This window comes from Streptomyces sp. 147326 (assembly GCF_045000215.1).
Classification (GTDB): domain Bacteria; phylum Actinomycetota; class Actinomycetes; order Streptomycetales; family Streptomycetaceae; genus Streptomyces.
In genome coordinates this window covers 5,882,870-6,105,468 of sequence record NZ_CP134201.1, presented here as the reverse complement: position 1 = coordinate 6,105,468, position 222,599 = coordinate 5,882,870, and the positions used below count along the sequence as shown (strand labels likewise).

The window sequence follows — 222,599 nt, the reverse complement described above, 5'->3', positions numbered from 1 at the left end:
CTGCGCGTCGCTGGTCCACAGCGGCCCGTCGGCGTCCGCGACCTCGGTGCGCAGCACGATCACGGCCGCCTTGCCCTTGTCGTAGAGGGCGGCGACCTTGGCGGAGGAGGTGGCGCTGCCCTTGACGGGGATGGGCCGGTGCAGCTCGATGGACTGGCCGCCGTGCAGGACGTTGGCGAGGTTGACGTCGATCCCGGGTGCGGCCAGGCCGCCCATCATGGCCATGCCGGCGCCGGCGACGGTCGCGAAGCTGGGGAGGACGTGGAGCTTGGATTCGAGGGTGTAGCGCAGCTCGTCCGGGTCGGTGGCCGGCAGGCCCGCGCCGAGGCCGAGGTGGTAGAGCTGGATGTCCTTGTGGTCCCAGCCGATGTTCCCCTGGCGGGGGTCGGCGGCGAGGGCCCTGGCGGCATCGATCGGCATGAGGATGCGGCTCCCTGTCGTTGGAGTGTCGCTGCCCTGGAAGACCTCGGTGCGGCCGTCCGCACCGTCGGCCGCACCGAGGTCGTATACGGGGGCCGGTTCTAGAACGCGTTCTAGGACCGGCCGGTGAGGGAATGTATAACGCACGCCCCCGCAGTTGGGAAGACCAGCCGGGAAGACTCCTGACTTCACGTCAGATAGGCTTTCCCGGTGGACGAAATGCCCGTGGAACACCGCCAGGCCCATGCCCTGCGGGTCCTGCTGGATCCGCAGAACCCGGCCCTGGCGCTCCAGCTCGGCCTCGTGCCGGACATCGAGGTCGTGCGCGACCTGACGGCCCGGCCGGCGGTGGCGCTGGTCGAGGAGGTCGCGGCCGTGACGGCCCTGCTGGGGGAGGACCCGGAGTGCCGGATCCTCGTCCTGACGGGCTCGGCCCACCCCGGCCTGGCCGCCGCCGCGCTCGCCGCCGGGGCCGCGGGGCTGATCCTGCGCGACGGCCCGATCGAGGACCTGGCGGACTCGGTCCGGCGCGCCTCGATGGGTGAAACGGTGGTCGACCCGTCCCTGGGGTGAATCCTTTCGCAGGGGTCGCGCCTCTTGTGTGTACGTGCCGATGCCAAGGTCGGCACATGACCCGGAGGTTGTCGTGATCGCTGTTCTCGTGGGTGCCGGCGCGCTCGTCCTGCTCTGCACGTGCGTCCTCGTACTGCGCCGTGGACGGGGCCGGACCCGTGGCTGACCGGACGGACTGGCCCGGCGAGGCCCTGATCGTCGCCGCGCAGGGCGGTGACCTCGACTCGCTCACCGCCCTGGTCACCGGCTCGCACCCGAACGTACGGCGCTTCGCGCACTCACTGTGCGCGTCGCGCGAGGACGCCGAGGACGCGGCCCAGGAAGCCCTGATCATCCTGTACCGCAGGATCGGCATGCTGAGGGCGTCCGGGGCACTGGCGTCGTGGATGTTCCGCATCGTCCGCAACGAGTGCCTGCGCCGTGCCCGGCTGATGCCGCGGGAGCGGGCGCAGCTGCCCGAGACCGCCGTGATGTCGGCCGAGGACGAGGTGCTGCAGCGTCTGGAGGCGGGGCGGGTGGCGGAGGCGATCGCCGCGCTGCCGGCGGACCAGCGGCGCGTACTGATCATGCGGGACGTCCAGGGCTACAGCGGACGGATGGCCGCGGAGTCCCTCGGTCTCAGCACGGCCGCGATGAAGTCGCGGCTCCACCGGGCCCGCGCGGCCGTTCAGCACTCCCTGGGAGACACCCGTGCCCTCCACTGACGCCCCTTCCTCCCCGTCCGCCTCGGGCTCCGATTTCGCGAGCGCGTCCGTGCCGCGGCACCTGGCGCGCGGCGCGGTGGGCTTCGGCGCGCTGATCGCGGCCTTCGCCCTGATCCCGGCCTTCGGCCCGGCCACCCTGCTCCTCGCCCCTGTCGGCCTGGTCGCCCTGCGCGGCTGCCCGACGTGCTGGGCGATCGGCCTGGCCCAGACCCTTTCCCGTGGCCGGCTCCGACGGGAGTGCGTGGACGGCCGCTGCGAACTGAAACCGGGCCGGGCTGCAACCTAGCCCCGCCGGCATGTGAGTGGGGGTCCCCCCGGGACGAAGTCTGGGGGGGGAGGGTCCGGGCAGCGCCCGGCGGGGCGGGGCCGGCCCGGGATGGGCCCAACCGTTCGCTCCCGGCCACCGATTGACGGATTCCGCCGCAGCGCGCGTCCACCTGCTGGACCAGGATGAGACGCCTCGACCCAGCTTCGTGGAGGCAGAAACCATGCGCGTATCCGCCCTGTCCGCCACCGCCGCGCTCATCGTCGCGACGCTCGCAGGAGGCGCGGCTCCGGCCGCTGCCGACACCCCGGCCGGCCCGGTCCTCCAGGTCGACCTGGAGGCCGGCAAGGGCCTCCACCACAACATCGGGACGGTGTTCTACGAGCGCGTCGACGGCGCGGTGAACTCGGTCAGGATCATCTCGGTGCACATCACCAGCGGCGAGCGCGACTGCGCCTGGGTGTCGTGGAACGACCCGCACGGCGCGGACGGCTGGACCAACCTGACCAGCGAGCCCTCCTGCAACGGCACCGGTCTGGAGGAGCACCCCGACCGGATCATCAAGGCGCCGGCCGGCCACCCGCTCAAGGTGCGCCTGGCCGGCGACCACCCCGGCTCCGACGTGGTGCACAAGGACATCGAAAAGCTCTGACCGGGCCGGGCCGGGGCGGCCCGGGACGGGCCGAGGCGCTACGAGCGGTCTCCGGCGCGCGCGTGCGCGAAGACGGCGAGGAGGTCGCTCTCGCCCGGGGCGGCGAACAGCCGCTTGGGCAGCACCACGAGACACCTCCGGCGGCGCGAGCGGCTCACGAACACGTGCAGCCGGGGCGTCTCGTGGTACCAGCGCACCTCGTCCCACACGATCCGCTGCGACTCCCCGCCGCGGAACACCTCGATGCCCGCACCGTCCACCACGACCCGCTTCTCCTCGGAGGCCCGGCCGGTGCGAAAGCCCCGGGCCACCACCCACCGCGGCAGGACCAGCAGCACGACGAGGCCGTACGCCACCGCGATCCCGAGGGGGACGGGGTGCACGGTGAGACCGTCGGGGGACGGCGCCACGCTCGCCGCGGCGAGGAAGACCGTACCGAGGGCGGCCACCGCCCGGCCCCGCCGGAACAGCCCCGCCGCCTTGGCGGCCTCGTCGTACTCGTCCCTGGTCAGGCTGCCGGTGGCGCCGAAGGACGCCTCGCGTGTCTCGCTCACGGGGGCGGAGCCTAGCGCTCCGCCCCCGTGGCCGAAAGCGCGTTCCCGTCCCCGCCGGCGTGGGGGGCGCGGGTCCGGGCGGCTACCTCCGCAGCAACGTCACCACCGCGGCCCCGCCCAGCCCGATGTTGTGGGCGAGGCCCACCCGCGCACCGTCGACCTGCCGCGCCCCGGCCCGGCCCCGCAGCTGCCAGACCAGCTCCGCCGCCTGCGCCAGCCCCGTCGCGCCGAGCGGGTGCCCCTTGGAGATCAGCCCCCCGGAGGGGTTCACCACCCACCGCCCGCCGTACGTCGTCGCCCCGCTCTCCACCAGCTTGCCCGCGGCCCCCTCCCCGCACATGCCCAGCGCCTCGTACGTCAGCAGCTCGTTGATCGAGAAGCAGTCGTGCAGTTCCACCACGTCCACGTCCTCGATGCCGAGCCCCGAATCCTCGTACACCCGCCGCGCCGCCGCGGCCGTCATCGGCTTGCCGACCACGTCGATGCACGAGCCCGACGCGAAGGACTCCTCCGTGTCCGTGGTCATCGCCTGGGCGACGATCTCCACCGCCTTGTCGTGCAGCCCGTGCGCCACCACGAACCGCTCCGACACCACCAGGGCCGCCGCCGCCCCGTCCGAGGTCGGCGAACACTGCAGTTTCGTCAGCGGAGCGTGGATCTCCTTCGCCGCCAGGATGTCCTCCACCGAGTACACGTCCTGGAACTGCGCGTTCGGGTTGTTCGCCGAGTGCCGGTGGTTCTTGGCGCCCACCGCCGCGAGCTGCGCGGCCGTGGTCCCGTACCGCTCCATGTGTTCCCGCGCCGCGTTCCCGAAGATCTGCGCGGTCGGCGGGGACATCTCGAAGCCGTGGCCGGCCGCCATGATCCCGTAGTGCCGGGCGACCGGGGAGGTCTTGAAGTCGCCGCCGTCGGCCCCGCCCCCCAGCGCACCGCGCTTCATCTTCTCGAAGCCCAGCGCCAGCACGCAGTCGTTCAGTCCGCCCTCCACGAACTGCCGCGCCATCATCAGCGCGGTCGAGCCCGTGGCGCAGTTGTTGTTGACGTTGTAGACCGGGACTCCGCTCAGCCCCAGCTCGTAGGCCGCCCGCTGGCCGGCCGTGGAGGCCTGGAAGCAGTAGCCCACGGGGACCTGTTCCACCAGCCCGTAGTCCACGCCCGCGTCGGCGAGCGCCGCGGACCCGGCCTCCTTCGCCATGTCCCAGTACTGCCAGTCCCGCGACTCCGGCTTCTCGAACTTCGTCATGCCGACGCCCACGATGTACGACTTGTGCGACTTCATGCCCGATGACTCCTAGTCCCTGGGGAGGCCGAGAATCCGCTCGGCGACGACGTTGAGCTGGACCTGCGTGGTGCCCCCGGCGATGGTCAGGCAGCGGGACATGAGCATGCCGTGGACCGCCCGTTCCCCGGCCCCCTCCCGTACCGCGCCCGCCGGGCCCAGCAGTTCGAGCGCGAGCTCGGCGGTCCGCTGCTGGTGCGGGGTCTGGACGAGTTTGCGTACGGAAGCGCCGGCGCCCGGCTCCAGCCCCGACACCTGCTGGAGGGTGGTGCGCAGCCCGATGCAGGCGAGGGCGTGCGCCTCGGCGGCGAGTGCGCCGATCCGCGCCCTGTACGTTCCGTCGAGGTCGGCGGCGCGTGCGAGGAGCGCCTCCAGGCCGGTGTCGAAGGTCATCTGGTCGGCCATGTGGACCCGTTCGTTGCCGAGGGTGTTGCGGGCGACCTTCCAGCCGCCGTCGGCCGCGCCGACCAGCGCGTCCGCGGGGAGTTCCACGTCGTCGAAGTAGACCTCGTTGAAGAGGGCCTCGCCGGTGATCTCCTTCAGCGGCCGGATGTCGATGCCGGGGGTGTTCTTCATGTCGACGACGAAGTAGCCGAGCCCCTTGTGCTTGGGCGCGTCCGGGTCGGTGCGGGCCAGCAGGATCCCGTAGTCGGCGCTGTGCGCGGAACTCGTCCACACCTTCTGTCCGTTGACCCTCCAGGTGCCGTCCCCGGTCCGCTCGGCCCTGGTGCGCAGCGAGGCGAGGTCGGAGCCCGCGCCCGGTTCCGAGAAGAGCTGGCACCAGGTGACGTCCCCGCGCAGGGTCGGCAGGACGTAGGCCTCCCGCTGCGCCTGCGTGCCGTAGGCGAGGAGGGAGGGCACGACCCAGGTGGCGATCCCGAGGTCGGCGACCTTGACCCCGGCGGCGGCCAGTTCCTGCTGGACGACGAGCTGCTCGACGGGTCCGGCGCCGAGCCCGTAGGGCGGCGGGAGGTAGGGAGCCGCGTAGCCGGTGGGGGCGAGGATCCTCCGGGCGGCGGCCGGGTCGAGGCCGCGCGCGTCCTCGATGGCGGTACGGGCCTTCGCGCGGTGGGTCTCGGCCTCCGCGGGCAGCTCCAGGCGGAGCTCGCGCCGCGCACCGCCCGCGGCGAGCCGTACGGCCCGCAGGCGGTGTCCGTCGCCGGATCCCAGCAGCTGGCGGGCGACGAGCGCCCGCCGGAGGTGGATGTGGGCGTCGTGCTCCCAGGTGAAGCCGATCCCGCCGAGGATCTGGATGCAGTCCTTGGCGCAGGTGTAGGCGGCGTCCAGGGCGCTCGCGGCGGCGAGGGCGGCCACGAGCGAGCGCACGTCGGCGGGTTCGTCCATGGCCTGCGCGGCGTCCCAGGCCAGCGCCCGGGCCTGTTCCAGCCGGACCAGCATGTCGGCGCACAGGTGCTTGACGCCCTGGAACCGCCCGATGGGCCGGCCGAACTGCTCGCGCACCTTGGCGTACTCGGCGGCGGTGTGCAGGGCCCAGGCGGCGGTGCCGCAGGCGTCGGCGGCGAAGAGGGTGCAGGCCAGGTCGCGGACCAGGGCCGCGTCCAGTTCCAGCAGCCGGTCGGGGGCGGTGGCGACCCCGCGCGCCCGGACCTCCGCGGTGGGGCGGGTCGGGTCGGCGCTCTCGTGCGTACGGATGTCCAGCGCGGCGGCGTCGACGGCGAACCAGCGGGTACCGTGCGCGGCCTCGGCGGCGAGCAGGACGAGGTCGGCCCCGCCGGCGCCGAGCACGGGCGGGGCGAGACCGTCGAGCAGGTACCCGCCGCCCTCGACGGCCACGGCGGTCAGGGTTCCGGGCCCCAGCGCGACCGCGCCGACCCGCCCGTCGAGGGGCTCGGCGCCGGCCCGCTGCAGCAGTACGGAGGCCAGCGCGCTCGGCAGGTACGCCCCGGGCAGCGCGGCCCGGGCGGCCTCCTCGACGACGACGGCCAGGTCGAGCAGGGTTCCGCCGTCCAGGTGCGGTTCCAGCAGCCCCTGCGCGGTCATCGCGTCCCAGTAGGCGGGCCGCGCCCCGGTCTGCGGCGGGGTGTCGAGCAGCTTGCGCACCTCTTCGGGAGGCACGGCCCGGGCGACCCAGCCCCGCACCGCCTCGGCCAGCTCGCGCTGCTCCTGCGTGATTCCGATGCCCATGCGCGGCAGACTAGAACACGTTCCAATCTGACGGAAGGTCAGATCGATGTGTTCTTCCCGTGCAGCCGCTCAGTGGGGCACGCGCCCCGCCTGACTGGGCCCCGCGAAGTCCACCACCCGTGGAAGCCGGGTTACGCGTGCCGGCCGGCGGGACCCGCCGGTTCCGGCGCCTTCACCCTGCGATCGAGCACTTCCCGCATCGACCGCCCGTCCCCGTCCCGGAAGGCGTCCGCCAGCCAGCGGGTGTCGATCGCGCCCGGCACGTCGTCTGCGCCCCGAGGGCGTGCTCGGAATGGCGGTCGCCGCCCTCGTCCCGCCGCGGCAGCCCCAGCTTGCCCACTGCCTCCGAACAGGGCTCCAGCCTCGCGTACTTGCCCAGCTCCTCCTCCGATCGGCGGGCTAACTCGGCTCCGCCGCCCGTCGGCCGCAGCGCGTACGCCCCGGCTCCGATGCCGCCGCGTGGTGGGAGTGCCCGGGGTGCGGCTGGCTCGGCTGCGAGCGTCGCCAGGGCGAACCGCCGGCCCCGCTGCGGCGCCTGGCCGGCGAGGACGGCGAGGACGGCGAGGACGGCGAGGACGGCGACTGCATGTTCTGCGGTGAGGAGGAGTCCAACGTCGCGTCCGAACCGCGCATCCAGCAGGACGGCTCGCTGGGCGACTGGATGGTCTGCCTCGCCTGCGGCACGAGCAAACGGCCGCCGCCTGCGCCCGTCGGCCGGGTAGACCGCCAGGTGGGCCGCTGGGTCGGCCGGTCGGCGCGGGTCAGCGGCGCGGGGCGGCCTTCAGCGCGGCGCGGGCGACCTCCTTCGCCTTCGTCTCGCAGGCTCCCTTGGTGTACGGCTTCGCCCGGAGGCCCACCCAGACCGAGAGATTGCCCTCACGTACGGCGAGGACGCAGGTCCAGTCGGCACTGGAGGACCCCCAGTAGGCCTCGGTACCGAACCCGAGGCGGGGCGCCTCGCGCTGACCGGTCGCCTCCAGGAGGAATCGCTCCCGCTGAGTACCCGCGTTGCCCGCCGCGTCCCCACCGAGGCTCAGGTCCCACCGGACCAGCGCGACCGGCGACTCGGCGTTCCCGCGCCCGTCCCAGTTGCAGCCCGCCGTCATGCCCTCGCGGGTCTCGGACCGGGCATCGCGACTCGACGCCAGCAGCTCCAGCGGCAGTTTCCCGTGTGCCTGCTGGCAGGTCGGAAGGGCTGTGTAGGCGATGGGAGCCGTGGCCCGGTCCCGTACGTACAGCGCGACCCCGGTACCGGCAACGAGGAGGGCACCGGCCGCCGCCAGGGCCGCGATCCGGCGCGGACCGCGCCACGGGCCGCGGGGACGGATGACGTCCGGGGGGACGGTCGGGACGGGCGGTATCCGCGGGACGGGAACGGGGGCCGCCTCCGTCGCCGCGGCGGCCACGTCGTCCTGCGGCTCAAGACCGGGCTCCGGCACCGGCACACGTTCCGGCGCCCGTTCCGGCTCCGGGTCCGGTTCCGGCAAGGGCGGCCCCGACGACTCGGCCGGGCAGCCGCCCAGCAGCCCGTCGATCTGCGCCCGCTGCGCGGCGAGCATCCCGTACACGGCGGAGGGCCACTGCCGCCCCGCCGGGCCCACCGGCCCGATCAGCTCGCGCAGCTCCGCCGGGGACGGCCTGGCCTCCGGGTCCTTGGCCAGGCAGCGCGCGACGAGGTCGCGCAACCCCGCCGGGACCCCGCTCAGGTCCGGCTCCCCGTGCACCACGTCGTACAGCGTCTGGAGGGTGGAGGTACCGGCGAAGGGACTGCGGCCGGTCACCGCCATGACCAGGACGGAACCGAGCGAGAAGACGTCGCTGGCCGGCGTGAGCGGCTTGCCCTCGGCCTGCTCGGGCGACATGTACGCGGGCGAACCGAGGACCCACCCGGTACGCGTCAGCCCGGTGTCGCCCTCGGCCTCGCCCTCGGTGACCCGTGCGATGCCGAGGTCGATGACGCGTACGCCGTCCTCGGCGAGGAGCACGTTGTCGGGCTTGAGGTCCCGGTGGACGAGCCCGGCCCGGTGGATCTCCGCCAGGGCCGAGGTGAGGCCGGCCGCGAGGCGGCGTACGACGTCCTCCGGCAGCACCCCGACCGCCTTGACCACGGCCCCCAGCGAGGGCCCGGCCACGAAGACGGAGGCCAGCCAGGGCGTCGGCGCGTCCGGATCGGCGTCGATGACCGCGGCCGTGTAGGCCCCGGACACCTTGCGCGAGGCGGCGACCTCACGCCGGAACCGGGCCCGGAAGCCCTCGTCGTCCGCGAAGTGCGCGAGCACCTGCTTGACGGCGACGAGCCGCCCGTCCGGCCCGGCGCCCAGCAGCACCCGGCCCATCCCGCCCTGCCCGAGCACGCCGACGACCTCGAACGGCCCCACGTGCGTCGGGCCGCCCGGCCCTACGTGCTCCATAGCCTCTGCTCCCCCAGATCCCCTGCCCCCAGTAGGGAGCGGATCATACAGAGACGGCCCTCACGAAGGTGGCGAAAGCCGCAGGGTGGACGGTGAAGACGGGACCGTCGGGGTTCTTGGAGTCCCGGACGGCGACGAGACAGGGCTGAGCGGCGACCTCGACGCAGTCGCCGCCGGTGTCGCCGCTAGAAGAGGCCTTGCGCCACGTAGCTGCGCCGAGCGGGGCGCACTCGACGCACTCCCCGCCGGTGTCGGAGCTGTACGAGGACTTACGCCACTTTGCGCCCGTCAGGTGCTGGTTGGTGTCCATAGCGCTCCTCCAATACGCGGGCGATCAGCGCCGCCGAGTCATCCAGGGAGAGCGCGGCGGCCTGCAAATGATCGTATCGGAGCGAACCTTCCCTGAGAGCCTGAGGATTGGCCGTCATGTGGCCCTGCACGAAGTCCTCGGTGTAGACGATGTCCGGGTCGTCGTCGAAGCGCAGAACGGTGAACGAGCCAGGCAGTCCGGCATGGGCGCCCGCATCGAAGGGCAGGATCTGCACCTGCACCCACTCCCGCCTCCGCAAGTCCAACAAGTGGGCGAGCTGGTTCCGCATGACCTCCCGGCCGCCGATCTCCTGGTGCAGTACGGCCTCGCTGAGCACGACCCACATCAGTGGCGGGTTCTCTCGGTCGAGGATCCGCTGCCGTTCCATCCGCGCGGCCACCCTCCCGTCGAGCCCCTCCTCGTTCCGCACGCCCAGCACCGCCCGCGCGTACTCCTCCGTCTGCAACAGCCCATAGATCAACTGCGCCTGGAACGTGGAGATGTACGCCGCGCGGGCTTCCATCTCCGCGTACGCCTGGAACCACGTCGGCAATTGGCTCCGCAGGACCAGCCCCACCAGCCGGGAGAAGTGCCCGTCCGTGCCCAGCGCCGCGTCCACCCGCTCCGAGAAGTCCCGGGTCGGCACCCGCTTCGTGTTCTCCACCTGGCCGATCAGTGAGCCGGTGCAGTAGATGATGTCGCCCAGCTGCGACTGCTTCAGCCCGGCGCCCTCGCGCAGCCGGCGCAGTTCGTAGCCGTAGTAATCCAGCGGTGAGGCGCTGGGATCGAGATCGCGTACGCCGACCATGGACGGTCACCCCCATGCCAGTTGCGGTTCCGTAGCCGAGCGTAATCGCCCGGCTGCGGACAGGTGGCCTGAATCACGCAATCGGCCCGGCTTCGGTCAGTTCGTGCAGCCGGCCACCGCCGGGGCACTCGGGGAGCAGTTGGTCGGGTAGTTCTCCTCGACGGAAGTTGCGGTCAGGGAGACGGTGCCGCCGTCGTTGAGGATGCCGCCCGGGGCCGCCTTGGCGTAGTTGTAGGAGACCGAACTGTTCCTGAGGTTGACCGTGCTGCCGGCGCCGACGTTGGAGATCCCCCCGGCCTGACTGCCGCTGCCGAGGGCCCTGTTGGCGAAGACGGTGGTCCGTTCGAGGGTGAGCGTGCTGCCGCTCGCGTTCCGGATTCCGCCGCCCACGAGGCCGTCACCGGCGATGGTGTTGCCTTGGATGAGGGTGTCCGTGATGGTGCCCGTCAGGGCGAAGGACAGGATGCCGCCACCGTCCTCACCGCCGGCGTTATCGGTCACGCGGCTATTGGTGAGGGTCAGACTGCCCCGCACTTCCATCCCGGCGCCACCGTCCTTGGCGGTATTCCCGGCGATAGTGGTGTTCGAGATCGTCGTGGTGCCGGACGAGTAGAGGCCGCCGCCGTTGTTGGTGGACCGGTTGAAACTCACGGTGCTGTTGCGGAGGGTCAGTGTGCTGTTGCTGCCGATACCTGCGCCGACACCGCCGATGTCGGAGAGGTTCCTGGTCACTTCGACGGAGTTGAGCGTGAGGGCGCCGCCGTCGTTGAGAATTCCCCCGCCGCCGCTGCTGCCCGAGCGGCCGTCGCGGACGGTGAGGCTGTTGAGGGTCAGGCGTGCGTTCGGTCCTTGGACTCTGAAGATGCGGAAGGCGCTCGCCGACTGGCGCCGGATGACGTTCCGGGTGCCGAGGAGGCTGCCGACGATGGTGATGTCGCTGGTGACGACCGGCAGGCCGTTGCCCGGGTTGTCGGGGGCGGTCAGGTTGTAGGTGCAGCCGGGGGTGAGGAAGAGGGTGTTGGGGCCGGGGGCGGCGTTCGCCTGGGTGATGGCGGCCCTGAGGGCCGTCTGACTGCACAGGACGACCGCCTGCGCGTGGGCGTCGGTGACGGGCAGGGCGACCACGGTCGCGAGGGCTGCCACGGTGCCCGCGAGAGTTCTGATCTTGCTCATGACGGTCAAAGTACGCAAATAGGCAAAAAGTCCGTGGTGTGAAACGGGACGCTCCGAGCGCTGTCCCCCGCAAGGACCAGACCGCCCCTTCCACCCGGGCCCCGGCATGGATCCCTACCCGGCGGTAGGGCAGCATGGGCCGACCAGTCGCAGCTCAGGAGGAACCCATGGCCGCCCACCCCAAGCCGGAGACCCTCGCCGCCTTCGAGGCCGCCAAGGGGTTCATGCCCGTACGGGAGGGGCTCGCGCTGTACGAGGCGGCCGCGGCCGCGGCCGGGCTCGGGCTGCCGCTGCTGGAGGTCGGGACGTACTGCGGCCGGTCCACCATCCTGCTGGCCGACGCCGCCCGCGAGGCCGGCGTGGCGGCGATCACCGTCGACCACCACCGCGGCAGCGAGGAGCAGCAGCCGGGCTGGGAGTACCACGACCCGGGCGTCGTGGACCCGGAGATCGGCCTGATGGACACGCTGCCCACCTTCCGCCGGACCCTGCACCGCGCCGGTCTCGAAGACCACGTGATCGCGATCGTGGGCCGGTCCCCACAGGTCGCCGCCGCCTGGGGCGGCAAGCTCGGCTTCGTCTTCATCGACGGCGGCCACACCGACGAGCACGCCACCGGCGACTACGAGGGCTGGGCCCCGCACGTCGCGGAGGGCGGGACCCTGGTCATCCACGACGTGTTCCCGGATCCGGCCGACGGCGGGCAGGCCCCGTACCGGATCTACCTGCGCGCCCTCGCCTCCGGCGCCTTCGAGGAGATCTCGGTCACCGACTCGCTGCGCGTGCTGCGCCGCACCGGGTCGGGCATCTAGGCACCGACTCCGGCTCCGGCTCCGATCAGGGCATGAAGGAACCTCCGTGCGGTCCGGTCCGGACCGCACGGAGGTCATGCCTCTCGGGCTGAGCGTGGAGGTCAGCGCCAGTACGATCCGACCTGTCCGTTGCAGGTCCACTGCTGGACCCGCGCACCATTGGCGCCGGAGGAGTTCTCGACCTCCAGGCACTTGCCGCTCTTGGCATTGACTACCGTCGCGGCGTTGCCACTGTGGACGTAGAACTTCCACTTCGAGCCGGCCTGGCCCTTGCAGTCCCACTGCTGGGCCCGCGCACCGTTGGCGGTGGAGGAGTTCTCGATCTCCAGACACTTTCCGCTGTGGGCGTTGACGAGGTAGTAGGTGCCGCCACCCGCGTCGGCCATGCCCCACTTCGAGCCGGCCTGGCCGTTGCAGGCCCACTGCTGGGCCCGCGCACCGTTGGCGGTGGAGGAGTTCGAGATCTCCAGACACTTGCCGCTCGGCGCGTTGTAGATGACGCCGATGGCGGGCTCGGCCTGGAGGGCGAGGTCCGCCACCCCGCCCCCTTCCATGACCTGGGCCAGGAGCGCCGCCGAGACGCTGCCGCCGGTCTCGCCCTCCAGCGCCGTCGCCGACGCCGGTGCGAGGAACAGGGACAGGGCGAAGACGGACGCGCCGACGGCAAGGGTTCGCTTGAGCTGCATGAAGAGGATCCCCCTATTTGCTGGTGTGAACTCCGGTCTGGAAACGGCCGCTGTCAGCGGCCCGAGGCATCCGGCGAGGCACCTGTGAACGTGGCCCGCAGGAGATGCGCCGCGTGCACCGTCGGCCGTGGTCCGGGCCGACAGGACCACAGCATGGCCCTGGCGCAAGTGGTGCAGCTATCCGCTTTCGGCAGGGCGCGGACACGTTTCCGGATAGCGGAGAGCCCGGCCCTCCGGGGTCACAAGACCGGGCGGGCGCTGCGCACCGTCTGCGAAGGGGTCTCCCCATAGGCTTTGCGATAGTGTCCGGTGAAGCGGCCCAGATGCATGAAACCCCAGCGCAGCGCCACATCGGTGACGGTCTGCGAGACATGACCTTCGGCGACCTCGAGGAGGTCGCGGCGCGCGAGGTCCAGCCGCACACTGCGCAGGTACGCCAGCGGAGTGGTGTCCATGTGCGTCCGGAAGCCCTCCCTCAGACTCCGGACGCCGACCCGGGCGGCCTGCGCCATGTCGGCCACCGATACGGGTTCGCCGGCGTGTTCGGCGCAGAAGACCGTGGCGCGCCGTACGGCGCTGGGCAGGGCGACGCAGCCGCGGCCCGCCACCGCCTCGCTGAGCAGGTGGGGCTGTGCGTCCAGCAGGCCGTTCACGAGGAGCTGCTCGAAGTGCCGGATCGCCAGTGGCGAACGGGCCGCGAGGGCGGAGTCGGCGAATTCGGCGAAGTGCTTCACCACATTCAGCCACGCCCGCACCGGGTCCGCCCGGTCGTCGAAGACCGGAGCGAAGTCCAGGGGCTTCTGCGGCTGGTCGCCGAGCCGGACGGCGAGGGCCTGGTCGACGACGTGGCGCGGGATGATCAGGGACCGGTTCACGCTGTCGTGGCTCCAGCGCATCGTCAGCTTCTGTTCCGGTCCCGCGATGCTGAGCGGGGAGGAGAGCGTCTTCCCGTTCACGGTGACGGCGCCACCGCCGGCGAGCGGGACATGAATGTTGTAGAAGTCCAGCGGTGCCTCGGGCGTGATGTCGACCTCCGAGCCGTACCCCAGCTCGTAGATCGCGACCGCCCCTTCATGCACACGCCGGAAACAGCCGTCCAGCGGATGATCGCCCAGGACCGATAATCGATGGGGCGCGAACCGCACGCGTATCAGGTCACTGAGCTCCTCGACGTCGCTCCCCCGGAAGAGGAGGCCCCGGTCTCCGTTCTCGACCTCCGGACCCACCGCGTTGATGCCAGACATGAACCCAACTCCCCGGTAACTTGAGGTGAATTCCGGAATCTAACGGCCAGGGGAGTGGCGGGCCTCTCATATAAGCGCACCGCGCCCTCGGATGGCCCAGTACCAGCCGGGCGGCAGCGGGGCGGTCTAGCATCGCCGCGTGCGCAAAGACGACAGTTACCCGCCCCCCGAGTCCGGTTCCTCGGTCAGTCCGGACCGGCCCTGGTTCACCCGACGCTCCACGCTCGTCGTCGGGGTCGCCGCGCTCGCCCCGGCCTGTCTGGCCGGCTGGGTGCTGACCCAGGTGCTGTCCGGCTCCGGGTCCGACGGGCAGCAGCCCCGGCCGCTGCCCGCCTCGCACTCGGCCCTGTCGCCGGGCCAGCGGGACGCGAAGCCGGGGTCCACCCCGAGCGGCAGCCCGAGTACGGAAGCGAGCTCGCCCGCGGCCGCCCCCGTACCGGCTCCCGCCAAGGGCCCGCTCGCGGGCAAGACCGTGGTCGTCGACCCCGGCCACAACACGGGCAACTTCAAGCACACCGACGAGATCGACCAGCAGGTCGACATCGGTACGGGCCGCAAGGAGTGCGACACCACCGGCACCACCACCAACTCCGGTTACATGGAGGCGGAGTTCACCTACGACGTGTCCCTGCGCCTGCGGGCGGCCCTGGAGGCCCAGGGCGCGAAGGTGGTCCTGACCCACCAGCAGGACCGCCCGTGGGGCCCGTGCATCACCGAGCGGGCCCGCATCGGCAACGAGGCCAATGCCGACGCCGTCGTCTCCGTCCACGCCGACGGGGTCTCCGCGGGCAGCCGCGGCTTCCACGTCATCCTCCCCGCCAAGGTCAAGGGCGGCGCCGCGGACACCGCGAAGATCGTCGAACCCTCCCGCGAGCTCGGCGAGCGCATCGCCGGGAACTTCGCCCGCACCACCGGCTCGGCCCCCGCCAACTACCTGGGCAGCGGCACCGGTTTGGTCGTCCGTGACGACCTCGGCGGACTGAACCTGTCAACTCGGCCCAAGGTGTTCATCGAATGCGGCAACATGCGTGATGCCAAGGACGCGGCGCAGCTGACGAGTCCGGAGTGGCGGCAGAAGGCGGCGCAGGGCATCGCGGACGGCATCGTCGGTTTCCTGGGCGGGTAGTCCACCTCGGCAGCCCCGTCGGGGCTGCTCGCCGCCCCGATCATCTCGGCCGCGGGGAACCTCCGTACCATGGTGCCGCCCGCCCTGTGCAGGCGCGATCTGCGACCGCGGCACCACGAGACGACCGAGACCGAGAAGGACACCTAAGACGTGAACATCCGCTCCCTCACTCGAGGCGACGGCGTGGTGATCGGAGCAGCGGCGCTGCTGTTCATCGCCTCGTTCCTCGATTTCTACTCCACCACGGGTGGCGACCTGCCGAGCGCGTGGGACACCGACGCCTACCGCCTGGCGCTTCCCAGCGTCTTCCTGCTCGGCTTCATCGCCGCCGGCCTGCTCATCGCGGGCCGCTTCCAGCCGGAGACCCGCAAGGTGCTGGGCCTGCCGCTGACGGCGTGGGGCACCGTGCTCGCCGTCTCGGCCGCCTGGTCCGCGCTGTGGGCGCTGATCACCTGCCCGAGCCAGCTCGACCTGGGCGCCGGCGCCGTCCTCGCCTTCCTCGCCACCCTGGCGCTGGCCGGCGTGGCCGTGGCCGGTGCGAAGATCCCGGCCCTCGCGGGCCAGCTGGTGCCGGAGCCGAAGCCGGCCGCCGTCCCGCCGTACGCGGGCCAGCCGGGCCAGCCCCAGCCGGGCGCCGGGTACGGCTACCCGGGCGGGCAGCAGCCCTACGGTTCCACCCCGCAGCCGGTCCCGCCGTACGGCGGCACGCCGACGCCGGCGCCGCAGGAGGCCCACCAGCCGGCTCCGACGCCCGCCCCGGCGGCGGACTTCACCCCGTTCTGGTTCGCGGTCCCGGTGGCCCGCCCCCTCTTCGCCGAGGACGGCACCCCCACCCCGATCGCCGAACTCGCCCCGGGCACCTGGTACCTGGCCGTCGAGCAGCGCGGTCCGGACACCCTGGTCGCGCAGACCCAGGACGGCCGCCGCGGCATCCTGAACGACACCTCGGGCATCCAGCGCGGCTGAGTCCCGCTCCCGCGCACACGACGGCCCCCCGCCCTTCCGGGCGGGGGGCCGTTGCCCTACAGTCACCTGACGCATCGTCAGACATGGCTGTCGGCACCGCGGAGGGACGTACATGCGCCTCGGACTCGCACTCGGCTACTGGGGCCGCGGCCCCCAGCCCGCCCACCTCGACCTCGCCACCGAGGCCGAGAACCTCGGCTACGACTCGGTGTGGACCGCCGAGGCCTGGGGCTCGGACGCCTTCACCCCGCTGACCTGGATCGCCGCGCACACCTCGCGGATCCGGCTCGGCACGGCCATCGCGCAGATGGCCGCCCGCACCCCGACCGCCACCGCCATGCACGCCCTCACCCTGGACCACCTCTCCGGCGGCCGGATGATGCTCGGCCTGGGCCTGTCCGGCCCGCAGGTGGTCGAGGGCTGGTACGGGCGCCCCTTCCCCGCGAGCCCGCTCACCGCGACCCGCGAGTACGTCGACGTCATCCGCCAGGTGCTGCGCCGCGAGGGCCCGGTCGCACTGGACGGCCGCTTCCACAGCCACCCGTACCGCGGCGGGGACGGCATCGGCACCGGCAAGCCCCTGAAACCCATCACCCACCCGCTCCGCGCGGACCTGCCGCTCCTGCTGGGCGCCGAGGGACCGAAGAACATCGCCCAGACCACGCGGATCGCGGACGGCTGGCTGCCCCTGTACTGGTCGCCGACCCGCACCGACGTCTACCAGGCCGCGCTGACGGAGCTCCCCGAAGGCTTCATGATCGCGCCGATGGCCCGCGCCCACGTCTGCGAGGACGTCGCGGAGGGGCTGCTCCCGGTCAAGGCGATGCTCGGCTTCTACATCGGCGGCATGGGCCACGCGGCCCGCAACTTCCACGCCGACCTGATGGCCCGGATGGGCTACGAGGAGGAGGCCCGCCGCATCCAGGAGCTGTTCCTCGCCGGCCGCAAGGAGGAGGCCGTCCTGGCCGTCCCCGACGCCTTCGCCGACGAGATCTCCCTGATCGGCCCGCGGGAGCGGATCGCCGAACGCCTGGAAGTGTGGCGCAAGGGCCCGGTCACCGACCTCCTCGTGACGGCCCCGGACCCGCACACCCTCCGGGTGCTGGCGGAACTCAACAGCTAAGCGGTCGGCTCCGGAAGTCCTTCGGGGGTTGATCGGGCTGCCAGGGCGGCGGAGGATTCTTCTTGTCGGTCGGCGGGTGTGTGCCGGTCGAGTCGGGCCAGCAGATCGTCAAGGTCGGAGGTGGTGAACTTCCACTGGAACGGCTGCGCCGTGGCGTTGTAGCGGTCGGCGGGCGGGCCGATCGGGAGAGGTGGATCACGCCACCCCGTCGTCTGTTGCCCCCGCCTCGGCGAGCAGGGGTTCGCCACGCAACACGGATCGGTGCGCGGATGTCCGTCGGGACCGGGCCTGCCGGTCTGTGGTGCTCTGTTCCTCGATGTGCTGGTCGGGCATTGACCGATGGCGCGTCTGACGCAGCTTCAGGTCGCCGGCGGTGCGGCCCGGACGCCCGGAAGGTCAGCGCGCGCGGTCGTCGTCCGGCATGGGGGAGGGAGCCTCAGTGGCCCAGGCCAGCAGCATCCGCAGGGCGTCGTGCGAGGGGCTGCCCCGCTCGGCGGCATATGTGATCAAGGCCTGATCAGGGTCGTCCGTTGCGCGCAGGGTCTCGTAGGCCAGTTCCAGATCGCCGACCACCGGATGGTGGAATCGCTTGGTTCCCGAGGTCTTGTCCTGCACTGGATGCTCGGCCCACCAGCGACGGAAGTCCTCGCTCTTCATCGACAGTTCGCCGATCAGGCTCGCCAACCGGGGGTCCTCGGGGTGCCGTCCCGCGTCCATGTGGAGGTAGGCCACGTTCTCGCGGGCGCAGGAGGTCCAGTCGGCATACAGTTCCCGGGACGTCTCGTCGAGGAAGGTGATCCGGGCGATGTTGCGCTCGGCCCGGTGCAGGGGCGCGTAGTCGCCGAAGAGGGCGGCCGCTGCTGTGTTCCAGGCCAGTATGTCCATGCGTCGGCCCATCACCATCGCTGGCATGTCCACCAGATCGTCCAGCAATCGCTGGAGCATGGGGCGCACGCGTTGCGGCCGGACCTGGCGCCGGGGAACGTGCCGGGCGGAGGGCTGCGGTCGGGCGAGGCGGTGCAGGTGCCGCGTGGCATCCCCGTCCAGCCGCAGTGCGCGGGCCAGGGCGTCGAGTACCGCGCCCGAGGGGTTGGGCACGCGACCCTGTTCCATCCGGGTGTAATAGTCGACGCTCACTCCGGCCAGCTGCGCGATCTCCTCGCGGCGCAGGCCCGCGACCCGGCGCTGGCCTCCGAAGTCCGGCAGGGCAACGTCTTCAGGGTGCAGGAGGGAGCGGCGGGAGCGGAGGAACTCGCCCAGGTTGATGGCTGTGCTCATACGACGATTGTGGCCGGTCGTGAGGGGTGGCTGCCTGGCCCTGCCGGGGCCAGGCAGCCACGCCCGCCGTCAGGAGGCGGGGATGGCAGTCACCAGGCCCCCGTCGACGGCGATGTCCTGGGCGGTGATGTACGAGGACCGCGGGGAGAGGAGGAAGGCCACGCTCTCGGCGATGTCCTGGGCCCGGCCGAGCCGCCCCAGCGGCACCTGGGAGCGGATGGCATCGTGTGAGGCAGGGTCCGGGTTGGCGGCATCGAACATCTCGGTGACGATGTAGCCCGGGCTGATCGAGTTGACCCGGACGCCGCGCTCGGCGAGATCACTGCCCAGCGTGCGGGCCAGATTGTGGACGGCGGCCTTGGTGGCCGCATACACCGGTGCGACGGCCAGGCCCCGGTGCAGTGTCCACGAGGCGTTGATCACGATGGAACCGCCACCCGCCGCGTCGAGCAGCGGCAGAACCTTCTGGACCGTGAAGAACACCCCCTTGAAGTTGACGTCGACGCTGAGATCGAAGTCCTGCTCAGTGACCTCGCCACTGCGCTGGAACACTCCGACCCCGGCATTGGCGAACACTCCGTCCAGACGTCCGTGGCGTTCACGGATCAGGGCAGCCAAACGGTCGAGATCGGTGAGTCTGGCGGAGTCAGCTCGGACCGTGAGCAACCGGGCACCCTGGTCGGACGCTTTGTACAGTTGTTCGGCTGCGCGGTCGAGGCGGGCATCGTCGCGGCCGGTGATGACGATATGGGCGCCGGCTTCCAGGAGCAGACGCGCGGTAGCCAGGCCCATTCCGCTGGTTCCGCCGGTGATCAGGACGACACGGTCGTGGAAGCCGGTCACATCACTGTTGCTGTCGGTCATGGCCACAGCTTCGCCACCAGCCTTCGGGCCAACCAGGCCCAGATCAACCTGGGTCTCCCAGGCCCCCCTTCTGCAGGCGGCCGAGACAGCCTCCACCCACCGCCTTGGACGTCCAACGATGCGACACACACCGCCCGGCCCCGGAATCAACCCCGAAGGACTTCCGGAGCCGACCACCAAGGGCTGTGCAGGGCCCCGATACGGCAGCAGGGCCCGGACCGCGCGTCGCGGTCCGGGCCCTGCCCCGTGCGGTGCCACCCTGCCGCGGCGGTGCGTCAGCTCTGTGCGGTGTCGTCGCCCGCCTGCCCTGCGTCCTCAGCTGCGCCCGCCTTCTCGCGCATCTTGCGCACCAGCTCCGCCTTCTGGTCGGCTGCACCCCGGCGGTCGAGGTTCCGGTGCGGACCGTTGTTCTGCCGTTCGGCGCGGGACAGCCTCTTGCGCTGGCCGCCGCCCATGCCCACGGGGTTGTTGATGTTCTTGCTCACGGTCACAGGTTCTCCCGGTAATGATGTGAAGGATCTACGGATTCGTCGGTGGGGGACGGGCGGCGACGTCGAAGGACGTCAGCAGGGGCCCATCACGCTCTCACTCGTAAATCGGCGTCTGGAAGAACATGACAAAGACGTTACCCGGTTCCGTCGGCCCCGCACACCAATCCTTTACGGGACAACCTTCAGGTCTCTGATCCGATCATCGGAAATGACAGCGGCTGGCCGAAAGTGGATGATGATCGTCGCCGCTACGGGTTTCGCGTGCGCCCGACTGCCGCCGGGGGGAACTGGCCGCATACAGGTCGCGATGCGCCGCACCCGTGGCGACCCACGCCGTCCTCTGCTCGAAGGAACCCTTCTGGTGCGTCCCACTCGCGCGACGATCCTGCTGACCGCGGGTCTCGTCTCCCTCCTCGGCGTGCCGGCCACCGCGGCCGCCGCCGGAACCCCGGCCTCCCTCTACGTCAGCAATGTCGCCGGCCCCCGCTGTTCGGACACCGGGCCCGGCACGTACGCCAGCCCCTTCTGCACGATCTCGGCCGCGGTCAAGGTCGTGCAGCCGGGCCAGACCGTGCGCATCGAGCCGGGCGTCAAGCCGTACGACGAGAACGTCACCATCAACCGTGCCGGGCTGCCGGGCAAGCCGATCGCCTTCGTCTCCGACGGGGAGGAGGCCCTCCCGAGGTTCAGGCTGGCGCCGGGCAAGACCCTGACCATCAGCAACGTCTCCTCCGTGAAGGTCGTCGGACTGGACGCCCCGGCCGGTGTCCGGGTCACCGGTTCCACCGACGTGGAGCTCCGCGGGCTCGCCGCCGGCGGCAACCCCGACTCCGTCACGATCGACGGGGGCAGCGCGGACGTCCGCCTCCAGCACAGCAAGCTGAAGACGTCCGTCCGCGTGGAGAACGCGCACGACGTCGTACTGAGCCGCAACGAGATCCAGGGCTACGTCAACCCGGCGGTCGTCGCCTGGGACGCGACCGGCCTGGTCGTCACCAACAACACGATCCGCCGCGACTGCGAGGCGGGCATCAAGCTCACCGGCGGCTCCACCGGCTCGTCCCTGTTCAACAACGTGGTCCACACCGACTTCGAGGCCGGCTGCGGGGACCCCGGCGCGCGCTACGGCATCGAGGTGGCGCAGACCGCGGCCACCGGCACCCGCGCCGACTACAACCTGATCACCGGCCCCTTCACCGCCGACCGGGTGGCCTACAAGTGGGCCGGCGCCACCTACCCGGACCAGGCCGCCTTCCACGCCGGGACCGGCCAGGGCGCGCACGACATCCTGACCCCGTCGCCGAAGGGCGTCGGAGCGCTGGACGGCTCCCCCACGGTCGACTCCGCCGACGCGACGGCGCCGGGCGTACTGCTCACCGACTACTTCGGGCGGGAGATCGGGGACGACCCGCGCGTACCCAACACCGGCAAGGACGGCGGGTACCTGGACCGCGGCGCCTTCGAGTTGTACGACGACCTGCGCAGTGTCCGGGCGGAGCTCGAACCGGGCTGGGCCCCGGCCGGTACCACCGTGAAGGTCAAGGCCACGGCGGACAGCCGCTGGCTCACCGCGCTCACCTACGCGTACGACTTCGGCGACGGCACCGCCCCGGTCGTCACCTCGGCCGCCACCGCCGAGCACGTCTACGACAAGCCGTGCGCGTGCACGGTCAAGGTGACGGCGTCCAACAAGGTCCGGCAGCAGGTCTCCACCACCGTGACGGCCAAGGTGACCGCGGCCACCCCGCTGACCACGGCCTTCACCGTGCAGCCGGTCCTGCCGAACGCGGACGCCCCCAGGGAGTTCGTGCCCCCGCTGTCCGCCGAGGCCGACCCGCGGACCGCCACCACGCCGTGGCCGGTCCAGCGCGTGGACGTGGACTTCGGTGACGGCACGAAGGAGAGCCGCAGCGCTCTGGAGCCGGTCCGGCACGCCTACAAGCAGCCCGGCACCTACAAGGTGACCACGACCCTCCTGGACGTCCAGGGCGCCACCTCCACGGCCGAGCGGACCGTGCAGGTCGCCTACACCCCGGCCGGCTACGTCTCCCAGCGTCCGTTCCGCGTCCTGGACACCCGCACCACCAACACCCCCGTCCAGGGCGGCACCGCCACCGCGTTCTCCCTGCCGGTCGTCTTCACCAGCTCGGGCCCGCACCACACGGCCGGCGCCTCCGCGGCGGTCGTGAACGTGACGGTCACCGGCGCCACCGAGGACACCCACCTCAGCGTGTGGCCGTCGGGCCAGTCCCGCCCGGTCACCTCGAACGTCAACGTCAAGGCGGGCGGCACCTCCTCCAACACGGTCACCGTCCCGGTGGGCGCCGACGGCAAGCTCTCGGCGCAGCTCAACTCCGGCAAGGCCGCACTGATCGTCGACTTCGTCGGCTACTACCAGCCGGGCGGCGGTGACCGGTTCTCCCCGCTCGCCCCGACCCGCGTCCTCGACACCCGCACCACCGGCGGCGCGCTGGGCGGCGGCCAGACCCGTACCGTCAAGGTCGCCGGGGTCAACGGCATCCCGGCCGACGCCAAGGCGGTCGTCCTCAACCTGACCGGCACCGGCGCGACCGAGCAGGCGCACGTCATCGCCTACTCTGAGCCGGACAAGCGGCCGGCCACCTCGAACCTCAACCTCGAGCCCGGCAAGGACAAGTCCAACCAGGCCATCGTCCCCGTCGGCCCGGGCGGCACCGTCATCCTCTACACCAACACCGGCTCCACCCACCTGATCCTGGACGCGGTGGGCTACTACGCCACGAACGGCAGCACCCTCTTCACGCCCGCCGTTCCGCAGCGCCTCGCCGACACCCGCACCACCGGCAAGCTCGCCCCCGGCGCCACCGCCTCGGTCGCCGGACTGCCCGCGGGCGCCGTCGGCGCGGCCCTGAACGTGACCGCCACCGACACCACCGGCCCCGGCTTCCTCACCGTCTACGGACACGGCGGCACGCGGCCCGAGGCCAGCAGCCTCCAGACGCGCCCCGGCGAGACCGTCCCCAACCACGTCACCAGCCCCGTCGCCGACGGCCGCGTCAGCATCTGGAACAGCTGGGGCGGCAGCAACCACGTGATCACCGACCTGTTCGGCTACTTCACTCAGGGCTAGCCGCGCAGGGAACACCCGCAGCACACCGGAGCCCCGGTCACCGCGCACACCGCGGTGACCGGGGCTCCCGGCGTGTCAGGGCGAGGGGGTGTCCGTGTCCGCCTGGGGGACCGCCTCCAGCAGCTCGCGCACATCCAGCGGCATCACGGCGATCTCGATGCTCCCACCGCCCTCGTACGTGCAGGTGACGATCCGCGAGCCGGGGTTGATGACGATGCCCTCCTTCACGGAGGGGACCCGCACCCCGGTGGCACGCCCGCCGGGCAGCGGTACGGGCTCACCGCGCTCCGGGACCCAGCGGGCCGCGCCCCCGTCGGCGTACACCCGCCCCGCCCGCCAGCGCCCTTCGCCGGCGGGCCGGCGCGCCATCCCGGGGATCCCGGGCACGGGGCCGGTGGCCGTCCGCGCGAGGTGCTTGCGCCGCAACAGCCACGCAACTCCGGCGGCCCCGGCGGCGAGGAACACGTACTCGATCATGCGCCCATTGAAACAGGCCGGAACCGGCCGCCGGGCCGGGCGGGCGCGCTCAGCCGCCGCTCAGCTGGGACGTGCTGGGGACCTTGTCGACGACCTCGGCGCCCGCGCTCTTGCCCGCATCCTTGACGCTGCTGATGACGTCGTCGAAGGAGTTGATGTCGGCGTCGCCGGCGTCGCCCTTGCGCAGTTTGCTGCCGAGGCCCTTGAGGGACGCGATGCCCGCCGTCAGCGGCGCCATCGCCTTCGACAGCAGCGGGTCGCCCTTGGCGTTGTCGGCCGCCGCCTTCAGCCGGTTGTACGCGAACGCACCCGCGAGGCCGGCCTTGATCAGCGCGAAGGTACGGCCCTTCGCGCCCTTCTTGAACTTGCCCGCACGGTACGGCTTGATGATCCACTGGTACGTCGCTCCGGCCGCGAGCCCGGCGTTGGCGACGAAGCGCGTCTTGGCGAACTTCTGCTTCTCGGCGCTCGTGGTGGGCGAGGGCGCGGCGGCGGCGGCCAGCTCGTCGGCTTCGACGGCGGACGGCTCCGCGGCCGACAGCGCGGCCAGCTCCCCCATCGAGGCGGCCGAGAGCTCCTCCTGCCGGCTGCCACCGCCGTCGCTGCCGCAGGCGGTGGCGCCGACCATCAGCGCGGTGGACAGGACCACCGCGGTGACGGCGCGACGGAATCGGACGGTCGTGGGTACGGACACGGTTTCCTCCGGGGGCTGAGGTGTCCCCCGCAGCCTCACCCCGGTCCCCCGGCCCCGCCACTCGCGGGACCCGTTCGGGTTTGCCGCCCGCCAATGCGGCAACACGCGGAACATGCCCACACACACCCGAGCAAGCGCACGCGGAAGCAGTCAGGCCGGGCGGGCCGTCGCACTGGTGGCGGACGTACTGGCCTTCGTCATCGCCCTGTGGATCCTGATGTACCTGCTGGACGCCAACCGGGGCAACGAGCTCGTGGAGTTCGTCCACGACACCGCCAGCTGGCTGGCCGGCTGGTCCTACGACCTGTTCACCTTCAGCAAGGAATGGGTCCAGGTCGTCTTCGGCTACGGCGTGGCCGCCGTGGTCTACCTCCTCGTCGGCCACGCCGTGGCCGGCTGGCTCTACCGGCGCTGACGCCGGCCACGGCTCAGCCGCAGCAGTCGGGCTCCAGTCCGGCAGGGAGCGAGGTCCCGCCGAACACCGCGGTGGTGGCCTCGTCCCCGCCCAGCGCCGCCACGGCGAGCAGCAGGGACCCGGCGGTCCAGGTGGTCTGCTCCACGGGCCAGACGGCCTCGTCCTGGAAGACGTAGCCCGTCCAGTACATGCCGTTGTCGGCGCGCAGGTGGGTGATCGAGCGCAGGATCTCCAGGGCCCGGTCGGACTCCCCCGTCGCCCACAGCGCGAGCGCCAGCTCGCAGGACTCGCCGCCCGTCACCCACGGGTTGGGCAGGACGCAGCGCACGCCGAGGTCCGGGACCACGAACTCGTCCCAGCGCTGCTCGATGCGCGCCGTGGCCTCGGCGCCGGTCAGGGCCCCGCCGAGGACCGGGTAGTACCAGTCCATCGAGTAGTGGTTCTTGTCGAGGAACCGCTCGGGGTGGCGCCGGATCGCGTGCCGCAGGGCGCCGGTGGCGAGCTCCCAGTCGGGCTGCGGCTCCTCGCGGTGCTCGGCGATGGCCAGGGCGCAGCGCAGTGCCTGGTGGATGGAGGAGGAGCCGGTGAGGAGGGCGTCGGTGACGGCGGTGCCGTCGGCCTCCCGCTTCCAGCCGATCTCGCCGCCGGGCTGCTGGAGCGTCAGGACGCACTCCACGGCCGCGTAGACGGCCGGCCACATGCGGTCGAGGAAGGTGTCGTCGCCGGTGGACAGGTAGTGGTGCCAGACGCCGACGGCTATGTAGGCGGTGAAGTTGCTCTCGCGGCTCGCGTCCTGCGGCTCGGTGGTGTCCACGCCGTCCGGCCGGTCGGCGTAGGCCGCGTACCAGGATCCGTCCTGGTTCTGGTGCCGTGCCAGCCACGCGTACGCCCGCTCGGCGGCCTCGTGCTCGCCGGCCGCGTCCAGCGCCATCGCGGCCTCGGTGTGGTCCCACGGGTCGAGGTGGTGCCCGCGGAACCACGGGATGGCCCCGTCCGCGCGCTGGGCGGCGAGGATGCCCGCCACCGTCGCGGCGGCCTGCTCGGCGGTCAGTACGCCGTCCAGGACCAGGTGTTCGGTGCGCCCGGGCGAGCTCACTGGGTCGCACCGACGGGGAGGTGGGGCTTGGTCGCGTACGCCACGAAGCTCTTGCCGATGAGCGGGTTCAGGGCCTGCTCGGCGAGCCGCGTGGCCAGCGGCTTCTTCATGATGTCCCAGACCAGGAGCTTGTGGTACGCCTTGACGGGCAGCGCCTTGTCGTTGTCGACGCCGAAGGCGCACTTGAGCCACCAGTACGGGGAGTGCAGCCCGTGCGCGTGGTGGGTGCCGTACGGCTTGAGGCCCGCGGCCCTCATCTTGCCGAGCAGCTCGTCCGCCTTGTAGATGCGGATGTGGCCGCCCTCGACCTCGTGGTAGGCGTCGGAGAGCGCCCAGCAGATCTTCTCGGGGCCGTAGCGCGGGACGGTTATGGCGATGCGCCCGCCGGGCTTGAGCACGCGCACCATCTCGGCGAGCACACCCTTGTCGTCGGGGATGTGCTCCATGACCTCGGAGATGATCACGACGTCGAAGGAGTCGTCGGGGAAGGGCAGGGCGAGGGCGTCGCCCTCCATGGCGGTGGCGGTGGCCCCGGCCGGAGCCTCGCCGGCCTCCTTCATGGCGGCGAACCACTTGGCGACCTCGCGGATCTCCTCGCCGTTGCGGTCGACGGCGACCACCTGGGCGCCTCTCCGGTAGCACTCGAAGGCGTGCCGGCCTGCGCCGCAGCCCAGATCGAGTACGCGGTCGCCTGCGGCGAGCGGGAACCGGGAGAAATCGACGGTCAGCACGGGGTCCTGCCTTCGCGGTCGCGGGGGTGTGGGGCGGGGGTGTGGATGAGGCGGAGGGTCACCGCGCGCGGCAGGTCACCGCGCGCGGCGGGTGCGGGCGGCCTGCTCGATGGCGGCGCGGTAGTGCGCGGCGGTGCCTTCGGCGGCCTTGGCCCAGGTGAAGCGGGTCAGGACCCGTTCGCGTCCGGCGGCGCCGAGGCGGGCCCGCAGCTGCGGGTCGCCCAGCATCCGGCCCAGCGCGGCGGCCAGTGCGCCCGCGTCGCCCGGGGGCACCGCGAGGCAGGTCTCGCCGTCGGGTCCGGCGACCTCGGGGATCGCACCGCCGGTGGTGGCGACGAGCGGGGTGCCGGTGGCCATGGCTTCGGCCGCCGGGAGCGAGAAGCCCTCGTAGAGGGAGGGGACGCAGGCGATCTGGGCGCTGCGGACGAGGTCGACGAGTTCGGCGTCGGTGATGCCCTTGACGAAGCGGACGGCGTCCTGGAGCCCGTACGTCTCGATGGCGCGGGCGACCGGCCCCTGTTCGGCGCGCTTGCCGACCACGACGAGGTGGGCCTCGGGCCGCTCGGTGCGCAGCTTCGCGAGGGCCTCGACGAGGTACACGAGCCCCTTGAGCGGGACGTCGGCGCTGGAGGTGGTGACGATGCGGCCGGGGACCTCGGCGACGGAGGCGTCCGGCGACCACAGGTCGGTGTCGGCGCCGATGTGCACGACGTGGATGCGCTCGTCCCGGACGCCCAGGTGCTCGGCGATCTCCTGCTGGGAGGATCCGGAGACGGTGAGGACGGACGGGAGCCTGCGGGCCACGCGGCCCTGCATGCGGGTGAAGGCGTACCAGCGGCGTACGGAGGCCCGCTTCACGCGGCCCTGCGCGGCGTCGAGGTCGAGCTTGCGGTCGACGGTGATGGGGTGGTGGATCGTCGTGACCAGCGGTGCGCCGAGGTCGCCGAGGAGGCCGTACCCGAGGGTCTGGTTGTCGTGGATGACGTCGAAGTCCCCCGCGCGCGCGGCCAGATGGCGGCGGGCGCGCAGCGAGAAGGTCAGCGGCTCGGGGAAGCCGCCGGTCCACATGGTGGCGACCTCGACGGCGTCGATCCAGTCCCGGTACTCCTCGCGCTTGGGCGTGCGGAAGGGGTCGGGGCTGCGGTACAGGTCCAGGCTCGGGAGCTCGGTGAGCGAGGCTCCCGTGTCGAGCACCGGGTAGGGCTGCGCGCCGATCACTTCGACGGAGTGCCCCAGCTGTACGAGCTCGCGCGAGAGGTGGCGGACGTAGACGCCCTGGCCGCCGCAGAACGGGTTCCCCTTATAGGTGAGGAGTGCGATGCGCAGCGGGCGGTCGCCGTCGGTGGCGGAACCCGCGAAAGGGCTCGTCACCATGGCCTCAGCGGTCACTCTCGGCCCCCTTCTCCCTGCAACTTTCGCCGGAGCGTAACCGCTCGGATAATGTAGAACAAGTTTCAGACTTGATCCGTCGAAGAGCATTGAATCTACCGGCCGGAAACTACACCGTAAGAGGCGGAGCAGGTGATTCGCGCCACGACTGCGGCGCCTACCATGCTGACTGCGGACCAGCCCGGAATCAGCCCGCGCAACGACACGGAACGGGACACATGACAGCGGAAGTGAAGGCCGTCACCACACCGGCGTCGCCTCCCCTGACGGAGCGCCAGGAGGCCCGCCGCCGCCGGATCCTGCACGCCAGCGCGCAGTTGGCCAGCCGGGGCGGTTTCGACGCCGTGCAGATGCGCGAGGTCGCGGAGGCGGCCGGCGTGGCGCTGGGCACGCTCTACCGCTACTTCCCGTCCAAGGTGCACCTGCTGGTCGCCACGATGCAGGACCAGCTCCAGCACATGCACACCACGCTGCGCAAGCGCCCGCCGGCCGGGGACGAGCCGGCGGCCCGGGTCGCGGAGACCCTGATGCGGGCCTTCCGCGCCCTGCAGCGGGAACCGCAGCTGGCCGACGCGATGGTGCGGGCGCTGACCTTCGCCGACCGCAGCGTGAGCCCCGAGGTGGACACGGTGTCCCGGCTGACCACGGCGATCATCCTGGACGCGATGGGCCTGGAGGGCCCGCCGACCGCGGAGCAGCTCTCGGCGGTCCGGGTCATCGAGCACACCTGGCACTCGGCGCTGATCACGTGGCTTTCAGGCCGCGCCTCGATCGCCCAGGTCAAGATCGACATCGAGACGGTGTGCCGTCTGATCGACCTGACGGCCCCGGAAAAGGCCTGAAGCAGCCGCTGGGTCACGCCCCGGCCCGCCCCGGCATTTCCGGTGGACAGCGGCCGGACACATGATCGGAGCGGCTGGGTGACCCTCGCCGACCCCGAGGGGAACGAGCTCTGCGTCGAGCGGAGCGCCGCCGAAAGGGCGGAGTAGGCCTCGCGGGACGCCGGGACACAAGGCGGGACGGCACGGGTCAGTGGCGGGACGGCGCGGGTCAGTGGCGGGACGGCGCGGGGATCAGGGGCTGACGCCGGATTCCCTCATGCAGGCGGACATCGTCCGCTCCCGCTCCTCCGGCGTCGCCGTCGCGGGAACCCTGGCAGCACACGTGGCCTCGATCTCGGCACGCTTGCTCTCCCCCTGCGGGTCGACTCCTGAAGGCTGGTCGGTCGGCGGGGTCTGCTCGGCGGGAGGCGTCTGTTCGGCCGGAGGCGTCGTCTCGGTCGGAGGAGGGGTCCAGTTGAAGCCCGACTCCCTCATGCAGGCGGACATCGTCCGGTTCCGCTCCTCCGGCGACGCCGTCGCGGGGATCCTGGCAGCGCACTTCGACTCGAACGCGGCACGCTTGCTCTCGTCCGCCGGGTCGGCCTCCTTAGGAGGGGTCCAGGTGTAGCCGGATTCCTTCATGCAGACCGACATCGTCCGGTTCCGCCCCTCCGGCGTCGCCGTCGCCGGAACCCTCGCGGCGCACTTGGCCTCGAATTCGAGCCGCTTGGTTTCATCCTGCGGGTCGACCTGCGGCGGTGGCGGCGGGGTCGAAGGGGGGTCCGCCGGGATCGGCCCCTCGATCGGCGGGCATCCGGCGTCCTTGAGCCCGGCGTCATAGGCCGAGTTGAAGCCGTCCACGTATCCGTGGCGGAACCGGTTCGAGGGGTCGCCGTAGGACTGGACCGGCTTCGGTTTGCACGCGGCGCCCACGCCCCAACCCTCGTTGGCTCCCTGCCGGCAACCGTTCCAATAGGGGTCGTCCTTGTCGAGGCAGAACGGGCTCTGGACGACCGCGGCAGAAGGCTGGGCGGCCAGTCCCCCGACCACGACGGCTTGTGACAGGGCGAAGGCCACGAGGAGCGGCCGGACAACCAGATGCGGACGGCGGCATTTCATGGCCGCGACCTTTCTGTGCCAGTGCGTCACTGGCGCTCTTTTCCAGTCAACGACGGCCCCCGGGCCATGTCAATCGGGGACGGAACCAGCGGTTTCGGCCCTGCCGTTCCAGTCCCGGAGCCCCCTGTGGCCGAAGTGGCGCGGGCAGCACCACTCCGACCACACCACCCCCTACTCCTCCGGCGGGAAGACGGGTTCGCCCGAGCCGGCCAGGGTGATCAGGATGGCCTCCACCGGGCAGCCCTCCGCCGCCGTGAGGATCGGTTCGTTCGCGTCCGACTGTGCGGTGCGGGGGTGGGACTGGCGCGCCGAGTCTAGGACGAAGCCGTCCGGGGCGTGGTTCACGCACATGCCCGAGCCGATGCAGACCCCCCGGTCCACCTCGACCTGCCAGCGGTCACCCATCAGGCACCCGCCTCGTAGCCTGCCGGGAGGTGGATCATCTTGTGCTCCAGGTACTCGCTCAGCCCCTCCGGGCCGAACTCGCGGCCCACGCCGCTGTTCTTGTAGCCGCCGAACGGGCCGAGCATGTCCAGGCTGAAGGTGTTGACGTTGAAGGTTCCGGTGCGGATCCGCCGCCCGAAGTCGATGCCGTGCTCGACGTCGCCGGTCCAGACGCTGCCGCTGAGGCCGAAGTCCGAGTCGTTGGCCACCCGTACCGCCTCCTCCTCGTCCCCGTACGGGATCAGGCAGACGACCGGGCCGAAGATCTCCTCGCGCGCGATGCGCATGGAGTTGTCCACGTCGCCGAAGAGGGTGGGCTCCACGTACCAGCCGCGGTCCAGGCCCGCCGGACGGCCGCCGCCCGACAGGACCTTCGCGCCCTCCTCCTGGCCGATCCGGATGTAGTCCAGGGAGCGCTGCTGCTGGCGCTGGGCCACGAGCGGGCCGAGCTGGGTCGCCGGGTCGAGCGGGTCGCCGACGACCAGCGCGCCGGCGGCCGCCGCGAGGGCCTCGGCCACCTCCTCGTACCGGCTGCGCGGGGAGAGGATCCGGGTCTGGGCCACGCACGCCTGGCCGTTGTTCATCCAGGCCGCGGGCACGATCCCGGCGACGGCCGTGTCGAGGTCCGCGTCGGGGAGGATCACGGCGGCGGACTTGCCGCCGAGTTCGAGGGTGACGCGGGTGAGGTTGCGGGCGGCGACCTCCATCACGCGCTGGCCGGCGGCGACCGAGCCGGTGAAGGCGACCTTGTCGATGCCGGGATGGCCCACCAGGTACTCGCTGACCTCGCGGTCGGCGGGCAGGATCGACAGCACGCCCTCGCGCGATGTCGGCCAGGATGTAGGAGTCCAGCGGCGCCTCGGGGGACGGCTTGAGGATCACCGTCGAGCCGGTCAGCAGGGCGGGGGCCAGCTTGGCCGCCGCCACGAACTGCGGGACGTTCCACGGGATGACGGCGGCGACCACGCCCACCGGCTCCCGGCGCACCAGGATCGGGCCGAGCACGCCCTGGCGGTGCTCCTCGTACGGGTAGGCGCGCGCGACGGTGATCGCGGCGTCGTAGACCATCATCGGGCCCAGCGCCTGGGCGAGGACGCTCCAGGAGTACGGGGACCCGTTCTGGGAGCTGATCGAGCGGGCTATCTCCTCGTGCCGGACGGCGATGGCGTCCTTGATCCGGGTGACGACGGCGATGCGCTCGTCGAGCGTCATCCGGGGCCAGGGCCCCTCGTCGAACGCCTTGCGCGCGGCGGCGACGGCACGGTCCACGTCCCTCTTCGAGGCGTGCGGGACGGAGCCGATGACCTGCTCGGTGTGGGGGGAGACGATCCGGATCGTGTCGGTGCCCAGCGGATCCGTCCACTCCCCGCCGATGAACAGTTGTCCGTGTTCCACGAGCTCGGTCATGGCTGAGGCCTCCTGCGGCTTGGCGTTCCAGAACTGATACCAGTTCTAGTTCGAGGAGTCCACGGCCAGGACGGAACAGCGGAGAAGATCCAACGACTAGTCAGAAAGGCGCGGAGGTGGTCGACTTGGGCTACTACTGAAACACGTTCTCGTCAGAGGGCGGCGACGGGCGGAGGGCTCATGCCGGAGGACACGTCACAGGTCACCGATCACGGCGGAGGCGTGTGGGCGATCAAGGTGCCCATCCCCGACAACCCCCTCGGGCACACCCTCGTCCACGTCCTCGACACCGACCGCGGCCCCGTCCTCGTCGACACCGGCTGGGACGACCCCGAGTCCTGGGACACCCTCGTCGCCGGCCTCGCCGCGCTCGGCATCGCCGTCGCCGACGTCCACGGCGTGGTCATCACCCACCACCACCCCGACCACCACGGGCTCTCCGGCCAGGTCCGCGAGGCGTCCGGCGCCTGGATCGCCATGCACGCCGCCGACACCGAGGTCGTCACCCGCACCCGCGCCTCCGAGCCCGGCGTCTGGTTCGACTACATGAGCGCGAAGCTCGCCGCCGCCGGAGCCCCCGAGGAGCACATCGCCCCCCTGCGCGCCGCCCGCGCGAGCGGCCGCATGCGGACCCTGCCCGGGCTGCGCGCCGCCGTGCCCGACCGGGAGATCGTCCCCGCCGAACTGCTCCCCCTCGCCGGGCGCCGGCTGCGTGCGATCTGGACCCCCGGCCACACCCCCGGCCACGTCTGCCTGCACCTGGAGGAGGCCCATCCGGCGAACCTGCCCGGCAACGGCCGCCTCTTCTCCGGGGACCACCTGCTGCCGGGGATCTCCCCGCACATCGGCCTGTACGAGGCCCCGGAGGACACCCGCGTCACCGACCCCCTCGGCGACTACCTCGACTCCCTCGAACGCATCGGCCGGCTGGCGCCCGCCGAGGTGCTCCCGGCCCACCAGCACGCCTTCACCGACGCACCCGGCCGCGTACGGGAACTGCTGGACCACCACGAGGAACGGCTGTCCGGGCTGTGGGCGCTGCTGGCCGAACCGCTGACCCCGTGGGGGCTGGCGGAGCGCATGGAGTGGAACCGGCCCTGGGAGCAGATCCCGTACGGCTCCCGCAACATCGCCGTCTCGGAAGCGGAAGCCCACCTGCGGCGCCTGGTCAAGCAGGGCCGCGCGGAGGCCGTCCCGGGCACCGACCCGGTGACCTACCGGGCCGTGTAACGGCCGCGACGCGGCGCCGTACGGGGCTCGGGCCCGGCCCGGCCCGGCATGGGGCAGGGCGCGGGGTAAGGGGCCGGGCGCGGCCGGTAAGGGCCGGGCGCGGCCGGTAAGGGCCGGGCGCGGCCGGTAAGGGCCGGGCGCGGCCGGTAAGGGCCGGGCGCGGCCGGTAAGGGGCTCGGGTCCCCGGCGCCCCGGAGCCGGCAGGCTACGGGCCGGTAGAGTGAAGCCGTCGTCCACACTTCCGTCCGGGGGGAAGCCGGTGCGAATCCGGCGCTGACCCGCAACCGTGACCCGCTCCGGCACCGACCGGGCGGGGAGCCGGAATGCCCCGTACCGGAAGTGCGCGGCTCGCGCCGCCGGATCCTCCGGCGGCCGGCACCGTCGAGGTAAACGGAGCCGGAGCCCGGTGCCAGTGCGTGCCCGCCTCCGGTTCCCCAGCAGGAGAGGCACCCTCCCCCATGAACGTCCGTCGCAGCGCAGCCGCGCTCGCCGCCTCCGCCGTGCTCTGCGTGGGTGTCGCCCCCGCAGCCCTCGCCGACACCGCGCCGCCCGCCTCCCCCTCCGCACCCCCGGTCATCCCCTCCGGGCTCTACGGCAAGGACGACCCCACGTACGACGGCGTGTGGCGGCAGTCCTTCGCGCTGCTCGCCCAGGACACCGTCGGCGTCAAGCCCGCCGCGCAGGCCGTGGACTGGCTGGTCGGCCAGCAGTGCGCGAACGGCTCCTTCCCCGCCTTCCGCGCGGACACCTCCAAGGACTGCGACGCGACGGCGTACATCGACTCCAACGCGACGGCCGCCGCCGTGCAGGCGCTGACCGCGCTCGGCGGCCACGGTGAGAGCGTCAAGAAGGCCGTCGCCTGGCTGAAGTCCGTACAGAACGAGGACGGCGGCTGGACCTCCAACCCCGGCGGCGCCATGGGCAGCGACACCGACGCCAACTCGACCGCCATCGTGATCAGCGCCCTGACCGCGGCCGGCGAGAAGCCGGCCGAGACCAAGTCGAAGGCGGGCAAGACCCCCTACGAGGCACTGCTCTCCTTCCAGCTGGGCTGCGCCGCCGAGCCGGCCACCGACCGGGGCGCCTTCGCGTTCCAGCCGGCCGGCGGCAAGCTGCTCGCGAACGGCGACGCGACGGCCGCGGCCGCGCTGGCCGGCCTCGGTAAGGGCTCGGCCGTCGTCCCGTCCGGTACGGACACCCCCGCTGCGGCGCTGACCTGCCCGGCGGCGGGCACCGCGGACCCGGCGGCAGCGGCCCAGGGCGCGGCCGGCTACCTGGCCGAGGCCCTCAAGAAGGACGGTCACCTGACGGCCTTGACCCCGGGCGCCGACCAGCCGACCGCGGACACCGGCAACACCGTCGACGCGGTGATCGCCCTGGCCGCGGCCGGGCACAAGCAGTCGGCGGCGGGCGCGCTGGAATGGCTGAAGGCCAACTCCGCCGAGTGGTCCAAGGGCAAGCCGGCCGCCCTCGGCACCTTGGTCCTCGCCGCGCACGCCACGGGCACCGACCCGAAGTCCTTCGGCGGCACCGACCTCGTCGCCGCGCTGAACGCGACCGGCCCGGCCCCGCAGGGCGCGGACACGGACGCGACGGCCGTGGAGAACGGGAAGGACGGGTCCTCCGGCAGCCAGAACCTCTGGTGGATCATCGGAGCGGGCGGCGCGGCCGGCGTCGGCATCGGCATCCTGCTGAGCGGCCGCCGGAAGAAGAACCAGCTCTGATGCCGCGCCGCCGCCCCGTAGCCCTGGGTCTCGCCCTCGGGATCGTCCTGGCCGTGCTGGCCGCCGCTCCGGCGATGGCGGCGGGCTACCGCTACTGGTCGTTCTGGGACGGCTCGGACGGCGGCCAGTGGTCGTACGCCACGCAGGGCCCCTCGACGGCCCGCCCGGCGGACGGTTCCGTCCAGGGCTTCCGCTTCTCGGTGAGCAAGGACGCGGCGGCCGAGACGGCCCGGCCGCGCGCCGCGGCCGACTTCGAGGCCGTCTGCGGGGCCACCGCACCGGCGGAGGGCCGCAAGCGGGTGGCGCTCGTCATCGACTTCGGCGTCCCGTCGGACGCCCCGGCGGGCGAGGCCCCGCCCCAGGACGCCGCGCGCACGGCCTGCGCCCAGGTTCCCCCGGACGCCACGGCGGCCGAGGCGCTGGCTTCGGCCGCGAAGCCGCTGCGCTACAACAGCGCGGCGCTGCTGTGCGGGATCTCGGGCTACCCGAAGCAGGGCTGCGGCGAACCCATGGCGGACGCCCCGGCACCGAGCACGTCGTCGAAGGCCGCCGCCCCGGCCCCGGACGACGGCGGCCCGTCGGCGGGCCTCCTGGCCGGCATCGCAGCCGTGGCCGCCCTGGCCGCAGCCGGCATCTGGCAGTCCCGCCGCCGCACCCGATGACGGCCCCGACGCCACCCGGCCGGGGCGAGGCGGGCACGGCCGAGGCCGACACGGCCCAGCCGGTCGAGCTGCGCAAGACCGGCCCGGCCCGGCAGCGCGAGCCGCGCACGGGCGCGGGCGCGGCGGGCGAAGCCGGGTCGGGCACGGCCGCAGCAGGCGCGGAGGGCACGGCCGGGCCGGGCGCAGCCCCGACAGGCACAGCGGGCGCAGCCGGATCGGCTGGGCTCGGTGCGGTTCTGCCGGGCGGCAGTGGGCGGGCGGCCGCGGCTGCCCGGCGGCTTCCTGTCCCGCCTCCGGGTTCCGGCCCGGCATCGGGCGACGGCCCGGCATCGGGCGACGGCGTGACGGCCGCCGATGGCGCTCAGGCACCCGCCCGGGCCGCCCGCAGCCGGAGTGCGCGTCGCACGGGTGGTGCGGGCGGGTCTGCGGGCCGGCCGGAGGCCGGGGGGCACACCCCCACCGGAGCCGCACGCGACGACGTGACCCCGGCCCGGCGGAGCCTCCCCGCGGCGCAGGATCCGCCGCGCCGGTCGACGTACGAGAAGTGGCGGGCCCCGCTCGCCGGCCGGGCCACCGCCCTGCACGCCGGGGCCTGGTGGCTCTGGGCCCTCGGGCTCGCCACCGCCGCCTCCCGCACCACCAACCCCCTGCTCCTCGGGCTGATCGTCGGCGTCGCCGGGTTCGTGGTGGCGGCCCGCCGCACGGACGCGCCCTGGGCGCGTTCCTACGGGGCCTTCCTCAAGCTCGGCCTCGTCGTCATCGGCCTGCGCCTGCTCTTCTCCATGCTCCTCGGCTCCCCCGTACCCGGCGCGCACACCCTCTTCACGCTCCCGGAGATCCCGCTGCCCGCGTGGGCGCAGGGCATCCGGTTCGGCGGGAAGGTCACCGCCGAGCAGCTGGTCTTCGCCTTCTACGACGGCGCGAAGCTGGCCGCCCTCCTCGTCTGCGTGGGCGCCGCGAACGCCCTCGCGAACCCGGCGCGGCTGCTGAAGTCCCTGCCGGCCGCCCTGTACGAGGCCGGGGTCGCCGTCGTCGTCGCCATGACCTTCGCGCCGAACATGGTCGCCGACGTGGTCCGGCTGCGGACCGCCCGCCGACTGCGCGGCCGCCCCACCGGTGGGGTGAAGGCGATCCTCCAGATCGGCCTGCCGGTCCTGGAGGGCGCCCTGGAGCGTTCCGTCGCCATCGCCGCGTCGATGGACGCGCGCGGTTACGGCCGCACGGCCAAGGTCCCGCCGGCCGTCCGGCACACCACCAACGTCCTCACCCTCGGCGGCCTCCTCGGCATGTGCGCGGGAACGTACGGACTGCTCGCCGCGCAGGGCGCCGCGTACGGGCTCCCCGTGCTCGGCATCGGCGCGGTCCTGGCCCTCGCGGGCCTGCGCCTCGGCGGGCGCCGGTCGGTGCGGACCCGCTACCGGCCCGACCGCTGGGGGCCGCGCGCCTGGCTGGTGGCCGGTTCGGGCGCGGCCGTCGCCGCGCTCCTCATCCGCGCGGGCACCGTCGACCCCGCCGCGCTGCACCCGGGCGTGGTCCCGCTGGTGGCGCCCACGCTGCCGCTGTGGCCGGCGGCGGCGATCCTGATCGGCCTGCTGCCCGCGTTCGTGGCACCCGTACCGCCCAAGGAGGCGTCGCTGTGATCCGCTTCGAGCAGGTGTCGGTCACCTACGAGGGCGCGGCCGGGCCTTCCCTCCAGGGCGTCGACCTGGTGATCCCGGAAGGCGAGCTGACCCTCCTGGTCGGCCCGTCGGGGGTCGGCAAGTCCACCCTGCTCGGGACCGTCTCGGGGCTGGTCCCCCATTTCACCGGGGGCACGCTCCGGGGCCGGGTCACGGTCGCGGGCCGTGACACGCGCACGCACAAGCCGCGCGAGCTCGCGGACGTGGTGGGCACGGTCGGCCAGGATCCGCTCGCGCACTTCGTCACGGACGTGGTGGAGGACGAGCTCGCCTACGGGATGGAGTCCCTGGGCCTGCCACCTGCGGTGATGCGCCGCCGGGTGGAGGAGACCCTGGACCTCCTCGGCCTGAACGAACTCCGCGACCGGCCCATCGCCACGCTCTCCGGCGGCCAGCAGCAGCGGGTCGCGATCGGCTCGGTCCTCACCCCGCACCCCCGGGTCCTGGTACTGGACGAGCCGACGTCCGCGCTGGACCCGGCGGCGGCGGAGGAGGTCCTGGCGGTCCTCCAGCGCCTGGTCCACGACCTCGGCACCACCGTCCTGATGGCGGAGCACCGGCTGGAGCGGGTGGTCCAGTACGCCGACCAGGTGCTGCTCCTGCCGTCCCCCGGGGCGGCGCCCGTCCTGGGGCCCCCGGCGGAGATCATGGCCGTCTCCCCGGTCCACCCCCCGGTGGTCTCCCTGGGCCGCCTCGCGGGCTGGTCCCCGCTCCCCCTCTCGATCCGCGACGCCCGCCGGCTGGCCGCGCCGCTCCTGACCCGCCTGTCGGCTGCCGCCGGGGCCGCAGTCAACCCGGCACCCCCTCTGCCCGAGCCCACCCGCGGCACCGCTTCCCGGGCTCTGCCCCGACCCGCTCCTCAAACGCCGGCGAGGCTGGACGATCCAGCCCCTCCGGCGTTTGAGGAGCGGGGTCCGTGGCGGAGCCCCGGCGGCGGCGCGGCCGGGATCGTCGCGCGGCTGCTGCGCCGGAGGACGCCGGGCCCGACCGCCACCCCGGCAGGGGCCCCGGCCCACACCAGCGGCCTAGGCGTCCGCCGCGACCGCAAAGACGTGCTCCGCAACATCGACCTAGCGGTGCGACCCGGCGAGACCATCGCCCTCATGGGCCGCAACGGCGCCGGCAAGTCCACCCTCCTCGCCGCCCTCGTCGGCACGCTCGCCCCCACCACCGGCGAGGTCACCGTCGGCGGGCGCACCCCCCACCGCACGCCGCCGCCCGAGATGGTGCGCCGCGTCGGCCTCGTCCCGCAGGAGCCCCGCGACCTCCTCTACGCCGACACCGTCGCCGCCGAGTGCACCGCCGCCGACTCCGACGCCGGCGCGGCCCCCGGCACGTGCCGGGATCTGGTGTCGGCACTGCTTCCGGACGTCCCCGACGACATCCACCCCCGGGATCTCTCGGAGGGCCAGCGCCTGGCCCTGGCCCTGGCGCTGGTCCTCACCGGCCGCCCGGCCCTGCTGCTCCTCGACGAGCCCACCCGCGGCCTGGACTACGCCGCCAAGGTCCGCCTGATCGAGATCCTCCGCGGCCTGGCCGCCGACGGCCACGCCATCGTCCTCGCCACCCACGACGTGGAGCTCGCCGCCGAGCTGGCCCACCGCGTGGTGATCCTGGCCGGCGGGGAGGTCGTCGCGGACGGCCCGACCGCCGAGGTCGTCGTCTCCTCGCCCGCCTTCGCGCCGCAGGTGGCGAAGATCCTGGCCCCGGGTCACTGGCTCACGGTGGGCCAGGTCGCCGCGGCCCTCGATGCGGCGGAGGCCCGGTGACCCGCCCAGCGCGTTCCACCCACCCGGTCCGTTCCACCCGCCCGGTCCGTACCGCCCGCCCAGCCCGTACCGCCCGCCCCGTCCGTATCGGCCCCCGGGCCGCCGCCGCCCTCGTCCTCGTCACCCTCATCGGCATCGCGGCCTTCGGCTGGCCGCTCCTCGCCGACCGGCAGTCGGGTCTCGCCCACTCCCAGGACGCCCCCTGGCTCTTCGCCGCGCTCCTGCCCCTCCTCGTGGCCGTGGTCGTCGCGACGATCGCCGACAACGGCATGGACGCCAAGGCCGTGGCGATGCTCGGTGTGCTCGCCGCGGTCGGGGCGGCGCTGAGACCGCTGGGCGCGGGCACGGCCGGGCTGGAGCCCATGTTCTTCCTGATGGTGCTCAGCGGCCGCGTCCTCGGTCCCGGCTTCGGTTTCGTCCTGGGCTCGGTGACGATGTTCGCCTCCGCCCTGCTGACGGGCGGGGTCGGGCCGTGGATGCCGTTCCAGATGCTGGCCATGGGCTGGTTCTCGCTGGGGGCCGGGCTGCTGCCGGGCCAGGAGCGGCTGCGCGGCCGGGCGGAGCTGCTGATGCTGGCGGCGTACGGCTTCGTGGGCTCGTTCGCGTACGGCACGGTCATGAACCTGCAGGGGTGGGTGATCCTGCAGGGCATGGGGCAGGGCATCTCCTTCCACCCGGGGGAGCCGGTCGCCGCGAACCTGGCGCGCTTCGCCGCGTACTGCCTGGCGACCTCGGTGGGCTGGGACCTGGGCCGGGCGGCGCTGACCGTCGTACTGACGCTCACGCTGGGGGCCACGCTGCTGAAGGCGCTGCGGCGGGCGACTCGCAAAGCCGCGTTCGACGCACCCGTCTCCTTCGATTCGGGGGCCGTCACCGACCGCGAGCCTGCCCTCGAAAGGGGCACGAACGGTGGCGGAGGGTGACATTCGGGGCCCTCGGCGGTGAGGCGCCCCACAGGACCCACGTCACATACGAAACGGGATAGTTGGCCGTAAAGGCCCCATGACAACCCCCTCCTGCCCCACTCCCACCTGCGCAGACGCTGATCGCCGCGCCGTGGGCCATTGCGCCCCGGCTGCGAGGCCGGCTAGTAAGCGGGGCCTTTGCCAGGCCGCCGGGCCATCGGTAGAACTGGATGTGTCGCCGGGCGGCACGGGTGTTTCACCCGCCGCCTGCGGATCCCCTCTCCACCTGTGTGAGTGGCTCACGCATGTCTTCGGCATGCCGCGACCGCCCCTGTCCCCTTCGGAAGGTCAATCCGTGTCCAACACCGTCATCCGCCGCATCGCCGCTTCCAAGAAGGCCCTCGCGGGTTCCGTCCTCGCCCTGGGCGTCGCCGGTTCCATGCTTGCCGCGGTTCCCGCGCAGGCTGCCCCGACGAGCGCCAAGGCGATCGCCCAGCAGATGATCAAGGACCCGGCCCAGTTCGCCGCCTTCGACAAGATCATCTCGCATGAGAGCGGCTGGGACCACACCGCGACGAACGCTTCCTCCGGTGCCTACGGCCTGGCCCAGGCCCTGCCGGCGTCGAAGATGGCCTCCGCGGGCGCCGACTGGAAGACCAACCCGGCCACCCAGATCAAGTGGGGCCTGGACTACATGAACGAGCGCTACGGCAGCCCCGTCGGCGCCTGGAACTTCTGGTCCGCCAACCACTGGTACTAAGCCACCGGCGCACGGCAGACGCAGCAGCACCAGCAGTCACAGACATACGAAGGCCCCGGTGGCCGGCCTCCCCAGGTCCGGCCGCCGGGGCCTTCTGCATCCCATCCCACGGGGTTCAGAGGCGCCTGCGCGGAAGGCTCACAGGCGCTGGATGATCGTGCCGGTCGCCAGCGCGCCGCCCGCGCACATGGTGATCAGCGCGAACTCCTTGTCGCGGCGCTCCAGCTCGTGCAGTGCCGTGGTGATCAGCCGGGCTCCGGTGGCGCCGACGGGGTGGCCGAGGGCGATGGCCCCGCCGTTGACGTTGACCTTCTCCAGGTCCTGGTCGAAGACCTGAGCCCAGCTGAGGACGACGGAGGCGAAGGCCTCGTTGATCTCGACGAGGTCGATGTCCTTGAGGGACATCCCGGCCTTGCCGAGCACGGCCCGGGTCGCGTCGATCGGCCCGTCCAGGTGGTAGTGGGGGTCGGCGCCGACGAGCGTCTGGGCGACGATCCGGGCGCGCGGCTTGAGCTTGAGCGCGCGGGCCATCTTGCGGGAGGCCCACATCACGGCGGCGGCCCCGTCGGATATCTGCGAGGAGTTCCCGGCGGTGTGCACGGCGGTGGGCATCACCGGTTTGAGCCGGGCCAGCGCCTCCATGCTGGTGTCCCGCAGGCCCTCGTCCCGGTCGACCAGGCGCCACATGCCCTGTCCGGCGGCCTGCTCCTCCTCGGTCGTCGGCACCTGCACGGCGAAGGTCTCGCGCTTGAACCGCTCCTCGGCCCAGGCGACCCCGGCCCGCTCCTGGGAGAGCACGCCGAGCCGGTCGACGTCCTCGCGGCCGAGGCCCCGGTGGCGGGCGATCCGCTCGGCGGCCTCGAACTGGTTCGGGAGGTCGACGTTCCACTCGTCCGGGAAGGGCTTGCCCGGGCCGTGCTTGGAGCCGGAGCCCAGCGGCACCCGGCTCATGGCCTCGACGCCGCAGGCGATGCCGATGTCCATGACACCGCCGGAGATCATGTTGGCGACCATGTGGTTGGCCTGCTGCGAGCTGCCGCACTGGCAGTCCACCGTCGTCGCGGCGGTCTCGTACGGCAGGCCCATGGCGAGCCAGGCGTTGCGGGCGGGGTTCATCGACTGCTCGCCGGCGTGGGTGACGGTGCCGCCGACGATCTGCTCGACGCAGTCGGGCTGGATTCCGGTACGGGCCAGCAGCTCCCGGTAGGTCTCGCCCAGCAGGTAGGCGGGATGGAGGTTGGCGAGCGCGCCCCCGCGCTTGCCGATGGGGGTGCGTACGGCTTCGACGATGACGGGTTCCGCGGCCATGAGCTCGTCCTCTCCTGCACAGCGCCAGCGCGGCGGGCCGTCCCGGCGCCCCGCCCGAACTAGTACGCGTTCTAGTTCTCCCCGCAGTCTTATGACCTGGGGCCCCGCCACGCAAGGGTCTTGCACGCGCCCTGCACGGATTCCACACGCAACAGTTGGCGCCGCGACCCTTGTTACTTCTAGAACTCGTTACTACCTTCAAGCCAACTTCTGATGGGCCGTCAGACTTTGGAGTTGCCCCGATGTCCTGTCCCGCGCTGCCCGAAGGCTTCGACGCCACCGACCCCGACCTGCTCCAAAGCCGGGTCCCCCTCCCGGAGTTCGCGCAGCTGCGGCAGACCTCGCCCGTGTGGTGGTGCCCGCAGCGGCGGGGCGTCACCGGCTTCGACGACGAGGGCTACTGGGTCGTGACCCGGCACGCGGACGTCAAGTACGTCTCCACGCACCCGGAGCTCTTCTCCTCCACCACCAACACGGCGATCATCCGCTTCAACGAGCACATCCAGCGTGATGCGATAGATGCCCAGCGACTGATCATGCTGAACATGGATCCGCCGGAACACACCCGCGTACGCCAGATCGTGCAGCGCGGCTTCACCCCGCGGGCCATCCGCGGGCTGGAGGAGGCGCTGCGGGACCGCGCCCGGAAGATCGTCGAGGAGGCCCTGGCCGTTTCCGCCGACGGCAGCTTCGACTTCGTCACGCAGGTGGCGTGCGAGCTCCCGCTGCAGGCCATCGCCGAACTGATCGGCGTACCGCAGAAGGACCGCGCCAAGATCTTCGACTGGTCGAACAAGATGATCGCCTACGACGACCCGGAGTACGCGATCACCGAGGAGGTCGGCGCGAACGCGGCCATGGAGCTCATCGGCTACGCGATGAACCTCTCCGCCCAGCGCAAGGAGTGCCCGGCCAAGGACATCGTCACCCAGCTCGTCGCGGCGGAGGGCCAGGGCAACCTCGGCTCGGACGAGTTCGGCTTCTTCGTCCTCCTCCTGGCGGTCGCGGGCAACGAGACCACGCGCAACGCCATCAGCCACGGCATGCACGCCTTCCTGTCCCACCCCGACCAGTGGGAGCTCTACAAGGCGACCCGGCCGTCCACCGCCGCGGAGGAGATCGTGCGCTGGGCCACCCCGGTGGTGTCCTTCCAGCGCACCGCCACCCAGGACACCGAACTCGGCGGCCAGAAGATCAAGGCGGGCGACCGGGTGGGGATGTTCTACTCCTCCGCCAACCACGACCCCGAGGTCTTCGAGAACCCCGACGCCTTCGACATCACCCGCGACCCCAACCCCCACCTGGGCTTCGGCGGCGGCGGCCCGCACTTCTGCCTCGGCAAGTCCCTCGCGGTGATGGAGATCGACCTGATCTTCAACGCACTGGCCGACGCCCTGCCGGACCTCCGCCTGACGGGCGAGGACCCGCGCCGCCTGCGCGCGGCCTGGCTGAACGGCATCAAGGAACTCCGGGTCACCCACGGCTGACCCGGCCCCAGGACGGCAGGGGCCGCCTCCACCCACGCCCCGGCGGCCCCTGCCGCCCCCTGGCCACCCCCGCCGCCCAGTCCGGCCCCGCCGCACCAATCCAGCCCCGCCGGCGTTTGAGGCGCGGGGTCCGGGGCGGGGCGGAGCCCCCGGCAGCGGAGCCGCACCCGTCCGAGTGGCGGCAAGGCCCGGGCGATCCTGACCGACAGCGGCGATCCAGCCGAAGGGGCGCCGGGGCCATCTGCGCCCCGGCGCCCCTTCGGCCCAGAACGGCCCCGGGCCGGCCCGGGCCGGCCCACCCCCCGCCAAGCCCCAGTGGCCAACGCACGGGCAAGGCCGCGCCCCCAGTGCCAGACTGAATACATGGCCATGCTCAGCCAGTCCTTCCGGGGGCGGCTCGTGCGCCCCGGAGACCCCTCGTACGAAGAGGACCGGCGGGTGTGGAACGGCTCCGTCGACCGCTCCCCCGCCCTCATCGCCCACTGCACGGGCGTCGCCGACGTCATCGACGCGGTGCGCTTCGCGGCCGGCTCCGGCCTCCCCCTCGCCGTGCGCTCCGGCGGCCACAGCTTCCCCGGGCAGTCGGTGTGCGACGACGGCACCGTCATCGACCTCTCGCCGATGCGCGGGATCCGGGTGGACCCGCAGGCCCGTACGGTCCGGGCGCAGGCGGGGGTGCTGCTCGGCGAGCTGGACCGGGAGACCCAGGCGTTCGGGCTGGCCGTCCCGTCCGGGATCGTCACGCACACCGGCCTGGCGGGACTCACGCTCGGCGGCGGCATCGGCTGGCTGATGCGCAAGTACGGGCTCACCATCGACCAGCTGCTCTCCGTGGACCTGGTGACCGCCGACGGAACGTTCCTCAAGGCGAGCGCGGACGAGAACCCGGATCTCTTCTGGGGCGTGCGCGGCGGCGGCGGGAACTTCGGCATCGTCACGGAGTTCGAGTTCCGCCTCAATCCGCTGGGGCCGGTGGTCCTGGCCGGGCCCGTGGTGTGGCCGATGGCCGAGTCGGCACGGCTGATGCGCTTCTACCGCGAGTGGATCACCGACGTACCGGACGAGCTGACCACGGCGATCGTCCACCGCAAGGCGCCCGCCGTCGACTACGTGCCGGCCGAGCTGCAGGGGCAGCCGGTCGTGATGGTGGTCTGCTGCTACGCGGGGCCCGTCGAGGAGGGGCAGGAGGTGCTGCGGCCGCTGCGCGAGTCCGGTACGCCGCCCGTTCTGGACCTGTGCGCGCCCAAGCCGTTCACCGAGCACCAGGCGATGTTCGACCCGTCCTTCCCGCACGGCCGCTGGTACTACTTCAAGTCCTGCGACGTCGACCGGCTCACCGACGAGGTCATCGACCGTACGGCCGAGCACGCGGCCCGGATCGTCTCGCCGCTCACCGCCTTCCCGATCTTCCAGCTCGGCGGGGCCATCGCCCGCGTCGGGGAGGACGAGACGGCCTTCGGCGGGCGCGGCGCCGGGCACACCTTCAACATCAACGGGACGACGGAGGGCGCCGAGGGCTTCGAGGCCGAGCGGACGTGGGCGCGCGGGCTGTGGTCGGCGCTCGCCCCCCACCAGACCGGGGTCTACCCGAACTTCCTGATGGAGGAGGGCGAGGAGCGCGTCGAGCAGGCGTACGGGGCGGAGAAGTACCGGCGCCTGCGCGAACTGAAGCGACGCTACGACCCCGGCAACCTCTTCCGCCTCAACCAGAACATCCCGCCGGCCCCCTGAAGGTGCCGACGGGATCTGCCGACGAGGTCCGCCGACCGACGTCCCCGACCGACGTCCGCCTAAGAACTGCGCGCGGCAGCCCCCACCGGCTGCTCCTCGTCGCTCCGGCGCTGCCCCGGGAGGCTCACCTGCAGCCTCCGCGGCCCGGACAGCACGTACACGAGCCCGAATCCGGCGGTCACGACGACCGCGCCGCCCACCGCGTCCAGCACCCAGTGGTTGGCGGTGGCGACGATCGCGCACACCGTGATCAGCGGGTGCAGCGCCCCGAGCAGCTTCTGCCAGCCCTTCGGCGCCAGCACGACGATCACGATCCCGCACCACAGCGACCAGCCGAAGTGCAGCGAGGGCATCGCCGCGTACTGGTTGGAGATCGCGGTCATGGCCCCGTACGAGGGGTTGGCCAGGTCCTGCGGCCCGTGCACGGTGTCGATGAAGTCGAGGCCGGGCATCAGGCGCGGCGGGGCGAGCGGGTACAGCCAGAAGCCGACGAGCGCGAGGACGGTGGCCAGGCCCAGGGAGGCGCGGGCCCAGCGGTAGTCGCCGGGGCGCCGCCAGTACAGCACCCCCAGGATCGTCAGCGGCACCACGAAGTGGAAGGAGGTGTAGTAGAAGTTGAAGAACGCCTCCAGCCAGGGCGTGTTCACGACCGCGTGGTTCACGGCGTGCTCGATGTCGATGCCCAGGGCCTGCTCGATACCGTGGATCTGGCTGCCGTTGCCCTCGGCGAGGGTGCGGCTGGTGGGCGCGGCGGCCCGGATGTGCGAGTAGAGCGAGTATCCGACCCGTATCAGCAGGAGTTCCAGCAGCAGGTTCGGGCGGGACAGCACGCGCCGCCAGAACGGCAGCAGCGGCACCCGCTGCCAGCGGGCGGCTGCGGGCCGTCCGTAGGCGGTCGGTACGGGCTCGCGCCAGTACGGCGACGAGCGCGGCAGGAACGGCACCGCGCAGGCCGCGGCGAGCGCGGCGAGCAGCAGCACGTTGTCGCGTACGGGGGCCAGCGCGGCCAGGTTCGGCAGCAGCACGGAGCTCGGCAGGGTCAGGGCGAGGACCACGGCCACCGGCCACACGCGGCGGTCGGCGGCGTGCTTGCCCACCTTGCCGGCGACGGCGAGCAGCACCCACAGCAGCTGGTGGCGCCAGCCGGTCGGGGCCACGGCGACGGCCACGCAGCCGGTGACGGCGACGGCGAGCAGCACCTGGCCGTCGCGGGCGTAGCGGACCGCGCGGCGCAGGCCGAACCAGACGACGGCGCCGGCGAGGGCGGCGTAGAGCAGGATCTCGGCGGGGCCGCTCAGGCCGAGGCGGAGCAGCGCGCCGTGCAGGGACTGGTTGGAGAGGCTGTCGGGGGCCCCGCCGAGGCCGCTGCCGGCCAGGTGCTCGGCCCAGTACGTCCACGAGTCGCGCGGCATGGCCGCCCAGGACAGCGCGGTGGCTCCGGCGAAGGTCACGGCGGCGGTCCGTGCGGCGGGGCGGCGCCCGGTCAGCCACAGCAGCGGGGCGAACAGCAGCAGGGCGGGCTGGAGCGCGGCCGCGAGGCCGACGAGGAAGCCCGCGGGCCGGTCGCCGGGCACACGGAAGACGGCCAGCAGCACCAGGAGCACGGGCAGGACGGCGGTCTGGCCCGGTGAGGCGGCCTCGCGGACGGGCAGCGAGACCATCATCAGGGCCGTCAGCACGGGCGCGGCGAGCAGCGCGGTGCGCCGCGGCACGGGATCGGGCAGGCCGCGCGCGGCGACGAGCCCGATCGCGGCGACGAACAGCAGCGTCACGCAGGTCCAGGCCACCTCCAGGGACGGGGCGGCGAGGCCGACGAGCGGCTTCAGGACCAGCCCTGCGAAGGGCGTGCCGGCGAACTGGCCGGAATCGTAGAGCGAGCCGGGGAGGGCGGCGGGAAGGTGCAGGCCGCTCAGCCATTCGCCGGGTGGCACCCGCAGTACCGCGGCCGCCTGTCTGACGGCGAGGGCGCCCGCGAGCGCCCACAGCAGGAGGCGTGCCGCCCCGAGCCTGCCGTTATCGCCTATGACCCCGGCATGTCCGTTCGCACCGCTGTGCTCTGCCGCGTTAGCCACGCCTCGCCGGCCTCCCGCCCTGTTGACCGCAACCCTGACTTCGCCTGGCTGCCGCGCTCCATTACCCGCACGACGATATCTCCCGCGGGATACCTAGGATGGCTCCCATGAGCATCGTGAAGATCAACGCACTGACGGTCCCCGCCGAGCAGCGGGAAGTTCTGGAGCGGCGCTTCGCCTCTCGGGCCGGGACGGTGGAGGGTTCGGACGGGTTCGAATGGTTCGAGCTGCTGCGTCCGGTGGAGGGCACCGACCAGTACCTCGTCTACACGCGCTGGCGTTCGGAGGAGGACTTCCAGGCATGGATGGAGGGGCCGATGAAGGCCGCTCACCAGGGCGGCGGCGGCGCGGGCGGCGAGGGCGGCGGCGAGCGGCCGAAGCCGGCGGCTTCGGCGTCGACGGTGTGGTCGTTCGAGGTCGTGCAGCAGGCCGCGCCGAAGAAGGCCTGACGCGACCGGGGCGCGGGGCCCGGGCTCCGCGCCCGACCGCGCCGCGCCCCACTACGCCGCGCCCCACCGCGCCGCGCCCCACCACGGCCGAGCGGACTCGCCGGGTGCGTCAGCTCCAGAAGGCGTCTTGCTCGTCGATGTCCGCGGTGCACTGGTCGATGTCGGTGATCTTGTGGCCGACGATCGTGAAGAAGAGCCCTTCGCGGATCTCGATGCCGCGGTCGCCGCGGTCACCGCGCGCCGTGTGGAAACTCATCACGTGCCCCCGCCCGTCCGCCAGGACCGACTCCAGGTGGACCTGGAACGTGCCCTTCGTCTCCTCGCCGAGCCGGCGGTAGAAGTCGAGGACGTTGTCCCGCCCCTTGTGGTGCCCGGACATGGGGTTGCTGCCGGGCACGTGGTGGATGACATCGGCCGTCAGCAGCGTGCTCATCGTCTCCAGGTCGCCCTTGCCGAAGGCCTCGTAGCCGCGGCGGACCAGGGCGCAGTCGGGATGCTCTGACATGGCGTTTCACACCCTCCGGGTACGCGGGATTTATCCTTTTTCCTATCACCAGCCCGGCGTTGTGGATATTCCACGCGGCAGATCCGCGGCGAACTACACAATGACGCCATGAACACTTACAGCGACCAGCTCGGCGAGCACGCCGGCAGCCACCTCGGTGACCACGACACGGTCACCGCGTCGTGGACGGTGACCCCCGAACCGGTCACCTCCCGTGACGCCACCCTCCTGCGCCGCGCCTACTACGCCGAGGTCGCCGGCCGGTACTGGAAACGCCAGGTCACGGAGGCCGAGATCGACCAGGGGCTGCTGGACTTCCCGGACGGCGATCTGGTCGCGCCGACGGGCCGGTTCGTCGTGGGGCGGCGCGGCGGCGAGCCGCTGGCGTGCGGCGGTCTGCGCCTGCTCGACCCCGTCACCGCCGAGCTCACCAAGGTGTACGTCGACCGGCGCGCCCGCGGTACCGGCGGCGGGGCGGCGCTGCTCGAGGCCCTGGAGGAGCAGGGCCGTGCGCTGGGCGCCGAGCGGGTTCGGCTGGACACCCGGACGGATCTCGTCGAAGCCCGCGCGTTGTACGCGCGCCACGGATACGCGGAGATACCCGCGTACAACTCGGGCCCGTACGCACAGCACTGGTTCGAGAAGCGCCTGGTCTGACCCCGCCCGGGCTGGACCCTGTGCGAGGTGGTGCCCGTCATGTGGTCCAGATGTCCAGCAGTTGGTTTGCCGCACGGAAATTATCGGGTGAATCCGTGTTGCACACCACGGTGACTGCAGTGTTCCGGTCCGGGCTCACCTTGAAGGTGCTGTGGAATTGCTCCCAGTCGCCGCGGTGCACCAGGCTCTTGTCGGGGAGAAGGAGGATTCCGGCCCCGTACCGCCCTTCTTCGATGCCGCGCCGGCGCAGGACATCGCCCACGCTCACTGCCCCCTCCGTGACTCCGGTGAGCAGTTCCGTTCCGCCGATGCGGCCGGTGCGGTAATTATCGGCCCAGCGGACGAATTCCCCGGGATTGGCCTCCAGCAGGTCCTGGTAGTCGGGAATGCCGCTGGTGTGACGCATCAGGTCGCCCAGCGTGACTTCCCGGGTCCAGGCGGGCGGGTTGTCGAGGAAATCGGACAGGGGGTCGTTCAGTGCGAGTTGATGCCGCCCGGCCAGCAAAAGAACGGAATCTGCGGTGAATTGCTTGGAATTGGATGCCATGTCGAAGACCGTCTTCGAGGTAATGGCACGCCCGGTCGCCAGGTCGGCTTTCCCGCTGCCCGCCTCCCAGACGACGACACCGCGTTTGCCGACCGCGGCCGCGCAGCCCGGGCCACGGGCGGAAGGCACCAGCTCCTGGAGAACCTCTGCACTGCGCTTCTCGCGGTCGTCGCCGGCCGCGTATGTCGGCGGGTTCATGAAGCCGGAAAGCGCGACCATCATCATGGCGCCCCATTCCGTGCACAACGGCGCCATCCGACTCACGTAGACCACCTTCATCCCTCCAGTCGAGAGTCCTCCGGCGGCCGCACCCCGGCCGTGCCCTGCCCGTGCCCTGCCCGTGCAGGTAACTGCCGACTGATCACCACACCACACAGCCCCTAGTGCGCGGCGTGGTCCCGTCGCGGCGCCGCGTCGTAGGGCTCCTCGGCGTCGGATCCGCACAGCTCCGTGTTGATCTCCTGGACCAGCTTGACCAGGTCGGTCGGGCGGTCCGGGCCCCACCAGTCGCCGAGCAGTTCGGCGAGGGACTCCTGCCGGGCGTCTGCGAGCCTCGCGGCGGTCTCGCGTCCCCGGTCGGTCAGGACCAGCGCCAGCCCGTCCCGGGTGGCGAGCCCGCGCTCCTCGACCTGGCGGGCGGCGTCCGTGACGGCCTTCAGCGGCACGTTGGTGCGCTCGGCGAGGAGGGCCGGCTCGGTGAAGCCGTACTTGTTGATCCGCAGCAGCAGCCAGCTGGCGGCGGGCAGCAGGTCGTAGCCCGCCCTCTCGGTGATCTTCTCGTAGACGTGGCGGCGGCCCTCGCGGGTGCCGAGAACGGACAGGGCGCGGGCGACCTCGTCGTGGGAGGAGCGCTGGACCGGGTTGGAGGCCAGGGTCTCGGTCACATCGGGTGCGGTGACGGAGGTGCGGAGCTTGTCCTCCTTCAGGAACCAGGCGATCACGAAGGCGACCAGGACGATCGGCACGGCGTAGAGGAAGACGTCCGTGATGGCGGTGGCGTAGGCGTCGAGCACGCGGGGACGGAGATCGGTTGGGAGCGCGGCGATGGCCCGCGGGTCGGCCTCCAGCTGCGCGGCGCTGGCCCCGGCCGGCAGCTGGACACCCGCGAGGGAGGCGGCGAGCTTGTCCTCGAGCCCGTTGGTGAAGACCGTGCCGAAGATCGCGACGCCGAAAGAGGCGCCGATGGAGCGGAAGAAGGTGGCACCGGAGGTGGCGACGCCGAGGTCGGCGTAACTGACGGCGTTCTGCACGACCAGGACGAGTACCTGCATCACCAGGCCGAGACCGAAGCCGAAGACGAAGAAGTAGACGCTCATCTCCCAGGTGGAGCTGGTGCGGTGCAGCTGGTGCAGGAGGAGCAGGCCGATGGCGGTGACGGCGGTGCCGGCGATCGGGAAGACCTTCCAGCGGCCGGTGCGGCTGACGATCTGGCCGGAGGCGGTGGAGGAGATCAGCATGCCGATCACCATCGGCAGCATGTGGACGCCCGACATGGTCGGCGAGACGCCCTGGACGACCTGGAGGAAGGTCGGCAGGTAGACCATCGCGCCGAACATCGCGAAGCCGACGACGAAGCTGATCGCCGAGCAGAGGGTGAAGGTGCGGATGCGGAACAGCCCCAGCGGCAGGACGGGTTCGGCGGCCTTGCGCTCCACGAACAGGAAGGCGGCGAGCAGTACGGCGCCGAGGACGGCGAGGCCGATGATCCGGGCCGAGCCCCAGCCCCAGGTGCCGCCGAGGGAGGCGATGAGGACGAGGCAGGTGGCGACGCAGGCGATGAGGAAGGTGCCGAGGTAGTCGATGGTGTGCTTGGAGCGGCGTGCCGGGATGTGCAGGGCGGCGGCGATGACGACGAGCGCGACGAGACCGATGGGGAGGTTGATGTAGAAGACCCAGCGCCAGGACAGGTGGTCGACGAAGAGACCGCCCAGCAGCGGGCCCAGCACGCTGGTCGCACCGAAGACGGCGCCGAAGAGGCCCTGGTACTTGCCGCGTTCGCGGGGCGGGACGATGTCGCCGACGATCGCCATCGACAGCACGATCAGTCCGCCGCCGCCCAGGCCCTGGAGGGCGCGGAAGCCGATGAGCTGGGGCATGTCCTGGGCGAGCCCGCACAGTGCCGACCCGATCAGGAAGATGACGATGGCGTACTGGAAGAGCCTCTTGCGTCCGTACTGGTCGCCGAGTTTGCCCCAGAGGGGGGTGGCCGCTGTGGAGGCGAGCATGTAGGCGGTGACGACCCAGGCCAGGTGCGCCATGCCACCGAGGTCGCTGACGATCGTCGGCAGGGCGGTGGAGACGATGGTCTGGTCGAGCGCGGCGATCAGCAGGCCCAGCAGCAGGGCGCCGATGGAGACGAGGACCTCGCGGGAGGCGTGTTCGGTGGCGGGGCCGGACTTCTGCGGGCCCGAACCGGGGTCCACGGCATCCGCGGTCACATCCTGAGCCATCGATACCTCCTCAGGCCAGATCAACATCTCCATACTGAGCGGTGTGTCCGGTTATGGCCTCTCGGGCCGGTTGGGAGGGCCCCGGCGGGTCTGCATAATCGCAGGCAACGGTCAGGGAGGGAGTCCAGTGAGCGGTGAGCACTGTCCAGATTGCGGCGCTGTCGGCGCCGGCTGCGGGTGTGCGCCGGGTGCGGGTTTCAACCCCTTGCGCATCCGTCCGTACGTAACGCTGCCCGACCCGGGCGAGCCGGACGCCGAGATGTCCCCGCCCCCGATATCGGGCGTGGTCACCCCGGACCCCCGGCCCGTGCCGGCGCAGGCACCGGACGACACCCCGGCGTACGGGATACCCGTGACGCCGGCAGCGGGACCCTGGCAGCACGGACCGCCGGGGCGCGCCCCGCACCCGGCCGAGACGGCCCGGCTCCGGGCGATCCCGGAACCGGACCACACATCCGGAGGCGGCGGAGGGGGCGGGAGCGGAGGCCCGGAGAAGCGAACCGGATCCGGTTCACGCCGGCCGCTGGCGCTGCTGATCGGGGCCGCGGCGGTGGTCGCCCTCAGCGGGACGGCCATGGCGGTGTGGGTGCTGCCGAGCTCCTCGGGAACCGATGCCGCCCTGGTCGACGCGAAGGCCCCGGCCCCCGCGGCGAGCGCCGCCCTGCCCGCGCCGTCCTCGTCCCCGACCCGGACCCCGGCCTCGGCCAGCCCGTCCGCCTCGGCCTCCCCGTCGCCGAGCGTCTCGAAGTCGGCGTCGCCGTCCCCGTCACCGAGCGCGTCCCGCTCGTCCACGCCCCCGTCCCCGAGCCCGTCGCCCAGCGCGAGCCGCTCGTCGGCCCCGCCTCCGGCCTCGCAGGCCCCGGTCCTGCGGTACGGGGACTCGGGTCCCGAGGTGGAGAAGCTGCAGCGCCTGCTGTCGGCGCAGGGCCTGTACCGGGGCAGGATCCACGGGAAGTTCGACTGGAGGGTGGAGGACGCCCTGTCGCAGTTCCAGTACGACCACGGCATCGACGACCAGGAGTGGGGCATCTACGGGCCCGTGACCCGCAAGGCGCTGGAGGGATAGGGGCTGGAGGGATGGGGAAGGACAGGGGAGGGACAGGGGTCACACGTCGGCTGGTGGCCGAACCGCCCTTTGTTTTGTATCTTGTAGGAACAAAGTGGTTCCGTCCTCCTTCCCTGACCGGTGGACGGAACCACTTGTTCTCTTTTCCCGCCCCGTCTGGAGCCCCGCTGATGTCGGCCAGCACCACCGCCACCGCACCCGTCGTCCTCACCGCCAAGGCCCTCCTCCTGGACATGGACGGCACGATCGTCAACTCCGACGCGGTGGTCGAGCGCTGCTGGCGCGACTGGGCACTGTCCCACGGTCTGGACCCGGAGGAGGCCCTGAAGGTGGTGCACGGCCGCCAGGGCTACGCCACCATGGCCGTCCTCCTGCCGGACCGCCCGATGGAGGTCAACCACGCCGAGAACGCGGTGATGCTGGCCCGCGAGACCGCCGACACCGACGGCGTGGTCCCGGTCGCGGGCGCCCCGGCGTTCATGACGGCTATCGCCGCCTTGCCGCACGCCCTGGTCACCTCCGCGGACACCGCCCTCGCGACGGCCCGGATGACGGCCGCCGCCCTCCCGATGCCCGCGGTACGGGTCACGGCCGAGTCCGTCCAGGCCAGCAAGCCCGACCCCGAGGGCTTCCTCAAGGGCGCGGCCGCACTGGGCGTGGACCCGGCCGACTGCATCGTCTTCGAGGACTCGGCCGCGGGCATAGCCGCCGGCCGCGCGGCGGGCATGCGCGTGATCGGCGTGGGCCCCCGCGCAGCCGCCCACGCCCCGACGACCCACGTCCCGGACCTGACGACCCTGACCGTGACGACCGCCGCGGACGGCACTATCCAGATCACGGTGGGTGCGGGGGCCTGAGAATCGGGACCTGAGGGCTGGGGGCTGGGGGCTGGGGGCTGGGCTTCGGGCTAGCGGGAGCCGGCGGGGCGGAATCAGGACCGCGGCGGGGGCTTCGGGCGGCAGCGCATCAGGCGGGCGTCACTGGACGCTCGGCGGGGGCTTCGGGAGCGGGATCTCGGTTGGCCGGGATCGGGGAAGGGCGGGGGTTTCCCGTCGGTCTCATCGTCTTCCGTGGGGGGCCGGTCCCTCAAGGGCGTTCCTTCGTCGCGTCGCTGCGCGATGGCCTGCGGCCCGTCCCGCCACGGAAAATCGAAGACAGCCGGGAAACCCCCAAAAGAACGGGCCGGGCGATCAAGACAGGGACGGGCGTGTCGGTGGCCGGCGGCCCGGTCGGGGGGCGCATCAGATCGCTACGCACTTCGCATCTCTCAGCGGCTGCCGGCCGCCTGTGGCCGGACATAAGCCGCCACCCCTCACTACACGCTGCTGCATGACGGCGACCGCAGACCGTCTGGGGCCGGCCACCCCCTGTATGACGGCGGCCGGCGTTCGCACCAAGAGATCGAGCACCGTGCGGTGCACCTTGGCCCCCTTGGACCAGTGCAGGAAGCGCCTGTGCACCGCCTGCCATGGGGCTCGAAGACCCGCAAGTCATCGGGCACGAGACGGTCCGACCACGGTCACGTGTCCTCGCTCGGAACGGGTGTGGCCTGGTGGTAGTACATCTGCCACTTGGCTCCCGCACTCTGCTTGCGCCAGAGCGAACTCCGCCGTGCCCGATTTCCGCCGATCGTGGTCTCGTAAGTGAGGTGCACCAGCCCGGGCGCCAGCATGACACCGATCATCTCCGAGGGTTCATAACGCGGGCCGTCTTCCGCCGCACCATCCATCTCGGGCAGCGCGGCAAGCATTTCCTCATACGCCCACCGCCGGCCCGAGGCGCCTACCTCTACGAAGTGTGGGTCAAGGAGTTGCCGGACCAGCGACTGCGACATGCGCACGCTGGGGTCCATCAGACGCAACTCACCCGCGATCGCTTCGTCTACCTCGTCAGCCATGCATACATCTTCGTCCAGGTGACCAACGCGACCGCAATCGAGTTACTGCCGCGTGCAGCGCAACCTCCAGACGGATCAATCACACCGAAGAGCAGTTTGGGCACGGTGGGCGCAGGCCATCCGCGCCCAGGTGGCCGACCTGCGGTGGCAGTGTCGGCCCCGTCAGCCGTTGACAGCGGACCGTGTGGACCTCCTTGCGTATCCCCAAGCGACTTACTGCGGTGACTGGTTGGGCCAGTTCGACAGTGACCGACGTCTGCGACGCGATGGCCACCTCCAGCACACCGTCCTCGGACTTGTTCGCGTCCGGAAACCGGAGGTCGTAACGAGCGGACGCGATCCCGACCCCACGACGTGTGGGCGTGTGACGGCCGCGGCGTGCAGCCCCAGTACCAGAAACACCGTGTAGAGGTCGATCACTACACGTTCCCGCATGTCGGCGACCGTCGGCGGTCCGGGGCTGGACACAGGTCCCCCAAGGCCCGATTCGCTTCTCATTGAGGGGGCTGGGGGAGGAAAGGCGCCAGAGAGCGCCTCTACCGAACTGTTCTCGGGTCTGGGCGGGTGGGCAGCCGAAAAGACGAGCAAGAGGCGTCAATTGCCCCAATTTGGAAGTGAGTTTGTGGTGCCGACCTCGCCTTGACCCCGATCCAGTTCGGCCGAGGGGAGCTTCCGTCCCTCAGGACCAGGCGGGGTCGGTCGCCCTCGCCGAGAGGCGCGTAGCGTTCCGTGGCGCAGCAACCGACGCCTGAGTGGCCCATGTCCAGCCCCGGACGCCTGCGGCCGCCGTCACGGAGGAGCACGTAGCGATCCGTGGCGGCCTATGTCCAGCCACCAGACGGCTGGCAGCCGCTAAGACGTGCGGAGCGCGCAACGGTCGATGGCGGCTTATGTCCGGCCACAGGCGGCCGGCAGCCGCTGAGAGATGCGAAGTGCGTAGCGATCTGATGCGCCCCCCGACCGGGCCGCCGGCCACCGACACGCCCGTCCCTGTCTTGATCGCCCGGCCCGTTCTTTTGGGGGTTTCCCGACTGTCTTCGATTTTCCGTGGCGGGACGGTCGGTCAAGGGTGGCCGCAGGCCATCGCGCAGCGACGCGACGAAGGAGCGCCCTTGAGGGACCGGCCCGCCACGGAAGACGATGAGACTGACGGGAAACCCCCGCCCTTCCCCGATCCCGGCCAACCGAGATCCCGCTCCCGAAGCCCCCGCCGAGCGTCCAGTGACGCCCGCCTGATGCGCTGCCGCCCGAAGCCCCCGGTTCGCCCCGACCCGACCCGCCCCGACCCGTCGCCCTACTGCCCCACCCGCCCGTCGATGCGTTCCCGCAGGAAGTCCGCGTGGCCGTTGTGGCGGGCGTATTCCTCGATCATGTGGACCAGGACCTCACGGAGTTCCATCGCCTCTTCGCCCGCGGCCCCCGCGGCTCCCGCTCCCCCCGCGTCCGCGGTGATGTCCAGGCTGGGGGCCTGCGCGACGAGTTGTTCCGCGAAGGCGACCTCGGCTCGCCAGGTCGTCCATGCGTCCGCGACCACCGCCGGGTCGGCCACCGCGCCGGTGAACTCGCCCGCGGGGTCTTCCTCCGAGCGGTAGTGGCGGCGTACGTCCTGGCCCGCCATGACCTGCCGGAACCAGTGCTGCTCGACCCCCGCGAGGTGGCGTACGAGACCCAGGAGGGACAGGTTGGACGGTTCCACCGAGCGCCTCGCGAGGGCCTCCGCGTCGAGCCCCGCGCACTTGAGCTCCAGCGTCAGCCGCTGGTCGCGCAGGTAGCCGACGAGTACGGCCCGTTCGCCCTGGAACCCCCCGTCGGCCCGCGTGTCCTCGTCGGGGTGGACGAACATGTTGGACCAGCCGAACTGCCGGTCCGAGGAGGGCGCGGGTACGGGCTGGGGCGCGGGCTGGGTGGTGGGGCCCGTGGGGGCGGTGCTGTCGGTCACGCGGCCGAGCGTGCCCCGTACGCGTACGGCCCGCAACGGAATATCCCCCGCCACCTGCAGCTCGACCCGTGCTGCCCTGCCGTGCCTCGGCCCGCCTCACCTCACCTCCCCCGCCTCACCCAGCCTCGCCCGCCCCGCCACCCGCCCCGCCGCCCGACCGGGCCCGCGCCCGCCGCGTCAGCCTGCGATCGCCTCGTACAGCGAGAACACGGCCAGCGCCGCCATCACCGCGGCCGCGATCTTGGTGATCAGGCGCAGCGGCACGTACTTCATCAGGGTGCGCCCGCCCAGGATGCCGATGCCCGCGACCGCCCACAGGGCCAGCACGGCGCCGATGCCGACGGAGACGGGGTCGTCGTACCGCGCGGCGAGGTTGGCGGTCATGATCTGGGTCAGGTCACCGAACTCCGCCACCAGGATCAGCATGAAGCCGGCCCCCGAGACCTTCCAGAAGGACTGGTCGGCGGGCGGCTTGACCTCCTCCTCCCCGTCGTCCTTCTTCAGGAGCAGCATGGCGGCGCCCAGGAGGAAGAGGATGCCGACGACGGCCTGGACGAGGCGGTGCGGGAGCAGGGTGAGCACGCTGCCGGCGGCGATCGCGAGGGCGACGTGTACGGCGAAGGCGGCGGCGACGCCCGCGAAGACGTAGGAGGCGCGGTAGCGCGTGCCGAGCATCAGGCCGGCGAGGGCCGTCTTGTCGGGGAGTTCGGCAAGGAAGACGACGCCGAAGGCGATCGCCGTGATGCTGAAGCTGAACACGGGGGTGGAAACCTCAATCGGTCGGGCAGGACGCCATCGGTACCGAGAGACCTGGGGTGTTTCAGGGGTCGCTTCGGCTCGGCGGCGCCCTGGCGTGCGTGTGCGCGTACGAAACGCGTCCACGCGTGAACAGGACACTGCGGCCGAAGGTCTCGCTGGCCGACCGCTGTGCGCGGCCTGCCTCCGGGCGCCGGCTGGGGTGACCCAGCAGTATGTCGACGGTCCGGCGAAGAGCTACTCCCCTTCTGCTCCGAACAGACTACGTGACGCCCGCGGCGGTGCGGAATGGGCCTTTGGTCCCGCCCTGGCCGCACTCCAACCCCGTTCCGAGCCCGCTCCAACCTCGTCCCGCGCCCGATTCAACCTCGTTCCGACTCGGTTCCGACCCTGCGGAATCTCAACTTCCATTTAAATCAGGGCCATTGCTCCACTTGATGTGACGTGCTCATGTCGCCACGCTGTCACCTGACGCCCATCCCCGCGAAACCCGGCGCCGCAAGCATGGCCACGCCCCGCCGGGGCCACACGGCCACACCCCCCGCACCCAGGGAGCCCCTCATGGCACTCATATCCAACGTCTACGCGCGTCGAATTGGCGTGCTCGCGTCAGCGGCTGCCCTTGCCGCGCTCACCTCCCTCCTCAACGCCCCGGCCGCCCAGGCCGCCCCGCCCGCCCCCATCAGCGCCTCGGCCGCCCGCGCGTACCTGGCCACGGTCACGCCGAAGACCGAAGGGTCCACGAGCGGCTACAGCCGCGACCTCTTCCCGCACTGGAGCACCGTCTCGGGCAGCTGCAACACCCGCGAAACCGTCCTCAAGCGCGACGGCGTGAACGTCGTCCAGGACTCGTCCTGCGCAGCGGTGAGCGGAAGCTGGTACTCCGAGTACGACGGGGCCACCTGGACCGCCGCCTCCGACCTCGACATCGACCACGTGGTCCCGCTCGCCGAGGCCTGGCGTTCCGGTGCCAACTCCTGGACCACCAGCAAGCGCCAGCAGTTCGCCAACGACCGCACCCGCCCGCAGCTCATCGCGGTCACCGACAACGTCAACCAGGCCAAGGGCGACCTCGACCCCGGCAAGTGGCTGCCCCCGCGGACGGCCTACCGTTGTACGTACGCACGGATGTGGGTCGACGTGAAGCAGTACTGGGGCCTGAGCATGGACTCGGGCGAGAAGACGGCCCTGGTCAACATCCTGAACGGCTGCTGACCCTAGTCGGCCGATCTTTCCCCCGCCAGGGGGAGGCGTCGCTCCCCCCTCCCGTCGTACCGTGATCGAAGGGGCTACGGAGGAGGGGGAGTTGCATGGCCGGACTGCGTCTGGGGCCACTGCTGCGCCACGTCGACTGGGACACGGGCGGATCGGCCACGATATGGGTCGAGGCGGACCGCCCGTGTACGGCCGAGGTGCGGTGCGCCGACGGGGCGGGCGGCAGTGTGCGCACCTTCCAGATAGCCGGCCACCACTACGCGCTGGTGCCGGTGACCGGCCTGACCCCGGGCGCGACGACGGCGTACGAGGTGCTGCTCGACGGCCGGCTCGTGTGGCCGCTGCCCGACAGCGGCTTCCCGCCGAGCACCATCACCACTCCGGCGGTGGCGGGCGCCGGCCGGCCCGCACCCGGGCTGCGCGTCACCTTCGGCTCCTGCCGGCAGGCCGCGCCGCCCGCCGGCCGGCACGGGCCGCACGGCGCGGACGCGCTCGACACCCTCTCGGCGCGGCTGGCGGCCGATCCGGAGGCGGTGCGCCCGGACGTCCTGCTGCTGCTCGGTGACCAGGTGTACGCCGACGCGCTGTCCAAGGAGACCCGGCAGTGGCTCGCGGCCCGGCGGGATCTGCGGGACGCGCCCGGCGCCCAGGTCGCGGACTACGAGGAGTACACGCGGCTCTACTACGAGTCGTGGCTCGATCCGGAGATCCGCTGGCTCCTGTCGACCGTGTCGAGCCTGCACATATTCGACGACCACGACGTGATCGACGACTGGAACACGAGCGCGGCGTGGCTGACGGAGATGCGGGCGACGCCGTGGTGGCGGGAGCGCGTGCTCAGCGGGCTGATGTCGTACTGGGTGTACCAGCACCTGGGCAACCTCTCGCCGTCCGAGCTGGCCGCCGACGAGCTGTACGGGGCGGTCCGGGGCACCCCCGACGGTACGGACGCGCTACGGGCCTTCGCGTCCGCGGCGGATGCCGATCCGAGCACGGTGCGCTGGAGCTACCGGCGCGACTTCGGCGGGACCCGGCTGCTGATGGTGGACACCCGGGCCGCGCGGGTGCTCGCCGAGGACGGGCGGGCGATGCTCGATCCGGTGGAGCAGCAGTGGCTCAGGGAGAACGCCCTCGCCGGGCACGGGGGTTACGACCACCTGCTGATCGGTTCCTCGCTGCCCTGGCTGATGCCGCCGCTGATCCACGACGCCGAGACGTGGAATGCCGCGCTGTGCCGTGGGGACCGGGGGCCGCGGTGGGCGCGGATCGGGGAGGATCTGCGCCGGCGCAGCGATCTGGAGCACTGGGCGGCGTTCCCGGCCTCGTTCGCGGCGCTGACCGATCTGATCGAGGAGGTGGGCACAGGGCCGCGGGCACCGGCGACGGTGTGCGTGCTGTCGGGGGACGTGCATCACGCGTATGTGGCCGAGCCTCGAATACCGAGTACGGCTCGGGTGTTCCAGCTGACGTGCTCGCCGGTTCACAATTCCATCCACACCGCGGTGAAGTGGGGATTCCGGCTGGGCTGGTCGCGGACGGGCCGGTGGCTGGGGCGCGGCTTCTCGCTGCACGGGCGGACGGGACGGCCGCCACTGAACTGGCGGCGTACGGGTGGGCCGTGGTTCGGGAACCAGCTGATGACGCTGGCGCTGTCGGGGCGGTCGGCGCGGCTGCGGCTGGACCAGGCGCGGAAGAAGCGCGAGGGGGCCCGGCTGGTGACGGTGCTGGACCGGGACCTCACCGCGGCGGAGTAGGAGGATCCGACGGGTTCGGTGGGGTTCGGGCGGGTTCGGTCTGTGGAGGCGGCTCGGTCAGCGGACGGCGATGGCGGTGGAGTTGACGCGGCGGCGGTGTGGCAACCGCCCCGGGCACCCGGGGTACCGGGGCCGGGCGTACGCTGTATGGCTGTCAGCCGCTCCTGCCGCTCCCCCGCGACGTCGCGGCGCTTCATGCCGCAGCACGTCAATCGGACTGGGGAGTCCCGCTTTGTTTGAGACGCTGGGGTCGCTGACCGCGAGCCCATGGATCTACGCCCTGGTGGCGGTGTCCGTCGTGCTCGACGTCTTCCTTCCGGTGCTGCCGAGCGGGGTCCTCGTGATCACCGCTGCGGCGGCCGCCGCGGCCGCTGGTGCCGCCGGACCCGTGCCGGTGCCCGCGCAGGTGCCGGACATCCTGCTCCTGCTCGTCATCGCCACGACGGCCTCGGTGCTGGGTGACATGGCCGCGTACCGGCTGGGCCGGCGCGGCGGCGCCCGGCTGGACCGGGCCATCGCCCGCTCCCGCCGGCTGACCCGGGCCCATGAGCGCCTCGGCACGGCCCTGGCACGCGGCGGCGGCGCCCTCGTGGTGATCGCCCGGTTCGCCCCCGCCGGGCGCTCGGTGGTGTCCCTGGGCGCGGGCAAGACGCAGCGCAAGGTGGCGGAGTTCCTGCCCTGGTCGGTCCTGGCGGGCATGGCCTGGGCCGGCTACAGCGTCGCCCTCGGCTACTTCGGCACCCAGTGGCTGGGCACCCAGTGGCTCGGCACCGCACTGTCGCTCGTCGCCCTCTTCGCGGCGGGCGCCCTGGCGGCCTTCCTCGTCCGCCGCCCGACCGCGACGACGGCTCCTGCGGCCTAGGCACGCTTCTCGGCCCGGGACGTCCACGGTCGGCGGACCTCGACGGGCACGACTTCCGCGGGCAAGGCGCCGTGGGCGAGATGTCCGCGAGCAGGACGTCCGCGAGCAAGACGTCCGTGAGCAAGACGTCCAGAGAGGGCAGGCGCCGTGATCGGACGCCCGTGGGGCGGGAAGTCCGTGGCCTCCTCCCCCGGGCGGAGCAGTGGCTCACCCGTTCACCCGGCCCCGATCGCCGCCCCCGGCCCGGGCTCCTAGCGTCCACAGCACGGTGCGCAACCGATCCGCGTCACATCCGTGCCCTGGCCGCGCCGTTTCGAGGAGCCGAGGAGTTCTCTCCATGCCCGCCAAGCCGCCTGCCACGTCACCCGTCACATCCCGACGTCTGATGACCGTCGCGGCCGCGACCCTCATCGTCGCCGCCGCCGCTCCCGCCACGCTCGCGTACGCCGCCCCCTCCGCCGGGGTCTCCCCCACCAACGTCGCCCCGGGCGCCCGGGTCGCCCTCAATGTCGAAGGCTGCGGGACCAAGACCGGCCGGGCCACGTCGACCGCCTTCGGGGAGGTACGGCTGACCCCCGGCAATCTGGAGGCCGCCAACCTCTTCGGCAGCGCCACCGTCTTCCGCGACGCCAACCCGGGCACGCACCGCGTCACGTTCGAGTGCGGAGGCCCCGGCGGCGAGCGCGTCACCGTATCGCTGCAGGTCACCCCGGGCGCGGCACGCGGCGGTACGGGCGGCAGCATGGGCGCGATGAGCGCCTGGCAGATCGCCGCCGGCGGCGCCCTCGCCGCGGGTGCGCTCGGCGCCGGTGTCTGGGTGCTGCGCCGCCGCGCCGCGGGGACCGGGGCTGCGTAGGCGGCGTAGGCCGGGTCCTGGCTACGCCGGGGCGGCCTGTCCCCGTACGTGCACCCCGTCGAGCAGCGCCGCGGTGGCCTCGGCGACGGCGTCGACGGCCGCCTCGAACACTTCGCGGTTGTGCGCGGCCGGCACCCGGAACCCGGACACCTTCCGTACGTACTGCAGGGCGGCGGCGCGGATCTCCTCCTCGGTGGCCTTCTCGGGGATGGCGGGCGGGCGCAGGGTCTTAATGGAACGGCACATACCCCTACTATCCCGCTGCCGGGGCAGCTCGACCCCGTCCGATCGCATGATTCGGGCCGCCGTCAGGGCGGAGCTGATGCGTAGGTGTCGGGCCGAATCTAGACTGGCGAAGTCATGAAAAGTCACCAATTGAGGGAGACTCGCACCATGGCCAAACGAGGCAACAAGCGTCGGGCCCGCAAGAAGAAGAAGGCCAATCACGGCAAGCGCCCCAACGCCTGAACCGCCCCACCGAAAGACCCCCGACCACCACCGGCCGGGGGTCTTCGCACGCACGGGCCCACCCTGCGCTTCCGAGAGCCCGCACGCCCGTACGGCGATCCGCCTCCCCGTACGACCACCCGCGGGGGCCTGTCAAGTCCCGAAATTCGGTGGCATGACGTGCCACGCGGGCAGCGGGCTTACTGGAATCTCCCAGCTCGACCCTTTCCCACAGAAGGAGAACTTCTATGATCCGCACTTCCCGGAAGCAGCGTCTCACCATGCTGGCCGTTTCGGCCGCGCTCGTCGGAGGCGGCGCGCTGCTGCCCACCAGCGCATTCGCCGCCACGGCTTCGCACACCAACGAGATGACCAACGTCGCGGGCAGTCAATTCGACCACGGCAAGGGCGACCACGACGGCAAGGGCAAGAAGAACAACAAGCGCGGGAAAAAGAAGAACAAGGGCAACAGGCCCCGGGACGTGGAGAACATGCCGGGCTGCAAGTTCTTCAAGAACAAGGTGTACTGCGAGCACAAGCCGCAACCCAACCCGGCCCCGGAACCCGCCCCCGCCCCGGGCACCCCGCCGGCTCCCGGCACGGACACCAAGCCGCCCGGTACGGGCACGGACACCAAGCCGCCCGCGGGCACGGACACTCCCCCGGCCCCCGGCACAAAAACCCCGCCCGGTACAGGCACGGACGCCCCGCCGGCCCCGACCCCGGCCCCGGCCGAGGGCAAGCACTAGTGCTGGATCCCTCGGAGACAGACGGCCGACAACTGAAGTCATCCGAGAAGGCCCCCGACCGAGACCGGTCGGGGGCCTTTCACTTGCCGGGCGGGATGCCACGGGTGGACGTCACGCCGCCGCCGGCCCAGCCCACTTCCTCTGCGGCTTGGCAGCGTTCTTCTCCTCCTCCCGCCGGCCTCGCCTGGTCCATTTGCCCTGGTGCCGCCAGCACCGGGACGTGCCCTTCAACGTCAGGTTGGAACAGCGCTTTCCGCCCGCGACGGGCCACCCGCATTTCCCCTGCTTCCATTCGGTCAAGAGAACCCCCAACAGTCGCCGCTCATCCGCTCATCCACTCGTCCGCTCGTTCTGCTCGTCCGCTCGGACGACCAGAATGGGCGGCGCCGGAACGGACGCGGAGAGCGCACGCTCGGCGCCCTGCGGCAGCTCCGGGGCAAGGAATCACGACCGCTTCCCCCAACCAGCTCCCACAGACCGGCCCACCCACCCCCAGACACCACTGACCTGCGATGACAGACCACGAGGGAACATGCAGCACGGCACATCCGCCAGTGCTCCGGCTTGGCAGACACGACGAGAGCCCCCCACCGCAATCGGTGGGGGGCTCTCACAGATGGACTACGACGCTTCCTGAGTCTCGGCGACGCGGCTCCTCACCCGCCGCCCGTCGGCTCCAGCGCTCCTGCCACGGGCTCGCGTCCTCCCATGTCCAGCCGGAACGGCGGGTACTCGTCGGTCATGAGGGACGCGTAGACGAGCACCCGCAGCGTCCAGCGCACCAGGCCCATGAGCAGGTCGAACAGCCCCCTCGGATAGCTCCCGGTGCACGTCAGGATGACCACCGCGACCAGGGAGAGCAGGCCGATGAGACCGGAGGAGAACGGGCTGTAGTCGTCGAGGTACTGGTACGCCTTCCAGCCACTGTGGAGCATCAGCACGATCACCAGCAGCTGCGGGATGACCAGCAGCCACTTGACCAGGACCAGTCCGCGGGACAGCTGCTCGGGATAGATCATCCCGACTCGGATCGGGTAGCCGGGCACGTCTTCAAGGGTGAACGGCGGATACTCATCAGTGCCCATCACCGATGAGCAGTAGTAGCTGACGCGCGTGGTCCACCGTATGACGCCGACGTTGAAATCGAAGAGTCGCCGTGGATAGCTGCCGGTGATGAGGATGCTGAAGAACGCGACGACGCTCAGCAACAAGAACGCGACCTGCAGGAAGAACAGCACTACGTAGTGCGGAATGGCGAGGATCCATTTCACCAGCCACTTCCATCGGGTGAGCCGGGGATCCAGCGTCGCTTCGACACACAGGGGATGGGCGGGAGCAGGAAACATCGCTGCCACGTCCTTTCTCACAGGGGGAATGGGAAAGGTGCCCGCACATCGCACCGCCAAGGCCGTTCGGACGGCGCACACGGGCCACCACTGGCTCTGCACGAGCCATATCGCCATTAGGCCCCGGCGACTGAATCACGTCATGACCCGAGATTCCGTGGCAGGAAAACACGTGACTTGACGACCGAACCGCCACATGCCACCACGCCCGCCGACGCGAAGCCCGCTTACGTCACCGCCCGCCCGCCCACCCACCCGCCCACCCAGCGCAGTCCGGTTGCCCGCCACTACGCAGAAACCCACGGACAGGCAGGCGCAGTTCACCCACTCCGACAGCGAGGAGGACGGCGTGGCGCGCTATCCACCACTGTTGATGTCAGCTGCGGATATCGGCTCCGTGCCCAGCTCCACTACCGCCGCCGCGCGCCCTCACTCGTCGTCGCAGCGCTCCAAGACCAAGCCCACGGACCCGTCCTCCAGACCGTTGCTGTCTTCGAGGTGCAGGTGACTTCCATCGGGAACACTGTCCCCGGCAAGCACGAGCAGATGCCCTGCAAGCGTCCGAAGACCCGCCGCATTCGCCTCGATCACGACCTCTCCCCCGAGGGCCCGCACCTCGATCCGCGCATCCGCCTCCCACGTGAAGACTTGCGCGACACCATCGGCCACGGCCGCAACTCGGGTGCTCTCAACGGGTGCGCTGCCGGATTCAGAGGTCATGAAGACCATCATGCCGCCCCGCGCACACCGCTCCGGAGGCCCCGTCCTCGGGCTACCGCTCAGCCTCAAAGAAGCCTGGTCGGGTGCACTCGGCCACGGATACCGTCGAACCATGCAGTGGGTCACCCTGATCAGCACCATAGTTGGCGCTGCGATCGCTACCGGATCCGCCATGCTGCTCGACAGGCGCCGATGGCAGCGAGAGCGTCTGGACCGTGAAACGCAGACACGCCGCACCCTGTACGGGGACTACCTGGCATGCCTCTCCGAGGCCCGCCACACTTCTGGCAACGTGGCTCGGGATCCAGACATGCCGCTTCCTGTGCGACGCACCACCGCCCGTGCAGCGTTCGGGCCGTGTATCGGGTTGCGGTACCAGATGACCATCACGGCACCTACCCGGGTCGTAGATGCCTCCGAAGGTGCGTTCCGCCAGCTGCGTGACCTCCGCGACCTCGTGATGGAGGGTGTATTGGTCACCGAGCCGGCCTACTTGGAGGGGCGCCGCAGCTACGACGACGCCCTCGCCGCACTGCGCCTCCGCATGCGGGAAGACCTCCGTAGCAGTGACGGTGCACTCTGAGCTTGGGAATCACGGATCTTCGAAGCCCCTCGCAGTGCCCTGACCAGGGATAACGAGTGCCATGCGGAGCCCAAGAGCTCCCCGTGACACCCGCCGTCGCGGATCGCGGTCATCCTGAACGTCCATGCCACGCCCCCAACGCTGGCTCGCTCAGCCCGGGGATTCGACCAGACCCGTCGCGATGAGTTCCTTGGTCCGGGCCACTGCTTCCGCAATCTCGGGGTGCCGGCCCGCAGGCGGGAAGAAGCCGACCGCGCCGACCGCGCCGTGGTTGGCCCACAGGCAGGTGGTCATGGGGAAGGTCTTCCAGACGTTCTTCTGGCAGGTGATCGCGGCCGTCTTGGTGGTGACCGTCTCCGCCTCGCCGACCAGGGTGCGTTCGTTTCCCTCCGCCAAGGATTCGCCGTACGCGGTCTCGACGGTCTTGAGCGGGTGCGGAACGGCTCCGTAGAGGTCGTACCCGGCCGCGATGTGCGGTACCGCTACCGTCCGCCCTTCGACGGCGAGACTGATCCGGTCCGGCCCGTGGCAGACGTAGTCCTCGGAGTCCTTCTCCCCCTCGTGCTCGGGCAGGGAATCGTCCTTGTGGACGTTGAGCCCGTACCGGATCGAGCCGCGCTGGCGGTCACAGGCCATGTTCTGGACCGTCGGCACCCGGGACTTGTCGTACCGGATCCCGGTGTCCTTGCCGAGCAGCTCCGACTCCGGCTCCGATGCGTCACCGCCGCACCCCGCCAGCAGCAGAGCCAGTCGACGGCCCCCACGGCACGCTGCATTCCGCGCACGTTCGCGCCCCTCACTGCTCACACCATCCGGTGATCGACTTCAAACCATGGGCGAGCAAAGCCGGTTGTCCGGCATCCAGTGGGGGGAGCAGTCGGAGCGCCCGATGCCGCAAGGTGTGCCCAGGTCCGGGGCCGGGTTCGCGGCCGGAAGGGCCGGACTGCCGTCGGAGAACTACCGTCAAAGGCCCCCAGCCGCATGCGGCTGGGGGCCTTTGTACTGGTGGGCGCGGACGGTTTCGAACCGCCGACATCTGCTTTGTAAGAGCAGCGCTCTACCCCTGAGCTACGCACCCGTGGATGAGTGGACAGCCTACATGGCGTGCACGCCCCCCACGCAAACCCGTTGTCGTGGGGGAGAATGGAGCGGGGCATGGCGGACGCGGTACGGGAGAGGGATTGTGACGACGGCATCCCGGCGGTGGTTCGGTGGGCGGGACGAGAGTCGGCGGGCGGATGCGCAGGCGGCGAAGGATGCCGCCGCCGCCGCGTTCTACGAGCTGGATACGGCACAGCGGGATCTGCGGATCTCGATCGAGACGATCGCCGCGGCGGACGGGTCGCCCGCCGCGCGGCAGGCGACCGAGGGGTTCGCCGCGCTCGGGCAGCGGATCGACCAGGTCAGCCATGTCTACATCGAGGCGGTCGACGCGCACGATCTGGACCGGCCCGAGCTGGAGGGTTCCGTGGCGACGCGGGCCCGGGAGGAGCTGACGCGGGCGCGCGACGAGCTGGTGCGGGTCAAAGGGGAGCTGGACCGGTTCGCGCAGGGGCTGCAGCCGCTGCTGGACAAGGCCGAGACGCAGCTCGCGCGGGTCGCGCCGGCCCGGGAGCGGGCCAGGGCCGCGCTGATCGGAGCCAGTGACGCGCTGGACGCCGTACGGGCCAAGGGCATGCGGGCCGATGATCTGGCGGCGCGGCTGGCGGCGCTCGGTCCGGAGCTGACCAAGCTGAACCAGGGCGCGGCGCAGCACGGGGTGCAGGAGACGGTGCAGCGCGCCGACCGGATCCTGCGCGACGCGGAGGCGATACGGGCCGAGGTGGCACGGTTGCCGGAGCGGGCTGCGGAGATCGACCGGCGCCTGGTGAGCCTGCGGACGCGGGCGCAGGCCTTGCGCAACCGGGCGGACCGGGTGGATCCGGTGCTGAGCGAGTTGCGCCGGCGGTTCAGTGCGGCGTGCTGGCAGGACCTGCAGCACGTGCCGGACCAGGCGGTACGGGACGTGGCCGAGGCCGAGGACCGGCTCAAGGAGGCCGGCCGGGCGCGGGACGAGCAGCGCTGGGCGGACGTGGGGGTGCTGATCGAGGCGGTCCGCGGCTCGCTGGACGCGACGGACGAGGCGGTTTCGGCGGCGCAGGACCGGCTGACGCGGTTGGAGGCGGTGGCGCGGGATCCGCAGGCGGAGGTGGACCGGACCCGGTTCGCGATCCGGGACGCGCAGCGGCTGGCGATGGCGGGCCGCAGTGTGCCGGATCCGCGGCATGCGGGGCCGCTGGACGATGCGGTGGCGCGGGTGGGCCGGGCGTTGGAGGGGCTGGAGGGACGGCACCCCGACTACTGGGCGTTCCTCCATGAGATGGAGGACGTACGGGCTGCCGTGAACCGGGTGGTGAACGGGATCCGGGCGGAACGCGGGCAGGGCTAGCGGACGGGGATGCGGGTCCGGGATGCGGGTCCGGCATGCGCGTCGGGTATCCGTGTTCGGCATGCGGGTCCGGCGAGGTGAGCCCGGACTGGTCCGCGCGGCGGCGCCGGCCGGTCCGGAAGCGGCCCCCGTTTGTTTCGTGGCGTCCGGCGGCGGATGCTGGGAGGTGCCGGGAACGGACCAGAGGAGGGCACCATGGCTGCCCACACCTTCCACAAGCCTCGTACGACAGCGGCCCAGGAGCCGGGGCCGTACGTGGCCCACGCGGCGTACGGGTGCACCGAGCCGCATGAGCACTACGCGCCCTACGTGGCTCACGAGCCCGATCCCGATGCCCCCGCTCCGCCGCGGCTCGCCGACACGGTCTCCCGGCGCATGGAGCGCGCGCTGCATCCCGTCAATGCCCGCCTCGACGACCACCTGCCCGCCGATCACAAGCTCGGCAACGTCTACCGGGTGGGCGCCGGCCTGACCGGGCTGCTGCTGATCGTTTTCGGCGTCCTCGGGCTCATCGACCAGATCGGGTTCTTCGACACCGGTGGCGACACGGTGCTCGCACTCAACACCAACGGGGCGCTGAGCGTCCTGTCGATCTGCATCGGTGCGCTGCTGGTCTTCGGGATGGTGGTGGGCGGCACCTTCGCCTCGACCCTGAACATCGTGCTGGGCGTGCTGTTCATCGCGAGCGGGTTCGTGAATCTGGCGCTGCTGGACACGGAGCTGAACTTCCTGGCCTTCGAGATCCAGAACGTGCTGTTCAGCTTCGTCGTCGGCGTGATGCTGATGTGGTTCGGGATGTACGGGCGGGTGGGCAGCGCCCTGCCGCACGACAATCCGTACTGGCGTGCCCGCCACCCGGAGCAGGCGGCCCGGGAGGACCGGGCACGGCGCACCACTCAGGGGCGGGCACCCGTGGTGCACGGCCGCTGTCCGTAGCCACGCAGTACTTGGCGCGCGGTACGTAGCGCGCGGTACGTAGCGCGCGGTACGTAGCGCGCGGTACGTAGCGCGCGGTACGTAGCGCGCGGTACGTAGCGCGCGGTACGTAGCGCGCGGCAGCCGGGCGCGCTTAGCCTGTGCGCATGCCTCGATACGAATACCGCTGCCGGACCTGCGACGACACCTTTGAGGTCAGCCGGCCCATGGCGGAGTCCTCCGCACCCGCCGACTGCCCCTCCGGGCACGCCGACACCGTCAAGCTGCTGTCCGCCGTCGCCGTCGGCGGGACCAGCAGTGCCCCCGCGCCCGCGATGGGCGGGGGCGGGGGCGGCTGCTGCGGTGGTGGCGGCTGCGGCTGAGCCCGCACAGGACGGGAACGTCAGCGCTTGCGCGAGAGGGTGAGTCCGTCCGAGATCGCCAGCAGGACGGACTCCATGCGCGGGTCCGCCGCGACGTGCTCGTTGTAGGCGCGGACCCCCGCGGCCGCGCCGGTGGCCGACTCGTCGAGAACGGTGCCGTGGTAGAGGGTGTTGTCCGTGACGATCAGGCCGCCCGGACGCAGCCGCGGCACCAGCTCCTCCCAGTAGTCGATCTGGCTCTGCTTGTCCGCGTCCACGTAGGCCATGTCGATGTGGGGTTCGGCCGGCATCGCCCGCAGGGTCTCCAGGGCCGGTGCGATCCGCAGCTCGATGCGGTCCGCGACGCCCGCCTCCTCCCAGGCCTCCCTGCCGTACGCCGTCCACTCCTCGGAGACGTCGCAGGCGATGAGGCGGCCGTCGGCGGGCAGGGCCTGGGCCATCGACAGGGCCGAGAAGCCGGTGAAGGTGCCGACCTCCACGATGTGGCGCGCGCCCGTGAGCCGGACCAGGAAGGCCAGGAGCGGCCCCTGCTCCTCCGCCGACTGCATTCCGGCGACGTCGGGGAACTTCGCGTACGTCGTCGCCACCAGCCCCCGCTGGACGCGGTCCAGCGGGGGGTTGTGGCCGAGCACGTACTGGTAGAGCTCGTCCGTGATCTTGGTGCTGTTGCCCTTGGTCATGCGCCCAGTCTGCCGAGTCGGCCCGCCTCACGGGTGAACGCGCGGAGTATTTCCTCACCGGCCAGGACGCCCGCCGTGGTCAGGGCCGTCACCGACGGCGCGGTCCAGGCGGCGTCGGCCAGTTCGCCGTGGCCCGGGCGCCAGCCCGCGTCCGCCGCCAGCAGCAGGTCCGCGTCCAGCAGCGAGTCGCCGGCGGCGAGGGTGGTGGTCGCTCCGGTCCGGCGGGCGACCTCGTGCATCGCGGCGCTCTTCGTGAGCGGGCGCGGGACGGCGTAGATCTTCCGGCCCTGGAGCGAGACCGCCCAGCCGCGGCCCTCGGACCACTCCGCCAGCGACTTGAGCCATTCGTCCGGGACCAGGGCCCGCTCGACGACGAGGTACGCGAAGAGGTCCTCCGCCAGGCGCGCCTTGCGCAGCCATGCCGGGTCGGCCGTGGACAGCAGGTGCTGGTGCACCTCCTCCAGGGGGGCGCACTCCTCGGCCAGGCGCGCGGCGACCTGCCGCCGCCAGTCCCGGTCCGGCACCCCGTCGACGAGCAGCTGCCCGCCGTTGGCGCAGATCGCGTATTGGGCCGGGCGGCCGGGGAAGCGGATGCGCTGGTACTGCTTGCGGGTGCGGGTGGTGGTCGGTACGAAGACCACCGTGGGGTCGGCCGTCAGCTCCGTCAGCAGTCCCGCCGCCGTCTCGGTCATGTAGGACAGCGGCTTGCTCTCGTGGACCTCGACGCACAGCAGCCGCGGGGCCACCGGGTCGGGCATGGTCAGGCCGAGGGCGGCCGCCGAGTAGATGAGCGTACGGTCGAGATCACTGGCTACGAGGACAGTCACTTCGAGGCCACAGCCTTTCCGTCGGCGCCGGTGGCGCCGCGCGTGAATCGGGGGTGGATGAGTCCTACGCACGTGTAGGGAAGCCCGTCGACCTCTTCCACGGGGACCCCGCGCTGCTCGGCGAGCAGCCGTACGTGGTCCAGGTCGGCCCCGGCGCCGCGCTGCGCCAGGATCTTCCACGGCACCCGGCGCAGCAGCACGCGGGTGGTCTCGCCGACGCCGGGCTTGACGAGGTTCACGTCGTGGATGCCGTACTCCTCGCTGATCCGCTCGACCGCCGCCCAGCCCTCCCAGGTCGGGGTGCGGTCGGCCGCGAGCAGCTCCTTGACCTCTTCGTCGACGGCGTCGGCGACCTCGTCGAAGTGGGCGGCGACGGTGTCGACGAACGCGACGGAGACGTCGGCTCCGGCCAGCTCGCGGTAGAACTTCCCGCCGTGGAAGTCGTCGGGCCCGACCAGGTCGGACCTGAGAACCGTACGCGAGATGAGACCGGAGACCGTGGAATTGAGACAGGCGGAGGGGATCAGGAAGTCCTCGCGGGTGCCGTACGTGTCCACGCACGAGCCCGGGTCGGCGAGGACCACGATCTCCGGGTTGAAGCCCTCGAACTCGGCGAGGGCGTCGCGCAGCTCGCGGGTGATGGCGCCCTTGCCCGTCCAGCCGTCCACGAAGACGACGTCGCCGGGGTCGTGGTGGGCGGCGAGCCAGCGCAGGGCGTTGGCGTCGATGCCGCGGCCGCGCACGATGGAGACGGCGTAGTGCGGCAGGTCGAGGCCGTGCCGGGCCTGGGCCCAGCGGCGCATCAGTACGCCCACGGGGGTGCCGGCGCGGGCCAGGGAGACGAGGACCGGGGAGGGCGAGCGCTCGGCGAGGACGGTCTCGGTGACGGTGCCGACGGCCCGGGCGATGCGGGCGGCGGAGGCCGTGAGGGCGCTCTGGTAGAGCTCCTGGTACTGGGGGGACGGCTGGTACTCGACGGGCAGGGATTCGGCGTAATGGGCGCCGCCCGCCTGGATGGCCTCCTCCCGCTCCTCGGTCGGGGCCTCCAGCTCGACGTCGGAGAAGTCCTGGAGCAGCCAGCCGACGTCCTCGGGGGCGTACGAGGAGAAGGCGGGGCCGCGCAGGGGCTCGGGCATGATCGGCTCCTGCCGCTCGGATACGTCGGATGCCGCTGACGTGGCTGGTGTGGCTGAGGCGCCGGGTATGTAGGACGGGACGACGGCCAGGACGACGCGGCCGGTGTGCGGGGCGAGGGCCGCGAGCAGCCCGGCGTGGAGTTCGGGGGTGTCGCCGGCCGAGTCGACGACGGCGACGACGGCGTCGAAGCCGGCGCCCGCGACGTTGTAGGCGTAGCGGTCGCCGGGGCCGTCGGCGGGGACGTCGTGGGCCGGGAAGACCAGCCGGGTGCGGATGGCGTAGCCGGGGTCGTCCACGGCGAGCACCGGCGAGCGGGTGGTGGTGGAGAAGCGGACCTCGCGGGCCGCTCCCGCCTCCTCCAGGGCCTTCGCGAGGCGCAGCGGCGCGTACATCAGCTCTTCGTTGCCGAGTACGAGGATCCGGCCGGGCTCGGTGCCGAGCGCGGCGGTGAGCTGGCCGGCCAGAGCGGGGAGAGCGGCCTCCAGTGCCGTGCGGTGGGTGGGGGTGAAGCCGTGGCGGCCGCCGTCGGGGACCCCCGGGGGCCAGCTCAGGTCGATGCGCGTGACCGGCTGCGGGCCGTCTGCCGGGGCTCCGCTCCTCGAACGCTCGAGGGGCTGGATGGGCTCCTCGTGTTCCTCGACCAGGGCCCGGCCCTTGGCCAGGACGCCCTCCGGGAGGGAGACCGTGCCCGAGGCGAGGGCGACGAGGTCCACCCGGGCGCCCAGCTCGGCGGCGAAGGCGGTGAGCCGGTCGCGGTCGGCCGGGGAGCGCATGTCGACGAGGGCGACGACCACGTAGTGCGAGCGGGGGTGGCGGGCGTGCAGGTCGCGGATGGTGTTCAGGACCGTGTTGCCGGTGGAGAACTCGTCGTCGACGAGGACCAGCGGACCGCTGCCCGCGAGCAGCCGCGGGTCCTCGGGCAGCAGCAGGTGCGAGGTGGCGTGCGAGTGCGCCTCCTCGAAGCCGCCGGCCGGTTCCACGCCCGGCACGGGCCGGCGGGTGGAGTGCAGGTAGGGGGCGCTGCCCAGGCCGTCGGCCACGCAGTGGCCGAGCCCGGTGGCGGTCTCGGCGTAGCCGAGGACCACCGCCGTGGCGGCCCCGTCCTCGCCGAGCAGCGCCCGTACGCGTTCGCCGAGTCCGTACCCGGCGGCGTACACCGTTCGCGGGGACTGCGGGACGTGCTTGCCCAGCACCTGCGAGACGAGCAGGTGCGCCCGCTTGGGGTTGCGCCGCAGGGCCAGCCCGAGCAGCTCCGTCAGCCGCGGACCCCCTTCGGAGTCCACCAGGCTGACGCCCAGCCGCTCCGCGACCCAGGTACCCGACCACACTGCTTCGATCGTCTTGCCTTTCCTCGTCGCCGGCGCGTTCCTCTGCGCCTGCGCGTTCGTCTCTGCCTCTGTCCGACTCTGCGGCTCCTGGGGCCTGCTCACACCTGGAGCCCGGCCGTGAGGAGGTCGACGAAGCCGACCTCCTCCTTCGCCACACCGAAGACCTCGGCGCGCAGCATGGTGCGCTCGGCCCAGGCCCGGTGGGGCTTCACCTCGTTCATCTTGTTCGTGTAGGTGGAACGCATCACTCCGCCGCCGCCGCGCTCTGGTCTCAGGATGTCCTGTGCGTCGCAGAACTCCTCGTGCGAGACCACCGAGAGGGCGTGCACGGGCGTGACGTGGGCGGGGTGGATGCAGGTCTTGCCGAGCAGTCCGTTGGCCCGGTCGAGTTCGATCTCGCGCAGCAGGCCGTCCAGGTCGTGCTCGATGAGGGCGGTGCGCAGCTCCTCCACGCCCTCCTCCAGGAAGGGGCTGCGGCGCAGCTGGGGCTTGAAGAGGCGCTGCTGGCTGCGGAAGTACTCCCAGACGGGGCCGGTGACGGTGAAGCCGGTGCCGTCGGCGCGGCTGAGGACGTTCACGACGTCCGCGATCACGCCGGCCACGATCTGGACGTCGTAGGCGGTCATGTCGGGGGTGCGGCGCAGTCCGTAGGCCGAGCAGAAGTCGGTCACTCCGAGCCGGAGCGCCAGGACCCGCTCGCGGTGGCTGTTGACCGTGCGGGAGATGCCCGCGAGGGTTTCGACGCGGGTCTCGAGGTGCAGGAGGTCCGGGGTCTCCAGGACGGGCATGGCATACAGCCGGGGCAGTCCGCTCGCGGCCTCCGCACTGGCGACGGCTTCGAGGAAGGCGATGCCCCGGCTCTCGTCGAACTTCGGGAGTACGAATCCGGCCAGGCGGCGCACGGAGCCTCCCAGGCGGCGCACCAGGTCGGGTATCTGCTCGGGCGTGCGGACGCGGATGAAGAGGAGCGGGAGCTCCGCTTCGTCGGCGTCGAGCTCGGTGAACTGCCGGACGAGGTTCTCCTCGGCTCCGGAGACATCGGCGTCGCTGATGGAATCCTCCAGGCAGAGGACCATGGAGACGACTCCGCGGCCGGCCTGCTTGCGGATGTCCGCGGCGAGTGCGGGGCGGGTGGCCGGGCTGTAGAGCGTGGCTCCCAGCGCGGCGGCGAGGACGCGGGCGGGCGAGGCTCCGGTGAATTCCGCCGGTTCCTGGTGGAAGAGGTCCTTACGGACGGTGGGCGATATGTGCCCAAAGTGACGCATGTGCTTCCCCCGTACTGCCTCGGCGGCCCAACTGGCATGGCCGGTAATAGTACGTACGAACGTGAGTCAAGAGTTCCTCAAGCACATGAAGTTCAGGTAACCCTCTTGCACCATGCCCAGGTCTCTCGTTCGAGACAAGGCCCTACGGGGGGCCGCATTGTCCCGCTCCACCCCGGGAGGGCAGGATGACGTGCATGACGCACGCGATGCAGAAGGGCTCGAACATCCCGGTGGCCGCCGTGGCGGTCCGGGCGGTGCTGCGCTGGACCGGCGGCCCCGAGGTGCCGGACGTGGACGCCTCCGCGCTGCTCGTGGGCCCGGACGGCCGGGTGCGTTCGGACGAGGACTTCGTCTTCTACAACCAGCCCCGGCACCCTTCGGGGGCCGTCTGGCGGCTCGGCAAGAAGCAGATCGGTGACGCGATCACCGACGCCGTCCAGGCGGACCTGCGGACGGTGACGCCGACGGTGGACCGGATCCTGGTGGTCGCCTCCGCCGAGGACGTCCCCTTCGAGCGGGTCCACGACCTGCGGATCCTCCTCTACGACGCCACCGCGACCGGTGGCTCCGAACCGCTGGCCTACTTCGACGTACGGCCGGAGACCGGCGCCGAGACGGCGCTGATCTGCGGGGAGCTGTATCGCCGGGGCGAGGGGTGGAAGTTCCGCGCGCTGGGCGAGGGCTACTCCGACGGGCTGGTGGGCCTGGCCACCGACCACGGGATCTCGGTCGACGAGAACGCCGCCGAGGCCGCCGCGAGCCCGGCGGCGGGGCCCGCCTCCGAGCAGACGACGGCGATGGCCCCGCCCACGCAGGCCCCGCCGGCCGCCCAGCCCGCCTACGGGTACCCGCAGCCGGTGTCCCCGGCGCCGGTGCCGGGTCCGGGCGGCGATCCGTCCTTCCGGCTGCCGGTGCAGGGTCCGCAGTTCATCCGCCGCTGAGCCGGTCGCCCCGCCGGTCACGCCGCCGGGGCTCCGGTCAGCTCTTGGTGCTCTTGTAGCCCCGCCCCCACTGGAGCCCCCAGCCGTACAGCCGGTCCAGCTCGGCCTGGAACCCGTACACGAACTTCACCTCGCGCCGCACGACCAGCTCGCCCTTGACCTTCTCCAGGGAGACCACCGCGCAGGAGCGGGCCTGCGGGTGCCGCTCGTCCAGCGGGATCTCGATGCGCGGCCCCGTGACGGGGAAGAGCGTCACCATGGCGTGCGTCCGGTCGAAGGCCGGGGTCTGGTCGTAGATGTAGACGAAGACCAGCAGCCGCTTGATGTCGTCGGCGTGGTCGAGATTGACGTAGAGGGTCTCCCCGGAGGCCGAACCGAACCGGTCGTCCCCGCTGAGCTTGACGTACGGCGGGTCGTTGAGGTCGCCCAGCAGGTTCCCCAGCGGCTGCACGGCGCCTCGGGTGCCGTCGGTCAGCTCGTACAGGCAGCCCATGTCGAGGTCGACGTTGACCATGCCCTGGGTGTGCGCCTGCACCATGTCCGGCTTGAACAGCTTGAACGGGTGCCGGAAGAGCTGGCCGCTCTGGCCGGAGCGGCCGCCGATGTCCGAGGTGCGCATGCGCCAGGACAGATTGACGCGCAGATTGCCGTGGACGGCCCCCTGTTTGGTGAGCGACACCGTCGGGTGCCGCTTGGTCAGCTCGATCGCGTTCGACGAGGCGCTGCCCGACTGGAACTGCACGGCGCGGCTGCCCATGATGCCGTCGAAGAAGCCCATCCCCCTACCCCCCTGATCCCCTGGTCCCCTGATCCCTGTGGCGCCTGCGGAAGCGGGGCGGCCCGCCGGGTCCGTGGACCCGGTGGACCGCCCCGCAATTGAGCGTTCCGCATTACCGCCGCGGTCATGCCTCGGCGGTGGAACCCTCCAGTTCCAGGCGCTTGTTGCGGCGCACCGAGGACCAGAAGGACCATCCGATGAGCAGCACGCCGACGAGACCGGTGATGATCTCGTTGATCTCGTACTGGATGGTGACGAGCAGGATCACCGCGAGGGCGCCGATGGCGTAGTGCGCGCCGTGCTCCAGGTAGACGTAGTCGTCGAGGGTGCCCTGGCGGACCAGGTAGACCGTCAGCGACCGGACGTACATGGCACCGATGCCGAGGCCGAGGGCCATGAGCACGATGTCGTTGGTGATGGCGAAGGCGCCGATGACCCCGTCGAAGGAGAAGGAGGCGTCGAGGACTTCGAGGTAGAGGAACATGAAGAAGGCGGCCTTGCCCGCCATGGCGACGGCCGAGACGGGCTTGCCGGTCCTCTTGGCCTCTTCCTCCGCCTCGTGCTCGGCCTCCTCCTCTTCCTCCAGCTTGTTCTCGAAGTAGCCGGAGAGGCCGCCGACGACCATGTAGGTGATCAGGCCGAGGATGCCCGAGATCAGGACGGTCTGCGCCTTGTCCACGTGGACGCCGCCGTGCTGGTGGGCGTTGGCGGCGAAGGTCATCGAGGTGATGACCAGGACGATCAGCGCGATGCAGGCGGACAGCATGTCGACCTTGCCGAGCTTGGCGAGCGGACGCTCGAGCCAGGCGAGCCACTTGATGTCACGGTCCTCGAAGATGAAGTCGAGGAAGATCATCAGCAGGAACATGCCACCGAACGCGGCGATGGACGGGTGAGCGTCGGTGACGAGCTGCTCGTACATCTCCTTGTCGTTGATGGCCAGTTCCACGGCCTCGAGGGGCCCGATCTTGGCGCTGATCGCGACGATCACAACGGGGAAGACCAGTCGCATACCGAAGACCGCGATGAGTACGCCGATGGTGAGGAAGATCTTCTGCCAGAAGGCGTTCATCTTCTTCAGGATTCCGGCGTTGACCACCGCATTGTCGAAAGACAGCGAGATCTCGAGGACCGACAGGATCGCCACGATCCCGAAGGCCTGCCACCCCCCGTAGAACACCGCTGCGACTAGACCGAGCGCAGTGATTGCGAACGACCAGCCGAAGGTTTTGAGAACCACTGGCACCCCATCGTCTTGTACGGCTTTACGAAACGTTGACCCCGAAGTCTAGAGCGATGCCCCTGAGCCCCGACGCGTACCCCTGCCCCACCGCACGGAACTTCCATTCGCCCCCGTACCGGTAGACCTCGCCGAAGATCATCGCGGTCTCGCTGGAGGCGTCCTCGGAGAGGTCGTAGCGGGCCAGTTCCTGGCCGTCGGCCTGATTGACCACGCGGATGAAGGCATTGCTGACCTGGCCGAAGCTCTGCCGGCGGCTGTCCGCCTCGTGGATGGAGACCGGGAAGACGATCTTGTCCACCTGGGCCGGCACCTTGGTCAGGTCGATGATGATCGACTCGTCGTCGCCGTCACCCTCGCCGGTGAGATTGTCCCCCGTGTGTTCGACGGAGCCGTCGGGGCTCTTCAGGTTGTTGTAGAAGACGAAGTACTCGTCCCCCAGCACCCGGCCGCTGTTGCACAGCAGCGCGCTGGCGTCGAGGTCGAAGTCGGCTCCCGTGGTCGAGCGCGCGTCCCATCCGAGACCGATCAGCACCCTGGTGAGGTTCGGTGCGGCCTTGGACAGGGAGACATTGCCCCCCTTGGCGAGTGTGACGCCCATGTTGTGGTCCTCCCCGGACGACGGTGTGGCGGTGCAGCGGTGTGGCAGTTCATGTGTACAGCGATGTGGTGAAGCGCGTCCGGCGCCGTACACACAGTGCACGGCGCCGGACGGATGGACTGCTCGGGGTCAGACGTTGACGCCGAAGTCCTGCGCGATGCCGCGCAGGCCGGAGGCGTAGCCCTGGCCGATGGCACGGAACTTCCACTCCGCGCCGTTGCGGTACAGCTCGCCGAAGACCATGGCGGTCTCGGTCGAGGCGTCCTCGGAGAGGTCGTAGCGGGCGAGCTCGGTGTTGTCGGCCTGGTTCACGACGCGGATGTACGCGTTGCGGACCTGGCCGAAGCTCTGCTGGCGGCTCTCGGCCTCGTAGATCGAGACCGGGAAGACGATCTTGGCTACGTCGGCCGGAACGCCGGCGAGGTTGACCTTGATCGCCTCGTCGTCGCCCTCGCCCTCACCGGTGGTGTTGTCACCGGTGTGCTCGACCGAGCCGTCGGGGCTCTTCAGGTTGTTGAAGAAGACGAAGTTCGCGTCGCTGGTGACCTTGCCCTGGTCGCTGGTCAGGATCGCGCTGGCGTCGAGGTCGAAGTCGACGCCGGTGGTGGTGCGAGCATCCCAGCCCAGACCGACGATGACCGCCGTCAGGTTAGGTGCGGCCTTGGTCAGCGAGACGTTGCCGCCCTTGCTGAGGCTGACTCCCACGGGTCCTCCATTGGGTTCTGTGTGGGGCGGTGCCCCGTCTTGCGGTTGCTACCGGATCAACGTTTCGATCCTAGTGACGGGTTCCCGCCCGTAAGCGGTTTTCGCAGGGAACTGCGCGTACGGCCCGGGCAGACTCGCTCAGAGGCTGTCGAGCGCCTTGATGTACTCGTTCAGGTCACGTGCGTCGGGCAGCCCGTTGACCACGGTCCAGCGCACCACGCCGTCCTTGTCGATGATGAAGGTGCCGCGGACCGCGCAGCCCTTCGCCTCGTCGAAGACGCCGTACGCGCGGGAGGTCTCCCCGTGCGGCCAGAAGTCCGACAGCAGCGGGTACTCCAGGCCCTCCTGCTCCCCGAAGACCCGCAGGGTCGGCACGGAGTCGTTGGAGACCGCGAGGAGCTGCACGTCGTCGTTCTGGAAGCGCGGGAGCTGGTCGCGCAGCTCGCACAGCTCGCCGGTGCAGACTCCGGTGAAGGCGAAGGGGTAGAAGAGCAGCACCACGGCCTTCTCCCCGCGGAAGTCGGAGAGCCGCACGGTGGCGCCGTGGTTGTCCTTGAGCTCGAAGTCCGGGGCCTTGTCGCCGACCTCGATCGCCATCTGTCGCATCCCTTCGTTCCTGCATCACTGCGTTGGGCTGTTCGGGTGAGACACAGCTTAGGGCGGCCGGGGCCGCGAACGCGTACACCCCGCCGACCGGGGTCGACGGGGTGTACGAGAGGTCCTCGAAGGACGCTGCTCAGCGCTTCTTGGCGGCAGTCTTGGGCGTCACCAGCTTGGTGGCGGCCCACTCCTTGCCGACGGGGGCGCCCTTGGCCAGCGAGAGACCTGCGGTCTCTGCGGCTTCCTGGATGTCGCTGGCCTCGACGTAACCGGGACGGCCCGTCTTGGGGGTCAGCAGCAGGATCAGTGCGCCGTCCTCGATCAGCTCGGTGGCATCGACCAGTACGTCCGCCAGATCATCGGCGTCGGGTTCCTCTCGGAACCACAGCAGTACGGCGTCCGCGACGTCGTCGTAGTCCTCGTCGACGAGTTCGCCGACGAGCTCCTCGACGACATCACGGAATTCCTGATCGACGTCGTCGTCGTAGCCGATCTCCTGGACCACCTGTTCGGACTGGAAACCCAGCCGGGCGGCCAGGCTCTCCGCGTGGTCCGCGGTCGCGCTCACGGGGTGCCTCCTGCTCATGTTCGGTGAATGTCTTCGGCGGCGCGCGTACGCGCAGCATTGGGCGTAGTCCACACGGGCGCGGCGGATCGCGCAAGTACCCGGCCGCCGAGACCGTCGAAACGGTGACGATTGCGGCCGTCTCGCCGCAACTTTCAGCCTTCCCGTGTGCACCTCTGGTGACTCATCCCACACCATTCCAGCTCATTCGGCATCATCGGCGGCCACTCGACGGCTTTCCTACCTGTTTGAGCGACGAGCCGCGCGCCGGAGCCGACGCCCGGCTCCGGCGTAAGATCGCGGACTGTCCGGACCCGCCACCGATCTTCCGGCCATTACCCGGTGGTAAAGATGACGATTTCGGTCGAGCGTAAGAGCATGGGAGGCGGCGCCCCCCAGATACGGCTTCAGCACGACTACCCCGACAGCGAAGGAACAGCGTGGCTTCCGCATCCGATCGCAATCCGATCATCATTGGCGGCCTGCCGAGCCAGGTCCCGGACTTCGATCCGGAGGAGACGCAGGAGTGGCTCGACTCCCTGGACGCCGCAGTCGACGAGCGGGGACGTGAACGTGCCCGCTACCTGATGCTGCGGCTGATCGAGCGGGCCCGCGAGAAGCGCGTGGCCGTGCCCGAGATGCGCAGCACGGACTACGTCAACACGATCGCCACCAAGGACGAGCCGTTCTTCCCCGGCAACGAGGAGATCGAGCGCAAGGTTCTGAACGCCACCCGGTGGAACGCGGCCGTGATGGTCTCGCGCGCCCAGCGTCCCGGGATCGGGGTGGGCGGTCACATCGCCACCTTCGCCTCCTCCGCCTCCCTCTACGACGTGGGCTTCAACCACTTCTTCCGGGGCAAGGACGAGGGCGACGGCGGCGACCAGATCTTCTTCCAGGGCCACGCCTCCCCCGGCATCTACGCCCGCGCCTACCTCCTGGACCGGCTCTCCGAGCAGCAGCTCGACGCGTTCCGCCAGGAGAAGTCGAAGGCCCCGTACGGCCTTTCCAGCTACCCGCACCCGCGGCTGATGCCGGACTTCTGGGAGTTCCCGACCGTCTCGATGGGCCTCGGCCCGCTCGGTGCGATCTACCAGGCGCGGATGAACCGGTACATGGAGGCGCGCGGGATCGCGGACACTTCCAAGTCCCACGTTTGGGCGTATCTCGGTGACGGCGAGATGGACGAGCCGGAGTCGCTCGGCCAGCTGTCGATCGCCGCCCGCGAGGGCCTGGACAACCTGACCTTCGTGGTCAACTGCAACCTGCAGCGGCTCGACGGCCCGGTGCGCGGCAACGGAAAGATCATCCAGGAGCTGGAGTCGCAGTTCCGCGGGGCCGGCTGGAACGTCATCAAGCTGATCTGGGACCGCTCCTGGGACCCGCTGCTGGCCCAGGACCGCGACGGCATCCTGGTCAACAAGATGAACACCACCCCGGACGGGCAGTTCCAGACGTACGCCACCGAATCGGGCGCGTACATCCGTGAGCACTTCTTCGGGGACGACCAGCGGCTGCGCGCGATGGTCGCGAACATGAGCGACTACCAGATCCAGCACCTGGGCCGTGGCGGGCACGACCACAAGAAGGTCTACGCGGCGTACGCGGCGGCCAAGGCCCACAAGGGCCAGCCGACGGTGATCCTGGCGCAGACGGTCAAGGGCTGGACGCTCGGCCCGAACTTCGAGGGCCGCAACGCGACGCACCAGATGAAGAAGCTGACGGTCGACGACCTCAAGCGCTTCCGCGACCGCCTGCACATCCCGATCACCGACCAGCAGCTGGAGGGCGGGGCGCCGCCGTACTACCACCCGGGCCGCAACTCCCCCGAGATCCAGTACATGCACGACCAGCGCAGCTCGCTGGGCGGCTACGTGCCGACCCGTGTGGTGCGCGCCAAGCCGCTGGAGCTGCCGGGCGACGCGACGTACGCGGCCGCCAAGAAGGGCTCGGGCCAGCAGTCGATCGCCACCACGATGGCCTTCGTCCGCATCCTGAAGGACCTGATGCGGGACAAGGAGATCGGCAAGCGGTTCGTGCTGATCGCGCCGGACGAGTACCGCACCTTCGGTATGGACGCGTTCTTCCCGAGCGCCAAGATCTACAACCCGCTGGGCCAGCAGTACGAGGCGGTCGACCGCGACCTGCTGCTCGCGTACAAGGAGTCGCCGACCGGCCAGATGCTGCACGACGGTATCTCGGAGGCGGGCTGCACGGCCTCGCTGATCGCCGCGGGTTCGGCGTACGCGACGCACGGCGAGCCGCTGATCCCGGTCTACGTCTTCTACTCGATGTTCGGTTTCCAGCGCACGGGTGACCAGTTCTGGCAGATGGCCGATCAGCTTGCGCGCGGTTTCGTCCTCGGCGCGACCGCCGGACGGACCACCCTGACGGGTGAGGGCCTGCAGCACGCCGACGGTCACTCCCAGCTGCTGGCCTCGACGAACCCGGGCTGCGTGGCGTACGACCCGGCCTACGGCTACGAGATCGCGCACATCGTCCAGGACGGTCTGCGGCGCATGTACGGGCCGGAGGCGGAGGACGTCTTCTACTACCTGACCGTCTACAACGAGCCGATCCAGCACCCGGCCGAGCCGGCGGACGTCGACGTGGACGGCATCCTCAAGGGCATCCACCGCGTGTCTCGGGGCACCTCCGGCATCGTCGGGGCGCAGCTCATGGCCTCGGGCGTGGCGGTGCCGTGGGCGCTGGAGGCGCAGCGGATCCTGGCCGCGGAGTGGAACGTCCGGGCGGACGTCTGGTCGGCGACCTCCTGGAACGAGCTGCGCCGGGAGGCGGTCGAGGCGGAGGAGCACAACCTGCTCCACCCGGAGGAGGAGCAGCGCGTTCCGTACGTGACGCGGAAGCTGTCGGGTGCGGAGGGGCCGTTCGTGGCGGTCTCGGACTGGATGCGGGCGGTCCCGGACCAGATCTCGCGGTGGGTGCCCGGCCCGTACACCTCGCTGGGGGCGGACGGCTTCGGTTTCGCGGACACGCGCGGCGCGGCCCGGCGCTTCTTCCACATCGACGCGCAGTCGGTGGTCCTGGCGACGCTCACCGAGCTCGCGAAGACCGGCCAGGTCGACCGTTCGGTGCTGAAGCAGGCCGTCGACCGGTACCAGCTGCTGGACGTGGCGGCGGCCGACCCGGGCGCGGCGGGCGGCGACGCCTGACGCCTGCGGCGGGCCCGGTGGGGTGAGGGGCCGGCGGGCCCCGGTCCGCCGCGCCTCCCCGCGCACGGCGTGCGGACCCGCGCGGGTCCCGGCTCCGGCCGGGGCCCGCGCTTCTTCACGCGTTGCCTACGATGCTCGGCATGAAGGAACCCTCCCGTCAGGCGCAGTGGGAACGCCGTACGCAGACCCCACTGCTGGTGCTCGCCGTGGCTTTCGCCGTGGCGTACGCCGTGCCCATCGTCGCCCCCGACGCGACCGCGGACGTGCACCGGGCCTGCACCCACGTGGAGTGGCTGGTGTGGGGTGCCTTCGCGCTCGACTACCTGGTGCGGCTGGGTGTCTCGACGGACCGCAAGCACTTCGTCCGGACCCACTGGCTGGACCTGGCCGCCGTGGTGCTGCCGCTCGTGCAGCCGCTACGGCTGCTGCGGCTGGTCGCCACGCTGATGCTGGTGGGCCGGCGGGCCCGGATGGCCCCGCAGATCCAGCTGACGACGTACGTGGCCGGGGCGGTCGTGGGGCTGCTGATGTTCGGGTCGCTGGCGGTGCTGAGCGTGGAGCGGGACGCCCCCGACGGGAACATCAAGAACCTGGGCGACGCCGTGTGGTGGTCGTTCACCACGATGACGACGGTCGGGTACGGGGACCACTCGCCCACCACCGGACTCGGCCGGGTTCTGGCCGTGGGCCTGATGCTGTCGGGGATCGCCCTGCTCGGTGTGGTGACCGCCAACATCGCCGCCTGGTTCATCTCGCGCTTCGAGCGCGACGACCAGGCGGAGCGGCTCCAGCTGGCGGCCATCCGGGAGCTCCGGGAGGAGGTGCGGGCGCTGCGCGGCGAGGTCGCCCGGCTGGGCCGCACGGCGGCCACGGCCACGGCCGGGGCCGCGGCCGCGGCCGCGGCCGGCACCACACCCGCGACCCGGACCCCGACCTCGCCCGCATTCGCACCCGCACCCGCACCCGATCAGCCGTGCGCCCCGGCGCAGCGGGAAGCTACCTCTCCCACACCTTGAACGCCCGGACCTGGTAGGGCGACTGGGGCAGCCAGACCCCGTCGCCCGGGTAGGTCTGGAACTCGCCGGTCTCCGCGCACTCCGCCGACTGGTACGTGGTCACCGGCCGCCCGGTGCGGTTGGTGAGCGACTGGGCGCTGGTTCCGGCGGGCAGCGCGGTGCAGCTGTCGACGTCCAGGGTGCTGAGCTCGTGGGTCCGTTTGGTGCCCTTGAACTCCGGTTTCGCCCACAGGCACAGCTGCCCGGTCGCGCAGGCTCCGAGGGCCGGCGGGCCCGCGGCCTGGGCCGTGGTGGCGGTACTCGGGATGAGGGCGGTGAGGGCCAGGACGGTCGCGGCCAGGACGGTGGTGACGCGCGTGGTTCCACACGTACGCATGACGGGTCAACTCCTTGTGGACGGCGGGCACCCGGACCGTTTCCGGGGCCTCGCTGACACCACGCTGACCTGCGGTGACGGGCGGACGGAAGGGGGCCCGGGCGGGTCCACCCGGATAGGCGACGGCCCCGCCGGAACCGTCCGGCGGGGCCGTCGTACGTACGGAGTTGACGCTTCCGGGAGCCGTCGGAGCGGGCCGGCGCCCGCCCCGGCGGGGCTGGGGCCCCGGACGGCGGCCGACCCGAACGTGTCATGCGCGGCCGGTCGCACGCACGGGCCCGGGACGGCGGACGGCCCTTCGCAAACGGCTTAACGCGAAGGTCACGGCCCGCCGGTCACCGGTACTCTGACCGCCCACTCGGCGTCGGAAGGGAGCACCGGAGTGATGATCGACGAGCGGTCGGCGCCGGCGGCACCGGTGCCCGGACTGCGCGAACGCAAAAAGCGCCGCACCCGGAACGCACTGCTGCGCGCCGCGCTCCTGCTCTTCCTCTCCCAGGGGTACGAGCGCACCACCGTCGACGAGATCACCGACGCCGTGAACGTGTCCCAGCGCACCTTCTTCCGCTACTTCGCCAACAAGGAAGAGGTCGTCTTCGCCGTCCAGGAACTGACCGAGGCGCACTTCGTCGCCTCCCTGCACGCCCGGCCGGCCGCCGAGGGCCCCCTCGAAGCCATGCGGGGCGCGGCCCTCGCCGCCTGGGACACCGTCGAGGAGGCCCTCGCCGACGTGGTCCCCGTCGACCTCTACATGCGCAGCTACCGGCTGATCGAGTGCACCCCGGCCCTGCTCGCCGTGCACCTGCGGCGCTCCACCGAGCTGGAGGAACGGATCTCCCGGCTGATCGCCGCCCGCGAGGGCCTGGACGTGGACGCCGATCCGCGGCCGCGGGTGGCCGTCGCCGCGTTCTGCGGCGTGATGCGGCTCACGGGGCGGCTCTGGGGGCAGGGCGAGGACACCAGCGTGGCCGCGATCCGGCGGCTGACGGAGGCTTACCTCGACCGCATCGGCCCGTCGCTGGCCGCGAGCTGGCGCCCGGAGGCGGCCGGGGCCTGATCGCCGGGACTCCCCCGGGAGTTGTAGCGGATCACCCGCGTTCCGTAAGGGGTAACACGGTCGGCCGTGAGTCCTGTCACCCAGGGCGCCACGGCCGGTGGAGGTCTCCTACGCTGGTCCCAGTGAATCTGTCCGGCTTCGCCCACCCCCCCGTTCCCGGCGCCGACCCGCGCCCTGCCGCCCTGCGCGCGCTGCTCGCGCTGGCGGTGGTCTTCATCATGCTGGCGACCACCGGCTGGACGGCCGTGCACCGGCCCGAGGGGGCCACCCCGCTGCGGGCCGCCGCGCTCCAGGCCTGGGCCAAGGCCAGGATCGACGGCCGCCCGGTACCGCCCGCCGACGCCCCCGTACGGACGGTGGCCCGGTTCTTCGCGGGCCTCGACGGGGCGCAGCGGGCCCGGCTCGCCGACGGCTACCCCTTCGTCGTGGGCAACCTCGAGGGGGCTCCGGCCGCCACCCGCTACCGGGCCAACCTGCACGGCCTGGAGCAGGCGCGCCGGGTCGAGGACGCCCGCAGCCGCAACGTGGCCCTGACCCCGGCCGATCGGGCGGTGGCGACCCGGCGCTCCCACCGCTTCGCCTCGCTCGCCGACCCCGGCCGGCAGATCCTCACCTTCGATCCCACCGGCGGCGGCCGCGTGGCCGAGGTCTTCGGTGACCTCGACCGGGCCCGCCGGGTCTCGGTGATCGTGCCCGGTGTCGACACCGACGCGCTCACCTTCGAGCGCACCCAGCGCCGCCTGACCTCACCCGTCGGCATGGCCGAGTCCCTGTACGCGGCGCAGCGCGCGACCGCGCCGGGCAGCCGGACCGCGGTCATCGCCTGGGCCGGCTACACCGCGCCCGCCGGGGTGGGCATGGACGCGGCCACGGGACGGATGGCCGTCGAGGGCGCGGTGCGGCTGAAGGCGCTGACCACGTCCCTGCCCGGGGGCTCGGGCGTGGCGCTGTTCTGCCACAGCTACGGATCGGTGGTGTGCGGGGTCGCCGCGCACGAGCTGCCGGCCCGCGTGACGGACGTGGTGGTGGCGGGCAGCCCCGGGATGCGTGCTTCGAGCGTCGAGGGCCTGCACACCTCGGCCCGGGTCTGGGCGACGCGGGACGAGGGCGACTGGATCGCGGACGTACCGCACCTGGAGGTCGGCGGGGTGGGCCACGGCGCCGACCCGGTGTCCCCGGAGTTCGGGGCGCGGCTGCTGTCCTCGGCCAGGGCCAGGAGTCACAACGGCTATTTCGCGCCAGAAACGGACTCGGTGGAGAACTTCGCCAAGATCGGAACCGGCGCGTTCGCTTCCGTTGTCTGCGCGACCGGGGACGACGCCTGTCGGCGTGGAATTTCCGGGACAGAGGCGGACTGACGCGCGTAGAGGCGTGGAAAACGGGCCCCGCACCGAGGGGCGACGCGCGGGGGCGCCGCCCTTTACGATGTGCCGCATGGGTGACGTACTGGCCGGAAATCATGCCGTCTGGGAGTTCGACTCGGACTCGGTGCTCATCCGCTTCTCACGGGGGATACGAACGCCGAGAGTGCCGAGGCTCCTGCACGCCCTCGGCTCGCGCCGGATTCCCTTCGAAGCGGTGTCCGAGGTGACCGTGACCGCCGGGAAGCGGGACACGGTGGTTCTGCGTGCCGTCCCGCGGCCGGGCGCGGATCCGCTGATCGAGGCCGCCGCCGGGCAGCTGAAGGAGAACTGCGACCCGTACCGGCTGGTGCTGCCGGGCGACCGGGCGCCGCACGCCGCCGCGTTCGCGGACGCCCTGCGGTCCCGGCTGGGGCCGGATGCCGCCGAGCCGGCCGACCGCTTCCTGGTCGACGTACCGAAGCCGCCGGTCCACCTGAAGGCGTTCGACGCACGGGTGGATTTCGACGGATCGGCGGTCACCTTCCGCTGGTCCCGTACCGGCGCCACCGGCACCAAGTGGAAGGCCGGCGACCAGCGCGTCCCGCTGGCCGCCCTCACCGGCGTCGAGTGGTGCTCCCCGGAGGGCCCGGGCGGCCACCTGAGGCTCCACGTGCGGGACACCCCCTCCGACCCGCGCCCGGACCACGACCTGACGGCGGCCGTCTTCGGCGTGGGCTACGGGGCGGTGCACGAGTCGCTGCCGTTCGCGGCCGCGGTCCTGGCCGCGGTGCGCGGCCGCGCCCGGGTCGGCGCCGTGAACTCGGCCCCGGCCGCGCGCGCCGGGGGCGAGCGGATGCGGCACCTGGACGAGCTGCACAGCGCGGGGCTCCTCACGGACGCCGAGTACGTGGAGCTGCTGGACCGCTTCCGGGCCTGAGCAGTCCGCACCAACACGCCCGGGACAGAGGCCCGTTGACATCGTTCGTTCCGTGCAGCACTCTTTCACTACTTAACTAGTGAAAGGGTGCTGCACGTGCTGGAGTACCGCATCGACCGGCGCAGCGGCATGGCCACCTACCTGCAGATCGTCCACCAGACCAAGCAGGCCCTGCGCCTGGGACTCCTGGAACCGGGCGACAAGCTGCCCACCGCGCGCGAGGTCGTCGAGGCGACGGCCATCAACCCGAACACCGTGCTCAAGGCCTACCGGGAGCTGGAACGCGAGGGCCTCGTGGAAGGGCGGCGGGGCATGGGCACCTTCGTCCGGAAGTCCCTGGGCAGCGCACCGGCCGACTCCCCTCTGCGGGAGGAACTCGCCGACTGGGCACGGCGCGCGCACGCCGCCGGGCTGGAACGGGACGACGTGGCCGCGCTCTTCACATCCGTACTGGACCAACACTTCAAGGGGGAAGACGCGTGACGGATGATCCGGTGATCGAGGCGTCCTTACTCGGCGTGCGCTACGGACGGCGGCGCGGCTGGGCACTGCGCGACTGCTCCTTCGAGCTGCCCGCCCGGCGGGTCTGCGCGCTCGTCGGCCACAACGGAGCGGGCAAGTCGACCCTGCTGGCGCTCGCGGCGGGACTGCTCCGGCCGACCGAGGGAACCATCGACGCACCGCCGCGCGAGGAGACGGCCTACGTGGGCCAGGACAAACCCCTCTACCCGCAGCTGACCGTCGACGAGACCCTGCGCATGGGCCGCGAGCTCAACCCCGGCCGCTGGGACGCGAAGAGCGCGGAGCGGATCGTCGACGAGGGCGGACTCGACCGCGCCGCCAGGGTCCGGACCCTCTCGGGCGGCCAGCGCACCCGCGTCGCCCTGGCCCTCGCCCTCGGAAAGCGCCCCGGCCTGCTCCTGCTGGACGAGCCGATGGCCGATCTCGACCCGCTCGCCCGGCACCAGCTCATGGGGACGCTGATGGCCGACGCCGCCGAGAACGGCACGTCCGTGGTGATGTCCTCGCACATCCTCACCGAGCTGGAGGGTGCCTGCGACCACCTGCTGCTCGTCGACGGCGGCCGGATCCGCCTCTCCGGCCCCGCCGACGAGGTCGTCGCGGCCCACCGCCTGCTCACCGGGCCCGCCACGGCCCTCACCGACCTCGCCGCGCACACCGTCGTCGAGTCCCGTACGGCCGGCCGCCAGCTCACCGCCCTGGCGAGGCTGCGCGGCCCGGTCGACACGGACACCTGGCAGACGGCCCACCCGTCCCTGGAGGAAGTCCTGCTCGCCCACCTGCGCTCCCCCGGGGCACCGGCCCTCACCATCCGTCCCCTCACCGCCGAAGGGGTGGGGGCATGAGCGTGCTGACCTTGAAGGGCCCGCGCTGGGTCACGGTCCGCCAGCACCGGCGCGCCCTGTGGGCGCTGCCCGCCGCGGTCGCCGCGAGCCTCGCCGTCGTCGTCGCGCTGCGCTGGTGGGCGAGCCTCCCGTCCGGTCTGCGCTCGGACAACCCGGACGGCCCGCTGCGGTCGGCGATGGACTACGCCGGCAAAGGGATGCTGTTCCTGCCCCTGCTGCTGGGGGCCTTCGTCGCCGGCCCGATGATCGCCCGCGAACTGGAGAGCGGCACCTACCGCCTCGCCCTGACCCAGTCGTCGACACCCCGGGCCTGGCTCGCCTCGAAGATCACGGTGGCCGCCGTGGCCGCGGTCGCCGGTTCGGCCGCCCTGGCCGGGGTCTACCGCCTCGGCTGGTCCCCGCTCGACGGCACGCACCAGTTCTCCTGGCCGGACCGGGGGCCGTACGAAGCGCTCGGCACGGTGCTCGTCGCGTACTGCCTCCTGGGCGTGACGGTCGGAGCCCTCGTCGGCCAGCTCGTACGGCGCACGCTCGCCGCCATGGCGGTCACCGGACTCGTCACCGGCCTGGTGATGGTGCTGCTCGGCGCCCTGCGGTGGTCCTTCCTGCCCGTGCGCACCCTCACCACGTCGTCGGCCGAGACCGGGGTGCCGATGCCTCCGAGCGGCGCCTTCATGATGGACTCCGGACTCACCACTGCCTCGGGCGAACGCCTGCCCGAGTGGACCTGCTTCGCACGCTCCGGCAGCCTCAGGGTGTGCCCCGGAGACCTGAACGTGACCGGGTGGTACGTCGACTACCACCCGGCCACGCACTACTGGCCGACCCAGTCCATCGAGACGGCGGTGGTCTTGGCCCTGGCCGCCCTCGCCCTCTGGGCCGCCTTCGCGGTCCTGCGCACCCGGTACCGCTGAGGCGCGCGGCCAGGGCCTGTTCTCAGCTAGGGTCCTGGCCCTCGCGGGCCTCCGAGGTCGCGCTCATGTCCGGGTAGCGGTCGCCCGCGACCTGGGCGGCGATCGGCTCCAGGCGGCTCAGCTGCGTCTGCGTGAGGGTGATCCGGGCCGCGGCGGTGTTCTCGCGCAGCCGGCCCGGCTTGCGGGTGCCCGGGATGGGGACCACGGTCAGCCCGTGCACCTTCGCCCGCTGCTGCACCCAGGCCAGGGCGATCTGCGCCGGGGTCGCCCCCAGCTCCCCGGCGATCTCCCGGACCGGGGCCAGCAGCGCCGCGTTGGCCTTCGCGTTCTCGCCGGTGAACCGCGGCTGGTGCCGGCGGAAGTCGTCCTGCGACAGCTCCGCGGTGGCGTCGGCGAAGGCCCCGGTCAGAAAGCCCCGGCCCAGCGGGGAGTACGGCACCAGCGCCACGCCCAGCTCCGCCGCCGCGCCCACCGCGCTGCGCTCCACGCTCCGGCTGAAGAGCGACCACTCCGACTGGAGCGCCGCGATCGGGTGGACGGCGTGCGCCTCGCGCAGTTCGGCGCCGGTGACCTCGCTGAGGCCGAGGTGGCGCACCTTGCCCTCCCGCACCAGCTCCGCCATGGCGCCGACCGACTCGGCGAACGGCACGGCCGGGTCGCGCCGGTGCATGTAGTAGAGGTCGATGACGTCCACGCCGAGGCGGCGCAGGCTTTCCTCGACGGCCCGGCGGACGTACGCGCGGTCGTTGCGCACGCCCCGGTGGGCGGGGTCGTCGGTGCGCTCTATGGCGAACTTCGTCGCCAGGGTGATCTCCTCCCGGTGCGCAGCCACGAACGGGGCGAGGAACTCCTCGTTCCGCCCCCGCCCGTAGACGTCCGCGGTGTCGAAGAGGGTGACCCCGGCGGCCAGCGCCGCGTCCAGGGTCGCGCGGGCGGCCGCCTCGTCCGTGTCCCCGTAGAACTCGCTCATGCCCATGCAGCCGAGGCCCTGGACGCCGACCAGCGGGCCGCCCTTGCCGAGTTCGACCTGGTCGATCTTCGTGGCTTCCGTCATGGCTGTGCCTTCCCCGAGTAGATGCCGATCTTGTAGTCCAGTACGGCCAGCGCGTCCGTGAGCTCCGAGATGCGCGCCCGCACCTCGTGCCGTGTCCGCTCCAGCAGCTCGCGGCGCTCCCCGACCGTGTGCGCGCCCTCACGGACCAGTTCGGCGTACCGGACCATGTCCGCCACCGACATCCCGGTGGCGCGCAGCTTGCCCACGAAGGCCAGCCAGTCGAGGTCCTTGTCGGTGAAACGCCGCTGTCCCGAGTGGGAGCGGTCCACGTGCGGCATCAGGCCGATCCGCTCGTACCAGCGCAGGGTGTGCTGGGTCAGACCGGTCCGGGCCTCGACCTCGCTGATCGTGTACCGCGTCTGCGTCAGGCTCTGGCTCATGACCCCACGCTAAAACCCTGGAGTGCACTCCAAGCAAGTAGGCTCGGCCGCATGGAGAGCATGGAGGCCGGCAACGGCATGGAAAGCCTGCGGATCATCGAGACCTGGCCGGTGGACACGGCCGCGGCGGCCGTCGTACGCGCCGACGGGAGCCTCGCCGGCGCCCACGGGCCCGTCGACCACCGCTTCGCGCTGGCCTCCGTGACCAAGCCGCTCGCCGCGTACGCCGCCCTCGTCGCGTACGAGGAAGGGGCCATCGAGCTGGACGAGCCGGCCGGGCCCGAGGGGTCGACGGTCCGTCACCTGCTCGCGCACACCAGCGGCCTGGCCTTCGACGAGCACCGGGTGGCGGCCCCGCCCGGGGAGCGCCGGCTGTACTCCAACGCCGGTTTCGAGGTCCTCGGCGACCACATCGCGAAGGCCACCGGCATCCCCTTCGCGGAGTACGTGCACCAGGCGGTCTTCGAACCGCTGGGCATGGAGCGGACCGCCCTGGAGGGCTCGCCCGCCAAGGACGGCGTCTCCACCGTGTCCGACCTGCTGCGCTTCGCCGCCGAGCTGCAGGCGCCCCGGCTGCTGGACGTCCGTACGGTCGCCGCGGCGACCTCCGTCGTGCACCCCGGGCTCAAGGGCGTCCTGCCGGGGTACGGGCACCAGTCCCCCAACGACTGGGGCCTCGGCGTGGAGATCCGCGACGGCAAGTCCCCGCACTGGACGGGCCTGTCCTCCTCGCCCCGCACCTTCGGCCACTTCGGCCAGGCCGGCACCTTCCTGTGGGTGGACCCGGACGCGCGCGCCGCGTGCGTGGCGCTGACCGACCGCGCCTTCGGCCCGTGGGCCGTGGCGGCCTGGACCCCGTTCACTGACGCGGTCCTGGCCGAACTGCGCCCGGCCTAGGGAAGTTCCCAGATCAGCAGTTCCCCCGGGGACCCGGCGGTGATCTCCAGGTCCCGCTCGCCGGTGATCCGCACCGAGTCCCCGGGGCCCAGTTCCTCCCCGTCCAGGCGCAGGTCCCCGCGCACCACGTGCAGGTACACCCGCTCCGCCGCCGGCACGGCCACCCGCTCGCCCGCGCCGGGCCGCCGCACGTGCAGTACGGCGCCGGCCGCGGGAACCTCGTAGGGCGTGCCGTCGGCGATGTCCCGGACCACCTCGTACGAGGGATCGCCGCCCGCGGCGAGGGGCGCGAGCCACATCTGCACGAAGCGCAGCCGCCCGACCCCGTCGTTGCGCTCCACGTGCCGCGCGCCGGATCCGGCGCTCAGCCGCTGCACGCCCCCGGCCCGGACCAGGCCCTTCTCACCGGTGCTGTCCTGGTGGGTGAGCTCTCCCTCGACGACCCAGGTCACGATCTCGGTGTGACTGTGCGGGTGCTCGTCGAATCCGGCGCCCGCGGCGAGGACCTCCTCGTTGCAGGCCAGGACGGGGCCGAAGCGCAGATTGTCCGGGTCGTAGAAGGACCCGAAGGAGAAGGCGTGCCGGGTGGTGATCCCGGCGGCCGGGTCCCCGCCCTCGTACCGGTCGGCGCCTCGGCGTACATCAATCATGGGGGCCACGGTAGACCCAGTCGCGGCACCGGGTCGCGGGTCCGGCCCGGTACCGGACTCCGCGCACCCGTCCCGATAAGGCAGTCTTGTCACGTGCCTCAACCCGAACGTGAGCATTCCCCCGCCACACACGCCGCGCATCCCGCTCCCGCCCATCCGCACACCGCGACGCTGCGCCGACTGGAGAAGTCCTCCGGCCGGCTCGCCGCCAACGCGATCGCGCGGATGGACGAGACCCTGCCGTGGTACCGGGCGATGCCACCCGAGAACCGGTCCTGGATCGGCCTGGTGGCGCAGGCCGGCATCGCCGCGTTCACCGAGTGGTTCCGGCACCCGGAGACCCCGCAGGCGATCTCCACCGACGTGTTCGGGACGGCTCCGCGCGAGCTGACCCGGGCGATCACCCTGCGCCAGACCGTCGAGATGGTCCGCACCACGATCGAGGTCATGGAGACCGCGATCGAGGAGGTGGCGGCTCCCGGCGACGAGCAGATCCTGCGCGAGGCGCTGCTCGTGTACGCCCGGGAGATCGCCTTCGCGACGGCCCAGGTGTACGCGCAGGCCGCCGAGGCGCGCGGGGCGTGGGACGCCCGGCTGGAGTCCCTGGTCGTCAACGCGGTGCTGTCCGGCGAGGCCGACGAGGGTGCACTCTCCCGGGCGGCGGCGCTGGGCTGGAACTCCCCCGAGCACGTGTGCGTGGTGCTCGGCACCGCGCCGGAGGGGGACAGCGAGCTGACGGTGGAGGCGATCCGGCGCGCGGCCCGCCACCACAAGCTGCAGGTCCTCACCGGAGTGCTCGGGGACCGGCTGGTCGTCATCGCGGGCGGCAGCGACAACCCGATGCAGGTGGCGAAGTCGCTGATCGGGCCGTTCGCGGCCGGTCCGGTGGTGGCCGGCCCGGTGGTCTCCGACCTGCTGAACGCGACGAAGTCGGCGCAGGCCGCGGCGGCCGGGCTGAAGGCCTGTACGGCCTGGCAGGACGCCCCGCGTCCGGTTCTGGCGGACGATCTCCTGCCGGAACGCGCGATCGCCTCCGATCCCGCTGCCAGGGAACAACTGGTGGAGGAGATCTACAGACCGCTGGAAGAGGCAGGGTCTGCGCTGCTGGAGACGCTGAGCGTCTACCTGGAGCAGGCGAGCAGCCTCGAAGGGGCGGCGCGGATGCTGTTCGTGCACCCCAACACGGTGCGCTACCGGCTGCGACGTGTGACCGACGTCACCGGATGGTCACCCTCCGATGTCCGCTCGGCGTTCACGCTGCGAATCGCCCTGATTCTCGGGCGTCTGGCCGACGGCGATCTCCAGTCCTAGACTTTTGTCGGACATCAACAATTACCCCGACGGTTCTTCGTCCCTGTCCCCACGGGCGGCCGGGACCATCCACAAGAGAGAGTGTGAGGGTGCTCGTACTCGTCGCTCCCGGCCAAGGCGCTCAGACGCCCGGCTTCTTGACTCCCTGGCTCGACCTCCCCGGTGCCGCTGACCGCGTCGCCGCCTGGTCCGATGCCATCGGGCTGGACCTTGCCCACTACGGCACGAACGCTGACGCCGACGAGATCCGCGACACGGCCGTGGCCCAGCCCCTGCTGGTCGCCGCGGGCCTGCTGTCCGCCTCGGCGCTGCCCGCTTCCCTGACCTTCGGCGCCGTCGCCGGCCACAGCGTCGGCGAGATCACCGCCGCCGCCTACGCCGGCGTCCTGTCCGAGGCCGACGCGCTGTCGTTCGTCCGGACCCGTGGTCTCGGCATGGCCGAGGCCGCCGCCGTCACCGAGACCGGCATGGCCGCGGTCCTCGGCGGTGACCGCGACGTGGTCGTCGCCCACCTGGAGAAGCTGGGTCTGACCCCGGCCAACATCAACGGCGCGGGCCAGATCGTGGCCGCCGGCACCATGGAGCAGATCGCTGCCCTGGAGGCCGACAAGCCCGAAGGCTCCATGAAGGTCGTCGCCCTCAAGGTCGCGGGCGCCTTCCACACGCACCACATGGCCCCCGCGGTGGCCACGCTGGAGAAGGCCGCCGAGGCCCTCTCCCCGGCGGACCCGGTGCTGAAGTACGTCTCGAACAAGGACGGCCTTGTCGTCACCACGGGCGCCGACGTCGTCGCCCGCCTGGTCGGCCAGGTCGCGAACCCGGTCCGCTGGGACCTGTGCATGGAGACGTTCGCCGAACTGGGCGTCACGGGGATCATCGAGCTCTGCCCCGGTGGCACCCTGACGGGTCTGGCCAAGCGCGCGCTGAAGGGCGTACCGAGCGTGGCCCTGAAGACCCCGGACGATCTCGACAAGGCCGCGGCGCTCGTCGCCGAACCGACGGCCTGAGAGAAGGAGCCCACACAGCATGTCCAAGATCAAGCCGGCCAAGGGCTCCCCGTACGCCCGCATCCTCGGAGTCGGCGGCTACCGCCCGACCCGCGTGGTGCCCAACGAGGTCATCCTCGAGACCATCGACTCGTCCGACGAGTGGATCCGCTCCCGCTCGGGCATCGCGACCCGCCACTGGGCCTCGCCCGAGGAGACGGTCGCCGCGATGTCGGTGGAGGCCTCGGGCAAGGCGCTGGCCGATGCCGGTGTCTCCCCCGAGCAGATCGGTGCCGTGATCGTCTCGACGGTCTCGCACTTCAAGCAGACTCCGGCCGTCGCGACCGAGATCGCGCACCGGATCGGCGCGGTCAAGCCCGCCGCCTTCGACATCTCCGCGGGCTGTGCCGGTTTCGGCTACGGTCTGACCCTGGCCAAGGGCATGGTGGTGGAAGGTTCGGCGGAGTACGTCCTCGTCATCGGCGTGGAGCGGCTCTCGGACCTGACCGACCTGGAGGACCGCGCGACGGCCTTCCTGTTCGGCGACGGCGCCGGCGCCGTGGTCGTCGGTCCCTCGGACGAGCCGGCCATCGGCCCCACGGTGTGGGGTTCGGAGGGCGACAAGTCCGACACGATCAAGCAGACCGTGCCGTGGGACGAGTTCCGCACCAAGGACAGCGCCGAGAAGTTCCCGGCCATCACGCAGGAGGGTCAGGCGGTCTTCCGCTGGGCCGTCTTCGAGATGGCCAAGGTGGCCCAGCAGGCGCTCGACGCCGCCGGGATCACCGCGGACGACCTGGACGTCTTCATTCCGCACCAGGCGAACATGCGGATCATCGACTCGATGGTGAAGACTCTGAAGCTGCCGGAGCACGTCACGGTCGCCCGTGACGTGGAGACCACCGGCAACACGTCGGCCGCCTCGATCCCGCTCGCTATGGAGCGGCTCCTGGCGACCGGAGCGGCGAAGAGCGGCGACACCGCGCTCGTCATCGGCTTCGGGGCGGGACTCGTCTACGCCGCGACGGTCGTTACCCTCCCCTAGGGCCGGGATCCACATCCCGGTCCGTCTACCCAGTTACCCAGAGAAGGAGCGCCACATGGCCGCCACGCAGGAAGAGATCGTCGCCGGTCTCGCGGAGATCGTCAACGAGATCGCGGGCATCCCGGTCGAGGACGTCCAGACCGAGAAGTCCTTCACCGACGACCTGGACGTCGACTCGCTGTCCATGGTCGAGGTCGTCGTCGCCGCCGAAGAGCGCTTCGACGTCAAGATCCCGGACGAGGACGTCAAGAACCTCAAGACGGTCGGCGACGCCGCGGACTACATCGCGAAGCACCAGGCCTGAGCCTGACGAGCGTTTGTCGCCACCTGGCGGTGGCGCCGTGACAATTCAGCACCCCCTGAGACGTGGAGAAAGAATTCCTGTGAGCCCGACCAATCGCACCGTGGTCGTCACCGGTATCGGCGCAACCACTCCGCTGGGTGGCGACAGCGCTTCGACCTGGGAAGGTCTGCTTGCCGGCCGTTCCGGCGTAACGCCCCTGGAGGGCGAGCGCTTCGCCGAACTCCCGGTACGCATCGCCGCCCGTGCCGCCGTGGACCCGAGCGAGGTCCTGCCCCGGCCGCTGGCCCGCAAGCTCGACCGCTCGGCGCAGTTCGCCGTCATCGCGGCGCGCGAGGCGTGGGCCGACGCCGGCTACACCGCCCCGGCCGGCGAGGACGAGAAGATCCGGCCCGAGCGCCTGGGCACGGTGATCGCCTCCGGTATCGGCGGTGTCACCACCCTGCTCGACCAGTACGACGTACTGAAGGAAAAGGGTGTGCGCCGGGTCTCCCCGCACACCGTCCCCATGCTCATGCCGAACGGCCCGTCGGCCAACGTCGGCCTGGAGGTCAACGCCCAGGCGGGCGTGCACACTCCGGTCAGCGCCTGCGCCTCCGGGGCCGAGGCCATCGGCTACGCCGTCGAGATGATCCGTACCGGCCGTGCCGACGTGGTCGTCGCGGGCGGCACCGAGGCGGCGATCCACCCGCTGCCCATCGCCGCGTTCGCCAACATGATGGCGATGTCCAAGAACAACGAGAACCCCGAGCAGGCCTCCCGTCCGTACGACAAGGGCCGTGACGGCTTCGTACTGGGCGAGGGCGCGGGCGTCGTCATCCTGGAGTCCGCCGAGCACGCCGCCGCGCGCGGCGCCCGGGTCTACTGCGAGGTGCTGGGCCAGGGCCTGTCCGCGGACAGCCACCACATCGCGCAGCCGGAGCCGACCGGCCGCGGTGTCGCGGCCGCGGTGCAGAACCTGCTCGACAACACGGGCCTCGACCCGGCCGAGCTGGTCCACCTGAACGCGCACGCCACGTCGACCCCACAGGGTGACACGGCCGAGCTGAAGGCCCTGCGCAAGGTGCTGGGCGACGACCTCGACCACATCGCGATCTCCGCGACCAAGTCGATGACCGGTCACCTGCTGGGCGGCGCGGGCGGTATCGAGACCGTCGCGACCGTGCTGGCGCTCTACAACCGGCTGGCCCCGCCGACGATCAACGTCGACGAGCTCGACGAGGACATCGACGCGGACATCGTGCGCGGCGAGCCCCGCAAGCTGCCGGCCGACGGCCCGATCTCCGCGATCAACAACTCCTTCGGCTTCGGCGGTCACAACGTCACCCTGGCGTTCCGCACCGTCTGATCCCGTACCGCACGGCGAAGGGCCCCGCACAGCAGTCGCTGTGCGGGGCCCCTCGCGTCGTACGGGTTCAGACCACCTGGTGGAGCCAGCGGACCGGGGCGCCCTCGCCCGCGTAGCGGAAGGGCTCCAGTTCGTCGTCCCAGGGCTTGCCGAGCAGTTTGGCGATCTCCGCCTCCAGGTCGGTCTCGCCGCGCGCGGACCGGGCGAGGGCGGCGCGCAGCCGGTCCTCCGGAATCAGGATGTCGCCGTGGATGCCGGTGACGGCGTGGAAGATGCCGAGCTCCGGGGTGGAGCTGTAGCGCTCGCCCTCGGCGTTCGGGCACGGCTCCGCGGTCACCTCGAAGCGCAGCAGGTGCCAGCCGCGCAGCGCGGAGGCGAGTTTCGAGGCGGTGCCCGCTTCGGCCTGCCAGGAGAACTCGGCTCTCCAGGTGCCCGGGGAGGCGGGCTGCCTGATCCAGTCGAGGTTCACCCGCACCCCGAGCACGCCCGCAACAGCCCATTCCACATGCGGGCAGAGCGCGCGCGGTGCGGAATGCACGTACAGGACTCCACGTGTCGTCACCGGGACCTCCAGTGGTGGACGAGGTCGGGAATAAACTCCAGAAAACGGACAGTATGTGACGTGATGTAATGTAACGGAAATTATTTGACATTGCGCTACGGGACCTGCGGCCGAAACGCCACGGGAAAAAGCTACCGTGCGCCAGGGGTCATGGTGTGACGTACGGTCGCTCCGAGGCCCGTAAACACAGAGCTTTCACTCAGCAGGACCCCCCGAACGATGCGGGGGCGACAAGGAGGAGCCCTTCCCATGCGCACCACCGCTCCGCGCCGCCGCGCGCGCCGGATCCTCGCGGGCGCGGGTGCGGCGGCGGTGCTGCTGGCCGGCGCGGCGACGGGGTGCAGCTCGGGCGGGTCGGGCGGGGAAGGCGAGCGCGGGGGGCAGGCCGCTCCGCGCTGGAACACGGCGCCGGCCTCGGTCGCGGCCGTGGGCGACTCCATCACACGCGGTTTCGACGCCTGTTCGGTCCTGGCCGACTGCCCGGAGGTCTCCTGGGCCACCGGCAACGACCCCGCGGTCCGCTCCCTCGCCGCCCGGCTGCTCGGGGACGCCGAGGTGCCCGCCCGCAGCTGGAACTACGCGGTGACCGGCGCACGGATGGCGGACCTGCCGGGGCAGCTGGCGGAGGCCGCCGCGCACAAGCCCGACCTGGTCACGGTCATGGTGGGCTCGAACGACGCCTGCCGGCCCACGGCTTCGTCGATGACGCCGGTGGCGGAGTTCCGGGACGGATTCGAGAAGGCCCTCGCCGGGCTCCGGGCCTCGTCCCCCTCCTCCCAGGTGTACGTTTCCAGCGTGCCGGACCTCCAACGGCTGTGGGAGCAGGGCAAGGATCTCCCGATGGTGCGCCAGGTCTGGAAGCTGGGCATCTGTCAGTCGATGCTCGCCGATCCGCTGTCGGCGGCGACGGGGGCGACGGCCCGGCGCGAGCAGGTGCGGGCGCGGGTGGTCGAGTACAACGAGGTGCTGCGCGAGGTCTGCGCGAAGGACGCGCTGTGCCGCTACGACGGCGGGGCGGTCTTCCAGTACCCCTTCGCGGCGGATCAGTTGAGCCGCTGGGACTGGTTCCATCCGGGCAAGGACGGGCAGGCACGGCTGGCGGAACTGGCGCACCGCCAGGTGACGGCCGCCGAACCGCCACGTTGACGCCGCTGTGCACGGAGGGTCCGGGGGCGAGTGTCAGGACTCGCCCCCGGACCGGCTTTCAGGGGTGTTTCAGGGGTGATTTCCAGCCATTTCCGATGGTTACGGTGTGTTACGCGATGTCGAGCGTGGCCGTCAGCCGTGTGTCACCGTGCGAGTGGCTCGCGCGGACCTCGTAGGCGCCGCCGATCCGCTGCCAGCCGGAGGCCTCCTGGTCCCAGATCTCGAAGGCCCGGGCGGGCAGGGCGATCACGGCCTCGACGGTCTCACCGGGTCCCGCCGAGACGCCCGCGAAGGCCGCCAGCCAGCTCGCCGGGCGCTCCACGGTGTCGTCGCCGACGGGGGCGAGGTAGACCTGGACGACCTCGCGGCCGGGCCGGGCACCGGTGTTGGTGAGGCGGACCCGGACCGTGTCTGCGGTGGCCTCCAGGGACTCGTACGCCCAGTCGGTGTAGCCGAGGCCGTGCCCGAAGGGGAAGGCGGGGGCCACGCCGTGCTTCTCGTAGGCCCGGTAGCCGATGAAGAGCCCCTCCCGGTACTCCAGGCGCCCCTCGGTGGGGACGACTTCGGTGACGGGCGCGTCCGCGAACCGCGCGGGCCACGTGGTGGGCAGCCGCCCGCCGGGCTCCGCGTCGCCGAGCAGTACGTCGGCCAGCGCGGCTCCGCCCTCCTGCCCGGGGAACCAGGTCAGCAGCACCGCGGCCACGTCCTCGCGCCACGGGAGCTCCACCGGGGAGCCCGCGTTGACGACGACCACGGTGTTCGGGTTGACGGCGGCGACGGCGCGCACCAGGTCGTCCTGGCGGCCCGGGAGGGTGAGGTCCTGGCGGTCGAAGCCCTCGGACTCCACGCGCTCGGTGGTGGCGACGACCACGACGGCGGTGTCGGCGGTGCGGGCGGCGGCCACGGCCTCGGCGATCAGCTCGTCGGCGTCGCGCCGCGGGCCGAGGTGGAGCAGCGAGAACATGATCGCCTTGAGCGGCAGCGCGGACACGTCGGGGACCTGGTAGGTCAGCGACACCTCGACGGGCTCGCCCTCGGTGACGGTGACGCGGGCGCGCTCGCTGGGGGCGCCGAAGAAGGCCTCGAAGGGGTCGGCCTCGTTGCCCATCTCCTGGACGCCCTCCCAGAGGGTCCGCCCGTCGACCGCGAGGCCGAAGGCGCCCAGTCCGCGGGTGCCGAAGGCGTGCTCGCCGCTCTCGCGCGGGATGAACGTACCGGAGACCTCGATGCTCGCCATGGTCTCGTACGTGGCGCCGGCGGGCAGGTCGTCGCCGATCCACTGGACCTGGCCGGTCGGCAGGCTGCCTTCGCCGATGACGGCGCCGGAGGCGTCGCGGCAGACGGCGCGGAGCTCGAAGCCCTTGTCGGCGGGGACCAGTTCGTCGGAGGGGTCGGCGCCGACGGTGAAGGTCAGGGCGCCGTCCGGGAGGGCGGCGGTGAGGCCGTCGAGCGGGGAGACGATCCGCTCGGGGAAGACGGTGGCGCTGCCGCCGCCGAGGACGCGGGCGTCGCGGGCCGCGGCGCCGGAGAGGGCGACGGTGCGGCCCGCGGAGGCGTCGAGCGGCAGGGCGGCGCTTCTGCCGGGCACGGCCTCGTTGCGCACGAGGACGAAGCCGCGGGCGGCGAGCTCACGGGCCAGTGCCTGGCCGTCGACCGGGGCCGGGGCGGCCTCGACGACGGCGGGCGCGCCCTCCAGGGCGCCGACGCGGGCGGCGAGGCGCAGGACGTTGCGCACGGCGCCGTCGACGACGGCCTCGGAGACCTCCCCGGCGCGGACGGCCTCGGCGAGGGCGGGCCCGTAGACGGTGGTGGGGCCGGGCATGGCCACGTCCAGGCCGCCTTCGATGTCGCCTGTGGTGGAGCGGGCCGCCATCCAGTCGGAGACGTTGTACCCGTCGAAGCCCCATTCGCCGCGCAGGACTTCGTTCACCAGGTACCGGTGCTCGGTCATCGTCGTGCCGTTGACCTGGTTGTAGGCGGTCATGATGCCCCACGGGTGGGCGTTCGCGACGATGGCCTCGAAGGGCGCCAGGTAGAGCTCGCGCAGCGGGCGCGGGGCGATGACGGAGTCGACGGTGAACCGGTCGGTCTCGGCGTCGTTGCCGACGAAGTGCTTGACGGTGGTGCCGACCCCGCCGTCCTGGACGCCGTTCACGTAGCCGCTGCCGATGACCCCGGTGAGGTACGGGTCCTCGGAGTAGCACTCGAAGTGCCGGCCGCCGAGCGGGGAGCGGTGCAGGTTGACGGTGGGTGCGAGCAGGACGTGGACGCCCTTGCGGCGGGCCTCCTGGGCGAGGAGCCGGCCTGCGCGGCGGGCGAGCTCGGGGTCCCAGGCGGCGGCGAGCGCGGTCGGGGAGGGGAGCGCGATGGACGGGTCGTCGGCGGTCCAGCGCACGCCGCGGACCCCGATGGGGCCGTCGGACATGACCAGGGACTGCAGCCCGATCTCCGGGATCGCGGGCAGCGACCACATGTCCTGCCCGGCCAGCAGTCGGGCCTTGGTGTCGAGATCGAGCTTCCCGAGCGCCACTTCGACGACGCTGGTGCGGACCTGATCGGCATCGGTCACGGCCGTGCCTCCTCGTTGAGTGCGGTGGTGCGGTGCGGTGGCCCCCATCGTGGACCCGTTACCTGTTGAACGGTAGGGTTCGTAATCTTTTCGTGATACCAAGATGCCGTACGGTCCTGCTGGCAGGAGTCGTACGGGAAGGGGTGCCGGGGCGATGGTCAGGGCGAGGAGCGAGGAGCGCCGCGGGGAGATCGTCCGCGCGGCCGTCGAGGTGATCGCGGAGCGCGGCTACCGGGGCGCGTCCCTGGGCACGGTCGCCGAACGCGTGGGCCTGACCCAGCAGGGGCTGCTGCACTACTTCCCGACCAAGGAGGCGCTGCTGGTCGCGGTGCTGGAGGAGCGCGACCGCTGGGACACCGGCGGCGGCTCGCGCGCCGCGGCCGACACCTGGCGTCTCGACCTGCTGGCCTCGCTGGTGGAGTACAACGCGATGCGTCCGGGCATCGTGCAGACCTTCTCGGCGCTGCTGGGCGAGAGCGTCACCGACGGGCACCCGGCGCGGGAGTTCTTCACCGAGCGCTACGCCCAGGTCCGCGCGGAGATGGCGGCCGTGCTCCGCGCCGAGTTCGGCGAGCGCCTCCCCTCGGGCCTCACCCCCGAACAGGCGGCCCCCCTGCTGACGGCCGTCATGGACGGACTCCAGTACCAGTGGCTGCTCGCCCCCGAGTCGGTGGACATGCCCGCCGCCTTCCGCTCCTTCCTGACCCTCCTGCGGGGCCCCGCGGACTGCTGAGCCCGGGCTAGGGCGGGCCGAGCAGTGGGTCGTGGACCGGGCAGGAGGGCCGACGGCGGGGCACCCGGTAGTACGCCCGGTCGCGGAGCCGGCCCGTCCAGGGCTCCGCGGTGGACGGCCGCTTGACGAGGAGGTGCCGGCTGCTGCCCGCCCCCAGGTGCCTGCGGTACTCGCCCAGCAGCGGGTCCACCGCCCCGAGGAACCCCCGTATCTGATCCTCCACCAGGCAGAACGGGCAGTCCGGGCCGGGCGGCAGGTGGAACTGCCGGCCCTCCGGCCGGGCGTCGTTACCGAAGGCGGTGAGGACCAGCGCGCCGGTGTAGGTCACGCACACGCCCATCACCTGGGGCCCTCGGAGCTCGCGACGCGCCCACCGCCCCAGCATCCCTCCCGGCCCGCCGGTACGTCGACCCCCCGGAAGGACCGGGCACCACCCGGCTGGCATCCTCGGCCGCATGAAGATCGCCGCAGCCCAGATGACCTGCGTCCCCGCCGATGTCCACGCCAACGTCGCGCAGGCAGCCGTCCTCGCCGCCGCGGCGCGCGAACAGGGCGCCGGACTGCTGGTGTTCCCCGAGTTCACGCTCACCGGTTACGAACTGGACGCGCTGGCGGCCGACCCCGGTCTGTGGACGGCCGCCGACGACCCGCGCCTGGACCCGCTGCGCTCCGCCGGCATCGCCACCGCCGTCAACGTCGCCCTGCCCACCGCCGGCCCGCGCCCCGCCATCGCGACGCTGGTGCACGACGCGGACGGCGCGCACGTGACGACGTACGCGAAGCAGCACCTCTTCCGGCACGAGCAGGACGTCTTCGCGCCGGGCGCGGGCGACGGGCGCTTCGAACTCGGCGGGATCCGCTTCTCCCTGGGCGTCTGCTACGACAACCACTTCCCCGAACTGCCCGGCCGGGGCGCGGCCGACGGCTGCCGGGTGCACCTGGCGAGCTCCCTGTACGGGACGGGCGACGGGATCGGCGAGCGCGCCACCGTGTACCCGGGGATCGCCGAGGAGCACGGCCTGTACGTCGTCCTCGCCAACCACGTCGGCCCGGCGGGCCCGTGGACCGGCTGCGGCCGCGCGGCCGTGTGGGCCCCGGGCGGCGCCCTGCTCGTCGAGGCGGACGACCGTACGCCGTCGGTGGTGACCGCCGAGGTCGGCCCCGCCGTCTGAGGGGTGCGCGTGTCAGGCGGGTTGCGGGTGTCAGGCGGGGTGCGCCAGGCGGTCGGGGTGCGTCAGGCGGTCGGGGTGCGTCAGGCGGGCTCGGGCACCCGCACCTCGTGGTCCGGACGCGGGGCGTCGAGGTCCGGCAGCTGCGGCGCGGCGGCCTTGCGGTCCGAGACCAGGGCGGGCACGACGATGGCGAGGGCCGCCACCGCGTACACGCCGGTCCAGAAGACCCAGCCGCCGGGCGGGGCCCAGTGCGCCGAGGTCGGCACCCACGAAGCCTTGTTGCCGACGGCGAACCGGCGCAGCGTCCAGTAGAACGCCGCCACGTTGGCCAGCGCCAGGCCGCCGACGCAGAGGCCCACCAGCCGCCGCCAGGGGAAACCGCGTCCGGGGACGCGCGTGGCACAGATCAGCACGGCCATCAGCGGCAGGCCGACGGCGAAGGGCAGCAGGTAGCGGCCCTGCCACACCATGCCGATCCGTTCCGCCTCCGAGGCCTGCGCGGCCACCGGCACCATCACGATGGCCACGAGCATGCCGAGCACCGCCACCACGTCGCGCTTGTGGCCGTAGACCAGCGCCAGCGCGACGAGCGTCGCGAGGACCGCCATCCACACCAGGTACAGCAGGGCCGGGCCCGGGGTGTCCAGCCAGCCGAAGAACCCCACCATCTGCTTGATGTACCAGTCGGTGTTGCCGAGGGTGCGCTTCGCGGCCACGCCCGCGGTGAGCGAGTCGGGGATGTCTATCTCCGAACGGTCCGGGTGCCTCGCCGCCCAGTACAGCGCACCGGCCGTCGCCAGGCCCAGCAGGGCCGTCCAGAGCCACAGGGCCTTGCGGCGCAGCACGGATCCCAGCACTCCGCGCCGCTGCGTCAGCAGCAGGCAGAAGACGACCGCTCCGCCGAACCAGATCAGTCCGAGGGGCCGGATGTTGATCAGGACCAGGCCGCCGGTGCCCAGTCTGGCCAGCCGCCGGTTCAGCAGCACCGGGTCGGGTGACAGGACGATCGACAGCAGGGCCGTCCACACCAGGATCCCGGCGGCGATCTCGCCGCCGCTGGGGTTGAGCGTGCCGGACATGTAGAGCGTCATCGGCGTGGCTGCGGCGAGCACGCCGAGCACGGCCAGCGAGCGGCGCCGCCATTCGGCGGCCGTCACCACCGCGCTCGCCAGCAGGGCCGAGCAGAGCAGCGCCGACATGAAGCGCATCAGGTACAGCCCCTTGGGGCCGTCGGCGAGCAGGCTCGGCCAGCCGGTCGCCAGGTAGTACGCCGGGTGGTAGCGGCCGGCCGCCGTGGGGACCTGGACGATCTTCTCGGAGTCGCCGAGCGAGGGCGCACAGGACGCGGGCTGGGACTGGCGCCACGCGTAGCACTCGTGCACCGTGGCCAGGTTCCCGTACCACTGCGGGAGCTGCATCCCGGCCTCGGCGAACTGGCCGTCGATTCCCGCCACCCGGTGCGGGACCATCACCAGGGGTCCGCTGATCTGGCCCCGGGCGGCGGCCGCGGCACGGACGAAGTGTGCGTGCTCGTCGGGAGAGCCGCCGATGGGGCTGGCGGCGGACCAGGAGCCCGCGAGCGCGAAGAACAGCGCGAACGAGATCAGCCAGAGCCGCCTGGCCGTGCCGGCGGACCAGTCGGCCAGCCGCGTCAGTGCGGAGATCATCGGTTCCCCCGGGTCATCGGATGAAGCTCAGCCAGCTCTGGTCGCCGTCCTTGGAGCAGGTGCCGCCGGGCGCGTACCTCGGGCAGCTGCCGTCCTGCTCCGTGATGGTGTGCGAGACCCACGGCAGGATCCGGTAGGTGTTCTCCTTGGCCGGCATGTAGCGGTCGGCCATCGAGGAGGAGACGGTGCCGAGGAGCAGGAGCTGCGCGCACAGGGCTCCGATCACCGCGCCTTCGCGGCCGGGGAAGCCGGTGCCCGCCGTACCGCTCGCGGACTCGGAGCCGGTCGCGGAGCCGGCCTCGGCCCGGCGTGCGGCCATCCGCTGGGAGACCAGGTGGACGACCAGTGCGCACAGCAGCAGCCCGCAGTAGAGGAGCTGGTTGTTCGTGCGGGTGTAGAGCTGGACGGTCTGCGTCTCGTACATGTGCGAGGCGATGTACATGCGCATCACCCAGGCGCTGATGAACATCGCGGCGACGGTGACCACCATCGGCCTGCGGATGCCCAGCCAGATCGCGGCGCCGAGGCAGACGAAGGTGACCAGGGCGAACAGGCCGACCCCGCCGTACTCGCCGGGCGGCGGCCACTCGCCGACCTTGCCGGGCATGTCCGTGCGCCACATGAGGTAGTAGGCCGGGTCGGTGAAGTTGTCGAACCGGAAGTTGTAGTCCTTGGTGGTCTGCCCCTCGGTCAGCATGACCACGAGGTAGCGGCCGGCGACCACGAGGAAGGCCGCCAGGGAGGCGCCGAGGAAGGCCACGCCCTTGAGCCGGCCGAGTCGGCCGGTCCGCCACGGGAAGTACAGCAGCACGGCGAACAGGACACCCGCCGCGCTCCACAGGAACCAGCCCGAGTAGGTGAGGAACAGCACGCCGAGGAGCGCGCCGAATCCGGCGCCCTTGAGCAGGAGCGGCCGCCAGCCCTGGGTGCCGCTGCGGCTCAGCGACACCACCATCGCCACCAGCACCGGCACGAGCACCACGAGCACGGTCTGGCTGTACGGCTTGTACGCGTCGATCAGCGCGAAGGCCGGGGCCACGCCGAAGGCGAGGGCTCGGACCGGGCCGAGCAGCATGCGCCAGCACAGGTAGACCAGCGGGCCGAAGGCGGCGGCACCGAGGATCTGGAGGTCCTTGAACGCGTACGCGGTGTTGCCGCCGCGGAACCACTCGGCGTAGTAGCCGAGGGTGTAGAGGGGAGCCGGCGGGTAGACCGGCGAGCCCGAGGGACGGCCGTTGGCCACCGCGTGGGCCCACTCGACGATGCGGCCGCTGTCGCCGTTGAGGCCGAACATCGGCCAGGGCGTCCCGTGGAGGGCGACGACCGCGCCGGCGGCGACGAAGCCACTGGCCAGGCCCGCGAGGGCGGCGGCGGCGATCCGGGCGGCCAGGTCGAAGTGCCGGCCTCCCCGCAGCCGCATGGCCAGCGCCACCGCGGCGATGAACAGCAGACCGACGAGCGCGAACCGCAGCTGGATCGCGGCGAGGCCGCTGACCTGTGCGATCCGGTCCAGGGGGTCGAGCTTGAAACGGACGGCCAGCATCGGGAGCACGAGCGCCGCGCCGAACGCGACGACGGCTTCGAGGAGCAGGAGCGTGCCGCGGGAACCGAGCCCGCGCCGGACGGCGGGTATCGGGCGAGCGGGCGCGGCCGGTCCGCCCGGGGGCAGCACGGCGACCGTGCCCTCGGTACTGACTGTCACTGCTGTGTCCCTACTGCTGGTCGGTCCTCGGCCCGGCGGCCGGTCGTGGCTCGGCAAGCCGCTGCCCGGCTCCGGGCTTCTCCCCGAAGCTGCGGGCCAGGGCGGACTCAAAGGCAGTGAGAGACGGCCTCGGCACTTGCTGCCGCCATGCATACTACGGGCCCACGAGGGGGTGACGGAGGCCGCCGGCTGATCACGAGTCGGCTACGCGGAGTCCGGTAGCAGATGCTTTGTGCCCCACTCCCCCAGGGACTCCAGGGCCGCGTTCAGGCTCTGTCCCAGCGGGGTCAGGGAGTACTCGACGCGCGGCGGGACCTCCTCGTGCACCTCGCGGTGGACGATGCCGTCCGATTCCAGCTCGCGCAGCTGCGCGGCGAGCACCTTCTCGGAGACGCCGGGGACGAGCCTGCGCAGTTCACCGAAACGGCGTCGCGGGCTCCGCTCCAGCTCCCACAGGAGCGAGACCTTCCATTTGCCGTCGATCACCGACATCGCCGCGGCGATCCCGCAGTGATCGGCACCGGGCCTTCGTGTCACCGCCATCGCGCACCCCTCCCCACCTGTTCGCTCACCTTGGGGTAACCACCCACTCCAAAGTGCGTACTTGAGCGCCTCACAGCCTGCCAGCAGGCTAAGCGCCATGACTGACAACACACCCCAGCACTCGCTCACCCTGCTCGGACTCGGCGACATGGGCACCGCCCTCGCCCGCACCTGGCTCGCCGCCGGACACCGGCTCACCGTCTGGAACCGCACCCCCGCCAAGGCCGGGCCACTGGCCGCCGAAGGGGCCGCCGCCGCCCCGAGCGCGGCCGCGGCCGTCGCCGCGAACCGGCTGGTCGTGGTCTGCCTGCTGGACGACGCCAGCGTCGGCGCCGCCCTGGACGGCATCGACCTGACCGGCAAGGACCTCGTCAACCTCACCACCGGCACCCCGGCCGAGGCGCGCGCCCGGGCCGCCTGGGCCGAGGAGCGCGGCGCCCGGTACCTGGACGGCGGGATCATGGCCACGCCGACGATGATCGGCGTCCCCGAGGCCGGCGGGTACGTCTTCCATAGCGGCTCGCGCGCGCTCTTCGATGCCCACCGGGCCGTCCTGGAGGTCCCGGCCGGGGCCCGCTTCGTCGGCGAGAACCCCGGGCACGCCGCCCTGCACGACGTGGCGCTGCTCAGCGCGATGTGGGGGATGTTCGCCGGCATCTCGCAGGCCTATGCGCTGACCGAGGGCGAGGACATCGCCCCGAAGGACCTGGCTCCGCTGCTGTCCGAGTGGCTCGGCGCGATGGGCTTCTTCGTCGGCAACGCCGCCGAGCGGCTGACCTCGCGGGACTTCACCTCGGGGGTGGTGTCCAACCTGGCCATGCAGGTCGCGGGCAGCGGCACCATGCTGCGCACGGCGCAGGAGCAGGGCGTCAGCACCGAGCTGATCTCCCCGTACGTGGACCTGCTGCGGCGCCGGCTGGCCGCGGACCCGGCCGCGCACGGCGGGGAGGACACGACGGGGGCCATCCTGCTGCTGAAGCGGTAGCCGGCCCGGGTCCGGGCCGCGACCGGGCGGTTACGAGTACGCGGGCGGCGGCGGTCCGAAACCCGCGGGGGTGGTTTCCGCGGCCGGAGCCTCGTCGGTCCGCAGGAGGTCGCGCGCCATGAGGGTGGCCCCGGCCACCGCGCCCGGCATCAGGAACACCGCGACCAGCGGTACCAGGAACGACAGCACCAGCGGCACCCCGAAGCCGAGCACCAGCATCCGCCGCGACCGCAGCAGCTCCAGCCGCTCGGGCAGGTCCACCTTGCGCCGCTGCAGGGCCACGGCGGTGAGTTCCTGGGTCAGGAAGTACCCGGAGACGCAGAACCCGAGCGCGGGGACCACGGTCTGCCCGATGACCGGGATGAAACCGAGGGCGAAGAGCAGGATCCCGTAGAGCAGCACGCGCGCGAGCACCTTCACGCTGTCCCGGGCCGAGATCCACAGCTCCTGCCAGAGCGGCAGCCCGGACTGCGGGACCTCGCCGCCCTCGCTGCGGTCGACCTGCTCCGAGAGGGACTCGTAGAAGGGCTGGCCGATCAGCAGGGTCACGGCGGTGAAGGTGATCACTGCGAGGAAGAGCCCGAGGCTGAAGACCAGCGCGGTCAGGAAGCCGCGGAAGAGGCCGATCCACGGCCTGGACCAGTCGTCGGCGAAGGGGGTGGCCCAGGCGGTCAGATCGTCGGCCCCGTAGCCGAGCCCGATCAGCGCGCCGGCGTAGAGGACCAGCGAAACGAGCCCGGGCAGCAGCCCGAAGCCGAACCACCGGCCGTGCCGGAACACCCATCGCTGTCCGGCCAGCAGATACCGGAAGCCCCCCGCAAGATCGCGCATGGGGCCAGTTTAAGGCTGCGGTGTACGGCGAAGGCCGCACCCCTGGCGGAGTGCGGCCTTCGCTGAGCGGTGCCGGATCAGACGGCGAGCTCGACGGTGATGTTGCCGCGGGTGGCCTTGGAGTACGGGCAGACCTCGTGGGCCTTCTCGATGAGGTCCTTGGCGGTGGCGGCGTCCACGTTGGGGATCACGGCGGAGATCTTGACGATCAGGCCGAAGCCCTCGTCGTTCTTGCCGATGCCGACCTCGGCGGTGACCGTGGAGCCGGAGATGTCGGCGTTCACGTTCTTGGCGACGACACCCAGGGCGCCCTGGAAGCACGCGCTGTAGCCGGCGGCGAACAGCTGCTCCGGGTTGGTGCCGGCGCCGCTGCCACCGAGCTCCTTCGGCGGGTTCACGACGACGTCGAGCTGGCCGTCGTTGGTGGCGACGCGACCGTCACGGCCGTTCTCGGCGGTGGCTATGGCGGTGTACGCGACGTCGGACTGCTGGATGGACATGTAAGGAAATCCTCCTGGTAATCGCCGCGACTCGCGCCCACGGTCACGACGGTGTGCAGTGAGCCTAACCGGTGAAGGAAACGATCATCTTTCCGGTGTTCTCGCCGCGCAGCATGCCGAGGAAGGCGGACGTCGCGTTCTCGACGCCGTCGACGACCGTCTCGTCGTACCGGAGCTCACCGGAACGCAGCCATCCGGCGACGTCCTGGACGAACTGCGGCTGCAGGCCGGCGTGGTCGTTGACGAGGATGCCCTGGAGCCGCAGCCGCTTGCCGATGACCTGCATCAGGTTGCGCGGGCCGGGGGCGGCCTCGGTGTCGTTGTAGCCGGCGATCGCGCCGCACAGGGTGGCCCGGCCGTTCACGTTCAGGGAGGAGATGGCGGCCTCCAGGTGGTCGCCGCCGACGTTGTCGAAGTAGACGTCGATGCCCTCGGGGGCGGCGCCCCGCAGCTGCTCCGCGACGGGACCGTTCTTGTAGTTGAAGGCGGCGTCGAAGCCGTACTTCTCCGTGAGCAGCGTCACCTTCTCGTCCGAGCCGGCGGAGCCGATGACCCGGGAGGCACCCTTGATCTTGGCGAACTGGCCGACGAGGCCGCCGACCGCACCGGCCGCGCCGGAGACGAAGACGGCGTCGCCCTCCTTGAAGGAGCCGACCTCGAAGAGGCCGGCGTAGGCGGTCAGGCCCGGCATGCCGAGGACGCCGAGGTAGGCGGAGAGCGGGGCGAGCGAGGCGTCCACCTTGGTGGCGAACTTCGCGTCGAGCTCCGCGTACTCGCGCCAGCCCAGGTGGTGCAGCACGTGGTCGCCGACGGCGAAGCCCTCGGCGGCGGAGGCGACGACCTCGCCGACGGCGCCGCCCTGCATCGGCTCGTCCAGCTGGAACGGCGGGATGTAGGACTTCACGTCGTTCATCCGGCCGCGCATGTAGGGGTCCACGGACATGTGGAGGTTGCGTACGAGGATCCGGCCGGCGGCGGGCTCGGCGGACACGGGGGCCTCGCGCAGGGCGAAGTCCTCGGCTACGGGCCAGCCCTGCGGGCGACGGACGAGGTGCCACTCGCGGCTCACGGCGGGGATCTCAGACATGGGGCGCTCCTGGTAAGAACGAATTTGCTTCACTAGGTGAAACAACCATGCGCCTGGATATTTCATGTTGTCAAGTAAATGGGTACGCTGTTTCCATGCCCAGTCGTCGCATAGACCCAGTGACCGTCGAGGTCGTCGAGCTCATCGGCGACGTCGTGGCCCGCTACCACATGGAGTACGAGCACGCGGCCGCCAGCCACCAGCTGACCGGCGCGCAGGCCAAGGTGCTGAACATGCTCTCCCTGGAGCCGACCCCGATGCGCCGCATCGCCCAGAAGCTGAGGTGCGAGCCCTCGAACGTGACCGGGATCGTCGACCGGCTGGAGACCCGCGGCCTGGTCGAGCGCCGCCCGGACCCGGCCGACCGGCGGGTCAAGCTGGCCGCCCCCACCGAGGAGGGGCTGCAGACCGCGGAGCGGCTGCGCGAGTCACTGGACTTCGCGCGCGAACCGCTGGCCGGACTGTCCCCGGCGGAGCGGGCGATGCTGCGGGACCTGCTCAAACGGATGCTCGACGGCTAGGCGGGTGGACGGGCAGGGGGCAAGGCGCCCCCCGGTCAGTCGGCCCAGCAGAGCATGCCGAGGAAGCCGCAGTCCTTGGACGGCGTGGGCGTGGGCTTCGGCGGGACCGGGGGCGGCGGCGTCTGCGCGGTGCCGGTGACGCTCTGGGAGGGCCTGCCCGACGTACTCGGCTGCACGGATCCCCCCGGGCCGGGGGTTCCGGACGCCGGCCCCGACGTCGCGGGGGCGGGGGCGGACGGGCTCGGGCCCGGCTGGGTGACGTCCCCGGAGGGCGCCCCGGACCCGGACTTCTTCGTGCTCGCGGGGGCGGCTTTGGTGGTGGCCTTCCCGGACCCCGTGGGCGCCCCGGCCGTCGGCGCGTCCGGCAGCGGGGCGGGCTGCTGCGGGCCGTCGTCGGTCAGCACCACGGTGGCGGCCCGGTCGGTGCGCTGCCCGTCCGTGGCGATGTGGGCCACCGCCAGCGAGCCCCCGAGCGCGACCGCCAGGCCGAGCCCGATGGTCAGCACGGTCCGGCGGCGTCTGCGGTGCGTGGCCCGGCGGCGCGCGCCGGGCCTGCGCTCGTTCGGGGCGGACAGCACGACCAGCGAGTCCGCGAACACGTCGGCCAGCACCGGCGGCGGCTCCGGCGCGGGCGCCACGGGGGCGGCCTGCGCGGCGACGGGCGCGGCGGGCATCAGGTACTCGGCGGGCGTTCCGCATCCGGCGCACGCCAGTGCGCCGTTGAGGTGCCTCCGGCATGCGTGGCAGTAGTTCATGGCGCCCGCAGGCTACGTGGTGAGCGGCAACATCCGTATTCCGAGAACGTAAGGATCCTGTGTGGAATCGTTCCTTCCATGACTTCCTTCGGTCCCGCCGCCTTCCAGTTGGTGCTGTTGCGGCGGATGTCGGATTTCCAGCCGGAACTCGCCGACGAGGCCCGCCGCCGCCTCGGCGCCTCGCTCGCGGACCAGCGGGAGGCCAACAAGCACTGGCAGGCGATGGTCAGGTCGCCCCGCTCCCGCGGCGCCCTGGCCCGGTACCGGTCGGTGCTCGGCCCGCCGGAGTCCGCCGAGCGCCGCACGATCGGCGATCTGGAGTGCGAGGCCCTGCTGTGGCCGCTGCCGCTCTGGCCGGACCTGCGCTTCGAGGTGCTGGCCGCGCCGGACGGGGCGGTGTGGAACGAGTGGCTGGTCCGCGCCCCGGGCGCGCGGGGGCCCGTACTGGAGTCGCCGGACGACCTGCGGCCTTGGTCGGCGACGGTGGACGAGGTGGCGCGGGCCTTCGCCCCGGTCCGGCCGATGGAGGGCACCGCCCCGACCCGCTGGCGCCTCGCCTTCGCCGCACGGGGCAGGCCGTGCGTGGCGGAGTTCACGTACGGCCTGCTCCAGCGGGTCGCGGTGGACGGCGTGGTGGACGGCGTGGTGGACGGCGCCCGGGAACCGGACGGTTCCTAGGAGGCGAGGAAGGCGCGGACGCCCGCCGAGGTGCCGTCGTCGCCGAGCAGGTCGTTGTGCTTGAGGCAGCCGACCGGGGCGTTGGCGGCGCCGGTCAGCGGGACGCTGTCGTCCGGGTTGACCACCTCGTCGCAGTTGGACCAGAAGGTCGCGTACTTCACCGCGCCCGGGGTCTCGTCCCCGCCGTTCAGGTTCTTCACCACGTACGACCCGGGGGTCATGTCCCGGCAGGCCTGGTCCCACAGGGCGCAGGCCCACGCGGTGGAGGTGCCCCGGTTGGCGCCGGCCAGCGACACCCAGTGGTCCACGGTGGCCGTGCCGCCGCCGAACTTCACGTACCAGCGGCTCACGAGCGAGCCGAAGGAGTGGGAGACGACGTCGACGCGGGCGGCTCCGGTGTCCCGGCGGACCTGGTCGACGTAGGCGGCGAGCCGCCCGGCGAGGACCTCGTTGACGGACTGGTGGGTGTCGTAGCCCCAGGAGAAGAGCTCGGAGTCGGCGTACCCGGCGGCGCGCAGGTCCCCGCGCAGGGCTCCCCAGACGCCCGGATCGGCGTTGTAGCCGTGCACGAAGATCACCGGATTGCGCGATGACGCCCGGTCAGAGGCGGGGGCCGGGACCCGGTCGGCGGCATGGGCCGAGATCGGCGCCAGCAGCGCCAGGCAGAGCGTCAGGAGCGCGAGCAGTCTCTGTCGGGCCGTCAGCATCGGCTCCCCTTTACCTTGTTACGCGTGAGTAGCGCGTGCGGTGCGGGCATGGTGCTGCCTGTCGGTACAGAAATCCACCCCCATGCAGGCGCGACGCACCCCCGGCCGGAGCAGCCCAACGGGCGGTTAGACCCAAACGTCCGAGATGATATGAAAAGTGACCGGCATTTCCGCCGGTCCGCTTGCGTCAGCGCTCTCGGGAGGATCTGCCGTGACCGTCAGTCTTGAGCAGTTGCGCCGCTGCCACGTCGCCGTCGACCTGGGGGCGGCGAGGACCCGCGTGTACGTCAAGGGCGCCGGCCTCGTGGTCGACGAGCCCAGCGTCGCCGCGGTCAATACGCGCACCGGCGCACTCATCGCCGTCGGAACCTTCGCCGAACGGATGACCGGCCGCACGCCCGACTACATCCGGGTCGTGCGCCCCGTCTCCGGCGGCACCGTCGTCGACATCGAGATGGCCCAGCGGATGCTGCGTCACCTCCTCGGCGAGAAGCTGCGGCGCGCCCTGCGCCGCAAGCCCCGGCTGCGGGCCGCCGCCTGCACCCCGCACGACGCGGACCCGCTGGCCCAGCGGGCCACCGTGGAAACCCTCGTCGGGCTCGGCGCCCGCCGCGTCGAACTGGTCGACACCCTGATCGCGGCGGCCGTCGGCTGCGGACTGCCCGTGGAGCAGCCGACCGCGACGATGATCATGGTGTGCGGGGCCGCGGCCACCCAGGTCGCCGTCCTCTCCCTCGGCTCGATCGTCACCGCCGAGCGGATCCCGGTCGGCGGCGAGGCCATCGACCACGCGGTCGTCCAGCACCTGCGGCACGCGCACGAGCTGATGCTGCCCAGCCAGGCCGTCCGGCCGCTCCAACTGGCCCTGCACGGCAACGGCATCACCTCCGAGGGCCCGGCCTCCACCCTGATCCACGGCCGAGACGTGGCCACCGGACTGGCCCGTTCCGTCCACGTGGACACCGCCGCCGTGCGGGACGCCATCCACACGCCGCTGACCGCCGTCCTCGACGGCATCGGCAAGGTGCTGCGCGACTGCCCGCCGGACCTGGTCGCGGACCTGACGGACCGGGGGATCATGATGGTGGGCGGCAGCGCCCTGCTGCCGGGCCTGGACCAGATGCTGCGGGACGCCACCGGAATGCCCGTCGCCATCGCGGAACGGCCGGACGTGTGCGCCGTACTCGGTCTCGGCGCGATGCTCGAAGGGAAGATCGCCCCCATGGTCCTCAACCCGCTGTCCGAATGACGGACCCCGGGCACGAGCCCGAGGAAGGCCCCGGCGGGAGGCCGGGAAAGGAACCCGCCGAGGAGTTCGACGCGGAGTCCGACGAGGAGTCCGACGAGGAGGGCGCGAGCCTTCCGGTGCTGCTGGAGGCCGTCCTCAACGTCGGCTCCGAGCTGGAACTGCACGCCACCCTCCAGCACATCGTGGACTCGGCGACCGAGCTGTGCTCGGCGCGGTACGGCGCGCTCGGGGTCGTCGACCCCGAGCGCGCCCGGCTGACCGAGCTGTTCACGGCCGGTCTGACCGAGGCGGAGCGGACAGCGATCCCCCGCCTCCCGGACGGGCGCTCCGGGCTGCTCGGAGTCCTCATCAGCGACCCGCGCCCGCTCGTACTGGACGACCTCACCCAGGACCCCCGGGCGGCCGGTTTCCCGCCTGGGCACCCTCCCATGCACAGCTTCCTGGGCGTCCCGATCCGGGTGCACACGGAGGTCTTCGGCAACCTCTACCTGACCGAGAAGCGCGGCGGCGGCCCGTTCACGGACGAGGACCTCGCCCTGCTGCGGGTGCTGGCCTCGCAGGCGGGCATAGCGATCGGCAACGCCCGGCTGTACGAGACCGCGCGCCGCCGGGAGCGCTGGATCGACGGCGCCGCCGCGGTGACCACGACCCTGCTGGCCGGACGCCCCGCGGCCGACGCCCTGATGTGCGTGGCCGAACGGGCCCGGCTGCTCGCGGACGCCGCGGCCGGCGTGGTGCTCCAGCCGACCCCCGAGGGCGGCATGGAGATCGTCGCCGCCTCCACCCACGGGGACCCCGGTGACCTGGTCGGCACCGCGATCGCCCCCGGCAGCCCGGTCCTCGCGCAACTCCTCGGCGGCGAGCCGGTCTTCATAGAGGACTCGGCGACGGACCCCCGGATGACCACCCACGTGCGGGAACGTTTCGGCCCGAGCATGATGCTCCCCCTCCAGAGCGGCGGCCAGCTGATCGGCACCCTGGCCCTGCCGCGCGCCCGGGGCGGCCCCCCGTACGACGCGGTGGACCGGCTGCTCGCCTCGCAGTTCGCCTCCCAGGCCGCACTGGCCCTCGTCCTCGCGGACGCCCAGCACGACCGGGAGCAGCTCGCCGTGTACGAGGACCGCGACCGGATCGCGCGGGACCTGCACGACCTGGTGGTCCAGCGGCTCTTCGCCACCGAGATGATGCTGGAGAGCACCCGGCGGCGCGCCGCGAACTCCCCGTCCGGAGACACGGTGGGCGACGAACTCAGCCACGCCGTCGACGAACTGGACTCCACCATCCAGGAGGTCCGCACGGCCATCTTCGCCCTCCAGCAACCGCCGACCGAGGCCCCGACCACCTTCCGGGGACGGGTCCTGCGCGAGACGGGCGGGGCGGCCGTCCTGCTCGGCTTCCAGCCGTCGGTGCACTTCGCGGGCGCGGTGGACGCTCTGCTGCCGGATCCGGTCGCGGCCGACCTGCTGGCCGCCCTGCGCACCGCCCTGGCCGCGGCGCACCGGCGCAGCGGGGTCACCTCCATCGAGGTGGTGGTGGACGCGACCGCGTCCCGGGTCCGTCTGACGGTGGCGGACGACGGCCGTACGGAGTCGGGCACGCGGGGCACGTCGGTGACGTGGGAGTCGGCGCTGTAGGAGGCCGGGGACACCCCTACGTCTGGCCGGGGCGCTTGGCGGCGCGGAGGGCGAGCCGGGTGTTGGACTGGGCCACGCCCGCCTCCCGCTTCAGCCGGCGGAGCAGCCCGTCGAGGGCGGCGGGGTCGGCGGCCCGGGCGCGTACGAGGTAGTCGTGCTCGCCGGTCACGTGCACGGCCTCGGTGATCCCGGGGAGCTTGGCGACCTGCCGCTCGAACTCCTCGTTGGTCGTGTCCTGGCGCAGGGTGACGTCGATGAAGACGACGAGCCCGCCGGCGGTGTCGGCAGCCGGATCCACCACGACGGTGAACCCGCGGATCACCCCCTCCCGGCGCATCCTCCGCACCCGGTCGGCGGTGGCGTTGGCGCTGAGGCCGACGCGGACGCCGAGGTCCCGGTACGAGATCCGCGCATCCTGCTGCAGGATGCCGAGGATTTCCCTGTCGAGGCGGTCCATACCGCGATTCTCGCAGCCGGGTCCGGTATTCGCGCGCATCCCCCGAGAGCCGGGGCCGACCCTCGCCGTATGAACGAACTGATGACACCGGCCCTGGCGGGCGCGGTCGCGGGCCTGGGCGTGGCGATGCCGATGGGGGCGATGAGCGTACTGCTGCTCCAGGAGGCCGTGCGGCACCGCCGTACGGCGATGGCCGCGGCCGCGGGCATCGCCGTGGTCGACCTCGGCTACGCGGCCCTCGCCACCGCCGTCGGCCCATGGGTGGCCTCCCACGTCTCCCCGGTGGAAGCCTGGGTCCGCCTGGTCTCGGCCGCCATCCTCCTCACCATCGCAGCCCACGGCCTCTCGTCCTCAGCCCGACCAGGACCCACCCCAGCCCCGCCCGAAACCATTCCAGCTCCGCCGCCACCCCCAGCCCCGCCGGCGTTTGAGGCGCGGGGTCCGGGGCGGAGCCCCGATCTTTCAGCCCCGCCGGCGTTTGAGGCGCGGGGTCGGGGGCGGAGCCCCGGCAACGGCGCCGCGCCCGGCACGCGAACCGGCACCGGCACGCGCCCCGCGGCAAAGGCATTCGCGCGCTACCTCGGCCTCACCGCCCTCAACCCCACCACCGCCCTCTACTTCGCCGCCCTCACCACCGCCCAGGGCGCCACCCTCGGCACCGGCCCGGCCGGAGCCGCCTTCCTCCTCGGTGTCGGCGCGGCCTCGCTCCTCTGGCAGCAGGCGCTCGTCGTGCTCGGCTCGCTCGCCGGCACCCGCATCTCCGACACCGCCCGCGTCTGGACCTTCCGCCTCGGCTACGGCCTGGTCGCCGCCTACGCCCTGAAGATCGCCTTCCCCCTCCCGTCCCTCGGATGACACGGCACCGAGGGACGGCTCGGGGTGACCTGGGGGTGACCTGGGGGGTGCTCTCGGGTGATGCCGGATACGGCCCGGCAACCCCGCCGAACATGATCGGTGCATGACCAATCCACCACAGGGGTACCGCCGGACGACCGTCACACGGGCCGCCTTCCTCGCCGCACCCCTCTGCATGCTGGCCTACGGGATCATCCGGCTCAGCGACCCCGACCACGGCCCGGGCCCCGCCTGGACCGCGGGCCACATCGCCCTGCTCCCGGCGTGTCGCTGTTCGCCGTGGTCTTCCCGGCCCTGCGCCGGATGACCGGGCCCACCACCCGGGCGGGCCGGCTGAGCGCGTCCGCCGCCGCCCTGCTCGGCCTCACGGGCACCCTGGCGGTCGTCGTCCAGGCCGTCATCGACCTCGTCGTCGGCTTCCGCGCCGCCGACCGGCCGGGCATGGAAAGGCTCTTCGAGGAGGTCCAGAACCACCCCGGGGTGCTGCCCGCCGTCTACACCGTCGGCCCGGTGCTCTTCTACGCCGGCCTCGCCTGGCTCCTCGTCCAGCTCGCCGTCCAGCGCCGCGTCGGCCCCTGGCGCCCCGTCATGGTGGTGCTGGGCACGGCCACCACGGTCGTCAGCCTCGACCTGCTCCCGCTCGGCGCCCTCCTCTTCGCCGCGGCCCTCTTCGCCGCGGCCCTCTTCCCCCCGGCCCTCTTCCCCCCGGCCCGCCCCCTGGACGCCCACCTGCCCCTGCGCAGCACCGTTCGCGATCGGCACCGCACCCCCTAGGGTGACCCCGTGACGACGAACCGCCTCTCGGCCCGCGCGGCCATCGCCTCCGTGACCGACCCCGGCAGCTTCGCCGAACTCCCCTCCCCCCGGCGGGAGTCCCCCGCCGACGGCCCCCTGGCCTGGACCGGCTACGACGACTCCCGCGCCCGCGCCGCCGACCGCACGGGCGAGCACGAGTCCGTCGTCGTCGGCACCGCCCGCATCGGCGGCCGCGAAGCCACCGTCATCTCCTTCGAGTTCGGCTTCCTCGGCGGGTCCCTCGGCGAACGCACCGGAGACCGGCTCGAAGCCGCGTACACCCACGCCCGCGCGCACCGCCTCCCCCTCGTCTCGCTCATCGCCACCGGCGGCTCCCGCATGCAGGAGGGCATGCTCGCGCTGACCCAGCTCCAGCGCGTGGCCCGGCAGAGCGTCCTGACGCGGGCCGCGGGCCTCCCCCAGCTGGCCGTCCTGCGCGATCCGACCACCGGCGGCGGCTGGGCCACCCTCGGGGCCGGGGCCGACGTCGTCCTCGCTCTGCCCCGTGCCCAGGTCGGCTTCGCCGGCTCCCGGGTGCGCCCGGCGGACGCGGATCCGGCGGCCTACTCCGCCGAGGGGCAGTACGCCGCCGGTCACGTGGACGCCGTGGTCCCCGCCGCCGAACTGCCCGGCACCCTCGCCGACTGGCTGCGCGTGCTGGCCGCACCCCGTCCCCCCGGGCCCGTCGAGCCCCCGGCCGCGCTGGCCGACGTGGCGCCGCCGGCCACCGGCTGGGACGCCGTCCGCCAGGCCCGTCACCCGGACCGCCCGCGCGCCGGGACGTACCTGGACGCGTACTTCGAACTCCGCCTGCCCCTCTCCGGGGACCGGGCGGGCGGCACCGACCCCGGCATGCTGTGCGGTTTCGGGCTGCGGGAGGGCCGGGCCGTGGCCTACGCCGCCCAGTGCGGCACCGCCACCCGCCCGGCGGGCTACCGTACGGCCGCCCGCGTCATACGTCTCGCGGACCGGCTCGGCATCCCCGTGCTCACCCTGGTGGACACCCCGGGCGCGGCCAACGACGCCGCCGCCGAACACGCGGGCGCGGGCGCGGCCATCGCGGACACCTTCGCGGCGCTGGCCGGCGCCTCCGTCCCCGTCACCACCCTGCTGATCGGCGAGGGCGGCTCGGGCGGCGCCCTCGCCCTCGCCGCGCCGGGCAACACCTGGGTCACCCCGGACAGCTACTTCTCGGTCATCGCCCCGGAGCTGGCGGCGGCCATCCTCAAGCGCCGCCCGTCGGCCGCCCCGGCCACCGCGGACCAACTCCGCATCCGCCCCCAGGACCTGGTGGCCCTGGGGGTCGCCCGCGGCATCGTCGGCGGGAGGCAGCCCTAGCGGTTCCGGCGCGCCGGCAGCCGGACGTCCATCCGGCACAGCCGCGTCACCTGCTGGGCGAGCTCGTTGTCGTCGCTGACCAGCAACAGGGACCGGTTCTCCTTCGGGGCCGCGACGGCGGGCGGCACGAGCATGCCGGAGAGCGCGGCGGCGGCTGCCGCGGTGCTGGCGGGCGTACGAAGGCGCATGAAGGCCAGAAAGAGGAAGGCCGTGCAACGCGAGGGCAACGAACCGGCCGGCTCCCCTTCACATCCGGCCGGATCGGGCGAACCGCGCCGGGCTGATCCCCACGTGCCGCCCGAAGTGCCGTGTCAGGTGCGCCTGGTCGTAGAAGCCCGCGGCCGTCGCCGCCTCGGCCGGCCGCATCCCCGCCAGCAGCAGCCGCCGCGCCAGCGCCACCCGCCGCCCGGTGAGGTAGGCGTGCGGCGGCAGCCCGTACGCCGTCCGGAAGCTCCGGATCAGGTGGGTGGGGTGGACGTGGCCCAGCTCCGCCGAGGCCTCCTCCAGGCCGAGCCCCTCGGTCACGCGCGCGTCGAGCAGCTCGCGCAGCCGTACGGCGAGCCCCGTACCCGGCACCCCGTACGCCGCCGGCGCGCGCCCCGCGAGCCACCGGTGCAGCCGTTCCCATACGAAGGCCAGCCGCGACTCGGCCTCCAGCCGCTCGACCGCCCCGGCCGGCAGCTCCCGCGTGCCGAGCGCCCGGTGCAGCCCGTGGACTCGCTCCCGCAGCACCGGGTCGAGCAACAGCGGGGCGTCGACGGCGGCCCCGGTGAGGCTCTCGGGCAGGACGGTGGCGTCGAGGTAGAGGTTGCGCTTGCGGAAACCGGCCTCGGTGACGGTCCGCCCGTCGTGGACCACCCCGGGCGGCAGCAGGATCACGGAGTCCCGGACCCCGGCGCCGTGCCGCTCGCGGTCCAGCGCGAAGTCGACCCGCCCGCCGTCCAGGATCATCAGCGTCCAGGTGTCGTGCACGTGCGCCGGATAGGCGTGGTCGGTGAACCGGGCGTGGAAGACCTCGGCGATCCCCGGGACCGGCGGCTGCCAGGCGGAGACGGTGCTGCGCGGACGTATCGCGGGCATGCCAGGAACGTACAAGACCGCCCGCGTTCGCTCCGGCAGGCTGCCCGCATGACGACACACAAGGTCAACATCGCCGAGAAGCTGGCCGGTTTCACCGAGCAGTGGGCCCCGCACCGCATCGCCCGCGTCAACGACTACGAGGTCAAGGCCGCCAAACTGCAGGGCGAGTTCGTGTGGCACAGCCACGAGGACACCGACGAGCTCTTCCTGGTGGTCAGCGGCACCCTGACGATCCGCCTGCGCGACGGGGACGTGGTGCTGGGCCCCGGCGAGATGTACGTCGTCCCGCGCGGGGTGGAGCACTGCCCGGCGGCGGACGAGGAGGCGTCGATCCTCCTGTTCGAACCGACCGGCACCACGAACACCGGCAGCGCGGGCGGCGACCGCACCCGGGACCCGGTGGACGCGTAGCCGCCCCGGCGGTTTGGCTCCAGCCTGGGAATGCCGCCCGTCTCCCGGTGCCGCGCCACAGAGGCGGCAACGCCCGGCACCGCCCCGCGCACCGCGGACTCCGCCGGGGACGGGTGTGTGCCGGGGCGCTCCCCGCAGGGCGCCGGTGGCCTCGCCGGCCAGAACACAGCAGCCACAGACTCCGCCGGGGACGGGTGTGTGCCGGGGCGCTCCCCGCAGGGCGCCGAACGCAATCCCCTCGGCCCTCCGACCCCCCGCCACGTTCGGCGCCCGAGGAGACGCCCCGGCGCGCGCCCGGCCCCACCCCTCCCACAGGCCCCGGCACGGGCACGGCCCCCCGCCGGCAGGCAGCACCGCACCGCCCGGCCCAGCGGTCCCAGCGGCTTGGCCCAGCGGTCCCAGCGACTAGGCCTGCGGGGACCGCGCGTCGTAGCGGGCGAAGTTCCGCCACCGCAGCGCGAGCAGGCCCAGTACGAGCACGCACGCCAGCCCCCCGCCCGTGACGGCCACGGTCGGGGAGGTCAGGTCGGCGGTGCTCCCGGCGATGAAGTCCCCGAGCCGGGGCCCGCCCGCGACGACCACGATGAAGACGCCCTGGAGGCGGCCGCGCATCTCGTCGGGCGTGGCCGCCTGGAGCATCGTGCTGCGGAACACCATCGAGACGGTGTCCGCGGCCCCGGCGAGGGCCAGGAAGAACAACCCGAGCCACAGGTTCCGGGTGAGTCCGAACACGGCGATGGCCAGTCCCCATCCGGCGACGGAGAGCAGGATCGCCAGCCCGTGCCGCTGGATGCGGCCCTGCCAGCCGGAGAACAGCCCGCCCAGCAGCGCCCCGGCGGCGATCGCGGCCACCATCAGGCCGACCGTCTTCGCGTCGCCGCCGTACCAGAGCGCGGCGGCGGCCGGGAACAGCGCCTTCGGCTGCGCCAGCACCATCGCGGCCATGTCGGTGAAGAAGGTCATCCGGATGTTGGGCCGGGTCCCGAGGAAGCGCAGTCCGTCGACGACGGAGGCCCGCCCCCGCGCCTCCTCGCCCCGGTCGGGCTTCATCGACGGCAGCCGCCACATCGCGTAGAGGGCGGCGGTGAAGGTCACGGCGTCGATCAGGTACGCCCACTGGTAGCCGCCGAGGGCGACGATCAGCCCGCCCAGCGCGGGCCCGACCATCGTCCCGAAGGTCATGGTCACGGAGTTCAGGGCGTTGGCGGCGGGCAGCTGCTCGGCCGGCAGCAGCCTCGGGATCATGGCGGACCGCGCCGGTCCGGTGAGCGCCCCGCACACCGCCTGGAGGGCGACGACCCCGTACAGGAACCAGACCCGGTGGTAGTCGAGGAGCGCGGCCCCGGCGAGTGCGACCGACAGGGCGGCGGCGCCGAGGGAGCTGTAGAGGCCGAGCTTGCGCCGGTCCACGGTGTCGGCGATGGCGCCGCCGTAGAGCCCGAAGACGACGAGGGGGACGAGCGAGAAGAGCCCGACGAGACCGACGGAGAAGCTGGACCCGGTGATGTCGTAGACCTGGAGCGAGATCGCGAGGGCCGTCATCGCCTGGCCGACCCAGGAGATCGTGCCGCCGACCCACAGCCGCCGGTAGTCCGCGGACGTGCGCAGAGGGGTGAGGTCGGCGAATATTCGCCGCCGGGGGCGGGTGGGAGCGGTCGTCGGGGGCACAGGGGATCCTAACCGCCGGCGGTCCGGCGCCCCGAGGGGCTGTTCCGTGGCTTCACACACCGGCAACAGTCGCCCCATCCGGCCCCGCGGTCCCGCCGCGGATGGCCTCTTGCCGGTAACTCGCCACTATCACCGGACATTTGACTGAATCGACGTGCGCTCCCCACCTCGTGTTCAGCTCATGATGAAAAGACTCGTATGTCCAGGGAGGCGTAGTGATCGAACCTGGCAACAGCACCACGAGCACCGGCACGACGCAGAACACGGTGCGCCCCACCGTCCCCCTCACCGTCGGCGTCGAGGAGGAGTTCCTGCTCGTCGACGCCCGCACGTTCCGGGTGGTCCCCGCCGCCCCGCTGGTCCTCGCGACGGCCGGCGGGCTGCCGGGCGAGCTGCACCCCGAGGGCACCCGCTACCAGGTGGAGATATCCACTCCGATAGCCCACTCGGCGGCTTCGCTGCGCGCCGAACTCGCCGCCCTGCGGCGCACCCTCGGCCGGGCGGCCCGCGCCCACGGCTGCCGGCTGCTGGCCTCGCCCTCGCCGGTGGTCGCCGTGGAGGGGCCGCTGCACCTGACCGACGACGAGCCGCGCCAGCGCGAGCAGCACCGCCGCTTCGGCGCGCTCACCGACACGCTGGTCAGCTGCGGCCGCCACATCCACATCGGCACGCTCGACGTGGACACCGCCGTGGCGGTGTCCAACCGGATCAGACCGTGGCTGCCGACACTGATCGCCCTGGCGGCCAACTCGCCGTTCTGGGGCGGGCGTGACACGGGTCACGCCAGCTGGCGGGCGATGGCCTGGTCCGGCTGGCCCTCGGCGGGGCTGCCGCCGCACTTCACGTCCACGGCCCACTTCCGGCGCTCGGTGCAGACCCTGCTCGGCTCCGGGGCGGCCCTGGACATCAAGATGGTCTATTGGGACCTCCGCCCGTCAGGGCACTGGCCGACGCTGGAGATCCGGGCGCCCGACATGTCCCCGGACATCGACTCGGCCATCCTCCAGGCCGAACTGGCCCGCGCGCTGGTCTCCACGGCCCTGCGCGAGATCGAGGAGCACCGCCCCGAGCCGGCCGTACGGGACGACGTACTGCGCCTCGCGCGCTGGCGGGCGGCCCACGACGGGCTGGAGGGCTTCGGGCTGGACCCGTACACGGGCGCGGAACTCCCCGCGGCCGATCTCGCGGAGGCCCTGTTGGACCTGGTCGCACCGGACCTGGCCGCCGCCGGCGACCTCGACCACGCGGCCAAGACCCTGGCCGGCCTCCTGCGCGACGGCTCGGGCGCCCACCGCCAGCGCGCGGCCTTCGCCCGCCGCCAGGACCTGACGGACGTACTGCGCCACCTCGCGGACGAAACGGAGGACTTCTAGCCCGGAATCCCGCGGGCCCACCCGGGCACCTCCCCGGAAAACGCCGAAGCCGCAGGTGCAATCGTTTCTGCACCTGCGGCTCGCAGTGGGGCGGGTGGGACTCGAACCCACGGCCGACGGATTATGAGTCCGCTGCTCTAACCGGCTGAGCTACCGCCCCTTCACGGCGTGGCGCGTACACGTGTGCGCGCCGTCTGCCGCAGCATAGCCGCTCATACGATCTCCTGCCTCGGATGCCTCGCATGATCGGCTTCGCCTGTTCAGAGAGACCGCAGTGAGGGCTGCCCGGTTCCCGAATGGGTCAACCAAGAAAAGAAGAGGACCCCGTGGGGCCCTCTTCTTCTTCCTTGCTCCCCCGGCTGGACTCGAACCAGCAACCCTCCGGTTAACAGCCGAATGCTCTGCCAATTGAGCTACAGGGGACCGCGCTCCCCCGACTGGACTCGAACCAGTAACCTGCCGGTTAACAGCCGGCTGCTCTGCCAATTGAGCTACAGGGGATTGCTGCGGTGCATCGAACAGCCCACCTCCGGCCTTGCCGGGGGGCGAGTGCCCGTTGCGAGTCATAGATTAGCGCAAGCAGGGGGGTGCTCCGCCAATCGGTATCGGCAGCAGGCCGGGCACCACACGACGAAGGGTGGCAGGCATGCGGTACAAGGTCACGTTCGTGGTCGGACTGGCCCTCGGGTACGTGCTCGGAACCCGGGCCGGACGCGAGCGCTACGAGCAGCTGAAGAAGTCCGCGCGCGAGTTCGCGCAGAACCCGGCGGTGCGCAACGCCGCCGAGACGGCGGGCCACACCGGGCGCGAGTACGCCGGCAAGGCCTTCGCCGTGGTGAGCGAGAAGGTCGGCGACGCCGTGCCCGCCTCGCTGGCCGGGCGCGTGCGCGGACTGCGCGACCGGTCCGGGGCCGGCGAGGACGAGTGGGGCACGAGCAACACCTGAGGCGTCCGAAGTCCACGGCGTGGGGTTCCCGGGACCTGTGAGGTCCCGGGGGCTCCGGATCGGTCGAGACGGGCCCCGCGTGCGGCAGAATCCTCCACATGGGGATAGTCGCCGGGCTGGACAGCTCTTCCGCCTTCACACGCATCGTCGTCTGTGACACCGAGACCGGCGCCGTGCTGCGCCAGGGGTACGCCCCCCATCCGCAGCCCACGGGCGAACCCGACGGCGCGAACCCCCACGAGACCGATCCGCAGGCCTGGCTGCTCTCCCTCGGCGAGGCCGCCGGCGGCGGGCTCCTCGAAGGGGTCCAGGCCATAGGGGTCTCCGCGCAGCAGCACGCCTTGCTGCCGCTGGACCCGCAGGGCGGCCTGGTCCGCCCCGCCCTCGTCGGCAACGACAAGCGCCCTCAGGCCGTCGCCGCCGACCTCACCGAGGCCCTCGGCGGCCGGCACGCCTGGGCCGAGGCGGTGGGCTCGGTCCCGCACGCCGCGCAGCCGGTCGCGAAGCTCGCCTGGCTGGCGCGCAACGAGCCCGAGGCGGCCCGCCGGATCGCGGTGCTGATGTCCCCGCACGACTGGCTGGTCTGGCAGCTGCTGGGCCGGCCGGCCCGGCGGACCACCGACCGGGGCGGCGCCTCGGGCACCGGGTACTGGTCGGCGGCCTCCGGATCCTGGCGCCCCGACCTGGTGGAGCTGGCGCTGGGGCACCGGGCGCTGCTGCCCGAGGTGCTCGGCCCGGCCGACGCCGCCGGGACCACGCCCGAGGGGTTGCTCATATCCGCCGGCACCGGAGAGACGATGGCCGCCGCGCTCGGGCTGGGGCTGGGCCCCGGCGACGCGGTGGTGTCGCTCGGCGCCTCCGGTTCGGTGATGGCGGTGCACCACGAGGCGCTGTCGGAGCCGGGCGGGCTGATCACCTCCCTGGCCGACGCCACCGGCATGCACCTGCCGGTGGTGAACACCTCCAACGCCGTACGGGCCCTGCGCGGCACCGCCGAGCTGCTCGGCACCGATCTGGAGGGGCTGTCCGAGCTCGCGCTGAAGTCGACGCCGGGCGCGCACGGCCTCGTACTCCTGCCGTACCTGGAGGGTGAGCGGACGCCGAACCTGCCGCACGCCGCCGGGACCCTGTCCGGGCTGCGCCGCGACTCGATGAAGCCGGAGCACCTGGCCCGGGCCGCTTTCGAGGGCATGCTGTGCGGGCTCGTGGACGCGCTGGACGTGCTGCGCTCGCGCGGGGTCGAGATCCGCCGGGTGTTCCTGCTGGGCGCGGCGGCCGAACTGCCCGCCGTACAGGCCGCGGCTCCGGGGCTGTTCGGGACGCAGGTCGTCGTACCGGCGCCGGCGGACTACGCGGCGCTGGGCGCGGCGCGGCAGGCGGCCTGGGCGCTCGGGGCGGCGCAGGGCACACTGCCCCCGCACACCCCGCCGGTCTGGCCGGCGCCCGCGGCGCAGGTCTTCGAACCGGGCGAGGAGTTCCCGGCGTGGCAGGGGGTGCGCCAGCAGTACATCGCGACGCGGGAGCAGATCCACCCCGGGGCCTTCTAGGCCCGCGGGGGCTCGGCCCGGGGGCCTGGGGCCGCGCCCGGTGGCCTACTCCTTTTGACCGGCCTTTGCGAAATCCGGTGGGGATCGATGGGCCGGTTGGCCCAAGATGGGGTGAACCCCCTCGATCATGCCGACCGGAGCCTGCGCGTGCTCATACGACTTCTGCGGACCCATCTGGGTGCGTACCGGAAACCCATCGCGGTGCTGGTCCTGCTGCAACTGCTGCAGACCAGCGCCAGCCTCTACCTGCCCACACTGAACGCCGACATCATCGACCAGGGTGTCGTCAACGGCGACACCGGTTACATCCTCCGCTTCGGCGCCCTGATGCTCGGCGTCTCCCTCGTCCAGCTCGTCTGCAACGTCGGCGCCGTCTACTACGGCGCCCGTACGGCGGCGGCCTTCGGCCGGGACGTCCGCGCGGCCGTCTTCGACCGCGTGCAGAGCTTCTCCGCGCGGGAGCTCGGCCAGTTCGGCGCCCCGTCCCTGATCACCCGTACGACGAACGACGTCCAGCAGGTCCAGATGCTGGTGCTGATGACCTTCACCCTGATGGTCTCGGCCCCGATCATGTGCGTCGGCGGCATCGCCATGGCGCTCTCGCTGGACGTGCGACTGTCGGGCGTCCTCCTCGCCGTGGTCCCGGTGCTCGGGATCGCGGTCGGTGCCATCGTCTTCAGGACGCGGCCGCTGTTCCGCCAGATGCAGGACCGTCTGGACACGGTGAACCGGGTGCTGCGGGAGCAGATCACCGGCAACCGGGTGATCCGGGCCTTCGTCCGCGACGACTACGAGAAGGACCGTTTCCGCGAGGCCAACGCCGACCTGACCGGCGTCTCACTGGCCTCCGGCAAGCTCCTGGCGTACATGTTCCCCACGGTCATCGTGGTCGTGAACATCTCCAGCGTCGCCGTCATCTGGTTCGGTGCGATGCGCGTGGACAGCGGCGGCATGGAGATCGGCCAGCTGACGGCCTTCCTCGCCTACCTGATGCAGATCGTCATGTCCGTGATGATGGCCACCTTCATGTTCATGATGGTGCCGCGCGCCGAGGTCTGCGCCGAGCGCATCCAGGAGGTCCTGGACACCGAGTCCAGCGTGGTGCCGCCCACCGACCCGGTGCGCGAACTCGCCCGCCGCGGGCGCCTGGAGCTGCGCGGCGCGGACTTCCGCTACCCGGGCGCCGAGGCCCCGGTGCTGCGCGGGGTGGACCTGGTGGCCCGACCCGGCGAGACCACGGCGGTGATCGGCTCCACCGGAAGCGGCAAGTCCACGCTGCTGGGCCTGGTCCCCCGGCTGTTCGACGCGACCGGCGGCGAGGTGCTGGTCGACGGGGAGGACGTGCGCCGGCTCGACCCGGAGCTGCTGGCCCGGACGGTCGGCATGGTTCCGCAGAAGCCCTACCTGTTCTCCGGAACCATCGCCTCCAACCTGCGCTACGGGCGCCCGGACGCGAGTGACGAAGAGCTGTGGCAGGCGCTGGAAGTGGCGCAGGCCAAGGAGTTCGTGTCCGCACTGGAGGGTGGCCTGGAGGCCCCCGTCGCCCAGGGCGGAACCAATGTCTCGGGCGGCCAGCGCCAGCGCCTGGCCATCGCCCGCACCCTGGTGCAGCGGCCGGAGATCTACCTCTTCGACGACTCCTTCTCGGCCCTGGACTACGCGACGGACGCGGCGCTGCGCGCTGCGCTCTCCCGCGAGACCGAGGACGCGACCGTGGTCATCGTCGCCCAGCGGGTCTCCACGATCCGCGACGCCGACCGGATCATCGTCCTGGACGAGGGCCAGGTGGTGGGCGAGGGACGCCACCACGAGCTGATGGCCGGCAACGAGACCTACCGGGAGATCGTGCTCTCCCAGCTGACGGAGGCGGAGGCCGCATGAGCGGGCCCGGAGGACGGATGATGATGGGGCCGGCCCAGCGGTCCATGGATTTCAAGGGCTCGGGCAAGCGGCTGCTGGGGCAGCTCGCGCACGACCGCGCCAAGATCTGGGGCATGGTCGCGGCCGTGGTCGGCAGCGTCGGCTGCGCGGTGGTCGGCCCAAAGATCCTGGGCGAGGCCACCGACCTGGTCTTCGCCGGGATCGTGGGCCGGGAGATGCCGGCCGGCACCACGAAGCAGCAGGCCCTGGACGGGCTGCGCGCCAGGGGCCAGGACGGCATGGCGGACATGCTCGCCGGCACCGACTTCACTCCGGGGCAGGGCATCGACTTCGGCGCGGTCGGGGTCGTGGCGATCTGGGCGCTGGTGGTCTTCACCCTCGCCGGCCTGCTGATGCTGGTCGCGACCCGGCTGTCGAACCACGTCATGAACGGCACCGTCTACCGGATGCGCGAGGAGCTCCAGGCGAAGCTGTCGCGGCTGCCGCTGTCGTACTTCGACCAGCAGAAGCGCGGCGAGGTGCTGAGCCGGGCGACCAACGACATCGACAACATCGGCCAGACGATCCAGCAGACGATGGGCCAGCTGCTGAACTCGCTGCTGACGATCGTCGGCGTGCTCGTGATGATGTTCTGGATCTCGCCGCTGCTGGCGCTGGTCGCGCTGGCGACCGTGCCGCTGTCGGTCTTCGTCGCGGCGAAGATCGGCAAGAAGTCGCAGCCGCAGTTCGTGGCGCAGTGGAAGACGACCGGCGCGCTCAACGCCCACGTCGAGGAGATGTACTCGGGGCACAGCCTGGTCAAGGTCTTCGGCCGGCAGAAGGAGTCCGCGGCCGTCTTCGCCGAGCAGAACGAGGCCCTCTACCGGGCCTCCTTCAAGGCGCAGCTGGTCAGCGGCATCATGCAGCCGGTGATGTTCTTCATCTCGAACATCAACTACGTGCTGATAGCCGTCGTCGGCGGGCTCCGGGTCGCCTCCGGCACCCTGTCGATCGGTGACGTGCAGGCCTTCATCCAGTACTCGCGGCAGTTCTCCATGCCGCTGACGCAGGTCGCCTCGATGGCGAACCTCGTGCAGTCCGGTGTCGCCTCGGCGGAGCGCGTCTACGAGCTGCTGGACGCGTCGGAGCAGGACGCGGACGCCGAGGTTCCGGAGCGTCCGGAGGAGCTGCGCGGCCAGGTCACCTTCGACAAGGTGGCCTTCCGCTACGAGCCGGACAAGCCGCTGATCGAGAACCTCTCGCTGTCGGTCGAGCCGGGTCACACCGTCGCGATCGTCGGCCCGACGGGCGCCGGCAAGACGACGCTCGTGAACCTGCTGATGCGGTTCTACGAGGTCACGGGCGGGGAGATCGCCCTCGACGGGGTGGACATCGCGAAGATGACGCGCGAGGAACTGCGCACCGGCATCGGCATGGTGCTCCAGGACACCTGGCTGTTCGGCGGCACCATCGCGGAGAACATCGCCTACGGTGCCTCGCGGGAGGTCACGCGCGCCGAGATCGAGGAGGCGGCGCGGGCCGCGCACGCGGACCGTTTCATCCGCACCCTGCCGGACGGCTACGACACCGTCCTGGACGACGAGGGCGCGGGCGTCAGCGCGGGCGAGAAGCAGCTGATCACCATCGCCAGGGCGTTCCTGTCGGACCCGGTGATCCTGGTGCTCGACGAGGCGACGAGCTCGGTGGACACCCGTACCGAGGTGCTGATCCAGAAGGCGATGGCGCGGCTCGCGCACGGCCGTACGTCCTTCGTGATCGCGCACCGGCTGTCCACGATCCGCGACGCGGACGTGATCCTGGTGATGGAGAGCGGCTCGATCGTGGAGCAGGGCACGCACGAGGAGCTGCTGGCGTCGGACGGTGCGTACGCGCGGCTGTACGCGGCGCAGTTCGCGCAGGCGGTCGTCGAAGTCGAGTAGCGCGGGCGGCCGTCGGGGCCGACGGCCCGGGCCGGTGGGGGCGCCTTCCGGGGCGCCCCCCGCCGCGCTCAGTCCAGGTAGCCCCTGAGCTGGTCGGCGAAGGCGTGGTCGCGGAGCTTGTTGAGGGTCTTGGACTCGATCTGGCGGATCCGTTCGCGGGTCACGCCGAAGATCCGGCCGATCTCCTCCAGGGTCCGCGGCCGCCCGTCGGCGAGCCCGTAGCGGAGCTGGACGACCTTGCGTTCGCGTTCGCCGAGGGTCGACAGGACGGCTTCCAGGTGCTCGCGCAGCAGGAAGAACGCGGCCGATTCCACGGGGGAGGCGGCGTCCCCGTCCTCGATGAGGTCACCGAGGGCGACGTCGTCCTCCTCGCCGACCGGCGCGTGCAGGGAGACCGGTTCCTGGGCGAGGCGGAGCACTTCCATGACCCGCTCGGGGGTCAGCTCCAGGTGCACGGCGACCTCTTCGGCGGTGGGCTCGTACCCGCGCTCCTGGAGCATGCGGCGCTGGACGCGCACGACGCGGTTGATCAGCTCGACGACGTGGACGGGCACGCGGATGGTCCGGGCCTGGTCGGCGAGGGCCCGGGACATCGCCTGCCGGATCCACCAGGTGGCGTAGGTGGAGAACTTGTACCCGCGGGCGTAGTCGAATTTCTCGACGGCCCGGATGAGCCCGAGGTTCCCCTCCTGCACGAGGTCGAGCATGGTGAGCCCGCGGCCCACGTAGCGCTTCGCGACGGAGACGACGAGCCGCAGGTTCGACTCGATGAGCCGGCGCTTGGCCATCCGCCCCATGACGACGAGCTTGTCGAGGTCCAGGGCGAGCCGGGAGTCGAGGTCGGGGGTGTTGCCGAGCTTCTCCTCGGCGAACAGCCCGGCTTCGACGCGCCGCGCGAGGTCCACCTCCTCGGCGGCGGTCAGCAGGGGGATCCTGCCTATCTCGCGGAGGTACTGCCGGAACAGATCGGCGGAGGGACCCGCTCCGCCCCCGCTGTCGCTGTTGCTCCGCCTGCGCGGCGCGGGCACCGGATCGATCAGCTCCGGTACCTCGGGCTCTTCGTCCACGGCCTTGGCCTCCGAGGACTCGCTCACGTTCACGGTCAGGGTCCGGGTCTGCACGGGGGCGACCTCCAGGGCTCCGAGGACGGGGGCACCGCCCTCAGTGTGGGGTACGACACATCGCGGCCACGAGGGGCGTGCGAGCACTTTCTGAGTCCGGTGCGTGACCGATGGTTACCCCCCGGCGAGAACCCCGATGCGGATCGGACGCATGTCCGAGATGATCGGCCCCATGTCTCAGTACGAAACCCACGTGACGGTGCGCTGCGGGGACGGGGCGGCCCTGGACCGCCTCGACGCCTGGGCCCGGGCGCGGGATCTGAAGGTCACGCACATCGTGCTGGCGCGGGGCCGGATGGTGTCCCAGCCGATGCTGACGCTGCGGGACCGCACGAGCCACGAGAGCCTCGTCCCGCAGCTGCGGGCGGACGGCTTCGACCCGGTGCGCGTCAAGGTGGAGACGGTCCCGTGGACCACGGACGCGCCGGGCCCCGGCGGCGGCTACTTCGAGCACCACCTCAAGCTGCGGCTCCCGGCGGACTTCGACCGCGCGGCCCTGGAGTCCCTGGTGACCCCGCACGGCGCCCACCTGTCGTGGAACGCCCGCCGCACCCTGCCGGGCGGCGGGCATGAGCGGTTCGTGACCCAGCGGTGGCGGGGGACGGCGGCCGGGGCTACGGCCGTGTGCGACGCACTGGTGGCGGCGCTCGACTCGGCCGGGTACGAGATCCGCTCGGAGGAGCGGGAGTTCGTGCTGTACGACAGCGACCTGTCGGTGGACGACGGATGGATCACCGAGGAGGGGGCGGCCGCGTGAGCGGGAACAGCGTCGAGGCCGGGGCCAACGCCGAGTGGCGGCGCCGGCAGTACAAGTTGCCGGGCACGTCGACGGCCGGGCTGGGCGCCCCGGTCCGCCGGGCGGACCGGGTCTTCGACCCCGCGCTCAAGCACTTCGCCTCCGGCTTCCGGGTACTGGACACGGTCGTCGACCCCGCGCTGCGGCCCGCCTGGCAGGCCGCCCGCCGGACGGCGCTCGACGTGGTCGCGCGCGGAGTCGCCCGTTCCGGGTGGGCGGACTCGCTGGTGCTGCGCGGCAGCATGCTCATGTCCGGGTGGTTCGGAGCGGCGGCGCGGGAGCCGCACGACCTGGACTTCGTGGTCGTGCCCCAGGACTGGGGGATCGAGGAGCCGCGGACGGACCGGCTGCTGAAGGCCGTCGCGGAGGCCGCGGAGCGGGTCGCCGCCGAGGAGGGCGAGCTGGTGATGCCGGCCGACGGGGCGGTCTGCGAGGACATCTGGACGTACGAACGCGTGCCCGGGCGCCGCATGGTGCTGCCCTGGTCCGCCCCGGGACTGCCGGGAGGGCAGGTCCAGCTGGACTTCGTCTTCGACGAGCGCCTCCCGGTCCCGCCGGAGCCGGCCGAACTCGCCTGCGGGGCAGTGGTCCTGGCGGCGACGCCGGCCCTGTCGCTGGCCTGGAAGGTGCTGTGGCTCATCAGCGACCGGCACCCGCAGGGCAAGGACCTGTACGACGCGGTCCTGCTGGCCGAACGGCACCGGCTGCCGAACACGCTGCTGCAGGAGGTGTTCCGGCAGGCGGGCGAGGCCCCTCAGCCGAACCGGGACGTGGAGCTGCTGGACATAGTGCAGATCGCCCCGGAGGGCTATGTGGGCGCGGAGTGGGAGCACTTCGAGGCGGAGTACCCGCACCTGGCCGGGCCCGGTGAGGAGGCGTTCATCGCGCGCCTGGTCGAGGCCCTGCGCCCGACCTTCGCGGACGCCCCCTGATCAGGCCGGCTCCACCCGGACCGCGCAGACCTTGAACTCCGGCATCCGGGAGACCGGGTCGAGGGCCGGGTTGGTCAGGGTGTTGGCGCGGCCCTCGCCCGGCCAGTGGAAGGGCATGAAGACCGTGTCCGCGCGGATGGTGTCGGTGATCCGGGCCGGGGCCACCGCGCGGCCGCGCCGGGAGGTCACCGCCAGCGGGCTGCCGTCGACCGCGCCGATGCGGGCGGCGAGGCGGGGGTGGAGTTCCACGAAGGGGCCGGGGGCGGCCGCGTTGAGCTCCTCCACCCGGCGGGTCTGGGCGCCGGACTGGTACTGGGCGACCACGCGCCCGGTGGTGAGCAGCACCGGGTAGTCCGCGTCGGGGATCTCGTCGGCGTCGCGGTGGGAGACGGGGACGAAGCGGGCCCGGCCGTCCTCGGTGGCGAAACGGTCCAGGAAGAGGCGCTCGGTCCCCGCGGAGCCCTCGGGGCAGGGCCAGAAGACGCCCTGCTCGGCCTCGATGCGGGCGTAGGTGATGCCCGAGTAGTCCGCCGGGCCGCCGGCGGAGGCCCGGCGCAGTTCCTCGAAGACCTCTTCCGGGGAGGTCGGGAAGCCCTTCTCGATGCCCATGCGGGCGGCGAGCCCGTGGAGCACGTCCAGGTCGCTGCGGACGCCCGCGGGCGGGGTCAGGGCGCGGCGGCGGAGCAGGACGCGGCCTTCGAGGTTGGTGGTGGTGCCGGTCTCCTCGGCCCACTGGGTGACCGGGAGGACCACGTCGGCGAGGGCCGCCGTCTCGGAGAGGACGACGTCGGCGACCGCGAGGAAGTCCAGGGATCGGATGCGGTCCTCGATGTGGGCGGCGCGGGGGGCCGAGACCACCGGGTTGGAGCCCATCAGCAGCAGGGCCCGGACGTCCGTGCCGAGGGCGTCGAGGAGTTCGTAGGCGCTGCGGCCGGGGCCGGGGAGGTCGTCGGGGTCCACGCCCCAGACCTCCGCCACGTGCGCGCGGGCCGCGGGGTCGGTCAGCTTGCGGTAGCCGGGGAGCTGGTCGGCCTTCTGGCCGTGCTCCCGGCCGCCCTGGCCGTTGCCCTGCCCGGTGAGGCAGCCGTATCCGGAGAGCGGGCGGCCGGCCCGGCCGGTGGCCAGGCAGAGGTTGATCCAGGCGCCGACGGTGTCGGTGCCCTTGGACTGCTGCTCCGGGCCCCGGGCGGTGAGGACCATGGCGGATTCCGGGGCGCAGAACATCTCGGCCGCCGCGCGGAGCTTGGGGACGGGTACGCCGGTGATGCGTTCGACCAGTTCCGGCCAGTGGGCCATGGCGGCCGCCCGGGCCTCCTCCCAGCCGGCGGTGCGCCCGGCGATGAACTCCTCGTCGGTACGGCCTTCGGCGACCACCAGGTGCAGCAGGCCCAGGGCGAGCGCGAGGTCGGTTCCCGGGCGCGGGGCCAGGTGCAGGTCGGCCTGGTCGGCGGTGCGGGTGCGGCGCGGGTCTATGACGATGAGGGTCCCGCCGTTGGCCTTGAGCTCGGTGAGGTAGCGCAGGGCGGGCGGCATGGTCTCGGCCAGGTTCGAGCCGACGAGGATCACGCAGCCGGTGCGCGGGATGTCCTCCAGCGGGAAGGGCAGCCCGCGGTCGAGCCCGAAGGCCCGCTGGTGCGCGGCGGCGGCCGAGGACATGCAGAACCGGCCGTTGTAGTCGATCTGCGAGGTGCGCAGGGCGACGCGGGCGAACTTGCCGAGCGCGTAGGCCTTCTCGTTGGTGAGCCCGCCGCCGCCGAAGACCCCGACCGCGTCCGGGCCGTACGCGCGGCCCGTGCGGGCGAGGCCCTCGGCGACGGCGTCGAGGGCCTCCTCCCAGGTGGCCGGCTCCAACTGCCCGGCGTGGGTGCGGACGAGCGGCTGGGTCAGGCGCACCCGGGAGGAGAGCAGGGCGGGGGCGGTGCGGCCCTTGCCGCACAGCGCGCCCCGGTTGACGGGGAAGTCGGCACGCTCCTCCACCGTCACGCCCGCCCCGCCCGGCTCGGGGCGCAGGTTCATCCCGCACTGCAGCGCGCAGTACGGGCAGTGCGTGGCGGTGGTGGCGGTGGCGGCGTCCGGCGTGTGCATGACGCCAGCGTGAGTCGGCGGTGTTACGCCGGCCGCCACCCCGCGTTACGAGTCGGGGTGCTCTGCCTCAGCGGCCCGGCCCGGCCGCGGTGAGGACCGGCCGGGGTCCCTGTCACCGGCTCACCGGCTCACCGGCTCACTGGCTCACTGGCTCACTGGCCGGTGAGGTACTTCACCGTCAGGCCCGCCGTCCAGCCGCCGTCGACGGCGAGTTCGGCTCCCGTCATGTAGGCCGCGGCGTCCGAGAGCAGGAAGGCGACCGCGGCGGCGATCTCCTCGGGGGCGCCGACGCGTCCCATCGGGGCGCCGGGGTAGTTGCCCTCGCCGGCCCGGATGCCGATGGGGGCGGTCATCGGGGTCAGGGTCATGCCGGGGTGCACCGAGTTCACGCGGATCCCGGCCTCGGCGAGTTCGACCGCGCCGATCTTCGACAGGCCGCGCACTCCCCACTTGGAGGCTCCGTAGCCGGCGGTGAGGGCGAGGCCGGTCAGGCCGGCGGCGGAGGAGATGTTGACGATGGATCCGCCGCCGTTCGCGCGCAGCAGCGGGACGGCCGTCTTGATGCCGATGAACACGCCGACCAGGTTGATCTCCACGACCCGGCGGAAGTGCTCGACGCTCTCGTGCTCCAGGAACTGGCCGGTGCTGATGCCCGCGTTGTTCACCAGGCCGTCCACGCGGCCGAACTCGGCCACCGCGTACTCCAGCGCCGCCCGCCAGTCCGCCTCGCTGGTCACGTCGTGCCGCAGGAACCGCGCCGCGCCGCCGAGCCTCGCGGCCGTCCCGGCGCCCTCCGCCTCCAGCACGTCGGTGATCAGCACCTTGCCGCCGCCGTCCACGACGGCCTGCGCGGCCGCGGCGCCCAGGCCGCGGGCCCCACCGGTGATGACGACGGCCTTGCCGCTCAGATCCACCACAGCCACGGCTGCACACCCCTGATGCTCGTACGGACGGACCCGACCGGCTCCCGTATATGACTATTCGAAATAGCCGGTGCGCGCGTCAGTCTGCCAGAGCGGCCAGGGCCCGCGACACCCCCTGCTCCTTCGGTCCCAGGAACCGCGGGGCGGGCTTGAAGGCCGCGTCCAGCGCCGCCTTGCCGGCCGCGAAGACCTCGCGGGTCTCGCCGTAGTACCAGGTGGCGTCGTGCACGTCGGCCACCCCGACGCCGTAGGAGTCCAGGCCCGCCGCCTGGCAGAGGGCGACGGCCCGGCGGATGTGGAAGCCCTGTGTGACCAGCACCGCCCGCTCGACCCCGAAGATCTCCTTGGCCCGCACGCAGGAATCCCAGGTGTCGAAGCCGGCGTAGTCGCTGACGATCTGCGTGTCCGGCACCCCCTGCGCCGTGAGGTACGTCCGCATCGCGTTCGGCTCGTCGTACTCGGTGCGGCTGTTGTCCCCGGTGACCAGCACGACCTTGACCTTGCCGGTGCGGTAGAGCTCGGCGGCGGCGTCGAGCCGGTCGGCCAGGTACGGCGTGGGCCGGGTCCCCAGCAGGCCCGCCCCGAACACGACGGCGACCTCGGACGCCGGTGCGTCGGCCGTGGTGTGCAGCCGGTCGGCGGCCACCGCGTGCATCCACGCCGACGGCAGAAGCGCCAGCACGCAGCCCGCCATGACGGCCTGCACCGCCAGCCTCCGGGTCCGTACGCTGCGCAGCGCGGCCACCGTCCGGCTCCACGTGACTCTCGGCAGGCGCGGTCCGCGCATCATCCATCCCCTGGTGTCTCGACTGCTGGTCCCCTGGTCAGGACGCCGCGGGGGGCCGCTTGGTTCGCCGGGCCCGCCCGGCGAGGACGCGCCCGGCTACCCGGCGGGGGCCGGCGCCGCCCGACGGCCGCGCGGACGGGTCTGTGAGCACCCGGCAAACACCCGTCACCCCCGCGCAACGCACCGGCAATGTCCGGCGCGCAGGATCGGTTCATGACGGAGCAGGTGCACCCTCCCGAGATTCCCGCCCTCCCCTTCGACAGTGCGGCCGAGCTCCTCGGCCGCATCACCCTCCAGCTGGGCACCCAGCTCAGCGGCCTGCGCCGACCCGGAGTCCGCCCATGCAGCCCACCCTCGTCGCAGTGGCCCACGGCAGCCGTGACCCGCGCGCCCTGCACACCGCCCTCGCCCTCCTCGAACGGGTCCGCGAGCTCCGTCCCCGGCTCGACGTCCGGCTGGGCCACATCGAACTGAACGAGCCGCTGCTCGACTCCGTCCTCGGAGAGCTGCGGGGGGCGGCGGTGCTCGTCCCGCTGCTGCTCGGCCGGGGGTACCACGTCAAGCGCGACCTGCCCGCGGCCGCCGCCGGAGCCACGCACCTGCGCACCCGCGTCGCCACCCCGCTGGGCCCGCACCCGCTGCTCGTCGAGGCCCTGTACGAACGGCTCGTGGAGGCCGGCTGGACCGCCGGCACGGCCGTGGTGCTCGCCGCCGCCGGTTCCCGCGACCCCGACGCGGCGGCCGACACCCGCCGCACCGCCGCCATGCTCGCCGAACGCCTCGGCGGCGTCCCGGTGGTCCCGGCCTACGCCTCCGCCGCCGCGCCGAGCGCCCCCGAGGCGGTCCGGGCCCTGGCCGCCCGCGGCCACCACCGGACGGCCGTGGCCTCGTACTTCGCCGCTCCCGGCCGGTTCGCCGCGCAGACCGCCGCCGCGGCGCCCGCGCTCGCCGCCGCTCCGCTGGGCGACCATCCGGCCCTGGCCCGCCTGTTGCTGCGCCGCTACGACGAGGCCTGCGCCCGGCCCGCGCCGCCCGCCCTGCCCGTGCGGCCGGAACTCGTCTCCGCCTGATCCCGGTTTGTCAGTCATTCCGGTTACCGTCTCTTCCATGGAAGGCACCGCGCACGCCCCCGCAGACGACCACGACGACCTCTACGACGCCTCCGACACCGAGCGCTGGGCCGCCGAGCCCGACAAACGGCCCGGCCGGACCGCCTTCCAGCGCGACCGCGCCCGTGTGCTGCACTCCGCCGCGCTGCGCCGCCTCGCCGGGAAGACCCAGGTCGTCACCCCCGGCACCCGCTCGTACGACTGGGACGCGAGTCCCCGTACCCGCCTCACCCACTCCCTGGAGTGCGCCCAGGTCGGCCGGGAGCTCGGCGCCGCGCTCGGCTGCGACCCCGACCTGGTCGAAGCCGCCTGCCTCTCGCACGACATGGGCCACCCGCCCTTCGGTCACAACGGCGAGGAGGCCCTCAACGAGTTCGCCAAGGACTGCGGGGGCTTCGAGGGCAACGCCCAGTCGCTGCGCCTGCTGACCCGGCTGGAGCCGAAGCGGTTCGTGCCCGACCCGGCGAGCGGCGAACTCGTCAGCGTCGGCCTCAACCTGACCCGGGCCTGCCTGGACGCCGCCACCAAGTACCCGTGGGCCCGGGGGGACCACCCCACCGACCCCGGCTCGGTGAAGTTCGGCGCGTACGAGGACGACCTGCCGGTCTTCGCGTGGCTGCGCCGCGGCGCGCCCGCGGACCGCAAGTGCTTCGAGGCGCAGGTGATGGACTGGGCGGACGACGTCGCGTACTCCGTCCACGACTTCGAGGACGGCCTGCACGCCGGGCACCTCGACCCCAACCTCCTCTTCGCCGAGCCCGAGCGCACCGCGATCTGGCGGGTCGCCATCGGCCGCTACGTGCCCGCGGACACCGAGCCGGAGGAGCTGCGGGGCGCCCTCGACCGGCTGATGGAGGAGGAGTGGTGGCCGCACGGGTACGACGGTTCGGCCGTCGCCCAGGCCCGGCTGAAGGACGCCACGAGCCAGCTGATCGGCCGTTTCTGCCTGGCCGCCGAGGGCGCCACCCGTGAGGCGTACGGTCCCGGCCGCCTCACCCGCTACGGCGCCGAACTGGTGGTCCCGCGCGAGGCGCGCAACGAGTGCGCGGTGCTCAAGGCGGTCGCCGACCTGTACGTCATGCAGCGCGACGAGCAGGAGCGGATCCGCGCCGACCAGCGCATCGTCCTGGCCGAACTGGCGGAGGCGCTCAGCGCCCGGGCCCCCGAAGGGCTGGACCCGCAGTTCCGGGCGATCTTCGACGCGGCCCCGGACGACAAGGCCAGGAAACGCGCGGTCATCGACCAGATCGCGTGTCTCACCGACGCATCCGCCCGTTCCCTGCACGCACGTCTCACGCGGCGCACCCGACGCGCCGAAGGGTGAGCCGATCGCGCCACTCCCCCTTCACGCGGCAGGCTCAGTGCGGGACGCTCGCATGTGGTCGCATGTGGCGGAGAGGTTATGAGGAGGCATCAGGTGGTCGACGCACACCGGACATTCGTCATCGTCGGCGCAGGGCTCGCCGGAGCGAAGGCGGCCGAAACGCTGAGGTCCGAGGGGTTCACGGGGCGGGTGATCCTGATCGGCGACGAGCGCGACCATCCGTACGAACGGCCCCCGCTGTCCAAGGGCTACCTGATGGGCAAGGAGGACCGTGAGAGCGTCTTCGTCCACGAGCCGTCCTGGTACGCGGCCGCCGACGTCGAGCTGCACCTCGGCCAGCCTGCGGTCCAGCTCGACCGGGACGCCAAGAAGGTGGTCCTCGGCGACGGCACGGTCCTGCACTACGACAAGCTGCTGCTGGCCACCGGCGCCGAGCCGCGCCGCCTGGACATCCCCGGCACGGGTCTCGCCGGGGTGCACCACCTGCGGCGCCTCGCGCACGCCGAGCGGCTGAAGGGGGTCATCGCCGGACTGGGCCGGGACAACGGCCACCTGCTCATCGCGGGCGCCGGATGGATCGGCCTGGAGGTCGCCGCAGCGGCCCGCGGGTACGGCGCAGAGGTCACCGTGGTCGAGCCGGAGGCCACGCCGCTGCACGCGGTGCTCGGCCCGGAGGTCGGCCGGCTCTTCGGTGACCTGCACGCCGATCACGGGGTGCGGTTCCACTTCGGGTCGCGGCTGACCGAGATCGTGGGCCACGACGGCATGGTGCTGGCCGCCCGTACGGACGACGGGGAGGAGCACCCGGCGCACGCGGTGCTCGCCGCGATCGGGGCCGCGCCGCGGACCGCGCTCGCCGAGACCTCCGGGCTGGCCCTGGTCGACCGGGAGCACGGCGGCGGGATCGCCGTGGACGAGTCCCTGCGCACCTCCGACCCGGACATCTACGCGGTCGGGGACGTGGCCGCCGCCCACCACCCGGTGCTCGGGACCCGGCTGCGGGTCGAGCACTGGGCCAACGCGCTGAACGGCGGCCCGGCCGCCGCGCGGGCGATGCTGGGTCACCAGGTCAGCTACGACCGGGTGCCGTACTTCTTCTCGGACCAGTACGACGTGGGTCTGGAGTACTCGGGGTACGCGCCGCCCGGCGGCTACGACCAGGTGCTGATCCGCGGCGATGCGGGCAAGCGGGAGTTCATCGCCTTCTGGCTGTCCGAGGGGCGGGTACTGGCCGGGATGAACGTGAACGTGTGGGACGTCACCGAGCAGATCCAGGCCCTGATCAGGTCGAAGGTGCCGGTGGACCGGGAGGCCCTTTCGGACCCGTCGATTCCGCTTTCCTCGCTGATCGGGGGCTAGCGGCCGCCCGGGGGGCTGACGGGATTGCCGGCGCCCGGCCGTAGACTTCACGGGTGGCTGGACGGATCAACGACGACGACGTGAAGGCGGTACGGGACGCGGTCCCGATCGACGCCGTGGTCTCCGAGTACCTCCAGCTGCGCAACGCGGGCGGCGGCAACCTCAAGGGCCTCTGCCCCTTCCACGACGAGAAGTCCCCGTCCTTCCAGGTCAGCCCCAGCAAGGGCCTGTACCACTGCTTCGGCTGCCAGGCGGGCGGGGACACCCTCGACTTCGTCATGAAGATCGACCACCTCTCCTTCTCGGAGGCCGTCGAACGCCTGGCCGGCCTGGCCGGCATCACCCTGCGGTACGAGGAGGGCGGCTACACCTCCGGCACCAGCGGCCGCGGTGACCGCATCCGGCTCGTCGAGGCGCACAAGGCCGCCGCCCAGTTCTACGTCGACCAGCTCGGCAGCCCCGAGGCGGAGATCGGCCGCAAGTTCCTCGCGGAGCGCGGCTTCGACCAGGCCGCGGCCACGCACTTCAGCGTGGGCTACAGCCCGGCCGGCTGGGACCACCTGACCCGCTTCCTGCGCGGCAAGGGCTTCACCGACAAGGAACTGATCACCTCCGGGCTCGCCCAGGACAGCCGCAGCGGCAAGCCCATCGACCGCTTCCGCGGCCGGCTGATGTGGCCGATCCGCGACATCAGCGGCGAGGTGGTCGGCTTCGGCGCGCGCAAGCTGCGCGACGACGACAACGGCCCGAAGTACCTGAACACGCCGGATACGGCGATCTACAAGAAGTCCCAGGTCCTCTACGGCATCGACCTGGCCAAGAAGGAGATCGCGAAGACCTCGCGGGCCGTGGTGGTCGAGGGCTACACGGACGTGATGGCCTGCCACATGGCCGGGGTCACCACCGCGATCGCCACCTGTGGCACCGCCTTCGGCGGGGACCACATCAAGATCCTGCGCCGGCTGCTGATGGACAACGCCACCGCCGAGGTGATCTTCACCTTCGACGGCGACGCGGCGGGCCAGAAGGCGGCGCTGCGCGCCTTCGAGGACGACCAGAAGTTCGCCGCGGAGACCTCGATCACCATCGCCCCCGGCGGGATGGACCCGTGCGACCTGCGCCTCGCGCAGGGGGACGCGGCCGTGGCCGGCCTGGTGGAGGCCCGGACCCCGCTGTTCGAGTTCGCCCTGCGGCACATCGTGTCCCGGCACAACCTGGAGAACCCGGCGGGGCGGGCGGCCGCGCTGGCCGAGGCCGCGCCGGTCGTCGCGAGCATCAAGGACCTCTCGATCCAGCACGAGTCGGCGGTGCAGCTCGCGGGGATGCTGGGCATCCTCGACGAGCCGTTCGTCGTCAAGCGGGTCGCGCAGCTGGCGCGGTGGGCCCGGGAGCGCGGCAACCAGCCGCAGCAGCAGGGCCGGAGCCGCCCCCAGGAGGCCGTCCCCACCCCGCCGCCGGCCGGCGGCGGACCCGCCCTGAACCTGCGCAGCCCCGCCCACCGCACCGAGCGGGAGCTGCTCAAGCTGGCGCTCCAGCGGCCCGCCCTGGTCTCCCCCGCGTTCGACGCGTACGGGATCGACGAGTTCACCGCCCCGCCCTACGCCGCGGTCCGCCAGGCCATCCAGGACGCGGGCGGTGCCTCGCAGGCCGCCGACGGCTACCTGGCCCGGGTCCGCGACGCCGCCCCGAACGACACCGTCCGCGCGATGGTCACCGAGCTGGCGGTGGAGGCCATCCACGCCAAGACGGTGGACGAGGTCTACGCCGGGGTCCAGCTGGTCCAGGTCCGCCTGCGCGCCGTCGACCGCCGGGTCCTCGAGATCCAGGGCGCCATGACCCGCCTGAGCCCGCAGGCCCCGCCGGAGCAGCACGCGGCGGTCCAGGAGGAGCTGTGGGTGCTCCAGCAGTACGGCCAGCGGCTGCGCAACCGCGGCGCCGAAGGCCTCTGACCGGGGCTACGTCGCGCACGCGCCGCGGCGCCTGAACCAGTCGCCGCCCGCTATCTCGGTCCCCGACACCCGCAGGTCGCGGGCGAGCAGCGGGGCCGCCAGATAGACCCAGGCCCGGACCGGGGTGCCGTCGGGGCGCAGGGCCGGGCGGGCGATCCGGTCGTAGACGTTCCCCGGGCGGCCCGGGCCCCCGTACTCCTCCAGCAGGTCCAGCGCGGCCAGCAGTTCCCCGTACGCGCCCGGCGCCGCCGTGATCAGCTCGCCGACGACGGCCGAGCCGGGCCGGTGGACCGCGTACGGGTATCCGGGGCCGTCGTAGAGCACCGCGTCCGGGAGGGTGGCGGGCTCCTCCAAGGCTGTGCGGCCGCGCAGGAACAGGCCGTGGTTGACCTCGCCGGGGCGCAGGGTCCCGTAGACGAAGAACGGGAGCGGGGCGGTCGGGTCTTGTGGCCGTTCGACCGATGTCACGGGGGCCCTCCCTCGGGGTAGGGCGCAGCGTCCGCCGACCGGGCCGAAGGTCCCGACTTCGCCGCGCCCCACCACCGTACGCACCGCTGTTACACAACCTCCCGGTGCCCGTGACCCGCGCCGTCCAGCGTCGGCCTCCTCCCCCTCCCACCTCACGGTTCTGCGCCCACGACGGCTTCGTCCCGCCGCCCGCTGTCCGGGACCGGGTCACGGCGCTGCGGACGCTGACCGAGGACCTGCTGGAGGTGGCCCGGCCCGGCTCGACGCGGACCGGGAGGAGCCGCAGTGGGAGGCACGCCGGCCGGGGCCGCTGGTGGAGTCGGTCCGGGACCAGGGGCCCGGTTTCCCGGAGGAGCTGCTGCGCGAGGGACCGCAGCGGTTCCTGACCGGCGCGCCCGAACGCGGTCGGGGCACGGGGCTGGGCCTGACCATCGCCCTCGGTCAGGCGCAGGTCATCGGCGCCCGGGTCACGCTCGCGAACCCGCCGCCCTCGGGTGCCTCGGCGACGGTGGCGCTCCCGCCGGCCTGACCGGACACCGGCCCGCCACGGTCCGGCACGCCCCGGCCCGGCCCGTCCGCACCCCGACCTGGCCCGACCCGCGACCGGCGGGGGTCACCCGGACGGCGCGGACGGCCCGGATGGCCCGGATGGCGGCAGGACCGGCCTTGACCTGCGGATACGGCTCGCGCGTGGACCGCGTACGGGCACACCTGACGGGACATCAGCAGGCGGGCGGCGGGCGGGCCGGGTTATCTCGGAAGCACGACCCCGTGTCTTCAGGAGAGTCCCCATGCGCCGACGTACCGCACACGTGCTGACCGCGACCGCGCTGACCGCCGCCGCGTTCACCGGGCCGGTCGCCGGCGCGGTCGCCGCCGTGGACCTGGGCATGGTGGCCTTCGCGCCCGGGGACTTCGCCCGGCTGGAGGTGTGGCCCAAGTCCGCCGCCCCCGGCGCCACCGTCACCGTGAACACCACCGCCTGCGGGTCCGGCAGCCACGCCGAGGGCGATGCCACCACGGTCGGCGGCGGCCGGTTCAAGCTGGTCCCGGGCACCCACAAGGAGGTGGTCGTGGGGCAGTTCCAGGTGGCCCACGGCACCCGGCCCGGCACCTACGGCATCGGCGCGACCTGCGCGAACGGCAAGTTCGCCACCGGCGACCTGGTCGTCACCGAACGCGGCCCGCAGGGCCACGTCAACACCGGGGTGGGCGGTGGCACGACCACCACCACGAACCCCGCCAAGATCGCGGCGGGGGCGACCGTACTGGCCGCTGCCGCCGTCGGCGGTACCTGGCTCCTGCGTCGCCGGGCGAGCGGCACGCGGAGCTGACGGACGCCCACCGCGGCTCCGGCCGCGGTCCGACCGGTACCGTCCCCCGTCGCCCGCCCCGCGAGGTCCCCCCCGTTCGCGGGGCCGGGCGACGGCCAGTCACCCCGAAACGAAAGCCGAGGGGGTACGCATGGGTGGCGAATTCGGTGGTGCCCGGGGCTCCGACCGGCAGCCCTGGCCCCCGCCCGGCGACCGCCCCGGATCAGGTGCGCGGCCCCCGGCCCGGGCCGTCCGCACCCCGACCGCCCGCCACGGGGGACTCGTCGCACTCGCCGCCTGCGTCGGCATCTGGCTCGTCACCAGCGGTTCCCGGGAGCCGGTCGGGCCGCCGCTGCCCTCCCCCGCCGAGGCCCTGACCGCCGCCGGAGTCGTGGGCCCGGGCATCGCCCCGCTCCCCGGCTCCCCGCCCGGCCGGATCCGGATCCCCTCCATCCGGGTGGACGCCCCGCTGACCGGACTGGGCCTGGAGCGGGACGGGAGCCTCGAAGTGCCGCCGCCCGACCGTCGCGACCTGGCCGGCTGGTACCGCGAGGGCACCACCCCGGGCGCCACCGGCACGGCCGTGATCGCCGGGCACGTGGACGATGCCGCCGGGCCCGGGGTCTTCTACCACCTGGGCGCGCTGCGCCGGGGGGCCGCGATCGAGATCCCGCGCGCGGACGGCCGTACGGCCGTGTTCACGGTCCACGCGGTCGAGGTCTACGACGCCCAGGCCTTCCCCGACACCCGCGTGTACGGCCCTTCGGCGCGGGCCGAGCTGCGGGTGATCACCTGCGGCGGCGGCTTCTCGCCGCGCACGGGCTACCGCGGCAACGTGGTCGTCTTCGCGCACCTCACCGGGACGTACTGAGCACCGGTCATCCCCACTGCTCGAAGCCGAGCTTGACCACCAGCGCGCCCACCACCGTCAGCAGCACCCCGCGGACGAAGCCGCTGCCCTTCTTGAGCGCCATCCGGGCGCCGATCATGCCGCCGGCGAGGTTGAAGACCGCCATGAGCGCGGCCAGCTGCCACAGCACCATGCCCTGGTAGGCGAACATCGCGAGCGCCCCCGCGTTGGTGCAGCAGTTGACGATCTTGGCGGTCGCGGAGGCGGTGACCAGGTCGAGGTGGAGCAGCGCCGTGAGCGCGAGCACCAGGAAGGTGCCGGTGCCGGGCCCGATGAGGCCGTCGTAGAAGCCGATGCCGAGGCCGGCGAGGGCGATGGCGAGGAGCACGCGCTGCCGGCTGACGGGCGCGGTCGAGGGGGCGGTGCCGAAGCCCGGCTTGAAGATCACGACGCCCGCGACGATCACGAGCACACCCATGATCAGCGGCCGGAGCGCGTCCTTGCTGATGCCGCCGGCGAGCGCGGCGCCGCCCATCGAGCCGACGAGCGCGGCCAGGCCGATGCGGACGGCGAGCTTCACGTCCACCGGGGCCTTGCGGACGTAGGTGACCGCCGCGCCCGCCGTGCCGACGATGGCCACGGCCTTGTTGGTACCGAGGACGGTGGCGGGGTGGGCGTTCGGCAGGCCGAGCAGGAGCGCGGGCAGGAGCAGCAGGCCGCCGCCGCCCACCACGGCGTCGATCCAGCCGGCCGCCGCCGCGGCCACGCACAGGACAATGATCATTGTCGTTGATATGTCAGGCACGAGATGACCCTATGGAGCTGTCAGGTGCAGGGGCCATCAATCCCCGGAAACTTGCGCAAAGGTTGAGCTTTGCCGGCCCGGCACCCGGTCCGGGGCCACGGGAGCCGCCGGGTTCACCGCCGCCGTGAGCACGGTCGCGGCCAGCACACTGGCCGCCCCCAGCCCCGCCGCCAGGCGCCGCGCGGGGGGTACGGAGGCCAGTGCGGCCAGCCCGGCCCGCACCACCGAGGGCGTACGGGGCTTGCGGTGCCGGGCCGCGGCCGGGGCCTTGACCCCGGCGGGTACGGACAGGGCGACGTGCAGCGGGTGACGCATGGTGCGGTGACTCCTCGGGGAACGCCGGACGGAAGGGAAAGCCCCCGGATCAGAAACAGATCGGAACCGGATCAGAAGCTGAAGCACTCGGAATGGATGCGTCCGGCCGGCACCCCGGCCCGCTGCAGCGCCGCCCGGGTCGCCTCGGCCACCCCCGGCGGCCCGCACAGGTACACGTCGTGCTCCGTCAGGTCCGGCACCAGCGCGGCCGGCGCCTGCGGAGCCAGCGGATCGTATGCCGCGCCCGACGGCCCCAGCAGGTAGTGCAGCCCGGCCTGCCGCTCGGCGGCGATGGTCTCCAGCTCGCTGCGCAGGACGAGGTGTTCCTCGGCCCCGGCCCGGTAGAGCAGGGTGATGTCCCCGGGCCCCCCGGGCAGCGTCTCGAACAGGGCCCGCATCGGGGTGATCCCGACCCCGCCCGCGATCAGCAGCACCTTGGGCCGGGTCCGCCGGGCGGCGGTGAGCGCGCCGAACGGCCCGGTGGCGAGGACCCGCGTGCCGGGGCGCAGCCGGCGGATCCGGCGGGAGTGGCCGCCGAGCCCCTTCACCGTGATCCGCAGGGCGTTTCCGCGGACCGGCGCGGACAGCGAGAACGGCAGGGCGGTGTGCCACAGCCGCCGCTGGTGGAGGCACCTCCCAGCGGTAGCTGGGGGAGAACCGCCAGCGCAGGAACTGGCCCGGCTCCGCGCGCAGTTCCGCGAGGTGCTCCCCGTACATCACGACGGAGACCACCCGGGCCCCTCCACCCGGACGTCCGCGACACGCAGCGCGTGCCGCAGGGCCTGCCGTACGGGGACCACGGCGCGGTACCAGACCAGCAGCACGGCGACGACGGTGTGCGCGAGCGCCCAGAACCAGGCGGCCGCGGCGAGATCGGGCCCGGCGAGCTGGTGGCCGAAGGCGAGGGCGGCGGCGAGGTAGACCAGCAGGTGCACCCCGCGCCAGGTTTCGTGCGACACCCGGCGGCGTACCACCCGGGCGGATGTCACACCGACCGCGGCCAGGAGGACGGTCCCGGCCGCGGCGGCGGCGAGCGCGGGGTAGCCGAGCAGCTCCCGGACGGCGGAGACCACGTCGACACCCTCGTGCACGGCGTATCCGAGCAGGGCGAAGAGCCCGTGCCCGAAGCAGAGGAGGAGCACGTACCGGCCGCCGAACGCGTGCCAGCGGGCGAGCCGGTCGGCGCCGACCCCGTGCTCGACGGCGGGCACCCGGGCCATCAGGAACAGCAGCACGAGCACCCCGTAGCCGGCGAGCAGACCGGTCAGGTGCGCGGCGGTGGCGAACAGCGCGTCGGGCCGGGCCGAGGGCCGCACCTGCGCCGCCCAGAGCAGGGTCACCACCCCCGCCCCGCCCAGCATCCCGCCCCTGACCCGCACCACCGCATCTCGCATACGGAGCACGCTAAGGGCGCCGGCGGCGGCCTCGATGATCCTTGAGACGGCCTTGAGGAAGGCCTCACCGACCCTTAACCCCGGCGCTGAGGTCGGCGTTCCGTCCGGGTAACAGCGGCGATGCGGAGGGGAAACAGCGGCCCCGCACGCTCGTGCCATGACCTCGAACCAGCGTGTGGTGGTGATCGGCGGCGGCCTCGCGGGCCTGCGACTGGCCGCGCGCCTGACCGGTGCGGCGGCGGTGACCGTCCTCGGCGAGGAGCCGCACGTCCCCTACAACCGGGTCCTGCTCGCGGAGGTCCTCGCCGGCCGCTACGCACCGGAGGTCACCGCCCTCCCGGCGCCCGGCCCGGCACTGCGCCGGGGCGTCCGCGCGGTGCGGATCGACCGCACCGACCGGACCGTGCTGTGCGACGACGGCACGGTGGCGGAGTACGACACGCTGGTGCTGGCCACGGGCTCGAACGCGGTGCTCCCGCCGCTGCGCGGGCTGTTCGAGCCGGAAGGCCGGGACCTCCCGGACGGGGTCCACGCGTTCCGCACGATGGACGACTGCCAGGCCCTCTCGGCCGCCGTACGCCCCGGAGTGCGCGCGGTGGTGATCGGCGGGGGCCTGCTGGGCGTCTCCGCGGCCCGTGCGCTCGCCGCGCGGGGGGCGGTGGTGGTCCTGGCCCAGCAGGGCGAGCGTCTGATGGAACGCCAGCTGGACGCCGACGCCTCCGCCCTGCTGGCCACGCACCTGACCGACCTCGGCGTGGAGATCCACACGGAATGCCGGGTCCGCGGCCTGGAAATCCAGCCCCTCCGGCGTTTGAGGAGCGGGGGTCCGGGGGCAGCGCCCCCGGCAGCGGCACCGCGCCCGGGCGCTCCGGCGGGCCCCCGCAAGGTCACCGGTGTCCAGCTCGCCGACGGGTACCGGCTGGAGGCCGATCTCGTCGTGCTCGCCTGCGGCGTCCGCCCCCGCACCGGCCTCGCCAAGGCCGCCGGCCTCGGCGTCCGCACCGGCATCGTGGTCGACGACCACCTCCGCACCAGCGACCCCCGCATCCACGCCATCGGCGACTGCGCCGAGCACGCCGGCCAGGTGTACGGCCTGGCCGGCGCCGCCCTGGAGCAGGCCGACGCCCTCGCCGCGGTCCTCACCGGAACCCCCGCGCGCTACACCGGCACCCGCGCCCTCACCCGCCTCACCCTCGGCGGTGCCGAGAACGGCTCCCTGGACCTCGCCGCGTTCGGCGAGACCACCCCCCGCCCCGGAGACGACGTGGTCCGCCTCGCCGACGCCACCCGCGGGACCTACCGGAAGGTCGTCGTCCGCGACGACCGGCTCGTCGGCGGGGTGCTGCTCGGCGAGCTCTCCACCGTGGGCGCCCTCGCCCGCACCTGGGAGGGCGACGAGTCCCCGCACGACCTGTTCCACCTGCTCACCGACGACGGAGGCCACTGACATGCCCGAGCCCCTGCCCACGATCGTGCTCATCGGGCACGGCATGGTCGGCCAGCGCTACCTCGAAGCGCTCGCCGAGCGCGGAGTCACCGCCACGCACCGGATCACCGTGCTCTGCGAGGAGCCCCGGCCCGCCTACGACCGTGTGCACCTGACCTCGTACTTCTCCGGCAGCACCGCCGACGACCTGTCCATGACCCCCGCCGGGTTCATGGAGGAGCACGGCATCGCCCTCCACCTCGACGACCCCGCCGAACACGTCGACCGGGCCGCCCGTACCGTCACGTCCCGCTCGGGGCAGGTGTTCCCGTACGACGTGCTGGTCCTGGCGACCGGCAGCTATCCCTTCGTGCCGCCCGTCCCGGGCAAGGACGCCCCCGGCTGCTTCGTCTACCGCACGATCGAGGACCTCCTCGCGATCGAGGAGTACGCCAAGACCCGGACCAGCGGCGCGGTCGTCGGCGGCGGGCTGCTCGGGCTGGAGGCGGCCGGCGCCCTGCAGGGGCTCGGCCTCACCACCCGCATCGTCGAGTTCGCCCCGCGGCTGATGCCCGTCCAGGTCGACGAGGGCGGCGGCGCCGCCCTGCTGCGCACCATCGAGTCCATGGGCCTGACCGTCCACACCGGGGTCGGCACCCAGGAGGTGGTGACCGGCGAGGACGGCCACGTCAGCGGCATGCGGCTGTCCGACGGCTCCACCGTCGACACCGACCTCGTCGTCTTCTCCGCGGGGGTCCGCCCCCGCGACCAGCTGGCCCGCGACGCCGGGCTGGACGTCGGCGAGCGCGGCGGCATCGCGGTCGACGCCCGCTGCCGCACCTCCGATCCGCACGTCTACGCCATCGGCGAGTGCGCCCTCGCCGTCGACGGCCGGGTCTACGGCCTGGTCGCGCCCGGCTACGAGATGGCCGAGACCGCCGCCGACGACCTGCTGGGCCGGGAGAAGGAGTTCACCGGCGCCGACCTCTCCACCAAGCTCAAGCTCCTCGGCGTGGACGTGGCCTCCTTCGGCGACGCCCACGGCAACGCCCCCGGCAGCCTCGACGTCGTCTGGTCGGACTCCCGGTCCGGCGTCTACAAGAAGCTGGTCGTCTCCCCCGACGGGGTCCTGCTCGGCGGGGTCCTGGTCGGCGACGCCGACGCGTACGGGCTGCTGCGCCCGCTCACCGGCAGCGTCCCGCCCGTCGCCCCCGAGCAGCTGGTGCTGCCCGCCGGGGTCGGCGCGCCCGTCGCGCTCGGCCCGTCCTCGCTCCCCGACCACGCCGTGATCTGCTCCTGCCACAACGTCACGAAGAAGGCCATCGCCGCCTGCGCCACCCTCGCCGAGGTCAAGAAGTGCACCAAGGCGGGCACCGGCTGCGGCAGTTGCGTCAAGGTGATCGGCCAGCTGCTGCCGGCGGCCGCCGACAAGGGCCTGTGCGGCTGCTTCCCGTACACCCGCTCCGAGCTGTACGAGATCGTCCGCACCCGGCGGCTGACCTCGTACGAGCAGCTCCTCGACGGCCACGGCCGCCCGGAGGCCCGCGGCGGCGACGGCTGCGAGGTCTGCAAGCCGACCGTCGGCTCGATCATCGCCTCGCTCGCCCCGACCCTCGGGGCCAGCGGCTACGTCCTGGACGGGGAGCAGGCCGCCCTCCAGGACACCAACGACCACTTCCTGGCGAACATGCAGCGCAACGGCTCGTACTCGGTCGTCCCGCGCATCCCCGGCGGTGAGATCACCCCCGACAAGCTGATCGTGATCGGCGAGGTGGCCCGCGACTTCGGCCTCTACACGAAGATCACCGGCGGCCAGCGGATCGACCTCTTCGGTGCGAGCGTGGACCAGCTCCCGCGGATCTGGGCGCGGCTCGTCGACGCCGGGTTCGAGTCCGGGCACGCGTACGGGAAGGCCCTGCGGACGGTGAAGTCCTGCGTGGGGCAGACCTGGTGCCGCTACGGGGTCCAGGACAGCGTCAGGATGGCCATCGACCTTGAGCTGCGCTACCGGGGGCTGCGCGCCCCGCACAAGCTCAAGTCGGCGGTGTCCGGCTGCGCCCGCGAGTGCGCGGAGGCGCAGAGCAAGGACTTCGGGGTCATCGCGACGGCGAGCGGCTGGAACCTCTACGTGGGCGGCAACGGCGGGGCCACCCCGCGCCACGCCGACCTCCTGGCCCAGGACCTGTCGGACGCGGAACTGGTCCGGCTGATCGACCGGTTCCTGATGTTCTACATCCGCACCGCCGACCGGCTGGAGCGGACCTCCACCTGGCTGGATCGGCTGGAGGGCGGCCTGGCGCACCTGCGGGACGTCATCGTGCACGACTCGCTCGGGCTGTGCGCGGAGCTGGAGTCCCTGATGGCCGACCACGTGGCGCACTACCGGGACGAGTGGGCCGAGACGCTCGAGGACCCGGAGCGGCTGCGCCGGTTCGTGTCCTTCGTGAACGCGCCCGGCGCCCCCGACCCGACCGTGAAGTTCGTCCCCGAGCGCGACCAGGTCAAGCCCGACCTGGCCGTCCTGACCATAGGAGGTGCCGTCCGATGACCGTGGAACTGCAAGTGGCGCAGGGCTGGCTGACGGTGTGCGAGCTGTCCTCGCTGGTCCCCGGGCGCGGGGTGGCCGCCCTGCTGCCCGACGGGAGCCAGGCCGCGGTGTTCGTCGACCGCGCGGGCCGCCCGTACGCCATCGGCAACCAGGACCCCTTCACCGGGGCGCACGTGCTCTCGCGCGGGCTGGTGGGGGCCGTGGCGGGCCGGCCGTTCGTGGCCTCGCCGCTGCTGAAGCAGCGCTTCGACCTGGAGTCGGGGCGCTGCCTGGACGACGAGGAGGTGGCGGTCCGGACCTACCCGGTGCGGACCGCCGCGACCTCGTGACCCCCTGACCCCGTGGTGCGGGGCGGTCAGCCCTGGACCACGGACGGGTCCATCCACATGATCTCCCAGGTGTGGCCGTCGAGGTCGTCGAAGGCGCGGCCGTACATGACGCCGTGGTCCTGGGCGGGGCGGGGCTCGGTGGCGCCGGCCGCCAGGGCCCCGTCCACCAGCTCGTCGACGGCGGTGCGGCTGGGGGCGCTGAGACAGAGCAGCACCTCGGAGGTCTTCGTGGCGTCCGCGATCTCCTTGTGGGTGAAGTCCTTGTAGCGGTCCTCGGTCAGGAGCATCGCGACGATGGTGTCGCTGATGACCATCGAGGCGCAGTTCTCGTCGGTGAACTGGGCGTTGAAGGTGTAGCCCAGCTTGCCCCAGAAGGTCTTGCTGGCCTCCAGGTCCTTGACCGGCAGGTTGACGAAGATCATGGTGGCGGACATCGAGGTCCCTCTTCTCTCGGGTGCGGTGCTCGGTGCGTGCTGCTCGGTGCTTTCGGGAGGTAGACCGCGGGGCCGGGAGGAACTCATCGCTCCCGCGGGAAGTTTTTTCCGGGCAGCGGATCCCGCCGTGGGCCGCACCGCGGCACGGCCGGAGGATTGCACGTCGAGCGGTCGCTCGTGCGTAATGAGGAGTTGGCGCCCCGGCAACTGGCGCCCCCTAGGTTCCTCGACGCGTGCGACCCCGCGCTCGACCGGGTGCGGGGTGCCTTCCTCCCACAGGAGTGACCGTGGAACGTCGTACCTTCCTGCGCGGCGCCGTCATCGGCTCGTCGGCCGCCGCCTTCGGCGGCACGTTGATGCACGGAGCCGCCTACGCGGCGCCCGCCCAGCCCGGCACCGGACCCTACGGGGCGCTCGGCGCGGCGGACGCCAACGGCATCATGCTCCCCAGCGGCTTCAGCAGCCGGGTGATCGCCCGCTCGGGCCAGACCGTCAGCGGCACCTCGTACACCTGGCACAACGCCCCCGACGGCGGCGCGTGTTTCGCCGACGGCTCGGGCTGGATCTACGTGTCCAACTCGGAGATCAACCCCTCCGGCGGGGCGAGCGCGGTGAAGTTCAACTCCTCCGGCACCGTCACCGGCGCCTACCGGATCCTCTCCAACACCCGGCAGAACTGCGCGGGCGGCAAGACCCCGTGGAACACCTGGCTGTCCTGCGAGGAGGTCGACCGCGGCTTCGTCTACGAGACCGACCCGTACGGCGTGAACGCGTCCGTACAGCGCCCCGCGATGGGCCGCTTCAAGCACGAGGCGGCCGCCGCCGACCCGGTGCGCCAGGTGATCTACCTGACCGAGGACGAGACGAGCGGCTGCTTCTACCGGTTCATCCCGACCACCTGGGGCAACCTCTCCTCCGGCACCCTCCAGGTCCTCAAGGCCGGCACCGCCACGTCGGGCTCCTTCACCTGGGCCAACGTCCCCGACCCGGACGGCTCGCCGACCGCGACCCGCAGCCAGGTGTCCGGCTCGAAGAAGTTCAACGGCGGCGAGGGCTGCCACTACGCCAACGACACGGTCTGGTTCACCACCAAGGGCGACAACCGCGTCTGGCAGCTCAACCTCACCAACAACACGTACGAGCTGGCCTACGACGACTCCCTCGTCCCCGGCGGGGCGGCCCCGCTGACGGGCGTCGACAACGTCACCGGATCCTCCTTCGGCGACCTGTACGTCGCCGAGGACGGCGGCAACATGGAGATCTGCGTGATCACCCCGGACGACGTGGTGGCGCCCTTCCTGCGGATCACCGGCCAGTCCTCCTCGGAGATCACCGGCCCGGCCTTCTCCCCGGCCGGCAACCGCCTCTACTTCTCCAGCCAGCGCGGCACGAGCGGCAGCTCCTCCGCCGGCATCACGTACGAGGTAACGGGCCCCTTCCGCGTCTGAGGCGCGGGGCGGAGCCCCGATCCCCAACCACACCATCCAACCCCGCCGCACCATCCAGCTCCGCCGGCGTTTGAGGCGCGGGGCCCGGGGCGGAGCCCCGGCAACGGCGCCGCACCCGCACAACCGGCCGCACCCCCACGGGCAACCCCGCAGGGGTGCGGCCCCGTCACGAGGCCACGGCCCCGCCCTTCAGCAGCGCAGCGCCCAGCGGCGTCACGGTGTGCAGCACCGCGTTCCCCCGCCGCAGCGTGGTGACCAGCCCCGCCTCCCGCATCACGCACGCGTGCTGACTCGCCGAGGCCAGCGAGACCCCGGCCCGGCGGGCCAGCTCACTGGTGGTCGCCCCGTCCCCTATGGCCCGCAGCACCACCGAGCGGGTGTGCCCCACCAGCTTGCCGAGGGTGCGCTGGCGCTGCTCCTCCACGGGCCGCGCCGCCTCACCCCCCGCCGGCGCCGAAGCCAACTGCGCCGCCGCCGGATAGACCAGCACCGGCGGCAGCTCCGGATCGTGCAGCGTCACCGCGGTGCGCCGGCAGAAGAACGACGGCTGGAGCAGCAGCCCGCGCCCCCGCAGCCGTACGTCCCGGTCCACCGGGTAGTCGCACTCCAGCACCGGCGCCCGCCAGCGCAGCATCGGCGGCAGCGAGGCCAGGAGTTCGTCCGCGCCCCCGTCCAGCAGGGCCCGGCCGCGCGCGGCCCGCTCGGCCTCGATCTGGGCCTGGATATGCGTCCAGTAGGGCTCCACGGCCGCCCGGTGGTACGCGCGCAGCTCTCCCATCAGCCTCGGCAGGTGCTTGGCTCCGCCGTCCATGAACTCCCGTAGGCGCGGCGTCACCGCCGCACCGGCGGCAAGCAGCTGCAGCTCGTGCCGCATGCGCTCGGGACGGATGCCGCGCAGCGCGTCGAGGCCCACGTCCCACCCGTACTGCCCCTCCACAGGGGTCAAAAAATCGGGAAAATAACCACGGCTCGGTATGAGCATACCGAGCGTGCGTGTTTCACTATTCAACCTGCTCCGGGTTTCCGTACGCCATTCACCGAACAACCGGGCATCGCGCCGGTCTCTTAAGCGGTGAAAGCTGAGAATCGTTTCCCACAACGCATCGGGACGCCCTGCCATCCGTACGCGTGCCAGGTCCACTCCAGTGAAATGGATACGCAGCACCGAACCCCCACCTGTGCAACCGCAATCCCCCCGCTCCATGAGTATGCATGCCGTCACACGTGGTCACCACGCCCTTTCGGCCACAGTTGAAACCCCTTTCGGCAGGGGCGTGACAACCGAAATCCTGTACTCCGCCGGGCACACTCCGGTGCGACCGAAACGCTCCGCGAAGGCCGTGGGGGGCTTTGCGGGGCCTGGCGGTCGGTCGCACCGGGAAGCGCCGACGTGCCCGGCAGAATGACAGCGGCGGTGGACGGGTGGGGATCCGTCCACCGCCTGCTGGCGTAAAGATTTGTTGAACACCGGAAATAGGCGCGCCCGCCGCCGGGCAGTCAGGGAACCCGGGGGCAGGCGCGGTCTATGGGAGCCCTTGGCAGGGCCGGTGGGTCAGCGGCTGTCGCTGCCCTTCGCCTCGGCGGCCGCGCGACCGGCCTCCAGGCGCGCCACCGGAATCCGGAAGGGCGAGCAGGAGACGTAGTCGAGGCCGACCTCGTGGAAGAAGTGGACGGACTCGGGGTCGCCGCCGTGCTCGCCGCAGACGCCGAGCTTGAGGTCGGGGCGGGTGGCCCGGCCGGCCTGGACCGCGCTGCGGACCAGCGCGCCGACGCCGTCCTTGTCGATGGTCTCGAAGGGCGAGACCCCGAAGATGCCCTTCTCGAGGTACGCGGTGAAGAAGCTGGCCTCGACGTCGTCGCGGGAGAAGCCCCACACCGTCTGGGTCAGGTCGTTCGTACCGAAGGAGAAGAACTGCGCGGCCTCGGCGATCTGGGCGGCCGTCAGGGCGGCGCGCGGCAGCTCGATCATGGTGCCGATGGACAGCTTGAGGCTGGTGCCCGTGGCGGCCTCGACCTCGGCGATGACCTGGTCGGCCTCCTCGCGGACGATCTCCAGCTCCTGGACGGTGCCGACGAGCGGGACCATGATCTCGGCGCGGGGGTCGCCCTTGGCGTTCTTGCGCTCGGCCGCGGCCTCGGCGATCGCCCGGACCTGCATCTTGAACAGGCCGGGGATGACCAGGCCGAGGCGGACGCCGCGCAGACCCAGCATCGGGTTCTGCTCGTGCAGCTTGTGCACGGCCTGGAGCAGGCGCAGGTCGTTCTCGTTGGCGTCCTGGCGGGACTCGGCGAGGGCGACGCGCACCGACAGCTCGGTGATGTCGGGGAGGAACTCGTGCAGCGGCGGGTCGAGCAGGCGGACGGTGACGGGCAGGCCGTCCATCGCCTCGAACAGCTCGACGAAGTCCTTCTTCTGCAGCGGCAGGAGGGCACTGAGTGCCTCCTCGCGCTCGCCGTCGGTGTCCGCGAGGATCAGTCGCTCCACCAGTTCGCGGCGCTCGCCGAGGAACATGTGCTCGGTGCGGCACAGGCCGATGCCCTGGGCGCCGAAGCGGCGGGCGCGCAGCGCGTCCTCGGCGTTGTCGGCGTTGGCGCGCACCCGCAGGCGGCGGACGCGGTCCGCGTAGGCCATGATCCGGTGCACGGCGGCGACGAGCTCGTCGGCGTCGTCGGCGCCGGCGTGCATGCGGCCCTCGAAGTACTCGACGACCGGCGACGGTACGACGGGTACCTCACCCAGGTACACCTTGCCGGTGGAGCCGTCGATGGAGACGACGTCGCCCTCTTCGATGACCGTGTCGCCGACCGTCATGCGGCGGCGCTTGGTGTCGACGTCGAGCTCCTCGGCGCCGCAGACACAGGTCTTGCCCATGCCGCGGGCGACGACGGCCGCGTGCGAGGTCTTGCCGCCGCGCGAGGTCAGGATGCCCTCGGAGGCGATCATGCCGTCCAGGTCGTCCGGGTTGGTCTCGCGGCGGATCAGGATGACCTTCTCGCCGGAGCGGGACCACTTGACGGCCGTGTAGGAGTCGAAGACGGCCTTGCCGACGGCCGCGCCCGGGGAGGCGGCGATGCCGCGGCCGAGCAGGGTGGTCTTGGCGCCCTCGTCGAAGCGCGGGAACATCAGCTGCGCCAGCTGGTGACCGGTGACGCGCTGGAGGGCCTCGGCCTCGTCGATCAGGCCCTGGTCCACGAGCTGGGTGGCGATGCGGAAGGCGGCGCCGGCGGTGCGCTTGCCGACACGGGTCTGGAGCATCCACAGCTGACCGCGCTCGATGGTGAACTCGATGTCGCAGAGATCCTTGTAGTGGGTCTCCAGCGTCGTCATGATCGTCATGAGCTGGTCGTACGAGGCCTTGTCGATGGCCTCCAGGTCCGCGAGCGGCACGGTGTTGCGGATGCCCGCGACCACGTCCTCGCCCTGGGCGTTCTGGAGGTAGTCGCCGTAGACGCCCGCGTGGCCGCTGGCGGGGTCACGGGTGAAGGCGACGCCGGTGCCGGAGTCGGGGCCCAGGTTGCCGAAGACCATGGAGCAGATGTTGACCGCGGTGCCCAGGTCGCTCGGGATGCGCTCCTGGCGGCGGTAGAGCTTGGCGCGGTCGGTGTTCCACGAGTTGAAGACGGCCTCGACGGCGAGGTCCATCTGCTCGCGGGCGTCCTGCGGGAACTCGCGGCCGGCTTCCTTCGCCACGATCTTCTTGAAGTGCTTGACCAGCTTCTTCAGGTCGGCGGCGTCGAGGTCGGTGTCGACGGTGACCTTCTTGGCGGCCTTGGCCTCGTCGAGGGCGTCCTCGAAGAGCTCGCCCTCGACGCCGAGGACGGTCTTGCCGAACATCTGGATGAGGCGGCGGTACGAGTCCCACGCGAAGCGCTCGTCACCGGCCTGGGAGGCGAGGCCGGTCACGGACTCGTCGGAGAGACCGATGTTCAGGACGGTGTCCATCATGCCGGGCATCGAGAACTTGGCGCCGGAGCGGACGGAGACCAGCAGCGGGTCGTCCGACTGTCCGAGCTTCTTGCCCATCTTCGACTCGAGGGCCGCAAGGTGGGCGCTGACCTCTTCGCGCAGCGCGGCCGGGGCCGTGCCGCTGTCGAGGTAGACCTTGCAGGCCTCGGTGGTGATGGTGAAGCCGGGAGGGACCGGCAGACCCAGGTTGGTCATCTCGGCGAGGTTGGCACCCTTGCCGCCGAGAAGGTCCTTGAGGTCGCGGTTTCCCTCGGTGAAGTCGTAGACGAACTTCTGATCTTTGTTTTCCGACACGGGTCTCGACTCCTCGAGGCTCGGTGGCTGCCCTGACGGCCAGGAACATACCCAGATCGAAGGCTTCTGGGTACGTCCACTTGGTCGTCATACGGCTGTAACCACCCGTGCGCCAGCAGATCGAAAGTAACTCATGGGTCATCAGAAAGCCCGAATAGCCTTCACCTCTCGAAGGGGGAGGGGGTTTCTGAGGCCTGATCACGCTCGGATGAGCGATCATCGATCCATTTGCGTTCAAGAGTTGAACGCACAAAGGGTGGCACCCAGTGCCACCCTTTGAAAGTCTTACCCGTGACTTTAGTGCTCATCTGAGCGAAACTCTTCCCATGCGTGGCGTATATCACGCGCCACGGAGGGCGATTTGTCAGCCTCCGGAGGTGTCCAGTTCAGCGTCCTCGCTCACACCCGCGCAGTCGTACGGGTCCTTCAGCCAGCCCTCTGGCAGGACAACTCGGTTGTTTCCGGACGTCCGACCGCGCGGGCCGTCCGCACTCTCGGGCCATGCTTGGTCCAGGTCCAGCTCGCTCAGATGAGCATCCAGCTCGGCCAGCGAAGAAGTGACCGCGAGCTTCTTGCGCATCTCGGACCCGACCGAGAAGCCCTTCAGGTACCAGGCCACGTGCTTACGGAAGTCGATCACCCCGCGCGCCTCGTCGCCGATCCACTCCCCCAGCAGCTGTGCGTGCCGGTGCATGGTGGCCGCGACCTCGCGCAGCGTCGGCTTGTGGAAGTCCTCCGGGCGGCCCTCGAAGGCCGCCACCAGGTCGTTGAACAGCCACGGCCGCCCCAGGCAGCCGCGGCCCACGACCACGCCGTCGCAGCCCGTCTCGCGGACCATGCGCAGGGCGTCCTCGGCGCACCAGATGTCGCCGTTGCCGAGCACCGGGATCTCCGGCACGTGCTCCTTGAGCCGTGCGATGGCGTCCCAGTCGGCGGTGCCGCCGTAGTGCTGGGCCGTGGTCCGCCCGTGCAGGGCTATGGCGGTGACCCCCTCCTCGACGGCGATCCGGCCGGCGTCGAGGTAGGTGAGGTGGTCGTCGTTGATGCCCTTGCGCATCTTCATGGTCACCGGCAGGTCGCCGGCGCCCGCGACGGCCTCGCGGAGGATCGCGCGGAGCAGGTTGCGCTTGTACGGGAGGGCCGAGCCGCCACCCTTGCGGGTGACCTTGGGGACCGGGCAGCCGAAGTTGAGGTCGATGTGGTCGGCGCGGTCCTCTTCGACGATCATCCGGACCGCCTTGCCGACCGTCGCCGGGTCGACCCCGTACAGCTGAATCGAGCGAGGCTTCTCGGTCTCGTCGAAGTGGATCAGCTGCATGGTCTTCTCGTTGCGCTCGACCAGGGCGCGGGTCGTGATCATCTCGCTCACGAACAGCCCCTTGCCGCCCGAGAACTCCCGGCAGAGGGTACGGAACGGGGCATTGGTGATGCCGGCCATGGGCGCGAGCACCACCGGGGGCTGCACGGTGTGCGGGCCGATCGCGAGAGGCGGAGGAAGCGTGGTCATCCGCCCATTGTCCCGCATGCCGAGGGGGTGGGGCAGACGTAGCATCGGCGGCATGATCGAGCCGAGTCCCCGGCAGCGCATGCTCGTCCTGGCGATCTGCTGCATGAGCCTGCTGATCGTCAGCCTCGACAACACCGTGCTCAACGTCGCGCTCCCGTCGATGCGCCGTGAACTCGACGCCTCGGTCGCGGGGCTGCAGTGGACCATCGACGCGTACACCCTGGTCCTGGCCTCGCTGCTGATGCTCGCGGGCTCCACGGCCGACCGGATCGGCCGCCGCAAGGTGTTCGTCGCCGGCCTGCTGGCCTTCACGGCCGGCTCCCTGCTGTGCTCGCTCGCCCCCAGCCTCGGCTGGCTCATCGTCTTCCGGATGGTGCAGGCGATCGGCGGCGCGATGCTCAACCCGGTGGCGATGTCGATCATCACCAACACCTTCACGGACCCGGCCGAGCGGGCCCGGGCCATCGGCGTGTGGGGCGCGGTCGGGGGTGTCTCCATGGCCGCGGGGCCCCTGATCGGCGGAGTGCTGGTGGACTCCGTGGGCTGGCGCTCGATCTTCCTGATCAACCTGCCGATCGGTCTGGCGGCGCTCGTGCTGACCCTGCGCCACATCCCTGAGTCCCGGGCGGCCCGGCCGCGGCGTCCGGACCCTGTGGGTCAGGTGCTGGTCATCGCGCTGCTCGGCAGTCTGACCTACGGGATCATCGAGGCCCCGGCGGCCGGCTGGCGTTCGCCGCTGATCATGGGGTGCGCGGTGGTGGCGGTGGCCTCCCTCGTGGGGCTGCTGGTCTACGAGCCCCGGCGCGAGGACCCCCTGATCGATCTCCGGTTCTTCCGGAGCGCGCCCTTCAGCGGCTCGACCGTGATCGCGATCAGCGCCTTCGCCGGACTGGCCGGCTTCCTCTTCCTGAACACGCTGTACCTCCAGGACGTACGGGGGCTCAGCGCCCTGCACGCCGGGCTCTACATGCTGCCGATGGCGGCGCTGACCGTCCTGTTCGCCCCGCTGGCGGGGCGGCTGGTCGGCAGCCGGGGGCCGCGGATCTGCCTGCTGATCGCGGGCGTGGCGATGGCGGCGAGCGGGCTGCTGTTCGCCCTGTTCGAGGCCGAGACGTCCAACCCGCTCCTGTTCACCGGGTACGTGCTGTTCGGGCTCGGCTTCGGCATGGTGAACGCGCCGATCACCAATACGGCGGTATCGGGGATGCCCCGCTCCCAGGCGGGCGTCGCGGCCGCCATCGCCTCGACCAGCCGGCAGACCGGCGGCACGCTGGGCGTCGCGGTCATCGGCTCGGTCCTGGCGGCGGGGCTGGCCAGTGGCTCCGACTTCTCCGGGGCGGCGCAGCCGGCCTGGTGGATCATCACGCTGTGCGGGCTGGCGGTGCTGGTCGTGGGTGCGGTGACGAGCGGGAACTGGGCCCGTGCGACGGCGGAGCGCACGGCCCGCACCCTGGAGGAGCCCGTCAGTGCGTCCGCGGCCGCGGGTTCGCCGCGGGGCTGACGGCACGCCTGACCGCGGGCCTGGCCGTGCGCCTGACCGTGCGCCTGGCCGTGCGGCCGGCCCGTACGGGGCCTACTCGTCGCAGCTGAAGTCCTCGGCCGAGGTGTTGACCCGGTCGAGGAGGCCGCGCAGGAGCTCGCACTCCTGGTCCGACAGCCCCGCGAAGATGCCGCCTTCGACCTCGTCGAGGGCGGCGTTCGTCTTGCGCAGGGCGGCCTCCCCGGCGGTGGTGATGGCCACGTTGTGACGGCGCCGGTCGGCCGGGTCCCGGCGGCGTTCGGCCAGGCCGTCGCCCTCCAGGTCGTTCAGGATCCCGACGAGCACGCTCGGGTCCACCTCCAGCCGCTCGGCGAGTGCCCGCTGGCTGATGGGGCCGCCCTCCAGGTGCATCAGCGTCATCGCGTGCCGCGGGGTGAGCCCGGCGGCACTGAGCGCCCTCTTCATCCGGGTCTGGGTGACCGATCCGTGCCAGGCGAGCAGCAGGCCCAGCCGCTGCGGGGGGTGCGATCCGTCCTGATCTGCCGTCATGGTCCACATCGTAGCAATTGAGAAATGATTGCGTTGGAGACATTGTTGATGCTATTCAATGGTTTTACACCCTCGACCGTTGGAGACCTTCATGTTCCTCGCCTACGCCGTCGTCGGCGGCCTGCTCGCCATCGTCCTGGCCGCCTCCGCCACCTTCACCCTCCAGCGCAACGACCAGATCGTCGCCAGCATGCAGAAGGTCCAGGTCCCGGACTCGTGGCTGCCGCGACTGGCCACCCTCAAGGCGGCCGGGGCGATCGGCCTGGTCGCCGGCCTGTGGGTGACGCCGCTCGGCGTGGCCGCCGCCATCGGCGTGACCCTCTACTTCGTCGGCGCGGTCATCAGCCACCTGCGCGTCAAGGACTACGACCTCGCTCCGGCGGCCGTACTCACCCTGGTCGCGGCGGCGGTCCTGGCCCTGCGGATCCTCGCATGACACTGACGAGTGACAGATATTGAAATCTGTCACTCGTCATGCCATTCTCGTTCCATGACGAAGAACGAGAACATTCAGACGACCACCCTCGGCAGCACCGGTCCCTCCGTCTTCCCGCTGGGGCTGGGCTGCATGGGGATGTCCGCCCTCTATGGAGAGGCCGACCGCGCCGAGTCCCTGGCGACCATCCACGCCGCCCTGGACGCCGGCATCACGCTGCTCGACACCGGCGACTTCTACGGCATGGGCCACAACGAACTGCTGATCAACGAAGCCCTGCGCACGGCCCCCGCCGCGGCTCGCGAGCAAGCGCTGACCAGCGTGAAGTTCGGCGCGCTGCGCACGGTGGAGGGCGGGTTCACCGGCTATGACGGGCGCCCCGCGGCCGTCAAGAACTTCCTGGCCTACTCGCTCCAGCGGCTCGGCCGGGACCACATCGACATCTACCGGATCGCCCGCGTGGACCCGGACGTGCCGATCGAGGAGACCGTCGGGGCCATCGCCGAGGCGGTCCAGGCCGGGCACGTGCGCCACATCGGCCTGTCCGAGGTCGGCGCGGACACCCTGCGCCGGGCCGCCGCCGTGGCCCCGATATCCGACCTCCAGATCGAGTACTCGCTGATCTCCCGCGGCATCGAGGACGAGATCCTGCCGACCGCCCGCGAGCTCGGCATCGGGATCACGGCGTACGGAGTGCTGTCCCGCGGCCTGATCAGCGGCCACTTCACCCGCGACCGTGCGCTGGCCCCGGGCGACTTCCGCGGCATGAGCCCCCGCTTCCAGGGCGGGAACCTCGACCGGAACCTCGGCTTGGTCGACGCCCTGCGCAAGGTCGCCGAGGAGAAGGGGGTGAGCGTCGCCCAGACCGCGATCGCCTGGGTGCTCGCGCAGGGTCCCCGGCACGGCGTCGACATCGTGCCGCTGGTGGGCGCCCGGCGCCGGGACCGGCTCGCCGAGGCACTCGGTGCCATGGACATCACGTTCAGCGCCGCCGACCTGGCCGCCGTCGAAGAGGCCGTGCCCGCCGGGGCCGCGGCCGGAGAGAGGTATCCGGAGGCCCAGATGGCCCACCTCGACAGTGAGCGCTGAGCTGACGGTACGGTCGTACCCATGCCCCCCGCTGCCGCCGAGCCCCTGACCCCCGAGCGCATCCTCGAGACCACGGAGGAGGTGCTGCGCCGCTTCGGCCCCACCAAGGCGACCGTGGTGGACGTGGCGCGCGCGCTCGGCGTCAGCCACGGCAGTGTGTACCGGCACTTCCCCTCGAAGGCGGCGCTGCGCGAGGCCGTCACGGACCGCTGGCTCGCCAAGAGCGTGGTCCTGCTGGAGGAGATCACCTCGGCGTCCGCCGAGAGCGCCCCCTCCAAGCTGGAGGCGTGGCTCGCGGCCCTGTTCGAGGCCAAGCGCCACAAGGCGGGCGCGGATCCGGAACTGTTCGCGACGTACACCGTGCTCCTCGCCGAGAACAGCGGCGTGGTGGACGCGCATCTGGCCGAGCTGATCGACCAGCTGGCCCGGATCATCGCGGAGGGTGTCGCCGCCGGGACGCTCGCCGCCGAGGACGTGCCGGCCGCCGCCCGGGCGGTCTTCGATGCCACCGGCCGCTTCCACGACCCGCAGTACGCGGCCGACTGGCTCTCGCCCACGATCTTCACGGAGTTCGAGGCGGTCACCACACTGATCATCCGGGGCCTGCGCGCCTGACAGGCCCGTCCCGTCCCGGCCCGGCCTGTCCGGAACCTTGCGGTCCGGAGAATTTGATGATCATTTTGGGCGCGCTCGTCTTGTCCATGTCATCCCCATGTCCTTACGTTCCCCTTACCGCACTTCATCAGGCACGTTCCAGGGGGAACCTTGTCCGCCCAAGTAGCACGACCCGCGCCTCCCGCCCGCTCGGGGGCCGCGACCGCCATCGGCTGGATCCTGACCATCGGCCTCAACGTGGTCGCGCCGATCATCACGTACAACACGCTTGTCGACGACCACGGCTGGAGCGAGTTCTCGGCGCTGCTCCTCAGCAGCGCGTGGCCGGTGCTCGACAGCGCCATCAGCGTTGCCTGGCACCGCAAGCTCGACGAATTCGCCGTGGTCACCCTGGTGTTCATAGTGATCACGGCCGGGGTCTCGCTCGTCGGTGACCCCTCGGCGCGGGCTCTGCTGGTCAAGGACTCCGCCGTGACCGGGCTGTTCGGGCTGCTCTGCCTGTCCACGCTGCTGGCGCGCCGTCCGCTGATGTTCTACTTCGGCCGCAAGTTCGCCACCGACGGCACTCCCGAGAGCACCGCCTGGTGGAACGGCCTGTGGCAGTACGAGGGCTTCCGGACCACGATGACCCGCATGACCCTGGTCTGGGGCGTCGCGTACGTCATCGAGGCAGCCGTCCGCATCGCCCTGGCGTACACGCTGAGCACCAAGACCATGGTGACCCTCAGCCCGGTCATGATCTACGGGGTGCTCGGCGCTCTGGGCGTGTGGACCGCCCTGTACGGCAAGCGCTCCCAGGCTGAGGGCGAGCGCCGGGCCGCCGAGGCCGCCGCGGCGCAGGCCGGCGGCTCTGCGGCCTGACCTGCCACGAAGAAGACGAAAGACCGGTGGCCCGGTGCGCTTCTCGCGCACCGGGCCACCGGTCTTCGTGCGTCCTGGCCTAGCAGCCGAGCAGGCGGCTGCCGAGGTAGGTCTGGATCTGGTCCAGGGAGACGCGCTCCTGCTTCATGGTGTCGCGCTCGCGCACGGTCACCGCGTTGTCGTCCAGGGTGTCGAAGTCGACGGTGACGCAGAACGGCGTACCGATCTCGTCCTGGCGGCGGTAGCGGCGGCCGATGGCGCCCGCGTCGTCGAACTCGATGTTCCAGAACTTGCGCAGGTCGGCGGCGAGGCCCTTGGCCTTCGGCGACAGCTGCGCGTTGCGGGACAGCGGCAGGACGGCGACCTTGATCGGGGCCAGGCGCGGGTCGAAGCGCATCACGGTGCGCTTCTCCATGACGCCCTTGGCGTTCGGGGCCTCGTCCTCGACGTAGGCGTCGAGCATGAAGGCGAGCATGGCGCGGTTCACACCGGCCGCCGGCTCGATGACGTACGGGGTGTAGCGCTCCTTGGTCTCCTGGTCGAAGTACACGAGGTCCTGGCCGGAGGCGGCGGAGTGGGCCTTGAGGTCGAAGTCGGTGCGGTTGGCCACGCCTTCGAGCTCGGAGAACTCATTGCCACCGAAGTTGAAGCGGTACTCGATGTCGGCGGTGCGCTTCGAGTAGTGGGACAGCTTCTCCTTCGGGTGCTCGAACCAGCGGATGTTCTCCTCGCGGATGCCGAGGTCGCGGTACCAGTTCCACCGCTCCTGCATCCAGTACTCCTGCCACTGCTCGTCCTCGCCCGGCTTGACGAAGAACTCCATCTCCATCTGCTCGAACTCGCGCGTGCGGAAGATGAAGTTGCCGGGGGTGATCTCGTTGCGGAAGGACTTGCCCATCTGCGCGATGCCGAACGGGGGCTTCTTGCGCGCGACGGTCTGCACGGTGGCGTAGTTGGTGAAGATGCCCTGGGCGGTCTCGGGGCGCAGGTACGCCTTCGAGCCGGTGTCCTGGGTCGGGCCGAGGTGCGTCTCCAGCATGCCGGAGAACTGCTTGGGCTCGGTGAACTGGCCCTTCACGCCACAGTGGGGGCAGTTGATGTCGGCGAGGCCGTTGGCGGGCGGGCGGCCGTGCTTGGCCTCGTACGCCTCTTCAAGGTGGTCCGCGCGGTGCCGCTTGTGACAGGCGGTGCACTCGGTCAGCGGGTCCGAGAAGGTCGCGACGTGGCCGGAGGCCACCCAGACCTCGGGGGCCAGGATCACGGACGAGTCGATGCCGACGATGTCCTCACGCCCGGTCACCATCGCCTTCCACCACTGGCGCTTGATGTTCTCCTTGAGCTCGACACCCAGCGGGCCGTAATCCCAGGCGGCCTTGGAGCCGCCGTAGATCTCACTGCACGGGAAAACGAAGCCACGGCGCTTGCTCAGGCTGACGATGGTGTCGATCTTGTCGGCGGCCACGGTGCTCTCTTCATTACGAGGACGAACGGCGAAGTCTTTAGGTTACCGGCGCCCGCACCCCCCCTTTCAAATCGGATCCCCCTCCACGGCCGCCCGCCCGGCCTCCCCACCAGCGTTTTTGACAATCGTTTCCATTTTTGATGAAAATGGATGTCATGAACGTACGACGCCTCATACCCGCCGCCGCCCTCGCCGGAGCCGTCGCCCTCGGCGCCACGGCCCTCACCGCCTGCTCCGGAGCCGGCGCCACCGGCAGCAAGGACGGCAAGCTCGCCGTGGCGGCGTCGTTCTATCCGATGCAGTTCCTCGCCGAGCAGATCGGCAAGGACCACGTGAAGGTCAACGGCCTGACCAAACCGGGCGTCGAACCGCACGACCTGGAGATCACCCCGCGCCAGACCGCGCAGCTCGGCGAGGCCGACGTGATCCTCTACCTCAAGACCCTGCAGCCCGCCGTCGACAAGGCCGTCGCCCAGTCCGGCGTGAAGAACGTCGTCGACGCCGCGACCCTCACCACGCTGGAGGCCCACGCCGCCTCCGGCCACGACCACGGCGCCGGGGAGGGCCACGCCGAGGGCGAGGGCCACGACCACAGCCACGGCGAGGCCGGCACGGACCCGCACGTCTGGCTCGACCCCGCCAAGTACGCGGAGATCGCCAAGGGTGTCGGCGCGGCCCTGGAGAAGGCCGACCCGAACAACGCGGCGGACTACAAGAAGAACACCGACGAGCTGGTCGGCGAACTGACCGCGCTGGACACCGAGTTCAAGGACGGCTTGAAGAACACGGCCTCCCGGACCTTCATCACCACCCACTCCGCCTTCGGCTACCTCGCCGAGCGCTACGGCCTGGACCAGGAGGGCATCTCCGGCGTCGACCCCGAGTCCGAGCCGAGCCCGGCCCGGATGAAGGAGCTCCAGGAGGTCGCGAAGAAGGAGAATGTCTCCACCGTGTTCTTCGAGACCCTGGCCAGCGACAAGACCGCCGAGGTCCTCGCCACGGACACCGGCCTGAAGACCGACGTCCTCGACCCGCTCGAGGGAATCACCGACAAGTCCCAGGGCGCTGACTACTTCGAGGTCATGCGGTCCAACCTGAAGAACCTCCAGAAGGCACTCGGTAGCAAGTGATGGCAGCAGCAGCAACGGAGGCGCGAGCCATGCAGTCCATGCCCCGCCCGGCGGACGACCAGGCCGTCATATCCCTGCGCGGGGCCACGGCCTCGCTCGGCTCGCGCCCCGTGCTGCGCGGGATCGACCTCACCGTCCACCGCGGCGAGGTCGTCGCCCTGCTCGGCGCCAACGGCTCCGGCAAGTCCACGGCCGTCCGCGCCGTGGTGGGCCAGGTCCCGCTGACCGACGGCGACCTGTCCCTCTTCGGAACGGAATTCAAGCGCTTCCGGGACTGGTCGCGCATCGGGTACGTCCCGCAGCGCACCACGGCCGCCGGCGGGGTCCCCGCCACCGTCCGCGAGGTCGTCTCCTCCGGCCGGCTGGCCCGCTCCCGCTTCGGGCTCCTGCGCAAGGCCGACAAGGCCGCCGTCCAGCGCGCCCTGGCCCTCGTCGACATGGAGTCGCACGCCGACGCCTCGGTCGACGCCCTCTCCGGCGGTCAGCACCAGCGCGTCCTCATAGCCCGGGCACTCGCCGTCGAACCCGAGCTGCTGATCATGGACGAACCGATGGCGGGCGTGGACCTCGCCAACCAGGAGGTCCTCGCGCACGCCCTGCGCGAGCAGGTCGCCGCCGGCTCCACCGTCCTGCTCGTCCTGCACGAGCTGGGCCCGCTGGAGCCCCTGATCGACCGCGCCGTCGTCCTGCGCGACGGCTGCGTCGTCCACGACGGACCGCCCCCGGAGGCCGTGGGCCAGCACGCCCTGCCCGGCCACGACCACGTACACCCCCACGCGGCGCACGACGCCGGGCCCCTGCGGACGGGACTGCTGAGCTGATGGACATCCTCGACTACGCCTTCATGCAGCGGGCCCTGATCGCCGCCGCGCTGGTCGGCATCACGGCCCCCGCCATCGGCACGTACCTCGTCCAGCGCCGCCAGGCGCTCATGGGCGACGGTCTCGGCCACGTCGCCATGACCGGCGTCGCCCTCGGCCTCGTGCTCCACACCAGCCCGGTCTGGATGGCCACCCTCGTCTCCGTCCTCGGCGCCGTCGGCATGGAGCTGATCCGCGCCCGGGGCAGGACCAGCGGGGACGTGGCCCTGGCCATGCTCTTCTACGGCGGCCTCGCCGGCGGCGTCATGATCATCAACCTCGGGGGCGGCCAGACGGCCAGCCTCCTGGGCTCCATGTTCGGCTCGATCACCACGGTCGCCGCCGAGGACGTGACCGCGATGGCGATCCTCGCCGCGTTCGTCCTCGCCGTCGCCATCGGCCTGCGCAGGCAGCTCTTCGCCGTCTGCCAGGACGAGGAGTTCGCCCGGGTCACCGGCCTGCCCGTGCGCGCCCTGAACCTGCTGATCGCCGTCACCGCGGCGGTCACCGTCACCGTCGCCATGCGCATCGTCGGCCTGCTGCTGGTCAGCGCCATGCTGGTGATCCCGGTCGCCGCCGCCCAGCGGCTCACCCGCAGTTTCGCCACCACCCTGGGCCTGGCCATGGCCATCAGCGTCGGCGTCTCCCTGACCGGCACGGCCGCCACCTACTACATGGACGTGCCCTCGGGCGCGACGATCGTCCTGCTCGCGATCGGCGTCTTCATGGTGCTGACGGCCCTCTCCGCACCCTTGGCCCGGCGCCGGGCCAAGGCGGCCCGCGCCGCCGAAGAGGTGTGCACGCGGGACGACGTAAAGGTCTAGGGGCCTCGACCGCCTGGCACAATGGCGGCAGGCCGATACGAGGAGGAACCGGTGGCGACTGCGCCTGGCGAGATGAATACCGCGCCAGTACGAGGGCGATCCACCCGGCAGCGGGCGGCCGTGGCCGCGGCGCTGGACGAGGTGGACGAGTTCCGCAGCGCCCAGGAACTCCACGACATGCTCAAGCACCGTGGCGATTCCGTGGGCCTGACCACCGTCTACCGCACCCTCCAGTCCCTCGCGGACGCCGGCGAGGTCGACGTCCTGCGGACCAGCGACGGCGAGTCCGTCTACCGCCGCTGCTCCACCGGGGACCACCACCACCACCTGGTCTGCCGCAAGTGCGGCAAGGCGGTCGAGGTGGAGGGCCCGGCCGTGGAGAAGTGGGCGGAGTCCATCGCGGCCGAGCACGGCTACGTGAACGTGGCCCACACGGTGGAGATCTTCGGCACCTGCGCCGACTGCGCCGCCGCCCAGCCGTAGCGGGAGCCGCCCCCGGCGGGGCGGCCGCAGGCCCCGGCCTAGATCCGCTCCAGCTTCCCGTCCAGGAGCGCCCGCAATACGTCCTGCTCCCCGGGGACCGCGAGGCCCCGCTTGGGGAGCAGCGCCCCGCCGAGCACCCGCTTGTCGCCGGTGAAGACCATGAAGGTCGCGGGGGTCTCCACGTAGCCCGACAGCGCGCTCCAGCGCAGGTGCGTGGAGCCCTGCGCGCAGTCGACGGTGACGCCCTCGGCGTCGACGACCGTCCGGCACTCCCCCGCCGCCGCCAGCAGCCCGCGGGTCGACCGGGCCATGAACCGGTGGCCGAACAGCGCGAACGCCCAGCCGAAGAGGCCCACCGCCGTCAGCGCCACGGCGGACCCGGACGACCCGCCGTCCAGCGCGACGAGGGCCGCGGCGTACCCGGGCCCCACCAGACCGATGAGGAAGAACGGCAGACGCTGGCGACGGCCCGCCTTCGACCGGCCGCAGGCCCGCAGGCCCTCCGCCATGTCGGCGACGGTCGGCGTGTAGCGGAGCTCGACCGCATGCCCTCCCGACGCCGACTCGTGTATCCGGTACAGCTGATCTCCGCCCATGTCGTCCATGAGCGGGGATCTTAGCGGCGGATCAGGCCGAGCTCTCGGGCTGGTTGGGGACGGCGCCGCCGAAGCGGCGGTCGCGCTGGGCGTACTCCAGGCAGGCCGCCCAGAGGTTGCGCCGGTCGAAGTCCGGCCACAGGACGTCCTGGAAGACCATCTCGGCGTACGCGCTCTGCCAGAGCAGGTAGTTGGAGGTGCGCTGCTCCCCGCTCGGGCGCAGGAACAGGTCCACGTCCGGCATGTCCGGGTAGTACATGTACTTCGCGAAGGTCTTCTCGTTGACCTTCGACGGGTCCAGCCGGCCGGCCGCCACGTCGCGGGCGATCGCCTGCGCTGCGTCCGCGATCTCGGCGCGGCCGCCGTAGTTCACGCAGAAGTACAGGGTCATGGCGTCGTTGTCGACGGTCTGCTCCTGCGCGACCTGGAGCTCCTGGACGACCGACTTCCACATCTTCGGCATGCGGCCGACCCAGCGGATGCGGATGCCCAGCTCGTTCATCTCGTCACGGCGGCGCCGGATGACGTCGCGGTTGAAGTTCATCAGGAAGCGGACCTCGTCGGGGGAGCGCTTCCAGTTCTCCGTCGAGAAGGCGTACAGGGAGAGGTTCTTGACGCCCATCTCCAGGCAGCCCTTGAGCACGTCGAGCACAACGCCCTCGCCGACCTTGTGGCCCTCGGTGCGCGGCAGACCGCGCTCCTTGGCCCAGCGGCCGTTGCCGTCCATGACGACCGCGACGTGGTTCGGGACGAGCTCGCCGGGGATCTTCGGCGGGACCGCACCGGAGGGGTGCGGTTCGGGAACCTTGTACTCGCGGCGAGAGCGCCCCAGAATCCCGCGTCGTGCCATGTGCCCAGCTCCTATTTCTCGACGTATCGCAGGGAGCGTAGCCCGCGCTCCAGATGCCAGTGCAGATAGGCGGAGACCAGCCCGCTGCCCTCCCGCACGTGACGCGCCTCGCACGCGTCGGCATGCCCCCAGTCGCCCGTCAGCAGGGCGCTGAGCAGGGCGATGGCCTCAGACGAGGGTACGACGCTGCCGGGCACCCGGCAGTCCCCGCATATGACCCCGCCCGCGGCGACGGAGAAGTGCCGGTTGGGGCCGTGGATCCCGCACTTCGCGCAGTCGTCGAAGCTGGGCGCGTAGCCGTTGACGGCGAGGGAGCGCAGCAGGAAGGCGTCGAGGATGAGGTTCGGTTCGTGTTCGCCGCGCGAGAGCGTGCGCAGGGCGCCGACGAGCAGCAGGTACTGCTGCACGGAGGGTTCGCCCTCGTTCTCGGTGAACCGCTCGGCGGTCTCCAGCATCGCGGTGCCGGCGGTGTAGCGGGCGTAGTCGGTGACGATTCCGTTGCCGTACGGGGCGATGATCTGGGTCTGGGTGCAGAGCGGGAGGCTGCGGCCGATCAGTTCGCTGCCTCGGGCAAAGAACTGCACGTCGGCGTGGGAGAAAGGTTCCAGCCCGGCGCCGAACTTGGACTTCGTACGCCGGACCCCGCGGGCGACGGCCCGCACCCGGCCGTGGCCCCGGGTCAGCAGCGTGATGATGCGGTCCGCCTCACCCAGCTTCTGGGTGCGCAGCACGATGCCGTCGTCGCGGAACAGACTCATGCGCCCATTGTCGCCTGTGCGGGCACCCGCGCGGGGACAGCAATGGCCCCTCGCCCGGACCGGGGGCCCTCCCAGCGGCAGCTGGGGGACGGTCCGGGCGAGGGGCCACCACCCCTTGGGAGGATCAGCCGGCGGAGGACGTCTCCGCGTCGTCCGCCTTCTCGGCGCCGGCCGGGGCGGCCACCGGCTGGGCGGGCAGCTCGGCCTTGGGGGCGTCGGAGGCCTTGGGGGCGTCGGAGGCGTCCGGGGCGCCGTGGGCGTCGTCCTTGGCCAGGCCGTTGAAGACCAGGTTGAGGACGATGGCGGCCGTGGCACCGAGGGTGACGCCGCTGTTGAGGAGCGAGGCGAGGTCCGCGTCCATGTACTTGGTGAAGAACACCGGGACGGTCGCGGGGAGCAGGGCGAAGGCGAGGGAGACGCCGACGATCAGCGCGTTCTTCTCCTCCTTGAGGTCCACCTTGGCCAGGGTCTGGATACCGGCCAGGGCGACCATGGCGAACATGACGGTCGCGGCGCCGCCGAGGACTCCGTGCGGGACGGCGGCGACGATCGCGGCGGCCTTGGGCAGCAGACCCAGGATGATCATGAACACACCGGCGGCGACGACCACGAACCGGCTCTTCACCTTCGTCATCCGCACCAGGCCGACGTTCTCGGCGAAGGCGACGTACGGGAAGGAGTTGAGGACACCGCCGAGGGCGGTGGCGGCGCCGTCGGCCCGCAGGGCGCGGGCCACGGTCTCGCTGTCGACGTCCTTGCCGACGATGTCGCCGACGGCGTAGGTGTCACCGGTCGTCTCGACCATGGTGATCAGCATGACGATGAGCATCAGGACGATCGGGAACCACTCGAACTTCGGGACGCCGAAGTGGAACGGGGTGGTGACTCCGACCCAGTCGGACTTGCTCACGTCGCCGAACTTCGCGTCCCCGAGGAGGAAGGCGACCGCGGTGCCGACCACCAGGCCGAGCAGGATGGAGATGCTGGAGAGGAACTGCTTGCCGAGCTTCATCAGGATCAGGATGAAGAGCATCGTGCCGCCGGCGTAGGCGAAGTTCTTCGGGTCCCCGAAGTCGGGGCTGCCGAGGCCGCCGGCCGCGTCGTTGAGACCGACCGGGATCAGGACGATGCCCAGCACCGTGATGACCGTGCCGGTGACGACCGGCGGGAACAGCCGCATGACCGTCCGGAACGCCTTGGCGGGCAGCCAGGCGAAGGCGAAGGTGGCGATGCCGGCGGTGATGACCGCGCCGTAGATGACCAGCAGGGCGGCGGTTCCGCCGCCCGCGCCGAGGCCGATGGCGATCATCGGCGACACGGCGGTGAAGGTCACGCCCTGGATCAGCGGCAGGCGCGCACCGATCCGGCCGATGCCCCAGGCCTGGATGATCGAGGCGATGCCACAGGTGAAGAGGTCCGCGTTGATCAGGTAGACCAGCTGTTCAGGGCTCAGCTTCAGCGCGTTGCCGACGATGATCGGGACGATCACCGCGCCGGCGTAGAAGGCGAGTACGTGCTGGAAGCCGTACAGCGCGAGCTTGGGGAGGGGGAGCACCTCGTCGACCGGGTGCGTGCTCCGCTCTCCATCGGTGGAAAGCCGGGCGGCGACACGTGCCATCTCTGCCTTGCCCTTCAAAAGGTAGGTAACTGAGAGGAATCTCTGCTTATCCCTGGCCGGAGTGGGTCGCTATCCCGTTTTCCGCCAGGGTTGTCAGTACGTTCACGCGAATCGAAGCCCGACCGTGTTACCGGCCGCGTCTCCCCGTGTGACCGGAATTGAACGCCTGTGGGGACGCTCACAGATATCGTCGACTTCCACAAAGTGTTGAGGCCTGGCGATCTTCGCTTTGGAGGGTTCTCCCATGGCCCACCAAGCATCGGCGGAGTATGGCCAGATTCTGCCGAGATGTCAGCTCCTGATGCGCGACTGCGAATACCGCCCGCCGTGACCAGCAGGCGCATGGATCACGTCATTCCGTGGCGCAAATCTGAGCGCACGATTCCGGCCACTCGATTGGGTGATCCACCGAGCGCGGAGGGTGCGCCTCCATGCATTGCACGAGCGCCGGCGGAACTCGGTTCACGTGCGCGAGGCCGGATCGTTACCTGAATTCGCCGCAGTTCGTACGGATTCCGGTATGAGTTGTACGTTTTCCGGGACATGCTCCCCCCGCGAGAGGAGAAGGGGTCAATTCCGGAGCGCCGCCGACACGATCGCGGCAGCCGCCGAAGCCGCCGTGAGCACCGGCTCCGGGGAACGGTTCGCGCGGCCGAGCATGAAGGCCCCCTCCAGGAGGGCGATCACCGAGGTCGCCGTGGCCCGCGCGGAGTCGATGCCGCGGGAGGCGTAGAAGACGGCCAGGGCGTCGATCCAGGAGGCGAACACCTCCGCCGTGGCCATCCGCAGCCCCTCGTGCGTACTGGCCACCTCCAGCGCGACCGTGGCGATGGGGCACGGGTCGGCGAAGTCCAGCGACTCCAGGGTCGCGGCCGCGCCCAGGAAAGCCTCACGGGTGGCCTCCACGGGACCGGGCGCCGCGCCCTCGCCGAACAGCTCCCCGATCAGGGCGAGATAGGCCGCCCCCGAGGTGCGGACGACCTCCTCCCCCAGCTGGGCCTTGCCGCCCGGGAAGAAGTGGTAGGCGGATCCGTACGGGGCCTCGGCCGTCGCCACGATCTGCTTCATGCCGGTGGCCGCGTAGCCCTGGCGCCGGAACAGCTCGGTCGCCGCGGTGAGGATGCGGCCTCTGGTATCGCCTGTCGTCGTCATCACGACTAGCCTCTCACTAGATCGGTCTATCTAGAACCTGTCCAGTGGGGGAAGCGTGCCTGCCATCGAACTCACCTCGGGTGTCATCGACTACACCGACACCGGCGCGGACCCTGCGCGCCAGACCGTCGTCCTCGTCCACGGGCTCGGCTTCGACGAGTCCCTCTGGCAGCCCGTCGTGGCGGACCTGCGCGCGGACTTCCGCGTCGTCGTCCCCGTCCTGCCCCTCGGCAGCCACCGCCGCGCCATGCGCCCGGGCGCCGACCTGTCCGCCCACGGGATCGCCGCCCTGCTCGCCGAGTTCATGGACCGCCTCGACCTGCGTGCGGTCACCCTCGTCCAGAACGACGCCGGCACCGCCCAGCTCCTCGTCGGCGACCACGACGACCGCATCGGCCGCCTGGTCCTCACCTCCTGCGAGGCGCTCGACAACTACCCGCCGGGCGTCCAGGGCCGGACCCTCCAGGCCGCCGCCCGCGTCCCGGGCGGGCTCTTCCTGCTCCTGCAGTCCTTCCGGTCGCCCTTCCTCGCCGGCCTGCAGAGCTCGCTGGGCGGCATGGCCAAGCGGCCGATCCCGCACGAACTCGTCCGCCGCTGGTACCGCCCGCTGCTGACCGACCCCGCCGTCCGCCGCGACTTCACCGCGTTCCTGCGCAGCACCCGCAAGGACACGTACCTGCGGGCCGCCGAGCGGCTGCGCGCCTTCGACCGTCCGGCCCTGGTCGCCTGGGGAGCGGAGGATCGCATGATGCCGCCCGAGACCGGCTGCCGGCTCGCAGGTCTGCTGCCGCACGGCCGGTACGAGGAGATCCCCGACGCCCGCACCCTGATCCCGCTGGACAACCCGGCGGGCCTCTGCACGGCCCTGCGCCGGTTCATCGCACAGACGCCCCCGGCCGGGGCCGGGGACGCCCCCTAGGGGGCGCGCACCGCCGACAGCAGCCGCTCCACCTCGTCCGCGTCGATGCGCAGCGCCGCGCCGACGGTGGCGAGCACCTCGCGCTCGGCCGGGGTGTACGGGCCGTCCGCGAGCGCGATACGGGCGCCCTGCAGCAGGATCGACTCACGGCCCGGGCCCGCCAGGTGCGGGGCCAGCGGCTCCAGGGCCTCGTGGAGCTCTATCGACAGCGCGGCCCCGCAGCACTCCGGTACGTCGTACAGCCCGAGCCGGCCCTCGTCGGTGGACAGGGCCTCCACGAGGGACTCCAGCTGTTCCTCGGTGCAGTCCGGGAAGCCCGCGGCCCGTACGGCGCCCACCGCGGCCTCCAGCGCGCTGCGCGAGGCCGTCCCGCCCGCGGTCAGCACGGCCAGCGCGACGGTGTGCACGGCGTCGCGCAGCAGGGCCGTGAAGCGGGTGGTGGTGAGGTGGTCCAGGACGTCGGTGTCGAAGCGGGCGCGGCAGCCCTGGCACTCGACGACGGGCCCCGCCTGCCCGCGCGGCAGCAGCGGCACCCCCACGACGGTGAACCGGCGGCGCCCGGTGCGCCGGCGGTAGTTGCGGTCTCCACCGCAGGCGGGGCAGAAGAACTCCCCGTCGCCCACGGTGCTCCAGGTGGTACGGATGCCCCAGACCGTCAGCTTCCGGCCGTCCCCACCCCGAACTGGCAGCACGTCGCACCTCCGTAACTCCCCGTCGCCCCGCGGGCACGGGAGGGACCCCCACGGCAGCATCGCCGGGTTGGCGTGATGTTAGCCACATCGGTGAGGATGCGTCAGTCGTGTGACAAGACAACATGTGCCGGGGCGCGCACTTGGCCGATCTGCGCCCCCACGTCCGCCCCTGCCCTCCCCGTGCCCCCATCGCGCTCCCCCTAAGGTCGGCCGCATGAACGAGAAGTCCTGTCTGGTGACCGGCGCCGCGAGCGGGATCGGCCGGGCCACCGCCGTGCTGCTGGCCCGCTCCGGGGCCAGGGTCACCGCGGCCGATATCAACGGCCCCGGGGTGGAGTCCCTGCGTACGGAACTGGCCGCCGAGGGGTACGCCGTCACGGCGGTCGCCGGTGACGTGTCCGACCCGGAGGCCAACCGCGCGATGGTCGCCGCCGCCGTCGAGGCGTACGGGCGCCTCGACGTCGCCGTGGCGAACGCCGGAGTCCTCCCCCTTTCGGACGTACGGGAGACCAGTCCGGAGGACTGGGACCACGTCATGGCCGTCGACGGCCGGGGAATGTTCCTGACCTGCAAGTACGCCATCGAGGCGATGACGGCGCAGCCACGGCCCGGCGGGGCGCTGGTCTGCGTGTCCTCGATCTCAGGGGTGGCCGGGCAGGCGCGCCAGGCGGCGTACGGACCGGCGAAGTTCGTCGCCTCGGGGCTGACCAAGCACCTCGCGGTGGAGTGGGCCGCGCGCGGGATCCGGGTCAACGCGGTGGCACCGGGGACCATCCGTACGGAGCGGGTGGTCGCGCTGAAGGACGAGCCGGGCGGGCCGGAGTACCTGGAGGAGATCGCGGGGGCGCACCCGATGGGCCGGCTCGGCGAGCCGGAGGAGGTGGCCCGGGTCATCGCCTTCCTGGCCTCCGACGCGGCCTCGTTCGTGACGGGCGTGGTGCTCCCGGTGGACGGCGGCTACCTGGCCCGCTGAGCGGGGCACGACGCGGCCCCGCCCCTCCGGGAGGAGGGACGGGGCACACGTACGGGCGATGGGCTCCGGGGGATCAGCGGCCCGCTCGGTTGACGGCGGAGATGACCGCCTTCAGGGAGGCGCGGGTGGTGTTGGCGTCGATGCCGATGCCCCACAGGACGCGGCCGTCGATCGCGCACTCGATGTACGAGGCGGCCACGGCGGAGGCGCCCTCGCTCATGGTGTGCTCGGTGTAGTCCAGCAGGCGGGCGTCGATGCCGATGCCGGCCAGCGCGTCGAAGAAGGCCGAGATCGGGCCGTTGCCGGTACCGGCCAGGACCATCTCCACGCCGTCCACGACCGCCTCGACGGTCAGCGTGTCCGTGCCGTCCTTGTCGGTGGCCGTCGAACCGGAGCGCAGCTGGATCCGGCCCCACGGGTTCTCCGGGTTGGGCAGGTACTCGTCCTGGAAGACCGACCAGATCGCCTTCGGCGTGACCTCGCCGCCCTCGGCGTCGGTCTTGGCCTGGATGATCCGGGAGAACTCGATCTGCATGCGGCGCGGCAGGTCCAGCTTGTGGTCGTTCTTCAGGACGTACGCGATGCCGCCCTTGCCGGACTGCGAGTTGACCCGGATGACCGCCTCGTAGGAGCGGCCGACGTCCTTCGGGTCGATGGGCAGGTACGGGACCGCCCACTCGATGTCGTCGACGGTCTTGCCCTGGGCGGCCGCGTCGGCCTCCATGGCGTCGAAGCCCTTCTTGATGGCGTCCTGGTGGGAGCCGGAGAAGGCGGTGTAGACCAGGTCGCCCGCGTAGGGGTGGCGCGGGTGGACCTCCATCTGGTTGCAGTACTCGCTGGTGCGACGGATCTCGTCGATCTGCGAGAAGTCGATCTGCGGGTCGATGCCCTGGGAGAACAGGTTCATGCCCAGCGTGATCAGGTCGACGTTGCCGGTGCGCTCGCCCTGCCCGAACAGGCAGCCCTCGATGCGGTCGGCGCCGGCCATCAGGGCCAGCTCGGCGGCGGCGACGGCGGTGCCGCGGTCGTTGTGCGGGTGCACGGAGATGCAGACGTGCTCGCGGCGGGTCAGGTTGCGGGCCATCCACTCGAAGCGGTCCGCGTGCGTGGACGGCGTCGAGCGCTCCACGGTCGCGGGCAGGTTCAGGATGATCTCGCGGCCCTCGGCCGGCTGCCAGACGTCGCAGACGGCCTCGCAGACCTCCAGGGCGAAGTCCAGCTCGGTGTCGGTGAAGATCTCCGGGCTGTACTGGTAGCCGAAGGTGGTCTCCGGGCCCAGCAGCTTCTCGGCGTACTCCATGACCAGGCGGGTGCCGTCGACGGCGATCTGCTTGATCTGCTCCTTGGAGCCGCGGAAGACGACCCGGCGGAAGGTGGGCGCGGTCGCGTTGTAGAGGTGCACGGTGGCGCGCTTGGCGCCGGCCAGGGACTCCACGGTCCGCTCGATCAGGTCCTCGCGGGCCTGGGTCAGTACGGAGATGGTGACGTCGTCCGGGATCGCGCCCTCTTCGATGATGGAGCGCACGAAGGCGAAGTCGGTCTCGCCGGAGGACGGGAAGCCGACCTCGATCTCCTTGTAGCCCATGCGCACCAGCAGGTCGAACATCTCGCGCTTGCGGGCGGGCGTCATCGGGTCGATCAGCGACTGGTTGCCGTCACGCAGGTCGGTGGACAGCCAGCGGGGAGCCTTGGTGACGCGGGCATCGGGCCAGGTGCGGTCCGGGATGTCCACCTGCTCGTACGCGCCGTACTTGTGGATCGGCATCCCGGAGGACTTCTGGGAGTGGGTCGCGTTGGTGATGGGCGTGGGGCGACCGACAAAAGGCTGCTGGCTCATGGCGTTGGGCTCCTCGCGTGTCCGCGTGTAGTTCGCTGGGACGGCCGACGGCGGTCGTAAAAACCGCAACACCAAACTCCGCGGGGAGGGGGCCGGCCTACGACTACAGACCCTCGCCGCGGCAGCTAAGGAGAAGCAGCCCGAAACGCATGATGGGCCGAGCCTAGCCGAGCCGCGCGGTGATGCGAGGACCTGTTTCAGTATGCAAGACCCTGCCGTCCGATTTGCACCAAATGTGAGCTAAGCCTCTTTCGAAGCGTCCGGGTCGGGGCGATCCGTCAATCCGGCGCCGCCGCTTTCAGACAAGCGAATGAATCATGGTCGCAGGTAGTGACACCGCCATGACCCACTGCCACATTGCCGGGCATGGATGCCTCCCACGCTCACCGCCACCCCGTCTTCTGCACCGTCGTGCCGCCGCACCTCCTCGACAAGGCCGCCCTGTCCGGGGACTCGCGGCGCGCCGATCTCGCCCAGCGCACCCTCGAACGCGACTCCCTCCTGCGCACCCGGCGCCGGGTCACCGCCGTCCGCGGGATCGTGCCCGCCCTCGGTGCGCCGGCTTCCGACGAACCGGACCGGACGCTCTACGACGCCCAGCACCGTACGCAGCTGCCCGGGAAGAAGGTCCGGGGGGAGGGCGACCCGCTGAGCAAGGACGCCACCGTCAACCGCGCCTACGCGGGGCTCGGGGCGACGTACGACCTGTTCCTGAAGGGCTTCGGGCGGCGCTCGATCGACGATGCCGGGCTGCCGCTGGACGCGACCGTCCACTACGACGAGGACTACAACAACGCCTTCTGGGACGGGCAGCAGATGGTCTTCGGTGACGGGGACGGGGACCTCTTCCTCGACTTCACCGTGTCGGTGGACGTCATCGGGCACGAGCTGACCCACGGGGTCACCCAGTACTCGGCGAACCTGAGGTACCGCGGGCAGTCGGGCGCCCTCAACGAGTCGATGTCGGACGTCTTCGGGTCGCTGATCAAGCAGTACTCGCTGGAGCAGACGGCCGACCAGGCCGACTGGCTGATCGGGGCCGGCCTGCTGGGCCCCAGCGTGACCGGGGTCGCGCTGCGCTCGATGAAGGCGCCGGGGACCGCGTACGACGACGACGAGCTCGGCAAGGACCCGCAGCCCGCCACGATGGACGACTACGTGAACACCCACAGCGACAACGGCGGGGTCCACATCAACTCCGGCATCCCCAACCACGCCTTCTACATCGTGGCGACCGAGCTGGGCGGCAAGGCCTGGGAGCGGGCCGGGCAGATCTGGTACGACACCCTGACCGGCGGGGAGCTCGCCTCGAACGCCGACTTCGAGGACTTCGCCCGGCTCTCGACGGCGGCGGCCGTGAGCCGGTACGGGGACGGCGGCGCGGAGCACCAGGCCCTGCAGAAGGCGTGGTCCGCGGTGGGCGTCCCGCTCGCGGGGTAGATCGCTCCCATGCGCATTCAGGTGGTACGGACGGGCGGCTTCGCGGGCATCGAGCGCCGGGCCGAGGTGGACACCTCGGGCCGGCCGGACGAGGACGAGTGGCGGGCCCTGGCCCAGCTCGCGCTGCGGCCCGGTCCGCCGAGCGATCCGGCGGACCGGGTGCGGGACGGGTTCTCGTACCGGATCACGGTGGACGGTCGGACGGTCTCCTGCGCCGAGCCGGGCCTGTCGGAGGCGCAGCGGACGCTGATCTCGCGGGTCCTGAAAGAAGGTGCCTGAGCAGCGCCGCTTTGCTTGGATGTCCGGATGACCGACCACATGATCGATTCGACGCTGTCCGAGCTGGAGCGGTACTACGACACGGTGCCGCGGGTGGGCGGGGCGCGGGCCGAGGACTTCGGCCCGCTGACCCTGTTCGTCCAGGAGGGCCCGGGCTGGGCGTACTACGCGCGGCCGGCGGTCGGTGGCCCCGGCGACGCCACCGCGGAGGACGTCCGGCGGGTGCTGTCCCGTCAACGGGAGCTCGGGGTCCCCGAGGCTTTCGAGTGGGTGGCCGAAACCAGCCCCTCGCTGCGGGCCGCGGTGGAAGCGGCGGGACTGTACGTCCACGCCCATCCACTGATGGTGCTGGACCCCTCGGCCGAAGCCCTCCCCCCGCATCCGGAGGTCCGTCTGCTCGGCGCGGACGATCCGCTGCTGACCGCCGCGGTGACGGTCCCGGCCCTGGCCTTCTCGGCCGCGGGCACGGCGGTGGGCGAGGCGGGACCCGCGGAACTGGCGGCGGCGATGGCGGAACCCTCCGCCGAGGAGGGCCGGTCCCGGGTGTCCGGAAAGCTGGCGGCGGGCACCGCGGCCATGGCCGCGGCCGTACGGGACGGCGTCGTGCTCTGCTCCGGCATGTACAACCCGGTCGGGGACGTCGCCGAGGTGGTGGGCGTCGGCACCCTGCCGTCGGCCCGCCGCCAGGGCCTGGCCCTCGGGGTCACGGCCGCGCTGGTCGTGGAGGCCCGCGCGCGGGGCGCCCGTACGGTCTTCCTCTCGGCGGGCGACGAGGACGTGGCCCGCATCTACGGCCGCATCGGCTTCCGCCGGGTGGCGACGGCCCTGATCGCGGAGCCGCCGGCCGGCGCCGCGTAGGGACGTTCGCACGGGATGCTTTTGCCGGACCGGCAACAGGGTTTGCCGTGGGTGCCGGTCCGGGCGGAGCATCGGGACCACCGAGACCCGTAGCGGAAGAGGCCCCCATGCCGAAGCACGAACACGAGCACGCGCACCAGCCCACCCACGCGCACGCCCCCGCCGCCCCGCGCGAGGGCGGCGAGGAGTTCTGGGACGAGCGCTACAGCGAGAGCACGCGCATCTGGAGCGGCAACCCCAACGAGGCCCTGGTCCGGGAGGTCCAGGACCTCTCCCCCGGCCGTGCCCTGGACCTCGGCTGCGGCGAAGGCGCCGACGCCGTCTGGCTCGCCCGCCGGGGGTGGCGGGTCACCGGCACCGACATCTCGAAGGTCGCCCTCGGGCGGGCGGCCGAGCACGCCGCCGAGGCGGGGGTGGGCGACCTGGTGGAGTGGCAGCGGCACGACTTCACCGAGTCCTTCCCCGACGGGGAGTTCGACCTCGTCTCGGCGTGCTTCCTGCACAACTACGGGGACTTCCCGCGCGCCCGGGTCCTGCGCACGGCCGCCGCCGCCGTGGCCCCCGGCGGGGTCCTGCTGGTGGTCGGCCACGCTGGCGGGCCGTCCTGGGACCCGGACAGGCACGCGGAGATCGGCTTCCCCACCCCGGACGAGGTCCTCGCGCAGCTGGAGCTGGCGCAGGGCGCGTGGGAGGTCCTGCTCGTGGCGGAACACGTACAGGCCCTGGCCGGGCCCGACGGCCGGCCCGGGACCCGTCCGGACAACGTGGTGAAGGTGCGGCGGCTGCGCTGACGCGACCACGGCCCGGCCGCGGGACCGCCGGACGGAATCCGGCGGTCCAGCAGGCTAGAAGCCGAGCTTGCGGAGCTGCTTGGGGTCCCGCTGCCAGTCCTTGGCGACCTTCACGTGGAGGTCGAGGAAGACCGGGGTCCCGAGCAGTGCCTCGATGTGCTTGCGCGACTTCATCCCGACCTCCTTCAGGCGGGAGCCCTTCGGGCCGATGATGATGCCCTTCTGGCTCGGCCGCTCGATGTAGACGTTGGCGTGGATGTCGAGCAGCGGGCGGTCGGCCGGGCGGTTCTCCCGCGGGATCATCTCCTCGACGACCACGGCGATGGAGTGCGGGAGCTCGTCCCGTACGCCTTCCAGCGCGGCCTCGCGGATCAGTTCCGCGACCATCACCATCTCGGGCTCGTCGGTGAGGTCGCCCTCCGGGTACAGCGGCGGGCTCTCCGGCAGCAGCGGCGCGATCAGGTCGGCCAGCAGCTGGACCTGGCTGTCGCCGACCGCCGAGACGGGGACGATCTCGGCCCACTCGAAGCCCAGCTCCTCGGCGAGCTGGTGGACGGCGATGAGCTGCTCGCCCACCACCTTGGACTCGACCAGGTCGGTCTTGGTGATGATGGCGATCTTGGGGGTCTTCTTGATCCCCGCGAGCTCCTTGGCGATGAACTTGTCGCCGGGGCCGAGCTTCTGGTCGGCCGGCAGGCAGAAGCCGATGACGTCGACCTCGGCCCAGGTGGTGCGCACGATGTCGTTGAGGCGCTCGCCGAGCAGGGTGCGCGGCTTGTGCAGGCCGGGCGTGTCGACGAGGACGAGCTGCGCGTCGGGGCGGTGCACGATGCCGCGGACGGTGTGGCGGGTGGTCTGCGGCCGGTTGGAGGTGATCGCGACCTTGGTGCCCACGAGTGCGTTGGTGAGGGTCGACTTGCCCGCGTTGGGGCGGCCGACGAAGCAGGCGAAGCCCGCACGGTGCGGGCTGGTGGACTCGGGGGAACGATCGCTCATACGGGCCATTCTCCCCGATGCGGCTCCCAGCGCCGACCAGATCACGGCAGTGAGGGCGAGCACGGTCGTGAGCAGGGGGTGCGCGGCGTGGTCCGCGCGGCCCTGAGCTGTGGTTCCGTCGGCCCGGGCGCGCACCGTCACCTCGGCCCATTCCGCGGCGGGCGGACCCTCCCAGCGGGTGCCGAGCCGCACTTCCTGACCCGGCAGCAGTTCGGCGGGCAGCCCGGTGAGCTCGCGGTTCAGGAGCGTGCGGCCGAGGGCGCCGGCGGCGGTGAGGGCCGCGCGCGGGCGGAGGGTGACGTTGCCGGTGTTGTGGAGCGTGTACGAGATCTCCGCGCCCGCGCCGCGGCGGTGCACGGAGACCCCCTCGACGGCGAGGGCGGCCGCGGTCGGGCCGGTCACCCGCAGGTACACCCGGGCGGCGACGGCCTGCTGGACGCCGATCCCCTGGGCGGTGGCGACGGCGGGCCGGTCCTCCAGGGCCACGATGGCGCCGGGGTGGTCCCCGGGCTCCGCCCGGTCGGGGACGGTGACGGTGAAGCCGACGCCGACCGCCCCCCGGGCCGGTACGGTCACCCGCTCCCGGTCGAGCCTCGCCCAGGCGGCGGCGGCCCGGCGCGGCTCTTCGGGGCCGCGCAGCGCGAAGCCGCCGTCGCGTGCGGTGTTGTAGGCGTCGGCGGGGTAGAGCCGGAAGGTGCGGGGACGGTCGGTGCGGTTGGTCACGGTGACGGTGTCGGTGACGGCCTGGCCAGGCGCGGCGGCGAGGTAGAAGTACGGCCGCTGGCCGACGCCTGTCGCGGCGGGCAGCACGGACCACTGACCGTTGTCCGCGGACTCGGCCGGCGCGGCGAGCAGGAGGACCAGCCCGGCGGTGACGAGCAGGGCCACCGCCGCGCGCAGCCTGTCCCCCAGGGGCTGGATTTCAGCCCCTCCGGCGTTTGAGGAGCGGAGTTTGGGGCGGAGCCCCAGGAGGCCGGGCGTCACGACAGGGTCAGGGTCAGCACCGCCGTGTAGGCACCCGGCGGGGTGTACGGCGGGACCTGCAGGGTCACCGTGGCGTCGACCGTGAAGGTGCCGCCGACCAGGGGGGCGTCGGCGGTGGAGGCCAGGAGGGCCCCCTCCGGGCCGACCACGCCCGCGCTGCCCGGCGTACAGGCGCTCGGGCTGCCCGCGGCCGCCACGCAGGCCGGGGTCCAGGACAGGGACGCTCCCGGGATGCGCACCCCACCCGGTCCGGTGAAGTCGGTGACCTTGCCGGTCAGGGACCAGCCGGCCGGGCCGCCGCGGGCGTCGGTGACGGTGACGGTCCCGATCCGGCCGGGGGCGGCGCCGCCGTCGCCGTACGGGACGGCGCCGAGGGTGATGTCCTCGCCGGCCTGGGTCATGCCGAGGGCGCCCGGCTGGACGGTGGCCGTGACCTTGCGGGTGCCCGCCGTCATCGGGGTGGCGTCGATGACGGTGTACGCGGCCGGGCCGGAGCCCCGGCTCGCCGACCAGGCCAGGCCCTCGTAGGCGGTCACCGCGGTGGTGGCCTTGTCCGTGACGGGCAACTCCACCACGGCCGTGCCCAGTTCGTCGGCGGTGGCGCTCACCCGGTCGGCGGTTTCGGCGGCGCCGGCCCGTCCGGCCACCGTCACGGCCGCGCCCGGAGGGAAGCCGGCGGCGGTGACCTTGACCTTGGCGCCCGGCTTTCCGTGGGCCGCCGCGAGGAAGACGCTGCGCAGGTTGGCCGTGGGCAGCGCGGTCGCGGTCAGGCGTTCGGAGACGGGGGTGGCGGACGGCGCCGCGGCGGTGCAGGTGGTGTCGAGGTCCAGCAGGTGGCTGGTGTGCAGGGTGTAGCTGCCCGGGGCGAGGGTGATCTCACCGGGCGCGGTGACGGTGAAGGTGCCGGTCATGGTGACGGCGGGAAGGGGCTCGCCCGCCCGGACGGGGTCGTTGCGCTTGGCCCCGACGACGGTGACCTCGCCGCTCTGGGCACCCGCCAGCACGATCCGGCCGGTCGGGGTCAGCACGTCGGCGGGGAGTTCGCCGCCTGCCGCGTTCGGATCCAGGGGTGGCACGGCGGGGGTCCGGAGCACCTGGTAGGTCACGGTGACGGTGTCGCCGACCTGCGGAGCCGGGTCGTCGACGGTGATCCGGGCGGTGGTCGGCCCGTCGGCGGGCGGAAGTCCGGCCTCCTGGGGCGGCAGGCAGTGCGTCGGGAACTCCACCTGGCCGGGGGGCGTTTCCCCCTCGGCCGCGGCCGGTGCGCTGAGTGCGCCCCCGGTCGTGGCGGCGAGCACCGCCATGCCGACGGCGGCCGGCCATCTCCGCTTCCGCGCCCCTGTTCGCACTGCCCGCCCCCTGGGTTCCCTCGCGCCGAGCCCCTGCGCAGGGGGCCATTCACGAGCGGGCGGCCGGAGAAGTCAATGCACGGATCCGGCACGAACTGATGGCCCATCAGGAGATGGCAGGGTGCCGGCCTCGCGCCCCTCCGGGCCCGTGTCCCCGCCCGTGTCCCCGCCCGCATTCCCGCCCGCGTCCCCGCCCGACGCGCGGAACGTGCGCCGGTACGCCGTCGGGCTCACTCCCAGCGCCGCCTGCACGTGCTTGCGCAGCGACTGCGCCGTCCCGAAGCCCGTCTCCCGCGCCACCTGTTCCATCGGCAGATCCGTCCGCTCCAGCAGCCTCCGGGCCCGTTCCACCCGCTGTCCGACGATCCACTCGCCGGGGCTGATCCCGGCCTCCTCCCGGAACCTGCGCGTGAACGTCCGTACCGACATGGCCTCCTGGCGGGCCAGGTCGACCAGCCGCACCGGCTCGTGCAGCCGGTCCAGCACCCAGGCGCGGGCCGCCGCGGTGCTGGCCAGCTGCGGCTGCGGCACCGGGCGTTCGATGAACTGGGCCTGCCCGCCGTCCCGGTGCGGCGGTACGACGGTCCGCCGGGCCACGTCGTTGGCGACGGCCGCGCCGTGGTCGCGGCGCACGATGTGCAGGCACAGGTCGATGCCGGCGGCGACCCCGGCCGAGGTCAGCACGTCCCCGTCGTCGGTGTAGAGCACGCCGGCGTCCACCCGCACGGCCGGGAAGAGCCGCTGGAAGTGCTCGGCGTGGAACCAGTGGGTGGTGGCCGGGCGGCCGTCCAGGAAACCGGCGGCCGCCAGCACGTACCCGCCCGTGCAGATGGACACGAGCCGCGTCCCGGGCCGGATGTGCGCGAGCGCCGCGGCGAGCTCACCGCTCAGCCGGCCCTCCTCGTACACCGGCCCCAGCTCGTACGAGGCGGGCACCACCACGGTGTCGGCCGTGGCCAGCAGCTCGGGGCCGTGCTCGACCTGGACCGCGAAATCGGCGTCCGTGCGCACCGGCCCGGCGGCCAGGGCGCAGGTGAGGATCTCGTACAGCGGCGTTCCGGCGGGATCCTTGGCGCGGCCGAAGATCCGGTGCGGGATGCCGAGCTCGAAGGGCAGCAGCCCGGTGAGCGCGAGGACGACGACACGGTGAAGGGCCATGGCCCAATCGTATCGAAGGGTGTCGGTCAGGCCACTGTCGTGCGGGGCCCTACCCGCCGGAAGCTGTCCGCGTGACGCAGACAGCCCCCACTCCCGGCCCCGCCCCCACGAACCCGCCCCCCGCTCCGGCTCCGGCCCCGGCCCCGGCCCCGGCTCCGAAGGCCCCCGGACGCGTCCACCGCGCCTGGTTCGTCGCGGCCGTCGCCTTCGTGACGATCATCGGCGCCGCCGGTTTCGCCTCCCTGCCCGGCCTGCTCATCGAGCCGCTGCACCGGGAGTTCGACTGGTCGCGCGGCACCATCGGCGTCGCCGTCTCGGTGAACCTCGCGCTGTACGGGCTCACCGCGCCCTTCGCCGCCGCGCTGATGGACCGCTTCGGCATCCGCCGGGTCGTGGCGCTGGCCCTGCTCGTCATCGCGGGCGGCTCGGTGGCCACGGTGTGGATGACCTCGGCCTGGCAGCTGGTGCTGTGCTGGGGCGTGCTGGTGGGCCTGGGCAGCGGCTCCATGGCCCTGGCCTTCGCGGCGACGGTGACCAACCGCTGGTTCACCGCCCGCCGGGGCCTGGTCACGGGCATCCTGACCGCGGCCGGGGCCTCCGGGCAGCTGATCTTCCTGCCGCTGCTGGCCTGGCTGGTGGACCGGCACGGCTGGCGCCCGGCGACGGTGACGGTCTCGCTGGCGGCGCTGGCCGTCGCCCCCTTCGTGTGGCTGCTGCTGCGCGACCATCCGGCGGACGTGGGTCTGGCGCCGTACGGCGGTACGTACGCGCAGAAGCCCGCCCCGGCCCCGGGCGCGGCCCGGCGGGCGCTGAAGGTGCTGTTCGCCGCGGCGCGGACCGGCCCCTTCTGGCTGCTCGCGGGCACCTTCGCGATCTGCGGCGCCACCACCAACGGGCTGGTCAGGACCCACTTCGTGCCCTCGGCCCACGACCACGGCATGCCGGTGACGGCGGCCGCCGGGCTGCTGGCGGTGATCGGTGTGTTCGACGTGGTGGGCACGGTGGCCTCGGGCTGGTTCACGGACCGCTTCGAGTCCCGGCGGCTGCTGGCCGTCTACTACGCCCTGCGCGGGATCTCGCTGCTCTTCCTGCCGATCCTGCTGGCGCCGTCCGTACAGCCGCCGCTGATCTTCTTCATCGTCTTCTACGGCCTGGACTGGGTCGCGACCGTCCCGCCGACGATCGCCCTGTGCCGCGAGCACTACGGCGACGACGGCGCGATCGTCTTCGGCTGGGTGCTGGCCTCGCACCAGGTCGGCGCGGCGGTGGTGGCCTTCCTGGGCGGCCTGGCACGGGACCTCACCGGCTCGTACGACGTCGTCTGGTACGCCTCGGGCGCGCTGTGCGCGATGGCCGCGCTGATGGCGATGGTCATCCGGCGGCGTCAGCCTCCGGCGGTCGGACGGGATACGGCCTGAGCCCCGCGGGCCACGGGCCCCGGGCAGCGGCCCCGCCCCGTACCGCGCGCCATGGGGCTCCGGCCGCACGGGCCGAAGGCGTCGCACGCCGTGCGTCGGGCGGCAGGGAACAACCGGCCCCGGGGAGCAACCCGACCGCTCGGCACGAGCCCGGGCACCCGGCCCGCACACGAGCCGTACGGCTCGCCACCCGTCCCGCCGGTGGCCGGACGGGCCCGATCGGTGCGGGCCCACGGGGCCGGGGCTCGGGAACCGGGCGACCCGCCCGGCAGCCACGGCAGCGGCCCCGCCGCTCGCCCGACGGCACCATCCGCCGGCCCCGGGCGGTGAGGAACAACCGGCCCCGGGAACGGACCCGGCAGCTCGGGCGCGAGCCCGCACCCCCCGGTCCAACCCGCGGCCCGCACGGGGTGTTCCGGTCCCGCCGGGAGGCTAGTCGCCCGCCGGGGTGGTGGACTTCAGGGTGCCGTCCGGGGCCGCCAGCAGCACCGGGGTGTCCGGGCCGCCCAGGTCGCGGACGGCCGCGCGGTCGGCCTCGGCGGGGGCGCCGGCCGCGCTGACGACGGCTGCGGCCTCCAGGGAGCGCGCCCCGCTCGCCACGGCCATCGCGACCGCGGTCTGCAGCGCGCTCAGCTTCAGGGAGTCGAGCTCCACCGTCCCGGCGACGTACGTGCGGCCCGTCTCGTCGCGCACCGCCGCCCCCTCGGGCACGCCGTTGCGGGCCCGGGCGCTGCGCGCCAGCGTGATGATCTTGCTGTCCTCGGGGTCGATCCCGGTGCTCTCGGTCATGGGCGAAAGCATAGGGAGCGCCCCGGCCGGGCCGCGCAACGACCCCGCCGCGGCGCTCCGGACGCGGCCGGGCGCACAGCCCGGCTCACGACGGGCCTCACGGCCGGTCGAGCCTCAGCCGCTCCGCCCGCGGCAGCCCGGCCACGACCAGGTCGTACGAGTCCTCGACGAGCTCGCGCACCTTCGCGTCGGGGAGCCCGCCCACGGTCACCGTGTTCCAGTGCCGCTTGTTCATGTGGTAGCCCGGCACGATCGCCTCGTGCTCCTCGCGCAGCCGCACCGCCAGCTCCGGCTCGCACTTGAGGTTGACCTTCAGCGGCTCCGCGTCCAGCGCCGAGAGCGCGAACACCTTGCCCAGCACCTTGAAGACCGAGGTCTCCGGGGTGAAGGGGAACTCCTCCACCGCCGCGTTGAAGCCCAGACAGAATTCCCGCAGCTGCGCCGGGGTCATTCCCCCTCCTCCCCCGCGGTCTCCGCCGCGGCCACCGGTTCCACCAGCACCGTCACGATCTTGTTCCGCCGCCCCGCCGGGGACTCGGCCGTCAGCCGCAGCGGCCGCCCGTCCGGCAGTTCCACCAGCGCCGAGGCGCCCGCGATCGGCACCCGGCCCAGCGCCTTCGCCAGCAGGCCGCCGACCGTCTCCACGTCCTCGTCGTCGAAGGCCTCGACCTTGAACAGCTCACCGAGGTCGGTGATGTCGAGGCGGGCCGTGACCCGGTAGCGGTCCTGGCCCAGGTCCTCGACCGGGGGGAGCTCCCGGTCGTACTCGTCCGTGATCTCGCCGACGATCTCCTCGAGGATGTCCTCGATGGTGACGATGCCGGCCGTGCCGCCGTACTCGTCGATGACGACGGCGACGTGGTTGCGCACCTGCTGCATCTCGCGCAGCAGGTCGCCCGCGTTCTTGGTGTCCGGCACGAAGACGGCCGCCCGCATCGCCGTGGAGACCAGGTCGGACTCCGCCTCGCGGCTGATGTGGGTCTTGCGGACCAGGTCCTTGAGGTAGACGATCCCGACGATGTCGTCCTCGTTCTCCCCGGTCACCGGGATGCGCGAGAAGCCGGACCGCAGCGCCAGCGTGGTCGCCTGACGGACCGTCTTGTACCGCTCGATGCAGACCAGGTCGGTGCGCGGCACCATCACCTCGCGCACCAGGGTGTCGCCGAGCTCGAAGACCTGGTGCACCATCCGGCGCTCGTCGTCCTCGATCAGCGATTCCTTCTCCGCGAGGTCCACCATCGCGCGCAGCTCCGCCTCGGAGGCGAACGGCCCCTTGCGGAAGCCCTTTCCGGGCGTGAGCGCGTTGCCGATGAGGATCAGCAGCTGCGGGATCGGCCCCATCACCCGGGCTAGCGGTACGAGGACGTACGCGGCCGCCGTCGAGGTGTTCAGCGGGTGCTGGCGTCCGATCGTGCGCGGGGAGACGCCGACGGCGACGAAGGAGACGAGCACCATCACGGCGATGGCCACGAGCAGCGCGGTCCAGTTCTCGCCGAACTCGTCGAGGCAGACGTAGGTGACGAGCACCCCCGCCGCCATCTCGCAGGTGACCCGGACCAGCAGCGCCACGTTGAGGTAGCGGGTGGGGTCGCCGGCGACCTGGGCGAGCTTCTCGCTGCCGCGCCGGCCCTCCCGCACGGCCTGCTCGGCGCGGAAGATCGAAATGCGGGCGATGCCGGACTCCGCGCAGGCCGCGAACCAGGCCACGACCACCAGCAGCACCGCTCCGGTGATCAGCTGCGCGGCGTTCACGAGACCGTGGGCGCCGGCGAGGGACCCGTGATGCCGCGCTCACCGCGCCAGCCGTCGACGATGGCCGCCTGCAGGCCGAACATCTCGGCCTTCTCGTCCGGCTCCTCGTGGTCGTAGCCGAGCAGGTGCAGCACTCCGTGGACGGTCAGGAGCTGGAGCTCCTCGTCCATGGAGTGCTGCGTCGCGGCTTCCTCGCCCTGCTTCTTCGCGACCTCGGGGCAGAGCACGATGTCGCCGAGGAGCCCCTGCGGGGGCTCCTCGTCGTCCTTCGCCGGCGGACGGAGCTCGTCCATCGGGAAGGACATGACGTCGGTCGGGCCGGGCAGATCCATCCACTGGATGTGGAGCTGCTCCATCGCGTCCTCGTCGATGACGATGACGGAGAGCTCGGAGAGCGGGTGGATCCGCATCCGGGTGAGCGCGTAGCGGGCGATGTCGAGGATCGCCTGCTCGTCGACCTCGGTTCCGGACTCGTTGTTGACGTCGATCGACATGGTGCGCTGGGGTCTACTTCCGCTGGTGGCCGTTCGCGGCCTGCTGGCCGTCGTCGTACTTCTCGTACGCGTCGACGATACGGCCGACCAGCTTGTGCCGGACGACATCCTCGGACGTGAGCCGCGAGAAGTGGATGTCCGGCACCCCGTCCAGGATCTGCTGCACCTCGCGCAGACCGCTCTTGGCGCCACCCGGCAGGTCGATCTGCGTGACGTCACCGGTGACGACGATCTTCGAGTCGAAGCCGAGCCGGGTCAGGAACATCTTCATCTGCTCGGCGGTGGTGTTCTGCGCCTCGTCGAGGACGACGAAGGCGTCGTTGAGCGTCCGTCCGCGCATGTACGCCAGGGGCGCGACCTCGATGGTCCCGGCGGCCATGAGCCGCGGGATCGAGTCGGGGTCGAGCATGTCGTGCAGCGCGTCGTAGAGCGGGCGCAGGTACGGGTCGATCTTGTCGAAGAGGGTGCCCGGCAGGAAGCCGAGCCGCTCCCCCGCCTCGACGGCGGGCCGGGTCAGGATGATCCGGCTGACCTGCTTGGACTGCAGGGCCTGGACCGCCTTGGCCATGGCGAGGTAGGTCTTTCCGGTACCGGCGGGGCCGATGCCGAAGACGATCGTGTTCTTGTCGATCGCGTCGACGTATCTCTTCTGGTTGAGGGTCTTGGGTCGGATGGTGCGGCCGCGGCTGGAGAGGATGTTCTGGGTGAGCACCTCGGCGGGCGTTTCCTCGGGCCCGTTCCCATGGCCGTTGCCGCTCGCCTTGAGCATGGCGATCGAGCGTTCCACTGCGTCCTCCGTCATCGGCTGCCCGGTGCGGAGCACCAGCATCATCTCGTCGAACAGGCGCTGGATCAGTGCGACTTCCGCCGCATCGCCGATCGCGCTGACCTGATTGCCCCGAACATGGATGTCGGCCTTCGGGAAGGCCTTCTCGATCACGCGCAACAGGGCGTCACCGGATCCGAGCACCGTCACCATCGGGTGCCTGGCCGGGACGGTGAAGTGGGCTCGCGCCTGCCCCGGCACTGGAATGTGGGCTGTGGGTGTCTGAGTCATGGGCCGGCACTGTGGCCTGCACATACCTCCCGCTGAGGGGCCGCGCCGATCGACGACCTCCGGAATACCAAGCCTACGTCGCCACCGCGGCTTCCCCGAGAGGTTTTACGCCTCTCCGCGCGGCCCCGGGGCGCCGCGGCCCCGCGGTCGTCCGCTCACGCGGAGTGCCGGAAGCCGATCGTCGGCACGGCCCTGCGCCGGGGCGCCGGGCCCGAGCCGGGCGGGATCAGGTCGTCCAGGAAGCCGTAGCGGCCGCGCAGCTCCTGCGGGGCGGAGCGCCACCAGTGGGCCACCTCCGGCCAGCCCGGGGCCGACAGGGAGCCGCCGAACTCCTGGACCGACAGGGCCGCCGTCAGCCCGGCGAAGGCGAGCCGGTCCGCGAGCGGCCAGCCCGCCAGGGTGCCGGTCACGAAGCCCGCGACGTAGACGTCGCCCGCGCCCGTCGGGTCGAGCTCGTCCACCGTGATCCCGGGGACGTGCGCCGTCTCCCCGGTGCGCCCGTCGACCGCGTACGAGCCCTCCGCGCCCATCGTCACCACCGCGATCGGCACCTTCTCGGCCAGGGCCCGGGCCGCGGCTCTCGGACAGTCGGTCCGGGTGTACCGCATGGCCTCGCCCGCGTTCGGCAGGAAGGCCTCGCAGCGCTCCAGGTCGGCCAGGGCCCCCAGGTCCCACCGCCCGCTCTCGTCCCACCCGACGTCCGCGAAGATGCGCGAGCCGCGCCGGGCGGCCTCGCCGATCCACGGCTCGCCGTGGCCGGGACCGAGCGCGGCCACGGCCGCGCGGGCGAGCGGCGGGCACTGCGGGAACGGCCCGGAGCCGGCCGGCGGCGGCGCCTCGTGGCCGTGCGAGACCATCGTGCGCTCGCCCTCGTAGGCCATCGAGACGGTGACGGGGCTGTGCCAGCCGGGGATCGTGTGCGACATGGACAGGTCGATGCCCTCGCCCTGCTCCAGGGCGTCCCAGCAGTACTCGCCGTAATGGTCGTCCCCGAAGGCCGCGGCCAGTGAGGTGCGCAGCCCGAGCCTGGCCAGGGCGGTGGCCATGTTGGCGACGCCGCCGGGGCTGGAGCCCATGCCGCGCGCCCAGGACTCCGTACCGCGGACCGGCGCCGAGTCCAGGCCCGTGAAGATGATGTCGAGGAACACCGTGCCGGTCAGGAAGACGTCGCAGCCCGGTTCCTGCGGATCGCGCAGCGGACCGAGCGGGTCCACGGCGGCTGCGCGGCTGTCGAAGTCCCTACTGGTCACGGTGTACTCCCCGATGCGTTCCTACGGAAAGCTGCCAGCCCTGCCCGTCCGGTGCGGAGCCAAACCCCAGTGTGGCGCACATCACGTACACGTTCAGCCCCGCTTGGGCAGCGGAACGCGCACCAGGTCCTCCGCCACCGTCAGCTCACCCTCGAAGCCCGCCGCCCGCGCTTGCCGTTCGAACTCGGACGGGTCCGTGTAGCGCTGCGAGAAGTGCGTCAGCACGAGGTGCCGGACGCCCGCGTCCCGCGCCACCCGCGCCGCCTGGCCCGCCGTGAGGTGCCCGTGGTCGGTGGCCAGCCGCTCGTCCTCGTCGAGGAAGGTCGACTCGATCACGAGCATGTCGCAGCCCTCGGCGAGCGCGTACACCCCGTCGCAGAGCCGGGTGTCCATGACGAAGGCGAACCGCTGCCCGCGCCGGGGCTCGCTGACCTCGTCCAGCGTCACCTCGCCGAGCCGCCCGTCGCGCTGGATCCGGCCCACGTCCGGCCCCTTGACGCCGTGCCGTGCGAGCAGCTCCGGCACCATGCGGCGCCCGTCGGGCTCGGTGATCCGGTAGCCGAACGACTCCACCGGGTGCGAGAGCAGCCGGGCCTCCAGGACGTACGTGGCCCCCTGCGCCAGCGGCCCGTCCACGGTCACCGGTTCCTCGCGCAGCGGGACGGTCTCGCGGTAGGCCGTGGCGTACCGCAGCCGGTCGAAGAACTTCTGCCCGGAGGCCGGGTAGTGCGCGGTGACGGGGTGCGGGACCTGGTCGAGGTTGATCCGCTGGATCACCCCGGCCAGCCCGAGGCTGTGGTCACCGTGGAAGTGGGTGACACAGATCCGGTTGATGTCGTGCGCGGCGACCCCGGCCCGCAGCATCTGCCGCTGCGTGCCCTCGCCCGGATCGAAGAGGATGCCCTCGCCGTCCCAGCGCAGCAGGTAGCCGTTGTGGTTGCGGTGGCGGGTGGGCACCTGGCTGGCGGTGCCCAGCACCACGAACTCTCGTACGGACACGTGCTATCCGGGGGGCCACTGGAGGCCACGGCCGCCGATGACGTGCGCGTGCGCGTGGAAGACGGTCTGGCCGGCGCCGGAGCCGGTGTTGAAGACGACGCGGTAGCCGTGGTCGACGATCTTCTCGTCGAGGGCGATCTGGCCGGCCTCGCGCAGTATGTCGGCGGCGACGGCCGGCTCGGCGGCGGCGAGGGAGGCCGCGTCGGGGTAGTGCACCTTGGGGATCACGAGCACGTGCGTGGGCGCCTGCGGGTTGATGTCCCGGAAGGCGACCGTGGTCTCGGTCTCGCGGACCACGGTCGCGGGGATGTGCCCCTCGACGATCTTGCAGAACAGGCAGTCGGCCTGCGGTTCCCCGGCCATTGCTGAGCCTCCCGTGACGTTGATCGGTCCGGGCATCGTATCCAGCCCGGGGCCGCCCGGGGGCGGTGCCCGACCAACAGGGGCCGGTCGACGGCGTCAGGCCCAGCGGCCGGTGCGGGCCAGCAGGACCGCCGTGGCCGCGGTGCCGGCCGTGGAGGTGCGCAGGACGGAGCGGCCCAGGCGGTGGGGACGGGCCCCCGCCGCGGCGAAGGCCGCCAGCTCCTCCGGGGAGACCCCGCCCTCCGGGCCGACCACCAGGACGACGGAACCCGAGGAGGGGAGCGCGGCCGTGGCCAGGGCCTCGGAGGGGGTGTCGCGGTCCTCGTGCAGGACCATCGCCAGGTCGGCTTCGGCCAGCAGCGCCGCGACCTGCTTGGTGGACATGGCCTCGGCCACCTCCGGGAAGCGGACCCGGCGGGACTGCTTGCCCGCCTCCCGGGCGGTGGCCCGCCACTTGGCCAGGGACTTGGCACCCCGGTCGCCGCGCCACTGCGTGATGCAGCGCGAGGCCTGCCAGGGCACGATCGCGTCCACGCCGGTCTCGGTCATGGTCTCGACGGCCAGCTCACCGCGGTCCCCCTTGGGCAGGGCCTGCACCACGGTGATGCGGACCTCCGGTTCCGGTTCCAGCCCGGCCGAGGACACCGACACGACGAGGCGGTCCTTGCCCTCCGCGGCCTTCACGACCGCCTCCGCCCAGCCGCCCCGGCCGTCGGTCAGGACCACCGCCTCGCCGGGGTTCAGCCGTTTCACGGACACCGCGTGCCGGCCCTCCGGGCCGTCCAGGACGAACTCCGGCCCCGCGGGGACCTCTTCGACCACGAACACCGGGGCGGTCATGACGCACTCCTCATCTGCATTGCCTTCAACGTGCTCTGTGCCTCGGCCAGTTCGGCCGCCAGCACCTCCACCAGTTCCCCCGCCGGCAGCGCCCGCGCCAGCCGGTGCCCCTGGCCCGCCCACAGGGCCATGCCCTGCGCGTCCCCGGCCGCGGCGGCCGCCCTGCGCAACCCCGAGGTCAGGTGGTGGACCTGCGGGTAGGCGGCCGGGGCGTACGGCCCGTGCTCCCGCATGAACCGGTTGACCAGCCCCCGCGCCGGCCGCCCGGAGAACGCCCGGGTCAGCTCGGTCCGGACGAACAGCGGGTCGGTCAGCGCCTTCTTGTGCACGGGGTCCGCGCCCGACTCGGGACAGGCCAGGAAGGCCGTCCCGAGCTGCGCCGCCTCGGCTCCCGCCGCCAGCAGCGCCGCGATCTGCGAGCCGCGCATGAGGCCGCCCGCCGCGATGATCGGGAGGGCCACGGCCTCCCGCACCTGGGCCACCAGCGCGAGCAGCCCCACGGCAGCCGTGCCGTCGGCCTGGGGGTCGTCGCGGTGGGTGCCCTGGTGACCACCCGCCTCGACCCCCTGGACGCACACGGCGTCGGCCCCCGCCTGCTGGGCGGCACGGGCCTCCTCGACGGAGGTCGCCGTGACGACCGTGTACGTACCGGCCTTGCGCAGGGCGGCGAGGGCCGCGGAGGAGGGACAGCCGAAGGTGAACGAGACGACCGGCACCGGGTCTTCGAGGAGGATGGCGAGCTTGGCGTCGTAGCCATCGTCGCTGGTGCCGATGATGTCCTCCTCGGCGAGCGAGATCGCGTACCAGCTCGCCTCACCGGCCAGCTGCCCCCGGTACGCCTCCACGGCGGCCGGATCCACGAAACCGGTCTGCGGCAGGAGGAGGTTGACGCCGAAGCGGCGCCGGGTCAGGGCCCGCACCTGCTTGATCTCCTGGTACATCCCGTCGGCGGTCTTGTACCCACCGGCCAGGAAGCCCAGCCCGCCCGCCTCGCACACGGCGGCGACGAGCGGCGGACAGGAGGCGCCGCCCGCCATGGGAGCCTGCACGATCGGGTAAGGGGAGAGACCGTTCGGCGCGGAGGACATGGACTGCATCGTGCCATGTCCCGCTCATGGGGCCGAATCATGGCATTCGCCTGGCATAGTCCGCTTCCCGACCCGGTCACGGGCCCCCGCGGGGCCCATGCGAAGAGCCCGGCAGGGAATCCCCTGGCCGGGCTCTCGGCGGTGTCCGCCGGTCGCTCAGCGACCGTTGAACGCGTCCTTCAGGCGGCTGAACAGCCCCTGCTGACCTGGCGCGAACTGGCCCATCGGCCGCTCCTCGCCGCGCAGCTTCGCCAGCTGGCGCAGCAGGTCCTCCTGCTGGGCGTCCAGCTTGCCCGGGGTGGTGACCTCGACGTGGACGATCAGGTCGCCGCGCCCGCCGCCGCGCAGGTGGGTGACGCCGCGCCCGTGGAGCGGGATCGCCTGTCCGGAGCCGGTGCCGGGCCGGATGTCGATCTCCTCCAGGCCGTCCAGCGTCTCCAGCGGGCACTTGGTGCCCAGTGCGGCCGCCGTCATCGGGATCGTCACCGTGCAGTGCAGGTCGTCCCCGCGCCGCTGGAAGGTCGGGTGCGCCAGCTCGTGGATCTCCACGTACAGGTCGCCGGCGGGGCCGCCGCCGGGGCCGACCTCGCCCTCGCCCGCGAGCTGGATCCGGGTGCCGTTCTCGACGCCGGCCGGGATCTTGACCGTGAGGCTGCGGCGGGAGCGGACCCGTCCGTCGCCCGCGCACTCGGGGCACGGGGTCGGGACCACGGTGCCGAAGCCCTGGCACTGCGGGCAGGGCCGCGAGGTCATGACCTGACCGAGGAAGGACCGGGTGACCTGTGAGACCTCACCGCGGCCACGGCACATGTCACACGTCTGCGCGGAGGTGCCGGGAGCGGCGCCCTCGCCGGAGCAGGTGGTGCAGACGACGGCCGTGTCGACCTGGATGTCCTTGGTCGTCCCGAAGGCCGCCTCGTCCAGCTCCAGGTCCAGGCGGATCATTGCGTCCTGGCCGCGCCGGGTCCGCGAGCGCGGGCCGCGCTGCTGACTCTGGCCGAAGAAGGCGTCCATGATGTCGGAGAAGTTGCCGAAGCCACCCGCCCCGAAGCCGCCCGCGCCGCCGCCGCCCGAGGAGGACAGCGGGTCGCCGCCGAGGTCGTAGACCTGCTTCTTCTGCGGGTCCGAGAGGACCTCGTAGGCGGCGTTGATCTCCTTGAAACGCTCTTGCGTCTTGGGATCGGGGTTCACATCCGGGTGCAGCTCGCGCGCGAGCCGACGGAATGCCTTCTTGATCTCGTCCTGCGATGCGTCGCGGCGCACGCCGAGAACGGCGTAGTAGTCCGTGGCCACTTACGACTCCGCCAGGATCTGTCCGACGTAACGTGCCACTGCGCGTACCGCTCCCATCGTTCCGGGGTAGTCCATGCGGGTCGGTCCGACCACGCCGAGTTTGGCGACTGTTTCGCCGCCCGAACCGTAACCGACGGAGACGACGGACGTGGAGTTCAGTCCCTCGTAGGCATTCTCATGCCCGATCCGTACGGCCATTCCCGACTCGTTGGCCTCGCCGAGCAGCTTGAGGAGCACGACCTGCTCCTCCAGCGCCTCGAGCACCGGCCTGATCGTCAGGGGAAAATCGTGTCCGAAGCGGGTGAGATTGGCGGTGCCGCCGATCATCAGCCGCTCTTCGGCTTCCTCGACCAGGGTTTCGAGGAGGGTGGAGAGCACGGTGGAGACGGTGCCCCGGTCCTCGGCGTCGAAGGATTCGGGCAGGTCCTGGACGAGCGGGGGCACATCGGTGAAGCGCCGTCCGACGACCCGGCTGTTGAGCCGGGCCCGCAGGTCGGCGAGCGAGGCCTCGCTGAAGGGGCTCGGGCAGTCGATGAGCCGCTGCTCGACCCGTCCGGTGTCCGTGATCAGTACGAGCATCAGGCGCGCGGGAGCGAGCGAGAGCAGCTCCACGTGCCGGACGGTCGAGCGGGTCAGGCTCGGGTACTGGACGACCGCGACCTGCCGGGTGAGCTGCGCGAGCAGTCGCACCGTGCGGCCGACGACGTCGTCGAGGTCGACGGCGCCGTCGAGGAAGTTCTGGATGGCCCGGCGCTCGGGCGTCGACAGCGGTTTGACCCCCGCCAGCTTGTCGACGAAGAGGCGGTAGCCCTTGTCGGTGGGGATCCGGCCGGCGCTGGTGTGGGGCTGGGCGATGTAGCCCTCGTCCTCCAGCACGGCCATGTCGTTGCGCACGGTCGCGGGCGAGACGCCGAGCCGGTGCCGCTCGGTGAGCGCCTTGGAGCCGACCGGCTCCTCCGTCCCGACGTAGTCCTGGACGATGGCGCGCAGCACTTCGAGTCTGCGTTCGCTGAGCATCGCGCGCACACCTCCAGCTGTGGTCCGTTGCCGTGTTCTGCCGTGTCGGTTGGCACTCTGGCCGTTCGAGTGCCAGAGACCCCCGCTCAGTGTACGGCCGGGCGGTAAGCCCCTGGCAAGGGAGGCCCGCCAGGGTAGCGTCGCCGCATGGACGTGCGTTGGGAAGAGGAAGACTGGGAACGGCTGACCGGACGGGCCGGCCGGCGACGGCTGCCGGTGTGGGACTGCACCGTGGGACTGGTGGTGGGGGACGAGTCGGTGCTCCTGATCGACCCCGGTTCGTGTGTCCGGGAGGGCGCTCAGGTGCGGGCCGAGGCGGAGCGGCTGACGGGCCGGCGCGTGACCCATATCGCATTCACGCACGGCCATTTCGATCACGTCCTGGGCGGGGCGGCCTTCTCCGGGGCCGAGGTCTTCGGTGCGGTCGGGCTGGACGCGCTGCTCTCGACGGGCCGTGAGGAGCTGCGCGGGGACGCGGTGCGCCACGGCCTGGCGGAGGCGGAGGCGGCCGAGGCGGTGGACCTGCTGGTGGTGCCGAAGCACTTGGTGTCCGGGGAGTGGACGCTGGACCTGGGCGGGTTGCAGGTGCTGCTGGCCAATGTGGGGCCCGGCCACACCGGGCACGACCTGGCCGTCTTCGTGCCGGGCGAGCGCGAGGTGGTCTTCTGCGGGGACCTGGTCGAGGAGTCGGGCGAGCCCTTGGCGGGCCCGGACGCCACTCCCGGGCAGTGGCCCGCCGCCCTGGACCGGCTGCTGTCGCTGGGCGGGGACGACGCACTGTACGTGCCGGGTCACGGAGCGGTGGTCACGGCGGGCTTCGTCCGTGCGCAACGCGCCACACTGGCAGCCCGTTTCGGCGTGTCGGAGACATGACGCGGGCGGCTCTCCTACTGTCGGCCGGATGCGCGAGTACTCCCCCGACCTGACCCCGCAGTGGAAGCGCCCCAAGGCAGTGCCGGAGGTGGCGGCCGAGCCCGATCTGGTGGTCGAGGTGGCGGGTACGGACTTCTGCGGCGCGGTGGTGGCCTGCGAGGCGGGCACGGTGACCCTGGAGGACCGCTTCGGCAGGCGCCGGGTGTTCCCGATGGAGCCCCGGGCGTTCCTGCTGGAGGGCGCGGTGGTCACCCTGGTCCGCCCGCCCCGGGGCCCGTCCGCGCCGGCCCGTACGGCCTCGGGCTCGATCGCCGTTCCGGGCGCCCGGGCCCGGGTGGCCCGGGCGGGCCGCATCTACGTCGAGGGCCGGCACGACGCGGAGCTGGTGGAGCGGGTCTGGGGTGACGACCTGCGGATCGAGGGCGTGGTGGTGGAGTACCTGGAGGGCATCGACGACCTGCCGGCCGTCGTCGCGGACTTCGCCCCGGCCCCGGACGCCCGGCTGGGGATCCTGGTGGACCATCTGGTGCCGGGCTCGAAGGAGTCCCGTATCGCGGCGTCGGTGACCTCGCCGGACGTCCTGGTCGTGGGCCACCCGTACGTGGACGTCTGGCAGGCCGTGAAGCCCTCCGCGCTGGGCATCCCCGCGTGGCCGGTGGTCCCGCGCGGCCAGGACTGGAAGACGGGCATCTGCCGGGCCCTGGGCTGGCCGGAGAACACGGGCGCCGCCTGGCAGCACATCCTGTCCCGGGTGACGTCCTACAAGGACCTGGAGCCCACCCTGCTGGGCCGCGTCGAGGAACTGATCGACTTCGTCACGGCACCGGTCTGAGCTACGGCAGGGTGCCGAAGTCCGCGGTGTCGAGCGTGACACCGAGGACGTCGAGCGGGACCGGTTCACCGAACTTGCTGGTCCGCTCGGTCCGGTAGTCGGCTTCTTCTCCGGCGCCGAAGGGTTCGGTCAGCACCACGCACTTGGCCTGGAAGGGTCGATGATCAAAAATAGGTGGGGATGCCGCCCGCCGCGCAGGTGGAGCGCTTCGTCACGTAGTCGCGCAGCTTGCTGGTCTTGGAGACGACCTCGACCACCATCGCCAGAGCTGGGGCGGGCACCAAACGGCCCGACTCGGGCGCTGCCTCGGCCGGCAGGACCACGAGGTCCGGCTGCGGCTCGGACGACTCCGCCGGCATGTCCACGTCCTGCGTCTGGAGCGGGTACCAGCGTCCCACGGGAATCTGCCGCTGGACGAACAGGACGATCAGGGATTACGTCGGGCCCCGCCAGCATCACGATTTCCCCCTGAGGACCTCAACCTTGACCCCCTCGGGAGCCTCGAAGCTCTCGAGGTACTCGGTCATCCGGCGATCGTCCACAGCGGTCACCTCCGTGCCCTCCACTTCTGCCGCCGGGTATGCGACAGAAGGCTACGAACGGGTTAGTAGGCCGCGCCTGGCCTCGTTCGCGGCGATTCGCTCCGTGGAGTGATCAGTCCACCAGGTCCCGGACCACCGCGTCGGCCAGCAGCCGGCCGCGCAGGGTGAGGACGGCCCGCCCGGCCTCGTACGGCGCGGCGTCCAGCAGCCCGTCCGCGAGGGCCTTGCGGGAGGCCGCCAGCCCGGCCGGGGCCAGCAGGGACAGCGGGACGCCGTCCACCAGGCGCAGCTCCAGCAGGATCCGCTCGACCCGCCGGTCCTCCTCGGAGAGGAGCTCCCGCCCAGCGCCCGGGGACCGTCCCTCCGCCAGCGCGGCGGCATACGCTCCCGGGTGCTTCACGTTCCACCAGCGGACCCCGCCCACGTGCGAGTGCGCGCCCGGCCCCGCGCCCCACCAGTCGGCGCCGCGCCAGTACAGCTCGTTGTGCAGGCAGCGCCCGGCCTCCGAGGTGGCCCAGTTCGAGACCTCGTACCAGGAGTACCCGGCCCCGGCCATGACCTCGTCCGCGATCAGATAGCGGTCCGCGTGCACGTCGTCGTCCGTCATCGGGACCTCGCCCCGGCGGATCCGCCGGGCCAGCTGCGTGCCCTCCTCCACGATCAGCGCGTAGGCGCTGATGTGGTCCGGGCCCGCCCCGAGCGCCGCGTCCAGCGAGGCCCGCCAGTCCTCGTCCGACTCCCCCGGCGTCCCGTAGATCAGGTCGAGGTTGACGTGCTCGAAGCCCGCGGCCCGCGCCTCCGCGACGCAGGCCTCCGGGCGGCCCGGCGTGTGGGTGCGGTCCAGCACCTTCAGGACGTGCTGCTTCGCGCTCTGCATGCCGAAGGAGATCCGGTTGAAGCCCCCGGCGCGCAGCTCGGCCAGGTACTCCGGGTTCACGGACTCCGGATTGGCCTCGGTGGTGATCTCCGCGTCCTCGGCCAGGCCGAACTCGTCCCGGATCGCCGCGAGCATCCGTACGAGGTCCCCGGCCGGCAGCAGCGTGGGCGTACCGCCGCCCACGAACACCGTCCGGACGCCCCTCGGGTCGTCCCCGAGGACCTTTCGCGCGAGGCGGACCTCGTCGATCAGGGTGTCGGCGTAGTTGTCCCGGGAGGCGAGCACGCCTCCGGTGCCCCGCAGCTCGGTGGCCGTGTAGGTGTTGAAGTCGCAGTACCCGCAGCGCGTGGCGCAGTACGGGACGTGCAGGTAGAACCCGAGCGGCCGCTCCCCCGCGCCCGCCAGGGCATGTGACGGCAGCGAGCCGTCTTCGGGCATGGGTTCACCGTCGGGCAGTGCGGAAGGCATGACCCCATTCTCGCGCACCCCACGCACACCTCAGCCCCGCCGGCACCATCCCGGCCGGGCCGGAGCCGATCCAGCCCCGCCGGCGTTTGAGGCCCGGGGTCTGGGGCGGAGCCCCGGGAAGCGGCCCGCAGGGAGGCACGTCTCCGCAGCCCCGGGGGCCGGAGGCCAAGGCCCGGGCCCCGCCAGGGAGCGGCGGGGTCCGCGGGGCGGCCCGGACGGCCCCGCCCCGCCGAGCCCGCGGCAGGCGCTACGCCTCGCGCGACCCCTCGTACATCTCCTCGATCAGGTGCTTGAACTCACGCTCGACCACCGGCCGCTTCAGCTTGAGGCTGGGCGTCAGGTCCCCGTGCTCGACGTCGAGGTCACGCGGCAGCAGCCGGAACTTCTTGATCGTCTGCCAGCGCTGGAGGCCCTCGTTCAGGGTCTGTACGTACGTCTCGATCAGGCGCTCGGTCTCCGGCGCGGCCAGGACCTGTCCGTACGTCTTGCCCTCCAGCCCGTTGTCGGCCGCCCAGGTGAGGATCGACGGCTCGTCGAGGGCGATCAGGGCCGAGCAGAAGTTCCGGTCGGCGCCGTGCACGACGATGGTCGACACGTACGGGCAGATCGCCTTGAACTGGCCCTCGATCTCCGCCGGGGCGACGTACTTGCCGCCCGAGGTCTTGATCAGGTCCTTCTTGCGGTCGGTGATGCGCAGGTAGCCGTCGGCCGACAGCTCGCCGATGTCGCCCGTGTGCAGCCAGCCGTCGGACTCGAGGACCTCGGCGGTCTTCTCCGGCTGCTGGTGGTAGCCCTGCATGATGCCGGGGCCGCGCAGCAGGACCTCGCCGTCGTCGGCGATGCGGACCTCGGTGCCGGGGAGCGGCTTGCCGACGGTGCCGGTGCGGTAGGCCTCGCCCGGGTTGACGAAGGAGGCCGCGCTGGACTCCGTCAGGCCGTAGCCCTCCAGGATGTGGATGCCCGCGCCGGAGAAGAAGTAGCCGATCTCGGGTGCCAGCGCGGAGGCGCCGGAGACGGCGGCGCGCAGGTTGCCGCCGAAGGCCTCGCGGAGCTTGGAGTAGACGAGCGCGTCGGCGATCTTGTGCTTGGTGGTGAGGCCGAAGGGGGCGCTCGCCTGGCCGGTGCGGCGGAAGTTGTCCTGGGTGACCTTGGCGTATTCGCGGGCGACGCCGACCGACCACTGGAAGATCTTGTACTTGGCGCCGCCGGCGGCGCGGGCCTTGGCGGCCACGCCGTTGTAGACCTTCTCGAAGATGCGCGGAACGGCGGCCATGTAGGTGGGCTGCACGATCGGCAGATTGTCGATGATCTTGTCGATCCGGCCGTCGACGGCGGTCACGTGCCCGGCCTCGATCTGACCGGAGGTCAGCACCTTGCCGAAGACGTGCGCCAGCGGCAGCCACAGGTACTGGACGTCCTCCCGGCCGATCAGGCCGGTGGCGACCATGGCCTTGGCCATGTACGACCAGTTGTCGTGCGGCAGCCGCACGCCCTTGGGTCGGCCGGTGGTGCCGGAGGTGTAGATGAGGGTGGCGAGCTGGTCGGAGGTGATGGCCGAGACCCGCTCCTTGACCGCCTCGGGGTGCTTGACGAGGTACTCCTTGCCGCGCGCCTCCAGCTCGGCGAGCGAGAGCACCCAGCCCTCGGGGTCGCCGTCGGCGGCGACCGCGTCCGCGGCCTCCAGGACCACGACGTGCGCCAGCTTCGGCAGGTCGGCGCGGCGCTCGCGCGCCTTCGCCAGCTGCTTGGCGTCCTCGGCGATGAGCACCCGGCTCTCGGAGTCCGCGAGGATGAAGGCCGACTCGTCCGCGTTGGTGCTGGGGTAGACGGTGGTGACCGCGCCGCCCGCGCACATCACGCCGAGGTCGGAGAGGATCCACTCGACCCGGGTGTTGGAGGCGAGCGCGACGCGCTCCTCCGTCTGCAGGCCGAGGGAGATCAGCCCGGCGGCGATGGCGAAGACCCGCTCGGCCGCCTGGCCCCAGCTGAGCGACTTCCAGTCGTCGGCGCCCTGGCCGCCGGCCGCGGGCACCGGGAACCGGTAGGCCTCCGCGTTCGGCGTCGCTGCGACGCGCTCAAGGAAGAGCACCGCCACGGTGGGCGGGCGGTTCTCGAGATAGGCCTGTGTGTCGCTCACGACATCCTCCGGACCGATCCACGCGGCAGTGCGTGGGCGTGGGGCGCTTGGGGGCGCTGGGGACTGGCGGGTTTGAGACGTACCAGCTTGTGACTGGCGAGTAACCATCGAGCAGTGATCAGACTAAAGCCCGTCCGGCGCCTGCGTAAGAGCTCGCGAGCGGCCGGTTCATAACGAAACAGGCCCCCGCGCCGGAGCGTGGGGGCCTGATTCCGTCGGGTGGCGCCGGCGTCGCTACTTCTTCTTGCCGCCGGACTCGTCGCTGGACAGGACGGCGATGAAGGCCTCCTGCGGGACCTCCACGGAGCCGACCATCTTCATCCGCTTCTTGCCTTCCTTCTGCTTCTCCAGCAGCTTCCGCTTACGGGAGATGTCACCGCCGTAGCACTTGGCGAGGACGTCCTTGCGGATCGCGCGGATGGTCTCGCGGGCGATGACGCGCGAGCCGACGGCCGCCTGGATCGGGATCTCGAAGGCCTGCCGCGGGATGAGCTCGCGCAGCTTGGCGACGAGGCGCACACCGTAGGCGTAGGCGGCATCCTTGTGCGTGACGGCGGAGAAGGCGTCGACCTTGTCGCCGTGCAGCAGGATGTCGACCTTGACCAGTCCGGAGGCCTGCTCGCCGGTGGGCTCGTAGTCGAGGGAGGCGTAACCGCGCGTCTTGGACTTCAGCTGGTCGAAGAAGTCGAAGACGATCTCCGCGAGCGGGAGCGTGTAGCGGATCTCGACCCGGTCCTCGGAGAGGTAGTCCATCCCCAGGAGGGTGCCGCGGCGCTGCTGGCAGAGCTCCATGATCGCGCCGATGAACTCGGAAGGCGCGAGCAGGGTGGCCCGGACGACCGGCTCGAACACGTCCGAGATCTTGCCCTCGGGGAACTCGCTCGGGTTGGTGACGGTGACTTCCTTGCCGTCCTCCATGACCACCCGGTAGACCACGTTGGGCGCGGTGGCGATCAGGTCGAGGCCGAATTCGCGCTCCAGGCGCTCGCGGACCACGTCCAGGTGGAGCAGGCCGAGGAAGCCGACGCGGAAGCCGAAGCCGAGCGCCGCCGAGGTCTCCGGCTCGTAGACGAGCGCGGCATCGTTGAGCTGCAGCTTGTCGAGGGCCTCGCGCAGGTCCGGGTAATCCGAGCCGTCGAGCGGGTACAGGCCCGAGAAGACCATCGGCCGCGGGTCCTTGTAGCCGCCGAGCGCCTCGGTGGCGCCGTTGTGCAGGCTGGTGATGGTGTCACCGACCTTGGACTGACGGACGTCCTTCACGCCGGTGATGATGTAGCCCACCTCGCCGACGCCGATGCCGTCGGACGGGGTCATCTCCGGCGAGGAGACGCCGATCTCCAGCAGCTCGTGGGTGGCGCCGGTGGACATCATCCGGATGCGCTCGCGCTTGTTGAGCTGGCCGTCGACGACACGGACGTAGGTGACCACGCCGCGGTACGAGTCGTAGACCGAGTCGAAGATCATCGCGCGGGCCGGGGCGTCCTTGGGGCCGACCGGGGCCGGAACCGTGGCGACGATCTTGTCGAGCAGCGCGTCGACACCGAGACCGGTCTTCGCCGAGACGCGCAGCACGTCCTCCGGCTGGCAGCCGACCAGGTTCGCGAGCTCCTCGGCGAACTTCTCCGGCTGGGCGGCCGGCAGGTCGATCTTGTTCAGGACCGGGACGATCGCGAGGTCCTTCTCCATCGCCAGGTACAGATTGGCGAGGGTCTGCGCCTCGATGCCCTGGGCGGCGTCCACCAGGAGGACCGTGCCCTCGCACGCGGCGAGGGAGCGCGAGACCTCATAGGTGAAGTCGACGTGCCCGGGGGTGTCGATCATGTTGAGGATGTGGGTGCTGCCCTGACCCTCGCCCGTGGTGGGCGCCCAGGGCAGTCGGACCGCCTGGGACTTGATCGTGATGCCGCGCTCACGCTCGATGTCCATGCGGTCGAGGTACTGGGCGCGCATCTGCCGCTGGTCGACCACACCGGTGAGCTGGAGCATCCGGTCGGCAAGGGTCGACTTGCCGTGGTCGATGTGCGCGATGATGCAGAAATTGCGGATCAGCGCCGGGTCGGTACGGCTCGGCTCGGGCACGTGGCTGGGGATCGCGGGCACGCAGTGTCCTGATTCTCGGTCGCAGTCGGAACTCGGAACGAAGTCTGAGTCCTCCCATGGTCCCATGGACGGGGCAGTGCGCTCGGTTTGGGCCGCCAGGAGCGTGGCTGGTAGCCTGGGCAGCTGTGTCTCGTATGCCCTCTCAGCTGTCGAGGCACAATCCGAAGAACAAAACTCTGAACCTGAAAAGGCTCTTTCGTGGCGAACATCAAGTCCCAGATCAAGCGGAACAAGACGAACGAGAAGGCGCGCCTGCGCAACAAGGCCGTCAAGTCCTCGCTCAAGACCGCGATCCGCAAGGCCCGCGAGGCCGTCGTCGCCGGTGACGTCGAGAAGGCCACCGTGGCTTCTCGCGACGCCGCGCGTGCGCTCGACAAGGCTGTCTCGAAGGGTGTCATCCACAAGAACGCCGCCGCCAACAAGAAGTCGGCGCTGGCGATCAAGGTTGCCTCCCTCCAGGGCTGAGCTCTCGATGTGAATCGCCGGTAAGGACCCAGCGGGCCCTCTCTTCCGCTCCTTCACCGGCACACCGCGCCGCACGCGGCCTGCGTTCGCCACGCGGGTGCGGCGCACCCATGCAGTGACCGAAGGCCCCGGCCTCCACCCTTCCCCAGGGTGGCGACCGGGGCCTTCGCGTTACCCGCTGACCGCGGCGGCACGCTGATCACGGCGCGCTCCGCACAGGGGAACGGCGGCTCCCCTCTAGTCCCAGAACTCGCCGTCGTGCGGCAGGGCCGCGAAATGGCCGGGGTCGTGGGAGAGGAACACCGGGATGCCGGCCCGGGACAGCGCGCGCAGTCGCCCGTGGCTGAGCAGCTTCTCCTCGATGTTCCAGTCGCTGGGCATGGGCACGTTCCGGTCCAGGCCCTCCTGGAGGTGCGCGGCGTCGCCCATGAGGCCGATCCGTCCGTAGTTCTCGAGGTCCAGGACGACGCCCTGGTGACCGGGCGTGTGGCCGGCGGTGTGCAGGAGGGTGAGCGTTCCGTCCTGGAACAGGTCCATGTCACCCCGGAGCTCGAGGAACTCGTAGTCCCGGCTGCCCGCGTAGTCGTTGAAGGCGTAGCCCCGGGCGGTCCAGCGGTCCGGCCACCAGGCGTGACGCAGCTCCTCGTGCTGGACCACGTGCACGGCGTGCGGGAAGTAGGTCATCCCTCCGGCGTGGTCGAGGTGCAGGTGGGAGTAGACGACGTACCTGACGTCCCCGAGCCGGTAGCCGAGCCGCTCCAGCTGCGCGTCGACGGCGTGCGCCCGGGTGAACCCCTCGGCGCCGTAAGCAGCTCGCAGCCCCGGACCCCAGTGGGCCTCGGCGGCCTCGGGATCCGCCACGCGGTGGTTGATCCCCGTGTCGAAGAGGACCAGTCCGTGAGTGGCGTGCTCTATGACGGCCACGGTCGAGGGCACGGTGACCATGCCTTCGGCCCCGTACAGGAGGCCGCTCTTCGGCATGGAGAAGGGCCCGGCGTTCACCGTCGTCACCCGCAGTCTGCCGGCCACGGCACCTCCCTCTCGCCCACCGGGACACCGCTTCCGTCCGATGGTGGAGGCGGCCTGACCGGCGATTTCCCCGTGTCCAGGCTAACCCTGGCGCGACGGCCCCACGCGCCGACGGCAGGCGGGCAGGCGGCAGGCGGCAGGCCGTATCCGCGGGCCCGACAGGATCCGGAGAAGGAGCGGCCTAGCGGCGCTGCGGGCGGGCCGCTCGGGCCACCGCCACGACCGCCTTCTCGAGGGCGTACTCGGGGTCGTCGCCGCCGCCCTTGACCCCCGCGTCGGCGGCGGCCACGGCGCGCAGGGCGTCCGCGACGCCGTCCGCCGACCAGCCCCGCATCTGCTGGCGGACCCGGTCGATCTTCCACGGCGGCATGCCCAGGTCCCTGGCGAGGTCGCCGGGGCGGGCTCCGCGCGGGGCGGAGGCCAGCTTGCCGATCGCGCGCACCGCCTGGGCCAGGGCGCTGGTGATCAGGACCGGCGCCACCCCGGTGGACAGGGACCAGCGCAGGGCCTCCAGGGCCTCGGCCGCACGCCCCTCGACCGCCCGGTCGGCGACCGTGAAGCTGGAGGCCTCGGCCCGGCCGGTGTAGTAGCGGCCGACCACGGCCTCGTCGATGGTGCCCTCGACGTCCGCGCACAGCTGGGCCGCCGCACTCGCCAGCTCCCGCAGGTCGCTGCCGATCGCGTCGACCAGGGTCTGGCAGGCCTCCGGCGTCGCCGCCCGCCCCAGCGCGCGGAATTCGCCCCGCACGAACGAGAGCCGGTCGGCGGCCTTCGTCATCTTCGGGCAGGCGATCTCCCGCGCGCCGGCCTTCCGCGCCGCGTCCAGCAGGCCCTTGCCCTTGGCCCCGCCCGCGTGGAGGAGGACGAGGATGATCTCCTCGTAGGGCGCGTCGAGGTAGGCCTTGACCTCCTTGACCGAGTCCGCGGACAGGTCGTGCGCATTGCGCAGGACCAGCACCTTGCGCTCGGAGAAGAGCGAGGGACTCGTCAGCTCGGCCAGCGTGCCGGGCTGGAGCTGCTCGGAGGCGAGGTCGCGGACGTCCGTGTCGGCATCGGCGGCTCGGGCGGCCGCCACCACCTCCCGCACGGCACGGTCGAGCAGCAGTTCCTCCTGCCCCACCGCGAGGGTGAGCGGGGCGAGCGGATCGTCGGTGGGGTTCTTCCTGGTGGCCATCGCCTCCAGCATCCCATGCCGCACTGACAGCCCCCCGCGCCGCGGCCACCCTCACCGGATACTCGAGAATGGTCGCGTGAACGTGCGACATGTACTCGTCCTGCCCGACCGCGACACCGCCGAGGAGGTGGCTCAGGAGGCCGTGGACCGCTTCGGCCTCCCGGAGGAACCGCAGTTGGTCCGCGACGCGCTGGCCGGCGAGGACGACGCCGAGGACGCCCAGTGGCTGGTGGTCGTCGAGGACCCGCAGGAACGGCTCGACGCCACCTCGCTGGACGACCTCGCCGCCGAGTACGAAGGCTGGCTGGAAGCCCCTTAAAGGAGCGTCCGGGATCAGGCCTTGTGCACGATCTGGACGTCCAGCGTCACGTCCACGCTCGTACCGATCGCCGCGATCCCGTGCGCCAGCACCGACTGCCAGTTCAAGGTGAAGTCCTCGCGGTTCAGTTCGGCGGTGGCCCGGCAGGCGGCCCGCGGCTCGCCCTCCAGGCCGGTGCCGAGACCCAGGTACCGCGTGTCCAGGGTGACGGAACGGCTGACCCCGTGGAGGGTCAGGGCGCCCGCCACCGCCCAGCGGCTGCCACTGCGGTGGATGAACCGTTCGCTGTAGAACTCCACCGTGGGGTACCGGACCGCGTCCAGGAAGTCCCCCGACCGCAGGTGGTCGTCGCGCAGCCGCACCCCGGTGTCGATGCTCGCCGCATCGATGATCACGTGCATGGAGGAGTCCTCCATGCGCTCGGCGATCCGTACCGCTCCGGCGAACGTGTTGAACCGGCCGCGGATCCGGGCCATCCCGATGTGCCGGGCCGTGAAGGCGATGGAGGAGTGCGTCGGGTCGAGCTCCCAGTGCCCGGGCTGCGGGAGCAGCGGAGGCTCCACCGCGTCGAGGATGATTTCCCCCGTGCCCGGCTGCGCCGGGTCCCCCACGAGCGTCGCCCCGTGGAACGGCGTGTACCCCTCGGCGGTGACCGAGAGCCGGTACTCCCCCTCCGGCACGGCCGCCGTGAAACCGCCGTACGGGTCGGTCTCCCCGCTGACGATCCGGCGCCCGATCGGGTCGGTCACCTCGAACGTGGCCTGTCTGATCGGCTGGTGGACCGTGTCGAGAACCCGGCAGCTGAGCAGACCCGCCGTCGGTGGCAGCGTCAGTGTCGCGGATGTGTGCGGGCTGGAACTTCCGGCCGTATCCATCCCCCGTCGGCGACCGAACATGGCTGATGCACCCCCGTGCTGTGTGGACTTGGACCGTTCTGGCGAAGACGCATTCGATCATGCTGTCGGGTTGTGGGCAAACAGAGCGGTCGCGCCCGGTATGCCCGCGCCGGATCCGGCGCCGGCCGGCTGGAAACGCACGCATCCGAACGCCCGTTCCGCTGACGGCGATCGAGCCGTCGGTGTCGGTGCGCAGCACCGTCGCCCCCGCCGCCCGCAGGCGTGCGAGCGTACCCGGCGCGGGGTGCCCGTAGCGGTTTTTTATCCCGACGGGAACAATCGCGAGCCGCGGCCGGACCCGGGCGGTCAGCTCGGGATCCTGGTGCGCGGAGCCGTGGTGGGCGACCTTGAGGACGTCCACCGGGCCCAACTGCGGATGCTCCCTCAGAAGTGCCTGCTGCGCGGGCGGTTCGAGGTCTCCGAGCAGGAGCAGCGTCAGGCCGGCGCCGCGCACCAGCAGGGCTACGCTCGCGTCGTTGGGCCCCTCGGGCGGCGGCCCGGCCGCCGGCGGCCAGAGCACCTGCCACTCCAGCGGGCCGGCCCGGCGCCGCTCCCCCTGGGCCGCCCGTACGACGGGCACCCCCGCGGCCGCGGCCGTCCGGCGGACGAACTCGGCCTGCGCCGAGGGCTCTTCCAGCGTGGTGGCCTGAATCACACCCACGGACCGGCCCCGCAGCACCCCCGACAGCCCTCCGACGTGGTCGGCGTGAAAGTGCGTCAGCAGCAGCATCGGCACCCGGTGCACGCCCAGCGCGCGCAGGCAGCGGTCCACCGGGCCGGGCTCCGGTCCGGCGTCCACCACCAGGGCCTCTCCCGGGCCGACCGCGAGGACGGCGGCGTCCCCCTGCCCCACCGCGCACTGGACGTAGCTCCAGTCCGGCGGAGGCCAGCCGGTGAGCGTACGGGTGAGCTGCGGCGGCCGCAGCACGGCGAGGAGCAGCAGCACCGCCAGCGCGGGGCAGAGCCACCGCCGCCGCCCCACCCTGCCTCCCACGGCCACGACGGCCACGGTGGCCGCGGCCAGCAGCAGGCCGCCGGTGAGCCCGCCCGGCCAGGGCAGCTCCGCCCCCGGCACCCGCGCCCCGGTCCGGGCCACGGCCGCGATCCACCCGGCCGGCACCCCCGCGCACCAGGCGAGCGCCTGCGCGGCGGGCATCCACAGCGGGGCCGCGGCGAGCGAGGCGAAGCCGAGGACCGTCGCCGGACCCGCCGCGAGCTCGGCCAGCAGGTTGCACGGCACCGCCACCAGGCTGACCCGGGCCGCGAGCACGGCCACCACCGGCGCGCACACCGCCTGGGCGGCCCCGGCGGCCCCGAGCGCGTCGGCGAGCCGGGGGCCCATCCCCCGCCGCCGCAGGGCTTCGCTCCACCGGGGAGCGAGGGTGAGCAGCGCTCCGGTGGCCAGCACGGAGAGCAGGAAGCCGTAACTGCGGGCCAGCCACGGGTCGTAGAGGACCAGCAGCAGTACGGCCGCGCCCAGGGCCGGGATCAGGGACCTGCGCCGTCCGGTGGCGATGGCCAGCAGGGTGACCGCCCCGCAGGCCGCGGCCCGCAGCACGCTGGGTTCCGGCCGGCACACCACCACGAACCCCAGTGTCAGGGCCGCCCCGCACAGGGCGGTCACCCGCAGCGAGAGCCCGAGCCGGGGCGCCAGCCCGCGCCGCTCGGCCTGCTGCGCGCGGGCCGGGGGCCCGATGAGCAGGAACAGCACCACGGTCAGGTTGGACCCGGAGACGGCCAGCAGGTGCAGCAGGTCGGTGGCCCGGAAGGCCTCGTACAGATCGGGCGGCACCCTGGACGTGTCCCCGACGACCAGCCCCGGCAGCAGGGCCCTGGCGTCCGGTGCGAGCCCCTCGGTGGCCTCGCGCAGCCCGGCCCGCAGCCGCCCCGCGAGCCGCTGCGCGGTGTCCGGACCTCCGGTCACCCGGGGCGGGGTGTCAGCGGCCGGGCGGAGCAGCGCCACGGCCCGCTCCCCGTCCCGATTCGGGGCCAGCCGGGCGACCACCGCCACCCGGGTCGACGGCTGCAGCCGCGCCCATCCCGCATGCCCGGCCAGCACCCGCACGGGGGTCTCGACCCGGGTGCTCGTCCCGTCGGGCCCGGTCACCCGGGTCACCACCGCGTCCAGCGCCACCACCGGCGGCCCGCTCCCACCGCGGGCGGTCCTCGGATCGGAGCCGACGGTGAGCTCGGCGAGGACGCGGGCATGCTCGCGCGCGAGCCCTGCGACCGGTCCGGCCCGCGCCTCGGCCCGCTGGAGCCCCGCCACTCCGGCCCCGGCCGCCGCACAGAGCAGGGCCGCCGCCACGGCCGGGGCGACCCTCCACAGCGGGCCCGGGCGCCGGCACCCGGCCAGGATCAGCAGGCCCGCGCAGCCCACGCCCAGCCCCACCCCGAGGGCGGTCCGGGCCGTGGGCGCGTCCAGGGCGAGGGCGGCCGCCGCCCAGGCGGCCACGGCAGGCACGGCCAGGCGCAGATCCACCGGGCCCGGCGGCCCTTCGGAGCGGTTCACGGCCGCACCCGCGCACGCAGGTCGGCGAAGCGCCGCTCGCCGATGCCGTCGACCTGGCGGAGCTCCTCCACGGACCGGAAGCCGCCGCGGGCGGTGCGGAAGTCGACGATGTGCTGGGCCAGCACCGGCCCGACCCCCGGCAGACCGTCAAGCTGCGCGACCGTGGCCGAACCCAGACTGAGCGGTGCAGGTCCCGGTCCAGTGACCGGTCCCGCCCCCGGACCGGCGGCGGCCCCGCCCGGCGCGGGCTGCGCCGGGGCCCCCACCAGCACCTGCTCACCGTCCACCAGGACCCGGGCCCGGTTCAATCCGGTGGTGTCGGTGCCCGGGCGCACTCCCCCGGCGGCGGCCAGCGCGTCCTCCACCCGCGAACCGGCGGGCAGCCGGCGCACCCCGGGATCCCGGACCTTGCCGCTGACGTCGACGACGATCCGCGCGCCGCCACCGGCGCCCCCGCCCGCGGCCGGCGCGGCAGCCGGTGCCGTGGCCGCCGCCGGGACCGCGCCCGGGGCGACCAGCGCGGGGGCGGTCACCGGCCGGGGCCGCGCCGACCAGTACTGCTGCCCGGCGAAGCCGACGGCGGCGGCCAGCACCACCGCGACGGCGGCCACCGTGCGCGGCTCCACCCCGCACCGGGCCTGCAGCCACAGCGGCAGCCGCTCCCGTACGGCCAGCCTCCGCGCGGCCCCGGAGGACAGTCCGGCCACCTCGAGCCCGGCCGCCCCAGGCCCGGCGGCCTCGTCGGGCAGGGCCCCGGGGTCGGGCAGCGCCCCGGGGTCCGCCCCGTCCGGCGGCGGTGCCTGCGGCGGACCGCTGCCACCGAGCAGGGCTTCGGCCCGCCGGCGCACCGCGCCGGGCTCCGCGTGGGGAACCCGGTGACCCGGGCGCCCGCCGCGGCCACGGCGGTGGCGGAGCCGACCACCCGGGAAACGACTGTCGGAGAGACGACCGTCGGAGAGACGACCGTCGGAGGGACGGGTGCGGCCCGGACCACTGGTGGCGCCGCCCGACGGATGCGAAGTACGCGTTCGAAGAGTCATGCCACGACGGTAGGGGCTCACCCCCGCCCCCGTTCGGAGCCTTCAATTCCGGTGGATGACCGGCCCGTTGTGGATAACCGGGCCACTCGTTCCGGTGATCAGCGAGGGGAGACGACCGCCGCCAGCAGCCCCGGCCCGGTGTGCGCGCCGATCACCGCACCGACCTCGCTGACGTGCAGCTCGACCAGTCCGGGGATGCGCTCGCGGAGCCGCTGGGCGAGCTTCTCGGCTCGCTCCGGTGCCGCCAGGTGGTGCACGGCCACGTCGACGGCCGCGGACCCGGCCCGCTCCACGGCCAGCTCCTCCAGGCGGGCGATGGCCTTGGAGGCCGTACGCACCTTCTCCAGCGGCTCGATCCGCCCGCCCTCCAGCGTCAGCAGGGGCTTCACCGCCAGCGCCGAGCCGAGGAGTGCCTGCGCGGCCCCGATCCGGCCGCCGCGGCGCAGGTAGTCGAGGGTGTCGACGTAGAAGTACGCGGACATGTCCGCCGCCCGCTTCTCGGCGGCCGCCACGGCCTCGTCCACGGAACCGCCCGCTTCGGCCACCTCGGCGGCGGCCAGCGCACAGAAGCCCAGGGCCATCGCGATCATGCCGGTGTCCACGACGCGCACCGGCACGGGTGCGGTCTTCGCGGCGAGCGCGGCGGCGTCGTAGGTGCCGGACAGCTCGGCGGACAGGTGCAGGCTGACGATGCCGGTCGCCCCGGCGTCCGCGGCCGCCCGGTAGGCCCGGACGAACTCCTCCGGGCTGGGGCGCGAAGTGGTCACCGACCGGCGCTTCTGCAGGGCCACGGCCAGGCTGCGCGCCGAGATCTCGGTGCCCTCCTCGAGCGCCTCGCCGCCCAGGACCACGGTCAGCGGGACGGAGGTGATTCCGTGCCGCGCCATGGCCGGTTGGGGCAGGTGGGCCGTGGAATCGGTGACGATGGCGACATGGCGGGACATGAGGCGGAGGTTACCGCCAGTGGGGGCGTGACGGCAGCCTGGGCCCCTTGCCGGGGCTTGCGGCGGGCCGTGCGGGGGCTTGCGGCGGGCCGTGCGGGGCTTCTTCCCCGCCCCCGCCCCTTCTCCCCCGGCTACCGCTGGGAGGTGCCCCCAGAAACCGGGGGGCTCCGCCCCCAGACCCCCGCGCCTCAAACGCCGCCGGGGCTGATTCGATCAGGTCGTGCTTTCCGGTCGGCGGGTCTTCTGCCAGGGGTATTCGGGCGCCGGAGCGGCCGGGTTCAGCGCCGCCTTCTGCGGCTGCTCACGCTGCTGCGCCTGCTGCGGGTCCTGCGCCTGCTGCGCCGCGTCCCACTCCGCGGCCGCCGCCGCCAGGTGGTCCACCGACTCCCGCGACCAGTCCCGCAGCGCGCCGGACTCCATCTCGATCTGCGCCGACAGCGCGGACAGGTCGTCCTCCGCGAAACGGCTGGCACGGTCCCGCGCGGCCCAGCGCAGCGAGTCCGCGGCCTGGGTGATCTTTGCCGTGCGCTCCCGCAGGTCGGGCAGGCGCTCCGCGATCCGCGTGCGGTCCGGATCCTGCTCCAGCCTCTTCAGCTCGTCGTCCAGCTCGTGCCCGTGCGCGCTCAGCCGCTCGAACAGGGCGATCGACTCGCGCAGCGAGGCGTCGAGCCGGACCCCTTCGTGCAGCGCCTGCTGCGTGGACCGCATCGACGTCCGCAGGTCCAGCCGCAGCTGCGCCAGCGCGCCCGTGACCCCGACCTGGCCGAAGCTCTTGGCCCGCAGGGTGGTGTCCTCCACCGTCCGTCGCGCGTGGGTGATCGTCCGGTCCACTCCGCGCTTGGTCGCCTGCACCACCTTGACGGTCGCGTACGCGCCCAAGCCGAGGAAGGCGAAAAGCACCATCAGCGCGAAGATGATCAACGCGGCCTCCATGAGTGTCCCTTCCCCAGTCCCCGCCGGCTTACTGCCGTCACCTCAACCGTAAACGCCACGGGCAGGTTGGGGGTTCCATTCGAACCCCCAACCTGCCCGTACGGGATCTCCCCCATGGAGGGGTGCTCCGTCCGACCGCGGTCAGATGACGATGTTCACCAGCTTCGGCGCACGCACGATCACCTTGCGGATCTCCGCGCCGCCCAGCGCCGCCACGACGCCCTCGTCGGTCACGGCCAGCTGCTCCAGCTCCGCCTCCGAAATCGCCGGCGACACCTCCAGCCGTGCCTTGACCTTGCCCTTGACCTGCACCACGCACGTCACGGTCTCGTCCACGACGTACGCCGGGTCCGCGACCGGGAAGTCCTGGTGGACCACCGATTCCCCGTGGCCCAGGCGGCTCCACAGCTCCTCGGCGATGTGCGGGGCCAGCGGGGCGATCAGCAGCACCAGCCGCTCGGCGACCGAGCGCTCCAGCGGGCGGCCCGCCTTCGTCAGGGCGTTGTTCAGCTCGGTGATCTTCGCGATGGCGGTGTTGAAGCGCAGCCCCGCCATGTCCGCGCCGGCCCCGTCGATCGCCTTGTGCAGCGCGCGCAGGGTGTCCTCGCCCGGCTCCCCGTCCACGACGGTCACCCGGCCGGTCTCCTCGTCGACGATGTTGCGCCACAGGCGCTGCAGCAGGCGGTACTGGCCGACCACGGCACGGGTGTCCCACGGACGCGAGACGTCCAGCGGACCCATCGCCATCTCGTACAGGCGCAGGGTGTCGGCGCCGTACTCCTCGCAGATCTCGTCGGGCGTGACGGCGTTCTTCAGGGACTTGCCCATCTTGCCGTGCTCACGCTTGACCGGCTGGCCCTGGTAGAAGTAGCCGCCGTCGCGCTCTTCGACCTCGGCCGCCGGGACGTAGACGCCGCGCGCGTCGGTGTAAGCGTACGCCTGGATCATGCCCTGGTTGAACAGCTTGTGGAACGGCTCGGCCGAGGAGACGTGACCCAGGTCGAACAGCACCTTGGACCAGAAGCGCGCGTACAGCAGGTGCAGCACGGCGTGCTCGGCGCCGCCCACGTACAGGTCGACACCGCCGTGCGGCGCGTCCTCGCGCGGGCCCATCCAGTACTGCTCGATCTCCGGGTCCACCAGGGCCGACGCGTTGTTCGGGTCCAGGTAGCGCAGCTCGTACCAGCAGGAACCGGCCCAGTTCGGCATGGTGTTGGTCTCGCGCCGGAAGGAGCGGACACCACGGCCGTCGCCCAGGTCCAGCTGGACGTTGACCCATTCCTCGTTGCGCGACAGCGGGGTCTCCGGCTTGGAGGCCGCGTCGTCCGGCTCGAAGGTGCGCGGCGAGTAGTCCTCGACCTCCGGCAGCTCCAGCGGCAGCATCGACTCGGGCAGCGGGTGCGCGACGCCGTCCTCGTCGTAGACGATCGGGAAGGGCTCGCCCCAGTAGCGCTGCCGGCTGAACAGCCAGTCGCGCAGGCGGAAGTTGACGGTCCCCTCGCCGATGCCGCGCTCGGCCAGCCAGTCGGTGATCGCGGCCTTCGCCTCGAAGACGCCCAGGCCGTCCAGGGAGATGCCCTCGCCCGTCGAGTTGACCAGCGTGGCGTCGTAGGAGACGAAGGCGTCGTCCCACTCGGCCGGGTCGATGTCGCGCCCGTCGGTCGGCTCGACCACGCAGCGGACGGGCAGCTCGAAGGCGCGCGCGAACTCGAAGTCGCGGGCGTCGTGCGCCGGGACCGCCATGATCGCGCCGGTGCCGTAGCCCATCAGCACGTAGTCGGCGATGAAGACCGGGACCTTCTGGCCGCTGACCGGGTTGATCGCGTACTCGCCGGTGAAGACACCGGTCTTGTCCTTGGCCTCGGCCTGCCGCTCGACGTCCGACTTGGCCGCGGCCTGCTTGCGGTACGCGGCGACGGCCTCGGCCGGGGTGGCGTACCCGCCGGTCCACACCGCGTGGGTGCCCTCGGGCCAGGCGGCCGGGATGAACTTGTCGACCAGCGGGTGCTCGGGCGCCAGCACCATGTAGGTGGCGCCGAACAGGGTGTCCGGGCGGGTGGTGAAGACGGTGATCGCCTCGTCGCCCAGCGCGAAGTCGACGCGCGCGCCCTCGCTGCGGCCGATCCAGTTGCGCTGCTGCAGCTTGATGGCCTCGGGCCAGTCCAGCGCGTCCAGGTCGTCCAGCAGGCGGTCGGCGTACGCGGTGATCCGCATGTTCCACTGGCTCAGGCGCGACTTGAAGACCGGGAAGTTGCCGCGCTCGGACCGGCCGTCCGCGGTGACCTCCTCGTTGGCCAGTACGGTGCCCAGCCCGGGGCACCAGTTCACCGGCGCGTCGGAGGCGTAGGCCAGCCGGAAGGCGTTCAGCACGTCGGCGCGCTCGCCCGCGGTCAGCTCGGCCCAGGCGCGGCCGCCGGGGACCTCACGGGAGCCGCTCTCGAAGGCGGCGACCAGCTCGGCGATCGGGCGGGCCTTGCCCGCGTCCGCGTCGTACCAGGAGTTGTAGATCTGCAGGAAGATCCACTGGGTCCACTTGTAGTAGTCCGGGTCGATCGTCGCGAAGGAGCGGCGCTTGTCGTGGCCCAGGCCCAGTCGGCGCAGCTGGACCTTCATGTTCTCGATGTTCGCCTCGGTCGACACGCGCGGGTGCGTTCCGGTCTGCACGGCGTACTGCTCGGCCGGCAGGCCGAACGCGTCGAAGCCCAGGGTGTGCAGGACGTTGTGGCCGGTCATCCGCTGGTGGCGGGCGAAGACGTCGGTGGCGATGTACCCGAGCGGGTGACCGACGTGCAGTCCCGCACCGGACGGGTACGGGAACATGTCCATGATGAACTTCTTGGGCCGTGCGACCACTGCGGGGTCCCCGGCCAGGTCACCGGTCGGGTTCGGGGCCTCGTACGTGCCCTGCGCGTCCCATACGTCCTGCCAGCGTGCCTCGATGTCGGCGGCCATGGCAGCCGTGTAGCGGTGCGCCTCGGCCGCCTCGGGGGCCGGGGTGTTCGTCTCGCTCATGATTTCTGAAGCTCCATCGATCGTCTTCGCCGTCTCTGCCTGCCCAAACGAAAAAACCCCTCGCACAGGAGGGGACGCCGCGCCGATGCCGACCTCTCGAAGGTCGGCGCTGATCAGCGCGGCTCGGTAAGCAGAAGGCGTACGGCACGCATGGCGTCAGGGTACCGCAGCACCCGTGACGCCCGCTCGGACGACCGCACAACGAGAAGCGGGCCACCCGATCCGGGTGGCCCGCTTCCTCACTGTGGAGCTAAGGAGAATTGAACTCCTGACCTCCTGCATGCCATGCAGGCGCTCTACCAACTGAGCTATAGCCCCTTGTTCCGCTTGCCGCTCCGGTTTCCCTTGCCGGTTCCCCTTGGCGACGTCCCAAACATTACACGGTCATGGCCCTGGTCCAAAAATCGGTTTCCACCGACCATGGGCCATGTCCGATTTGATCCAACTTGTCACGCTCTAGCAAACTGATAGAACCGCTTGAGCGTGCAGTGCTCGTCGAGCAGCCGGCCGTAGATCGGCTCCCCTTCCAGCTCGCGGTACGTCTCGATCGGGTCGCCTTTTATGATCAGCGCCCGCGCGCATTCCTCGCACCAGTACTGGTAGTCGGGGTTGACCGGGTCCATGTCCCGCACGATCGGCGTGCCGTTGTTGCACCAGTCGCACCGGCGCCGGTGTGCACCCATCCGTCAGCGACTCCCTCCCGCGTCGGGCCGTCGTCTCCCGCCTCCGGCGGTCCGATTCTGCCATGCCGGTGCGGGCCAGGTCAGCAAACGCAAAGGGTACAAAAACAAGGATCCCGCCCCCTATTGGGGACGGGATCCTGATTGTGGAGCTAAGGAGAATTGAACTCCTGACCTCCTGCATGCCATGCAGGCGCTCTACCAACTGAGCTATAGCCCCGCTCTCCGCCGCACTCCCCCCGTCTCCGGTGTTCTGCGCTGCGAACAAGAAGAACTCTAGCCTGCGACCAGCCGGAAAGTGAAATCCGGGTGGCAGCCCCGGCAGGGAGCGGCAAGGAGCGGCGGGAAGCAGCTCAGTCGTCGTCGCCGAGCACCGGTTCCGGCAGGGTGCCGGCGTTGTGCTCCAACAGGCGCCAGCCGCGCGCGCCCTCGCCGAGGACGGACCAGCAGCAGTTGGAGAGCCCGCCCAGGCCCTCCCAGTCGTACGCGTTCAGGCCCAGCAGGCGCCCGATCGTCGTACGGATGGTGCCGCCGTGGCTGACCACGACGAGGGTGCCGCCCTGCGGCAGCCGGCCGGCGTGGTCCAGGACCACCGGCGCGGCGCGGTCGGCGACCTCGGTCTCCAGCTCACCGCCGCCGCGGCGGACCGGTTCGCCGCGCTTCCACGCCGCGTACTGCTCGCCGTACTTCTCGATGATCTCGTCGTGCGTGAGGCCCTGCCACTCGCCGGCGTACGTCTCGCGCAGCGCCGCGTCGTGGTGCACGGGCAGCCCCGTGACGGAGGCCAGTTCGGCCGCCGTGGCGGAGGCGCGCTGCAGGTCGGAGGCCACGATGGCATCCGGCTGCAGCGAGGCGAGCAGCCGCGCGGAGCGGCGCGCCTGCGCCACACCCGCCTCGGTCAGCTCGATGTCCGTGGAGCCCTGGAAGCGCCGCTGCAGGTTCCACGCGGTCTGGCCGTGCCGCCAGAGGACGATCTTGCGTCCGGACTTGCCCGAGGTGCTCGCGCTCAGAACAGATCACCGTCCAGTTCGTCGTCGCCCGCCGCCTCGCGCAGCTTGGCGTGCTCCTCGGCCTTGCCGATGGTGAGCTTGGCGTCCTCGGGCAGCTCGATCTCGGGGCAGTCCTTCCACAGGCGCTCCAGCGCGTAGAAGACCCGCTCCTCGCTGTGCTGGACGTGGACGACGATGTCGACGTAGTCGAGCAGGATCCAGCGGGCGTCGCGGTCGCCCTCGCGGCGCACCGGCTTGGCGCCGAGCTCCTTGAGCAGGCGCTCCTCGATCTCGTCGACGATCGACTTGACCTGGCGGTCGTTGG

General features: G+C 72.1%; 212 protein-coding genes, 6 tRNA genes, 5 pseudogenes and 1 riboswitch (2 of these 224 running past the window's edge). Of the genes and pseudogenes, 101 read left to right on the top strand and 122 right to left on the bottom strand.

Features of this window, described 5'->3' with window-relative positions; translation table 11 throughout:
* Window positions 1–420, bottom strand: the 5' end (the start) of a protein-coding gene (locus RIU97_RS27995) for a MaoC/PaaZ C-terminal domain-containing protein (RefSeq protein WP_404960355.1). It extends 435 nt beyond the left edge of the window; only the first 420 of its 855 coding nucleotides appear in the window; the start codon lies at window positions 418–420; its stop codon lies off the left edge, out of view.
* A gap of 219 nt (window positions 421–639) precedes the next feature.
* Between RIU97_RS27995 and RIU97_RS27990 the strand changes: the two genes are divergently transcribed.
* The 4 genes from RIU97_RS27990 (at window position 640) to RIU97_RS27975 (ending at window position 2,614) form a co-directional block, all read left to right on the top strand.
* Window positions 640–993, top strand: a complete 354-nt coding sequence (locus tag RIU97_RS27990; protein ID WP_404962963.1) for a DNA-binding response regulator — start codon at window positions 640–642, stop codon at window positions 991–993.
* Between the two features lie 158 nt (window positions 994–1,151).
* Window positions 1,152–1,697, top strand: a complete 546-nt coding sequence (locus RIU97_RS27985; RefSeq protein WP_404960354.1) for an RNA polymerase sigma factor — start codon at window positions 1,152–1,154, stop codon at window positions 1,695–1,697.
* Complete coding sequence (locus RIU97_RS27980; protein WP_404960353.1) at window positions 1,684–1,983, top strand: hypothetical protein; 300 nt, start codon at window positions 1,684–1,686, stop codon at window positions 1,981–1,983. The genes RIU97_RS27985 and RIU97_RS27980 overlap by 14 nt, the downstream gene beginning before the upstream one ends.
* A 202-nt stretch (window positions 1,984–2,185) precedes the next feature.
* On the top strand, window positions 2,186–2,614 hold the full coding sequence (locus tag RIU97_RS27975) for a hypothetical protein (protein ID WP_404960352.1): 429 nt from the start codon (window positions 2,186–2,188) through the stop codon (window positions 2,612–2,614).
* Window positions 2,615–2,652: 38 nt separating this feature from the next.
* Here the strand turns inward: RIU97_RS27975 and RIU97_RS27970 are convergent, their stop codons facing one another.
* The 7 genes from RIU97_RS27970 to RIU97_RS27940 form a co-directional block, all read right to left on the bottom strand.
* The gene (locus RIU97_RS27970; RefSeq protein ID WP_404960351.1) at window positions 2,653–3,168 is read right to left on the bottom strand and encodes a hypothetical protein; all 516 of its coding nucleotides are present in this window, start codon (window positions 3,166–3,168) and stop codon (window positions 2,653–2,655) included.
* A gap of 82 nt (window positions 3,169–3,250) precedes the next feature.
* A complete protein-coding gene (locus tag RIU97_RS27965) occupies window positions 3,251–4,447 on the bottom strand; it encodes a lipid-transfer protein (RefSeq protein WP_404960350.1) in 1,197 nt (398 codons plus the stop codon).
* Window positions 4,448–4,459: 12 nt separating this feature from the next.
* Complete coding sequence (locus tag RIU97_RS27960; protein WP_404960349.1) at window positions 4,460–6,592, bottom strand: acyl-CoA dehydrogenase; 2,133 nt, start codon at window positions 6,590–6,592, stop codon at window positions 4,460–4,462.
* Between the two features lie 761 nt (window positions 6,593–7,353).
* Window positions 7,354–9,003 (bottom strand): serine/threonine-protein kinase, encoded by a 1,650-nt coding sequence (locus RIU97_RS27955; RefSeq protein WP_404960348.1) that lies wholly within the window; start codon window positions 9,001–9,003, stop codon window positions 7,354–7,356.
* Between the two features lie 43 nt (window positions 9,004–9,046).
* A complete protein-coding gene (locus RIU97_RS27950) occupies window positions 9,047–9,313 on the bottom strand; it encodes a DUF397 domain-containing protein (protein WP_404960347.1) in 267 nt (88 codons plus the stop codon).
* Entirely contained in the window at window positions 9,273–10,121 is an 849-nt protein-coding gene (locus RIU97_RS27945; RefSeq protein WP_404960346.1) for a helix-turn-helix transcriptional regulator, read from the bottom strand. The genes RIU97_RS27950 and RIU97_RS27945 overlap by 41 nt, the downstream gene beginning before the upstream one ends.
* Before the next feature lie 96 nt (window positions 10,122–10,217).
* Window positions 10,218–11,294, bottom strand: coding sequence for a right-handed parallel beta-helix repeat-containing protein (locus RIU97_RS27940; protein ID WP_404960345.1), 1,077 nt, complete (start codon window positions 11,292–11,294; stop codon window positions 10,218–10,220).
* Window positions 11,295–11,461: 167 nt separating this feature from the next.
* Here RIU97_RS27940 and RIU97_RS27935 point away from each other — a divergent pair, with 167 nt between their 5' ends.
* A complete protein-coding gene (locus RIU97_RS27935; RefSeq protein WP_404960344.1) occupies window positions 11,462–12,106 on the top strand; it encodes a class I SAM-dependent methyltransferase in 645 nt (214 codons plus the stop codon).
* A 101-nt stretch (window positions 12,107–12,207) separates the two neighbouring features.
* Here RIU97_RS27935 and RIU97_RS27930 read toward each other — a convergent pair whose 3' ends face one another.
* Together RIU97_RS27930 and RIU97_RS27925 are read right to left on the bottom strand one after the other, a co-directional pair.
* Window positions 12,208–12,792 (bottom strand): RICIN domain-containing protein, encoded by a 585-nt coding sequence (locus tag RIU97_RS27930; RefSeq protein ID WP_404960342.1) that lies wholly within the window; start codon window positions 12,790–12,792, stop codon window positions 12,208–12,210.
* 239 nt (window positions 12,793–13,031) lie between these two features.
* A complete protein-coding gene (locus RIU97_RS27925; protein WP_404960341.1) occupies window positions 13,032–14,036 on the bottom strand; it encodes an AraC family transcriptional regulator in 1,005 nt (334 codons plus the stop codon).
* A 139-nt stretch (window positions 14,037–14,175) separates the two neighbouring features.
* Here RIU97_RS27925 and RIU97_RS27920 point away from each other — a divergent pair, with 139 nt between their 5' ends.
* From RIU97_RS27920 to RIU97_RS27910, 3 genes are all read left to right on the top strand, one after another.
* Window positions 14,176–15,162, top strand: coding sequence for an N-acetylmuramoyl-L-alanine amidase (locus tag RIU97_RS27920; protein WP_404960340.1), 987 nt, complete (start codon window positions 14,176–14,178; stop codon window positions 15,160–15,162).
* Window positions 15,163–15,312: 150 nt separating this feature from the next.
* The gene (locus RIU97_RS27915) at window positions 15,313–16,128 is read left to right on the top strand and encodes a hypothetical protein (RefSeq protein WP_404960339.1); all 816 of its coding nucleotides are present in this window, start codon (window positions 15,313–15,315) and stop codon (window positions 16,126–16,128) included.
* Between the two features lie 112 nt (window positions 16,129–16,240).
* On the top strand, window positions 16,241–17,251 hold the full coding sequence (locus tag RIU97_RS27910) for an LLM class F420-dependent oxidoreductase (protein WP_404960337.1): 1,011 nt from the start codon (window positions 16,241–16,243) through the stop codon (window positions 17,249–17,251).
* Between the two features lie 396 nt (window positions 17,252–17,647).
* Here RIU97_RS27910 and RIU97_RS27905 read toward each other — a convergent pair whose 3' ends face one another.
* The 3 genes from RIU97_RS27905 to RIU97_RS27895 form a co-directional block, all read right to left on the bottom strand.
* On the bottom strand, window positions 17,648–18,529 hold the full coding sequence (locus RIU97_RS27905; RefSeq protein ID WP_404960336.1) for a helix-turn-helix transcriptional regulator: 882 nt from the start codon (window positions 18,527–18,529) through the stop codon (window positions 17,648–17,650).
* 69 nt (window positions 18,530–18,598) lie between these two features.
* The gene (locus tag RIU97_RS27900; protein ID WP_404960335.1) at window positions 18,599–19,393 is read right to left on the bottom strand and encodes an SDR family NAD(P)-dependent oxidoreductase; all 795 of its coding nucleotides are present in this window, start codon (window positions 19,391–19,393) and stop codon (window positions 18,599–18,601) included.
* Between the two features lie 275 nt (window positions 19,394–19,668).
* Window positions 19,669–19,884 carry a DUF6243 family protein gene (locus RIU97_RS27895; protein WP_404960334.1) on the bottom strand — a complete coding sequence of 72 codons (216 nt, stop codon included), beginning with the start codon at window positions 19,882–19,884 and terminating at the stop codon, window positions 19,669–19,671.
* Window positions 19,885–20,245: 361 nt separating this feature from the next.
* On the opposite strand from RIU97_RS27895, the gene RIU97_RS27890 reads away from it, so the two are divergent.
* On the top strand, window positions 20,246–22,993 hold the full coding sequence (locus RIU97_RS27890; RefSeq protein ID WP_404960333.1) for a PKD domain-containing protein: 2,748 nt from the start codon (window positions 20,246–20,248) through the stop codon (window positions 22,991–22,993).
* Window positions 22,994–23,068: 75 nt separating this feature from the next.
* On the opposite strand, the gene RIU97_RS27885 is transcribed toward RIU97_RS27890, so the two are convergent.
* Window positions 23,069–23,470: a hypothetical protein gene (locus RIU97_RS27885; RefSeq protein WP_404960332.1), complete on the bottom strand. Its 402-nt coding sequence runs from the start codon at window positions 23,468–23,470 to the stop codon at window positions 23,069–23,071.
* A gap of 49 nt (window positions 23,471–23,519) precedes the next feature.
* A complete protein-coding gene (locus RIU97_RS27880) occupies window positions 23,520–24,098 on the bottom strand; it encodes a hypothetical protein (RefSeq protein ID WP_404962962.1) in 579 nt (192 codons plus the stop codon).
* A gap of 178 nt (window positions 24,099–24,276) precedes the next feature.
* Between RIU97_RS27880 and RIU97_RS27875 the strand changes: the two genes are divergently transcribed.
* The gene (locus RIU97_RS27875; RefSeq protein WP_319723349.1) at window positions 24,277–24,579 is read left to right on the top strand and encodes a hypothetical protein; all 303 of its coding nucleotides are present in this window, start codon (window positions 24,277–24,279) and stop codon (window positions 24,577–24,579) included.
* 13 nt (window positions 24,580–24,592) lie between these two features.
* On the opposite strand, the gene RIU97_RS27870 is transcribed toward RIU97_RS27875, so the two are convergent.
* The 3 genes from RIU97_RS27870 to RIU97_RS27860 form a co-directional block, all read right to left on the bottom strand.
* Window positions 24,593–25,675, bottom strand: a complete 1,083-nt coding sequence (locus RIU97_RS27870; RefSeq protein ID WP_404960331.1) for a prenyltransferase — start codon at window positions 25,673–25,675, stop codon at window positions 24,593–24,595.
* On the bottom strand, window positions 25,672–26,406 hold the full coding sequence (locus RIU97_RS27865) for a class I SAM-dependent methyltransferase (protein ID WP_327413733.1): 735 nt from the start codon (window positions 26,404–26,406) through the stop codon (window positions 25,672–25,674). Before RIU97_RS27865 ends, RIU97_RS27870 begins: the two co-directional genes overlap by 4 nt.
* A 75-nt stretch (window positions 26,407–26,481) precedes the next feature.
* On the bottom strand, window positions 26,482–27,795 hold the full coding sequence (locus tag RIU97_RS27860; RefSeq protein ID WP_404960330.1) for a glycosyltransferase family 4 protein: 1,314 nt from the start codon (window positions 27,793–27,795) through the stop codon (window positions 26,482–26,484).
* A 218-nt stretch (window positions 27,796–28,013) separates the two neighbouring features.
* Here RIU97_RS27860 and RIU97_RS27855 point away from each other — a divergent pair, with 218 nt between their 5' ends.
* The gene (locus RIU97_RS27855; RefSeq protein ID WP_404960329.1) at window positions 28,014–28,637 is read left to right on the top strand and encodes a TetR family transcriptional regulator; all 624 of its coding nucleotides are present in this window, start codon (window positions 28,014–28,016) and stop codon (window positions 28,635–28,637) included.
* A 54-nt stretch (window positions 28,638–28,691) separates the two neighbouring features.
* Window positions 28,692–28,784: pseudogene (locus RIU97_RS27850) on the top strand (VOC family protein); the annotation flags it as partial.
* Window positions 28,785–28,868: 84 nt separating this feature from the next.
* Here the strand turns inward: RIU97_RS27850 and RIU97_RS27845 are convergent.
* The 3 genes and pseudogenes from RIU97_RS27845 to RIU97_RS27835 form a co-directional block, all read right to left on the bottom strand.
* Window positions 28,869–29,735 carry a hypothetical protein gene (locus RIU97_RS27845; protein WP_404960328.1) on the bottom strand — a complete coding sequence of 289 codons (867 nt, stop codon included), beginning with the start codon at window positions 29,733–29,735 and terminating at the stop codon, window positions 28,869–28,871.
* Between the two features lie 171 nt (window positions 29,736–29,906).
* The gene (locus RIU97_RS27840; protein ID WP_404960327.1) at window positions 29,907–30,140 is read right to left on the bottom strand and encodes a ferredoxin; all 234 of its coding nucleotides are present in this window, start codon (window positions 30,138–30,140) and stop codon (window positions 29,907–29,909) included.
* Window positions 30,140–31,586: pseudogene (locus RIU97_RS27835) on the bottom strand (aldehyde dehydrogenase). The gene RIU97_RS27840 and the pseudogene RIU97_RS27835 overlap by 1 nt, the downstream one beginning before the upstream one ends.
* A 180-nt stretch (window positions 31,587–31,766) precedes the next feature.
* Here RIU97_RS27835 and RIU97_RS27830 point away from each other — a divergent pair.
* From RIU97_RS27830 to RIU97_RS27800, 7 genes are all read left to right on the top strand, one after another.
* Entirely contained in the window at window positions 31,767–32,816 is a 1,050-nt protein-coding gene (locus RIU97_RS27830) for an MBL fold metallo-hydrolase (RefSeq protein ID WP_404960325.1), read from the top strand.
* Window positions 32,817–33,065: 249 nt separating this feature from the next.
* Window positions 33,066–33,145: riboswitch (cobalamin riboswitch) on the top strand.
* 129 nt (window positions 33,146–33,274) lie between these two features.
* A complete protein-coding gene (locus tag RIU97_RS27825; protein ID WP_404960324.1) occupies window positions 33,275–34,540 on the top strand; it encodes a prenyltransferase/squalene oxidase repeat-containing protein in 1,266 nt (421 codons plus the stop codon).
* On the top strand, window positions 34,540–35,202 hold the full coding sequence (locus tag RIU97_RS27820) for an SCO2322 family protein (protein WP_404960323.1): 663 nt from the start codon (window positions 34,540–34,542) through the stop codon (window positions 35,200–35,202). The genes RIU97_RS27825 and RIU97_RS27820 overlap by 1 nt, the downstream gene beginning before the upstream one ends.
* Before the next feature lie 479 nt (window positions 35,203–35,681).
* On the top strand, window positions 35,682–36,842 hold the full coding sequence (locus tag RIU97_RS27815) for an energy-coupling factor transporter transmembrane component T (RefSeq protein WP_404962961.1): 1,161 nt from the start codon (window positions 35,682–35,684) through the stop codon (window positions 36,840–36,842).
* Window positions 36,839–38,650, top strand: a complete 1,812-nt coding sequence (locus tag RIU97_RS27810) for an ABC transporter ATP-binding protein (RefSeq protein ID WP_404960322.1) — start codon at window positions 36,839–36,841, stop codon at window positions 38,648–38,650. Before RIU97_RS27815 ends, RIU97_RS27810 begins: the two co-directional genes overlap by 4 nt.
* Window positions 38,651–38,736: 86 nt before the next feature.
* Entirely contained in the window at window positions 38,737–39,573 is an 837-nt protein-coding gene (locus RIU97_RS27805) for an ECF transporter S component (RefSeq protein WP_404962960.1), read from the top strand.
* Window positions 39,574–39,871: 298 nt separating this feature from the next.
* Window positions 39,872–40,315 carry a transglycosylase SLT domain-containing protein gene (locus tag RIU97_RS27800; RefSeq protein ID WP_404960321.1) on the top strand — a complete coding sequence of 148 codons (444 nt, stop codon included), beginning with the start codon at window positions 39,872–39,874 and terminating at the stop codon, window positions 40,313–40,315.
* Window positions 40,316–40,453: 138 nt separating this feature from the next.
* Here the strand turns inward: RIU97_RS27800 and RIU97_RS27795 are convergent, their stop codons facing one another.
* The gene (locus RIU97_RS27795) at window positions 40,454–41,623 is read right to left on the bottom strand and encodes a steroid 3-ketoacyl-CoA thiolase (protein ID WP_362858842.1); all 1,170 of its coding nucleotides are present in this window, start codon (window positions 41,621–41,623) and stop codon (window positions 40,454–40,456) included.
* A 242-nt stretch (window positions 41,624–41,865) separates the two neighbouring features.
* Here RIU97_RS27795 and RIU97_RS27790 point away from each other — a divergent pair, with 242 nt between their 5' ends.
* Window positions 41,866–43,110: a cytochrome P450 gene (locus tag RIU97_RS27790; protein WP_404960320.1), complete on the top strand. Its 1,245-nt coding sequence runs from the start codon at window positions 41,866–41,868 to the stop codon at window positions 43,108–43,110.
* A 363-nt stretch (window positions 43,111–43,473) separates the two neighbouring features.
* The gene (locus RIU97_RS27785; RefSeq protein WP_404960319.1) at window positions 43,474–44,841 is read left to right on the top strand and encodes an FAD-binding oxidoreductase; all 1,368 of its coding nucleotides are present in this window, start codon (window positions 43,474–43,476) and stop codon (window positions 44,839–44,841) included.
* A 59-nt stretch (window positions 44,842–44,900) separates the two neighbouring features.
* On the opposite strand, the gene RIU97_RS27780 is transcribed toward RIU97_RS27785, so the two are convergent.
* Window positions 44,901–46,913, bottom strand: a complete 2,013-nt coding sequence (locus RIU97_RS27780; protein ID WP_404960318.1) for a bifunctional glycosyltransferase 87/phosphatase PAP2 family protein — start codon at window positions 46,911–46,913, stop codon at window positions 44,901–44,903.
* 107 nt (window positions 46,914–47,020) lie between these two features.
* Between RIU97_RS27780 and RIU97_RS27775 the strand changes: the two genes are divergently transcribed.
* Entirely contained in the window at window positions 47,021–47,362 is a 342-nt protein-coding gene (locus tag RIU97_RS27775) for an antibiotic biosynthesis monooxygenase family protein (protein ID WP_404960317.1), read from the top strand.
* A 109-nt stretch (window positions 47,363–47,471) separates the two neighbouring features.
* On the opposite strand, the gene RIU97_RS27770 is transcribed toward RIU97_RS27775, so the two are convergent.
* Window positions 47,472–47,867 (bottom strand): nuclear transport factor 2 family protein, encoded by a 396-nt coding sequence (locus RIU97_RS27770; protein ID WP_404960316.1) that lies wholly within the window; start codon window positions 47,865–47,867, stop codon window positions 47,472–47,474.
* 108 nt (window positions 47,868–47,975) lie between these two features.
* Here RIU97_RS27770 and RIU97_RS27765 point away from each other — a divergent pair, with 108 nt between their 5' ends.
* On the top strand, window positions 47,976–48,524 hold the full coding sequence (locus RIU97_RS27765; RefSeq protein WP_404960315.1) for a GNAT family N-acetyltransferase: 549 nt from the start codon (window positions 47,976–47,978) through the stop codon (window positions 48,522–48,524).
* A 37-nt stretch (window positions 48,525–48,561) separates the two neighbouring features.
* On the opposite strand, the gene RIU97_RS27760 is transcribed toward RIU97_RS27765, so the two are convergent.
* Window positions 48,562–49,350 (bottom strand): serine hydrolase domain-containing protein, encoded by a 789-nt coding sequence (locus RIU97_RS27760; protein ID WP_404960314.1) that lies wholly within the window; start codon window positions 49,348–49,350, stop codon window positions 48,562–48,564.
* A 101-nt stretch (window positions 49,351–49,451) separates the two neighbouring features.
* The gene (locus tag RIU97_RS27755; RefSeq protein WP_404960313.1) at window positions 49,452–51,521 is read right to left on the bottom strand and encodes a DHA2 family efflux MFS transporter permease subunit; all 2,070 of its coding nucleotides are present in this window, start codon (window positions 51,519–51,521) and stop codon (window positions 49,452–49,454) included.
* 205 nt (window positions 51,522–51,726) lie between these two features.
* Here RIU97_RS27755 and RIU97_RS27750 point away from each other — a divergent pair, with 205 nt between their 5' ends.
* Entirely contained in the window at window positions 51,727–52,587 is an 861-nt protein-coding gene (locus tag RIU97_RS27750) for a peptidoglycan-binding protein (protein WP_404960312.1), read from the top strand.
* A gap of 170 nt (window positions 52,588–52,757) precedes the next feature.
* Window positions 52,758–53,444 (top strand): HAD-IA family hydrolase, encoded by a 687-nt coding sequence (locus tag RIU97_RS27745; protein ID WP_404960310.1) that lies wholly within the window; start codon window positions 52,758–52,760, stop codon window positions 53,442–53,444.
* A gap of 662 nt (window positions 53,445–54,106) precedes the next feature.
* On the opposite strand, the gene RIU97_RS27740 is transcribed toward RIU97_RS27745, so the two are convergent.
* The 3 genes from RIU97_RS27740 to RIU97_RS27730 form a co-directional block, all read right to left on the bottom strand.
* Entirely contained in the window at window positions 54,107–54,484 is a 378-nt protein-coding gene (locus RIU97_RS27740; protein WP_404960309.1) for a DUF4440 domain-containing protein, read from the bottom strand.
* A gap of 1,294 nt (window positions 54,485–55,778) precedes the next feature.
* Complete coding sequence (locus RIU97_RS27735; RefSeq protein WP_404962959.1) at window positions 55,779–56,327, bottom strand: DinB family protein; 549 nt, start codon at window positions 56,325–56,327, stop codon at window positions 55,779–55,781.
* A 273-nt stretch (window positions 56,328–56,600) separates the two neighbouring features.
* Window positions 56,601–57,182 (bottom strand): TMEM165/GDT1 family protein, encoded by a 582-nt coding sequence (locus RIU97_RS27730; RefSeq protein ID WP_030711384.1) that lies wholly within the window; start codon window positions 57,180–57,182, stop codon window positions 56,601–56,603.
* Window positions 57,183–57,749: 567 nt separating this feature from the next.
* On the opposite strand from RIU97_RS27730, the gene RIU97_RS27725 reads away from it, so the two are divergent.
* From RIU97_RS27725 to RIU97_RS27710, 4 genes are all read left to right on the top strand, one after another.
* A complete protein-coding gene (locus RIU97_RS27725) occupies window positions 57,750–58,394 on the top strand; it encodes an HNH endonuclease family protein (RefSeq protein WP_404962958.1) in 645 nt (214 codons plus the stop codon).
* Between the two features lie 95 nt (window positions 58,395–58,489).
* Window positions 58,490–60,148, top strand: a complete 1,659-nt coding sequence (locus RIU97_RS27720) for an alkaline phosphatase D family protein (RefSeq protein WP_404960308.1) — start codon at window positions 58,490–58,492, stop codon at window positions 60,146–60,148.
* A gap of 232 nt (window positions 60,149–60,380) precedes the next feature.
* A complete protein-coding gene (locus RIU97_RS27715) occupies window positions 60,381–61,010 on the top strand; it encodes a VTT domain-containing protein (RefSeq protein WP_319733652.1) in 630 nt (209 codons plus the stop codon).
* A gap of 337 nt (window positions 61,011–61,347) precedes the next feature.
* The gene (locus RIU97_RS27710) at window positions 61,348–61,866 is read left to right on the top strand and encodes a hypothetical protein (protein WP_404960306.1); all 519 of its coding nucleotides are present in this window, start codon (window positions 61,348–61,350) and stop codon (window positions 61,864–61,866) included.
* Between the two features lie 21 nt (window positions 61,867–61,887).
* Here RIU97_RS27710 and RIU97_RS27705 read toward each other — a convergent pair whose 3' ends face one another.
* Window positions 61,888–62,112 (bottom strand): DUF2277 domain-containing protein, encoded by a 225-nt coding sequence (locus tag RIU97_RS27705; protein WP_266484671.1) that lies wholly within the window; start codon window positions 62,110–62,112, stop codon window positions 61,888–61,890.
* Window positions 62,113–62,259: 147 nt separating this feature from the next.
* Here RIU97_RS27705 and RIU97_RS27700 point away from each other — a divergent pair, with 147 nt between their 5' ends.
* Window positions 62,260–62,334, top strand: a complete 75-nt coding sequence (locus tag RIU97_RS27700) for a 50S ribosomal protein bL37 (RefSeq protein WP_100661309.1) — start codon at window positions 62,260–62,262, stop codon at window positions 62,332–62,334.
* A 227-nt stretch (window positions 62,335–62,561) separates the two neighbouring features.
* On the top strand, window positions 62,562–63,062 hold the full coding sequence (locus tag RIU97_RS27695) for a hypothetical protein (RefSeq protein WP_404960304.1): 501 nt from the start codon (window positions 62,562–62,564) through the stop codon (window positions 63,060–63,062).
* Window positions 63,063–63,718: 656 nt separating this feature from the next.
* Here the strand turns inward: RIU97_RS27695 and RIU97_RS27690 are convergent.
* Complete coding sequence (locus RIU97_RS27690) at window positions 63,719–64,408, bottom strand: DUF4389 domain-containing protein (protein ID WP_404960302.1); 690 nt, start codon at window positions 64,406–64,408, stop codon at window positions 63,719–63,721.
* Window positions 64,409–64,837: 429 nt separating this feature from the next.
* Window positions 64,838–65,128: a hypothetical protein gene (locus RIU97_RS27685; protein WP_404960301.1), complete on the bottom strand. Its 291-nt coding sequence runs from the start codon at window positions 65,126–65,128 to the stop codon at window positions 64,838–64,840.
* A gap of 112 nt (window positions 65,129–65,240) precedes the next feature.
* Between RIU97_RS27685 and RIU97_RS27680 the strand changes: the two genes are divergently transcribed.
* Entirely contained in the window at window positions 65,241–65,711 is a 471-nt protein-coding gene (locus RIU97_RS27680; RefSeq protein WP_404960299.1) for a hypothetical protein, read from the top strand.
* 150 nt (window positions 65,712–65,861) lie between these two features.
* Here the strand turns inward: RIU97_RS27680 and RIU97_RS27675 are convergent, their stop codons facing one another.
* Window positions 65,862–66,518 (bottom strand): hypothetical protein, encoded by a 657-nt coding sequence (locus tag RIU97_RS27675; RefSeq protein WP_404960297.1) that lies wholly within the window; start codon window positions 66,516–66,518, stop codon window positions 65,862–65,864.
* A 196-nt stretch (window positions 66,519–66,714) separates the two neighbouring features.
* Window positions 66,715–66,789: transfer RNA gene (locus RIU97_RS27670), tRNA-Val, on the bottom strand.
* A gap of 105 nt (window positions 66,790–66,894) precedes the next feature.
* Between RIU97_RS27670 and RIU97_RS27665 the strand changes: the two genes are divergently transcribed.
* From RIU97_RS27665 to RIU97_RS27655, 3 genes are all read left to right on the top strand, one after another.
* On the top strand, window positions 66,895–68,139 hold the full coding sequence (locus RIU97_RS27665; protein WP_404960295.1) for a hypothetical protein: 1,245 nt from the start codon (window positions 66,895–66,897) through the stop codon (window positions 68,137–68,139).
* Window positions 68,140–68,334: 195 nt separating this feature from the next.
* Window positions 68,335–69,075: a DUF4383 domain-containing protein gene (locus RIU97_RS27660; protein ID WP_404960293.1), complete on the top strand. Its 741-nt coding sequence runs from the start codon at window positions 68,335–68,337 to the stop codon at window positions 69,073–69,075.
* A 146-nt stretch (window positions 69,076–69,221) separates the two neighbouring features.
* On the top strand, window positions 69,222–69,437 hold the full coding sequence (locus RIU97_RS27655; RefSeq protein WP_361768842.1) for a zinc ribbon domain-containing protein: 216 nt from the start codon (window positions 69,222–69,224) through the stop codon (window positions 69,435–69,437).
* A gap of 20 nt (window positions 69,438–69,457) precedes the next feature.
* On the opposite strand, the gene RIU97_RS27650 is transcribed toward RIU97_RS27655, so the two are convergent.
* The 4 genes from RIU97_RS27650 to RIU97_RS27635 form a co-directional block, all read right to left on the bottom strand.
* Window positions 69,458–70,117, bottom strand: coding sequence for an O-methyltransferase (locus RIU97_RS27650; RefSeq protein WP_404960292.1), 660 nt, complete (start codon window positions 70,115–70,117; stop codon window positions 69,458–69,460).
* Window positions 70,114–70,944, bottom strand: a complete 831-nt coding sequence (locus tag RIU97_RS27645; RefSeq protein ID WP_404960291.1) for an HAD family hydrolase — start codon at window positions 70,942–70,944, stop codon at window positions 70,114–70,116. Before RIU97_RS27645 ends, RIU97_RS27650 begins: the two co-directional genes overlap by 4 nt.
* Complete coding sequence (locus tag RIU97_RS27640) at window positions 70,941–73,418, bottom strand: phosphoribosyltransferase (protein WP_404962957.1); 2,478 nt, start codon at window positions 73,416–73,418, stop codon at window positions 70,941–70,943. Before RIU97_RS27640 ends, RIU97_RS27645 begins: the two co-directional genes overlap by 4 nt.
* 89 nt (window positions 73,419–73,507) lie before the next feature.
* Entirely contained in the window at window positions 73,508–74,674 is a 1,167-nt protein-coding gene (locus RIU97_RS27635; protein ID WP_404960289.1) for an HpcH/HpaI aldolase/citrate lyase family protein, read from the bottom strand.
* 194 nt (window positions 74,675–74,868) lie between these two features.
* Here RIU97_RS27635 and RIU97_RS27630 point away from each other — a divergent pair, with 194 nt between their 5' ends.
* Window positions 74,869–75,615, top strand: coding sequence for a TerD family protein (locus tag RIU97_RS27630; protein WP_404960288.1), 747 nt, complete (start codon window positions 74,869–74,871; stop codon window positions 75,613–75,615).
* A 37-nt stretch (window positions 75,616–75,652) separates the two neighbouring features.
* On the opposite strand, the gene RIU97_RS27625 is transcribed toward RIU97_RS27630, so the two are convergent.
* From RIU97_RS27625 to RIU97_RS27600, 6 genes are all read right to left on the bottom strand, one after another.
* Window positions 75,653–76,393, bottom strand: a complete 741-nt coding sequence (locus RIU97_RS27625) for a Tellurium resistance (RefSeq protein WP_404960286.1) — start codon at window positions 76,391–76,393, stop codon at window positions 75,653–75,655.
* A 124-nt stretch (window positions 76,394–76,517) separates the two neighbouring features.
* Entirely contained in the window at window positions 76,518–77,633 is a 1,116-nt protein-coding gene (locus RIU97_RS27620) for a DUF475 domain-containing protein (protein ID WP_404960285.1), read from the bottom strand.
* A gap of 25 nt (window positions 77,634–77,658) precedes the next feature.
* Window positions 77,659–78,234 (bottom strand): TerD family protein, encoded by a 576-nt coding sequence (locus tag RIU97_RS27615; RefSeq protein WP_319721464.1) that lies wholly within the window; start codon window positions 78,232–78,234, stop codon window positions 77,659–77,661.
* Window positions 78,235–78,363: 129 nt separating this feature from the next.
* Complete coding sequence (locus tag RIU97_RS27610) at window positions 78,364–78,939, bottom strand: TerD family protein (RefSeq protein ID WP_030009302.1); 576 nt, start codon at window positions 78,937–78,939, stop codon at window positions 78,364–78,366.
* A 138-nt stretch (window positions 78,940–79,077) separates the two neighbouring features.
* Window positions 79,078–79,536, bottom strand: coding sequence for a peroxiredoxin (locus RIU97_RS27605; RefSeq protein ID WP_030657023.1), 459 nt, complete (start codon window positions 79,534–79,536; stop codon window positions 79,078–79,080).
* A 139-nt stretch (window positions 79,537–79,675) separates the two neighbouring features.
* Window positions 79,676–80,107 carry a DUF3052 domain-containing protein gene (locus RIU97_RS27600; protein WP_319721465.1) on the bottom strand — a complete coding sequence of 144 codons (432 nt, stop codon included), beginning with the start codon at window positions 80,105–80,107 and terminating at the stop codon, window positions 79,676–79,678.
* 437 nt (window positions 80,108–80,544) lie between these two features.
* On the opposite strand from RIU97_RS27600, the gene aceE reads away from it, so the two are divergent.
* Window positions 80,545–83,277, top strand: a complete 2,733-nt coding sequence (aceE, locus tag RIU97_RS27595) for a pyruvate dehydrogenase (acetyl-transferring), homodimeric type (protein WP_404960282.1) — start codon at window positions 80,545–80,547, stop codon at window positions 83,275–83,277.
* A 140-nt stretch (window positions 83,278–83,417) separates the two neighbouring features.
* Window positions 83,418–84,293 carry a potassium channel family protein gene (locus RIU97_RS27590; RefSeq protein WP_404960280.1) on the top strand — a complete coding sequence of 292 codons (876 nt, stop codon included), beginning with the start codon at window positions 83,418–83,420 and terminating at the stop codon, window positions 84,291–84,293.
* Here RIU97_RS27590 and RIU97_RS27585 read toward each other — a convergent pair.
* Window positions 84,274–84,669, bottom strand: coding sequence for a peptidase inhibitor family I36 protein (locus RIU97_RS27585; protein ID WP_319721469.1), 396 nt, complete (start codon window positions 84,667–84,669; stop codon window positions 84,274–84,276). The two genes, RIU97_RS27590 and RIU97_RS27585, sit on opposite strands and share 20 nt — an antisense overlap.
* 385 nt (window positions 84,670–85,054) lie before the next feature.
* Between RIU97_RS27585 and RIU97_RS27580 the strand changes: the two genes are divergently transcribed.
* The 6 genes from RIU97_RS27580 (at window position 85,055) to RIU97_RS27555 (ending at window position 90,287) form a co-directional block, all read left to right on the top strand.
* On the top strand, window positions 85,055–85,726 hold the full coding sequence (locus tag RIU97_RS27580; protein ID WP_404960279.1) for a TetR/AcrR family transcriptional regulator: 672 nt from the start codon (window positions 85,055–85,057) through the stop codon (window positions 85,724–85,726).
* 218 nt (window positions 85,727–85,944) lie between these two features.
* Window positions 85,945–87,084 (top strand): alpha/beta hydrolase, encoded by a 1,140-nt coding sequence (locus tag RIU97_RS27575; protein WP_404962956.1) that lies wholly within the window; start codon window positions 85,945–85,947, stop codon window positions 87,082–87,084.
* Window positions 87,085–87,160: 76 nt separating this feature from the next.
* Complete coding sequence (locus tag RIU97_RS27570; protein WP_404960277.1) at window positions 87,161–88,006, top strand: DUF4429 domain-containing protein; 846 nt, start codon at window positions 87,161–87,163, stop codon at window positions 88,004–88,006.
* 96 nt (window positions 88,007–88,102) lie between these two features.
* Entirely contained in the window at window positions 88,103–88,489 is a 387-nt protein-coding gene (locus RIU97_RS27565; protein ID WP_404960275.1) for a GntR family transcriptional regulator, read from the top strand.
* A complete protein-coding gene (locus RIU97_RS27560) occupies window positions 88,486–89,373 on the top strand; it encodes an ATP-binding cassette domain-containing protein (protein WP_404960273.1) in 888 nt (295 codons plus the stop codon). The genes RIU97_RS27565 and RIU97_RS27560 overlap by 4 nt, the downstream gene beginning before the upstream one ends.
* On the top strand, window positions 89,370–90,287 hold the full coding sequence (locus RIU97_RS27555) for an ABC transporter permease (RefSeq protein WP_404960271.1): 918 nt from the start codon (window positions 89,370–89,372) through the stop codon (window positions 90,285–90,287). The genes RIU97_RS27560 and RIU97_RS27555 overlap by 4 nt, the downstream gene beginning before the upstream one ends.
* A gap of 22 nt (window positions 90,288–90,309) precedes the next feature.
* On the opposite strand, the gene RIU97_RS27550 is transcribed toward RIU97_RS27555, so the two are convergent.
* Window positions 90,310–91,341 carry an aldo/keto reductase gene (locus tag RIU97_RS27550; protein ID WP_404960269.1) on the bottom strand — a complete coding sequence of 344 codons (1,032 nt, stop codon included), beginning with the start codon at window positions 91,339–91,341 and terminating at the stop codon, window positions 90,310–90,312.
* Complete coding sequence (locus tag RIU97_RS27545; protein ID WP_319721477.1) at window positions 91,338–91,721, bottom strand: MerR family transcriptional regulator; 384 nt, start codon at window positions 91,719–91,721, stop codon at window positions 91,338–91,340. The genes RIU97_RS27550 and RIU97_RS27545 overlap by 4 nt, the downstream gene beginning before the upstream one ends.
* Window positions 91,722–91,799: 78 nt before the next feature.
* Here RIU97_RS27545 and RIU97_RS27540 point away from each other — a divergent pair, with 78 nt between their 5' ends.
* Window positions 91,800–92,618, top strand: a complete 819-nt coding sequence (locus RIU97_RS27540; protein WP_404962955.1) for a serine hydrolase domain-containing protein — start codon at window positions 91,800–91,802, stop codon at window positions 92,616–92,618.
* On the opposite strand, the gene RIU97_RS27535 is transcribed toward RIU97_RS27540, so the two are convergent.
* Complete coding sequence (locus RIU97_RS27535; RefSeq protein WP_404960267.1) at window positions 92,615–93,268, bottom strand: pirin family protein; 654 nt, start codon at window positions 93,266–93,268, stop codon at window positions 92,615–92,617. The genes RIU97_RS27540 and RIU97_RS27535 overlap by 4 nt on opposite strands.
* Before the next feature lie 93 nt (window positions 93,269–93,361).
* Between RIU97_RS27535 and RIU97_RS27530 the strand changes: the two genes are divergently transcribed.
* From RIU97_RS27530 to fabF, 5 genes are all read left to right on the top strand, one after another.
* Complete coding sequence (locus RIU97_RS27530; RefSeq protein ID WP_327413786.1) at window positions 93,362–94,579, top strand: helix-turn-helix domain-containing protein; 1,218 nt, start codon at window positions 93,362–93,364, stop codon at window positions 94,577–94,579.
* An 89-nt stretch (window positions 94,580–94,668) separates the two neighbouring features.
* A complete protein-coding gene (locus tag RIU97_RS27525) occupies window positions 94,669–95,586 on the top strand; it encodes an ACP S-malonyltransferase (RefSeq protein WP_404960266.1) in 918 nt (305 codons plus the stop codon).
* Between the two features lie 19 nt (window positions 95,587–95,605).
* Entirely contained in the window at window positions 95,606–96,610 is a 1,005-nt protein-coding gene (locus RIU97_RS27520) for a ketoacyl-ACP synthase III (RefSeq protein ID WP_404960264.1), read from the top strand.
* 55 nt (window positions 96,611–96,665) lie between these two features.
* Window positions 96,666–96,914, top strand: coding sequence for an acyl carrier protein (locus RIU97_RS27515; protein WP_327413789.1), 249 nt, complete (start codon window positions 96,666–96,668; stop codon window positions 96,912–96,914).
* 79 nt (window positions 96,915–96,993) lie between these two features.
* A complete protein-coding gene (fabF, locus tag RIU97_RS27510) occupies window positions 96,994–98,259 on the top strand; it encodes a beta-ketoacyl-ACP synthase II (RefSeq protein ID WP_361769432.1) in 1,266 nt (421 codons plus the stop codon).
* Window positions 98,260–98,326: 67 nt separating this feature from the next.
* Here fabF and RIU97_RS27505 read toward each other — a convergent pair whose 3' ends face one another.
* The gene (locus RIU97_RS27505; protein WP_351291109.1) at window positions 98,327–98,821 is read right to left on the bottom strand and encodes a DUF3145 domain-containing protein; all 495 of its coding nucleotides are present in this window, start codon (window positions 98,819–98,821) and stop codon (window positions 98,327–98,329) included.
* 249 nt (window positions 98,822–99,070) lie between these two features.
* Here RIU97_RS27505 and RIU97_RS27500 point away from each other — a divergent pair, with 249 nt between their 5' ends.
* Complete coding sequence (locus RIU97_RS27500) at window positions 99,071–99,967, top strand: SGNH/GDSL hydrolase family protein (protein WP_404960261.1); 897 nt, start codon at window positions 99,071–99,073, stop codon at window positions 99,965–99,967.
* A gap of 109 nt (window positions 99,968–100,076) precedes the next feature.
* On the opposite strand, the gene RIU97_RS27495 is transcribed toward RIU97_RS27500, so the two are convergent.
* On the bottom strand, window positions 100,077–102,584 hold the full coding sequence (locus tag RIU97_RS27495) for a beta-glucosidase (RefSeq protein ID WP_404960259.1): 2,508 nt from the start codon (window positions 102,582–102,584) through the stop codon (window positions 100,077–100,079).
* Window positions 102,585–102,690: 106 nt separating this feature from the next.
* Between RIU97_RS27495 and RIU97_RS27490 the strand changes: the two genes are divergently transcribed.
* A complete protein-coding gene (locus tag RIU97_RS27490; RefSeq protein ID WP_404960258.1) occupies window positions 102,691–103,269 on the top strand; it encodes a TetR/AcrR family transcriptional regulator in 579 nt (192 codons plus the stop codon).
* 7 nt (window positions 103,270–103,276) lie between these two features.
* On the opposite strand, the gene RIU97_RS27485 is transcribed toward RIU97_RS27490, so the two are convergent.
* Window positions 103,277–103,603, bottom strand: a complete 327-nt coding sequence (locus RIU97_RS27485) for a hypothetical protein (protein ID WP_404960256.1) — start codon at window positions 103,601–103,603, stop codon at window positions 103,277–103,279.
* Between the two features lie 121 nt (window positions 103,604–103,724).
* Between RIU97_RS27485 and RIU97_RS27480 the strand changes: the two genes are divergently transcribed.
* Window positions 103,725–104,441 carry a carbon-nitrogen hydrolase family protein gene (locus RIU97_RS27480; protein WP_404960255.1) on the top strand — a complete coding sequence of 239 codons (717 nt, stop codon included), beginning with the start codon at window positions 103,725–103,727 and terminating at the stop codon, window positions 104,439–104,441.
* 80 nt (window positions 104,442–104,521) lie between these two features.
* On the opposite strand, the gene RIU97_RS27475 is transcribed toward RIU97_RS27480, so the two are convergent.
* The 3 genes from RIU97_RS27475 to RIU97_RS27465 all read right to left on the bottom strand — a co-directional run bounded on the left by RIU97_RS27475 (window position 104,522) and on the right by RIU97_RS27465 (window position 108,353).
* A complete protein-coding gene (locus tag RIU97_RS27475; protein ID WP_404960253.1) occupies window positions 104,522–106,108 on the bottom strand; it encodes a DUF2142 domain-containing protein in 1,587 nt (528 codons plus the stop codon).
* A gap of 13 nt (window positions 106,109–106,121) precedes the next feature.
* Window positions 106,122–107,810, bottom strand: a complete 1,689-nt coding sequence (locus tag RIU97_RS27470) for a hypothetical protein (RefSeq protein ID WP_404960252.1) — start codon at window positions 107,808–107,810, stop codon at window positions 106,122–106,124.
* Between the two features lie 204 nt (window positions 107,811–108,014).
* Window positions 108,015–108,353, bottom strand: coding sequence for a winged helix-turn-helix transcriptional regulator (locus tag RIU97_RS27465; RefSeq protein ID WP_404960250.1), 339 nt, complete (start codon window positions 108,351–108,353; stop codon window positions 108,015–108,017).
* A 97-nt stretch (window positions 108,354–108,450) separates the two neighbouring features.
* Between RIU97_RS27465 and RIU97_RS27460 the strand changes: the two genes are divergently transcribed.
* The gene (locus RIU97_RS27460) at window positions 108,451–109,338 is read left to right on the top strand and encodes an NAD(P)-dependent oxidoreductase (protein WP_404960248.1); all 888 of its coding nucleotides are present in this window, start codon (window positions 108,451–108,453) and stop codon (window positions 109,336–109,338) included.
* Between the two features lie 30 nt (window positions 109,339–109,368).
* Here RIU97_RS27460 and RIU97_RS27455 read toward each other — a convergent pair whose 3' ends face one another.
* From RIU97_RS27455 to RIU97_RS27445, 3 genes are all read right to left on the bottom strand, one after another.
* Complete coding sequence (locus RIU97_RS27455) at window positions 109,369–110,169, bottom strand: EI24 domain-containing protein (RefSeq protein ID WP_404960247.1); 801 nt, start codon at window positions 110,167–110,169, stop codon at window positions 109,369–109,371.
* A 77-nt stretch (window positions 110,170–110,246) separates the two neighbouring features.
* The gene (locus RIU97_RS27450) at window positions 110,247–110,669 is read right to left on the bottom strand and encodes an organic hydroperoxide resistance protein (protein WP_030711289.1); all 423 of its coding nucleotides are present in this window, start codon (window positions 110,667–110,669) and stop codon (window positions 110,247–110,249) included.
* Window positions 110,670–110,733: 64 nt separating this feature from the next.
* Complete coding sequence (locus RIU97_RS27445; RefSeq protein ID WP_404960245.1) at window positions 110,734–111,756, bottom strand: NADP-dependent oxidoreductase; 1,023 nt, start codon at window positions 111,754–111,756, stop codon at window positions 110,734–110,736.
* 95 nt (window positions 111,757–111,851) lie between these two features.
* Between RIU97_RS27445 and RIU97_RS27440 the strand changes: the two genes are divergently transcribed.
* A complete protein-coding gene (locus RIU97_RS27440; protein WP_404960243.1) occupies window positions 111,852–112,277 on the top strand; it encodes a MarR family winged helix-turn-helix transcriptional regulator in 426 nt (141 codons plus the stop codon).
* A gap of 35 nt (window positions 112,278–112,312) precedes the next feature.
* Here RIU97_RS27440 and RIU97_RS27435 read toward each other — a convergent pair whose 3' ends face one another.
* A complete protein-coding gene (locus RIU97_RS27435; protein WP_404960242.1) occupies window positions 112,313–113,032 on the bottom strand; it encodes a hypothetical protein in 720 nt (239 codons plus the stop codon).
* A gap of 78 nt (window positions 113,033–113,110) precedes the next feature.
* On the opposite strand from RIU97_RS27435, the gene RIU97_RS27430 reads away from it, so the two are divergent.
* Entirely contained in the window at window positions 113,111–113,710 is a 600-nt protein-coding gene (locus RIU97_RS27430; protein WP_404960240.1) for a hypothetical protein, read from the top strand.
* Here the strand turns inward: RIU97_RS27430 and RIU97_RS27425 are convergent.
* A complete protein-coding gene (locus RIU97_RS27425) occupies window positions 113,707–114,417 on the bottom strand; it encodes an esterase/lipase family protein (protein WP_404960238.1) in 711 nt (236 codons plus the stop codon). The two genes, RIU97_RS27430 and RIU97_RS27425, sit on opposite strands and share 4 nt — an antisense overlap.
* Window positions 114,418–114,628: 211 nt before the next feature.
* Between RIU97_RS27425 and RIU97_RS27420 the strand changes: the two genes are divergently transcribed.
* Together RIU97_RS27420 and RIU97_RS27415 are read left to right on the top strand one after the other, a co-directional pair.
* Window positions 114,629–115,666 (top strand): rod shape-determining protein, encoded by a 1,038-nt coding sequence (locus RIU97_RS27420; RefSeq protein WP_404960237.1) that lies wholly within the window; start codon window positions 114,629–114,631, stop codon window positions 115,664–115,666.
* Window positions 115,663–117,300: a GAF domain-containing protein gene (locus RIU97_RS27415; protein WP_404960236.1), complete on the top strand. Its 1,638-nt coding sequence runs from the start codon at window positions 115,663–115,665 to the stop codon at window positions 117,298–117,300. Before RIU97_RS27420 ends, RIU97_RS27415 begins: the two co-directional genes overlap by 4 nt.
* Window positions 117,301–117,316: 16 nt before the next feature.
* Here RIU97_RS27415 and RIU97_RS27410 read toward each other — a convergent pair whose 3' ends face one another.
* The gene (locus RIU97_RS27410) at window positions 117,317–117,757 is read right to left on the bottom strand and encodes an Lrp/AsnC family transcriptional regulator (protein ID WP_383568405.1); all 441 of its coding nucleotides are present in this window, start codon (window positions 117,755–117,757) and stop codon (window positions 117,317–117,319) included.
* Between the two features lie 69 nt (window positions 117,758–117,826).
* Here RIU97_RS27410 and RIU97_RS27405 point away from each other — a divergent pair, with 69 nt between their 5' ends.
* The 4 genes from RIU97_RS27405 (at window position 117,827) to RIU97_RS27390 (ending at window position 120,745) form a co-directional block, all read left to right on the top strand.
* Window positions 117,827–118,612 (top strand): LysE family transporter, encoded by a 786-nt coding sequence (locus tag RIU97_RS27405; protein WP_404960234.1) that lies wholly within the window; start codon window positions 117,827–117,829, stop codon window positions 118,610–118,612.
* 103 nt (window positions 118,613–118,715) lie between these two features.
* Window positions 118,716–118,919 (top strand): hypothetical protein, encoded by a 204-nt coding sequence (locus RIU97_RS27400; protein ID WP_404960233.1) that lies wholly within the window; start codon window positions 118,716–118,718, stop codon window positions 118,917–118,919.
* Window positions 118,877–119,386: a hypothetical protein gene (locus RIU97_RS27395; protein ID WP_404960232.1), complete on the top strand. Its 510-nt coding sequence runs from the start codon at window positions 118,877–118,879 to the stop codon at window positions 119,384–119,386. Before RIU97_RS27400 ends, RIU97_RS27395 begins: the two co-directional genes overlap by 43 nt.
* Before the next feature lie 9 nt (window positions 119,387–119,395).
* Window positions 119,396–120,745 carry a carboxyl transferase domain-containing protein gene (locus tag RIU97_RS27390; RefSeq protein ID WP_404960231.1) on the top strand — a complete coding sequence of 450 codons (1,350 nt, stop codon included), beginning with the start codon at window positions 119,396–119,398 and terminating at the stop codon, window positions 120,743–120,745.
* On the opposite strand, the gene RIU97_RS27385 is transcribed toward RIU97_RS27390, so the two are convergent.
* Both RIU97_RS27385 and RIU97_RS27380 read right to left on the bottom strand, forming a co-directional pair.
* Window positions 120,742–120,933 (bottom strand): hypothetical protein, encoded by a 192-nt coding sequence (locus RIU97_RS27385; protein ID WP_404960230.1) that lies wholly within the window; start codon window positions 120,931–120,933, stop codon window positions 120,742–120,744. The genes RIU97_RS27390 and RIU97_RS27385 overlap by 4 nt on opposite strands.
* Before the next feature lie 58 nt (window positions 120,934–120,991).
* Window positions 120,992–121,825, bottom strand: coding sequence for an AraC family transcriptional regulator (locus tag RIU97_RS27380; RefSeq protein ID WP_404960229.1), 834 nt, complete (start codon window positions 121,823–121,825; stop codon window positions 120,992–120,994).
* A 48-nt stretch (window positions 121,826–121,873) separates the two neighbouring features.
* Here RIU97_RS27380 and RIU97_RS27375 point away from each other — a divergent pair, with 48 nt between their 5' ends.
* Window positions 121,874–122,236 carry a cupin domain-containing protein gene (locus RIU97_RS27375; RefSeq protein ID WP_404960228.1) on the top strand — a complete coding sequence of 121 codons (363 nt, stop codon included), beginning with the start codon at window positions 121,874–121,876 and terminating at the stop codon, window positions 122,234–122,236.
* Between the two features lie 405 nt (window positions 122,237–122,641).
* On the opposite strand, the gene RIU97_RS27370 is transcribed toward RIU97_RS27375, so the two are convergent.
* On the bottom strand, window positions 122,642–123,982 hold the full coding sequence (locus RIU97_RS27370) for an MFS transporter (protein WP_404960227.1): 1,341 nt from the start codon (window positions 123,980–123,982) through the stop codon (window positions 122,642–122,644).
* A 137-nt stretch (window positions 123,983–124,119) separates the two neighbouring features.
* Here RIU97_RS27370 and RIU97_RS27365 point away from each other — a divergent pair, with 137 nt between their 5' ends.
* Window positions 124,120–125,277, top strand: coding sequence for a glutamate--cysteine ligase (locus RIU97_RS27365; protein WP_404960226.1), 1,158 nt, complete (start codon window positions 124,120–124,122; stop codon window positions 125,275–125,277).
* Window positions 125,278–125,363: 86 nt separating this feature from the next.
* Here RIU97_RS27365 and RIU97_RS27360 read toward each other — a convergent pair.
* The 3 genes from RIU97_RS27360 to RIU97_RS27350 all read right to left on the bottom strand — a co-directional run bounded on the left by RIU97_RS27360 (window position 125,364) and on the right by RIU97_RS27350 (window position 125,778).
* A tRNA-Ile gene (locus RIU97_RS27360) sits at window positions 125,364–125,437 on the bottom strand.
* Between the two features lie 190 nt (window positions 125,438–125,627).
* Window positions 125,628–125,700, bottom strand: a tRNA-Asn gene (locus RIU97_RS27355).
* Window positions 125,701–125,705: 5 nt separating this feature from the next.
* Window positions 125,706–125,778, bottom strand: a tRNA-Asn gene (locus RIU97_RS27350).
* 145 nt (window positions 125,779–125,923) lie between these two features.
* Between RIU97_RS27350 and RIU97_RS27345 the strand changes: the two genes are divergently transcribed.
* The 4 genes from RIU97_RS27345 (at window position 125,924) to RIU97_RS27330 (ending at window position 131,570) form a co-directional block, all read left to right on the top strand.
* Complete coding sequence (locus RIU97_RS27345) at window positions 125,924–126,223, top strand: YtxH domain-containing protein (protein WP_404960225.1); 300 nt, start codon at window positions 125,924–125,926, stop codon at window positions 126,221–126,223.
* Between the two features lie 98 nt (window positions 126,224–126,321).
* The gene (locus RIU97_RS27340; RefSeq protein WP_404960224.1) at window positions 126,322–127,770 is read left to right on the top strand and encodes an FGGY family carbohydrate kinase; all 1,449 of its coding nucleotides are present in this window, start codon (window positions 126,322–126,324) and stop codon (window positions 127,768–127,770) included.
* Between the two features lie 147 nt (window positions 127,771–127,917).
* Complete coding sequence (locus RIU97_RS27335; RefSeq protein ID WP_404960223.1) at window positions 127,918–129,651, top strand: ABC transporter ATP-binding protein; 1,734 nt, start codon at window positions 127,918–127,920, stop codon at window positions 129,649–129,651.
* Window positions 129,648–131,570 carry an ABC transporter ATP-binding protein gene (locus RIU97_RS27330; protein ID WP_404960222.1) on the top strand — a complete coding sequence of 641 codons (1,923 nt, stop codon included), beginning with the start codon at window positions 129,648–129,650 and terminating at the stop codon, window positions 131,568–131,570. The genes RIU97_RS27335 and RIU97_RS27330 overlap by 4 nt, the downstream gene beginning before the upstream one ends.
* A 68-nt stretch (window positions 131,571–131,638) precedes the next feature.
* Here RIU97_RS27330 and RIU97_RS27325 read toward each other — a convergent pair whose 3' ends face one another.
* On the bottom strand, window positions 131,639–132,706 hold the full coding sequence (locus RIU97_RS27325) for an RNA polymerase sigma factor (protein ID WP_404962954.1): 1,068 nt from the start codon (window positions 132,704–132,706) through the stop codon (window positions 131,639–131,641).
* Between the two features lie 157 nt (window positions 132,707–132,863).
* Here RIU97_RS27325 and RIU97_RS27320 point away from each other — a divergent pair, with 157 nt between their 5' ends.
* Together RIU97_RS27320 and RIU97_RS27315 are read left to right on the top strand one after the other, a co-directional pair.
* Window positions 132,864–133,448 (top strand): hypothetical protein, encoded by a 585-nt coding sequence (locus RIU97_RS27320; RefSeq protein ID WP_404960221.1) that lies wholly within the window; start codon window positions 132,864–132,866, stop codon window positions 133,446–133,448.
* Window positions 133,418–134,419: a nucleotidyl transferase AbiEii/AbiGii toxin family protein gene (locus RIU97_RS27315; protein WP_404960220.1), complete on the top strand. Its 1,002-nt coding sequence runs from the start codon at window positions 133,418–133,420 to the stop codon at window positions 134,417–134,419. Before RIU97_RS27320 ends, RIU97_RS27315 begins: the two co-directional genes overlap by 31 nt.
* Here the strand turns inward: RIU97_RS27315 and RIU97_RS27310 are convergent, their stop codons facing one another.
* From RIU97_RS27310 to RIU97_RS27300, 3 genes are all read right to left on the bottom strand, one after another.
* The gene (locus RIU97_RS27310; RefSeq protein WP_404960219.1) at window positions 134,420–136,504 is read right to left on the bottom strand and encodes a molybdopterin oxidoreductase family protein; all 2,085 of its coding nucleotides are present in this window, start codon (window positions 136,502–136,504) and stop codon (window positions 134,420–134,422) included. It lies immediately after the preceding gene.
* A gap of 152 nt (window positions 136,505–136,656) precedes the next feature.
* Window positions 136,657–137,421: a glucose 1-dehydrogenase gene (locus RIU97_RS27305; RefSeq protein ID WP_404962953.1), complete on the bottom strand. Its 765-nt coding sequence runs from the start codon at window positions 137,419–137,421 to the stop codon at window positions 136,657–136,659.
* Window positions 137,422–137,506: 85 nt separating this feature from the next.
* Window positions 137,507–138,214: a vancomycin high temperature exclusion protein gene (locus RIU97_RS27300; RefSeq protein WP_404960218.1), complete on the bottom strand. Its 708-nt coding sequence runs from the start codon at window positions 138,212–138,214 to the stop codon at window positions 137,507–137,509.
* 341 nt (window positions 138,215–138,555) lie between these two features.
* On the opposite strand from RIU97_RS27300, the gene RIU97_RS27295 reads away from it, so the two are divergent.
* From RIU97_RS27295 to dnaG, 4 genes are all read left to right on the top strand, one after another.
* Entirely contained in the window at window positions 138,556–139,284 is a 729-nt protein-coding gene (locus tag RIU97_RS27295) for a sirohydrochlorin chelatase (RefSeq protein WP_404960217.1), read from the top strand.
* 37 nt (window positions 139,285–139,321) lie between these two features.
* Window positions 139,322–140,647 (top strand): deoxyguanosinetriphosphate triphosphohydrolase, encoded by a 1,326-nt coding sequence (locus RIU97_RS27290; protein WP_404960216.1) that lies wholly within the window; start codon window positions 139,322–139,324, stop codon window positions 140,645–140,647.
* A gap of 93 nt (window positions 140,648–140,740) precedes the next feature.
* The gene (locus RIU97_RS27285; protein ID WP_404960215.1) at window positions 140,741–142,006 is read left to right on the top strand and encodes an NAD(P)/FAD-dependent oxidoreductase; all 1,266 of its coding nucleotides are present in this window, start codon (window positions 140,741–140,743) and stop codon (window positions 142,004–142,006) included.
* 53 nt (window positions 142,007–142,059) lie between these two features.
* Window positions 142,060–143,955 carry a DNA primase gene (gene dnaG / locus RIU97_RS27280; RefSeq protein ID WP_404960214.1) on the top strand — a complete coding sequence of 632 codons (1,896 nt, stop codon included), beginning with the start codon at window positions 142,060–142,062 and terminating at the stop codon, window positions 143,953–143,955.
* 6 nt (window positions 143,956–143,961) lie between these two features.
* Here dnaG and RIU97_RS27275 read toward each other — a convergent pair whose 3' ends face one another.
* A complete protein-coding gene (locus RIU97_RS27275; protein WP_404960213.1) occupies window positions 143,962–144,423 on the bottom strand; it encodes a gamma-glutamylcyclotransferase family protein in 462 nt (153 codons plus the stop codon).
* Between the two features lie 319 nt (window positions 144,424–144,742).
* Here RIU97_RS27275 and RIU97_RS27270 point away from each other — a divergent pair.
* From RIU97_RS27270 to RIU97_RS27260, 3 genes and pseudogenes are all read left to right on the top strand, one after another.
* Window positions 144,743–144,952, top strand: a pseudogene (locus tag RIU97_RS27270) (ATP-binding protein); the annotation flags it as partial.
* Between the two features lie 262 nt (window positions 144,953–145,214).
* Window positions 145,215–145,757 carry a hypothetical protein gene (locus RIU97_RS27265; RefSeq protein ID WP_404960212.1) on the top strand — a complete coding sequence of 181 codons (543 nt, stop codon included), beginning with the start codon at window positions 145,215–145,217 and terminating at the stop codon, window positions 145,755–145,757.
* A gap of 130 nt (window positions 145,758–145,887) precedes the next feature.
* A complete protein-coding gene (locus RIU97_RS27260; RefSeq protein WP_404960211.1) occupies window positions 145,888–146,607 on the top strand; it encodes a class F sortase in 720 nt (239 codons plus the stop codon).
* 7 nt (window positions 146,608–146,614) lie between these two features.
* Here the strand turns inward: RIU97_RS27260 and RIU97_RS27255 are convergent, their stop codons facing one another.
* The 4 genes from RIU97_RS27255 to RIU97_RS27240 all read right to left on the bottom strand — a co-directional run bounded on the left by RIU97_RS27255 (window position 146,615) and on the right by RIU97_RS27240 (window position 149,100).
* Window positions 146,615–147,391 carry a sulfite exporter TauE/SafE family protein gene (locus tag RIU97_RS27255; RefSeq protein WP_404960210.1) on the bottom strand — a complete coding sequence of 259 codons (777 nt, stop codon included), beginning with the start codon at window positions 147,389–147,391 and terminating at the stop codon, window positions 146,615–146,617.
* 36 nt (window positions 147,392–147,427) lie between these two features.
* Window positions 147,428–147,706, bottom strand: a complete 279-nt coding sequence (locus RIU97_RS27250; RefSeq protein ID WP_404960209.1) for a hypothetical protein — start codon at window positions 147,704–147,706, stop codon at window positions 147,428–147,430.
* Window positions 147,707–147,777: 71 nt separating this feature from the next.
* The gene (locus tag RIU97_RS27245) at window positions 147,778–148,254 is read right to left on the bottom strand and encodes a hypothetical protein (protein ID WP_404960208.1); all 477 of its coding nucleotides are present in this window, start codon (window positions 148,252–148,254) and stop codon (window positions 147,778–147,780) included.
* A 168-nt stretch (window positions 148,255–148,422) separates the two neighbouring features.
* Window positions 148,423–149,100 carry a ferric reductase-like transmembrane domain-containing protein gene (locus RIU97_RS27240; protein WP_404960207.1) on the bottom strand — a complete coding sequence of 226 codons (678 nt, stop codon included), beginning with the start codon at window positions 149,098–149,100 and terminating at the stop codon, window positions 148,423–148,425.
* 157 nt (window positions 149,101–149,257) lie between these two features.
* On the opposite strand from RIU97_RS27240, the gene RIU97_RS27235 reads away from it, so the two are divergent.
* Genes RIU97_RS27235 through nirD form a run of 3 tightly spaced genes read left to right on the top strand, consistent with a single transcriptional unit; the run spans window position 149,258 to window position 153,403 of the window.
* Complete coding sequence (locus tag RIU97_RS27235; protein ID WP_404960206.1) at window positions 149,258–150,547, top strand: NAD(P)/FAD-dependent oxidoreductase; 1,290 nt, start codon at window positions 149,258–149,260, stop codon at window positions 150,545–150,547.
* Window position 150,548: 1 nt separating this feature from the next.
* The gene (gene nirB / locus RIU97_RS27230) at window positions 150,549–153,074 is read left to right on the top strand and encodes a nitrite reductase large subunit NirB (protein WP_404960205.1); all 2,526 of its coding nucleotides are present in this window, start codon (window positions 150,549–150,551) and stop codon (window positions 153,072–153,074) included.
* Window positions 153,071–153,403 carry a nitrite reductase small subunit NirD gene (gene nirD, locus RIU97_RS27225; protein WP_030711012.1) on the top strand — a complete coding sequence of 111 codons (333 nt, stop codon included), beginning with the start codon at window positions 153,071–153,073 and terminating at the stop codon, window positions 153,401–153,403. The genes nirB and nirD overlap by 4 nt, the downstream gene beginning before the upstream one ends.
* A 26-nt stretch (window positions 153,404–153,429) precedes the next feature.
* On the opposite strand, the gene RIU97_RS27220 is transcribed toward nirD, so the two are convergent.
* On the bottom strand, window positions 153,430–153,837 hold the full coding sequence (locus RIU97_RS27220; protein WP_401245362.1) for a VOC family protein: 408 nt from the start codon (window positions 153,835–153,837) through the stop codon (window positions 153,430–153,432).
* Window positions 153,838–154,124: 287 nt separating this feature from the next.
* Between RIU97_RS27220 and RIU97_RS27215 the strand changes: the two genes are divergently transcribed.
* The gene (locus RIU97_RS27215; protein WP_404960204.1) at window positions 154,125–155,285 is read left to right on the top strand and encodes an alkaline phosphatase PhoX; all 1,161 of its coding nucleotides are present in this window, start codon (window positions 154,125–154,127) and stop codon (window positions 155,283–155,285) included.
* A gap of 166 nt (window positions 155,286–155,451) precedes the next feature.
* On the opposite strand, the gene RIU97_RS27210 is transcribed toward RIU97_RS27215, so the two are convergent.
* From RIU97_RS27210 to dusB, 3 genes are all read right to left on the bottom strand, one after another.
* Complete coding sequence (locus RIU97_RS27210; protein WP_404960203.1) at window positions 155,452–156,450, bottom strand: helix-turn-helix domain-containing protein; 999 nt, start codon at window positions 156,448–156,450, stop codon at window positions 155,452–155,454.
* A 387-nt stretch (window positions 156,451–156,837) separates the two neighbouring features.
* Entirely contained in the window at window positions 156,838–159,546 is a 2,709-nt protein-coding gene (gene ppdK / locus RIU97_RS27205; RefSeq protein ID WP_404960202.1) for a pyruvate, phosphate dikinase, read from the bottom strand.
* 364 nt (window positions 159,547–159,910) lie between these two features.
* Window positions 159,911–161,071: a tRNA dihydrouridine synthase DusB gene (gene dusB / locus RIU97_RS27200; protein WP_404962952.1), complete on the bottom strand. Its 1,161-nt coding sequence runs from the start codon at window positions 161,069–161,071 to the stop codon at window positions 159,911–159,913.
* A 34-nt stretch (window positions 161,072–161,105) separates the two neighbouring features.
* On the opposite strand from dusB, the gene RIU97_RS27195 reads away from it, so the two are divergent.
* On the top strand, window positions 161,106–162,554 hold the full coding sequence (locus RIU97_RS27195) for an MFS transporter (RefSeq protein ID WP_404960201.1): 1,449 nt from the start codon (window positions 161,106–161,108) through the stop codon (window positions 162,552–162,554).
* 72 nt (window positions 162,555–162,626) lie between these two features.
* On the opposite strand, the gene RIU97_RS27190 is transcribed toward RIU97_RS27195, so the two are convergent.
* The gene (locus RIU97_RS27190; protein WP_404960200.1) at window positions 162,627–163,082 is read right to left on the bottom strand and encodes a MarR family winged helix-turn-helix transcriptional regulator; all 456 of its coding nucleotides are present in this window, start codon (window positions 163,080–163,082) and stop codon (window positions 162,627–162,629) included.
* A gap of 79 nt (window positions 163,083–163,161) precedes the next feature.
* Here RIU97_RS27190 and RIU97_RS27185 point away from each other — a divergent pair, with 79 nt between their 5' ends.
* From RIU97_RS27185 to RIU97_RS27170, 4 genes are all read left to right on the top strand, one after another.
* A complete protein-coding gene (locus RIU97_RS27185) occupies window positions 163,162–163,518 on the top strand; it encodes a DoxX family protein (protein WP_404960199.1) in 357 nt (118 codons plus the stop codon).
* A gap of 54 nt (window positions 163,519–163,572) precedes the next feature.
* On the top strand, window positions 163,573–164,607 hold the full coding sequence (locus tag RIU97_RS27180; RefSeq protein ID WP_404960198.1) for an aldo/keto reductase: 1,035 nt from the start codon (window positions 163,573–163,575) through the stop codon (window positions 164,605–164,607).
* A 21-nt stretch (window positions 164,608–164,628) separates the two neighbouring features.
* Complete coding sequence (locus RIU97_RS27175) at window positions 164,629–165,222, top strand: TetR family transcriptional regulator (protein WP_404960197.1); 594 nt, start codon at window positions 164,629–164,631, stop codon at window positions 165,220–165,222.
* Window positions 165,223–165,372: 150 nt separating this feature from the next.
* Window positions 165,373–166,083: a VC0807 family protein gene (locus RIU97_RS27170; RefSeq protein ID WP_404960196.1), complete on the top strand. Its 711-nt coding sequence runs from the start codon at window positions 165,373–165,375 to the stop codon at window positions 166,081–166,083.
* Window positions 166,084–166,162: 79 nt separating this feature from the next.
* Here the strand turns inward: RIU97_RS27170 and RIU97_RS27165 are convergent, their stop codons facing one another.
* The gene (locus RIU97_RS27165; RefSeq protein WP_404960195.1) at window positions 166,163–167,545 is read right to left on the bottom strand and encodes a glycine--tRNA ligase; all 1,383 of its coding nucleotides are present in this window, start codon (window positions 167,543–167,545) and stop codon (window positions 166,163–166,165) included.
* A 155-nt stretch (window positions 167,546–167,700) separates the two neighbouring features.
* On the opposite strand from RIU97_RS27165, the gene RIU97_RS27160 reads away from it, so the two are divergent.
* From RIU97_RS27160 to RIU97_RS27145, 4 genes are read left to right on the top strand one after another with little or no spacing between them, the layout of a single operon-like run.
* On the top strand, window positions 167,701–168,675 hold the full coding sequence (locus RIU97_RS27160; RefSeq protein ID WP_404960194.1) for a metal ABC transporter substrate-binding protein: 975 nt from the start codon (window positions 167,701–167,703) through the stop codon (window positions 168,673–168,675).
* A gap of 29 nt (window positions 168,676–168,704) precedes the next feature.
* A complete protein-coding gene (locus RIU97_RS27155; protein WP_404960193.1) occupies window positions 168,705–169,496 on the top strand; it encodes a metal ABC transporter ATP-binding protein in 792 nt (263 codons plus the stop codon).
* Complete coding sequence (locus tag RIU97_RS27150; protein ID WP_404960192.1) at window positions 169,496–170,359, top strand: metal ABC transporter permease; 864 nt, start codon at window positions 169,496–169,498, stop codon at window positions 170,357–170,359. Before RIU97_RS27155 ends, RIU97_RS27150 begins: the two co-directional genes overlap by 1 nt.
* Window positions 170,360–170,410: 51 nt before the next feature.
* Window positions 170,411–170,842, top strand: coding sequence for a transcriptional repressor (locus RIU97_RS27145; protein WP_362812206.1), 432 nt, complete (start codon window positions 170,411–170,413; stop codon window positions 170,840–170,842).
* A 38-nt stretch (window positions 170,843–170,880) separates the two neighbouring features.
* On the opposite strand, the gene RIU97_RS27140 is transcribed toward RIU97_RS27145, so the two are convergent.
* The 5 genes from RIU97_RS27140 to RIU97_RS27120 form a co-directional block, all read right to left on the bottom strand.
* Window positions 170,881–171,447 carry a YcxB family protein gene (locus RIU97_RS27140; RefSeq protein ID WP_404960191.1) on the bottom strand — a complete coding sequence of 189 codons (567 nt, stop codon included), beginning with the start codon at window positions 171,445–171,447 and terminating at the stop codon, window positions 170,881–170,883.
* A 22-nt stretch (window positions 171,448–171,469) separates the two neighbouring features.
* Window positions 171,470–172,288, bottom strand: a complete 819-nt coding sequence (locus RIU97_RS27135) for an isoprenyl transferase (protein ID WP_404960190.1) — start codon at window positions 172,286–172,288, stop codon at window positions 171,470–171,472.
* A gap of 11 nt (window positions 172,289–172,299) precedes the next feature.
* On the bottom strand, window positions 172,300–173,046 hold the full coding sequence (gene recO / locus RIU97_RS27130) for a DNA repair protein RecO (RefSeq protein ID WP_351598787.1): 747 nt from the start codon (window positions 173,044–173,046) through the stop codon (window positions 172,300–172,302).
* 124 nt (window positions 173,047–173,170) lie between these two features.
* A complete protein-coding gene (locus tag RIU97_RS27125; protein WP_404960189.1) occupies window positions 173,171–174,664 on the bottom strand; it encodes a nucleobase:cation symporter-2 family protein in 1,494 nt (497 codons plus the stop codon).
* A gap of 570 nt (window positions 174,665–175,234) precedes the next feature.
* Window positions 175,235–175,816, bottom strand: coding sequence for a TetR/AcrR family transcriptional regulator (locus RIU97_RS27120; protein ID WP_404960188.1), 582 nt, complete (start codon window positions 175,814–175,816; stop codon window positions 175,235–175,237).
* Between the two features lie 55 nt (window positions 175,817–175,871).
* Between RIU97_RS27120 and RIU97_RS27115 the strand changes: the two genes are divergently transcribed.
* Complete coding sequence (locus tag RIU97_RS27115; RefSeq protein WP_404960187.1) at window positions 175,872–176,735, top strand: alpha/beta fold hydrolase; 864 nt, start codon at window positions 175,872–175,874, stop codon at window positions 176,733–176,735.
* On the opposite strand, the gene RIU97_RS27110 is transcribed toward RIU97_RS27115, so the two are convergent.
* Window positions 176,732–177,427 carry a TerB family tellurite resistance protein gene (locus tag RIU97_RS27110; RefSeq protein WP_327413949.1) on the bottom strand — a complete coding sequence of 232 codons (696 nt, stop codon included), beginning with the start codon at window positions 177,425–177,427 and terminating at the stop codon, window positions 176,732–176,734. The genes RIU97_RS27115 and RIU97_RS27110 overlap by 4 nt on opposite strands.
* Window positions 177,428–177,641: 214 nt before the next feature.
* On the opposite strand from RIU97_RS27110, the gene RIU97_RS27105 reads away from it, so the two are divergent.
* Window positions 177,642–178,400, top strand: coding sequence for an SDR family NAD(P)-dependent oxidoreductase (locus RIU97_RS27105; RefSeq protein WP_404960184.1), 759 nt, complete (start codon window positions 177,642–177,644; stop codon window positions 178,398–178,400).
* Between the two features lie 73 nt (window positions 178,401–178,473).
* Here the strand turns inward: RIU97_RS27105 and leuA are convergent, their stop codons facing one another.
* On the bottom strand, window positions 178,474–180,237 hold the full coding sequence (gene leuA, locus RIU97_RS27100) for a 2-isopropylmalate synthase (RefSeq protein ID WP_404960183.1): 1,764 nt from the start codon (window positions 180,235–180,237) through the stop codon (window positions 178,474–178,476).
* Between the two features lie 366 nt (window positions 180,238–180,603).
* Here leuA and RIU97_RS27095 point away from each other — a divergent pair, with 366 nt between their 5' ends.
* From RIU97_RS27095 to RIU97_RS27080, 4 genes are all read left to right on the top strand, one after another.
* On the top strand, window positions 180,604–181,677 hold the full coding sequence (locus tag RIU97_RS27095; RefSeq protein WP_404960182.1) for a M4 family metallopeptidase: 1,074 nt from the start codon (window positions 180,604–180,606) through the stop codon (window positions 181,675–181,677).
* Between the two features lie 9 nt (window positions 181,678–181,686).
* Complete coding sequence (locus RIU97_RS27090; protein ID WP_361761361.1) at window positions 181,687–181,956, top strand: protealysin inhibitor emfourin; 270 nt, start codon at window positions 181,687–181,689, stop codon at window positions 181,954–181,956.
* Window positions 181,957–181,983: 27 nt separating this feature from the next.
* Window positions 181,984–182,814, top strand: a complete 831-nt coding sequence (locus RIU97_RS27085; RefSeq protein ID WP_404960181.1) for a GNAT family N-acetyltransferase — start codon at window positions 181,984–181,986, stop codon at window positions 182,812–182,814.
* A 107-nt stretch (window positions 182,815–182,921) separates the two neighbouring features.
* Window positions 182,922–183,605 (top strand): class I SAM-dependent methyltransferase, encoded by a 684-nt coding sequence (locus tag RIU97_RS27080; RefSeq protein ID WP_404960180.1) that lies wholly within the window; start codon window positions 182,922–182,924, stop codon window positions 183,603–183,605.
* Window positions 183,606–183,659: 54 nt separating this feature from the next.
* Here the strand turns inward: RIU97_RS27080 and era are convergent, their stop codons facing one another.
* From era to RIU97_RS27060, 4 genes and pseudogenes are all read right to left on the bottom strand, one after another.
* Window positions 183,660–184,610, bottom strand: a complete 951-nt coding sequence (era, locus tag RIU97_RS27075) for a GTPase Era (protein ID WP_404962951.1) — start codon at window positions 184,608–184,610, stop codon at window positions 183,660–183,662.
* A 489-nt stretch (window positions 184,611–185,099) separates the two neighbouring features.
* Window positions 185,100–185,411: pseudogene (locus tag RIU97_RS27070) on the bottom strand (WxL protein peptidoglycan domain-containing protein); the annotation flags it as partial.
* Between the two features lie 170 nt (window positions 185,412–185,581).
* Window positions 185,582–186,889 (bottom strand): beta-xylosidase, encoded by a 1,308-nt coding sequence (locus tag RIU97_RS27065; RefSeq protein WP_404962950.1) that lies wholly within the window; start codon window positions 186,887–186,889, stop codon window positions 185,582–185,584.
* A 117-nt stretch (window positions 186,890–187,006) separates the two neighbouring features.
* Entirely contained in the window at window positions 187,007–188,092 is a 1,086-nt protein-coding gene (locus RIU97_RS27060) for a GlxA family transcriptional regulator (protein WP_404960179.1), read from the bottom strand.
* A 71-nt stretch (window positions 188,093–188,163) separates the two neighbouring features.
* On the opposite strand from RIU97_RS27060, the gene RIU97_RS27055 reads away from it, so the two are divergent.
* Entirely contained in the window at window positions 188,164–189,510 is a 1,347-nt protein-coding gene (locus tag RIU97_RS27055) for an MFS transporter (protein ID WP_404960178.1), read from the top strand.
* 432 nt (window positions 189,511–189,942) lie between these two features.
* Here the strand turns inward: RIU97_RS27055 and RIU97_RS27050 are convergent, their stop codons facing one another.
* From RIU97_RS27050 to hrcA, 12 genes are all read right to left on the bottom strand, one after another.
* Window positions 189,943–190,311 carry a cytidine deaminase gene (locus RIU97_RS27050; RefSeq protein ID WP_404960177.1) on the bottom strand — a complete coding sequence of 123 codons (369 nt, stop codon included), beginning with the start codon at window positions 190,309–190,311 and terminating at the stop codon, window positions 189,943–189,945.
* An 85-nt stretch (window positions 190,312–190,396) separates the two neighbouring features.
* Window positions 190,397–190,750 (bottom strand): MmcQ/YjbR family DNA-binding protein, encoded by a 354-nt coding sequence (locus RIU97_RS27045; RefSeq protein WP_404960176.1) that lies wholly within the window; start codon window positions 190,748–190,750, stop codon window positions 190,397–190,399.
* The gene (locus RIU97_RS27040) at window positions 190,747–192,051 is read right to left on the bottom strand and encodes a hemolysin family protein (protein WP_404960175.1); all 1,305 of its coding nucleotides are present in this window, start codon (window positions 192,049–192,051) and stop codon (window positions 190,747–190,749) included. Before RIU97_RS27040 ends, RIU97_RS27045 begins: the two co-directional genes overlap by 4 nt.
* The gene (ybeY, locus tag RIU97_RS27035; protein WP_404960174.1) at window positions 192,048–192,545 is read right to left on the bottom strand and encodes an rRNA maturation RNase YbeY; all 498 of its coding nucleotides are present in this window, start codon (window positions 192,543–192,545) and stop codon (window positions 192,048–192,050) included. Before ybeY ends, RIU97_RS27040 begins: the two co-directional genes overlap by 4 nt.
* Window positions 192,546–192,558: 13 nt before the next feature.
* Window positions 192,559–193,602, bottom strand: coding sequence for a PhoH family protein (locus RIU97_RS27030; protein ID WP_404960173.1), 1,044 nt, complete (start codon window positions 193,600–193,602; stop codon window positions 192,559–192,561).
* A gap of 155 nt (window positions 193,603–193,757) precedes the next feature.
* Window positions 193,758–194,852 carry a carbohydrate kinase family protein gene (locus tag RIU97_RS27025; RefSeq protein WP_404960172.1) on the bottom strand — a complete coding sequence of 365 codons (1,095 nt, stop codon included), beginning with the start codon at window positions 194,850–194,852 and terminating at the stop codon, window positions 193,758–193,760.
* Between the two features lie 93 nt (window positions 194,853–194,945).
* A complete protein-coding gene (locus RIU97_RS27020) occupies window positions 194,946–195,851 on the bottom strand; it encodes a ribonuclease Z (protein ID WP_404960171.1) in 906 nt (301 codons plus the stop codon).
* 3 nt (window positions 195,852–195,854) lie between these two features.
* Window positions 195,855–196,214, bottom strand: coding sequence for a histidine triad nucleotide-binding protein (locus RIU97_RS27015; RefSeq protein ID WP_365477027.1), 360 nt, complete (start codon window positions 196,212–196,214; stop codon window positions 195,855–195,857).
* A gap of 96 nt (window positions 196,215–196,310) precedes the next feature.
* A complete protein-coding gene (locus tag RIU97_RS27010) occupies window positions 196,311–197,054 on the bottom strand; it encodes a 16S rRNA (uracil(1498)-N(3))-methyltransferase (RefSeq protein ID WP_404960170.1) in 744 nt (247 codons plus the stop codon).
* Window positions 197,051–198,142, bottom strand: coding sequence for a nitronate monooxygenase (locus RIU97_RS27005; protein WP_404960169.1), 1,092 nt, complete (start codon window positions 198,140–198,142; stop codon window positions 197,051–197,053). The genes RIU97_RS27010 and RIU97_RS27005 overlap by 4 nt, the downstream gene beginning before the upstream one ends.
* Before the next feature lie 156 nt (window positions 198,143–198,298).
* On the bottom strand, window positions 198,299–199,435 hold the full coding sequence (gene dnaJ, locus RIU97_RS27000) for a molecular chaperone DnaJ (protein WP_327413967.1): 1,137 nt from the start codon (window positions 199,433–199,435) through the stop codon (window positions 198,299–198,301).
* Window positions 199,436–200,452: a heat-inducible transcriptional repressor HrcA gene (gene hrcA, locus RIU97_RS26995; RefSeq protein ID WP_404960168.1), complete on the bottom strand. Its 1,017-nt coding sequence runs from the start codon at window positions 200,450–200,452 to the stop codon at window positions 199,436–199,438. It lies immediately after the preceding gene.
* Between the two features lie 147 nt (window positions 200,453–200,599).
* Between hrcA and RIU97_RS26990 the strand changes: the two genes are divergently transcribed.
* Together RIU97_RS26990 and RIU97_RS26985 are read left to right on the top strand one after the other, a co-directional pair.
* Window positions 200,600–201,325: an MBL fold metallo-hydrolase gene (locus RIU97_RS26990; RefSeq protein WP_404960167.1), complete on the top strand. Its 726-nt coding sequence runs from the start codon at window positions 200,600–200,602 to the stop codon at window positions 201,323–201,325.
* Window positions 201,326–201,353: 28 nt separating this feature from the next.
* On the top strand, window positions 201,354–202,157 hold the full coding sequence (locus RIU97_RS26985; RefSeq protein WP_404960166.1) for a DUF3097 domain-containing protein: 804 nt from the start codon (window positions 201,354–201,356) through the stop codon (window positions 202,155–202,157).
* A gap of 1 nt (window position 202,158) precedes the next feature.
* Here the strand turns inward: RIU97_RS26985 and RIU97_RS26980 are convergent, their stop codons facing one another.
* The 5 genes from RIU97_RS26980 to lepA form a co-directional block, all read right to left on the bottom strand.
* Window positions 202,159–202,296, bottom strand: a complete 138-nt coding sequence (locus tag RIU97_RS26980) for a hypothetical protein (RefSeq protein ID WP_404960165.1) — start codon at window positions 202,294–202,296, stop codon at window positions 202,159–202,161.
* Window positions 202,297–202,321: 25 nt separating this feature from the next.
* Window positions 202,322–202,555, bottom strand: a complete 234-nt coding sequence (locus RIU97_RS26975; RefSeq protein WP_404960164.1) for a Uma2 family endonuclease — start codon at window positions 202,553–202,555, stop codon at window positions 202,322–202,324.
* Window positions 202,556–202,811: 256 nt separating this feature from the next.
* On the bottom strand, window positions 202,812–204,044 hold the full coding sequence (hemW, locus tag RIU97_RS26970; protein WP_404960163.1) for a radical SAM family heme chaperone HemW: 1,233 nt from the start codon (window positions 204,042–204,044) through the stop codon (window positions 202,812–202,814).
* A 247-nt stretch (window positions 204,045–204,291) separates the two neighbouring features.
* Window positions 204,292–206,181 carry an AMP-dependent synthetase/ligase gene (locus tag RIU97_RS26965; RefSeq protein WP_404960162.1) on the bottom strand — a complete coding sequence of 630 codons (1,890 nt, stop codon included), beginning with the start codon at window positions 206,179–206,181 and terminating at the stop codon, window positions 204,292–204,294.
* A gap of 234 nt (window positions 206,182–206,415) precedes the next feature.
* Window positions 206,416–208,281 carry a translation elongation factor 4 gene (gene lepA, locus RIU97_RS26960; RefSeq protein ID WP_404960161.1) on the bottom strand — a complete coding sequence of 622 codons (1,866 nt, stop codon included), beginning with the start codon at window positions 208,279–208,281 and terminating at the stop codon, window positions 206,416–206,418.
* 198 nt (window positions 208,282–208,479) lie between these two features.
* On the opposite strand from lepA, the gene rpsT reads away from it, so the two are divergent.
* Window positions 208,480–208,746: a 30S ribosomal protein S20 gene (gene rpsT / locus RIU97_RS26955; protein ID WP_327413974.1), complete on the top strand. Its 267-nt coding sequence runs from the start codon at window positions 208,480–208,482 to the stop codon at window positions 208,744–208,746.
* Between the two features lie 237 nt (window positions 208,747–208,983).
* Here the strand turns inward: rpsT and RIU97_RS26950 are convergent, their stop codons facing one another.
* Both RIU97_RS26950 and holA read right to left on the bottom strand, forming a co-directional pair.
* Window positions 208,984–209,775: an N-acyl homoserine lactonase family protein gene (locus tag RIU97_RS26950; RefSeq protein ID WP_404960160.1), complete on the bottom strand. Its 792-nt coding sequence runs from the start codon at window positions 209,773–209,775 to the stop codon at window positions 208,984–208,986.
* Between the two features lie 181 nt (window positions 209,776–209,956).
* Window positions 209,957–210,949, bottom strand: coding sequence for a DNA polymerase III subunit delta (gene holA, locus RIU97_RS26945; protein ID WP_404960159.1), 993 nt, complete (start codon window positions 210,947–210,949; stop codon window positions 209,957–209,959).
* A 76-nt stretch (window positions 210,950–211,025) separates the two neighbouring features.
* On the opposite strand from holA, the gene RIU97_RS26940 reads away from it, so the two are divergent.
* Complete coding sequence (locus tag RIU97_RS26940; protein ID WP_404960158.1) at window positions 211,026–211,268, top strand: hypothetical protein; 243 nt, start codon at window positions 211,026–211,028, stop codon at window positions 211,266–211,268.
* 14 nt (window positions 211,269–211,282) lie between these two features.
* Here the strand turns inward: RIU97_RS26940 and RIU97_RS26935 are convergent, their stop codons facing one another.
* The 11 genes and pseudogenes from RIU97_RS26935 to rsfS form a co-directional block, all read right to left on the bottom strand.
* Window positions 211,283–212,164 carry a YceI family protein gene (locus RIU97_RS26935; protein WP_404960157.1) on the bottom strand — a complete coding sequence of 294 codons (882 nt, stop codon included), beginning with the start codon at window positions 212,162–212,164 and terminating at the stop codon, window positions 211,283–211,285.
* 136 nt (window positions 212,165–212,300) lie between these two features.
* Window positions 212,301–214,676 (bottom strand): annotated as a pseudogene (locus RIU97_RS26930) (ComEC/Rec2 family competence protein); the annotation flags it as partial.
* Entirely contained in the window at window positions 214,673–215,716 is a 1,044-nt protein-coding gene (locus tag RIU97_RS26925; protein ID WP_404960156.1) for a helix-hairpin-helix domain-containing protein, read from the bottom strand. The gene RIU97_RS26925 and the pseudogene RIU97_RS26930, both read right to left, overlap by 4 nt.
* A gap of 98 nt (window positions 215,717–215,814) precedes the next feature.
* Window positions 215,815–216,660, bottom strand: a complete 846-nt coding sequence (locus RIU97_RS26920; RefSeq protein WP_404960155.1) for a DegV family protein — start codon at window positions 216,658–216,660, stop codon at window positions 215,815–215,817.
* A 213-nt stretch (window positions 216,661–216,873) separates the two neighbouring features.
* Window positions 216,874–217,593, bottom strand: coding sequence for a hypothetical protein (locus RIU97_RS26915; protein WP_404960154.1), 720 nt, complete (start codon window positions 217,591–217,593; stop codon window positions 216,874–216,876).
* Window positions 217,594–217,734: 141 nt separating this feature from the next.
* Window positions 217,735–220,605 carry a leucine--tRNA ligase gene (gene leuS / locus RIU97_RS26910; RefSeq protein ID WP_404960153.1) on the bottom strand — a complete coding sequence of 957 codons (2,871 nt, stop codon included), beginning with the start codon at window positions 220,603–220,605 and terminating at the stop codon, window positions 217,735–217,737.
* Window positions 220,606–220,850: 245 nt separating this feature from the next.
* Window positions 220,851–220,923: transfer RNA gene (locus RIU97_RS26905), tRNA-Ala, on the bottom strand.
* A 131-nt stretch (window positions 220,924–221,054) separates the two neighbouring features.
* Window positions 221,055–221,288 (bottom strand): hypothetical protein, encoded by a 234-nt coding sequence (locus RIU97_RS26900; RefSeq protein ID WP_008738908.1) that lies wholly within the window; start codon window positions 221,286–221,288, stop codon window positions 221,055–221,057.
* A 144-nt stretch (window positions 221,289–221,432) separates the two neighbouring features.
* Window positions 221,433–221,505: transfer RNA gene (locus tag RIU97_RS26895), tRNA-Ala, on the bottom strand.
* Window positions 221,506–221,638: 133 nt separating this feature from the next.
* Window positions 221,639–222,295 (bottom strand): histidine phosphatase family protein, encoded by a 657-nt coding sequence (locus RIU97_RS26890; RefSeq protein WP_404962949.1) that lies wholly within the window; start codon window positions 222,293–222,295, stop codon window positions 221,639–221,641.
* Window positions 222,292–222,599, bottom strand: the 3' portion of a protein-coding gene (rsfS, locus tag RIU97_RS26885; protein ID WP_030008628.1) for a ribosome silencing factor. It continues 139 nt past the right edge of the window; only the last 308 of its 447 coding nucleotides appear in the window; its start codon lies off the right edge, out of view — the gene reads right to left on this strand; its stop codon occupies window positions 222,292–222,294. Before rsfS ends, RIU97_RS26890 begins: the two co-directional genes overlap by 4 nt.

What these genes read in the sequence shown, in the direction of transcription:
- RIU97_RS27770 (WP_404960316.1), bottom strand. Translation starts at nt 47,867, where the DNA reads ATGTCAGAGCATCCCGACTGCGCCCTGGTCCGCCGCGGCTACGAGGCC.
- RIU97_RS27740 (WP_404960309.1), bottom strand. Translation starts at nt 54,484, where the DNA reads ATGGCTGACGAGGTAGACGAAGCGATCGCGGGTGAGTTGCGTCTGATG.
- RIU97_RS26935 (WP_404960157.1), bottom strand. Translation starts at nt 212,164, where the DNA reads ATGTTCGGTCGCCGACGGGGGATGGATACGGCCGGAAGTTCCAGCCCG.
- hrcA (WP_404960168.1), bottom strand. Translation starts at nt 200,452, where the DNA reads ATGCTCAGCGAACGCAGACTCGAAGTGCTGCGCGCCATCGTCCAGGAC.
- RIU97_RS27635 (WP_404960289.1), bottom strand. Translation starts at nt 74,674, where the DNA reads ATGCGTCACTTTGGGCACATATCGCCCACCGTCCGTAAGGACCTCTTC.
- RIU97_RS27495 (WP_404960259.1), bottom strand. Translation starts at nt 102,584, where the DNA reads ATGGGGGCCACCGCACCGCACCACCGCACTCAACGAGGAGGCACGGCC.
- RIU97_RS27340 (WP_404960224.1), top strand. Translation starts at nt 126,322, where the DNA reads ATGGGGATAGTCGCCGGGCTGGACAGCTCTTCCGCCTTCACACGCATC.
- RIU97_RS27005 (WP_404960169.1), bottom strand. Translation starts at nt 198,142, where the DNA reads ATGTCCTCCGCGCCGAACGGTCTCTCCCCTTACCCGATCGTGCAGGCT.
- RIU97_RS27015 (WP_365477027.1), bottom strand. Translation starts at nt 196,214, where the DNA reads ATGGCCGGGGAACCGCAGGCCGACTGCCTGTTCTGCAAGATCGTCGAG.
- RIU97_RS27760 (WP_404960314.1), bottom strand. Translation starts at nt 49,350, where the DNA reads ATGAAGGTGGTCTACGTGAGTCGGATGGCGCCGTTGTGCACGGAATGG.
- RIU97_RS27445 (WP_404960245.1), bottom strand. Translation starts at nt 111,756, where the DNA reads ATGTCTGAGATCCCCGCCGTGAGCCGCGAGTGGCACCTCGTCCGTCGC.
- RIU97_RS26915 (WP_404960154.1), bottom strand. Translation starts at nt 217,593, where the DNA reads ATGGAGGCCGCGTTGATCATCTTCGCGCTGATGGTGCTTTTCGCCTTC.
- RIU97_RS27820 (WP_404960323.1), top strand. Translation starts at nt 34,540, where the DNA reads ATGCCGCGCCGCCGCCCCGTAGCCCTGGGTCTCGCCCTCGGGATCGTC.
- RIU97_RS27580 (WP_404960279.1), top strand. Translation starts at nt 85,055, where the DNA reads ATGATCGACGAGCGGTCGGCGCCGGCGGCACCGGTGCCCGGACTGCGC.
- RIU97_RS27905 (WP_404960336.1), bottom strand. Translation starts at nt 18,529, where the DNA reads ATGAGCACAGCCATCAACCTGGGCGAGTTCCTCCGCTCCCGCCGCTCC.
- RIU97_RS27405 (WP_404960234.1), top strand. Translation starts at nt 117,827, where the DNA reads ATGAACGAACTGATGACACCGGCCCTGGCGGGCGCGGTCGCGGGCCTG.
- RIU97_RS27250 (WP_404960209.1), bottom strand. Translation starts at nt 147,706, where the DNA reads ATGCGTCACCCGCTGCACGTCGCCCTGTCCGTACCCGCCGGGGTCAAG.
- RIU97_RS27625 (WP_404960286.1), bottom strand. Translation starts at nt 76,393, where the DNA reads ATGGGCTTCTTCGACGGCATCATGGGCAGCCGCGCCGTGCAGTTCCAG.
- RIU97_RS27375 (WP_404960228.1), top strand. Translation starts at nt 121,874, where the DNA reads ATGACGACACACAAGGTCAACATCGCCGAGAAGCTGGCCGGTTTCACC.
- dusB (WP_404962952.1), bottom strand. Translation starts at nt 161,071, where the DNA reads ATGCGGGACAATGGGCGGATGACCACGCTTCCTCCGCCTCTCGCGATC.
- RIU97_RS27575 (WP_404962956.1), top strand. Translation starts at nt 85,945, where the DNA reads ATGCTGGCGACCACCGGCTGGACGGCCGTGCACCGGCCCGAGGGGGCC.
- RIU97_RS27945 (WP_404960346.1), bottom strand. Translation starts at nt 10,121, where the DNA reads ATGGTCGGCGTACGCGATCTCGATCCCAGCGCCTCACCGCTGGATTAC.
- RIU97_RS27430 (WP_404960240.1), top strand. Translation starts at nt 113,111, where the DNA reads ATGACTTCCTTCGGTCCCGCCGCCTTCCAGTTGGTGCTGTTGCGGCGG.
- RIU97_RS27570 (WP_404960277.1), top strand. Translation starts at nt 87,161, where the DNA reads ATGGGTGACGTACTGGCCGGAAATCATGCCGTCTGGGAGTTCGACTCG.
- RIU97_RS27125 (WP_404960189.1), bottom strand. Translation starts at nt 174,664, where the DNA reads ATGGCACGTGTCGCCGCCCGGCTTTCCACCGATGGAGAGCGGAGCACG.
- RIU97_RS27685 (WP_404960301.1), bottom strand. Translation starts at nt 65,128, where the DNA reads ATGACCTCTGAATCCGGCAGCGCACCCGTTGAGAGCACCCGAGTTGCG.
- RIU97_RS27800 (WP_404960321.1), top strand. Translation starts at nt 39,872, where the DNA reads ATGCCGCGACCGCCCCTGTCCCCTTCGGAAGGTCAATCCGTGTCCAAC.
- RIU97_RS27385 (WP_404960230.1), bottom strand. Translation starts at nt 120,933, where the DNA reads ATGCGCCTTCGTACGCCCGCCAGCACCGCGGCAGCCGCCGCCGCGCTC.
- RIU97_RS27585 (WP_319721469.1), bottom strand. Translation starts at nt 84,669, where the DNA reads ATGCGTACGTGTGGAACCACGCGCGTCACCACCGTCCTGGCCGCGACC.
- RIU97_RS27085 (WP_404960181.1), top strand. Translation starts at nt 181,984, where the DNA reads ATGACCGACCACATGATCGATTCGACGCTGTCCGAGCTGGAGCGGTAC.
- RIU97_RS27605 (WP_030657023.1), bottom strand. Translation starts at nt 79,536, where the DNA reads ATGGCGATCGAGGTCGGCGACAAGGCCCCGGACTTCGAGCTCAAGGAC.
- RIU97_RS27265 (WP_404960212.1), top strand. Translation starts at nt 145,215, where the DNA reads ATGCGCCGACGTACCGCACACGTGCTGACCGCGACCGCGCTGACCGCC.
- RIU97_RS27260 (WP_404960211.1), top strand. Translation starts at nt 145,888, where the DNA reads ATGGGTGGCGAATTCGGTGGTGCCCGGGGCTCCGACCGGCAGCCCTGG.
- RIU97_RS27795 (WP_362858842.1), bottom strand. Translation starts at nt 41,623, where the DNA reads ATGGCCGCGGAACCCGTCATCGTCGAAGCCGTACGCACCCCCATCGGC.
- RIU97_RS27935 (WP_404960344.1), top strand. Translation starts at nt 11,462, where the DNA reads ATGGCCGCCCACCCCAAGCCGGAGACCCTCGCCGCCTTCGAGGCCGCC.
- RIU97_RS27175 (WP_404960197.1), top strand. Translation starts at nt 164,629, where the DNA reads ATGCCCCCCGCTGCCGCCGAGCCCCTGACCCCCGAGCGCATCCTCGAG.
- RIU97_RS27315 (WP_404960220.1), top strand. Translation starts at nt 133,418, where the DNA reads ATGGATCACCGAGGAGGGGGCGGCCGCGTGAGCGGGAACAGCGTCGAG.
- hemW (WP_404960163.1), bottom strand. Translation starts at nt 204,044, where the DNA reads ATGCCTTCCGCACTGCCCGACGGTGAACCCATGCCCGAAGACGGCTCG.
- RIU97_RS27060 (WP_404960179.1), bottom strand. Translation starts at nt 188,092, where the DNA reads ATGGCCCTTCACCGTGTCGTCGTCCTCGCGCTCACCGGGCTGCTGCCC.
- RIU97_RS27660 (WP_404960293.1), top strand. Translation starts at nt 68,335, where the DNA reads ATGGCTGCCCACACCTTCCACAAGCCTCGTACGACAGCGGCCCAGGAG.
- RIU97_RS27400 (WP_404960233.1), top strand. Translation starts at nt 118,716, where the DNA reads ATGACCAATCCACCACAGGGGTACCGCCGGACGACCGTCACACGGGCC.
- nirB (WP_404960205.1), top strand. Translation starts at nt 150,549, where the DNA reads ATGCCCGAGCCCCTGCCCACGATCGTGCTCATCGGGCACGGCATGGTC.
- RIU97_RS27135 (WP_404960190.1), bottom strand. Translation starts at nt 172,288, where the DNA reads ATGGCACGACGCGGGATTCTGGGGCGCTCTCGCCGCGAGTACAAGGTT.
- RIU97_RS27460 (WP_404960248.1), top strand. Translation starts at nt 108,451, where the DNA reads ATGACTGACAACACACCCCAGCACTCGCTCACCCTGCTCGGACTCGGC.
- RIU97_RS27290 (WP_404960216.1), top strand. Translation starts at nt 139,322, where the DNA reads ATGGAAGGCACCGCGCACGCCCCCGCAGACGACCACGACGACCTCTAC.
- leuS (WP_404960153.1), bottom strand. Translation starts at nt 220,605, where the DNA reads ATGAGCGAGACGAACACCCCGGCCCCCGAGGCGGCCGAGGCGCACCGC.
- RIU97_RS27615 (WP_319721464.1), bottom strand. Translation starts at nt 78,234, where the DNA reads ATGGGCGTCACACTCGCCAAGGGGGGCAATGTCTCCCTGTCCAAGGCC.
- RIU97_RS27435 (WP_404960242.1), bottom strand. Translation starts at nt 113,032, where the DNA reads ATGAACTACTGCCACGCATGCCGGAGGCACCTCAACGGCGCACTGGCG.
- RIU97_RS27710 (WP_404960306.1), top strand. Translation starts at nt 61,348, where the DNA reads ATGCCCGCCAAGCCGCCTGCCACGTCACCCGTCACATCCCGACGTCTG.
- RIU97_RS27885 (WP_404960332.1), bottom strand. Translation starts at nt 23,470, where the DNA reads ATGATCGAGTACGTGTTCCTCGCCGCCGGGGCCGCCGGAGTTGCGTGG.
- RIU97_RS27300 (WP_404960218.1), bottom strand. Translation starts at nt 138,214, where the DNA reads ATGCGCGGACCGCGCCTGCCGAGAGTCACGTGGAGCCGGACGGTGGCC.
- RIU97_RS27840 (WP_404960327.1), bottom strand. Translation starts at nt 30,140, where the DNA reads ATGGGTGACCGCTGGCAGGTCGAGGTGGACCGGGGGGTCTGCATCGGC.
- RIU97_RS27680 (WP_404960299.1), top strand. Translation starts at nt 65,241, where the DNA reads ATGCAGTGGGTCACCCTGATCAGCACCATAGTTGGCGCTGCGATCGCT.
- leuA (WP_404960183.1), bottom strand. Translation starts at nt 180,237, where the DNA reads ATGAGCCAGCAGCCTTTTGTCGGTCGCCCCACGCCCATCACCAACGCG.
- RIU97_RS27765 (WP_404960315.1), top strand. Translation starts at nt 47,976, where the DNA reads ATGAACACTTACAGCGACCAGCTCGGCGAGCACGCCGGCAGCCACCTC.
- RIU97_RS27450 (WP_030711289.1), bottom strand. Translation starts at nt 110,669, where the DNA reads ATGTCCATCCAGCAGTCCGACGTCGCGTACACCGCCATAGCCACCGCC.
- RIU97_RS27220 (WP_401245362.1), bottom strand. Translation starts at nt 153,837, where the DNA reads ATGTCCGCCACCATGATCTTCGTCAACCTGCCGGTCAAGGACCTGGAG.
- RIU97_RS27050 (WP_404960177.1), bottom strand. Translation starts at nt 190,311, where the DNA reads ATGCTTTCGCCCATGACCGAGAGCACCGGGATCGACCCCGAGGACAGC.
- RIU97_RS27900 (WP_404960335.1), bottom strand. Translation starts at nt 19,393, where the DNA reads ATGACCGACAGCAACAGTGATGTGACCGGCTTCCACGACCGTGTCGTC.
- RIU97_RS27480 (WP_404960255.1), top strand. Translation starts at nt 103,725, where the DNA reads ATGAAGATCGCCGCAGCCCAGATGACCTGCGTCCCCGCCGATGTCCAC.
- RIU97_RS27320 (WP_404960221.1), top strand. Translation starts at nt 132,864, where the DNA reads ATGTCTCAGTACGAAACCCACGTGACGGTGCGCTGCGGGGACGGGGCG.
- RIU97_RS27160 (WP_404960194.1), top strand. Translation starts at nt 167,701, where the DNA reads ATGAACGTACGACGCCTCATACCCGCCGCCGCCCTCGCCGGAGCCGTC.
- RIU97_RS27475 (WP_404960253.1), bottom strand. Translation starts at nt 106,108, where the DNA reads ATGATCTCCGCACTGACGCGGCTGGCCGACTGGTCCGCCGGCACGGCC.
- RIU97_RS27195 (WP_404960201.1), top strand. Translation starts at nt 161,106, where the DNA reads ATGATCGAGCCGAGTCCCCGGCAGCGCATGCTCGTCCTGGCGATCTGC.
- RIU97_RS27925 (WP_404960341.1), bottom strand. Translation starts at nt 14,036, where the DNA reads ATGTCTGGCATCAACGCGGTGGGTCCGGAGGTCGAGAACGGAGACCGG.
- RIU97_RS27235 (WP_404960206.1), top strand. Translation starts at nt 149,258, where the DNA reads ATGACCTCGAACCAGCGTGTGGTGGTGATCGGCGGCGGCCTCGCGGGC.
- RIU97_RS27705 (WP_266484671.1), bottom strand. Translation starts at nt 62,112, where the DNA reads ATGTGCCGTTCCATTAAGACCCTGCGCCCGCCCGCCATCCCCGAGAAG.
- RIU97_RS27490 (WP_404960258.1), top strand. Translation starts at nt 102,691, where the DNA reads ATGGTCAGGGCGAGGAGCGAGGAGCGCCGCGGGGAGATCGTCCGCGCG.
- RIU97_RS27535 (WP_404960267.1), bottom strand. Translation starts at nt 93,268, where the DNA reads ATGATTGATGTACGCCGAGGCGCCGACCGGTACGAGGGCGGGGACCCG.
- RIU97_RS27180 (WP_404960198.1), top strand. Translation starts at nt 163,573, where the DNA reads ATGACGAAGAACGAGAACATTCAGACGACCACCCTCGGCAGCACCGGT.
- RIU97_RS27095 (WP_404960182.1), top strand. Translation starts at nt 180,604, where the DNA reads ATGGATGCCTCCCACGCTCACCGCCACCCCGTCTTCTGCACCGTCGTG.
- RIU97_RS27785 (WP_404960319.1), top strand. Translation starts at nt 43,474, where the DNA reads ATGGCCATGCTCAGCCAGTCCTTCCGGGGGCGGCTCGTGCGCCCCGGA.
- RIU97_RS27440 (WP_404960243.1), top strand. Translation starts at nt 111,852, where the DNA reads ATGCCCAGTCGTCGCATAGACCCAGTGACCGTCGAGGTCGTCGAGCTC.
- holA (WP_404960159.1), bottom strand. Translation starts at nt 210,949, where the DNA reads ATGGCCACCAGGAAGAACCCCACCGACGATCCGCTCGCCCCGCTCACC.
- RIU97_RS27590 (WP_404960280.1), top strand. Translation starts at nt 83,418, where the DNA reads ATGAAGGAACCCTCCCGTCAGGCGCAGTGGGAACGCCGTACGCAGACC.
- RIU97_RS26900 (WP_008738908.1), bottom strand. Translation starts at nt 221,288, where the DNA reads ATGGGTGCACACCGGCGCCGGTGCGACTGGTGCAACAACGGCACGCCG.
- RIU97_RS27940 (WP_404960345.1), bottom strand. Translation starts at nt 11,294, where the DNA reads ATGAGCAAGATCAGAACTCTCGCGGGCACCGTGGCAGCCCTCGCGACC.
- RIU97_RS27720 (WP_404960308.1), top strand. Translation starts at nt 58,490, where the DNA reads ATGGCCGGACTGCGTCTGGGGCCACTGCTGCGCCACGTCGACTGGGAC.
- RIU97_RS27010 (WP_404960170.1), bottom strand. Translation starts at nt 197,054, where the DNA reads ATGACCGCCCCGGTGTTCGTGGTCGAAGAGGTCCCCGCGGGGCCGGAG.
- RIU97_RS27975 (WP_404960352.1), top strand. Translation starts at nt 2,186, where the DNA reads ATGCGCGTATCCGCCCTGTCCGCCACCGCCGCGCTCATCGTCGCGACG.
- RIU97_RS27415 (WP_404960236.1), top strand. Translation starts at nt 115,663, where the DNA reads ATGACGGACCCCGGGCACGAGCCCGAGGAAGGCCCCGGCGGGAGGCCG.
- RIU97_RS27465 (WP_404960250.1), bottom strand. Translation starts at nt 108,353, where the DNA reads ATGGCGGTGACACGAAGGCCCGGTGCCGATCACTGCGGGATCGCCGCG.
- RIU97_RS27755 (WP_404960313.1), bottom strand. Translation starts at nt 51,521, where the DNA reads ATGGCTCAGGATGTGACCGCGGATGCCGTGGACCCCGGTTCGGGCCCG.
- RIU97_RS27045 (WP_404960176.1), bottom strand. Translation starts at nt 190,750, where the DNA reads ATGACCCCGGCGCAGCTGCGGGAATTCTGTCTGGGCTTCAACGCGGCG.
- RIU97_RS27695 (WP_404960304.1), top strand. Translation starts at nt 62,562, where the DNA reads ATGATCCGCACTTCCCGGAAGCAGCGTCTCACCATGCTGGCCGTTTCG.
- RIU97_RS27240 (WP_404960207.1), bottom strand. Translation starts at nt 149,100, where the DNA reads ATGCGAGATGCGGTGGTGCGGGTCAGGGGCGGGATGCTGGGCGGGGCG.
- RIU97_RS27825 (WP_404960324.1), top strand. Translation starts at nt 33,275, where the DNA reads ATGAACGTCCGTCGCAGCGCAGCCGCGCTCGCCGCCTCCGCCGTGCTC.
- RIU97_RS27735 (WP_404962959.1), bottom strand. Translation starts at nt 56,327, where the DNA reads ATGTTCGTCCACCCCGACGAGGACACGCGGGCCGACGGGGGGTTCCAG.
- RIU97_RS27855 (WP_404960329.1), top strand. Translation starts at nt 28,014, where the DNA reads ATGACAGCGGAAGTGAAGGCCGTCACCACACCGGCGTCGCCTCCCCTG.
- RIU97_RS27155 (WP_404960193.1), top strand. Translation starts at nt 168,705, where the DNA reads ATGCAGTCCATGCCCCGCCCGGCGGACGACCAGGCCGTCATATCCCTG.
- RIU97_RS27910 (WP_404960337.1), top strand. Translation starts at nt 16,241, where the DNA reads ATGCGCCTCGGACTCGCACTCGGCTACTGGGGCCGCGGCCCCCAGCCC.
- RIU97_RS27630 (WP_404960288.1), top strand. Translation starts at nt 74,869, where the DNA reads ATGACGCACGCGATGCAGAAGGGCTCGAACATCCCGGTGGCCGCCGTG.
- RIU97_RS27650 (WP_404960292.1), bottom strand. Translation starts at nt 70,117, where the DNA reads ATGACCAAGGGCAACAGCACCAAGATCACGGACGAGCTCTACCAGTAC.
- RIU97_RS27655 (WP_361768842.1), top strand. Translation starts at nt 69,222, where the DNA reads ATGCCTCGATACGAATACCGCTGCCGGACCTGCGACGACACCTTTGAG.
- RIU97_RS27120 (WP_404960188.1), bottom strand. Translation starts at nt 175,816, where the DNA reads ATGACGACGACAGGCGATACCAGAGGCCGCATCCTCACCGCGGCGACC.
- RIU97_RS27030 (WP_404960173.1), bottom strand. Translation starts at nt 193,602, where the DNA reads ATGACTCAGACACCCACAGCCCACATTCCAGTGCCGGGGCAGGCGCGA.
- RIU97_RS27065 (WP_404962950.1), bottom strand. Translation starts at nt 186,889, where the DNA reads ATGGCGGTGCTCGCCGCCACGACCGGGGGCGCACTCAGCGCACCGGCC.
- era (WP_404962951.1), bottom strand. Translation starts at nt 184,610, where the DNA reads ATGGCCCGTATGAGCGATCGTTCCCCCGAGTCCACCAGCCCGCACCGT.
- nirD (WP_030711012.1), top strand. Translation starts at nt 153,071, where the DNA reads ATGACCGTGGAACTGCAAGTGGCGCAGGGCTGGCTGACGGTGTGCGAG.
- RIU97_RS27330 (WP_404960222.1), top strand. Translation starts at nt 129,648, where the DNA reads ATGAGCGGGCCCGGAGGACGGATGATGATGGGGCCGGCCCAGCGGTCC.
- RIU97_RS27930 (WP_404960342.1), bottom strand. Translation starts at nt 12,792, where the DNA reads ATGCAGCTCAAGCGAACCCTTGCCGTCGGCGCGTCCGTCTTCGCCCTG.
- RIU97_RS27455 (WP_404960247.1), bottom strand. Translation starts at nt 110,169, where the DNA reads ATGCGCGATCTTGCGGGGGGCTTCCGGTATCTGCTGGCCGGACAGCGA.
- RIU97_RS27425 (WP_404960238.1), bottom strand. Translation starts at nt 114,417, where the DNA reads ATGCTGACGGCCCGACAGAGACTGCTCGCGCTCCTGACGCTCTGCCTG.
- RIU97_RS27410 (WP_383568405.1), bottom strand. Translation starts at nt 117,757, where the DNA reads ATGGACCGCCTCGACAGGGAAATCCTCGGCATCCTGCAGCAGGATGCG.
- RIU97_RS26985 (WP_404960166.1), top strand. Translation starts at nt 201,354, where the DNA reads ATGCGCGAGTACTCCCCCGACCTGACCCCGCAGTGGAAGCGCCCCAAG.
- RIU97_RS27950 (WP_404960347.1), bottom strand. Translation starts at nt 9,313, where the DNA reads ATGGACACCAACCAGCACCTGACGGGCGCAAAGTGGCGTAAGTCCTCG.
- RIU97_RS27500 (WP_404960261.1), top strand. Translation starts at nt 99,071, where the DNA reads ATGCGCACCACCGCTCCGCGCCGCCGCGCGCGCCGGATCCTCGCGGGC.
- RIU97_RS27380 (WP_404960229.1), bottom strand. Translation starts at nt 121,825, where the DNA reads ATGCCCGCGATACGTCCGCGCAGCACCGTCTCCGCCTGGCAGCCGCCG.
- RIU97_RS27105 (WP_404960184.1), top strand. Translation starts at nt 177,642, where the DNA reads ATGAACGAGAAGTCCTGTCTGGTGACCGGCGCCGCGAGCGGGATCGGC.
- RIU97_RS27880 (WP_404962962.1), bottom strand. Translation starts at nt 24,098, where the DNA reads ATGGTCGGCGCCACCGCCTGCGGCAGCGACGGCGGTGGCAGCCGGCAG.
- recO (WP_351598787.1), bottom strand. Translation starts at nt 173,046, where the DNA reads ATGAGTCTGTTCCGCGACGACGGCATCGTGCTGCGCACCCAGAAGCTG.
- RIU97_RS27830 (WP_404960325.1), top strand. Translation starts at nt 31,767, where the DNA reads ATGCCGGAGGACACGTCACAGGTCACCGATCACGGCGGAGGCGTGTGG.
- RIU97_RS27965 (WP_404960350.1), bottom strand. Translation starts at nt 4,447, where the DNA reads ATGAAGTCGCACAAGTCGTACATCGTGGGCGTCGGCATGACGAAGTTC.
- RIU97_RS27310 (WP_404960219.1), bottom strand. Translation starts at nt 136,504, where the DNA reads ATGCACACGCCGGACGCCGCCACCGCCACCACCGCCACGCACTGCCCG.
- RIU97_RS26925 (WP_404960156.1), bottom strand. Translation starts at nt 215,716, where the DNA reads ATGACTCTTCGAACGCGTACTTCGCATCCGTCGGGCGGCGCCACCAGT.
- RIU97_RS27515 (WP_327413789.1), top strand. Translation starts at nt 96,666, where the DNA reads ATGGCCGCCACGCAGGAAGAGATCGTCGCCGGTCTCGCGGAGATCGTC.
- RIU97_RS27960 (WP_404960349.1), bottom strand. Translation starts at nt 6,592, where the DNA reads ATGGGCATCGGAATCACGCAGGAGCAGCGCGAGCTGGCCGAGGCGGTG.
- RIU97_RS27790 (WP_404960320.1), top strand. Translation starts at nt 41,866, where the DNA reads ATGTCCTGTCCCGCGCTGCCCGAAGGCTTCGACGCCACCGACCCCGAC.
- RIU97_RS27140 (WP_404960191.1), bottom strand. Translation starts at nt 171,447, where the DNA reads ATGGACGACATGGGCGGAGATCAGCTGTACCGGATACACGAGTCGGCG.
- RIU97_RS27370 (WP_404960227.1), bottom strand. Translation starts at nt 123,982, where the DNA reads ATGGGGCGACTGTTGCCGGTGTGTGAAGCCACGGAACAGCCCCTCGGG.
- RIU97_RS27990 (WP_404962963.1), top strand. Translation starts at nt 640, where the DNA reads ATGCCCGTGGAACACCGCCAGGCCCATGCCCTGCGGGTCCTGCTGGAT.
- RIU97_RS27540 (WP_404962955.1), top strand. Translation starts at nt 91,800, where the DNA reads ATGGAAAGCCTGCGGATCATCGAGACCTGGCCGGTGGACACGGCCGCG.
- RIU97_RS27690 (WP_404960302.1), bottom strand. Translation starts at nt 64,408, where the DNA reads ATGTTTCCTGCTCCCGCCCATCCCCTGTGTGTCGAAGCGACGCTGGAT.
- RIU97_RS27845 (WP_404960328.1), bottom strand. Translation starts at nt 29,735, where the DNA reads ATGAAATGCCGCCGTCCGCATCTGGTTGTCCGGCCGCTCCTCGTGGCC.
- RIU97_RS27745 (WP_404960310.1), top strand. Translation starts at nt 52,758, where the DNA reads ATGTCGGCCAGCACCACCGCCACCGCACCCGTCGTCCTCACCGCCAAG.
- ybeY (WP_404960174.1), bottom strand. Translation starts at nt 192,545, where the DNA reads ATGTCGATCGACGTCAACAACGAGTCCGGAACCGAGGTCGACGAGCAG.
- RIU97_RS27555 (WP_404960271.1), top strand. Translation starts at nt 89,370, where the DNA reads ATGAGCGTGCTGACCTTGAAGGGCCCGCGCTGGGTCACGGTCCGCCAG.
- RIU97_RS27295 (WP_404960217.1), top strand. Translation starts at nt 138,556, where the DNA reads ATGCAGCCCACCCTCGTCGCAGTGGCCCACGGCAGCCGTGACCCGCGC.
- RIU97_RS27080 (WP_404960180.1), top strand. Translation starts at nt 182,922, where the DNA reads ATGCCGAAGCACGAACACGAGCACGCGCACCAGCCCACCCACGCGCAC.
- RIU97_RS26920 (WP_404960155.1), bottom strand. Translation starts at nt 216,660, where the DNA reads ATGTCCCGCCATGTCGCCATCGTCACCGATTCCACGGCCCACCTGCCC.
- RIU97_RS27545 (WP_319721477.1), bottom strand. Translation starts at nt 91,721, where the DNA reads ATGAGCCAGAGCCTGACGCAGACGCGGTACACGATCAGCGAGGTCGAG.
- RIU97_RS27520 (WP_404960264.1), top strand. Translation starts at nt 95,606, where the DNA reads ATGTCCAAGATCAAGCCGGCCAAGGGCTCCCCGTACGCCCGCATCCTC.
- RIU97_RS27550 (WP_404960269.1), bottom strand. Translation starts at nt 91,341, where the DNA reads ATGACGGAAGCCACGAAGATCGACCAGGTCGAACTCGGCAAGGGCGGC.
- RIU97_RS27775 (WP_404960317.1), top strand. Translation starts at nt 47,021, where the DNA reads ATGAGCATCGTGAAGATCAACGCACTGACGGTCCCCGCCGAGCAGCGG.
- RIU97_RS26990 (WP_404960167.1), top strand. Translation starts at nt 200,600, where the DNA reads ATGGACGTGCGTTGGGAAGAGGAAGACTGGGAACGGCTGACCGGACGG.
- RIU97_RS27345 (WP_404960225.1), top strand. Translation starts at nt 125,924, where the DNA reads ATGCGGTACAAGGTCACGTTCGTGGTCGGACTGGCCCTCGGGTACGTG.
- RIU97_RS27875 (WP_319723349.1), top strand. Translation starts at nt 24,277, where the DNA reads ATGCCCACACACACCCGAGCAAGCGCACGCGGAAGCAGTCAGGCCGGG.
- RIU97_RS27955 (WP_404960348.1), bottom strand. Translation starts at nt 9,003, where the DNA reads ATGGAGCACGTAGGGCCGGGCGGCCCGACGCACGTGGGGCCGTTCGAG.
- RIU97_RS27190 (WP_404960200.1), bottom strand. Translation starts at nt 163,082, where the DNA reads ATGACGGCAGATCAGGACGGATCGCACCCCCCGCAGCGGCTGGGCCTG.
- RIU97_RS27150 (WP_404960192.1), top strand. Translation starts at nt 169,496, where the DNA reads ATGGACATCCTCGACTACGCCTTCATGCAGCGGGCCCTGATCGCCGCC.
- RIU97_RS27090 (WP_361761361.1), top strand. Translation starts at nt 181,687, where the DNA reads ATGCGCATTCAGGTGGTACGGACGGGCGGCTTCGCGGGCATCGAGCGC.